Origin of the sequence: Loktanella salsilacus (assembly GCF_900114485.1) — a bacterium.
Classification (GTDB): domain Bacteria; phylum Pseudomonadota; class Alphaproteobacteria; order Rhodobacterales; family Rhodobacteraceae; genus Loktanella; species Loktanella salsilacus.
The window spans coordinates 1-197,736 of sequence record NZ_FOTF01000008.1 but is presented as its reverse complement, the minus strand read 5'-3'; the positions used below and the strand labels follow the sequence as shown (position 1 = coordinate 197,736).

General features: G+C 59.5%; 196 protein-coding genes and 3 tRNA genes. 88 read left to right on the top strand and 111 right to left on the bottom strand.

Annotated elements, in window-relative coordinates; translation table 11 throughout:
- Positions 1-276: 276 nt before the first annotated feature.
- Positions 277-963, top strand: coding sequence for an HTTM domain-containing protein (locus BM131_RS09485; protein ID WP_090188812.1), 687 nt, complete (start codon positions 277-279; stop codon positions 961-963).
- Here BM131_RS09485 and dxs read toward each other — a convergent pair whose 3' ends face one another.
- The 7 genes from dxs to BM131_RS09450 all read right to left on the bottom strand — a co-directional run bounded on the left by dxs (position 964) and on the right by BM131_RS09450 (position 6,805).
- The gene (gene dxs, locus BM131_RS09480; RefSeq protein ID WP_090188809.1) at positions 964-2,877 is read right to left on the bottom strand and encodes a 1-deoxy-D-xylulose-5-phosphate synthase; all 1,914 of its coding nucleotides are present in this window, start codon (positions 2,875-2,877) and stop codon (positions 964-966) included.
- 10 nt (positions 2,878-2,887) lie between these two features.
- Positions 2,888-3,751 carry a polyprenyl synthetase family protein gene (locus BM131_RS09475; RefSeq protein ID WP_090188804.1) on the bottom strand — a complete coding sequence of 288 codons (864 nt, stop codon included), beginning with the start codon at positions 3,749-3,751 and terminating at the stop codon, positions 2,888-2,890.
- A complete protein-coding gene (locus BM131_RS09470) occupies positions 3,751-3,990 on the bottom strand; it encodes an exodeoxyribonuclease VII small subunit (protein WP_090188801.1) in 240 nt (79 codons plus the stop codon). Before BM131_RS09470 ends, BM131_RS09475 begins: the two co-directional genes overlap by 1 nt.
- Complete coding sequence (locus BM131_RS09465) at positions 3,971-4,912, bottom strand: histone deacetylase family protein (RefSeq protein ID WP_090188798.1); 942 nt, start codon at positions 4,910-4,912, stop codon at positions 3,971-3,973. The genes BM131_RS09470 and BM131_RS09465 overlap by 20 nt, the downstream gene beginning before the upstream one ends.
- A 101-nt stretch (positions 4,913-5,013) precedes the next feature.
- Positions 5,014-5,502 (bottom strand): hypothetical protein, encoded by a 489-nt coding sequence (locus BM131_RS09460; protein WP_090188795.1) that lies wholly within the window; start codon positions 5,500-5,502, stop codon positions 5,014-5,016.
- Between the two features lie 99 nt (positions 5,503-5,601).
- Positions 5,602-6,303 (bottom strand): response regulator, encoded by a 702-nt coding sequence (locus BM131_RS09455; protein WP_090188792.1) that lies wholly within the window; start codon positions 6,301-6,303, stop codon positions 5,602-5,604.
- Complete coding sequence (locus tag BM131_RS09450; RefSeq protein ID WP_090188789.1) at positions 6,293-6,805, bottom strand: MarR family winged helix-turn-helix transcriptional regulator; 513 nt, start codon at positions 6,803-6,805, stop codon at positions 6,293-6,295. Before BM131_RS09450 ends, BM131_RS09455 begins: the two co-directional genes overlap by 11 nt.
- A gap of 152 nt (positions 6,806-6,957) precedes the next feature.
- Between BM131_RS09450 and BM131_RS09445 the strand changes: the two genes are divergently transcribed.
- Positions 6,958-7,827 (top strand): branched-chain amino acid aminotransferase, encoded by an 870-nt coding sequence (locus BM131_RS09445; RefSeq protein ID WP_090188786.1) that lies wholly within the window; start codon positions 6,958-6,960, stop codon positions 7,825-7,827.
- Positions 7,828-7,831: 4 nt separating this feature from the next.
- Here the strand turns inward: BM131_RS09445 and BM131_RS09440 are convergent, their stop codons facing one another.
- Positions 7,832-8,023 (bottom strand): hypothetical protein, encoded by a 192-nt coding sequence (locus BM131_RS09440; protein ID WP_090188783.1) that lies wholly within the window; start codon positions 8,021-8,023, stop codon positions 7,832-7,834.
- A gap of 111 nt (positions 8,024-8,134) precedes the next feature.
- On the opposite strand from BM131_RS09440, the gene BM131_RS09435 reads away from it, so the two are divergent.
- On the top strand, positions 8,135-9,067 hold the full coding sequence (locus BM131_RS09435) for a formate/nitrite transporter family protein (protein ID WP_090188846.1): 933 nt from the start codon (positions 8,135-8,137) through the stop codon (positions 9,065-9,067).
- On the opposite strand, the gene BM131_RS09430 is transcribed toward BM131_RS09435, so the two are convergent.
- From BM131_RS09430 to BM131_RS09385, 10 genes are all read right to left on the bottom strand, one after another.
- A complete protein-coding gene (locus BM131_RS09430; protein ID WP_090188781.1) occupies positions 9,064-9,987 on the bottom strand; it encodes a DMT family transporter in 924 nt (307 codons plus the stop codon). The two genes, BM131_RS09435 and BM131_RS09430, sit on opposite strands and share 4 nt — an antisense overlap.
- Before the next feature lie 101 nt (positions 9,988-10,088).
- On the bottom strand, positions 10,089-11,246 hold the full coding sequence (locus BM131_RS09425) for a PQQ-dependent sugar dehydrogenase (protein WP_090188778.1): 1,158 nt from the start codon (positions 11,244-11,246) through the stop codon (positions 10,089-10,091).
- Complete coding sequence (gene queG / locus BM131_RS09420; RefSeq protein ID WP_090188775.1) at positions 11,207-12,283, bottom strand: tRNA epoxyqueuosine(34) reductase QueG; 1,077 nt, start codon at positions 12,281-12,283, stop codon at positions 11,207-11,209. Before queG ends, BM131_RS09425 begins: the two co-directional genes overlap by 40 nt.
- 96 nt (positions 12,284-12,379) lie before the next feature.
- Positions 12,380-13,045: an FtsZ-binding protein FzlA gene (gene fzlA, locus BM131_RS09415; RefSeq protein WP_090188772.1), complete on the bottom strand. Its 666-nt coding sequence runs from the start codon at positions 13,043-13,045 to the stop codon at positions 12,380-12,382.
- A gap of 52 nt (positions 13,046-13,097) precedes the next feature.
- On the bottom strand, positions 13,098-13,823 hold the full coding sequence (mtgA, locus tag BM131_RS09410; protein WP_090188844.1) for a monofunctional biosynthetic peptidoglycan transglycosylase: 726 nt from the start codon (positions 13,821-13,823) through the stop codon (positions 13,098-13,100).
- A 105-nt stretch (positions 13,824-13,928) separates the two neighbouring features.
- Positions 13,929-18,461, bottom strand: coding sequence for a glutamate synthase large subunit (gltB, locus tag BM131_RS09405; RefSeq protein WP_090188769.1), 4,533 nt, complete (start codon positions 18,459-18,461; stop codon positions 13,929-13,931).
- Positions 18,448-19,173 (bottom strand): hypothetical protein, encoded by a 726-nt coding sequence (locus tag BM131_RS09400; RefSeq protein ID WP_245754195.1) that lies wholly within the window; start codon positions 19,171-19,173, stop codon positions 18,448-18,450. Before BM131_RS09400 ends, gltB begins: the two co-directional genes overlap by 14 nt.
- Complete coding sequence (locus BM131_RS09395; protein WP_090188766.1) at positions 19,170-20,639, bottom strand: NAD(P)-dependent oxidoreductase; 1,470 nt, start codon at positions 20,637-20,639, stop codon at positions 19,170-19,172. The genes BM131_RS09400 and BM131_RS09395 overlap by 4 nt, the downstream gene beginning before the upstream one ends.
- Before the next feature lie 153 nt (positions 20,640-20,792).
- Positions 20,793-21,599 (bottom strand): undecaprenyl-diphosphate phosphatase, encoded by an 807-nt coding sequence (locus tag BM131_RS09390; RefSeq protein ID WP_090188763.1) that lies wholly within the window; start codon positions 21,597-21,599, stop codon positions 20,793-20,795.
- A gap of 9 nt (positions 21,600-21,608) precedes the next feature.
- Positions 21,609-22,586 carry a complex I NDUFA9 subunit family protein gene (locus BM131_RS09385; protein WP_090188761.1) on the bottom strand — a complete coding sequence of 326 codons (978 nt, stop codon included), beginning with the start codon at positions 22,584-22,586 and terminating at the stop codon, positions 21,609-21,611.
- A 155-nt stretch (positions 22,587-22,741) separates the two neighbouring features.
- Between BM131_RS09385 and BM131_RS09380 the strand changes: the two genes are divergently transcribed.
- The 10 genes from BM131_RS09380 (at position 22,742) to BM131_RS09335 (ending at position 29,827) form a co-directional block, all read left to right on the top strand.
- Positions 22,742-22,827: transfer RNA gene (locus BM131_RS09380), tRNA-Leu, on the top strand.
- A 111-nt stretch (positions 22,828-22,938) separates the two neighbouring features.
- A complete protein-coding gene (locus tag BM131_RS09375; protein WP_090188758.1) occupies positions 22,939-24,294 on the top strand; it encodes a phospholipase D-like domain-containing protein in 1,356 nt (451 codons plus the stop codon).
- A complete protein-coding gene (locus tag BM131_RS09370; RefSeq protein ID WP_090188755.1) occupies positions 24,291-25,004 on the top strand; it encodes an endonuclease/exonuclease/phosphatase family protein in 714 nt (237 codons plus the stop codon). The genes BM131_RS09375 and BM131_RS09370 overlap by 4 nt, the downstream gene beginning before the upstream one ends.
- A gap of 103 nt (positions 25,005-25,107) precedes the next feature.
- A complete protein-coding gene (locus tag BM131_RS09365; protein WP_090188753.1) occupies positions 25,108-25,719 on the top strand; it encodes a ribonuclease D in 612 nt (203 codons plus the stop codon).
- A complete protein-coding gene (locus BM131_RS09360; RefSeq protein WP_090188751.1) occupies positions 25,719-26,681 on the top strand; it encodes a KpsF/GutQ family sugar-phosphate isomerase in 963 nt (320 codons plus the stop codon). The genes BM131_RS09365 and BM131_RS09360 overlap by 1 nt, the downstream gene beginning before the upstream one ends.
- A gap of 3 nt (positions 26,682-26,684) precedes the next feature.
- Positions 26,685-27,302 (top strand): hypothetical protein, encoded by a 618-nt coding sequence (locus BM131_RS09355; RefSeq protein WP_090188748.1) that lies wholly within the window; start codon positions 26,685-26,687, stop codon positions 27,300-27,302.
- 1 nt (position 27,303) lies between these two features.
- Complete coding sequence (lptA, locus tag BM131_RS09350) at positions 27,304-27,786, top strand: lipopolysaccharide transport periplasmic protein LptA (protein WP_175499256.1); 483 nt, start codon at positions 27,304-27,306, stop codon at positions 27,784-27,786.
- A complete protein-coding gene (gene lptB / locus BM131_RS09345) occupies positions 27,786-28,538 on the top strand; it encodes an LPS export ABC transporter ATP-binding protein (RefSeq protein ID WP_090188744.1) in 753 nt (250 codons plus the stop codon). The genes lptA and lptB overlap by 1 nt, the downstream gene beginning before the upstream one ends.
- 215 nt (positions 28,539-28,753) lie before the next feature.
- Complete coding sequence (hpf, locus tag BM131_RS09340) at positions 28,754-29,332, top strand: ribosome hibernation-promoting factor, HPF/YfiA family (RefSeq protein ID WP_090188741.1); 579 nt, start codon at positions 28,754-28,756, stop codon at positions 29,330-29,332.
- 30 nt (positions 29,333-29,362) lie between these two features.
- A complete protein-coding gene (locus BM131_RS09335; protein ID WP_090188738.1) occupies positions 29,363-29,827 on the top strand; it encodes a PTS sugar transporter subunit IIA in 465 nt (154 codons plus the stop codon).
- Here the strand turns inward: BM131_RS09335 and BM131_RS09330 are convergent.
- The 8 genes from BM131_RS09330 to cysQ all read right to left on the bottom strand — a co-directional run bounded on the left by BM131_RS09330 (position 29,824) and on the right by cysQ (position 39,023).
- Positions 29,824-31,257 carry a nodulation protein NodH gene (locus BM131_RS09330; RefSeq protein ID WP_245754194.1) on the bottom strand — a complete coding sequence of 478 codons (1,434 nt, stop codon included), beginning with the start codon at positions 31,255-31,257 and terminating at the stop codon, positions 29,824-29,826. The genes BM131_RS09335 and BM131_RS09330 overlap by 4 nt on opposite strands.
- Position 31,258: 1 nt before the next feature.
- Positions 31,259-32,956, bottom strand: coding sequence for a DUF5927 domain-containing protein (locus tag BM131_RS09325; RefSeq protein WP_090188736.1), 1,698 nt, complete (start codon positions 32,954-32,956; stop codon positions 31,259-31,261).
- Complete coding sequence (locus BM131_RS09320) at positions 32,953-33,963, bottom strand: glycosyltransferase family 2 protein (RefSeq protein WP_090188733.1); 1,011 nt, start codon at positions 33,961-33,963, stop codon at positions 32,953-32,955. The genes BM131_RS09325 and BM131_RS09320 overlap by 4 nt, the downstream gene beginning before the upstream one ends.
- A gap of 41 nt (positions 33,964-34,004) precedes the next feature.
- Positions 34,005-35,168, bottom strand: coding sequence for a glycosyltransferase family 4 protein (locus BM131_RS09315; RefSeq protein ID WP_175499254.1), 1,164 nt, complete (start codon positions 35,166-35,168; stop codon positions 34,005-34,007).
- Between the two features lie 29 nt (positions 35,169-35,197).
- A complete protein-coding gene (galU, locus tag BM131_RS09310; RefSeq protein WP_090188730.1) occupies positions 35,198-36,091 on the bottom strand; it encodes a UTP--glucose-1-phosphate uridylyltransferase GalU in 894 nt (297 codons plus the stop codon).
- Positions 36,092-36,170: 79 nt separating this feature from the next.
- Positions 36,171-37,421: a glycosyltransferase family 2 protein gene (locus BM131_RS09305; RefSeq protein WP_090188727.1), complete on the bottom strand. Its 1,251-nt coding sequence runs from the start codon at positions 37,419-37,421 to the stop codon at positions 36,171-36,173.
- 1 nt (position 37,422) lies between these two features.
- A complete protein-coding gene (locus BM131_RS09300) occupies positions 37,423-38,223 on the bottom strand; it encodes a 3-deoxy-manno-octulosonate cytidylyltransferase (RefSeq protein WP_090188725.1) in 801 nt (266 codons plus the stop codon).
- Positions 38,223-39,023 (bottom strand): 3'(2'),5'-bisphosphate nucleotidase CysQ, encoded by an 801-nt coding sequence (gene cysQ / locus BM131_RS09295; RefSeq protein WP_090188833.1) that lies wholly within the window; start codon positions 39,021-39,023, stop codon positions 38,223-38,225. The genes BM131_RS09300 and cysQ overlap by 1 nt, the downstream gene beginning before the upstream one ends.
- Before the next feature lie 153 nt (positions 39,024-39,176).
- Between cysQ and BM131_RS09290 the strand changes: the two genes are divergently transcribed.
- The 4 genes from BM131_RS09290 (at position 39,177) to radC (ending at position 44,234) form a co-directional block, all read left to right on the top strand.
- Positions 39,177-39,998 (top strand): ABC transporter permease, encoded by an 822-nt coding sequence (locus tag BM131_RS09290; protein WP_090188722.1) that lies wholly within the window; start codon positions 39,177-39,179, stop codon positions 39,996-39,998.
- A 216-nt stretch (positions 39,999-40,214) separates the two neighbouring features.
- Positions 40,215-42,122, top strand: a complete 1,908-nt coding sequence (gene dnaK, locus BM131_RS09285) for a molecular chaperone DnaK (RefSeq protein ID WP_090188719.1) — start codon at positions 40,215-40,217, stop codon at positions 42,120-42,122.
- Positions 42,123-42,195: 73 nt separating this feature from the next.
- Positions 42,196-43,344 (top strand): molecular chaperone DnaJ, encoded by a 1,149-nt coding sequence (gene dnaJ, locus BM131_RS09280; protein ID WP_090188716.1) that lies wholly within the window; start codon positions 42,196-42,198, stop codon positions 43,342-43,344.
- 131 nt (positions 43,345-43,475) lie between these two features.
- The gene (gene radC / locus BM131_RS09275) at positions 43,476-44,234 is read left to right on the top strand and encodes a RadC family protein (protein ID WP_090188713.1); all 759 of its coding nucleotides are present in this window, start codon (positions 43,476-43,478) and stop codon (positions 44,232-44,234) included.
- On the opposite strand, the gene BM131_RS09270 is transcribed toward radC, so the two are convergent.
- The 3 genes from BM131_RS09270 to secA form a co-directional block, all read right to left on the bottom strand.
- Positions 44,231-45,721, bottom strand: a complete 1,491-nt coding sequence (locus tag BM131_RS09270; protein WP_175499252.1) for a phosphate ABC transporter substrate-binding/OmpA family protein — start codon at positions 45,719-45,721, stop codon at positions 44,231-44,233. The two genes, radC and BM131_RS09270, sit on opposite strands and share 4 nt — an antisense overlap.
- Before the next feature lie 74 nt (positions 45,722-45,795).
- Entirely contained in the window at positions 45,796-46,839 is a 1,044-nt protein-coding gene (locus BM131_RS09265; protein ID WP_090188707.1) for a hypothetical protein, read from the bottom strand.
- A gap of 138 nt (positions 46,840-46,977) precedes the next feature.
- Positions 46,978-49,722, bottom strand: a complete 2,745-nt coding sequence (gene secA, locus BM131_RS09260) for a preprotein translocase subunit SecA (protein ID WP_090188704.1) — start codon at positions 49,720-49,722, stop codon at positions 46,978-46,980.
- Positions 49,723-49,911: 189 nt separating this feature from the next.
- Here secA and BM131_RS09255 point away from each other — a divergent pair, with 189 nt between their 5' ends.
- The 3 genes from BM131_RS09255 to mutT are packed head-to-tail and all read left to right on the top strand — an operon-like array spanning position 49,912 to position 52,433.
- Positions 49,912-50,823, top strand: coding sequence for a peptidylprolyl isomerase (locus BM131_RS09255; protein WP_090188702.1), 912 nt, complete (start codon positions 49,912-49,914; stop codon positions 50,821-50,823).
- Positions 50,824-50,826: 3 nt separating this feature from the next.
- Entirely contained in the window at positions 50,827-52,038 is a 1,212-nt protein-coding gene (gene argJ, locus BM131_RS09250) for a bifunctional glutamate N-acetyltransferase/amino-acid acetyltransferase ArgJ (RefSeq protein WP_090188699.1), read from the top strand.
- Positions 52,035-52,433, top strand: a complete 399-nt coding sequence (gene mutT, locus BM131_RS09245) for an 8-oxo-dGTP diphosphatase MutT (RefSeq protein ID WP_090188697.1) — start codon at positions 52,035-52,037, stop codon at positions 52,431-52,433. Before argJ ends, mutT begins: the two co-directional genes overlap by 4 nt.
- Positions 52,434-52,587: 154 nt before the next feature.
- Here the strand turns inward: mutT and infB are convergent, their stop codons facing one another.
- From infB to pip, 5 genes are all read right to left on the bottom strand, one after another.
- Positions 52,588-55,080 (bottom strand): translation initiation factor IF-2, encoded by a 2,493-nt coding sequence (gene infB / locus BM131_RS09240; RefSeq protein WP_090188693.1) that lies wholly within the window; start codon positions 55,078-55,080, stop codon positions 52,588-52,590.
- Between the two features lie 4 nt (positions 55,081-55,084).
- Positions 55,085-55,711: an RNA-binding protein gene (locus BM131_RS09235; protein ID WP_090188690.1), complete on the bottom strand. Its 627-nt coding sequence runs from the start codon at positions 55,709-55,711 to the stop codon at positions 55,085-55,087.
- 19 nt (positions 55,712-55,730) lie between these two features.
- Entirely contained in the window at positions 55,731-57,341 is a 1,611-nt protein-coding gene (gene nusA, locus BM131_RS09230; protein WP_090188688.1) for a transcription termination factor NusA, read from the bottom strand.
- Positions 57,341-57,940 (bottom strand): ribosome maturation factor RimP, encoded by a 600-nt coding sequence (gene rimP, locus BM131_RS09225; RefSeq protein ID WP_090188685.1) that lies wholly within the window; start codon positions 57,938-57,940, stop codon positions 57,341-57,343. The genes nusA and rimP overlap by 1 nt, the downstream gene beginning before the upstream one ends.
- Before the next feature lie 135 nt (positions 57,941-58,075).
- Complete coding sequence (gene pip / locus BM131_RS09220; RefSeq protein ID WP_090188683.1) at positions 58,076-59,065, bottom strand: prolyl aminopeptidase; 990 nt, start codon at positions 59,063-59,065, stop codon at positions 58,076-58,078.
- Between the two features lie 75 nt (positions 59,066-59,140).
- On the opposite strand from pip, the gene ubiG reads away from it, so the two are divergent.
- Complete coding sequence (gene ubiG, locus BM131_RS09215) at positions 59,141-59,881, top strand: bifunctional 2-polyprenyl-6-hydroxyphenol methylase/3-demethylubiquinol 3-O-methyltransferase UbiG (RefSeq protein ID WP_245754193.1); 741 nt, start codon at positions 59,141-59,143, stop codon at positions 59,879-59,881.
- A gap of 55 nt (positions 59,882-59,936) precedes the next feature.
- On the opposite strand, the gene BM131_RS09210 is transcribed toward ubiG, so the two are convergent.
- Genes BM131_RS09210 through BM131_RS09195 form a run of 4 tightly spaced genes read right to left on the bottom strand, consistent with a single transcriptional unit; the run spans position 59,937 to position 62,206 of the window.
- Positions 59,937-60,380 carry a MarR family winged helix-turn-helix transcriptional regulator gene (locus BM131_RS09210; protein WP_090188678.1) on the bottom strand — a complete coding sequence of 148 codons (444 nt, stop codon included), beginning with the start codon at positions 60,378-60,380 and terminating at the stop codon, positions 59,937-59,939.
- Positions 60,377-61,210 carry a carbon-nitrogen hydrolase family protein gene (locus BM131_RS09205; RefSeq protein ID WP_090188676.1) on the bottom strand — a complete coding sequence of 278 codons (834 nt, stop codon included), beginning with the start codon at positions 61,208-61,210 and terminating at the stop codon, positions 60,377-60,379. The genes BM131_RS09210 and BM131_RS09205 overlap by 4 nt, the downstream gene beginning before the upstream one ends.
- Entirely contained in the window at positions 61,207-61,464 is a 258-nt protein-coding gene (gene grxC / locus BM131_RS09200; protein WP_090188673.1) for a glutaredoxin 3, read from the bottom strand. The genes BM131_RS09205 and grxC overlap by 4 nt, the downstream gene beginning before the upstream one ends.
- A 28-nt stretch (positions 61,465-61,492) precedes the next feature.
- A complete protein-coding gene (locus BM131_RS09195) occupies positions 61,493-62,206 on the bottom strand; it encodes a ComF family protein (protein ID WP_090188671.1) in 714 nt (237 codons plus the stop codon).
- A gap of 28 nt (positions 62,207-62,234) precedes the next feature.
- Here BM131_RS09195 and BM131_RS09190 point away from each other — a divergent pair, with 28 nt between their 5' ends.
- From BM131_RS09190 to dalA, 4 genes are all read left to right on the top strand, one after another.
- Positions 62,235-63,047, top strand: coding sequence for an SAM-dependent methyltransferase (locus BM131_RS09190; protein ID WP_090188668.1), 813 nt, complete (start codon positions 62,235-62,237; stop codon positions 63,045-63,047).
- Positions 63,048-63,104: 57 nt separating this feature from the next.
- Entirely contained in the window at positions 63,105-64,187 is a 1,083-nt protein-coding gene (hemH, locus tag BM131_RS09185; RefSeq protein WP_090188665.1) for a ferrochelatase, read from the top strand.
- A gap of 184 nt (positions 64,188-64,371) precedes the next feature.
- Positions 64,372-65,532 (top strand): MFS transporter, encoded by a 1,161-nt coding sequence (locus BM131_RS09180; RefSeq protein ID WP_090188662.1) that lies wholly within the window; start codon positions 64,372-64,374, stop codon positions 65,530-65,532.
- 112 nt (positions 65,533-65,644) lie between these two features.
- On the top strand, positions 65,645-66,223 hold the full coding sequence (gene dalA, locus BM131_RS09175) for a divisome-associated lipoprotein DalA (RefSeq protein WP_090188660.1): 579 nt from the start codon (positions 65,645-65,647) through the stop codon (positions 66,221-66,223).
- Positions 66,224-66,235: 12 nt separating this feature from the next.
- Here the strand turns inward: dalA and BM131_RS09170 are convergent, their stop codons facing one another.
- The 7 genes from BM131_RS09170 to hslO all read right to left on the bottom strand — a co-directional run bounded on the left by BM131_RS09170 (position 66,236) and on the right by hslO (position 74,474).
- Positions 66,236-66,742: a L,D-transpeptidase family protein gene (locus BM131_RS09170; protein ID WP_090188657.1), complete on the bottom strand. Its 507-nt coding sequence runs from the start codon at positions 66,740-66,742 to the stop codon at positions 66,236-66,238.
- 100 nt (positions 66,743-66,842) lie between these two features.
- A complete protein-coding gene (locus BM131_RS09165) occupies positions 66,843-68,045 on the bottom strand; it encodes a class I SAM-dependent RNA methyltransferase (protein WP_090188655.1) in 1,203 nt (400 codons plus the stop codon).
- A complete protein-coding gene (locus BM131_RS09160) occupies positions 68,042-69,871 on the bottom strand; it encodes an ABC transporter ATP-binding protein (protein WP_090188652.1) in 1,830 nt (609 codons plus the stop codon). Before BM131_RS09160 ends, BM131_RS09165 begins: the two co-directional genes overlap by 4 nt.
- Entirely contained in the window at positions 69,868-71,700 is a 1,833-nt protein-coding gene (locus BM131_RS09155) for an ABC transporter ATP-binding protein (protein ID WP_090188649.1), read from the bottom strand. The genes BM131_RS09160 and BM131_RS09155 overlap by 4 nt, the downstream gene beginning before the upstream one ends.
- Before the next feature lie 59 nt (positions 71,701-71,759).
- Positions 71,760-72,893 (bottom strand): CCA tRNA nucleotidyltransferase, encoded by a 1,134-nt coding sequence (locus BM131_RS09150; RefSeq protein WP_090188647.1) that lies wholly within the window; start codon positions 72,891-72,893, stop codon positions 71,760-71,762.
- A complete protein-coding gene (locus BM131_RS09145) occupies positions 72,890-73,486 on the bottom strand; it encodes a CoA pyrophosphatase (RefSeq protein WP_090188644.1) in 597 nt (198 codons plus the stop codon). The genes BM131_RS09150 and BM131_RS09145 overlap by 4 nt, the downstream gene beginning before the upstream one ends.
- Positions 73,473-74,474 (bottom strand): Hsp33 family molecular chaperone HslO, encoded by a 1,002-nt coding sequence (gene hslO, locus BM131_RS09140; RefSeq protein WP_090188641.1) that lies wholly within the window; start codon positions 74,472-74,474, stop codon positions 73,473-73,475. Before hslO ends, BM131_RS09145 begins: the two co-directional genes overlap by 14 nt.
- Before the next feature lie 76 nt (positions 74,475-74,550).
- Between hslO and BM131_RS09135 the strand changes: the two genes are divergently transcribed.
- The 3 genes from BM131_RS09135 (at position 74,551) to msrA (ending at position 77,275) form a co-directional block, all read left to right on the top strand.
- Positions 74,551-74,994, top strand: a complete 444-nt coding sequence (locus BM131_RS09135) for an NUDIX hydrolase (protein WP_090188638.1) — start codon at positions 74,551-74,553, stop codon at positions 74,992-74,994.
- Positions 74,995-75,099: 105 nt separating this feature from the next.
- On the top strand, positions 75,100-76,317 hold the full coding sequence (locus BM131_RS09130; RefSeq protein ID WP_090188830.1) for an argininosuccinate synthase: 1,218 nt from the start codon (positions 75,100-75,102) through the stop codon (positions 76,315-76,317).
- A gap of 295 nt (positions 76,318-76,612) precedes the next feature.
- Complete coding sequence (msrA, locus tag BM131_RS09125; protein ID WP_090188635.1) at positions 76,613-77,275, top strand: peptide-methionine (S)-S-oxide reductase MsrA; 663 nt, start codon at positions 76,613-76,615, stop codon at positions 77,273-77,275.
- Between the two features lie 8 nt (positions 77,276-77,283).
- On the opposite strand, the gene BM131_RS09120 is transcribed toward msrA, so the two are convergent.
- Together BM131_RS09120 and BM131_RS09115 are read right to left on the bottom strand one after the other, a co-directional pair.
- Positions 77,284-78,150 (bottom strand): ribokinase, encoded by an 867-nt coding sequence (locus BM131_RS09120; RefSeq protein ID WP_090188632.1) that lies wholly within the window; start codon positions 78,148-78,150, stop codon positions 77,284-77,286.
- 3 nt (positions 78,151-78,153) lie between these two features.
- Positions 78,154-80,409 (bottom strand): NADP-dependent malic enzyme, encoded by a 2,256-nt coding sequence (locus BM131_RS09115; RefSeq protein ID WP_090188629.1) that lies wholly within the window; start codon positions 80,407-80,409, stop codon positions 78,154-78,156.
- Between the two features lie 115 nt (positions 80,410-80,524).
- Between BM131_RS09115 and mutS the strand changes: the two genes are divergently transcribed.
- Entirely contained in the window at positions 80,525-83,164 is a 2,640-nt protein-coding gene (gene mutS, locus BM131_RS09110; RefSeq protein WP_090188627.1) for a DNA mismatch repair protein MutS, read from the top strand.
- Between the two features lie 103 nt (positions 83,165-83,267).
- Here mutS and BM131_RS09105 read toward each other — a convergent pair whose 3' ends face one another.
- Both BM131_RS09105 and hrcA read right to left on the bottom strand, forming a co-directional pair.
- A complete protein-coding gene (locus BM131_RS09105) occupies positions 83,268-83,822 on the bottom strand; it encodes a nucleotide exchange factor GrpE (protein ID WP_090188624.1) in 555 nt (184 codons plus the stop codon).
- 12 nt (positions 83,823-83,834) lie between these two features.
- Positions 83,835-84,899 (bottom strand): heat-inducible transcriptional repressor HrcA, encoded by a 1,065-nt coding sequence (gene hrcA, locus BM131_RS09100; protein ID WP_090188622.1) that lies wholly within the window; start codon positions 84,897-84,899, stop codon positions 83,835-83,837.
- Positions 84,900-85,015: 116 nt separating this feature from the next.
- Here hrcA and rph point away from each other — a divergent pair, with 116 nt between their 5' ends.
- The 3 genes from rph to hemW are packed head-to-tail and all read left to right on the top strand — an operon-like array spanning position 85,016 to position 87,493.
- On the top strand, positions 85,016-85,723 hold the full coding sequence (gene rph, locus BM131_RS09095) for a ribonuclease PH (protein WP_090188620.1): 708 nt from the start codon (positions 85,016-85,018) through the stop codon (positions 85,721-85,723).
- A complete protein-coding gene (gene rdgB / locus BM131_RS09090) occupies positions 85,720-86,328 on the top strand; it encodes an RdgB/HAM1 family non-canonical purine NTP pyrophosphatase (protein WP_090188617.1) in 609 nt (202 codons plus the stop codon). Before rph ends, rdgB begins: the two co-directional genes overlap by 4 nt.
- Before the next feature lie 4 nt (positions 86,329-86,332).
- On the top strand, positions 86,333-87,493 hold the full coding sequence (hemW, locus tag BM131_RS09085; RefSeq protein ID WP_090188828.1) for a radical SAM family heme chaperone HemW: 1,161 nt from the start codon (positions 86,333-86,335) through the stop codon (positions 87,491-87,493).
- Here the strand turns inward: hemW and BM131_RS09080 are convergent.
- The 7 genes from BM131_RS09080 to hemJ form a co-directional block, all read right to left on the bottom strand.
- A complete protein-coding gene (locus tag BM131_RS09080) occupies positions 87,490-88,380 on the bottom strand; it encodes a ParB/RepB/Spo0J family partition protein (protein ID WP_090188615.1) in 891 nt (296 codons plus the stop codon). The two genes, hemW and BM131_RS09080, sit on opposite strands and share 4 nt — an antisense overlap.
- Complete coding sequence (locus BM131_RS09075; protein ID WP_245754192.1) at positions 88,380-89,195, bottom strand: ParA family protein; 816 nt, start codon at positions 89,193-89,195, stop codon at positions 88,380-88,382. The genes BM131_RS09080 and BM131_RS09075 overlap by 1 nt, the downstream gene beginning before the upstream one ends.
- The gene (rsmG, locus tag BM131_RS09070) at positions 89,182-89,802 is read right to left on the bottom strand and encodes a 16S rRNA (guanine(527)-N(7))-methyltransferase RsmG (RefSeq protein WP_090188609.1); all 621 of its coding nucleotides are present in this window, start codon (positions 89,800-89,802) and stop codon (positions 89,182-89,184) included. Before rsmG ends, BM131_RS09075 begins: the two co-directional genes overlap by 14 nt.
- Positions 89,802-91,664: a tRNA uridine-5-carboxymethylaminomethyl(34) synthesis enzyme MnmG gene (gene mnmG / locus BM131_RS09065; protein WP_175499250.1), complete on the bottom strand. Its 1,863-nt coding sequence runs from the start codon at positions 91,662-91,664 to the stop codon at positions 89,802-89,804. The genes rsmG and mnmG overlap by 1 nt, the downstream gene beginning before the upstream one ends.
- 10 nt (positions 91,665-91,674) lie before the next feature.
- Entirely contained in the window at positions 91,675-92,940 is a 1,266-nt protein-coding gene (gene mnmE, locus BM131_RS09060) for a tRNA uridine-5-carboxymethylaminomethyl(34) synthesis GTPase MnmE (protein WP_090188604.1), read from the bottom strand.
- Positions 92,941-92,968: 28 nt separating this feature from the next.
- A complete protein-coding gene (gene rho, locus BM131_RS09055) occupies positions 92,969-94,243 on the bottom strand; it encodes a transcription termination factor Rho (RefSeq protein ID WP_090188603.1) in 1,275 nt (424 codons plus the stop codon).
- A 120-nt stretch (positions 94,244-94,363) separates the two neighbouring features.
- The gene (hemJ, locus tag BM131_RS09050) at positions 94,364-94,810 is read right to left on the bottom strand and encodes a protoporphyrinogen oxidase HemJ (RefSeq protein ID WP_090188601.1); all 447 of its coding nucleotides are present in this window, start codon (positions 94,808-94,810) and stop codon (positions 94,364-94,366) included.
- Positions 94,811-95,215: 405 nt separating this feature from the next.
- Here hemJ and BM131_RS09045 point away from each other — a divergent pair, with 405 nt between their 5' ends.
- The 4 genes from BM131_RS09045 to dnaQ are packed head-to-tail and all read left to right on the top strand — an operon-like array spanning position 95,216 to position 97,920.
- Positions 95,216-95,815 carry a Maf family protein gene (locus BM131_RS09045; protein ID WP_090188599.1) on the top strand — a complete coding sequence of 200 codons (600 nt, stop codon included), beginning with the start codon at positions 95,216-95,218 and terminating at the stop codon, positions 95,813-95,815.
- On the top strand, positions 95,812-96,645 hold the full coding sequence (locus BM131_RS09040) for a shikimate dehydrogenase (RefSeq protein ID WP_090188597.1): 834 nt from the start codon (positions 95,812-95,814) through the stop codon (positions 96,643-96,645). The genes BM131_RS09045 and BM131_RS09040 overlap by 4 nt, the downstream gene beginning before the upstream one ends.
- On the top strand, positions 96,642-97,232 hold the full coding sequence (gene coaE, locus BM131_RS09035; RefSeq protein ID WP_090188594.1) for a dephospho-CoA kinase: 591 nt from the start codon (positions 96,642-96,644) through the stop codon (positions 97,230-97,232). Before BM131_RS09040 ends, coaE begins: the two co-directional genes overlap by 4 nt.
- On the top strand, positions 97,225-97,920 hold the full coding sequence (gene dnaQ / locus BM131_RS09030) for a DNA polymerase III subunit epsilon (protein WP_090188591.1): 696 nt from the start codon (positions 97,225-97,227) through the stop codon (positions 97,918-97,920). Before coaE ends, dnaQ begins: the two co-directional genes overlap by 8 nt.
- A gap of 24 nt (positions 97,921-97,944) precedes the next feature.
- On the opposite strand, the gene secB is transcribed toward dnaQ, so the two are convergent.
- A complete protein-coding gene (gene secB / locus BM131_RS09025) occupies positions 97,945-98,466 on the bottom strand; it encodes a protein-export chaperone SecB (protein WP_090188589.1) in 522 nt (173 codons plus the stop codon).
- 55 nt (positions 98,467-98,521) lie between these two features.
- A complete protein-coding gene (locus tag BM131_RS09020) occupies positions 98,522-99,010 on the bottom strand; it encodes an FxsA family protein (protein ID WP_090188586.1) in 489 nt (162 codons plus the stop codon).
- A gap of 110 nt (positions 99,011-99,120) precedes the next feature.
- On the opposite strand from BM131_RS09020, the gene BM131_RS09015 reads away from it, so the two are divergent.
- From BM131_RS09015 to BM131_RS09005, 3 genes are read left to right on the top strand one after another with little or no spacing between them, the layout of a single operon-like run.
- On the top strand, positions 99,121-99,783 hold the full coding sequence (locus BM131_RS09015) for a Tim44/TimA family putative adaptor protein (protein ID WP_090188584.1): 663 nt from the start codon (positions 99,121-99,123) through the stop codon (positions 99,781-99,783).
- A gap of 53 nt (positions 99,784-99,836) precedes the next feature.
- Complete coding sequence (gene mltA / locus BM131_RS09010; RefSeq protein ID WP_090188825.1) at positions 99,837-100,811, top strand: murein transglycosylase A; 975 nt, start codon at positions 99,837-99,839, stop codon at positions 100,809-100,811.
- Positions 100,811-101,389, top strand: coding sequence for a Smr/MutS family protein (locus tag BM131_RS09005; RefSeq protein WP_090188582.1), 579 nt, complete (start codon positions 100,811-100,813; stop codon positions 101,387-101,389). Before mltA ends, BM131_RS09005 begins: the two co-directional genes overlap by 1 nt.
- On the opposite strand, the gene BM131_RS09000 is transcribed toward BM131_RS09005, so the two are convergent.
- The 4 genes from BM131_RS09000 to hslV are packed head-to-tail and all read right to left on the bottom strand — an operon-like array spanning position 101,372 to position 105,549.
- Entirely contained in the window at positions 101,372-102,592 is a 1,221-nt protein-coding gene (locus BM131_RS09000; RefSeq protein WP_090188579.1) for an MFS transporter, read from the bottom strand. The genes BM131_RS09005 and BM131_RS09000 overlap by 18 nt on opposite strands.
- 37 nt (positions 102,593-102,629) lie before the next feature.
- The gene (hslU, locus tag BM131_RS08995) at positions 102,630-103,928 is read right to left on the bottom strand and encodes an ATP-dependent protease ATPase subunit HslU (protein ID WP_090188578.1); all 1,299 of its coding nucleotides are present in this window, start codon (positions 103,926-103,928) and stop codon (positions 102,630-102,632) included.
- A 2-nt stretch (positions 103,929-103,930) separates the two neighbouring features.
- A complete protein-coding gene (locus BM131_RS08990) occupies positions 103,931-104,995 on the bottom strand; it encodes a hypothetical protein (protein WP_090188576.1) in 1,065 nt (354 codons plus the stop codon).
- Positions 104,992-105,549, bottom strand: coding sequence for an ATP-dependent protease subunit HslV (hslV, locus tag BM131_RS08985; protein ID WP_090188574.1), 558 nt, complete (start codon positions 105,547-105,549; stop codon positions 104,992-104,994). The genes BM131_RS08990 and hslV overlap by 4 nt, the downstream gene beginning before the upstream one ends.
- 66 nt (positions 105,550-105,615) lie before the next feature.
- Here hslV and BM131_RS08980 point away from each other — a divergent pair, with 66 nt between their 5' ends.
- The gene (locus BM131_RS08980) at positions 105,616-106,572 is read left to right on the top strand and encodes a glycosyltransferase family protein (protein WP_175499248.1); all 957 of its coding nucleotides are present in this window, start codon (positions 105,616-105,618) and stop codon (positions 106,570-106,572) included.
- Between the two features lie 66 nt (positions 106,573-106,638).
- Here the strand turns inward: BM131_RS08980 and trxA are convergent, their stop codons facing one another.
- From trxA to regB, 8 genes are all read right to left on the bottom strand, one after another.
- Positions 106,639-106,959 carry a thioredoxin gene (gene trxA, locus BM131_RS08975; protein WP_090188569.1) on the bottom strand — a complete coding sequence of 107 codons (321 nt, stop codon included), beginning with the start codon at positions 106,957-106,959 and terminating at the stop codon, positions 106,639-106,641.
- A 39-nt stretch (positions 106,960-106,998) separates the two neighbouring features.
- Positions 106,999-110,382, bottom strand: coding sequence for a double-strand break repair helicase AddA (addA, locus tag BM131_RS08970; protein WP_090188566.1), 3,384 nt, complete (start codon positions 110,380-110,382; stop codon positions 106,999-107,001).
- A complete protein-coding gene (gene addB / locus BM131_RS08965) occupies positions 110,379-113,312 on the bottom strand; it encodes a double-strand break repair protein AddB (RefSeq protein ID WP_090188563.1) in 2,934 nt (977 codons plus the stop codon). Before addB ends, addA begins: the two co-directional genes overlap by 4 nt.
- Positions 113,305-113,988, bottom strand: coding sequence for a nucleotidyltransferase family protein (locus BM131_RS08960; RefSeq protein ID WP_090188561.1), 684 nt, complete (start codon positions 113,986-113,988; stop codon positions 113,305-113,307). The genes addB and BM131_RS08960 overlap by 8 nt, the downstream gene beginning before the upstream one ends.
- Positions 113,985-114,935 carry an aminoglycoside phosphotransferase family protein gene (locus tag BM131_RS08955; protein ID WP_090188558.1) on the bottom strand — a complete coding sequence of 317 codons (951 nt, stop codon included), beginning with the start codon at positions 114,933-114,935 and terminating at the stop codon, positions 113,985-113,987. Before BM131_RS08955 ends, BM131_RS08960 begins: the two co-directional genes overlap by 4 nt.
- Entirely contained in the window at positions 114,928-115,395 is a 468-nt protein-coding gene (gene tsaE / locus BM131_RS08950; protein ID WP_090188555.1) for a tRNA (adenosine(37)-N6)-threonylcarbamoyltransferase complex ATPase subunit type 1 TsaE, read from the bottom strand. Before tsaE ends, BM131_RS08955 begins: the two co-directional genes overlap by 8 nt.
- A 57-nt stretch (positions 115,396-115,452) precedes the next feature.
- Positions 115,453-117,042 (bottom strand): PAS-domain containing protein, encoded by a 1,590-nt coding sequence (locus BM131_RS08945; RefSeq protein WP_090188551.1) that lies wholly within the window; start codon positions 117,040-117,042, stop codon positions 115,453-115,455.
- Positions 117,043-117,111: 69 nt separating this feature from the next.
- A complete protein-coding gene (regB, locus tag BM131_RS08940) occupies positions 117,112-118,509 on the bottom strand; it encodes a sensor histidine kinase RegB (RefSeq protein ID WP_090188548.1) in 1,398 nt (465 codons plus the stop codon).
- A gap of 96 nt (positions 118,510-118,605) precedes the next feature.
- Between regB and BM131_RS08935 the strand changes: the two genes are divergently transcribed.
- A complete protein-coding gene (locus tag BM131_RS08935; protein WP_090188822.1) occupies positions 118,606-119,211 on the top strand; it encodes an SCO family protein in 606 nt (201 codons plus the stop codon).
- Between the two features lie 49 nt (positions 119,212-119,260).
- Complete coding sequence (locus BM131_RS08930; RefSeq protein ID WP_090188545.1) at positions 119,261-119,812, top strand: ActR/PrrA/RegA family redox response regulator transcription factor; 552 nt, start codon at positions 119,261-119,263, stop codon at positions 119,810-119,812.
- A 1-nt stretch (position 119,813) separates the two neighbouring features.
- Here BM131_RS08930 and BM131_RS08925 read toward each other — a convergent pair whose 3' ends face one another.
- The gene (locus tag BM131_RS08925) at positions 119,814-120,404 is read right to left on the bottom strand and encodes an HD domain-containing protein (RefSeq protein ID WP_090188542.1); all 591 of its coding nucleotides are present in this window, start codon (positions 120,402-120,404) and stop codon (positions 119,814-119,816) included.
- An 81-nt stretch (positions 120,405-120,485) separates the two neighbouring features.
- On the opposite strand from BM131_RS08925, the gene ahcY reads away from it, so the two are divergent.
- Positions 120,486-121,874, top strand: a complete 1,389-nt coding sequence (gene ahcY, locus BM131_RS08920; protein ID WP_090188540.1) for an adenosylhomocysteinase — start codon at positions 120,486-120,488, stop codon at positions 121,872-121,874.
- 129 nt (positions 121,875-122,003) lie between these two features.
- A complete protein-coding gene (locus tag BM131_RS08915) occupies positions 122,004-122,345 on the top strand; it encodes a DUF2853 family protein (protein WP_090188537.1) in 342 nt (113 codons plus the stop codon).
- Positions 122,346-122,392: 47 nt separating this feature from the next.
- Here the strand turns inward: BM131_RS08915 and BM131_RS08910 are convergent, their stop codons facing one another.
- From BM131_RS08910 to tsaD, 3 genes are read right to left on the bottom strand one after another with little or no spacing between them, the layout of a single operon-like run.
- Complete coding sequence (locus tag BM131_RS08910; RefSeq protein ID WP_090188534.1) at positions 122,393-122,806, bottom strand: EVE domain-containing protein; 414 nt, start codon at positions 122,804-122,806, stop codon at positions 122,393-122,395.
- A 1-nt stretch (position 122,807) separates the two neighbouring features.
- Entirely contained in the window at positions 122,808-123,758 is a 951-nt protein-coding gene (locus tag BM131_RS08905; RefSeq protein ID WP_090188532.1) for an NAD(P)H-dependent glycerol-3-phosphate dehydrogenase, read from the bottom strand.
- The gene (gene tsaD / locus BM131_RS08900; RefSeq protein WP_090188529.1) at positions 123,755-124,843 is read right to left on the bottom strand and encodes a tRNA (adenosine(37)-N6)-threonylcarbamoyltransferase complex transferase subunit TsaD; all 1,089 of its coding nucleotides are present in this window, start codon (positions 124,841-124,843) and stop codon (positions 123,755-123,757) included. The genes BM131_RS08905 and tsaD overlap by 4 nt, the downstream gene beginning before the upstream one ends.
- 70 nt (positions 124,844-124,913) lie before the next feature.
- Here tsaD and BM131_RS08895 point away from each other — a divergent pair, with 70 nt between their 5' ends.
- The 5 genes from BM131_RS08895 (at position 124,914) to BM131_RS08875 (ending at position 129,287) form a co-directional block, all read left to right on the top strand.
- Positions 124,914-125,612, top strand: a complete 699-nt coding sequence (locus tag BM131_RS08895) for a uroporphyrinogen-III synthase (RefSeq protein WP_139222609.1) — start codon at positions 124,914-124,916, stop codon at positions 125,610-125,612.
- Between the two features lie 82 nt (positions 125,613-125,694).
- The gene (locus BM131_RS08890) at positions 125,695-126,924 is read left to right on the top strand and encodes a COG4223 family protein (RefSeq protein ID WP_090188523.1); all 1,230 of its coding nucleotides are present in this window, start codon (positions 125,695-125,697) and stop codon (positions 126,922-126,924) included.
- Between the two features lie 11 nt (positions 126,925-126,935).
- Positions 126,936-128,390: a heme biosynthesis protein HemY gene (locus BM131_RS08885; RefSeq protein ID WP_090188521.1), complete on the top strand. Its 1,455-nt coding sequence runs from the start codon at positions 126,936-126,938 to the stop codon at positions 128,388-128,390.
- Positions 128,391-128,433: 43 nt separating this feature from the next.
- A tRNA-Thr gene (locus tag BM131_RS08880) sits at positions 128,434-128,509 on the top strand.
- 127 nt (positions 128,510-128,636) lie between these two features.
- Positions 128,637-129,287 carry a hypothetical protein gene (locus BM131_RS08875; protein WP_090188518.1) on the top strand — a complete coding sequence of 217 codons (651 nt, stop codon included), beginning with the start codon at positions 128,637-128,639 and terminating at the stop codon, positions 129,285-129,287.
- Positions 129,288-129,289: 2 nt separating this feature from the next.
- On the opposite strand, the gene BM131_RS08870 is transcribed toward BM131_RS08875, so the two are convergent.
- The 7 genes from BM131_RS08870 to pyk form a co-directional block, all read right to left on the bottom strand.
- Positions 129,290-129,736 (bottom strand): ASCH domain-containing protein, encoded by a 447-nt coding sequence (locus tag BM131_RS08870; protein ID WP_090188516.1) that lies wholly within the window; start codon positions 129,734-129,736, stop codon positions 129,290-129,292.
- A complete protein-coding gene (pheS, locus tag BM131_RS08865; protein ID WP_090188514.1) occupies positions 129,733-130,806 on the bottom strand; it encodes a phenylalanine--tRNA ligase subunit alpha in 1,074 nt (357 codons plus the stop codon). Before pheS ends, BM131_RS08870 begins: the two co-directional genes overlap by 4 nt.
- A gap of 113 nt (positions 130,807-130,919) precedes the next feature.
- A complete protein-coding gene (locus BM131_RS08860; RefSeq protein WP_090188512.1) occupies positions 130,920-132,008 on the bottom strand; it encodes a Hint domain-containing protein in 1,089 nt (362 codons plus the stop codon).
- A gap of 360 nt (positions 132,009-132,368) precedes the next feature.
- A complete protein-coding gene (rplT, locus tag BM131_RS08855; RefSeq protein WP_090188510.1) occupies positions 132,369-132,728 on the bottom strand; it encodes a 50S ribosomal protein L20 in 360 nt (119 codons plus the stop codon).
- A 12-nt stretch (positions 132,729-132,740) separates the two neighbouring features.
- Entirely contained in the window at positions 132,741-132,941 is a 201-nt protein-coding gene (gene rpmI / locus BM131_RS08850; protein WP_090188508.1) for a 50S ribosomal protein L35, read from the bottom strand.
- Positions 132,942-133,049: 108 nt separating this feature from the next.
- A complete protein-coding gene (locus BM131_RS08845; RefSeq protein ID WP_090188505.1) occupies positions 133,050-133,274 on the bottom strand; it encodes a hypothetical protein in 225 nt (74 codons plus the stop codon).
- Between the two features lie 34 nt (positions 133,275-133,308).
- The gene (pyk, locus tag BM131_RS08840; RefSeq protein WP_090188502.1) at positions 133,309-134,754 is read right to left on the bottom strand and encodes a pyruvate kinase; all 1,446 of its coding nucleotides are present in this window, start codon (positions 134,752-134,754) and stop codon (positions 133,309-133,311) included.
- A 128-nt stretch (positions 134,755-134,882) separates the two neighbouring features.
- Between pyk and BM131_RS08835 the strand changes: the two genes are divergently transcribed.
- Both BM131_RS08835 and BM131_RS08830 read left to right on the top strand, forming a co-directional pair.
- The gene (locus tag BM131_RS08835; RefSeq protein ID WP_090188499.1) at positions 134,883-135,620 is read left to right on the top strand and encodes an N-formylglutamate amidohydrolase; all 738 of its coding nucleotides are present in this window, start codon (positions 134,883-134,885) and stop codon (positions 135,618-135,620) included.
- 12 nt (positions 135,621-135,632) lie between these two features.
- Entirely contained in the window at positions 135,633-135,923 is a 291-nt protein-coding gene (locus BM131_RS08830; protein WP_090188496.1) for a DUF1244 domain-containing protein, read from the top strand.
- 34 nt (positions 135,924-135,957) lie between these two features.
- On the opposite strand, the gene BM131_RS20665 is transcribed toward BM131_RS08830, so the two are convergent.
- A complete protein-coding gene (locus tag BM131_RS20665) occupies positions 135,958-136,086 on the bottom strand; it encodes a hypothetical protein (protein WP_281245321.1) in 129 nt (42 codons plus the stop codon).
- A gap of 147 nt (positions 136,087-136,233) precedes the next feature.
- On the bottom strand, positions 136,234-136,395 hold the full coding sequence (locus BM131_RS20245; protein WP_175499246.1) for a hypothetical protein: 162 nt from the start codon (positions 136,393-136,395) through the stop codon (positions 136,234-136,236).
- A gap of 45 nt (positions 136,396-136,440) precedes the next feature.
- Between BM131_RS20245 and BM131_RS08825 the strand changes: the two genes are divergently transcribed.
- The 3 genes from BM131_RS08825 to BM131_RS08815 are packed head-to-tail and all read left to right on the top strand — an operon-like array spanning position 136,441 to position 138,473.
- A complete protein-coding gene (locus BM131_RS08825; RefSeq protein ID WP_090188494.1) occupies positions 136,441-136,827 on the top strand; it encodes an MAPEG family protein in 387 nt (128 codons plus the stop codon).
- A gap of 22 nt (positions 136,828-136,849) precedes the next feature.
- Positions 136,850-137,209 (top strand): YciI family protein, encoded by a 360-nt coding sequence (locus BM131_RS08820; protein ID WP_090188492.1) that lies wholly within the window; start codon positions 136,850-136,852, stop codon positions 137,207-137,209.
- Positions 137,210-137,213: 4 nt separating this feature from the next.
- A complete protein-coding gene (locus BM131_RS08815; RefSeq protein ID WP_090188489.1) occupies positions 137,214-138,473 on the top strand; it encodes an RNA polymerase sigma factor in 1,260 nt (419 codons plus the stop codon).
- 168 nt (positions 138,474-138,641) lie between these two features.
- On the opposite strand, the gene BM131_RS08810 is transcribed toward BM131_RS08815, so the two are convergent.
- Positions 138,642-138,998, bottom strand: coding sequence for a hypothetical protein (locus tag BM131_RS08810; protein ID WP_139222608.1), 357 nt, complete (start codon positions 138,996-138,998; stop codon positions 138,642-138,644).
- Between the two features lie 276 nt (positions 138,999-139,274).
- Here BM131_RS08810 and BM131_RS08805 point away from each other — a divergent pair, with 276 nt between their 5' ends.
- Positions 139,275-139,940: a pseudouridine synthase gene (locus tag BM131_RS08805; RefSeq protein ID WP_245754191.1), complete on the top strand. Its 666-nt coding sequence runs from the start codon at positions 139,275-139,277 to the stop codon at positions 139,938-139,940.
- Between the two features lie 463 nt (positions 139,941-140,403).
- Here BM131_RS08805 and BM131_RS08800 read toward each other — a convergent pair.
- From BM131_RS08800 to leuC, 7 genes are all read right to left on the bottom strand, one after another.
- Positions 140,404-140,480, bottom strand: a tRNA-Pro gene (locus BM131_RS08800).
- A gap of 33 nt (positions 140,481-140,513) precedes the next feature.
- Entirely contained in the window at positions 140,514-141,572 is a 1,059-nt protein-coding gene (locus BM131_RS08795; protein WP_090188484.1) for a DMT family transporter, read from the bottom strand.
- Positions 141,573-141,698: 126 nt separating this feature from the next.
- Positions 141,699-142,805 (bottom strand): 3-isopropylmalate dehydrogenase, encoded by a 1,107-nt coding sequence (gene leuB, locus BM131_RS08790; protein WP_090188481.1) that lies wholly within the window; start codon positions 142,803-142,805, stop codon positions 141,699-141,701.
- Positions 142,806-142,875: 70 nt separating this feature from the next.
- Positions 142,876-143,811, bottom strand: a complete 936-nt coding sequence (locus BM131_RS08785; RefSeq protein WP_090188820.1) for an endonuclease/exonuclease/phosphatase family protein — start codon at positions 143,809-143,811, stop codon at positions 142,876-142,878.
- Between the two features lie 89 nt (positions 143,812-143,900).
- Complete coding sequence (locus BM131_RS08780; RefSeq protein WP_245754190.1) at positions 143,901-144,659, bottom strand: hypothetical protein; 759 nt, start codon at positions 144,657-144,659, stop codon at positions 143,901-143,903.
- A 373-nt stretch (positions 144,660-145,032) separates the two neighbouring features.
- Positions 145,033-145,638, bottom strand: a complete 606-nt coding sequence (leuD, locus tag BM131_RS08775; RefSeq protein WP_090188476.1) for a 3-isopropylmalate dehydratase small subunit — start codon at positions 145,636-145,638, stop codon at positions 145,033-145,035.
- On the bottom strand, positions 145,638-147,041 hold the full coding sequence (gene leuC, locus BM131_RS08770; protein WP_090188474.1) for a 3-isopropylmalate dehydratase large subunit: 1,404 nt from the start codon (positions 147,039-147,041) through the stop codon (positions 145,638-145,640). Before leuC ends, leuD begins: the two co-directional genes overlap by 1 nt.
- A 300-nt stretch (positions 147,042-147,341) precedes the next feature.
- Between leuC and BM131_RS08760 the strand changes: the two genes are divergently transcribed.
- The 3 genes from BM131_RS08760 (at position 147,342) to rlmH (ending at position 149,868) form a co-directional block, all read left to right on the top strand.
- Positions 147,342-148,748: a mechanosensitive ion channel family protein gene (locus BM131_RS08760; RefSeq protein ID WP_090188467.1), complete on the top strand. Its 1,407-nt coding sequence runs from the start codon at positions 147,342-147,344 to the stop codon at positions 148,746-148,748.
- Between the two features lie 170 nt (positions 148,749-148,918).
- Positions 148,919-149,398: a ribosome silencing factor gene (rsfS, locus tag BM131_RS08755; protein WP_392336520.1), complete on the top strand. Its 480-nt coding sequence runs from the start codon at positions 148,919-148,921 to the stop codon at positions 149,396-149,398.
- The gene (gene rlmH, locus BM131_RS08750) at positions 149,398-149,868 is read left to right on the top strand and encodes a 23S rRNA (pseudouridine(1915)-N(3))-methyltransferase RlmH (RefSeq protein WP_090188462.1); all 471 of its coding nucleotides are present in this window, start codon (positions 149,398-149,400) and stop codon (positions 149,866-149,868) included. Before rsfS ends, rlmH begins: the two co-directional genes overlap by 1 nt.
- A gap of 44 nt (positions 149,869-149,912) precedes the next feature.
- On the opposite strand, the gene BM131_RS08745 is transcribed toward rlmH, so the two are convergent.
- Positions 149,913-150,554: a GDSL-type esterase/lipase family protein gene (locus BM131_RS08745; RefSeq protein WP_090188460.1), complete on the bottom strand. Its 642-nt coding sequence runs from the start codon at positions 150,552-150,554 to the stop codon at positions 149,913-149,915.
- A gap of 100 nt (positions 150,555-150,654) precedes the next feature.
- Here BM131_RS08745 and BM131_RS08740 point away from each other — a divergent pair, with 100 nt between their 5' ends.
- Genes BM131_RS08740 through BM131_RS08730 form a run of 3 tightly spaced genes read left to right on the top strand, consistent with a single transcriptional unit; the run spans position 150,655 to position 152,405 of the window.
- Positions 150,655-151,566 (top strand): thioredoxin family protein, encoded by a 912-nt coding sequence (locus BM131_RS08740; RefSeq protein ID WP_090188458.1) that lies wholly within the window; start codon positions 150,655-150,657, stop codon positions 151,564-151,566.
- A gap of 30 nt (positions 151,567-151,596) precedes the next feature.
- Positions 151,597-152,232, top strand: coding sequence for an LON peptidase substrate-binding domain-containing protein (locus BM131_RS08735; protein WP_175499242.1), 636 nt, complete (start codon positions 151,597-151,599; stop codon positions 152,230-152,232).
- Positions 152,229-152,405 carry a Trm112 family protein gene (locus BM131_RS08730; RefSeq protein WP_090188452.1) on the top strand — a complete coding sequence of 59 codons (177 nt, stop codon included), beginning with the start codon at positions 152,229-152,231 and terminating at the stop codon, positions 152,403-152,405. The genes BM131_RS08735 and BM131_RS08730 overlap by 4 nt, the downstream gene beginning before the upstream one ends.
- On the opposite strand, the gene BM131_RS08725 is transcribed toward BM131_RS08730, so the two are convergent.
- On the bottom strand, positions 152,402-153,649 hold the full coding sequence (locus BM131_RS08725; RefSeq protein WP_090188449.1) for a UbiH/UbiF/VisC/COQ6 family ubiquinone biosynthesis hydroxylase: 1,248 nt from the start codon (positions 153,647-153,649) through the stop codon (positions 152,402-152,404). The two genes, BM131_RS08730 and BM131_RS08725, sit on opposite strands and share 4 nt — an antisense overlap.
- Before the next feature lie 46 nt (positions 153,650-153,695).
- Between BM131_RS08725 and BM131_RS08720 the strand changes: the two genes are divergently transcribed.
- The 4 genes from BM131_RS08720 to BM131_RS08705 all read left to right on the top strand — a co-directional run bounded on the left by BM131_RS08720 (position 153,696) and on the right by BM131_RS08705 (position 160,352).
- Positions 153,696-155,024 carry an amidase gene (locus BM131_RS08720; protein WP_090188447.1) on the top strand — a complete coding sequence of 443 codons (1,329 nt, stop codon included), beginning with the start codon at positions 153,696-153,698 and terminating at the stop codon, positions 155,022-155,024.
- Positions 155,025-155,156: 132 nt separating this feature from the next.
- Positions 155,157-156,335 carry an aminotransferase class I/II-fold pyridoxal phosphate-dependent enzyme gene (locus tag BM131_RS08715; protein WP_090188444.1) on the top strand — a complete coding sequence of 393 codons (1,179 nt, stop codon included), beginning with the start codon at positions 155,157-155,159 and terminating at the stop codon, positions 156,333-156,335.
- 11 nt (positions 156,336-156,346) lie between these two features.
- Positions 156,347-159,382 carry a DNA translocase FtsK gene (locus BM131_RS08710; RefSeq protein ID WP_090188441.1) on the top strand — a complete coding sequence of 1,012 codons (3,036 nt, stop codon included), beginning with the start codon at positions 156,347-156,349 and terminating at the stop codon, positions 159,380-159,382.
- A 148-nt stretch (positions 159,383-159,530) separates the two neighbouring features.
- Positions 159,531-160,352 (top strand): bifunctional allantoicase/(S)-ureidoglycine aminohydrolase, encoded by an 822-nt coding sequence (locus BM131_RS08705; protein WP_090188439.1) that lies wholly within the window; start codon positions 159,531-159,533, stop codon positions 160,350-160,352.
- A gap of 58 nt (positions 160,353-160,410) precedes the next feature.
- On the opposite strand, the gene BM131_RS08700 is transcribed toward BM131_RS08705, so the two are convergent.
- A complete protein-coding gene (locus BM131_RS08700) occupies positions 160,411-160,893 on the bottom strand; it encodes an ureidoglycolate lyase (protein WP_090188436.1) in 483 nt (160 codons plus the stop codon).
- Positions 160,890-162,293, bottom strand: coding sequence for an allantoinase PuuE (gene puuE, locus BM131_RS08695; RefSeq protein ID WP_090188435.1), 1,404 nt, complete (start codon positions 162,291-162,293; stop codon positions 160,890-160,892). Before puuE ends, BM131_RS08700 begins: the two co-directional genes overlap by 4 nt.
- A gap of 67 nt (positions 162,294-162,360) precedes the next feature.
- Between puuE and BM131_RS08690 the strand changes: the two genes are divergently transcribed.
- On the top strand, positions 162,361-163,581 hold the full coding sequence (locus tag BM131_RS08690; RefSeq protein ID WP_090188432.1) for a urate hydroxylase PuuD: 1,221 nt from the start codon (positions 162,361-162,363) through the stop codon (positions 163,579-163,581).
- Positions 163,582-163,596: 15 nt separating this feature from the next.
- Here the strand turns inward: BM131_RS08690 and BM131_RS08685 are convergent, their stop codons facing one another.
- Complete coding sequence (locus tag BM131_RS08685) at positions 163,597-164,199, bottom strand: LolA family protein (RefSeq protein ID WP_090188430.1); 603 nt, start codon at positions 164,197-164,199, stop codon at positions 163,597-163,599.
- A 193-nt stretch (positions 164,200-164,392) separates the two neighbouring features.
- On the opposite strand from BM131_RS08685, the gene dps reads away from it, so the two are divergent.
- Positions 164,393-164,872, top strand: coding sequence for a DNA starvation/stationary phase protection protein Dps (dps, locus tag BM131_RS08680; protein WP_090188427.1), 480 nt, complete (start codon positions 164,393-164,395; stop codon positions 164,870-164,872).
- A gap of 53 nt (positions 164,873-164,925) precedes the next feature.
- On the opposite strand, the gene BM131_RS08675 is transcribed toward dps, so the two are convergent.
- Positions 164,926-165,510, bottom strand: a complete 585-nt coding sequence (locus tag BM131_RS08675; protein ID WP_090188425.1) for a transglycosylase SLT domain-containing protein — start codon at positions 165,508-165,510, stop codon at positions 164,926-164,928.
- A 208-nt stretch (positions 165,511-165,718) separates the two neighbouring features.
- Here BM131_RS08675 and hspQ point away from each other — a divergent pair, with 208 nt between their 5' ends.
- Entirely contained in the window at positions 165,719-166,045 is a 327-nt protein-coding gene (hspQ, locus tag BM131_RS08670) for a heat shock protein HspQ (protein WP_090188422.1), read from the top strand.
- 47 nt (positions 166,046-166,092) lie between these two features.
- Here the strand turns inward: hspQ and BM131_RS08665 are convergent, their stop codons facing one another.
- Positions 166,093-167,670, bottom strand: coding sequence for a gamma-glutamyltransferase family protein (locus BM131_RS08665; protein ID WP_090188419.1), 1,578 nt, complete (start codon positions 167,668-167,670; stop codon positions 166,093-166,095).
- Between the two features lie 234 nt (positions 167,671-167,904).
- On the opposite strand from BM131_RS08665, the gene BM131_RS08660 reads away from it, so the two are divergent.
- The 3 genes from BM131_RS08660 to BM131_RS08650 all read left to right on the top strand — a co-directional run bounded on the left by BM131_RS08660 (position 167,905) and on the right by BM131_RS08650 (position 169,942).
- Positions 167,905-168,366: a GAF domain-containing protein gene (locus tag BM131_RS08660; protein ID WP_090188416.1), complete on the top strand. Its 462-nt coding sequence runs from the start codon at positions 167,905-167,907 to the stop codon at positions 168,364-168,366.
- Positions 168,363-168,983 (top strand): LysE family translocator, encoded by a 621-nt coding sequence (locus BM131_RS08655; protein ID WP_090188414.1) that lies wholly within the window; start codon positions 168,363-168,365, stop codon positions 168,981-168,983. The genes BM131_RS08660 and BM131_RS08655 overlap by 4 nt, the downstream gene beginning before the upstream one ends.
- Positions 168,984-169,051: 68 nt before the next feature.
- Complete coding sequence (locus tag BM131_RS08650; protein ID WP_090188411.1) at positions 169,052-169,942, top strand: homocysteine S-methyltransferase family protein; 891 nt, start codon at positions 169,052-169,054, stop codon at positions 169,940-169,942.
- A 58-nt stretch (positions 169,943-170,000) separates the two neighbouring features.
- On the opposite strand, the gene BM131_RS08645 is transcribed toward BM131_RS08650, so the two are convergent.
- The 5 genes from BM131_RS08645 to BM131_RS08625 all read right to left on the bottom strand — a co-directional run bounded on the left by BM131_RS08645 (position 170,001) and on the right by BM131_RS08625 (position 175,944).
- Positions 170,001-171,380, bottom strand: a complete 1,380-nt coding sequence (locus tag BM131_RS08645) for a S41 family peptidase (RefSeq protein ID WP_090188408.1) — start codon at positions 171,378-171,380, stop codon at positions 170,001-170,003.
- Between the two features lie 12 nt (positions 171,381-171,392).
- Positions 171,393-172,493 carry a murein hydrolase activator EnvC family protein gene (locus BM131_RS08640; RefSeq protein WP_090188405.1) on the bottom strand — a complete coding sequence of 367 codons (1,101 nt, stop codon included), beginning with the start codon at positions 172,491-172,493 and terminating at the stop codon, positions 171,393-171,395.
- Positions 172,490-174,019, bottom strand: coding sequence for a 2,3-bisphosphoglycerate-independent phosphoglycerate mutase (gpmI, locus tag BM131_RS08635; protein ID WP_090188402.1), 1,530 nt, complete (start codon positions 174,017-174,019; stop codon positions 172,490-172,492). Before gpmI ends, BM131_RS08640 begins: the two co-directional genes overlap by 4 nt.
- Positions 174,020-174,150: 131 nt before the next feature.
- Positions 174,151-174,939, bottom strand: coding sequence for an exodeoxyribonuclease III (locus BM131_RS08630; protein ID WP_090188400.1), 789 nt, complete (start codon positions 174,937-174,939; stop codon positions 174,151-174,153).
- A 9-nt stretch (positions 174,940-174,948) separates the two neighbouring features.
- The gene (locus BM131_RS08625) at positions 174,949-175,944 is read right to left on the bottom strand and encodes an asparaginase (protein WP_090188397.1); all 996 of its coding nucleotides are present in this window, start codon (positions 175,942-175,944) and stop codon (positions 174,949-174,951) included.
- A gap of 181 nt (positions 175,945-176,125) precedes the next feature.
- Between BM131_RS08625 and BM131_RS08620 the strand changes: the two genes are divergently transcribed.
- From BM131_RS08620 to BM131_RS08610, 3 genes are all read left to right on the top strand, one after another.
- The gene (locus BM131_RS08620; protein ID WP_090188394.1) at positions 176,126-176,659 is read left to right on the top strand and encodes an invasion associated locus B family protein; all 534 of its coding nucleotides are present in this window, start codon (positions 176,126-176,128) and stop codon (positions 176,657-176,659) included.
- Positions 176,660-176,758: 99 nt separating this feature from the next.
- A complete protein-coding gene (gene rlmN, locus BM131_RS08615; protein ID WP_090188392.1) occupies positions 176,759-177,940 on the top strand; it encodes a dual-specificity RNA methyltransferase RlmN in 1,182 nt (393 codons plus the stop codon).
- 222 nt (positions 177,941-178,162) lie between these two features.
- On the top strand, positions 178,163-179,089 hold the full coding sequence (locus BM131_RS08610) for a sulfotransferase family protein (RefSeq protein ID WP_175499240.1): 927 nt from the start codon (positions 178,163-178,165) through the stop codon (positions 179,087-179,089).
- 99 nt (positions 179,090-179,188) lie between these two features.
- On the opposite strand, the gene BM131_RS08605 is transcribed toward BM131_RS08610, so the two are convergent.
- Complete coding sequence (locus BM131_RS08605; protein WP_090188387.1) at positions 179,189-180,034, bottom strand: LOG family protein; 846 nt, start codon at positions 180,032-180,034, stop codon at positions 179,189-179,191.
- An 81-nt stretch (positions 180,035-180,115) separates the two neighbouring features.
- On the opposite strand from BM131_RS08605, the gene dapD reads away from it, so the two are divergent.
- The 7 genes from dapD to BM131_RS08570 all read left to right on the top strand — a co-directional run bounded on the left by dapD (position 180,116) and on the right by BM131_RS08570 (position 187,024).
- Positions 180,116-180,943 (top strand): 2,3,4,5-tetrahydropyridine-2,6-dicarboxylate N-succinyltransferase, encoded by an 828-nt coding sequence (gene dapD, locus BM131_RS08600; protein WP_090188385.1) that lies wholly within the window; start codon positions 180,116-180,118, stop codon positions 180,941-180,943.
- The gene (locus tag BM131_RS08595) at positions 180,943-181,233 is read left to right on the top strand and encodes a hypothetical protein (protein WP_090188383.1); all 291 of its coding nucleotides are present in this window, start codon (positions 180,943-180,945) and stop codon (positions 181,231-181,233) included. The genes dapD and BM131_RS08595 overlap by 1 nt, the downstream gene beginning before the upstream one ends.
- Positions 181,234-181,323: 90 nt before the next feature.
- On the top strand, positions 181,324-181,572 hold the full coding sequence (locus BM131_RS08590; RefSeq protein WP_090188380.1) for a GlsB/YeaQ/YmgE family stress response membrane protein: 249 nt from the start codon (positions 181,324-181,326) through the stop codon (positions 181,570-181,572).
- 111 nt (positions 181,573-181,683) lie between these two features.
- Positions 181,684-182,028, top strand: coding sequence for a hypothetical protein (locus BM131_RS08585; protein WP_090188817.1), 345 nt, complete (start codon positions 181,684-181,686; stop codon positions 182,026-182,028).
- A gap of 65 nt (positions 182,029-182,093) precedes the next feature.
- Complete coding sequence (gene dapE, locus BM131_RS08580; RefSeq protein ID WP_090188378.1) at positions 182,094-183,242, top strand: succinyl-diaminopimelate desuccinylase; 1,149 nt, start codon at positions 182,094-182,096, stop codon at positions 183,240-183,242.
- A gap of 119 nt (positions 183,243-183,361) precedes the next feature.
- A complete protein-coding gene (gene rnr, locus BM131_RS08575) occupies positions 183,362-185,611 on the top strand; it encodes a ribonuclease R (RefSeq protein WP_090188375.1) in 2,250 nt (749 codons plus the stop codon).
- Positions 185,612-185,782: 171 nt separating this feature from the next.
- A complete protein-coding gene (locus BM131_RS08570) occupies positions 185,783-187,024 on the top strand; it encodes a lytic murein transglycosylase (RefSeq protein ID WP_090188373.1) in 1,242 nt (413 codons plus the stop codon).
- Here the strand turns inward: BM131_RS08570 and BM131_RS08565 are convergent.
- The 4 genes from BM131_RS08565 to ribA are packed head-to-tail and all read right to left on the bottom strand — an operon-like array spanning position 187,004 to position 189,635.
- Positions 187,004-187,468, bottom strand: coding sequence for a hypothetical protein (locus BM131_RS08565; protein WP_090188370.1), 465 nt, complete (start codon positions 187,466-187,468; stop codon positions 187,004-187,006). The two genes, BM131_RS08570 and BM131_RS08565, sit on opposite strands and share 21 nt — an antisense overlap.
- A complete protein-coding gene (locus tag BM131_RS08560) occupies positions 187,465-187,968 on the bottom strand; it encodes an RNA pyrophosphohydrolase (protein WP_245754189.1) in 504 nt (167 codons plus the stop codon). Before BM131_RS08560 ends, BM131_RS08565 begins: the two co-directional genes overlap by 4 nt.
- Before the next feature lie 46 nt (positions 187,969-188,014).
- Entirely contained in the window at positions 188,015-188,509 is a 495-nt protein-coding gene (locus BM131_RS08555) for a L,D-transpeptidase family protein (RefSeq protein WP_090188366.1), read from the bottom strand.
- A gap of 55 nt (positions 188,510-188,564) precedes the next feature.
- Positions 188,565-189,635, bottom strand: a complete 1,071-nt coding sequence (gene ribA / locus BM131_RS08550; RefSeq protein ID WP_090188363.1) for a GTP cyclohydrolase II — start codon at positions 189,633-189,635, stop codon at positions 188,565-188,567.
- Between the two features lie 159 nt (positions 189,636-189,794).
- Here ribA and BM131_RS08545 point away from each other — a divergent pair, with 159 nt between their 5' ends.
- From BM131_RS08545 to BM131_RS08530, 4 genes are all read left to right on the top strand, one after another.
- On the top strand, positions 189,795-190,481 hold the full coding sequence (locus BM131_RS08545) for a response regulator transcription factor (RefSeq protein ID WP_090188360.1): 687 nt from the start codon (positions 189,795-189,797) through the stop codon (positions 190,479-190,481).
- Between the two features lie 222 nt (positions 190,482-190,703).
- Entirely contained in the window at positions 190,704-191,381 is a 678-nt protein-coding gene (locus BM131_RS08540) for a hypothetical protein (RefSeq protein ID WP_090188358.1), read from the top strand.
- Positions 191,382-191,455: 74 nt separating this feature from the next.
- A complete protein-coding gene (locus tag BM131_RS08535) occupies positions 191,456-191,764 on the top strand; it encodes an SH3 domain-containing protein (RefSeq protein ID WP_090188355.1) in 309 nt (102 codons plus the stop codon).
- Positions 191,765-191,839: 75 nt separating this feature from the next.
- The gene (locus BM131_RS08530; protein ID WP_090188352.1) at positions 191,840-192,214 is read left to right on the top strand and encodes a rhodanese-like domain-containing protein; all 375 of its coding nucleotides are present in this window, start codon (positions 191,840-191,842) and stop codon (positions 192,212-192,214) included.
- Here the strand turns inward: BM131_RS08530 and BM131_RS08525 are convergent.
- Positions 192,211-192,972, bottom strand: a complete 762-nt coding sequence (locus BM131_RS08525; protein ID WP_090188350.1) for a TSUP family transporter — start codon at positions 192,970-192,972, stop codon at positions 192,211-192,213. The two genes, BM131_RS08530 and BM131_RS08525, sit on opposite strands and share 4 nt — an antisense overlap.
- A gap of 1 nt (position 192,973) precedes the next feature.
- Positions 192,974-193,843, bottom strand: a complete 870-nt coding sequence (gene serB / locus BM131_RS08520) for a phosphoserine phosphatase SerB (protein WP_090188347.1) — start codon at positions 193,841-193,843, stop codon at positions 192,974-192,976.
- A 204-nt stretch (positions 193,844-194,047) separates the two neighbouring features.
- On the opposite strand from serB, the gene BM131_RS08515 reads away from it, so the two are divergent.
- Both BM131_RS08515 and preA read left to right on the top strand, forming a co-directional pair.
- Complete coding sequence (locus tag BM131_RS08515) at positions 194,048-195,370, top strand: NAD(P)-dependent oxidoreductase (RefSeq protein WP_090188344.1); 1,323 nt, start codon at positions 194,048-194,050, stop codon at positions 195,368-195,370.
- Positions 195,370-196,674 (top strand): NAD-dependent dihydropyrimidine dehydrogenase subunit PreA, encoded by a 1,305-nt coding sequence (preA, locus tag BM131_RS08510; protein ID WP_090188342.1) that lies wholly within the window; start codon positions 195,370-195,372, stop codon positions 196,672-196,674. The genes BM131_RS08515 and preA overlap by 1 nt, the downstream gene beginning before the upstream one ends.
- Positions 196,675-196,854: 180 nt before the next feature.
- Here preA and BM131_RS08505 read toward each other — a convergent pair whose 3' ends face one another.
- Entirely contained in the window at positions 196,855-197,364 is a 510-nt protein-coding gene (locus tag BM131_RS08505) for a ferredoxin reductase domain-containing protein (RefSeq protein WP_090188339.1), read from the bottom strand.
- A gap of 119 nt (positions 197,365-197,483) precedes the next feature.
- Between BM131_RS08505 and BM131_RS08500 the strand changes: the two genes are divergently transcribed.
- Positions 197,484-197,736 (top strand): transposase (locus BM131_RS08500; RefSeq protein WP_139222607.1); only part of this gene is annotated, 253 nt, incomplete at its 3' end.

Here is a 197,736-nt window from a genome sequence, read left to right as displayed (position 1 = left end):
GCCGCGGCGACAGCCTGCGCCTTGAACTCATCAGACCAGCGACGACGCTCTCCGACGGGCGCACCGTCAAGACGTTCGACGACGGCTTCGATCAACTGAAAGCTACCATGCGTAGGCATAGGCGTAGGACTGGTCGTAGACATAAAACCCCGGCGCTTGCGTGAACGTCGCAAACCTACCAAGGAATAGGCCGCCCTTTAACCCACGGGGCTGCCTTGTCGCTTACGATATCGTGTTTCAATCCACGCCTATACCGGCTGACGGATCTGCCAAAGCATGACCTTCGACGCCGCGATAAGAGCGACGGAAATCCTACTGGCGCTGGCTTTTTTTCAGCAGTCAGCCGAGCATATCATCCCTTCTGGCTCCGTCAGGCTGCTTTTTCTACCGCGCGCGATTGGCAGCCTATTGGTGCTGGTGGGGTTTCAAACTGACGTAGCATTGCTGCTGCTGTCCCTGCATTCGGCAATTGTGCTGCATCACTATCAGGGGCCCTATAACGGCGGCAGTGACCGAATGGGGCTGCTCGTTTTGTACTGCCTCACGCTTGCGCATTGGCTGCCCGCGGGTTTTTCGGCGCAGATGGCCTTTGGATACCTCGCGATACAGGTCGTGCTGTCCTATTTCATGTCTGGTCTGGTTAAGATCACGAACCCTGACTGGCGCAGCGGCCAAGCCTTGCAGGATGTCTTCGCATTCTCGGCCTACCCCGTGTCCGAATCCCTGCGTCTTTTAGCAGATCGGCCCCGACTGCTACATACCGGCGCATGGGCCGTTATGCTGTTCGAGCTCGCGTTCCCCATGGGGTTTGTGCACCCAGCGCTGCTGAAGATCACACTTGCGATCGCATTCGCTTTTCACGTGGCAAACGCCTGCTTGTTCGGGCTGAACCGGTTCGTCTGGTTTTGGGCTGCGTCCTACCCATCGCTTTTTTGGCTTCAGGCGCAGATCTTTCCGCCTTGATCAGGCCCGCTTCCCAATCACGCCGACGCCCAAAACCTCTAGTACCTTCGCCTCGATATCTGACGCGTTCAGGCCCGCCATGGCATACATGTCCGCAGGGCTGGACTGGTCGATAAAGGTATCGGGTAGCACCATGGACCGGAACTTTAACCCGGTATCAAACACCGCCTCATCCGCCAGCAACTGCGCGACATGGCTGCCAAAGCCGCCAACGGCACCTTCTTCGATCGTGATCAGCGCGTCATGGTCGGCTGCCAGTTTCAGGATCATGTCCCGGTCCAGCGGCTTAGCAAAGCGGGCGTCAGCGATGGTCGGCGTAATGCCCTTAGCGCCCAAGGCTTCGCAGGCTTGTTCAACCTCTTGCAGCCGGGTGCCAAAGGACAAGATCGCAACCTGTTTGCCTTCGCGGATCATGCGGCCTTTGCCGATTTCCAGCGGCTTGGCATCCACGGGGATTTCAACGCCGACACCTTCACCGCGGGGAAAGCGGAACGCGATGGGGCCGTCGTCATGCGCGGCTGCGGTGACAACCATGCGCACCAATTCAGCCTCGTCTGCGGCTGCCATCACGACCATGCCTGGCAGGTTCGCAAGGAAGGCTACATCGAAGGACCCCGCATGCGTCGCGCCGTCGGCCCCAACCAGACCCGCCCGGTCGATGGCAAAACGCACCGGCAAACGCTGAATCGCCACGTCGTGGACGACCTGATCGTAGCCGCGTTGCAAGAAAGTGGAATAAAGCGCGCAAAACGGCTTCATCCCGCCCGCGGCAAGACCCGCACAAAACGTCACGGCGTGCTGTTCAGCAATACCTACGTCAAAGCAGCGGCTGGCGTAACGCGCCATGAATTTATCGAGGCCGGTGCCATCTGGCATCGCAGCGGTGACAGCAACGATCTTGTCATCCTTCGACGCCAGATCAATCAGCGTATCGGCAAAGACCGACGTATAAGACGGCGCATTGCTTTTCGCCTTTTGCTGCTCTCCGGTGATGACGTCAAACTTGCCGCGCGCATGGCCCCGGTCTGCGGCACCTTCGGCGGGTGCAAACCCTTTGCCCTTTTTCGTGATCGCATGGATCAGGATCGGCCCGGTTGCGCGGTCCTTGACGGTGCGCAGAACAGACAACAGCTGCTCCATGTCATGCCCGTCGATGGGACCGACATAGGAAAATCCCAGTTCTTCGAACAGGGTACCGCCGACGGTCATATGCTTGAACATATCCTTGGCGCGCTTGGCGCCTTCACGGAAAGGCGGCGGCAGAAAGGATACGGCCCCCTTGGCAGCGGCCTTCAGATCCTGAAACGGGCCTTCCGCATATAGACGCGACAGATAGGACGACATCGCACCGACAGGCGGGGCAATCGACATCTCGTTATCGTTCAGGATCACGATCAACCGCTTGCCCAAATGACCCGCGTTGTTCATCGCTTCATAAGCCATGCCAGCAGACAGCGCGCCGTCGCCAATCACCGCAATGGCATCGCCGGGATCGCCGCCCAGATCGCGTGCGGCGGCAAAGCCCAGCGCCGCACTGATCGAGGTGCTGGAATGCGCCGCGCCAAAGGGGTCAAACGGGCTTTCGCTGCGCTTGGTAAAGCCAGACAAGCCATCCTTCATCCGCAGGGTCCGGATGCGGTCGCGCCGCCCGGTCAGGATCTTGTGCGGATAACACTGGTGCGACACGTCCCAGATGATCTTATCGCGCGGCGTATCGAACACTGCATGCAGCGCCACGGTGATTTCCACCACGCCCAGACCCGCCCCAAGGTGGCCGCCCGTGGCAGCAACCGTCGCAATCGTCTCGGCCCGCAGTTCGTCCGCAAGGCGGCGCAATTGCGCGTCAGACAGCCCCTTCATATCCGCAGGCACATGCACACGGTCAAGGATCGGCGTATTTGGGCGGTCGGTCATGATCGTGTCCTTACTTGTCGCGCGCGATGACAAAGCGGGCAGCATCCTTTAGCGCATCTGCACGTGTCCCAAAAGAACCTAGTGCGTCGCAGGCAGTGTCCACTAAATCCACCGCACGCCGCTTTGCGCCGTCCAGCCCCAGCAAAGAGACAAAGGTTGCTTTGCCAGCAGCGGCATCTTTGCCCACCGCCTTGCCGACCGCATCCACAGACCCGGTTTCATCCAAGATGTCGTCCGCGATCTGAAACGCAAGGCCCAGCGCATCGCCGTAAGCCTTAAGTGGCGTAATATCCGCCTGCGCGATCCGCGGTCCGGCGCAGCAAGCCCAAGTCATCAGCGCGCCGGTTTTACCCGCCTGCAGCGTTGTAATCTGGTCCAAAGTCAAAGCGGGGCCTGTTTCGGCGGCAATATCCAGCGCCTGCCCCAGCACCATACCGCCAGCACCTGCGGCCTGCGCCAAAGTTAAGGCAAGCTCTGCCCGGGCTTCGCCCGCCACACCAGCCCCCGGCGCGCAAACCATCTCGAAGGCGAGCGCCTGCAGGGCATCGCCGACAAGGATCGCTGTCGCTTCGTCCCATTTGCGGTGCACTGTGGGCTGGCCGCGGCGCAGATCGTCATTGTCCATCGCGGGCAGATCGTCGTGCACCAGCGAATAGGCATGTAGCGCCTCGATCGCTGCGGCCGCATGACCGGCGCGGTCGCCAACATCATACAGGCGCGCGCTTTCCAGCACCAAAAACGCCCGCAACCCCTTACCGCCGCGCACCGCATACAGCATGGCGTCGCGCAAAGGCACGTCTGGCACTGGCGTCAGCGCAAGTTCAATCAGCCGCTGCGCCGTCGTGGCGTCCAACGCCAGCTGATTAGTAAACATCACGGATCCAGCGGAGCCGTGCCAGCCGCCTGACCATCAGGACCAACAGTAATCTTGGCGACCTTTTCCTCGGCCTCGCTCAGTTTCGTCTCGCAACGCTTTTTCAATGCGGCACCGCGTTCATACAGCGCAATACTGTCATCCAGCGCGACATCGCCGCGCTCTAACTTACCGACGACCTGCTCTAGCTCGCGGATCGCATCCTCGAACGTCATTTCTTCAACCGGCGTTTCTGCCATCGCTCTGCTCCCTCAACACGTTGACATGCGCGGCGGCACAAGCCCCCAGCGCCGTCAGGTCATAACCGCCCTCTAGGCACGACACCACCCGCCCGGCGCAGTGTTTATCCGCCAGATCACAAAGTGCTTGCGTGATCCACGTAAAATCATCCTCGACCAATGCAAGCCCCGCCAGCGGATCGTCACGATGCGCGTCAAACCCAGCCGAGATGATGATCAAATCAGGCTTGAATGCATCAACCCGCGGCAGCACACGGCGCTCCATCGCGGCGCGAAATCCGCGACCATTGGTCCCCTCATCCAGCGGGACGTTGACCACGTTGTCATCAACGCCAGTCTCATCCGCCGCCCCAGTGCCCGGATAAAGCGGGCTTTGATGGGTCGAACAGAACAAAATACGCGGATCATCTTCGACCAAATCCTGCGTTCCGTTGCCGTGGTGCACGTCGAAATCGACAATCGCGACCCGCCGCAACCCGTGGTGATCCAGCGCATGTTTGGCCGCAATCGCCACATTGCCGAAAAAGCAAAACCCCATCGCGGTCGTGCGCTCTGCATGGTGCCCCGGCGGGCGCATCGCGACAAAGGCATTCGCGACATCGCCGCCCAGCACCAAATCAACGGCCCGCACAGCACCGCCAGCGCTGCGCCACACAGCGGCCAAAGTGCCCTGCGACATATGTGTATCCGCATCCAGCGACACCCAACCTTCAGTAGGTGCCGCGCGGCGGATTGAATCAAGGTGTGACTTCGGATGTGCCCGCAAGACGTCATCTTCGGCGGCCATCGGCGCGGACACTCGGTGCAGATCCATGCCTTGCAGCGCGCCAAGGACAGCGTCCATGCGGGCCACCTGTTCCGGGTGGCCGGGCGGCGTGACGTGATCAAGGCAATCGGTGTGGGTAATCAGTGCTGTTTTCATACCACTACCAAAGCGAAACCACAGCCCAAGGACAAGTCACTTCATCTGGCCAAACAAACTCCCGCCGGAGGCACCTCGCCTCCGGCAGGCCGTTCGACCGCTTATTCGGCTTCCTGACAGATCAACGCCTCTTCCAGCGCGGCCATCGTGCCGGTCAGGTCGATTGTCATGACCGAACCGGAGCTATTCGCGAGATCCATCGTCTGACGGGCAGCAATGTCGAACAGGAAATCTTCGCTGTCGAAATAGATATCAGCACCCGGCACACCATTCAGGTACATGCCCGTGGCTTCACCCTCGTATGGTTCGCCATCCAAGGCGAAGGTCACGGGATAGGTCGCGCCTTCTTCAATGTCGCCCCATGCCATGTTGAAGGCGGTCAAATAGCCCATGCCAGCGTTGTTATCAAAACCGATGCGGACGACGGACCCGTCAGTGAATTCGGACTGGATCAAACAACCATCGCCCAGCGATGGGTCCCACATCACGTCCCAGCCCCCGGCCGTACCCCAGTTTTCTAAATCTTGGGCATACGCTGCACCCGCCGATAGCAAAGCAAGGGTGAGCACCGTCATCATTGGCTTAAACATGTTTCTCTCCGATCAAATGTTTGTGTCCAAACGATCGGTCATCAACCCTACTAAGTCTGCAATTTTCACGCGCCGCCTAACCTAAAGGCCGAATTGTCGCTAATCAGGTGCCAACATATACCCCGCCCCGCGCACCGTTTGCAGATAGCGAGGTTGCTTTGGATCCGCCTCAATCTTGCGACGCAGACGCGTAATCTGCACGTCGACAGCGCGTTCCTGCGTTTGTCCACCAGACCGGCTCAGCTCTTCCACCAACTCTAACCGCGTCACAGGCTCGTGCGGGCGGGCAGAGAAGATGCGCATCAGCTGGCTTTCCGTCGCCGTCAGCCGCACCAAACCGTCATCGCGCCGCATTTCACCCTTGGTGATGTCATACCGCGCAGGCCCAAGTTGCAGAACGGTCTGGGCAATTGGCTGCGCCTCTGCCTGCGGGGCGCGGCGCAGGATCGCATTGATCCGCAACAACAGCTCTTTGGGCTCAAAGGGTTTGGCGAGGTAATCGTCAGCCCCGGCCTCTAGCCCGGCAATCCGGTCCTCTGTCTCTCCCCTCGCGGTCAGCAGCATGACGGGGGTGCCGGTGCGGTGCCGCAGGTCGCGGCAAAAGCTGATGCCGTCCTCGCCGGGCATCATCACGTCCAGAACGATCAGATCAAAGGCAAGCCCGCCCAGAATGCGCCGCGCATGGGCGGCGTCGCGCGCTACCGTCACTAAAAACCCGGACCGCACCAGAAACTTGCGTAGCAAGCCGCGAATGCGTTCATCGTCGTCAACAATCAACAGATGGGGTTCATCAACGCCCATCAGGTTTATCCACCAATGCCAGATAGTGGTGCCGCATTTCGTCGTCCATCATCGCCTCCAAGACTTGTCGAAAGCCGGCGACAGCTGCCGGGCCCGCAGCGCGATAAGCGCTGCGCATCCGGTCCCGCTGCGCATCCGACAAGCTACGCTCTAACGCAGCGCCTTTGTCCGTCAGATGCAGGTGCCGTTCTCTCTTGTCCCTTTTCCCTACAGTAGACGATACAAGACCGTCCGCGATAAGGCTACGCAACACACGATTAAGGGATTGTTTCGTAACACCAAGGATCGCCAATAAATTATTGACCGTGGTTCCGGGGCTACGATGTATAAAATGGATCGCCCGGTGATGCGCCCGCCCGTACGCCAAATCCGACAGGATCCGGTCCGGGTCAGCGGTGAACCCGCGATAGGCAAAGAACATCGCCTCGATCCCCTTGCGCAGCTGTTCATCCGTCAGGAACAGCAATGTCTGCCCCGAGGTGCCTTGCGGTGTCTGGTTCATATGCGCGCCCTCGGTGAGTTCCGGCAGTACAATACGTCAGCCTTGTTGACATGACTAGACTCAACTGGTAGCGAAGCGGCACAAATTGCGCAACTTTATGTCCGAAACGGACATAAACGCGATACAAATGCAAAATAGGAAGGAGTTTGGCCATGGATGGCGCCTATGACGACCGCGACGGTAAAATCTGGATGGACGGCCAACTGCTTGATTGGCGCGATGCAAAAGTCCACGTTCTGACCCACGCCCTGCACTACGCGTCCTCTGTTTTCGAAGGCGAGCGCTGCTACAACGGCAAGATCTTTAAAGACCGCGAACATGCAGAGCGTCTGCACTTTTCGGCCAACTGCCTCGACTTTCAAATCCCGTATACCGTCGACGAGTTGATCGCTGCCAAGGCTGAAACGCTGCAGGCGAACGGCCTGACGGACGCCTATGTGCGCGCCTTCGCATGGCGCGGCGCTGGCCCAGACATGGGCGTCGCATCCGCGCGCAACCCGGTGCGCACGGCGATCGCGGTGTGGTCATGGGGTAATTACTATGGCGATGCTAAAACCAAAGGTGCGAAACTGGACATCGCAAAATGGAAGCGTCCCAGCCCCGAAACGATCCCGCATCAGGCTAAAGCGGCCGGTCTGTACATGATCTGCACCATGTCCAAGCACGCCGCAGAGGCGAAGGGCTGTTCCGACGCCATGATGTTCGACTATCGCGGCTACGTGGCCGAGGCGACGGGCGCGAACATCTTCTTTGTCAAAGACGGTGAAGTGCACACGCCCAAGCCCGATTGCTTCCTCAACGGCCTGACCCGTCAGACCGTCGTTGGCATGCTGCGCGACAAGGGGGTCACCGTTCACGAACGTCACATCATGCCAGAAGAGCTGGAAAGCTTTCAGCAATGCTGGCTGACCGGAACGGCTGCCGAAGTCACGCCCGTCGGCCAGATTGGCGACTACAACTTCGAAGTCGGCAAGCTGACGCTAGACATCGCTGCCGACTACGAAAAGCTGGTGCGGGCTTAAGGTCCTAAACCTGTTCGGGCGTGCGTGCCTTAACCCATCCCGCAATCAGGCCACCCGGCCGGTTGCGGGACCTTGGCCGCCGCAGCAGGGCCTCTGCCGCGGCATTGCGATGATCGCGGCGCGCCAGACGCAGGAACCGTTCTAGCCGCTGGCTGCCGTCCTTTGTTTCGATGTGATCCAGTGGATGTCGTGCCATAATCGTATCCTCCTGCCCCCTGTATACACTAAAACGCCCCATTCTCGAAATCGCGCTGCTTGACGCACCCCAGATCTGCGCCATTTCCTGCTGACAAGAGTGAGGATGCGCATGAATAACGAGATTGAACCGGAACTTCGCCGCGCTGTCAGCGAAAACGAAGCCCACCGCCAGAAGGCCGTATCCGATCGCGTCGAACAGGAAGCCAACCTGCCCGACGAAGAGGAAGCCGTCCGCGAAGCATCACACCTGTCGGCCAAGCTGGTCTATCAAGTCGTGCGCCGCGAAGGCGACGAAGAGCTGCGCCGGCCCAATTCCTCGCTTTTCTGGTCCGGCATCGCGGCCGGTGTCTGCATCAGTTTTTCCGTCATCGGCGAAGGTCTGTTTAAGACCTACCTGCCGGAAACGACTTGGCTGCCGCTGCTTGAAAGCCTTGGTTACACGTTCGGCTTCTTGATCGTGATCATCGGGCGCATGCAATTGTTTACCGAAAACACATTGACGACAGTGCTGCCGCTGTTCGCGCGCCCCAGCTTTTACAATCTGTGGTGCGTTGCGCGGCTGTGGGGCATCGTGCTCGGGGCTAACGTGATCGGTTGTTTTATCGCCGCCGCCTTTATCGCCTATATGCCCACGTTCGAGCCTGAAATGCTGACCAGCATCACCGAGATCAGCAAACACGCGACCGAAAACAGCGCATGGATCGGGTTTGCTAAGGCAGTCCCGGCTGGCCTGCTAATCGCCGCCCTTGTCTGGATGCTGGCAGCAGGAGAGCAGGAAAACTTCTTTATCATCATCCTGATGACATGGCTGATCGCCGCAGGCGGCTTTACCCATATCATCGCAGGCTCGGTGGAAATGGGTTTCTTGATTCTGACCGGAGAGTTGGGACTTTTCGCCGGTATCTTTGGCTTCTTTATCCCTGTCTTCCTTGGCAACGTCGTCGGGGGCACCTTGGTGTTTGGCCTGATCACCTGGGGCCAAGTCCGCGAAGAAGTGCGCGATGCCAGCGACGCCAGCAAGAATGGCACCAAGTCGCGTTAATGATGCCCCACGGTCCCGGTAACCTTACGTTGCCGGGCCCGCTTTAGCCCCAAATGGCGTTCGCGTAGAATGATCATCAAGCCTGCCGAAATCACGATTGCAGCGCCGATCATCATCGTGACGGTCGGCACTTCGTCAAAGATGAAATAGCCCACAATCAATGCGAGTAGCATTGAGGTATAATCGAACGGGGCCACCAAAGACGCATCGGCAAAGCGATAGGACGAAGTCAGGAAAATCTGCCCAATCCCGCCCAGCAACCCGGCCATGATCAACATCACCCACTGGGATGCACTTGGCCATGCCCAGCCCCACGGCAATGTCAGCAGCGACAGGCAGGTCGCTGTCACAGAAAACCAGAAAACGATGGCAGCGGTATCTTCGGTAAACACCAGTTTACGCACAAACACCTGCGCGAGCGCGGCGCAAACTGCGCCCATCAGCACCAACATCGCACCCAATGTCTGCGCGTGATTGACCGACGCGCCCATGGAAAACCGCGGGCTTAGCACGATCAGGACGCCAATCAGGCCCAGCGCAACCGCCGATAGCCGAAAGGCGCGCACCTCTTCGTTCAGAAACATTGCCGCAAAGATGACCACCAGAAGCGGCGCAGCATAGCCAATCGCCGTCACCTCTGGCAGCGGCAGCAGACCCAGACCTGCAAAACCGAACCCCATCGCAAGCGTACCAACCAATCCGCGCCAAACATGGCCCATCGGCTGCTTTGTTTTCCAACCGTGGCGCAATTCATGCCGCATCGCCAACCAGCCGATAATGATCGGCAGCGCAAACAAGCTACGGAAAAACACCGCCTGCCCCGGCGGAATATCAGTCGAGGCCGCTTTGATCAGCGATGCCATCCCGACAAACACCATGACCGAGACGATTTTGTAGCTAATTCCGCGCAAGGGCTGCATAGAAAGGACCCCTTTCGCCGCGACCCTATGCCTGCCAGCGCGCGGATAAAACCCCACGACATCGCCCTTGGAAAGATTTTATCGGGCCACGCGGAACGCGCTTAGCGTCCCGGCGTCACCCGCAAAATTTGTCCCGGATCGGCATCGATCAATACCAGCAAATCGCCATTATCCAGCACCTCGACGTCGCGCACACGGCCGACGTCCTGCAACAGACGTTCTTCACCCACCACACGGCCATTTTGCAGCCGCAGCCGCGTCAGCGAGCCGGGGTTCAACCCCGCGATCAGCAAATCACCCTGCCAAGGCGCATAGCTGCCGTCATAGAAACCCATGCCGCCCGGCGCGATCACCGGATCCCAATAATAGACGGGTTGTTCCATCCCCTCCATCACGGCCTGACCAGAGCCAATCGGGCTGCCATTGTAATTCACACCATAGGAAATAACCGGCCAGCCATAGTTCGCGCCCGGTTGCGGCTGGTTCAACTCGTCACCGCCGGCAGGGCCATGCTCCATCGTCCAAAGTTTGCCGTCCGGCCCCAATGTTGCGCCTTGCACGTTGCGATGGCCATACGACCAGATGCTCTCATCCGCGTCCTGCCCTGCGAATGGATTATCCTGCGGCACCGATCCGTCCGCATTCAGCCGGATCACTTTGCCATAGGTCGTGTCCAGATCCTGCGCGAGCTGCCGGTTCGCTTGGGTAAAATGCTCACCCGTGGTGATATATACCTTGCCGTCCGCCGTCGGTACGATCCGGCTACCATAGTGCGCATAGGTATCCGACGGCGGCCCCTGCACAAAGATATCCCGCACATCGGTCAGCGTCGTGCCTTGCAACACAGCCCGCGCAGCCGCCGTCACAGTGCCACCTGGCACACCCTTTGCATACGTCAGAAAGATCACGCCGCTTTGCGCAAAATCCGGGGCGATCGCGACATCAAGCAACCCGCCCTGCTGCCGCGCATCGACCTGTGGCACCCCATCAATCGGACCTGACAGCGTGCCATCTGCCGCAACCCGGCGCAGTCGACCCGGCCGTTCTGTCACCAGAAACGTCCCATCCGGCAACTCTGCAATGCCCCAAGGGTTCGCCAATCCTTCTGCGAAGGGTGCAACCGTCACAGGCGTCGCATCCAGCGCCGGTGCCCGCGTCTGGTTCTCGAACGCAGGCTCGAAAGAGGCGTTGCGGTCACCCTGCGCGACCTGCGCAGCGGCTATTGTTGGGATGAAGGCGATAAGGGCGGCAAGTCGCATGGTGGCTCCAGTCCTAGCTGTGCCAAGGCCCAGGATGCGGCATCAGCCACAGTGGCATCGGCGTCGGTCATCAGCGGGGTCAACACCTGTGCCAAGGCGGGGTTCCCGCTATTCCCGATAGCGTAGCAGACATTTCGCACAAATCGGTTGCGACCAATGCGCTTGATCGGGCTACCCGAAAACCGAAGCCGGAACGCCGCATCATCCAGCGCCGCCAATTCCGCCAAGGGCGGTGCCCGCAGATCATCCCGCGCCGCCAATCGCGCATCACGCCCCTGCACCGCAAACTTGTTCCAAGGACAGACCGCCAGACAATCGTCGCACCCGTAAATCCGGTTCCCCATCTTCGCGCGCAGATCAGGGTCCACCGGACCACTATGCTCAATCGTAAGATAGGAAATACACCGCCGCGCATCCAGCTGATAAGGCGCGGGAAACGCCTGCGTTGGACAAACATCAAGGCAGGCCGTGCAACTGCCACAGTGGCCGACTTCGGCCTCATCAGGTTCTAGATCGACAGTCGTGAAAATCGCGCCCAGAAAAACCCAGTTCCCCAGATCGCGCGCCAAAAGATTGGTATGCTTCCCCTGCCACCCTAAACCAGCAGCCTGTGCTAGGGGCTTCTCCATCACAGGTGCCGTATCAACGAATACCTTGATCTCCGCCCCAGGGACCTGATCGATCAGCCAGCGACCGACGACCTTCAGCCGCTTCTTAACCACATCATGGTAATCGCGCCCCTGCGCATAAACAGAGATCGCTGCGCGGTCCCGGTGCGCCAGCACGGCCAGCGGATCGACATCCGGTGCATAGTTTTCCGCCAGCATGATAACGGATCGCGCCTGTGGCCATAGCGCCGTTGGATCTCCGCGCCAGGCCATGCGCTCGGCCATCCAGCCCATCTGCCCATGACGCCCCGCATCCACAAAGGCCGCAAGCCGCTCAGCTGTCTCAGGCACCGCCCCCGGACGGCATACCCCTACCTTGGCAAACCCAGCCTCCAGTGCAAAGGCGCATAGATCAGCTTTCAGCCCCATCTTTCACCTGAACGAAAATATGTCGGGGGAGTCGCGCCAGCGACGGGGGCAGAGCCCCCAAAAACGGGTGGGTGGGCGGGCCGACCCACCCGGCTCTTAAAAATCAAGGTTCGCATAATGCGACGGCGGCAAGAAGCCCGGCACTTGATCAGCCAGCAGCGACCGAAACGCAGGCCGCGATTTGATCTTGGCGTACCAGTCCTTCAACACCTCGGACCGGTTCCAATCAACATCACTGATATAATCCAGACAGGACAACTGCGCCGCCGCTGCAAAATCAGCAAGGCTCATTTCATTCCCGGCCAGCCAGCGGCGGTGCTCTAATAGATGCGTCATATAATCCAGATGTAACCGCATCGCCCGGCTGCCCGCTTTCACGTTGGTGCTGTCGGGGTATCCCGTACCCATCACCTTGCGAAAGACACGTTCACCCAGCAGTTTCTGGGTACACTCGGTATAAAACTTGTCGTCGAACCACCCGACCAGACGTCGCACCTCGAACCGCGAATCGGCATCGCGAGGCATCAGTGGCGGGTTTGGGTGCGTCTCTTCCAGATACTCGCAAATTGCGGCGCTCTCGCTCAGCAACTTGTTGCCCAGCCGCAAGACAGGGACCTTGCCCGCGGGGTTCCGGCGCAGGAAATCACTATCCTGCTCCCAGTAACGCTCCTCGACCAATTCAACCTCGATCCGTTTCTCGGCGAGGCTCAGTCGGACCTTGCGTGAAAACGGCGATAGCGGGAAATGATAAAGACGGTTCATGGTGCTCTCGGGGACAGGAATGCCCCCTCAATGCCGCACCTTGGCCGCGCATTCAACTCTGGAAACAGGCCGCCCGCCCGTCGGCCCTGATCGTTGCAGCGCCATCAAGGATACTCGCAGACCGCCTACGCTGCGCAGACGTGGGATTTGCGGCGTCCCGGCCCTTGGGATCAGGCAAGATCATCGCCAGCCGTGCGGCCTGCACAGCAGACAAATCAGCGGCATCGACGCCAAAGTAATGCTGCGCTGCGGCCTGCACGCCAAAGACGCCTGTTCCGAACTCTGCCACATTCAAATACAACTCAAGGATTCGCCGCTTGCTCCACAGCGCCTCGGTCAATGGCGTCCAGACAGCCTCTAGCGCCTTACGGGTCCAATTCCGGCCCTGCCATAGATAGACATTTTTCACGACTTGCTGCGAAATCGTTGACGCGCCCCGGTCGCTCCCCGCTGCCAAGGCTGCCCGAATGGCCGCCACATCCAGCCCCCAGTGCAGGCAAAAATTCGCGTCCTCTGCCGCGACGACAGACCGGACCATAACGGGCGCAATATCGCCGATCGGGGCCCAAACCTGCGCCACACCGCCCAGCCTGCGGCCTTCTGCGAACATGTAAGGCGTCGTTGGCGGGTTCACGACTTTGTACAGCAGAGTCAATAAAACCACTGCTGCGATGACCCCAAGGCAGATCCGAAACACCCAGCGCCGCACGCGCAGGTGCAAGCGCCGCTTGGGCGCAGGAGCGTCTTTTGATTTTCGCGTTTTACGGGTTTTTGCCATGACGCCCATAAGTCACGGCGACCGCCCCCGGGTCAAGATTGCCAAAACGAAAACACCCCGCCGCGCGATGTGCGTGGCGGGGTGTCTTTTCAAACGAAGGCCGATTTACTCAGCTGGGATCGCCTGCTCTTCATGGCTCAGCGGTGCCTTCAGATGCACCAGCATTTCCTTGGGGCAAACCTGCAAGAAGTTGCCTTTTTCGCTATCCCAATGCTGCAGGATCTCGCTGGCTTTGCGGCTGCCTGTCTCGGCGGCATGCCGTTCAATCAGCGACTTCAGCTGCGATTCCCAGTGATCCACAGTGACCTGGCAAGTCACCAGCGTTTCAGGGTTAATCAACTCGGCAGAAGTGCCTTCGGGATCGTACAGATAAGCCATACCGCCTGTCATACCGGCACCAAAGTTCGCACCGATGGACCCAAGGATCACCGCCACACCGCCGGTCATGTATTCACAGCCATTGGTGCCGCAGCCCTCGATCACGACATGCGCGCCAGAGTTTCGCACGGCAAAGCGTTCACCCGCGCGGCCAGCTGCGAACAGATAGCCCTTGGTCGCACCGTACAGCACCGTGTTGCCGATGATCGTATTCTCGGACGCGACCAGCGGGCTTTGCATCTGCGGACGCACCACGATGGTACCACCCGACAGACCCTTACCGACGTAGTCATTGGCGTCGCCGCTGACTTCCAGCTTCAGGCCATGCACCGCAAAAGCACCCAGCGACTGCCCCGCACTTCCGCGCAGTTTTACTGTCAGGTGATCATCCTGCAGGTCGTTGTTCATGCCGAACCGCTGAACGATATGGCTCGACGTGCGCGTGCCGATCGTCCGCAGAGTGTTTTGCACTGCATATTCCAGCTGCATCTTTTCACCATCTTTCAGGAAGCGTTCAGCGTCCTTCACAATGTCGACGTCCAGCGTATCCAGCACAACGTTGCGCGGCTGCGCGCGGTCGTACTTGATCTTGGACGCGCCATCGACGGTAATCAGCAGCGGGTTCAGGTCCAGATCGTCAAGGTGGGCAGAGCCACGCGAAACCTGCGTCAGCAGGTCCGCCCGGCCAATCACCTCTTGGATCGAGCGGGCACCGATGGACGCGAGGATTTCCCGCACTTCCGTCGCATAGAAGGTGATCAGGTTCACAACCTTGTCGGCATTGCCCACGAACTTTTCACGCAGCGCCGGGTCTTGGGTACACACGCCCACCGGGCAGGTGTTCGACTGACACTGGCGGACCATAATGCAGCCCATCGCGATCAGGGCGGCGGTCCCGATGCCGTATTCCTCGGCCCCCATCATCGCAGCCATGACGATGTCACGGCCTGTGCGCAGGCCGCCATCCGTGCGCAGCGTGATCCGCTCGCGCAGGTTGTTCATCGCCAGCACCTGATGCGCCTCGGTCAGACCCATTTCCCACGGCAGACCAGCGTATTTGATGCTGGTTGCAGGGGACGCGCCCGTGCCGCCGTTGTGGCCCGAAATCAGGATCACGTCAGCCTTGGCCTTAGCCACACCAGCAGCAATCGTGCCGACGCCGGACGACGCCACCAACTTGACCGTCACCTTGGCGCGCGGGTTGATCTGCTTCAGGTCGTAGATCAGCTGCGCAAGGTCTTCGATGGAATAGATGTCGTGGTGCGGCGGCGGGGAAATCAGCGTGACGCCTTTGGTCGAATGGCGCAGACGGGCGATCAGGTCCGTGACCTTCATACCGGGCAGCTGGCCACCCTCGCCGGGCTTTGCACCCTGCGCGACTTTGATCTCAAGCTCTTCACAGGCGTTCAGGTATTCGGCAGTCACACCGAAACGGCCCGAGGCGACCTGCTTGATCTTGGCGGACGGGTTGTCGCCGTTCGCCTCTGGCAAGAAGTGTGCGGGATCTTCGCCGCCCTCGCCGGAGTCAGATTTTGCGCCGATGCGGTTCATCGCGACGTTCAGCGTCTTGTGCGCCTCTGGCGACAGCGCGCCAAGGGACATGCCGGGCGTCACGAACCGCTTGCGGATCGCGGTGATGCTTTCGACTTCCTCGATCGGGATCGCCTTGCCCAGTGGCTTGATCGCCAGCAAATCGCGCAGGTGGATCGGCGGATTCGACTGCATCGCTTTGCTGAATTGCTGCCACATCGCATAGGACGACTTGGCACAAGCCGCCTGCAACATGTGCATGGTCTGCGCTTCCCAAGCGTGCTTTTCACCGGACCGGCGGGACTTGTAAAAGCCACCGATGGGCAGAACCTGGTCAGTCTGGCGCCAGCCATGGGCGTGCACGGCCTCTAGCTTGGACTGAATACCGTTGATGCCGATGCCGGAAATGCGCGACTGCATGCCAGGGAAATACTCAGCGACCATAGCGCGGGACAGGCCCACAGCCTCGAAGTTCAGACCGCCGCGATAGGACGACAGGACCGAGATGCCCATTTTCGACATGATCTTCAGCAGACCGGCGTCGATGGCAGCGCGGTAGCGGCCAACAGCTTCGGTCAGGGTGCCATCAACCAAACCGCGGTTCACACGGTCGGCAATGCTGTCCTGCGCAAGATAAGCGTTCACTGTGGTCGCGCCGCAGCCGATCAGGACGGCAAAGTAATGTGGGTCGATACATTCAGCAGAGCGCACGTTGACGGAACAGAACGTCCGCAGACCATTGCGCGTCAGACCCGAATGCACGGCGCTGGTCGCAAGGATCATCGGCATAGCAACGCGGGTTTCGGACTGGTGCTGATCCGTCAGGACCAAGTGACCGGCACCGGAACGGACCGCATCCTCTGCCTCTGACCGGATACGCTCTAGCGCATGGGCCAGCGCATGATCGCCGGGCTCGAAGGTACAATCGATGATCGAAACGGTTTCGCCGAAATGCTTCATCATCTCGTCGAATTCAGCGTTGGCGACAAACGGGCTTTCCAGCACCAGAATCTCTGTCTGGCTGCTGTCTTCGTCCAACACGTTCTTCAGGTTACCAAACCGCGTCTTAAGCGACATGACGCGGCTTTCACGCAAGCTGTCGATCGGCGGGTTCGTGACCTGAGAGAAGTTCTGCCGGAAGAAATGCGACAGCGGACGGAAGGTCGTCGACAGCACGGCAGAGGGCGTATCGTCGCCCATAGACGCGATCATTTCCTTGCCGTCCTCGGCCATCGGCGCAAGAACCTGCTCTAGCTCTTCAATCGTGTAGCCAGCGGCGCGCTGACGACGGCGCAGGACTTCACCGTCAAACATCGCCTTTTCAGGCACGTTCTTTAGCAGATCAGACAGTTCGACGACCTTTTCGACCCAGGCCCCAAACGGCTGGGCGACGGCCAGCTTATTTTTCAGCTCTGTGTCGTGGTACAAACGGCCTTCGGCCATATCGACGGCGATCATCTGGCCAGGGCCAAGCGCGCCTTTTTCGACGACCGTTGCTTCGTCCACGGGGACCATGCCGACTTCGGAACCTGCAACCAGCAGGCCGTCACCCGTTACGACATAGCGCATCGGGCGCAGGCCGTTACGGTCAAGACCGCCGCAGACCCAGCGGCCATCGGTCATCGCCAGCGCGGCGGGGCCGTCCCACGGCTCCATCACGGCGTTGCAATAGCCGTACATGTCCTGCCAGCTTTGCGGCATTTCGGCCTGCTGCTTGGACCATGCCTCTGGCACCATCATCGTCTTGGCCATCGGCGCGTTACGCCCAGCGCGCACCAGCACCTCGAACACGGAATCCAGCGCAGCAGAGTCGGACGCGCCCGACGGGATAATCGGCTTGATATCGCCAGCAGCCTCGCCAAAGGCAGAGGACGCCATGCGGATTTCGTGGCTGCGCATCCAATTTACGTTGCCCTTAAGCGTGTTGATCTCGCCGTTGTGGGCCAGCATGCGGAAGGGCTGCGCCAGCGACCACTGCGGGAAGGTGTTGGTGGAATAGCGCTGGTGATAGATCGCAAAGGCGGATTCAAACCGCTGATCCATCAGGTCGGGGTAGAAGACAGCAACCTGTTCGGCCAGCATCATACCCTTGTAGATGATCGAACGGGTCGACAGCGAACAGATGTAGAAGCCCGCAACGCCAGCGGCAGTCACAGCTTTTTCAATGCGACGACGGATAATGTACAGCTCGCGCTCGAACTGCTCTTCGTCAATATCGCCCGTGCAACGGATCAGGATCTGCTCGATCTCTGGCCGCGTCGCGTTGGCCTTTTCGCCAAGCACTTCGTTGTTCACGGGCACATGGCGCCAGCCATAGATCCAGTGACCCATCCGCAGCACTTCGGCCTCTACGATGGTGCGGCAGCGTTCCTGCGCAGCGAAATCGGTGCGCGGCAAGAAGATCTGACCAACGGCAATCCGCTCGCCTTCGGCATGTTCGTGCCCGGTGCGGCGGATTTGATCGTGAAAGAACGCCTGCGGGATTTGAACGTGAATACCCGCGCCGTCGCCTGTTTTGCCATCGGCGTCGACAGCACCGCGGTGCCAGATCGCTTTCAGCGCGTTAATTGCCTTTTCGACGACGTCGCGGGATGCTTCGCCTTTAATCGACACCACAAGACCAACGCCGCAAGAGCTGTGCTCGTCTTCTTCGCGATAGAGGCTGTTTTCAGCCATCCACTTGCGCTTGGCTTCGGTCGCGGCAACCCAATTTTCATCATAGGTGGTCATTGGAAATCTCCTTGGGTGTCAGGGCGGGGGCGGACGACAGGACCGCGCCGCAATCGAATTTCGGGTTGGCGGATAGAAAACCGGGTTCCCCCGGAAAGATGAACTGCACCGGGCGGTCATCCTTGTCGAAGGAATCGTCCGGAGAGGTCACCGTGGTGGTTCCGCCGATAAAACTGCGCCATTCGGCGTTGACGAATTCATTGCCAGCGGACGACCACAGCTCTGTCCCGTCGGGGCCATAGGCGGTGATATTGTAGTCTGTCTGCTGCAGGACGACGTCGTCGATGATGACGGTCCGGCCGGTCAGGCGATCCTCGCCCACGTAGCGGGTCAGGCCGATTTCGTCAGAGTTTGTCTGGAAATCGTAGGTATCGACACCCTTGGCTAGCAGCTCTGACAGCGACGCTGGGTCAGCAGGAGAGGACTCTAACTCTTCACGGTGGTCGGTAAAGGGATAGAAACTCGTCAGCCATTGCGCATCGCGGTCGGTGCTACCGACAAAGTTTAGGCCGTCTTCGCCCAAGCTAACGCGGCGCTTGATGCCCTCTGGATCACTTTCGCAGGTAAAGTAGTGCTCGACCGCGCAGCTATGGCTTTGGATCGTCACAAAGGCATTGCACCCCTGCGGCAGGGCAAATGTTTCTGCGGCCAAGGCGGGGCCGCAGGTCAGGATCGCAAGGGCGACCGATGGGGACAGCGCCCCGCGCATCATTCGGCAGCCACCGCACCGGCTTGCGACAGGTAGTCCATGATCGCAGCGGCGCAGTCGCGGCCATCCTTGATCGCCCAGACCACAAGGCTTGCGCCGCGCACGATGTCACCGGCCGCATAAACGCCATCGAGGGACGTTTTACCGGTGGTAAAATCAGCTTTGACCGTACCCCAGCGTGTGACTTCCAAGCCGTCGACGCCCCATAGCGCAGGCAGGTCTTCAGGCTCGAAGCCCAGCGCTTTGACGACAAGGTCCGCCTCTTCGACGTAGTGCGCGCCGTCGATCAGTTCCGGGCTTTGACGGCCCGTCGCGTCCGGCTGGCCAAGGCGCATTTTGTCGACAACAACACCGCGGAGTGGGCCGCTGATGGCGCGGCCGTCGTTCAGGTTTGCCGCATCGTCCACGAACATCTTGGGCGCGGACAGCCAGACGAATTCCACGCCTTCTTCTTCGGCGTTCTGCACTTCACGCTGAGAGCCGGGCATGTTGTTGCGGTCGCGGCGATACAGGCACTTAACAGAGGTCGCGCCCTGACGGATTGCGGTGCGGACACAGTCCATCGCCGTGTCACCGCCGCCGATCACGACAACCTTTTTGCCGTTCGCGTTCAGCTCGCCAGAGTTGTATTCAGGGACTTCATCGCCAAAGCTGACGCGGTTAGACGCCGTCAAATAGTCGATCGCGCGCACGATGCCGTCGGCCTCGGCACCGGGGTTGTCCAGATCGCGGGTTTTATAAACACCCGTCGCGATCAGCACAGCGTCATGCTTGCCACGGATTGCGTCGAACGACAGGTCTTCGCCCACATTGCAGTTCAGCACGAATTCCACGCCGCCGTCTTCCAGCTGCGCCATGCGCTTCATCACGACGTCTTTTTCCAACTTAAAGCCGGGGATGCCGTATGTCAGAAGGCCGCCCCCGCGGTCGTAACGGTCATAAACCGTGACCTGAATGCCCTGACGGCGCAGCATATCCGCCGCGGCAAGGCCGCCGGGGCCAGCGCCGATGATGCCAACGGATTCGGTCCGCTCTGAGTGCGGGCGGATCGGCTTGACCCAACCTTCGTCAAAAGCAGTGTCGGTGATGTATTTCTCGACCGCGCCAATGGTCACGGTGCCGTGGCCGGATTGTTCGATGACACAGTTGCCTTCGCACAGGCGGTCCTGCGGGCAAATGCGACCGCAGATTTCTGGGAACGTGTTCGTCGCCTGGCTAATTTCATAGGCTTCCTGCAGGCGGCCTTCTGCTGTCAGGCGCAGCCAATCGGGAATGTTGTTCTGCAGCGGGCAGTGGGACTGGCAATAGGGCACGCCGCATTGGCTGCAACGGCTTGCCTGCTCTTCCGCTTTGGCGGCCGCATACTCCCGATAGATCTCGCCGAAATCTTCGGTGCGGTCATCAGCAGACCGCTTTTCCGGCATATCCCGGCTGACGGTCGTGAACTTGAGCATCTTTTGGCCGGCCATAGTCTTCTCCATCCTCGCGTTGAAGACGTTCTATGACGCGCGCAAAAGAAAGAAAAGGCAGCCTTGCTGACCTATATTGCAGAAAATGACAGGCTTTCGCCCAAACAACGCACTTTATTTGCCCATATAGGTCAGGAATAGTTACCTAATAGTCTAGAAGCCCATAGAGAGTGCGACAAACGCAACGGACCCGACGATGATTCGCCACCAGCCGAACAGGCCGTAGCCGTGGCGACTGACAAACCCAAGCAGCCACTTTACGACGAAAACGGCACTGATGAATGCGCAGATCAACCCAACCACGATCTCGTTCACCGCTCCAGCGTCTAGAAGGTCGCGGTTTTTGTAGATGTCATAGGCAAAGGCGCCAGCCATTGTCGGCAGGGACAGAAAAAAGCTGAATTCAGCGGCGGCCCGCTTACTGGCACCCAACATCAAGGCGCCAACGATGGTCGCGCCGGACCGGGATACGCCAGGGATCATCGCCAGACACTGCACAAAGCCAATAATCAGCGACATTTTGACGGGGAACGCAGTGGCGTCATCGTGGCGTGGTTCTGGCGCGATCTTATCCACAAACAGCAACACAACGCCGCCAAGCACCAGCATCACGGCAATCAGACGCGGGGTTTCAAACAGTACGTTTTTGATGAAGTCATGCGCCAGCACGCCAATGAAAACAGCGGGCAGAAACGCAACCAGCACTGACAGAATAAACCGCCGCGCCGCAGGATCGCGCGGCGCATCCCGGAACACTTGCCACAGCTTTCCGAAGTAGATCGTCAGCAAGGCCAGAACGGCACCTAGCTGAATGACGACCTCGAAGGTTTTTCCTGCGCTTTCAAAACCCAAGAAGTGCCCAGCCAGTAGCAAATGCCCGGTCGACGACACGGGAATGAACTCTGTCAGCCCCTCAATCAAACCCAAAAATGCGGCGATGAGGGTGGTATGCGTTTCCATGATTTATGACTACTTTAGGTTTTTCGCGCTGTTCTTAATCTCAGCGTATTGGCCGGAGGGACGAAAGCGCCACAGATAGTCAGGAAGCACCGACACCATCGACCGCGGCGTCAGACCCAGATCGGCAAAGCCGCGCGCATCGTCCGCGACGACATTATCAACCGCAAGGTTGCGGACTTGATCTGTCGTCAGCGGCGGGGTGAACAGGCCCAGCGACAAAGTCTTCGCCAGTCCAAAGCCTGCAGCCATGGCGCGCGCCACAAAGAACGGGATGTTCGCGACAATCCGGTTGCGCTGCACAACGGTCAGCATCGTCTGCATTAACTCGCGGAAGGTGGCGACATCGGGCCCGCCCAGCTCATACACACCGCGCGCGGACGAATCGCCCAGAGAGGCGACGACAGCCGCAGCGACATCATCAACGAACACCGGCTGGAATTTCGTATCCGCACCAACGACTGGCAGCACTGGCCCCATGCGGGACATGCCAGCAAAGCGGTTGAAAAAGTCATCCTCTGGCCCGAACACGATCGACGGACGCAGGATCACAGCGTTTGGCATATACTCTAGGACTGCAGCTTCGCCTGTCGCCTTGGTGCGGGCGTAGTCGCTGTCTGCTTCCGCATCCGCGCCAATGGCAGAGATATGGAGCATCTGCGCGACACCTTCTTCGCTGGCGATCCGTGCGATACGGCCCGGCGCCTCGGCCTGAACGGCCTTGAAGGTGTTTTTGCCGCTTTCAGCCAGAACGCCAACGCAGTTCACAACAGCATTGGCCCCTTTAGTGACCGCGCGCACACTATCATCGTCGCGAATATTGCAAAAGACAGGCTCTACCTGACCGACGGCACCATAGGTGCGCACGAACATAGCCTCGTTCGGGGTGCGACATGCGACGCGGATGCGCCAGCCGTCCTTGGCCAGACGGCGGGCGATATATCGTCCGACGAAACCGGAACCGCCGAAAATGGTGACAAGCTTGGTCATTTAAAGCCTCTTTCGCTGCTAAACGCGGTTTAAACCCGCACCCTTCATCAGACAAGCCGAAACGCCGCTTGGCTGCTTATGAGGAATTATCGATTTGGTGTGAAATTCGCGTTGACACTCCCCCGCCCTCCTTCTAAATCCCCCTCACGACACCTGCCCAGGTGGCGGAATGGTAGACGCGCTAGCTTCAGGTGCTAGTGTTCGCAAGGACGTGGAGGTTCGAGTCCTCTCCTGGGCACCAGTCGGATGGCATTGATTTGTAACGCAAATCAGCCACCGACTTTCACTACCATCCCCAACACAGATTGACCTGCAGACAGGCATAACTTAGCCCTGATCGCAGGAGGACACAGTGCCGTTCAACTGGTTGATCACCCATGCCGAAATTGTCCTACTCAGCGCACTCGTCCTGTTCGCTGCGGCCTTTTTGCTGCAACAGCGCAGATCACCGCAGTCGACAGCCGCTTGGCTGTTGTTCCTGATTTTCGCCCCCTACATCGCCGTGCCAATTTTTGTGGCGCTTGGGGTGCGAAAGCGGCCGCCGGGGACGGATGCCCTGCATCTGGAACAAATTGGCCAACAGGTGCCCGCGTCTGCCGTCGATACGATGCTGCGCAGCTATCACCTTCCGGGCGCGTCAGGCGGGCACGACTTTAAATTGTTAAATCAACCCGATGCAGCCCGAGAGGCATTGTTTGACCTGATCAATGAGGCACAGGAGCAGATCGACGCCCTGTTCTATATCGTTGCGAACGATCACATCGGTCATGATTTTCTGACTGCGCTGACCGCAAAAGCGCAGCAAGGCGTGCGTGTGCGACTGGTCATTGACCGGCTTGGCACCCTGAATGCCCCCACTGCCGCATTGAAAAAGCTGAAAGCTGCGGGCGGCGAAGTGCGGTTCTTCTCTCCGCTGACGCAGGGGTTGATGCGGGGGCATCTGAATTTGCGCAATCACCGCAAACTGATGGTCGTCGATCAAAAGGCTGCCTTTGGTGGCGGCATGAATATTGGTAAAGAATACCTGACCAGCGGCGATCATACTTGGGCCGACCTTGCCTTTACCCTCCGCGGGCCTGCCATTGCGTCCTTTACCCAGCTTTTCGCGTCGGATTGGCGCGCCGCAGGCGGCACAGAGGAGGCGATTGCTAGCCCCAGCCAGCAAGTCAGCGGCGATGCCGTTGTGCAGCTGGTCCCCTCTGGCCCGGACCTGCGCCATGACGCGCTGCACGATGCGCTGCTAAACGCCATTCACCGCGCCAATACCCGCGTTTGGATCGCGACACCTTATTTTCTGCCCACTGACAGCCTAAGCGAAGCGCTTTGCGTTGCCGGACGACGCGGTGTCGATATCCGCATTCTGATCCCGCGCACGTCGAACCAAAAGATCGCCGATTTCGCACGCGGTGCATATCTGCGCGATTTGCAGGCGGCGGGCTGCCAAGTCCTTTTGTTTAATAGCAGCATGATGCACGCGAAGGCTGGAATCATTGATGACTCTGCATATGTCGGGTCAAATAACTTGGATGTGCGCAGCATGTTGCTGAACTTTGAAGACGCACTTTTTGTGCACGACGCGGACAGTGTGCAGACCTTGGCAAACTGGTTTTTAAACCTCGCGCCCGATTGCGACGTTGGGATCGCGCAAGCCAGCACGCTGCGCCGCATCGGCGAAGGCTTGTTCCGCGTCGGAGCGCCCATTCTATGAGCAATCACGCCGATCTGCTGCACGTCGTCAGCTATAATATTCGCAAGGCGATGGGGACCGACCGCCGCCGTGATCCGCATCGCATCCTGACGATCCTGCGCGAAGCCGCACCTGACATTGCGATCCTGCAAGAGGCTGACCTGCGCCTTGGTCAACGCCCAACCGCCCTGCCCCGCGACGCCATCGAAGACGCAGGATTCGTACCTGCCGCGCTGGCGGAAAATACCGTCAGTCTAGGGTGGCATGGCAATGCGATCCTGATCCGGCCTGATTGGCCGGTGATGTCGATCGACCGGATCGTTCTACCGGGGCTAGAGCCGCGCGGTGCCGTGGCCGCGGTCGTCGATTCGCCCTTTGGCCCTTTGCGGATCGTCGGTTTGCATCTGGGCCTATTGCGCAGGTCCCGGCTTGGCCAGCAGCATGCGGTGCTGGACTGGATGGCGGATCAAGACGACCACCCCACGATCATCGCCGGCGATCTGAACGAATGGTCCGCGCGGCGCGGGTTGGGGCCATTGACGCGCAAGTTTGGTCTACGCTCTCCCGGGCACTCGTATCACGCCCGCTGGCGCCTGGCCCCGCTGGACCGGATCGGCATGTCGGACCATTTTGAAATGGATGATCTGGACATGATCGACACGAACCTAAGCCGCATGGCGTCAGACCATTTACCGCTTAGCGCCAAGATCGCAGTGCGCCGCGCGCCCTAGCGACCCTTGAGGACCGTGCGGGGCCTGGCTAAATCCCGGTTAGGGCTTGAGCGGGTGGCCCTAGGGCCCTATCTGATGGCAACCTCGGACAGGCGGACCATACATGGCCAATCATCTTTATCACGGCGATCTGCCCGATGGGCTGGACCTTGGTCCAGTTGTCGCGATCGACTGCGAAACCATGGGTCTGATCCCGCGCCGCGATCGGCTATGCCTGATCCAGATGTCCAGCGGCGACGGCGACTGCCATCTGGTGCAGGTGTCCCTTGATATCGCGCCCGCGCCAAATCTGTGCCGCATGCTGGCCGATCCCAATGTGACCAAGCTGTTTCACTATGGCCGCTTCGACATTGCCGCATTGTTCAATGCTTACGGCGTGCTGTGCCAGCCTGTCTGGTGCACGAAAATCGCATCCAAACTGGTGCGCACCTTTACGGAACGTCACGGCTTAAAGGAGCTTTTGCGCGAAATGGTTGGCACTGACATCTCTAAGCACCAGCAGCAAAGCGATTGGGGTGCACCGACCCTAACCGCCGCACAACTGGATTATGCCGCGTCCGACGTTCTATATCTACATAAGTTAAAAGCAGAGCTTGAAGGCCGCCTTGCCCGCGAAGGGCGCACCGCGCTCGCGCAATCCTGCTTTGATTTTCTTCCCACCCGCGCCCAGCTTGATCTGGCCGGATGGGCTGACCCAGACGTGTTTGCACACTGATGGTACAGAATAAAATCTTTTGCGACGCTGGTCGCCGCGTGATCGAGGCTGAAGCCGCCGCACTTGTGGCACTTGGCCAGTCCCTAGACGATAGCTTTGCCGCTGCCGTGCAAATGCTGCTGGACGTGCGCGGCCGGGTGATTCTGTCGGGCATGGGCAAGTCTGGCCATATCGCGCGCAAGATCGCTGCGACCTTTGCCAGCACCGGCACCCCAGCGCATTTCGTCCACCCCGCCGAGGCAAGCCACGGCGATCTTGGCATGCTGACGCCCGGCGACGTGGTGATCGTTCTGTCCAATTCCGGCGAAACGCCTGAGCTGGCGGACCTTGTCGCCTATACCCGCCGGTTTGGCATCTCGCTGATCGGGGTGGCCAGCCGGCCGAACAGTACGCTTTTGACCCAGTCCGATATCGCCCTTGTCCTACCCCAACTGGGCGAGGCGTGCGGCACCGGCGTTGTGCCGACGATATCAACCACGATGACGTTGGCTTTGGGTGACGCGCTGGCCATCGCGCTGATGGAACACCGCAAGTTCACGCCTGAAAACTTTCGCGACGTGCATCCCGGCGGCAAGCTGGGCGCGCGCCTATCGACCGTTGCAAACCTGATGCACACCGGCGCTGAATTGCCGATTGTTGCCGCCGACACACCCATGGGTGATGTGCTGCTCGCGATTTCCCAGCGCGGCTTTGGCGTGGCAGGCATCGTGGCGGATGACGGCACGCTGACGGGTGTGATCACTGACGGCGACCTTCGGCGCCACATGCAGGGCTTGCTGGACCATACCGCTGGCGAAGTCATGACCCGCAACCCCACCACCGTGAAAAGCGGTGCGCTTGCGGAACGCGCTGTCGCGATCATGAACGAACGCAAGATTACCTGCCTTTTTGCCGTCGATGACGCAGGCAAAGTTGCTGGCATCTTGCATATCCACGACTGCCTGCGCGCTGGCGTGGTCTAGGCCATGGCGGCGGCCACAAACTTTCATTCCCAACTGGTTGGCTGGCTAAAGATCCTGCTGCCGCTGGCCGCGCTGATGCTGTTGTCGACGCTGTTCCTGTTCGCCCGCAATACTGGCACCCCGACAGAGATTCCTTTTGCCGAAATCGACGCTGCCGCTGCCGAACAGCGCATCGCAGCGCCGCGTTTTTCCGGACTGACGAACACGGGCGACACCCTTGCGATCAGCGCAGAGGCCGCACGCCCCGATGCCAACGGCGGGACAGAGGTGACAATCGACAAGCCGCGCCTGTCGCTGGACGCGACGGATGGCACAACCTTGCGGATCAGCGCAGGTACCGGCCTCGTCGATACCGCCGCAAAGACTGCGCACTTGGGTGGCCTTGCCCGGCTAGAGACATCGTCGGGCTATGTCATGGAAACCGCTGGCCTACAGGCTGATCTGACCACTGGCACCGTGACGTCCGATGGCGCGCTAGAGGTCCAGGCCCCCTTTGGCCAATTGAACGCGGGTCAGGTGACGATCCAAACCGGCAGCGACGGGACCGGCCAGCAGATGAATTTTACCAAAGGCGTAAAGCTGGTGTATACACCGCCAACCGCCGCACCAAAGGACGATTGACGTGAACCGATTTTTTGCCGCCCTGATTGCTTTGGTGTTTGCTGTTCCCGCGACGGCCCAGACGAATATTAACCTTGGCGGGATTGCCGCCGATCCCTCTGCGCCGGTTGAAGTCACAGCCGATAATTTGAACGTTGATCAAGACACCGGCTCTGCCGTGTTTAGAGGGAACGTCGTGATTGGTCAGGGCGATCTGCGCCTGTCAGCGCCGTCTGTTCAGGTCACATATGCGGCTGATTCGGGTGATATCACACGGCTGCAGGCCACAGGCGGGGTGACGTTTGCCACCGCGACCGAAGCGGCAGAGGCGCAAAGCGCCGACTATAATCTGGCCAGCGGCTTGCTGACCTTGAACGGCGATGTGCTGCTGACCCAAGGCCAAAGCGCCCTGTCCGCAGACAGCATGGTGCTGGACCTGAACGCTGGCACCGCGCAAATGAATGGCCGCGTGCGGACCGTGTTTCAGCAAGACGGCAACAACTGATGCCCCGCGACGTGCCCCCCCCTGCTGGCGACGGCCTACGCGTCACCAACCTGCGCAAAAGCTACCGCAAGCGCCCTGTTATCCGCGACGTCAGCTTGCATCTTGGCAAGGGCGAAGTCGTCGCGCTGCTGGGGCCGAACGGGTCGGGCAAGACGACCTGTTTTTACCTCATCGCAGGTCTTATCACGCTGGAGGGCGGACAAGTCAGCGTCGACGGCGAGGACGTGACCACCCTGCCAATGTATCGCCGCGCGAACGTTGGCATCGGTTATCTGCCGCAGGAAATGTCCATTTTCCGCGGCCTGACAGTCGAAGACAACATAAAGGCTGTTCTGGAAATCGCTGAGCATGACAAGAAGCGCCGCCGCGAAAAGCTGGAAAAGCTATTGTCCGAATTTTCCATCGAACACCTGCGGCGAGCCCCCGCCGTTGCTTTATCTGGCGGTGAGCGGCGACGCGCTGAAATCGCGCGCTGTCTAGCTGCGGGGCCAAAGTATGTCCTGCTGGATGAACCCTTTGCCGGGGTCGATCCGATTGCCGTTGCCGAAATTCGTGGCCTTGTCGCAGACCTGAAAAATCGCGGCATCGGTGTACTGATTACCGACCATAACGTGCAGGAAACGCTGCAAATTGTGGACCGCGCCTATATCCTGCACGACGGTAAAGTTCTGATGAGCGGAACGACCGAAGAGGTCGTGCGCGACGAGAACGTGCAGCGCGTTTATTTGGGCTCCAGTTTCCGCGTAAATTGAGCTGCCATTGACACACGGCCTGTTGTGGCGCTGAATGTCTGGGATGATGCAAGAGATTTTCCATCGCCTTTCCGCCGTAGCGCCTGCGCTGGGTGGATCCTTTAAGCCTTTGGAAACGCCTACTGCATCATCCTATCAAGCGCATATGAATGGAACTTTGGGCCGCCTGCGGCCTTGGTCCTTTGTGCGTTAATACCAGCAGAACAGGAGAGATCATGCGGTATCAGATCAGCGGAAAACAGATCGACATTGGCGCGGCCCTGCAGACCCACGTTGAAACTGAACTGGGCGAAACGCTGGCGAAATATGCCGGTCGCCCGACCGAAGCTTATGTCGTCTTCTCCAAGACCGGACACGAATATGTGGCAGAAGCCGTGGTTCATTTGTCCACCGGCCTAACAGTTCAGGCGTCTGGCAAGGATTCGGAAATCTATTCTGCTTTTGATGCCTGCGCGGAAAAAATGGACAAACAGTTGCGCAGGTATAAGCGCCGGCTCAAGGATCATCACCGCGATCGCCCCGACCCTGTTGAAGTTTCGGGCGGCGGGTCGTATATCCTCGCCGCAACGAGTGATGATAGCGACGAGGATGAGCAGTCCAGCGACGCACCGGTTATCGTGGCAGAAACAGAGGCGAAGATCCCCTCAATCTCTGTTGGTGAAGCCGTGATGCAGATGGAACTGTCCCATGCGAACGTGATGGTCTTTCGAAACGAAAAGCAGGGCCGCATCAATGTGGTCTACAAGCGCGAAGATGGGAACATCGGCTGGATCGATCCGCACAACGCGGGCTGAACGGCCGGATCCGCACCAAGGGACGAATTGATGCAACTGGCCGACATCCTGCAGCAAGGTGCCGTCAAAATGTTGGGCGGTTGCACCAGCAAAAAACGTCTCTTTCACGATCTCGGCGCGATGGCAGAGCAATCCTACCATATGCCGTCCGCCGACGTGATCGACGCTTTGATCGAACGCGAAGGTTTAGGCCCGACCGGGGTGGGGCATGGTATTGCCCTGCCACACGCGCGCCTGGCCGATGTCGACCGCGTGCGCGGGTTGTTCCTGCGTTTGGAAAAGCCGCTAAATTTTGATTCCGTTGATCGCCAGCCCGTTGATCTGGTCTTTGCCTTGCTGGCACCAGAGGAAGCCGGCGTAGAACACCTACGCGCGCTAGCGTTGGTGTCGCGCACCATGCGTAATCCAGATATCTGCGCCAAGCTGCGGGCAAATAGCGACCCTGCGACGCTTTACACTATCCTGACCGAAAATCAGGCGACGCAGGCCGCCTAACGTAAAGCGCCGAAGCCGAACGCCTCGTAATCGCGGCCATAGGCATCGCGCGCTGCTGCTTCCACCACATCATCATAGATCGCAGCCAACCGCGCGGCATAGGGGTCGGTCTGCTCTGGCAGGTCTGGCATGCTGGTGCGGCCAATCTGCCCAGCCAGCCGCGCCATGTCGGCCCGCAAACTATCCTCGCGGGCGATAAGGTCCGCGACGCCGAAGTCGGCCATGCCCTGCAACAGTGACTGCTGCGACGCCCACGCCGCATCGGTTCGGACTGCCGTTTGAGCTGACAGGTTGTTGCGGAGGAATTTTAGGAATGCCAGAAACGCCTTGCGATGGGCCTGCATGTTATAGACCACGTCCGTTTCTGGCACCGCGCCGCCATCTGGCACGTCTACCCCGTGGACTTTGCGCAGGGTCGCCCGAATTTCGGCAAAGCTACCCGGCCCGTTTGCCACGATCCGTTCGCAAAACGCAGTATGCGCCCAAATGACCGGATGGCGTACGACAGAGAATTTGCGATGACCGGGATGGGCCCGCAGCCAGTCCCGCAGGCTTTTCTGGCTAAAGCCGGTTTTCAAATCCTGCACTGTCGCTTCGTCCACCGCAGCCAGCCAGTCTTGTACGACGGCATTCGGCCCGGATTTTAGCGGCATATAAAGCAGCGGGCTGTGCGGCGCGGCGATATACGTCGGAATCATCGGCCCACGGCGGGGTTCGAAATTTGGCGTCCGTGTCAGATTAAACCGGTCCATGCGTGCAAGCGCGGTTTCCATCTGGGCAAAGTTCGCAACCTTATCCGCCATCGGATCGGGATTTTGCTTTTTCAGCGTTTTGTTCAAGGATGTGATGTGGCTGTCGACGCCAAGCCAGCGCACCAGGCCATTCATGACCTCAACGTCCTGCAAATCCTCGTAAGCGACGTAGAACGCCGTCTGCCCGCTGCGCTGCAGGGTATTCAAGATGCGCGTTTGAAACGCTTGCAGCGCGGCAAGATGGGTTTCAAACTCTATCCCGTCGAAATTAACCTGCTGCGTTTTGGCGTGGGTGACATTCGTCAGCTTCCACTGCCCCGTCGCGCTGGCGATTTTCCAACTGACAAAGCTGTCGACAGGATTGCGCGTCAGTACAATCTTAGCGCAGCGCGGGTCAGTCAGCGCAATATCTAAAACGCGGGAATCGTGATCATTGAAAAATCGGAAACCGTTAAGCCCCTCGGCCTGTTTCACCCGATCAATCAGCGCCTGCGGGTCGGACTCTCTGTCAGCTTGGGTCATCCCAAGAAGGTCGGGGGTATTTGGAAAACCGATAAAATGCGGGTTAAATGCTTCACCCAAACAGGCGACGCCGTCAAACATGTTCAGGTTGGCTTCTAAAAAGTTAGAGCCCGTGCGCATTTCAGCAAAGACTACGAAGTAATCGAATTTTGACACGTTATTTGACCAAATAAGGTTTGCGCGCCGTGGGCGCTTGATTAAGCGGGGCGGAAGCGACTGGGAAATCGCCCATCAAATACGGGTGCATCCCCTGATTTTTCAGGTTTTGCAGAAACTGGCCAAAACCGGTCAGGTCATGCATCCGCGGCGCTTCGGCAATGCGGCGCGTCTTTTCCCCCGTCATTTCGTCGATCACAAGCTGAATCGCCTCCATCGGGGACTCGATGAAATCGGCCATCGTCCAGATGCGAATGCGGGCCTTGGCCCAGGTCGAGCGCAAGGCGGCTAGATGTTCGTTTTCGACGCGCTGTAGCAACGCAGCCTCGTGCCGCAGATCGGCAAAATCGCGGTTAGACTGAAACAATGGTACAGCCCAACTGCCTGAAATAACGCTGATTTGTGCGTTCGGATCTTTGGCCAGCGTCCAGCTAATCTTTTGCGAATCGGACGGGCCAAACTGAAACGCCTGCCGTTCGCCCCGTGTGTTCCAAATCAGATTGGTCAGGAACATCTGCGGATTGTGATCCCGCAAGGCGGGTGCATCGGACAATGCACCGTTAAAAAACTTTTGCCGACCATCAAACTGCACGCGATCGCGCGCATAAAGGTGCCCGTGCACCCGCGACCCCGTGATCCGAGCCAGCCAAGGTTCAAAGTTTTCAAACAGCTCACCAAAGCCGCTAAACACAGAATAGGGCGACGACGTGATGCCGTTTTCCCAATCCTGATTCGGCCAACGGCTTTGCATATAAAGCCCCGGACGCCCTTTTGTGCGGCGATCAACAGCCTTTGAAAAGATGCGGTCAATCTTGCCCGGGCTTGGCTCTGCCCCTTTCATGGTAGCGGCGTCTTCGACCAAAAAGGCCTGGTATAGCAAATCAGCGCGCGGCCAGATTTTGCGCGCAACAAAGCAGTCAGACCGCCGCAGTAGCTGTAGGTGGTCGTCGTAAAAGATGTGCGGCTTGCCCTGAAAATCAAACTTTGAAAGCGTCAAAGACCGGCTTTCGATATTAACCGCATACAGGCGCGCAAGGGTCTGAAAATAGCTTTCGTCCGGGATCCAGACCTTGGCGAAATACTTATCATAAAGCGGCCGATCGGGGTCCTGCAGGATCGCCGATAGGGTCTGCCGGGTCAGGCACCACCACTGCGATCCCATATGTGGCACGATGCCTTCGGGGATCTTGCGCCGAAACCGGAAACGGCGTTGCAAGGCGACGTAGCGGTCGAACAAATAGCGGTTCTTGCGCCATGAAAACGGAAAACGCAGGGTAAAGCGTTCGCGGTCAAGCCCGCCCACCGTCCAAGGCACGTCAGAGGTCGTCGCGCTTTCGATAAAATCAGTACGCGGACGGCTGTCCAGATACCTGCGCAATTCGCGCACCGGGCGCAGCGGCATGCAGGACCCCGATGCCAGAAAGACATGGCGCACATTCGGAAAGGACCGCAGCATAAGTTCTGACGCGGACTGCGTGCCGGCGACGATCCCCCAAGTGCCCCATTCGCAGCGATGGCGACGGCTGAATTTAACCTTTTCCAAATCGCCAAGCGCCGTTTTAAAGGTTTCAAACTTGTCGTCCGGCACAGTTTTATCGACGTGGATCACAACAGGGCAGCCACCCTCGACCCAGTGCCGGGCGATCTGTTCGGCCCGGTCAAAGGCGGTGTGCACCAGCATGACGACGCCAACGGTCATGCCCAGTTCCCCTTGGACATAATCCCCAAAATCTCTAACTGGCGCCAGTTGATATAGCGCTCGCTCCATTTGCACCACAGGTCCGGGTTTGCGTCGCCAGACGCGGCATAGGCGCGATATTCGTGGCTGTTGGCATAGTGCTGACCACGCTCCATCTCTTCCTTTGCCTTTTCGGTAAAGTTGGGCAGGAATTTGGTGTGCAGCAACACGCCACTGGCTTTTTCCCCGCCCCATTCATCATAGACAAGGTTCAGGCCGCGCGGCAGCAGCATGTGCGTGCTGCTGACATAGGCGTATTTCTTGTCCCATTTGACCAATGGGATCTTGTTCAACGCAGGTGCGCGGGTTGGCTCTGCTGGAAAAAAGGTGCGCGCGCGCGGGCCGCCTTGGATCCACAAATTGCCAAATTTAGGATTACGCTTGATGTTATAATTGCCACTATCGAACCATTCGACGACCTGAAGCGGGTCGGCACCCCGGCGATAGGGCACATCGTTAATGCGTCCCTTGGGATACATATCCAGCAGCATCGCGCCAAATGATTTAATCGAGGACGCATCAAGCCAGTCAGTCAATGCCCGCAGAGGCCGCGTGTCGCAGAACGGATAGACCAGCAGTTCGTCTGGATCGACAACCAGCGTCCAATGACCATCCGCATATTTTCGCTGTAACCAGTTTAGCCAATCAACACCAAAGCGCGCCCGCTTATAGCTGCCATGCGCATGAAACAGTGTCACGTCAGGCTGATCTTTTAAGAATTCGGCACCGCCATCGGTGCTATCGTTGTCGACCATAATGAAATGGTTGACCCCAAGCCCCCGATAATACTGGATAAAATGCGGCAACCGCAGGTCTTCGTTGCGAAAGGTCGAAAAGACGATGATGTCGTCAGGCTTGATCTGCCCAGTCCGGTTTGCGACAGCTTTCAATTCGCGGCGCTTGCGAAAGGCGCGCACGAGCCAGCGTTGCCGCTGCACCCTTAGCCGGTAGGACCGCAAAATGCCCACGCATTTTTCCTAACTGTCTTTGCATCTAGCGCAGGTCACTATCAGGCTTCGCCTAATACCTTCCTAAAATGCGCGGACCACGTGGGGGGAACAAGCCTGCCCGCGCGATCCTGCGGCGCTATCTGCAGGAACCTCGAAATCTCTTTTTTCCATGAATAGCGGTCTTGGGCATCCACGTAAACGGCCCAGTCACCAAGCAGTTCGCGGCAAGGTGGCAAATCAGCACATAAGACCGGAACGCCCAGCGCCGCCGCCTCGATCGGGGGCAGGCCAAAGCCTTCGGCGCGGGATGGAAAGAGCAGACCTTGCGCGCCCTGAAGGAGGGCTGCAATAGCACCGTCGGACAGGTTTGGTGCCTCTTTGACGTGGGGCACACCAGCATCGAGGCGGTCAAAAACGTCCTTGTTCAGCCAGCCACGATGACCACAAATCAGCAGATCCGGCGCGCCCGGCCCCCAGTCGTCCCAAAGATCCAGTAGCAAAGCATGGTTCTTGCGTGGCTCGATTGTGCCGAGGATTACAAAATAGGGGCGCATTGGCATGACGCCGAGGGGGATATCCTCTGGCGCGGAGCTCGGCACATCGACGCCAAGGTGCGCGGTAACGATAGGCGGCACGGGTCCCAGCGCAACCAGATGGCGGCGCACATCAGAAGCGCAGGCGGCCGAGGTGCAGATGATACGGTCCGCGAATTTTCCCGCAACCTTTAGCTTTGACGCGAACTCCGCCACAGTGCCGGGGCGTTGCATGTCCGGCCAGTCCAGCGGGATCGTGTCGTGGATCAGGATCGCAATCTGCGCGCCGCGCCGCGATTTGATCGCCCGGCAGACAGGGCGGGTCAGGTTGCTGTGGCCAACGTTGAAATAGGCGAAGTCCGCGGGAAGGTGTTTTAACAACCGCTTCAGCCGTGCGCGCCGCGCCCGCGCAATCGCATGGCGACGCGCAAAGCTTTGACCGTGCCGGGCCGCATCTGTCAGCCGCCGATTGAGCCGCGACAGCAGATCAGGTTTGGGAAAATCGCGGGCCGTGAATGCCGCGCCCAGCGCAAGCAGTCCCGCCCGGTCCAGCAGCACAAACCCAAGCGCCGTGCGGCATAGGCCGAAGACTGGCACGTCTGTGTCGCCTGTGAACGCCTGCAGATAAGCCAGTTCGACACGGTCGACCCCCGTCGCCACCAAACCCGCCCGAGAGGCGAGTCTGGTCACATCAAGAAGTCGCGCCGCTGTCACTGATCCTATTTGGCGGCTGCGCGCCGCGCCAAAATGTCTTGCAGATAATCGACAAACTCGTCGCTTAGCTCTGGACGGTCCAATGCAAAGGCAACGGTCGCCTGCAAATAGCCAGCCTTAGAACCACAATCGTAGCGCTGACCTTCGAATTTATAGCCAAACACATCGCGATCTTGGGTGATTTCCATCGCAATCGCATCGGTCAATTGCAACTCACCACCAGCGCCACGGTCGATTTTGTTCAGGTTCTGAAGCACCTTGGGCGTCAGAATATAACGGCCAATAACAGCAAGGTTCGACGGTGCAGTGCCTGCGGCCGGTTTTTCAACCATGCCTTTTGCTTTGACGATGGGACCGTTCACCGATTCCACATCAAGCACGCCATATGACGACGTCCGATCCGGTTCGACTTCCATGGCCGCGACCATGGATCCACCAGTTTCCTCGTAGGCTTCGACCATCTGCTGCAAGCAAGACTTCTCGCCCGCGATCACGTCGTCGGGCAACATAACGGCAAAGGGCTCGTTACCGATCAGACGGCGCGCGCACCAGACCGCGTGGCCGAGGCCCATCGCCTTGTGCTGGCGGATGTAAGCAATCGCGCCGCTGTCCATGTTGGTGGACTTCAAGATTTCCAACAGCTCGGTCTTGCCAGCTTTGCGCAGGGTGTGTTCCAGATCTGGTGCGTGGTCGAAATAATCCTCGAGCGCGTTCTTGCCCCGTGCAGTGACAAAAATGAATTCGGTGATGCCAGCAGCACGGGCTTCATCAATGGCGTACTGGATCAAAGGGCGATCCACCAAGGTCATAATTTCCTTTGGAACGGCTTTCGTCGCTGGCAGGAACCGAGTTCCCAAACCAGCTACCGGAAATACGGCTTTGGTGACTTTGCTACGCATGCGTTCCCTCGATCAATCAATTCGTGGCTGACAATTCGAGTCGTCCTACGCCACGTTTGTGACTAAACCAAGTCACCAGTTATCGTTTTGCGTGAAGGCTGTTGTAATCCGCCGAGTGAGGATCACGCAGGGCGCGCATTTTCTGCGCTTCGTCATCAACGCGCCTGCGTGCCCGCCACGGCGCCCACCACGGATCAGATCGGTCCGACTTGCCAAACTGCCCACCTGTCTGAATCCACACGCCGTTTTCATCAAACTGGCGGCGGTGAAATAGCCCCGTTGGTGACATCAGATACAGCGACACGATTTGCCCACCCGCGACCGCCTGCTTGGCCGCCATCAGCGCCTTTGCCGCATGCCAAGACCGGGCGCTTATGACTTTGTGCGTCCGGCTTTGCGCGCCAAACGGCACGAACGGCGGCGGTTTGCTAAAATCCGGATGCTGCGCAGGCGTGCGCTTCAGCCCCTCGGCCCAGCCGGCATCGAACGTTTGCAGCAACCGCCTGACATCACCGGGCATCAGCCGCCCAGCGACCATATGTGCCAAAAGCCGCCGCCGCTGGTGCGCGCGGGGTACATGCGCTGTGGGGTGGGCCGTCCCGCCATGTTTGCGCAAAAACACCGCAAGGCTGGCCCCAATCTGAAACAGCGTGCGCGGCACGCGATCCGCGCGGCGCCTGGCGCTGGCAGCAAAGCCGTGATGGACCTGCGCCAGCGGAACTATCGCTGTCGTGGCGCTGTCTTGGGCCAGCCGTAAATTAAGGTCTGTCTCGTCCAGGTAAAACGCAAATGCCTCGTCAAAGCCGCCCATCGCAATCAGCGCGGCGCGGCGGACGGCCATGTTCGTGCCTTCGGTCTTGACCGCCCGCCCGGGCCCGGCGGTCATCAGCGTTGGGCGCAGCTCGTCCACTTCAAACGGCGTGGTCTCACCGTCGCCAAAGGCCAACCGGGCGCGCCATTGGAAATCGATTCCATTGCGCCCGCGCACAAAGCCGCCCGCAGCCGTGACGTTTTCATTGGCGAAGGGTGCAGTGAGATACGACAGCCACGTCGGCTCTGGCACAGCGTCGTCGTCGATAAAGGCGACGATATCCCCCGCCGCCAGCGCCAGCCCCGCGTTGCGCGCCATCGAGATATTCGGCACGTCGCACCGCGCAGCCTTGATACGGCCCGCCAATCCGCTTTGCGTGATGGCAGGCCAAGAGCTATTATCGGCGACGACAATTACCTCGCAATTGGGGTGATCGATTTGGGACAGGCCCAACAAACAACGGTGCAACGCGTCAGGGCGGCCGTTGCTGACAACGATCACACTGACGCTTTGCTGCACGTCAGTCTGCCCCCATCTCTTTCAACATCGCCTCGATCCGAGGGACATCTTCGGGATTGTTTAGTTCCCAGAACTGGCGGCCTTTGGCATCGACTTCAACACATAGGACAGACCGGGCCTGTTCAAGGAAGCGAAGCTGCTCTAGCCCTTCGAGGGTTTCCAATGGGCCGATGGGCCATGTGCCATAGGCTCGCAGGGCATCCGGGCGGTAAGCGTAGACGCCAACGTGATGAAAAACCGGCGTATCCGCATCATCCGCAAAGGTCTGACCCGTGTAAGGGATGACCTCTTTTGAGAAATATAGCGCGTTCATGCTTGCGCCGAATACGGCTGTCGTGCCGCCAACCCGGCCCGCACGGCGGTCGTCCAGAAAACCGTTCAGCGCGCGCCCTTCGGTGCGCAGCACCGGGGTCGCGACATCGACGTCAGGCCGTGCCTGAATGCCTGCGACGAGATCGCTGATAAACCACGCGGGTGTCAGCGGTGCATCGCCCTGCAAGTTAACCACAATGTCATAGCTTTCGTCCATCGCGTCGATAGCGGCGGCGCAGCGCTCTGTCCCGTTGCGGCAGGCCTCCGAGGTCATGACGACCTCTGCGCCGAATGCCTCTGCGGCCTGCTTGATCCGGTCGTCGTCTGTGGCGACAACGACGCGGTCAACGCCGTCCACCTGCATCGCCGCATCCCAGCTGCGTCGGATCAACGACTTCGCGACGCCGTCAGCGCCGCGCAAGTCGACAAGCGGCTTGCCCGGATACCGGGTAGAGGCATAGCGGGCGGGGATAACAATCAGGACTGACATCAGGATTTCTGCAATGTAACGCCGGGGGCGTGGGCGATGAAGAAGGGGTTTGCGTAACCCTCTTTGCCGTAAATCAGCGGCTTGTGGTTATCAAAGCGCACGACTTCGCCGCCAGCGCCTGTCAGAACGGCATGGCCTGCGGCTGTGTCCCATTCCATCGTGCGGCCAAGGCGCGGATAGATATCCGCCTCACCGGTGGCGATCAGGCAGAACTTTAGCGAAGAGCCTGCGCTTTTCATGTCCTTGACCAGATACAAATCGATGTAGTCATCCGTCGCTTGGTCGCGGTGCGATTTGGACGCGACGACCATCAGGGCATTGTTGTCGGGGTTGGTTGTGACGGACATCGGCTCGACTTCGCCAACAGTGTCTTTGGCGAAGGGGCCCGTTTCTTCGACCGATTGGCCAGAGGCGTCTGTGTAAAACAAGCGTTCCTTGGCGGGGGCATAGACCACGCCGCGCACGGGCACACCGTCGACGACATAGGCGATGTTTACAGTAAAATCGCCGCGGCGCTTGATGAATTCCTTGGTGCCATCCAGCGGGTCCACGATCAGGAACGTGCTGGCCTGCACCTTATGGGACGCGGCCTGCTCTTCTGTAATCAGCGCCACATCGGGAAAGGCTGCGCGCAGGCCTGCGCTGATGATCGCATCAGCAGCCTCGTCCGCGGCAGTCACGGGGCTTTCGTCGCTTTTGGTGCGCACTTCGAAATCGGGCGAGTTATAGATTTCCATGATCTTATCGCCTGCTTCCAGCGACAAACGGCGCATCACATCGGACAGCTTGTTGAAATCCATGGTCACATTTTCTCCGTAATTGCGGGGCACACAGTGAATTGATTGAAAAACCGCCCTTTTCGCTCTTATGCTGCGGCATAAAGCGAACGGCAAGAATTTCATGGCATCAGACATGCGACGCCGATGCGAATCGAATGAAAAAGGCAACGTCAGATGTTTCAGGTGCAGGCCCCAAGATCACGCACGCGCTCTGTTTTGGGGATGGCCGAACTGATTTACCACAGCGCCGTACGTGACGTCCGCAAAAACCACCGCAATCCGCTGGTCGGATTGATCATGAACATTTTTCAGTCTGTTCTGATGATCGCATCGTTCTACGGCATGTTCGCACTGCTGGGGATGCGCGGCTCTGCGGTGCGCGGGGATTACCTGATGTACATCATGTCGGGTATTTTTCTGTACATGGCCCACACAAAGGCAATGGGCGCGGTCGTCGGATCCGAAGGGCCCGCGTCCGCGATGATGAATCACGCCCCGATGACGACAGCAATTTCGATCTGCGCCGCGGCGCTTTCGTCGCTGTATTTGCAATTTCTATCAATCGTTGTGGTGTTGTTCATCTATCACGTCACCTACAAACCCGTCGTGATCGACAATCCCATCGGCGCGCTGGAAATGCTGATGATCTCTTGGTTCTCTGGTGTGGCGGTTGGAACGATCTTTTTGGCGATCAAACCTTGGGCCCCGGATTTCACCCGCATTGGCAGTACGGTCTATGGCCGCGTCAACATGATCGCATCCGGCAAGATGTTTCTGGCAAATACGTTGCCTGCATCCATGCTGTCGATTTTTGATTGGAATCCCTTGTTTCATTGCATCGACCAGATTCGCGGCGACATCTTCTTGAACTACAACCCTCACTTCAGCTCTCCGACGTATCCGCTGTATGTGGCGCTTGTGTTGCTGATGCTGGGACTGCTTGGCGAATTCTACACCCGCCGCCACGCATCGGTCAGCTGGAACGCCTCGCGCTAAGGGCCGAACCTGCGCCAGCGCGGCCGCGCGACGTACCGTTCATTGCCAAAAATTGGCGCGCTGTATGGTTGCCCCCTGTTGCAGGGGCCAAAACGCCTCCCTATATACGCCAGACAGCCGGTGCAGGACGTTTCTGCAGCGCAATCATGTAAACGGGCGCAGGTGCCGCAACGGGTCTGCGCCTCTCACATCGCCTGAAGTATAAGGGATCTGAAAATGGCTAAAATTATTGGTATCGACCTCGGTACAACAAACTCTTGCGTTGCCATCATGGATGGCAGCAAACCCCGCGTGATCGAAAACAGCGAAGGTGCACGCACCACGCCGTCGATCGTCGCGTTCACGGACGACGAGCGTCTGGTTGGTCAGCCCGCCAAGCGTCAGGCCGTCACCAACCCCGAAAACACCATCTTTGCTGTAAAGCGTTTGATCGGCCGTCGGTTTGACGATCCGCTTCTGGTGAAAGACAAAAAGAACATGCCGTTCGAGGTCGTCAACGGCGGCAACGGCGACGCATGGGTCGAAGCCAAGGGCGAAAAGTACTCCCCTTCGCAAATCTCTGCTTTCATCTTGGGTAAGATGAAAGAAACCGCTGAGTCCTATCTGGGCGAAGAAGTCACGCAGGCCGTTATCACCGTGCCCGCCTACTTCAACGACGCCCAGCGTCAGGCGACCAAGGACGCAGGCAAGATTGCCGGTCTTGAAGTGCTGCGGATCATCAACGAGCCGACAGCAGCCGCACTGGCCTACGGTCTTGACAAAAAAGACACCAAAACCATCGCGGTCTATGACCTAGGCGGCGGTACATTCGACGTGACCATTCTGGAAATCGACGACGGCCTGTTCGAAGTGAAGTCCACCAACGGCGACACTTTCCTTGGCGGCGAAGACTTTGACATGCGCATCGTCAACTACCTTGCTGACGAGTTCAAAAAAGAAAACCAGGTCGACCTGACCAAGGACAAGATGGCGCTGCAGCGTCTGAAAGAAGCTGCTGAAAAAGCCAAGATCGAGCTGTCGTCCTCCTCCTCGACCGAGATCAACCAGCCGTTCATTTCGATGGGCAAAACTGGCCAGCCGCTGCACATGGTCATGAAACTGACCCGCGCCAAGCTGGAATCGCTGGTATCTGACCTGATCAAAGCGTCGATCAAGCCTTGCCAAGCTGCGTTGAAAGACGCTGGCCTGTCCGTTGGCGACATCGACGAAGTCGTTCTGGTCGGCGGCATGACACGTATGCCCCGCGTGAAAGAAGAAGTAGCCAAGTACTTTGGCAAAGAGCCGCATCAGGGCGTGAACCCTGACGAAGTCGTGGCGCTGGGTGCTGCTATTCAGGCTGGCGTTCTGCAAGGCGACGTCAAAGACGTGGTTCTGCTGGACGTGACCCCGCTGTCGCTGGGCATCGAAACCTTGGGCGGCGTGTTCACCCGTCTGATCGACCGTAACACGACGATCCCGACGAAGAAGTCGCAGACCTTCTCGACCGCAGAAGACAACCAGAACGCCGTGACCCTGCGCGTCTTCCAAGGCGAGCGTGAGATGGCAGCCGACAACAAGATGCTGGGCCAATTCAACCTAGAAGGCATCCCGCCTGCACCGCGCGGCATGCCGCAGATCGAAGTGACGTTTGACATCGACGCCAACGGCATCGTGTCCGTCGGAGCCAAAGACAAAGGCACCGGCAAAGAGCAGAATATCACGATCCAAGCCTCTGGCGGTCTGTCGGATGAAGATATCGAAGCGATGGTCCGCGACGCCGAGGCAAATGCCGACGCCGACAAGGAACGCCGTGCACTGGTCGAAGCGCGCAACCAGGCTGAAAGCCTGATCCACTCGACCGAAAAGTCGATGGAAGAGCACAACGACAAGGTCGACCCGACGACCATCGAAGCGATCGAACTGGCAATCGCCGCGCTGAAGGACGAACTGGAAAACGACAACGTCGACAAGATCAAGTCGGGCATCCAGAACGTTACCGAATCCGCGATGAAGCTGGGCGAGGCGATCTACAAGTCGAGCCAAGACGCTGAAGACGGCGGCGACGCAGAGCCGAAAGGCGCAGACGAGGATGACATCCTTGACGCCGACTTCGAAGACCTCGACGACGAAAAGCGCAACAAGTAAGGCATCCGCCTGACGGGATAGACCGGCCCCTGAACCGGGCCGGTCTTTTCCATTCCCAAGGGGGACCTGTAAGATGGCTAAACGCGATTATTACGACACGCTTGGCATCCAGAAAGGTGCTGGCGCAGACGAGATTAAGAAGGCCTATCGCCAGAAGGCGAAGGAATTGCACCCGGATCGTAACTCCGACAATCCCAAGGCCGAAGAACAATTTAAAGAGGCCAACGAGGCCTACGAAGTCCTGAAGGACGGCGACAAAAAGGCCGCCTATGACCGCTATGGTCATGCCGCCTTTGAGGGCGGAATGGGTGGCGGTGGCCGTCATCCCGGTCAGCAAGGTAATGGCGATTTCGCCTCGGCATTTTCTGATGTGTTCGACGATCTGTTCGGCGACTTCATGGGCGGCCAACGTGGCGGCGGCGGCCGTAGCCGTGCTGCACGCGGCAATGACCTACGCTATAACCTGCGGATCAAACTGGAAGAGGCCTATGCTGGCCTGACCAAAACGATCAACGTGCCCACTGCCGTGCAATGCGGCAACTGCAGCGGCACGGGCGCGGACGACGGCTCTGAACCTGTAACCTGCCCGACCTGCTCTGGCATGGGTAAAGTGCGTGCACAGCAGGGCTTTTTCACAGTCGAACGGACCTGCCCCACCTGTAACGGCGCAGGTCAGACGATCAAGAATCCCTGCCACGTCTGCCACGGCGCAGGCCGCGTCGAAAAGGAAAAGGCGCTGTCGGTCAACATCCCGGCCGGCGTCGAAACCGGCACACGCATCCGCCTGGCTGGCGAAGGCGAGGCTGGCATGCGCGGCGGACCTGCGGGCGATCTGTATATCTTTATCGAAGTCGCAGATCACGCGCTGTTTGAACGCGAGTCCAGCAACCTGTTCTGCCGGGTCCCCGTCAGCATCGCCTCTGCCGCCTTGGGTGGAGAGATCGAGGTGCCGACAATCGACGGCGGTCGTTCGCGGGTCAAGATCCCCGAAGGCAGCCAGTCGGGCCGTCAGATGCGCTTGCGTGGCAAAGGCATGCCGTCCCTTCGAGGCGCTGCTGCTGGTGATATGTTCATCGAACTACAGGTCGAAACGCCCGTGAACCTGACATCGCGGCAACGCGAAATCCTGAAGGAATTTGATACCCTATCAAAGGACAACAACCCGCAGGGGTCGACGTTCTTTAAGTCTGTCAAAGGGTTCTGGGATTCGATGAAAGGCTGACGCAGCGGCGGGCATCCTATTGTATCGCCACCAAAGGGCCCCTGCGAAAGCATGGGCCCTTTTTTAAGGTCACTGCCGAAATCGGAATCATTTTAACCGCTTTTTCATTAACGAGGGGTCATCCTAAGCGCATGACCCAGTCTTTTCAGGAAGCCCTGCCATTTTTCACCCCCGCTGCCATTGACGAGGCAGACGGTACGATCCGACCCGGCCGGTTGCCGTCCTATATCAAAGACCACCGTGCGCGCCTGCGAGACCGTTTTGTCAGTGGCGGGGCGGCGGCCTTGCCGGAGTATGAACTGCTGGAACTTGTCCTCTTTCGCGCCATCCCGCGGCAAGACGTCAAACCACTGGCCCGTGCGTTGATTGATCAGTTTGGTGATTTCAACCGCGTCATTTCGGCCCCCGTAGCTGCACTAAAACGGGTCAAAGGGATCGGCGATGCCGTCGTCGTGGAACTTAAGGTCGTAGAAGCGGCAGCACACCGCATGGCCCGCAGCAAAGTTATGGCGCGCCATGTTGTCAGCAGCTGGGATGCGCTGCTGGACTATTGCCACACTGTCATGGCCCATCGCGACACCGAACAATTCCGTATTCTGTACCTCGACACCAAAAACACCCTGATCGCGGACGAGGAACAGGCGCGCGGCACGATTGATCACGTTCCCGTCTATCCTCGCGAGGTCGTCAAACGCGCGTTAGAGCTGAATGCCGCATCGATGATCTTGGTCCACAACCACCCCTCGGGCGATCCGACACCGTCGCAAGCTGATATTACCATGACAGCGCAGATCGAGGCGGCAGCCGGGGCGCTTAGCATCTCTGTCCATGACCATCTTATCATTGGCAAATCGCGGGAATTGTCTTTCCGCGCTGAAGGGCTGCTTTAATCGCCGACCCAAACCTCGACCCGGCGGTTCATTTGACGGCCCCATGCAGTATCGTCACAGCCAATCGGCAATGCCTCTCCAAACCCGGCAGTCCCAAGGCGAAGGTCGTCTGGTATCGCGCTAAGTAGTGACAGCAGCGCGCTTTCGACCGCCAAAGCGCGGGCCGCAGACAGGTCACGGTTCGCATCGGCAGAACCTTCGCCGTCGCTAAATCCAATCAGCATAACCTCGCGCCCCGCATAGACGCCGTCACGCATATCATGGGCCAGCAAACGTAGATTTGCGGCCGAGGCGGTATCAAGCGCAGTCGTCCCATTCGCAAACCGAAACGTCAGCGAAATCCGAACGCGCGCGTCCATCATCGCCACCATGCCCTGCAAATCGCGCAGCGATGTGTCTGGTCCGGCAATGGTGATCGCGTGGGCGAACCGCTCTCCTTGATCGTCTAAAGTGATCGGGACCACCCCCCGATCAGCAAAGCCGGCGCGTCGCACGATCAGTTCTGCGGCTGGGCTGCGTAGCCAATTCAGGAAAGCACGGACGATTTCAGGTTTCCGTTGCGATCTGACAAAGGCAAATGCTGGCGTGGTCAGCGGATAGTCTTGCGTCTTAATCCCGCGCAGCACCGGCGGTGCCGTCAATCCACATGCATCACGCAGGCCGAGTGGCTGCGCAATGCCAGAAGTACCAAGCGCCGCTATCCCAAGCGCCCCCGCATCAGCAGCGACAGCTTCGGCCAGCGCATCAGGGTCTGCATGTCTGATCACGGCAGCGCTGGCGGGCGCGGGCAGCATCGCCAAAAATGCATCGGCCTGCCCGTCACCCACTGGCCCCAGATGCAGCGTCAAAGGCATCTCTGGTTGGCCCATCTGTTCCCAATCGGGAATATCCCCGGCAAAGGCTGCGATCACGTCAGCCGGATCGATAACCCGTATTGGGTTAAGCGGAGAGACGATAGGAACCAACGCCTCGCCGCCCAGCACGACGCTGCCCCCCGCAAGTCCCGGCAGAGCGATCCCGACCTCTGCGGCGCGGGCCTGTTCGTCGGGCAGCGGGTCACGAAAGGTCAGGGCGACATCGCTGTCATAGGTCAACAGATCAGCAAAAGCCTCGGCGCTTTGACTGTTCCGCAGGTTAACCAGCAGCACTGGCTGGGCGTCTTCGACCAAAGTGATATTAAGCGCACCACCGTCGGTGTCCTCTTGTATCAGCTTGAGGCCGCGGTCGCGTGCAAAGCCATCAATCAACGCAGGAAGCAGCAGGCTAGCAAGGCGCGGCTCGCCGGACAGGCGCAAATGCGGAACGTAGCTCTTTAGATCGGGGCAATCAGCCCCAGCGCAGGTGACGCCCGCATAGGCCAGCGTCAAAGGGCCATGCGGCGATTCGATATCCAGATAGGTGCCGTCAAAACCTGCAATACGGCCAGTCAGGACCAGATTGCCTTGGGCAGAGGTGATCGTGACCTCTTCTGCAGTAGCGCTATCCATACACAGCAACAGTGCGGCAAGTCCCCCTGCCGCACTGCGCACTATCGAATACCTTGTGGATCGTCGCTGCGAATTCATTTCGCCGCGAGTGTCAGGTCCGCGAACATATTTTTCAACACCAGAAATTCACCAATTGCATCGCAACCCGGCATTGTCATGGTCAGGTCGATGGCGTCTGCCGCGTGATCTGGACCAATCTGGATACTTTGCGCCGAAACGTCGCGGCCACAGTTCCGGCTTGTGACCTCTGCCTCTACGTTCAGGACGACCTGACCGTCACGGACGGATTGACCGCTGGGAAAGGTGTACACCTCTGCGCGCAGAGCATCGCTGACGGCAACATCGCCGAGCGACGTTAAGATACCGCCGCTGCCGGTTTGCACGTTTCCTGCAGCACCGGTCGACGCAGACCAGATATGTCCCGCGTCATCATAGCCAGCGCCGAATTCAAGCGCGTGCAGTTGCACGCCATCATCGCCCTGCCACTGCAGAACTGCGCGGTCCACCGTATCAAGATCAGGCACCAAGACAGAGGCAGCCGCCGCCTTGCCCGTATTGAAATCGGCAATAAACAGCGCGTCCCGCGACAGTGCCGGCACGTCCACCGACAGCTCACCGTCTGCATCGGTGATCGCGCTAAAAATCATACCCTGGTGATGGATCGAGACAGGCGCCCCCTTGTGGCAGGTGTCAGTCAACTGAAGCTGCACCATCGCCATAGGCTGCGCCGTGGCTGTCATGATTGGATCGCAAGCGGCCACTTCAGGGCTTGGCATGACGGGGGCCTCGGTCATGGCAGAGGCAAGAATGAGGTCTGAAACAGAGGTCGAATCGGGCATTTGCAAGGTGGGCGTTGCCAATTCCTGCGGGATATCTGCCACTTCTTTGCTGTCATCCGTCATGCGCGGCGCCAACAATTGTGGGACAACCACAGCCTTGCTTGCCGTGACAGCCGATCCAGGAACGCTGACCTGCGTGCGACCAGCAGGGCCACCGATGGGTTCGTCGATCCCAAGCCGTGCGGCAACCGCGTCGCCGTATTGCATGACGAAACCGATGCTAAGCGCGACAGAGAATGTCGTGGCGGCGGTGACTATCTTGCGGGTTGCAGGTTTCATGCGTCGTCTCCTTGCCCGTTATGGGGTTAACAGGAGTTATGCACATCGCAAATGTCGGCGGCGGGACCGCCGCAAGGAATTAAGGTGTCGTGAATGTGGCGAGGGCGGACCAATTGGCCCGCCCTCCGTTACATGAGATCAATGCGCGCCGTGGCAGTGCTTGAACTTTTTCCCGGACCCGCATGGGCAGGCGTCGTTCCGCGTCGGGTTGCCCCACGTCGCCGGATCATTTTCGTCAAATCCAGTGCGGGCGGTCGCATCCCCAGCGCTTTGCGCAGATGTCGCACGCTCAATCAGCTTCTCGGGCTCGGGCTGTGCATCAGGTTGGGGCGCGGCGACAGCGCCCGCTGCAGCGGCCTGCTGCTGACGTAATTGCGCGACCATCTGGTCCTGCTGTTCTTGCGTCATCGGCTGGATCTGACCCAGCTTTTGCGTCACGTCCAAACGCAAACCGTCCAGAAGCCGTTCGAACAACTGAAAGCCTTCGGTCTTATATTCGTTCAGCGGATCGCGCTGCGCATAGCCGCGAAAACCGACGACAGACCGCAGGTGTTCCAGCGTCACCAAATGCTCGCGCCACTTGGCATCGATCGTCTGCAGTAGAACCTGCTTTTCAATATTGCGGATCGCAGAGGCACCAAACGCCTCTTCTTTCTTGGCCATATGCGCGTCAGAAGCGGCCTCTAGCCGTTCGCGCATCGCATCCGCATCTACGCCCTCTTCTTGCGCCCAAGCCATGACCGGTTCGTCCATGCCAAGGTTCTGGATCACATCAGCATAGAGCGCCTCTGTCGTCCATTGATCGGCATAGCTGCGGGGCGGCATATGCTCGTCCACCATGTCTTCGACGACCTGATGGCGCATGTCGCTGACGATTTCAGACAGATCGGTCGCTTCCATGATCTCGCGGCGCTGGCCAAAGATCACTTTGCGCTGCTCGTTCATCACGTCGTCAAACTTTAGCAGCTGCTTGCGGATATCAAAGTTGCGGCCTTCGACCTTGGCCTGTGCCCGCTCTAGCGATTTGTTGACCCAAGGGTGCACAATCGCTTCGCCTTCTTTCATGCCCAGCGATGACAGCACTTTGTCCAGACGCTCGGATCCAAAGATCCGCATGAGGTCATCTTCGAGAGACAGGAAGAACGACGACCGGCCCGGATCGCCCTGACGGCCAGAACGGCCACGCAACTGGTTATCGATCCGGCGCGACTCGTGGCGTTCCGTGGCCAGCACAAACAGGCCGCCAGCTGCCAGAACCTTTTCCTTTTCGCCGGCATGCTCTGCCTCAATCCGCGCGCGGATCTCGTCAGGGTTTGCCTCGGGATCAGCGTCCAGCGCCTCGATCACCTTCAGCTCGACGTTGCCGCCCAGCTGAATGTCGGTGCCGCGGCCAGCCATGTTGGTGGCGATTGTGACAGCGCCCAGTTTGCCAGCGTCGGCAATGATCTGCGCTTCTTGCTCGTGCTGGCGGGCGTTCAGCACGTTGTGCTTGATCCCTTCGGCGGTCAGCATTTGCGACAGAAACTCGGACTTTTCGATGCTGGTCGTACCGACAAGGATCGGCTGCGACTTTGCGTTGGCTTCCTTGATCTCTTTGACCACGCCTTCGAACTTCTCGCGGGCCGTGCGGTAAACCTGATCGTGCTCGTCTTTGCGCTGGATGGGCCGGTTCGTCGGCACCTCGACCACACCAAGGCCATAGATTTCCATGAATTCGTCGGCTTCGGTCAACGCCGTACCAGTCATGCCGCCCAGTTTCTTATAAAGGCGGAAATAGTTCTGGAACGTGACAGAGGCCAGCGTGACGTTTTCAGGGCGAATACTGACACCCTCTTTCGCCTCGATTGCCTGATGCAGGCCGTCAGCAAGACGGCGACCCGTCATCATACGGCCCGTGAATTCGTCGATCAGAACGATTTCATCACCGCGCACAATGTAATCTTTGTCCTTGGCGAACAGCTTGTGCGCCTTCAGCGCCTGACTGGTGTGGTGCACCAGCGTGACGCTTTCGGGATCATACAGCGTCTGCCCCTCTGGCAGCAGGCCAGCGCGGGACAGTGCGTCCTCTAGGTAGTCGTTGCCTTCGTCGGTAAAGCTCACGGACCGCTGCTTTTCATCCAGCGTAAAGTGTTCCGGCAAAATGCCCGGCACGATGGTGTCAATGTCGCGGTACATCTGGCTGCGGTCTTGCGCCGGGCCAGAGATAACCAGCGGCGTGCGCGCCTCGTCGATCAGGATCGAGTCGACCTCGTCCACGATCGCAAAGTTATGCGGGCGCTGGTACATCTGGCTTAGCTCTGACTTCATGTTATCGCGCAGATAATCAAAGCCCAGCTCGTTGTTCGTCGCGTAGGTCACGTCGCACTGATAGGCGACCTTCTTTTCCGCCTCAGGCTGTTGCGGCACGACAACGCCGGTCGTCATCCCAAGGAAGCTATAGACCTTCGACATCCAGTCCGCGTCACGGCGGGCCAGATAATCGTTCACGGTAACGATATGCACACCTTTGCCGGACAGCGCGTTCAGGTAGGCCGGAAAAGTCGCGACAAGGGTCTTACCCTCGCCTGTCTTCATCTCGGCAATGTTACCTTGGTGCAGGAAAATACCGCCCATCAACTGCGTATCAAAGGCCCGCAGACCCAAAGCCCGGCGCGCACCTTCGCGGCAGTTGGCAAAGGCTTCGGGCAGCATATCATCTAGGCTTTCGCCTGCTTTTGCCCGCTCTTGCAGGGCGCGCGTGCGGTCTTTGATTTGCTCATCGCTCAGCGCCGTAAACTCTGGCTCTAGCGCGTTGATCTTGTCGATCAGGGGCCGGACGCCCTTAACTTTACGGTCGTTCGCGGTCCCAAAGACCTTTTTCGCAATAGATGACAGACCCAGCATGTTCTCTCCAAGCGGACTCTTGCCGCCCCTGTGATACCGAATTGAGAGGAGGTCGCTTGTCGGCTTGCGCCAAGGCCCCTAAACAGGGCCCAAGACCAGCCCCCTCAAGGCTTCCTTGCGATGTAAGGGGCGGGCTGATTACTGTCAACGTTGCGCCCCTTCGGGGGACTCTTTGTAAGGACCGTTTCCATGACCCGTATGACCACATTGCTGGGCACCGCCGCACTGGCGCTAGCCCTGACAACCGCCGCGCAGGCGCAAGACACCACCACTGAGGCCCCCGTCGCTGACGCACCGGTCGCAGAGGCCGCCCCGGCCCCCACCGCTGATCCTGCGGCAGTCGTTGCCACGGTTGATGGCACCGAAATTACGCTTGGTCAGATGATGATCGCACGCGCTCAGCTGCCGCAGCAATATGACCAGTTCCCCGCCGACGTCATCTATCAAGGCGTGCTGGACCAGATCGTGCAGCAGCAACTGCTGTCCAACAGCCTGACCGATGTGCCCGCCCGTGTCGGCTGGGCCATGGCGAACGAAGAACGGTCTTTGCGCGCAGGCGAGGTCATCACCGACCTGACCAAAGCCGCCGTGACCGATGAAGCGATCCAAGCCGCCTATGACGAAATGGTCGCTGCAGCCGCAGAAGAGCCCGTCAAAGAATGGAACGCGAGCCATCTGCTGGTCGAAACCGAAGAAGAAGCGCAAGCCGCTAAAGACCGCATCACTGCGGGTGAAGATTTCGCGGAAGTCGCCAAAGAAGTCTCTACCGGTCCGTCCGGCCCCACGGGCGGCGAACTGGGCTGGTTTGGGCCAGGTCAGATGGTCGCGGAATTCGAACAGACCGTCGAAGGCATGGAAGCTGACGATGTCTCTGATCCCGTGCAGACCCAATTCGGCTGGCACATCGTCAAGTTGAACGAGACGCGCGATAAGCCTGTCGCAGCGCTGGAAGAGGTCCGCGCAGAAATCGTGGGCGGCCTGCAAGAGGCTGTGATCCTGTCCAAAATCGAAGAGTTGAAGGCCGCCGCAACTGTGACGCTGGCTGAACCCGACGCCTTTGATCCTGCCGTCCTGACCAACCTCGACCTGCTGGAGAAGTAAGTCATGCCATTATCCCCGCTTGCCCCCGCCGCCTTTCCTGACCTGCCCGTTATCGACGGCGTCACCTTCGCGGCGGCGCAAGCGGGGGTAAAATACAAAAACCGAACTGACGTGATGCTGGCGGTGCTCGCCCCCGGCAGCACTGTCACCGGCGTATTTACCCGCTCTGCCACGCGTTCCGCACCTGTGCTGGACTGCCAAGCAAAGCTGGGCCCTGACACGGGGCCTGCCGCAATCCTGGTGAACTCTGGCAATTCCAACGCCTTCACCGGCAAGGCAGGCCTCGAATCAGTCGCCGCCATTACGCAGGCCGTCGCCGCCGCTACGGGCATTGACGCCGCGCGCGTTTTCACCGCCTCGACCGGCGTGATCGGCGAACCCCTGCCCCACGACCGTATCGTTGCCAAAATCGACGACCTGAAAGCCGCCCAATCCGCGACCGCCATGACAGATGCCGCCCGCGCGATCATGACGACGGACACCTTTCCAAAAGGGTCCACGCAAACCGTCACAATCGATGGCAAGCCGGTCCAGATCGCGGGCATCGCTAAAGGCTCCGGCATGATCGCCCCCGATATGGCGACGATGCTGGTCTACATCTTCACCGACGCCCAGATCGCCTATCAGCCACTGCAAGACATGCTGGGGCGCCTGGCTGACAAGACCTTCAACAATATCACCGTCGACAGCGACACCTCGACCTCTGACAGCTTGATGCTTGCTGCGACGGGCACCTCTGGCGTCGATGTTACTGGCAACGCCTCTTTCGAAGACGCGCTGCACACCGTCATGCTCGACCTTGCGCACCAAGTCGTCCGCGACGGCGAGGGTGCGACCAAGTTCGTCACCATCGCTGTGACCGGCGCTGAAACCGATGCGGATGCCCGCCTTGTGGCAATGGCTACGGCCAACAGCCCGCTGGTGAAAACCGCAATTGCGGGTGAAGATCCCAATTGGGGCCGGATCGTCATGGCCGTCGGTAAATCCGGCGCTGCAGCAGATCGCGACAAGCTGACGATCAAACTTGGTGACATGGTGCTTGCGGAAAACGGCTGGCGTGCGCCAAGCTATTCCGAAGAAGCCGCGGCTGCCCATATGAAAGGCCAGAACATCGACATCAACGTCGACCTTGGCCTCGGGGATGGCGCAGCCACCGTTTGGACCTGCGATCTGACCCACGAATATATCACGATCAACGCCGACTACCGCTCGTGAAGGTTCTTCTCGTCTCTGCCGTCGCGCTGATCGACGTCGACGGGCGGGTTCTGCTGGCCCAACGCCCTGCTGGTAAATCACTGGCAGGGCTGTGGGAATTTCCGGGCGGCAAAGTCGATCCTGGCGAGACCCCAGAAATCGCCCTGATCCGCGAATTGCAAGAAGAGCTCGGGATCGACACTTGGGCCTCTTGCCTCGCGCCGCTGACCTTCGCCAGTCACACCTACGAGGATTTCCACCTACTCATGCCGCTTTACGCCTGCCGAAAATGGAACGGCACACCGCAGGGCCGCGAAGGCCAGACGCTCAAATGGGTCCGCGCGAACGACTTGGCGCAATACCCCATGCCGCCTGCAGACATCCCGCTGATCCCGATTCTGCGCGACTGGCTGTAGGACGCGCACGGCCCCCCTCGCTTTTTCCTAAATACTCAAATCCGGCGGCCGACCCAAATCACCTCCGCATCCCATTCATCTGGCCAACTAAACTCAAACAAAAAGGCCCGCCAGCATCGCTGACGGGCCTTTTCTCATTCTAAGTCTGCGTCCTTTACAGGTTACGCTCGACCGATTCGCGCTCAAAGATCTCGATGACATCGCCAGGGCGCATGTCTTCGTGGTTCTCAAACGCCATGCCGCATTCCTGACCCGACTGCACTTCGGACACTTCGTCCTTAAAGCGCTTCAGCGTCTTCAGCGTACCTTCGTGCATCACGACGTTGTCGCGCAGCAGACGGACGCCAGCGGAACGACGCGCCACACCTTCGGTGACCAGACAGCCCGCGACGTTACCAACGTTCGAGACCTTAAAGACCTCTTTGATGTTGGCATAGCCGATGAACTTTTCACGGATTTCATTCGACAGCAGACCAGAGGCCGCCGCTTTGATGTCGTCCACGAGGGCATAGATGACCGAGTAATAACGGATCTCTACGCCCTTCTGGTTGGCCACGTTCCGCGCCGTCGCATTGGCACGCACGTTGAAACCAATCACGGGTGCGCCTGACGCTTCTGCCAGACCGATATCCGATTCCGTGATCGCGCCAACACCAGAGTGCAGCACGCGGACGCGGACTTCGTCGTTGCCGATTTTTTCCATCGCTTGCACGATCGCCTCGGCAGAACCCTGCACGTCGGCTTTCACGATGATTGGCAGCTCGGACACGCTCTGGTTGGCTTTGGCGTTTGCCATCAGCTGTTCCAGCGTCGTCGCAGCACCGATGGCGGCGCGCTTATCTTTCGCGGCCTTCATCCGGTAATCAGCGATTTCACGCGCTTGCGCTTCGGTGTCGACCACGTTCAGAACGTCGCCGGCTTCCGGTGTGCCGTTCAGACCCAACACTTCAACTGGCACGGACGGGCCGGCCTCTTTGACGCGGTCACCCTTGTCATCGATCAGCGCACGGACCTTGCCCCACTGTTCGCCAACGACAAAGATGTCGCCCTGACGCAGCGTGCCGTTTTGCACCAGAACTGTCGCAACGGGGCCGCGGCCCACGTCGAGTTGCGCCTCGATCACGGCACCCATGGCGGCGCGGTCGGGGTTGGCTTTCAGTTCCAGAATTTCGGCCTGCAGCGCAATGGCTTCCAGCAGTTTGTCCAGACCAGCACCCGTCGCAGCCGAAACTTCGACGTCCTGCACATCACCGGACATCTTCTCGACGATGACCTCGTGCTGCAGCAGATCGGTCCGCACCTTGTCAGGATTGGCCGACGGCTTGTCCATCTTGTTGATGGCCACGATCATTGGGACCTTAGCGGCCTTAGCGTGGTTAATCGCCTCGATCGTCTGAGGCATCACGGCGTCATCTGCCGCAACAACCAGCACAACGATGTCAGTGACATGTGCACCGCGCGAACGCATTGACGTGAACGCAGCGTGACCCGGCGTGTCAAGGAACGACAGAACCGATCCGTTGTCCGTCGTCACCTGATAGGCACCGATGTGCTGCGTGATGCCGCCTGCTTCGCCAGCCACAACCCGTGTCTTACGGATCGCATCCAGAAGCGATGTTTTACCGTGGTCAACGTGGCCCATGATCGTGATGATCGGCGCACGCGGTTTAAGGTCAGACGCTTTATCTTCAGCTTGTTCGATGACCTGCTCGACGTCGGAATCGGACACGCGGACAACTTTGTGGCCAAATTCTTCGATCAGCAGTTCAGCTGTATCAGCGTCGATGGTTTCGGTCTGCGTGACCATCATACCCATCTTCATCAGTTCCTTGACGACATCAGATGTCCGTTCGGCCATCCGGTTCGCCAATTCGCCGACGGTGATCGCCTCTGGCAGCTGCACATCGCGCACGATCTTCTCGCGCTCGACCTGACCGCCCATCGCCTTTTGGCGGGCGCGGTCTTGCTTACGCTTCATCTGCGCCATGGAACGCTGGCGGCCACCTTCGCGGCCCGTCAACGCGTCGTTCAGCGTCAGCTTGCCACCGCGGCGGCCATCGCCTTCGCGGGCGGGCTTGGCTTTGGTGGTGTCGCGTGTCTGTGCCTCGCGGTCACGTTCGGTCGCCTTGCGCGGTGCGCTGGACGTCGGACGGTCGACCTCGGTCTGGCCCGGAGGCGCAGCAACCTGCGCCGCAGGTGCGTTCTTGGCTGCTTCAGCAGCGCGACGCTTTTCTTCTTCTTCCTCGGCTTTCGCCTTGGCACGCTCTTCGCGGATGCGATCTTCGGCTTCTTTAGCCTCGATCTCAGCGCGGCGGCGCTCGCGCTCTTCAGCACGCTCTTTTTCTTCAGCTTCGCGCTTAGCCGCTTCTTCGACTTCACGCGACTTGGCTAGCGCCAGCGCTTTCATCCGGCGGGCAAGTTCCACATCGGAAATGCCTGCGGGCCGCTTGGACGGGTCACCGCCAGCGGGCAGGCCAGCGGCCACACCAGTTTTGGGCGCAGGAGTGCCCGGCTTAGGCACCACAACGCGCTTACGCTTGGTTTCCACAACAACGTTCTTCGTGCGACCGTGGCTGAAGCTTTGCTTCACGTTGCTCGGACGCGACCCGCCAAGGCCCAATGGTTTCTTGCCGTCAGTATCGCTCATCTAGCTATGTATCCTTCCCGACAGCCATATTGCTGTCGTCAATCTCGCGGAGTCCGCGCAGTCTTGCGGCTTCCTCTACAACACGGTCACTGAGTCCGCCAGTCGCGAGCGCGCCATGTATCACACTTTGCCGCCCGAAAGCCAAACCCAATTCAGCTGCGGTCAAACAGCTGTAATATCTTGCCCCTTCGGGCGTCCAGAGTTTGGCCTTGCCACGCTCTGATCCGTCACCGGCTTGCAGCAGGACGCGCACGTTTTCGCCCCCGGCCAACCAGCCTTTTACCTTTTCGAACCCGCAAACCGCGAGCCCCGCCTTGCGGGCCATCGCAATCAAATCCAGTGTGCGCCGGACCAGTTGGCGTTCGACTTCTTCCGTTAATCCATCCGGGACTTGAACCTGCGCTTTTGCAGATCGGCTGAACTGGCCCTTCTTGGCCTTGTCCAGCGCGTCGCGGGTGGATGCAACATATATACCACGTCCGGGCAACTTGCCCAAGATGTCAAGCACAACATGATTGTCGGGCCCGACAACAAAGCGGATCAACCCCATCTTCGGTTGCGTTTCGCCGGTGACAATGCACCGACGCTCCGGTCCGTCATCCAGGTTCTTTTTCAATCCACCACGGGTCATAGGGTTAAGTCAGAGGCGCTTACGCCTCTGCCTCCTCTTCCATATCGGTGTCATCTTCATCGGAAACAAGGTCCGCCGGATCAACCCAGCCCAGCATAACGCGGGCGGTCATCACCAGATTCTGTGCTTCTTCCAGGCTGACCTCGAATTTTTCCAACACGCCTTCGTCTTTGTGGCGCTGTCCGTCAACAACAGTCCAGCCGCCAGCCAGTTCCCAGTCTGCGCAAGTTGCGAAGTCTTCAAGCGTTTTCACGCCGTCTTCCGCAAGGGCTTCGACCATTTGCGGGGTCAGACCTTCGAAGTTAACTAGCGAATCCTCGACACCCAGCTCGCGGGCGTGATCAAGGGCCTTTTTGCTTTGCGCTTCCAGATAATCGCGGGCACGGGCCTGCAATTCGCCGGCAGTGCTTTCGTCAACACCTTCGATGACCAGCAGCTCCTCGGCTTCAACGTAGGCGACTTCTTCAAGGTTGGTGAACCCTTCGGACACCAGCAGCTGAGCAAAGAATTCGTCCAGATCCAGCGTATCCATGAACAGCTTCGTGCGCAGTTCGAATTCGGCCTGACGACGCTTGGACTCTTCTTCTTCGGTCAGGATGTCGATATCCAGACCAGTCAGCTGGGATGCCAGACGCACGTTCTGACCACGGCGGCCGATGGCCAGCGACAGCTGCTCTTCGGGGACGACGACTTCGATCTTACCGGCTTCTTCATCCAGAACGACCTTGCTGACTTCAGCAGGCTGCAGCGCGTTCACAAGGAACGTTGGCATGTCTTCGTTCCACGGGATGATGTCGATCTTCTCGCCCTGCAGCTCGTTCACGACAGCCTGCACGCGGGAACCACGCATACCAACGCAGGCACCGACGGGGTCGATGCTGGAGTCGTATGAAATGACGGCGATCTTGGCGCGCGAGCCGGGGTCACGGGCGACGGCCTTGATCTCAATGATGCCCTCATAGATTTCAGGCACTTCCATCTTAAACAGCTCTGCCATGAATTCCGGCGCAGTCCGCGACAGGAAAATCTGTGGCCCGCGCTGTTCGCGGCGCACGTCCTTGATGTAGCAACGGATGCGGTCGTTGGGGCGATAAGCTTCGCGGCCGATCTTTTCGTTGCGGCGCAGGATGGCTTCGCCCGAACCCACGTCGACGATGACGTTGCCGTACTCTTCGCGCTTGACCAGCGCGTTGATGATCGTGCCAGCACGATCTTTGAAGTCTTCGTATTGCTTGTCACGCTCGGCTTCGCGGACCTTTTGCAAGATAACTTGCTTGGCCGACTGCGCAGCGATCCGGCCCAATTCAACCGGTGGGACTTCTTCGACCAGCGTATCGCCGATCTTAGCGTCCTTGATCCAATCCTTCGCTGTTTCCAGCGTAAACTGCGACTGATAATTCTCGTAGTCGTCTTCTGCGACGACGGTCCGGACGCGGGTAAAGGTCGCACGACCGGTCTTGCGGTCAATGCTGACACGGATGTCCATTTCAGCGCCGTAACGCGACTTGGCAGCCCGGGCGAGCGATTCTTCCATCGCCTCGACCACCAGGCCGGGTTCGATGTTCTTCTCGCGGGCAACCGCCTCGGCGGTTTGCAGCAGCTCTAGCTGGTTTGCAGACGTAATGGCCATCAGGTGTTCTCCTCATCCCCATCAATGATGGTTTCAATCTCGTCGAATTGGGCCTCGTCGATCTGGCCCGCGTCTTTACGTCCGCGCAATACGTTGCGGATCAAATCATCTGTCAGCACCAGCTTTGCATCCGACAACCAGTCGAATTTCAGGCCGATGGTGACCTCATCCTTGCCGTGATCGCCGGCCGGAATGGTAATCAGAACTTCGTCGCCCTCAACGCCAGCCAGCTCGCCCTTAAAGCGGCGGCGACCGTCGATCAGCTGATCGGTTTCGATCTTGGCCTCAAAGCCCTGCCACTGGTCGAAATCTTTCAGACGGGTCAGCGGACGGTCGATGCCGGGGCTGCTGACCTCTAGCGTATATTCATCAAGGATCGGGTCTTCGACGTCCAGCACAGCACCAACGGCGGTGCTGATCTGGCCGCAATCATCAACCTCGATCGTGCCGTCGGCCTTTTGGGCCATAATCTGAAGCGTCGATTCCTTGCCAGTCATCAGACGGATGCGCACGACCTCGAACCCCATGTCCTCGATGACAGGGGTGATGATCTCTGCGATCCGGCGGTCGATGGCCGCTTTGGCAATCAAGTCGTTCATGGATATCTCCAAGCACAAAAAAACGGGCGCGCGGCCCGTTGCGAATTCCGGTTGGGCGCTGGGGGTGGAGGCCAGCACGCCGCTGTTGAAAAATCATTTAGACTAAAACGCCGCCCGCCGCAAGGGCGGCGTCTATCACAGCCTGAGCCGCGTCTTGTCGGCAGCAAACCCATCCATCGCGCGCACCAGCTCAGCGCTGATGCCGGGCTCTGACAGCGCATGCCCAGCGCGCCCAACAAAGGTCAGTTTTGCCAGCGGCCACTGCTGCGCCAAGGTATAGGCCGACAGCGGCGGACAGATCATATCGTAACGCCCCTGCACGATAACGCCGGGAATATTGGCCAGACGGTCCGTGCGCGCAAGGATCTGGTGGTCGCTGTCTAGCCAGCCACTGTGTTGAAAATAGTGGTTTTCCAGCCGAGCAAAGGCGCGGGCATAATCCGCTGGGCTTTCCCCCGTCACCCCGTCGCTGTCAATCGCGGCCAGCGCATTTTCCCACTGCGCCCAAGCGCGGGCATACTTCGTTTCGGTCATCATATCGCCGGAAAACAGGCGCTTGTGATAGGCCTCAATCAGATTGCCGCGTTCGTCCTCTGGCACAAGCTGGACAAAGCGCTGCCACAGGTCAGGCCAAAACCGCCCCGCGCCGCCACCATAGAACCAATCAAGCTCGCCCTGCGTCATCAAGAACACACCGCGCAGCGCCAAAGCGGCCACGTTTTCTGGATGGGTCTGCGCATAGATCAGCGCGAGCGTCGCCCCCCAGCTACCGCCGAACACAATCCAGCGATCAATGCCAAGCGTGACCCGGATCAGTTCGATATCGGCGACAAGGTGCCACGTCGTATTGGCCACGACGCTGGCATGAGGGCGCGATCGCCCGCAACCACGCTGATCAAACAGCACGATGCGATACTTAGCCGGGTCAAAATACCGCCGCATCGCAGGGCTACACCCGCCGCCCGGACCGCCATGCAACACGACAACGGGAATACCCACAGGGTTGCCGCACTGCTCCACATAAACTTTATGTCCATCGCCCACGTCCACAATGCGCTGATCGAACGGATCAAGCGGCGGGTATAAATACGCGACTGCGCTCTTTTGGCTTGGGACGTTTTCCATAGATCACCTATATAGGGCAGTAACGGGCACAACCACGGCTCGTTGCAGATGCCACTTGCAAAGCCGGAGGTCAAAATGACCACAAACACCATCGACGATCAAGAAGTCGCCAAATTCGAAGCCATGGCCGAAGAATGGTGGGATGAGACCGGTAAGTTCAAGCCCCTGCATATGATGAATCCGGTCCGTTTGGATTATATCACGCGGCAGATCGCTGCTGAATACAACCGCGACCTTGGCGCGGACAAACCTTTTGCCGGGCTGCGAATCCTCGATATCGGGTGCGGCGGCGGCTTGCTGTGCGAACCGATGGCGCGCCTTGGCGCTGATGTCGTTGGCGTCGACGCCGCCCCGCGCAACATTCCGGTGGCGCAAATCCACGCCGAACAATCCGGCCTGACCATCGACTACCGCCATGGCACTGCCGAGGCGATGGCCGCAGCCGGCGAGCAATTCGACGTTGTCCTGAATATGGAAGTCGTCGAACACGTCGCCGACCCCCTTGGCTTTTTGACCGCTTGCCAGCAGCTGTTGAAACCCGGCGGCTTGCACCTGTGCTCGACGATCAATCGCAATCCAAAATCGTTTGCGATGGCGATTGTAGGGGCAGAATGGGTCATGCGTTGGCTGCCCAAAGGCACCCACGACTGGAACAAGTTCATCACCCCGGACGAGCTGTTCGATCTGCTGAAAAACGCTGGCCTGACACCCGTCGACCGCACCGGCTATGTCTTCAACTTCCTGGCCTTCACATGGTCCACGTCGCCAGACGATCTGTCGGTAAATTACGTCACTGCCGCAACAAAACCGGCCTAACACTACGCCGCCCTCCTCGCTTTTTTCTCAATACTCCCGCCGAAGGCACCGGCCGTCAGGCCGGGTCCGCTAGTTTCGCCCGCAATTCACGCAGCACCGGCAGGGTCGCACGCACGCGATCCTCGCCGACCTTGGCCACCACATCGGCCACCAGCGGGCTGATCGCTGCAATCGCAGCGTCCCGGGCTGACAGGCCCGCCGGGCTGATCGATACCAGCTTGCGCCGCGCGTCATCCCAATCCGGACGGACATGCACCCATCCGGCCCATTCCAGCTTGCTCAGCGTATTGGTGATCGCCCCGCGCGTCAGGTGAAACGTCTGCGCCAGCTGGGCTGGCGTACGTTCTGCCCCGATATGGGCCAAATGGTTCAACACCGAAAAATGCGACAGCTCCATCCCCTTGGGTAGAACCCGTGCCATACTGGCCCGCGCCAATTGGTCGACCGCCAGTAATTCGCTGAACAGTGTCACGGCAAGGTGTTGGATCTGATCGGTCATTGTGGGTCCAGATAAGGTCGATCGTGGCGCAGTGAAGGCACACGGCCCCGCGACTGTGACACCAAAGCCAAATCCAGATCAACCATAGTGACGCCGGGTTCTGTCCCCGCATCCGCTAGAACCGTGCCCCAAGGGTCAACGGCCAAACTGTGTCCGTAAGTCTGACGCTGCCGCCCAGATCCCGCAGCATGCGTCCCTGTCTGCGCGGCAGCCAGCACAAAGCATCCCGTTTCGATCGCGCGGGCGCGCAACAATGTGTGCCAATGCGCCGCCCCCGTGACAGGCGAAAACGCCGAAGGCACCAGCAGAATATCCGCCCCGGCCTGCGCCAGATCCCGGTGCAATTGCGCAAAGCGCAGATCGTAACAGATGCTAAGGCCCAGCGCCGCGTCCGGCATCCGCGCCAGTACAGCGCGGTCCCCGGGGCGATAGCCGGCAGATTCGCGATAGCTTTCGGTATCCGACACCGTCACATCAAACATGTGGATTTTGTCATAGCGTGCGACAATCGCGCCGTCCGGTCCGATCAGGAAACTGCGGTTGGCAAATCGCCCGTCCGCATCGCCCGTCTTGACCGCTAGTGATCCAACGGACAGCCAGACACCCAACCGCGCGGCCTCAGCGCATAAGGCGGAGAGCGTGATATCGTCCTGCTCTAACTGCAAGATGTCCTGCTGCCGCGCACGGTCTTGCGACACGCAATTCGTCACCTCTGGCGTGCAGATCAGCGTCGCGCCCTGCGCAGCAGCTTCAGCAACATATCGCAGGGTTTTGATCAGATTGACGGCGGGATCATCCCCCGCCGTCATCTGGATCAGCGCCGCCTTCATGCGGCCAGCATCGCGTCCAGCTTGCCCGCGCTTTCCAGCGCAAACAGATCGTCACAGCCACCAACATGCGTCTTGCCAATAAAGATTTGCGGCACGGTGCGACCACCATTGCTGCGCTGGATCATCTCAGCTTTTTTGTCGGGGATTTGCGACAGGGATACTTCGGAAAACTTCACGCCCTTGGACGTCAGAAGCCGCTTGGCGGCATGGCAGTATCCACAGGTCGACTTTGTGTAAATCTCAACGTTTTTCATCAGCAGGCTCCTTGGCTTGGATGCTTACTTAAGTGTCCTTCACCACCCGCGCCAGTGCAAGGATACAGACACGCTGTGCGCCAGCGGCCTGTAACGATTCCGTGGCGGCAGCGAAGGTGGCACCTGACGTCATCACATCATCCACCAACAGCACATCACGTCCCGCAATCAGATGTGCCCGCGCCGGATGATGCGCAATTGCCCCCGCCAGCGCGGCAAAACGCGCATCGCGCCCGACCGTTTCCATCTTGGTCGTCCGCTTCACCCGGCGCAACGCGTCCGGCACATGCGGCGCACCCAGCCCCCGGGCCACCAGCCGCGACAGCAACGCCGCCTGATTATACCGCCGAGAGATCAGCCGCGTCCAATGCAGCGGCACCGGCACGACAACCATATCAGGACGGATAATCTGCCGCCCCGCATGCAGCATCCATTTCGCCGCAGGCACTGCCAGATCGGTGCGGTCGCCATGCTTCAGGTTCAACACCATGCGCCGCCCGATCCCTTCATAAACCAGCGCTGCCCGTCCCTGATCCCATGGTCGCGGGATCGTCATGCAGTCATCGCAATGCACGGGTCCAGCCCCCTGCCCCATCAGCGGCGTGCCGCAGGCGTCACATATCAACCCGTGAATGAACTGCGTATCGCGCCAACATGCGCCGCAAAGCCCGTGATCCTCGGCCGTTTGCGTGTCGCAAGCGACGCACTGCGACGGATAGATTGCCCTGATGACACTTTGCATTCGCCCGCATTCCCCCTAGATCAGCCAGATGCAGACCCTGACCGACACCCTTGCCCTGTCCCGCAACCGCGCCCGCGCAACAGAAATGTTCCTGCGCGAACGTGTTGCCGATGACGTTCAGGAAAGACTGGAAGAGGTTAACAGGTCATTTACATCCCCCTTGATCGTGACGCCGACACCGGCGCTTTGGTCACAAATCGTGCCAGACGCGCCGACCATTCCGGTGACCGAAACGCTACCTGTGTCCGAAGCCGCGCACGATCTACTGATCCACGACCTATCCTTGCACTGGGCGAACGACCTTGTCGGGCAACTCGTCCAATCCCGCCGCGCGCTGGCCCCTGACGGATTGTTCATTGGCACGCTGTTCGGCGGTCAAACCCTGCACCAGCTTCGGACCTGTCTGGCAGAGGCAGAGTCCCGCCTAACCGGGGGATTGTCCCCGCGCATTGCCCCGATGGGCGAAATTCGCGACCTTGGCGGCCTGCTACAACGCGCGGGCTTTGCCCTGCCGGTGGCGGATAGCGACACGATCAACGTCAGCTACACCGACGCCTTCGCCCTTATGCGTGACCTACGCGCCATGGGAGAGGCGAACGCTCTGCACGCCCGCCTGCGCCGCCCGACACGGCCCCGCGTCCTGCTTGATGCGGCGAAAATATACGCCCAACATTTCGCAGATCCGGATGGCCGTATCACAGCCACGTTCGAGGTCGTCACCCTGACCGGCTGGGCCCCCGCCGCAAGCCAACCGCAGCCCCTGCGACCTGGCTCTGCCACGGCGCGACTGGCTGACGCATTGGGAACCGCCGAAACGCCGCTTAAAACAGACCAAAATTGACCCCGCGATAACTCCCTTGATCTAAGCATCGATTGCGGGACCAAAAGGAAAGCCAGTATGTTCGACAAAACACCCCCCGAACGGCCAGCCACCTGCCCCGTGCACGCGGCCCCCGATCACCCGGCGATCAAACCTGCGCGCGTCGGCGTGCTTGTTGCGAACCTTGGCACGCCAGATGGCTATGATTACTGGTCCATGCGTCGGTATCTGTCAGAATTCCTGTCTGACAAACGCGTCGTCGATTACTCCGCTTGGCTTTGGCAGCCGCTACTGCAACTGGTCATCCTGTCTAAGCGGCCCTTTGCCTCGGGCGCGAACTACAAATCCATCTGGAACGAGGCAGAGAACGAATCCCCCCTGCTGACGATTACGAAAAAGCAGACCGCCGCGATCCGCGCCAAAATGGTCGCGCAATATGGCGACGACGTCCGCGTCGATTTTTGCATGCGCTATGGCAACCCCTCGACCCCGTCCAAAGTGCGCGAGATGGTCGAAGCAGGGTGCACCAAGATCCTCTTTTTCCCGCTTTACCCGCATTACGCTGGCGCAACTTCGGCCACGGCTAACGACAAATTCTTTCAAGCGTTGATGAAGGAAAAGCGCCAGCCAATCGCCCGCGTCGTCGCCCCCTATTTCGAAGATCCCGCCTATATCGAGGCGCTGGCCCAATCCATCGAACGCGCCTACGCAAGCGCCGAACAGCGCCCTGAAGTGCTGATCTGCTCTTACCACGGCATGCCCGAACGCTACTTGAAAGAGGGCGATCCGTATCACTGCGAGTGCCAGAAAACGACGCGCCTGCTGCGCGAACGCCTTGGCTGGGACAAAACTGAAATTCGCACCACCTTCCAGTCCGTCTTCGGCCCCGAAGAATGGCTCAAGCCCTACACGGTCAAAGAAGTCGCCCGCTTGGCAGAGGAAGAAGGCATCAAACGCATCGCCGTATGCGCCCCTGCCTTCAGCGCCGATTGCATCGAAACGCTCGAAGAGATTAACGAAGAGATCAAAGAAAGCTTCGAAGAGGCCGGCGGCGAACACTTCACCTATATTCCCTGCCTCAACGACGACCCTGCCCACATTGACGCACTTTGCGGCGTGATCGATCAGAACCTGCAGGGCTGGTTGAAAACGGCGGACTAAGCATCCGGGTAAACCTAACACGGTTGCCCCCGCCGGGGCCCAAAACGCTCCGGCGGGATCCCCTTCATCTGGCGAAATAAACTCTCGCCGAAGGCTGTAGCGCGAAGCGCTGCATCCGGTCCCCGTTGGCCCGCACAGATAACCGTGATTAAGTGCGCCGGATTTAATGCCGAAAGCACCCCTCATGTCGATCTCCGCTCGCCTTGCCCCGCATCAGCGCGTCTTTGCTGCCTTTGCGATCTATAGTTTTGCATTGGGCAACCTTTTCCCGCGCCTGCCGGACATCAAACGCGCGATGGGCATCGAAGAAGGTGCCCTGGGGTTGGCCCTGATCGGCACATCGACGGGCACCCTGATCGCCCTGACATTGGCTGCGCCAGTCATTGCGCGTCTTGGGCATCGGCAAGCGCTGTTCATCCTTCTGCCGCTGATGTCGCTGTGCTTCGCCATTGCAGTCCATGCGACCGGACCGCTGGCGCTGTATTTCTTGCTGATCCCCGCCGGGCTAACGATGGGCGCGACAGAGGTGATCGTGAACGTCGAAGCGGACCGCGTCGAAGCCGCCTTAGGCCGCCGCATCATGAACCGCGCCCACGCCTTTTGGAGCTTTGGTTTCTTCGCCGCCGGTCTGTTCGGCGCCGCAATGGCCCAGTTTGGTGTGCCGCCGACGCTGCACATGGCGCTTGTGTTGCCAATCATTTTCCTAGGGGTACGCGTGCTTCTGGCCGACTTTCAGCCAGCCCCAAAACGCGGCACCGAAACAGCCGATGCCGGACCGGCGATTGCACGGCCGACCAAAGGCATCATGGTACTGGTCGGCGTATCTCTGTCGGCGATGCTGCTAGAAGGTGCCAGCATCGACTGGTCGGCCATCTATATGCGGTCCGTGTTTGACGCCCTGCCGTTTCTGGGCGGCCTCGCCGTCGCCACGACCGCGCTGTCGCAGGCGATCACACGCTACTTTTCAGACCGCATTGTTGACCGCCACGCCCCGGACCGGGTCGCGCGGGCGATGCAGGTTGCCATGGCGCTTGGTGTCCTTGTCGTGTTCTTCGCTCCGTCTGCGCTGGTCGCTCTGCTTGGCTTTGCGCTGATCGGTGCCGGAACTGCCGCAATCTTTCCGCTGGCGATGTCGGCGGCTGCCCAGCGCAGCGATCGATCTGCCGCGCTGAATGTCGCCGCGCTGGCGCAGTTTTCCTTTGTCATCTTCTTGCTAGGGCCGCCGTTGCTTGGCTTTGTCGCCGAACACGCGGGTCTGCGCTGGACCTTTGGCCTTGGCCTGCCGCTTGTGGCCGTCAGCTTTGTTCTGTCAGGCGCGCTAGGGTCAAAACCAGCGCGCGCCTGATGTGGCATGTAATCTATGCCCCTGCGGGAAAGCGCGACCTCACTGATGTGGCATTTGAAGTGGTTGCCTGTCTTCGGTAAGAGAGCGCAACGGCCAGCAAAAGGGTGCCAAAATGCTACGACGTCAGATGATCTTTGGGGTGATGGCCCTTGGCCTTGCTGCATGTAGCGGCGCGCCCAAGGGTCGGATCGGCCCTGATGGCCTGCCTTTGCCGCAAGTCTACCGCATTGGCCCGGACGACACCGATGATATCCAGTTCCGCATGTTGGATAGCGTCAACACCTTGCGCGCCGCCGCTGGCGTGCCTGCGGTCGAACTGGACCCACAACTGAATGCCGCTGACGCGACCCATGCGCGCGATATGTCGATCCAGAACCGGCCTTGGCTGTTCGGCTCTGACGGATCGTCACCGCTGGAACGCGCGCAACGCGTCGGCTTTCAAGGCCGCGTGCTGGGTGAGAATATCTCTGAGTCCTACGAGACAGAGCTTGAAACCCTTGCCGCTTGGATGAAGCAGGCAGATACGCGCCGCGTTGTGCTGGACCCGGCTGCACGCAAGATGGGCCTGTCGTGGTTTCAAGAACCCGCTGGCAAAATCTGGTGGGTGATGACCATGGGCACGGGCCCTGTGGTGCAGGCACCGACCTTTACGGCCGATACCTTTGCGTCCCTGCCGCCGATGACCCAATAGGGTCTCGCCACCTTAGGGATAGATAAAGATCGGCGTGCCGTCTTTGACCATGGCGTAGATCTCTTCGATCTCGTCATTGCTGACGGCGATACAGCCCCAGGTCCAGTCGTCCTGACCAATATAATTGGTCGGGGTGCCGTGGATAAAGATATCGCCGCCCGGGCGTTTGCCCATAGCTTCGGCCCGCGCGATATCGTCCGAATTCGGATAGGAAATGCCTAGCGACAGGTGAAAACGGCTGTTCGCGTTGCGCCGATCAATGCGGTACGCGCCTTCGGGCGTACGGCCGTCATTCTGGATTTGCTTGTGCCCGTCGGGCGCAAATCCCATTTCCATTTTGTAGTCTTTCAGCATGCGATTACCGCTGAGCAGCTGTAATCGACGCTGCTTTTTGAACACCTGCACCCGCGTCACAGGTGGCCCATCATAGCGGCGAAACTTGCTGACTGCAGGCTTTCCGCAAGCCGTCAGCAAAGCGCCCATGGCCGTGGCCATCATTAAACGTCGGTTCAAAATCATAACATGCCCGCTATCTGTCCAATGGTCGATCTTGGTCGACCTTCCCTATTGGCTACACCAGCACCCACCCAGCGGCCAAGCGCTAAGACAACCGCGCCGGTCACGCCCGCGTGAGCGACGCAATCATCTCGACATGGGGGGACCAGCGGAACTGATCGACGACTTGAACCCAGTTTAAGGTAAAGCCTGCCTCGACCAGCGCCGCGACGTCCCGGCCAAAGGTGACCGGGTTGCACGACACCATTGCCACGGTCTTGATCGTGCTCACGCTGATTGTTGCCACCTGCGCCGCAGCGCCTGCGCGCGGCGGGTCGATAACAGCCGCGTCAAAGCGGTTCAGCTCGTCTGGCTCTAGCGGGCGGCGGAACAGATCACGTGTGATACCAGTCAGGCGCTTGACGCCTTTGGCGCTGCGCCAGCCGCGATCCATAGCCGCGATCATCGCCGCTTCGCCTTCGACCGCCGTCACCTCTGCCGTGCGGGTCAGCGGAAGCGAGAACGTGCCGCAACCTGCAAACAGGTCCACCACGCGGGAGGCGTTGCCGACGATGTCCATCACACCGCTGCGCAGCGTCGCTTCGCCGTCTTCGGTCGCTTGCAAGAACGCGCCCGGCGGCGGCGTCACGGTTGCGGGGCCAAAGACCTGCACAGGATCGCGCAGTGTGACGACGGTTTCATCCACCCAAGTCAGACGGGACAGCTTATGCTGCTGGGCAAAGCCCGCCAATTCGATGCGCAGCTGATCGGTCAAACGCTGGTCGGTCTGCACCAGCACGTCCAGCCCAGCGGCGCTATCGGTGACGGTCAGCGCGACTTCGCCCCGGCGGGACGCAGAGATGACGGTCAGCGCCTCTAGCATCGGGATTCCAGCCAGCATGCCCGGCGTAACCAACTGGCAATCTGGCACAGCGACCAACACATCAGATGCGCGGGCGTGAAAGCCCACCATCGCGCCGGACTTCGTGCGCCGCCCCGAAAACTTTGCACGCCGCCGCGATTGCGCAGGCGATGTGTGCATAGGGCGGAATTCAGGCTCTAGCCCATGCGCGAGCAGGGCACGCGCCACGACAGTTTGCTTCCACTCCGCCACGAAATCATCCGCCGCGTGCTGCAAGGCGCAGCCGCCGCAGGTCTTGAAGTGGCGGCAGGGTGCCGCGACACGTTGCGCTGACGGCGTCAGGATTTGCGGGGTTCCGTCGGGGCGCAATGCCACCTCTTCACCGGGCAAAGTGCGCGGCACAAGTGTGCCGTCATTGGCGCGGCCAGCGCCCAGATGGGTCAGACTTTCGATAATCAGGCTCACGCGTCGTCCTCTACGCTGATGAAGCCCCCCGATTGCCTGTTCCAGTACCGCGCGTAAAGCCCTTCTTGCGCCAAGAGGTCATCATGATCGCCTTGTTCGACGATCCGACCCCCATCCAGCACAATAATGCGGTCCATTTGGCGCAAAGTGGACAGGCGGTGCGCGATGGCGATCACGGTCTTGCCTTCCATTACGGCGTCCAGCGCGTCCTGAATGCTTGCCTCAACCTCGGAATCCAGCGCGCTGGTGGCCTCGTCCAAGATCAGGATCGGCGCGTCTTTGAGGATCGCGCGGGCAATGGCGATGCGCTGCCGCTGACCGCCGGACAGTTTCACACCCCGCTCGCCCAGATGCGCGTCATAGCCTTTGCGCCCGGCGTGGTCGCGAATGTTGGCGATAAACTCCTCGGCCTCTGCCCGTGCGGCGGCGGCCTTGATTTGATCATCCGTCGCATCCGGGGCACCGTAGCGGATATTGTCCCGAGCTGATCGGTTAAACATCGCCGTTTCCTGCGTGACCATTCCGATCTTGCGCCGCAAACTTTCCTGCCCCACCTGGCGCAGGTCCTGCCCGTCGATGGAAACGCTACCCTTTTCGGGATCATAAAGTCGCAGCAGCAAGGCCACGAGCGTTGATTTCCCCGCGCCAGACCCGCCGACGATCCCCAGCTTTTCGCCACTGGCGATATGCAGCGTCACATCGCGCAAGCCGCCCGTGCCGCCGCCATACGTAAAGGTCACGTTATCCAGCGCGATGCGCCCAGCGCTAAGATCCAGATCAACGGCGTCAGCCGCGTCTGGCAGCGCGTGGGGTTTGGACAGCGTTTTAACAGCGTCCTCGACCTCTCCGACATTCGAATACATGCCCATCAGGGTAAAACTGACCCAGCCCGTCATCTGCGCCAGCCGCAGACCGATCGTGCCAGCGACAGCGATATCACCCGCCGATGCCGCGCCCTGCTGCCACAGGTAAAGCGTGATCCCGACCAGCAGAACGGGCAGCACGCCCGCCAGCGTCATCAGCCAAAAGCGGAAGCCCGCAGACACCCAGCCGAAGCCGAGAGAATCCAAACGAAACTTCTCCATTGCGTCAGTGGCGGCGCGGTCCTCGTGATCAGCATGGGCGAACAGCTTAACGGTTTTGATGTTCGTGATCGTGTCGACGACTTGCCCCGTCACCATCGCCCGCGATCCGGCGCGCAGCTTTGACGTTTCGCGGATGCGGGGCATGAAGGCGCGGATCAGACCGATGTACGCAAGCATCCAGATCGCCAGCACGACGGCAGACCAGATATCGATATCGGTCAGCAAGATGATCGAGCCCACGACCGACGCCAGCGCGTAAAACACGGTGTTGATCGTATCGACGCCCAGATCCGTCGTTGCCCGCGCCGCCTGCATCTGTTTCTGGCTTATGCGCCCGGCAAAGTCGTTGTCAAAGAACGTCACTGCCTGCCCCAGCGTGTGGCGGTGCAGCCGCGACAGCACCAAATTATAGACGGCGGGTGCCACCACGACAGATTGCATCATCCCCGACAGGCCCAGCACAAGCGGCCGGAACACGACAAAGAACAGCGCGACGCCAATCAGCAGCCACGCGTTTTCACCGAAATATGTCGTGCTATCGCTGGCCAGCGCCGAGTCGATGACACGGCCAAGAATCAATGCAGCCAAGACTTCGAGCACGCCAGCAATCGTGCTAACGACTGCCCCAGCGCCCATCGCGCCAAAGCTGCCGCGCAGGGCCCAGCGCAAAAAGGCGATCAAAGTGCTGGGCGGCGGACCTGCGGCGCGGGAAAAGGGGTCGATCCAGTCTGCGAATTTCATGTGTCGTCCCCTAAAAATCCACCCGATTGCCGCGCCCAGAACCGGGCATAACGACCATTCAGCGCAAGCAACTCGTCATGGGTACCGTCCTCGATGATGCGTCCGTCGTCCATGACGACGATCCGGTCCATCCGGGCGATGGTGGACAGACGGTGCGCGATGGCGATCACGGTTTTACCCTGCATCAGCGTCTCTAACGTGTCCTGGATTGCGGCCTCTACTTCCGAATCCAGCGCACTTGTCGCTTCGTCCAGCAGCAAGATTGGCGCGTCTTTCAGGATCACCCGCGCCAGCGCGACACGTTGACGCTGACCACCCGACAGCTTTACCCCGCGTTCACCGACGCGCACATCATAACCGCTGCGGCCTTCGGCGTCGGCCAGCACCTTGATGAAATCATGCGCCTGCGCTTGGCGGGCTGCGGCGATCATCGCAGCGTCGCTTGCGGTTGGGGCACCATATAGAATGTTTTCCCGCACAGACCGATGCAGCAGGGCACTATCTTGCTGCACCATGCCGATAGCCTGCCGAAGCGACCCTTGGGTCACGCCAGCGATGTCCTGACCGTCGACGCAGATCGTGCCACCCTCGGCATCGTAAAACCGCAAAAGCAGCTTAATTAGGGTCGATTTACCTGCGCCGGAGGCACCGACAAGGCCCACTTTTTGGCCTGCTGGAATGGACAGGCTGATCTGGTCCAAGCCGCCTTTCGCTTTGCCATAGTGGTGCGACAGCGCGGTCACCTCTATCTGGCCAGATGTGACCTGCAGGGGCACAGCGCCGGGCGCATCGGTGAGCGTGACAGGCTGGCCAATCGTCTCTAGCCCCTCGGCCACCACGCCAAGTTCCTGAAACAACTGGCTGACGGCCCACATGATCCAGCCGCTCATGCCATTCAAGCGCAGCACCAGCGCCGCGGCAGAGGCGACAACGCCAACGCTCGCCAGCCCGCCCAGCCAAAGCGATAACGCCCAACCGACAACGCCGACCACCAGCACGCCGTTCAGAAAGACCAGCGCAAGGTCCATGATCGTATAAAGCCGCATTTCGCGCATCAACGTCGTGCGCGAAACCTCTATCGCGCCCTTCGCATAGGTCAGTTCGGCGTCGTGGTGGGCGAACATCTTCACCGCGTGAATATTGGTGTAGCCATCAACAATCCGCCCCGTAACAACACTGCGTGCGTCAGAAGAGGCCTGCGAGGCGGGCTTGATCCGCCGGATCACCCAGCGCAGCAAAAACAGATAGGGAATGAACCACGCCAGCAACGGCAATACGAGCCGCAGGTCCGCGTCTGCAAGCAGGATGAAGGCACCGATCAGATAGGCGGCGGCGAATGCGACAGCCTCGAAGAACTGGTTCATCACCGATGCGACGGCATTTGGCGTCTGCATCACACGGTTGGCGATCCGTCCGGCAAAGTCGTTTTCGAACCAGCCGATAGACTGGCGCATGATTTGCCGATGCGCGCGCCAACGGCCAAGGGCGGTCAGGTTCGGCATAATCGACTGATTAAGTAGCGCCGTATGGGCGGTCTGGATCACGGGCCGCAGGGTCAGAAAGAACACCGCCATCGCGATCAGCTCTACCCCGTGATCCGCCCAAAAAATGCTGGGGTCTTTATCCAGCAGATCGACAAGGCGACCAAGGTAGCCGATCAACGCGACCTCTATGAACGCCACAATCGTTGATAGGCCCGCCGTCACTGCAAAAATGCGATGAAACGGCCGGGTGTAGTCCCACAGGAACGGCGCAAGCCGCGTGGGCGGTGTGTCGGTCTCCTCATACGGCGTATAGGGATCGACAAGGCGTTCGAAATAACCAAACACGACAAGGCCTCTGTCTCTCGGACCTTTGATGTAGGCCGCAAGTTGTAAAAGGAAAAGCCTTAAGCCAGCAGATCGTTCCGTGTCAGGGTAAAGCCGGATGCGATCCAGCGGGCTTCTGCCTGTTTCAGCGCCGCGCCAAGGGCGGGACCCTTTAGACTGGGCATGAAATCGGCGGCTTTGACAGGCAGAATTTGACCCGCGCCATGGCGCGCCGCTACAACGTCGGCGTCGCGAAGCGGCTGCGATAGGGATGCAGCCAAAACCAGCGCGCGGTCGATGGCAATTTGTGCGCCAAAGCGATATCCGGCTTCGCCTGCACCAATGTCCATATCCCGCAAGATCTCATGACGCTGCGCCTCTGCATTCGTCAGCCGCAAGCGGGTCGGATCACCGCCCAGCGCCGCAAGGCGACGGCTGAAATCTGGCTCTATCCCGGCGATTTCTTCAAGATGAATCAGCACAGTCAGCGCGTTTGGCCCCGCCCCAGGCAGCACCCGCAACAGCGCACCGCTTGCAGCCATGCTAGCGACAGCAGGTGCGGGGTTGGGCGCGGACAGCAGCTTGCGCATTTCCTGACCGATGCGTTCGGCGGAAAGCCCGTCGATACCATCTAGGTTGCCCGCGCAGGCGGCCAGACCGTCGGCGTCAATCCCCATCGCCGGATCGCCGTACCAGGCGAAAAAACGGAAAAAACGCAGGATGCGCAGGTAGTCTTCTTGGATCCGTAGCCCAGCATCGCCGATAAAGCGCACATGCCCCGCCAGCGCATCAGCGATCCCGCCAAGCGGGTCGTGCAGCGTGCCATCGGGGGCGGCATAAAGCGCATTCATCGTGAAATCGCGGCGGCGGGCGTCTTCATCGGCGGTATCGGCAAAGGCGACGGTGGCGTGGCGACCATCCGTATCGACATCGCGGCGGAAGGTTGTGATTTCGAACGGGTTGCCATCCACGACGACAGTGACAGTACCATGGTCAATGCCTGTCGGGATCACCTTGAAACCCGCAGCTTTGCCCAATTTTGTGACTGTATCGGGGCGCGCATCAGTCGTCAGATCTAGATCGCTGGCAACAGCGCCGATCAGAGCATTGCGCACGCAGCCGCCCACAAACCACGCCTGATGCCCTGCATCCGTCAGCATTGCGCAAACGCGCTGCGCGTTTTGGTTCGACAGCCAGTCTGACGCAATTTTCATGGATGCATCCGATCAGCGAAGGCCCGCAAAATGCGCCCGGTGGCACCCCAGATATAATATGGACCAAATGGCACGGTATAATAGTTGCGCATATGGCCCTGCCAGCGACGCGACTGGACCGCGAAATGCGCGGGATTGCTGACATGGGACAGCGGCACCTGAAAGACCTCAGCGACCTCTCCGGCCTCTGGCACAGGGGTGAATTCACCGTGGATCAAGCCGATGACAGGGGTCATCAGAAAGCCGGTCACAGTTTCATGGCCGGGCATGACGCCCAAAACCTCGACCTGATGTCGTGGCAGACCGATTTCTTCTTCTGCCTCGCGCAGGGCAGCAGCGGTGGTGGTCGGATCACCTGCGTCCTGTTTGCCGCCCGGAAAGGCAATCTGCCCCGGATGATGCTTTAGCGCGGCAGAGCGCATGGTCAGGAAAACATTCTCTGTTTCGGGCGAAATGCCGATCAGCACGCCTGCCGCCCGCAATGTGCGGCCAGCAGGCGCGGTGATATCTTTGTTCAGATCAAAGTCGGTCGAGGGCCGGCCCGGCCGGGCCAGCGCCTCTTGTAGGCGGCTTTTCAGATCACTCTGCGCCATCGGACGATACAGCCTCGAACCCAAGGGTTTCTGGCTGGAACTCGTAATGAGCGCCGCAGAATTGGCAATCAGCAGTTACGATGCCTTCGTCCGTGGTCATCGTTTTGATGTCCTTGGCCGAATAAATCGACAGGCTTTGCCGGACACGATCAGCCGAACAGGTGCAGCCAAAGGTGACAGGCTGCGGATCATAGACACGCGGCTGTTCTTCGTGGAACAGGCGTACCAGCAGGTCCGTCGGCTGCACGGTTGGGCCGATCAATTCCAGCGCATCCACCGTATCAAGCAGCATATTCGCGCGGCGCCAGTTTTCACCTTCGTCGTCGTCCAAGATATCCTCTGCTGCAAGCAGGCCATCCTCGCCAGAGGGGCCGTCTTTGTGCATCAGCGGCGATGCCTTTGGCATGTGTTGCAGCATGACACCGCCCGCGCGCCAATGCTCGCCTTCACCCGGCAGGGTGCTGCGGCCATGGGTCAGGGAAAAGCGGGTCGGGATCTGCTCGGACTGGGCGAAATACGTCTCGGCGCAGGCGGACAGTGATCCACCAGCCAACGGCGTGATGCCTTGATAAGGCTGCGTGCCTTCACCTTGATCGATCAGGATGGCAAAATAGCCTTTGCCGATCTGCTCGAACGCGTCGGCGTTCAGGTCCAGCGTGTCCTTGTCATAGGCGGCATAGGCGCGAATGCGCCCCGGCTGACCGTCTTCGGTGGGGCCGTAGTAATCCGTTGCAATCAGGCGCACTGGGCCACCCGATCCGCGCACTTGCAGCGACAGTTTCCACTGCAGCTTCATCGTTTCACCGATCAACGCGGTCAGCAGGCACATTTCAGCGACCAGCCCTTCGATCAAGGCGGGGTAGTCGTGCTGCTTTAGCACGTCTTCTAATACGCCGTCCAAACGGGCCACACGGCCACGGATGTCAGATGCGTCAAGTTGGAACGGCAGGACGGTGTCGTCCCACGCGATACGAGAGCCAAGGGTCATGGGCTTTCCTTACAGGGTCGGATTTGGCATACCGACACCATATAGGGACCGCAAGCTTTGGTCCAAGGGGAGAGCCATGATCAGACGGTATGGCAGCACGCCCAAAGTTGGGCAGCACTACGGATTGCGGGCTGGCGTTTACGTCATTTTGCCCCGCGACGGCGCGATCCTGATGACGTTTCAGGGTGCCCCGCATAACGAACTGCAACTGCCGGGCGGCGGTATTGACCCCGGCGAAAGCCCCCTGCGCGCGCTGCACCGTGAAGTGTTCGAGGAAACCGGCTGGCACATCGCCCGCCCCCGTCGGCTGGGCGCATTTCGCCGTTTCACATATATGCCGGAATACGACCGCTTTGCCGAAAAGCTGTGCCACGTTTACGTCGCACACCCGGTCCGCCGGATTAGCCTGCCAACCGAACCGAACCATACCGCACTGTGGATTGATCCGGAAAACGCGCTTGATTTGATGGCAAACGCGGGTGATGCGGCGTTTTTGGCGGATTATTTGGCAGGTATGTAACGCGCGGGGGCTTTGGTCGCGCGGCAGCGCCCGCCAAACCTTGCCCCCTTTGCGGAAAACCAGTATCGCGCTGGGTCAAGTAACATTGACAAAAAGGCCGCGCCCATGACCGCCCCTAAGAAAGTCGTCCTCGCCTATTCGGGCGGTCTGGACACCTCTATCATCCTTAAATGGCTGCAAACGGAATACGGCTGCGAAGTCGTGACCTTTACCGCCGATCTGGGCCAAGGCGAGGAGCTGGAGCCAGCCCGCGCCAAGGCAGAGATGATGGGCGCGTCCAGCATCCACATCGAAGACCTGCGTGAAGAGTTCGTGCGCGATTTCGTCTTCCCGATGTTCCGCGCCAACGCGCTGTACGAAGGCCTTTATCTGCTGGGCACCTCTATCGCGCGCCCGCTGATTTCCAAGCGTCTGGTTGAAATCGCCGCCATGGAAGGTGCCGATGCTGTCGCCCACGGCGCGACCGGCAAGGGCAACGATCAGGTCCGGTTCGAACTGGCCTGCTATGCGCTGAACCCCGACATCAAGGTTATCGCACCTTGGCGTGAGTGGGATCTGACCAGCCGCACCAAGCTGCTGGAATTTGCAGAACAAAACCAAATCCCCGTCGCCAAAGACAAGCGCGGCGAAGCGCCGTTCAGCGTTGATGCGAACCTGCTGCACACGTCTTCCGAAGGCAAAGTGCTGGAAAACCCTGCTGACGAGGCACCAGAGTACGTTTATCAGCGCACCGTCGATCCAGAGCAGGCCCCCGATACGCCAGAGATGGTCGAGATCACCTTTGAAAAAGGCGACGCCGTTGCGATCAACGGCGAGGCGATGTCGCCCGCTACGATCCTGACAAAGCTGAACGAACTCGGCGGCAAGCACGGCGTTGGCCGTCTTGATCTGGTCGAAAACCGTTTCGTCGGTATGAAATCTCGCGGCATCTATGAAACGCCCGGTGGCACTATCCTGCTCGAGGCGCACCGCGGCATCGAACAGATCACGCTGGATTCCGGCGCTGGCCACCTGAAAGACAGCATCATGCCCCGTTATGCAGAGCTGATCTACAACGGTTTCTGGTTCTCGCCAGAGCGTGAGATGATGCAGGCCCTAATCGACAAGAGCCAAGAGCACGTCACCGGCACCGTCCGCGTGAAGCTGTACAAAGGGTCCGCCCGCACCGTCGCGCGCTGGTCCGATCACAGCCTGTATTCCGAAGCGCACGTGACATTCGAAGACGACGCCGGCGCATATGACCAGACGGACGCCCAAGGCTTTATCCAGCTGAACGCGCTACGTCTGAAACTGCTGGCCGCGCGCAACCGCCGCCTGAAATAAAAACAACCCCGCCTGCAACATCTGCTGCAGGCGGGGCTTAACCGAAAAATCGTTAAATACTTTAAGTCACGCGCAGGCTAGAAACACATCTACGCGTAACAAACAAACAGCCCGGAGCAACTTTAAGCCGTTCACGCTTTCATCCACGAAAGCCCGGCTCAAAGAGTTTCAGTTATTTCCATCACAATTTGCGAACCTCCATGTCACGCGGCATTCAAACCCGCGTGACCGGCCCGCGCATTGCTTGCTCTGCCTCCAGCGCCCATGCACCTTGGTCCAAACCGGAGGGACCGACATGGCCAAAGTATTCAACCTTTTGAAATCTGCAGCGCTGACCGTTGCGATTGGCGCGGTCGCAAGCCTCGCACCCTTGGGCGCACAGGCAGCTCAGCAAACCGCCATCGTTGCAGGCGGCTGTTTCTGGTGCGTCGAATCCGACTTTGAAAGCATACCCGGCGTCGGCGACGTGGTCTCTGGCTACACCGGCGGGCGCACGGAAAACCCGAATTACGGTCAGGTTGGTCGTGGATCCACTGGCCATTACGAGGCAGTGATGATCCCCTTCGACGACAGCGTCATCAGCTATCGCCAGATCATGGACCTGTTTTTTCGCAGCGTTGACCCAACGGATGCTGGCGGCCAATTCTGCGATCGTGGCAACCAATACCGCACCGCAATTTTTGTAACGACGCAGGCGCAGGCTGATACCGCCGTGGCTGCCAAATCCGCAGCACAGCAAGCGCTTGGCCGTCAAATCGTGACGCCCATTGTGCAGGCCACCACCTTTTACCGTGCTGAGGCCTACCATCAGGACTATTACAAAGGCACGAGCCTTGTGTTGACGCGCGGTGGGGCAAAGCGCCAGAGCGATGCTTACGATTTCTATCGCAAAGGCTGTGGTCGCGATGCGCGTGTGCAGCAGCTATGGGGTGCGAATGCGCCGTTTATCCATCACTAAGCCGCTTTTTAGGGTCTGAAATCCTCTAGCTCTTTTAAATCGGGGATGACGTCCGCTGTACCGTGGCGCGTGACCATCAGCGCCGCGGCACGCGTTGCCAGATTGATGGCCTGCGCCATCGGATGCCCCCGATCGAGGCCCGCCAGCACATACCCCGTGAACGTATCGCCAGCGCCCGTCGTATCAACGGGAGTCACAGGAACCGCGTCAAAATGGCGATGCCCTTCCGGACCAAACCAATCGGCACCATCGCCGCCAAGCGTGATGATCACATCGCGCACCCCAAGGTCCTGAGGGCGCTTGCCGGTTGCTTGTTCTAATTGAGCCGCTTCAACAGCGTTCAGAAAGAGCAGGTTCAAGTAAGGCAGCACCGCCTTTACCCGGTCCGCATCGAACGGCGCGGCGGCATAGGCGACTTGCAGGCCCATCTGCTTTCCCAACGTCGCGGCCGTGCGTTGTAGGTTCGTCTCGTTCTGGATCAGCAGCCAATCGCCGGTCTGGGCCTCGGCCATTGCTTCTTGCAAGATCGCCTGGGGGATCGCGACATTGGCACCTGGGTGCAAGATCACGATATTTTCGCCCTTCGGGTCGACCATAATCATGGCTTGCGCGGTATCTTCATCAACGCGAGCGATAAACCGGGTATCAACGCCGTATTCCATCAGGCGATCAACGGTCCATTCACCGTCATCACCAACGGCCCCGATATGGTGGACAATCGCAGCTGCACGGGCGGCGGCAACGGACATATTCGTGCCTTTGCCGCCCAGAAATACGTTCCGCGCCGTGGACGACAGCGTTTCGCCGGGGCTGGGCATATGCGGCAGCGAAAAGACTGTATCGACGTTGATCGAGCCCAGATTCCAGATCGCCATTTTTTAACCCACCTTACAGGCGGCAATGACCGCCATATTCAAAATATCATTAACAGTACTGACGGTCGAACAGATCTGGATCGGCTTGTCGATGCCCGACAGGATCGGCCCGATCACCGTCGCTCCTGCCATTTCCTGCATCAATTTTACCGAGATCGAAGCCGAGTGCCGAGCCGGAACAACCAACACGTTCGCCGGCCCCGTCAGGCGGCTAAACGGATAATGCGCCTGTGCTGCGGGGTTCAAGGCGACATCGACTGTCATCTCGCCCTCGTATTCGAAATCAACGCCGCGTGCGTCGAGCACTTTGGGTGCCTGATGCATTTTTTCGGCGCGTTCGGACACCGGATAGCCGAAGGTGGAGAAAGATAGGAACGCAACGCGCGGCTCTAGTCCCAGATCCCGTGCGACGGCAGCGCCGCGCTCGGCAATATCGGCAAGGTCATTTTGATCGGGCCACTCATGCACCAGCGTATCCGCGATCAGCACGATCCGTCCCCGGTTCAACACTGCCGTTACGCCAACAGCACCGTCGTGCGGGCCGGCGTCAAAGACGTGGTTGATCAGTTCTAGCACGTGCGCAGATTTGCGCGTCGCGCCGGTCACCATGCCATCCGCATGACCATGCGCCAGCATTAGCGCGGCAAAGACATGACGGTCACGCGCGGCAAGGCGATGCACGTCCTGCCGGTCGTGACCTTTGCGCTGCAAACGCTCGTACAAGAATGCCTTATACGTCTCTAAATGCGGCGTATTGGCCGCATTGACGACTTCCAGCTCTTCGATCGCGTCAGACAACCCCTCTGCATGCAGCATGTCGGCGACGTCTTTTGTCCGCCCGACGACCAGCGCCTTTCCAAGTCCCTGCCGCTGATAGGCGATGGCTGCGCGCAGCACGCGTGGATCGTCGCCTTCGGTAAAGATCACAGACGACTGTGCCGCCCGCGCCCGCGCATTAAGACCACGCAACATGTTCGCCGTGGGGTCCATACGGGATTTGAGCGACGCCTCGTAGGCGTCCATGTCGATGATGGGGCGCCGCGCCACACCCGTCGCCATGCCTGCTTTGGCAACGGCAGGCGGAATGCGGTGGATCAGGCGCGGATCGAAAGGCGTAGGAATAATATAATCCCGGCCAAAGGTCAGCTTTTTGCCATAAGCGACGGCAACTTCCTCTGGCACGTCTTCCCTCGCCAATTGCGCAAGGGCATGGGCGCAGGCGATCTTCATCTCGTCATTGATGGCACGGGCATGAATATCGAGGGCACCGCGAAACAGATAAGGAAAGCCCAGCACGTTATTGACTTGATTGGGATAATCGCTGCGGCCGGTGGCCACGATAGCATCAGGGCGTACAGAGTGCGCCTCTTCCGGGGTGATTTCCGGGTCAGGGTTCGCCATAGCGAAAATCACGGGATTCGGGGCCATATCAGACACCATTTCAGGGGTAACGGCCCCTTTTGCACTGACACCTAGGAACACGTCAGCGTCCTTCATCGCCTCTGCTAGGGAACGCGCCGGGGTGTTCGCCGCGTGGGCGGACTTCCATTGGTTCATCCCCTCGGTCCGGCCCTGATAAATCACGCCTTTGGTGTCGCACATGATGCAATTGTCGTGGGTCGCGCCCATGGATTTCAGCAGCTCTAGGCAGGCAATACCCGCCGCCCCCGCCCCGTTTAGAACGATGCGAACATCTTCGATCTTTTTGCCACTGATATGCAGCGCGTTCAGCAGTCCGGCGGCGCAGATCACCGCGGTGCCATGCTGGTCGTCGTGGAAAACGGGGATATCCATTTCCTCTTTGAGCCGCTGCTCGATGATAAAACACTCGGGAGCTTTGATATCCTCGAGGTTAATGCCGCCAAAGGTCGGCCCCATCAACCGAACAGCGTTACAGAATGCGTCGGGGTCTTCGGTATCCAGCTCGATATCAATCGAATTGACGTCAGCGAAGCGCTTGAACAGCACCGACTTGCCTTCCATCACCGGCTTGGACGCCAGCGCGCCAAGGTTGCCCAGGCCAAGCACGGCTGTGCCGTTAGAGATGACAGCGACCAGATTGCCCTTGTTCGTGTAATCATAAGCCGTCGCAGGGTTCGCGAAAATCTCTTCACAGGGAATCGCGACGCCGGGGGAATAGGCCAGCGACAGATCGCGCTGGGTGGCCATGGGTACGGTTGCCGTTACCTCCCACTTGCCGGGGGTTGGCGCGATGTGAAAGCCAAGTGCGTCTTCGCGCGTGATCTTTTGCCGTGTCATATGATCCCCTCCCGGTCATGAACGATCAGGTGTAGCGCGGGTGCCTTCACCGCTCAAGCACGGCTTTCATCGCGGGCGCGCGGATGATAGCAAAACCGCAATACCGGGGGATGCTATGACCGAGACTGTGACGCCGATGATGGCGCAATATCTGGACCTGAAACAGGGCTATCCTGATGCCATCCTGTTCTACCGGATGGGTGATTTCTACGAGATGTTCTTTGATGATGCCGTCGCCGCCGCCGCCGCGCTGGACATCGCACTGACAAAGCGCGGCAAGCATCTAGGCAATGATATTGCGATGTGCGGCGTGCCGGTTCACAGCGCTGAAGGCTACTTGCTGACGCTGATCCGCAAAGGATTTCGCGTGGCTGTCTGCGAGCAGATGGAAGACCCCGCAGAGGCCAAAAAGCGCGGATCGAAATCCGTTGTGCACCGCGACGTCGTGCGGCTAGTCACGCCCGGCACATTGACCGAAGACACGCTGCTAGATGCGCGCCGCCATAACTTTTTGGCGGCGATTGCGCAGGTGCGCGACATCACGGCGCTGGCTTGGGTCGATATCTCGACCGGGGCGTTGCGGGTGATGGAATGCCCTGTGCTGAACCTTGGCCCAGAACTGGCGCGCCTGTCCCCCAAAGAAGTGTTGATCGCGGATGGCACCGAACCCGAATTTCGCGACATCGTCGAAGATGCTGGCGGCAGCCTGACGCCGCTTGGGCGATCCGCATTCGATAGCACGCAAGGCGAAAAGCGGCTGTGCGATATCTTTGCCGTCGGATCGCTCGACGCTTTTGGGAGCTTCAGCCGGGCAGAGGTGGCGGCGCTCGCGGGCCTCGCTGCGTACCTAGAGATCACGCAAAAGGGCAACCTGCCCCTGCTGCGCCCCCCGGTACAGGAACAGCGCGCCGCGATCATGCAGATCGATGCCGCGACACGGCGCTCGCTAGAGCTGACGCAAACTATGGCCGGTGGCCGCGCTGGATCGCTGTTAGACGCAATCGACAGGACAGTCACCGCCGCCGGGGCGCGCCTGCTGGACCGCAGACTCTCTGCCCCGTCGCGCCGTATGGGCGTAATCACTGCGCGGCAGGATGCGGTTGCTGCGCTGTGTGACAATTCAGCTATGACGGCTGATCTGCGCGAACAACTGCGCAGCGTCCACGATCTGGACCGCGCGCTGTCGCGACTAGCACTAGAACGCGGCGGTCCGCGGGATATGGCCGCCATTCGCAATACAATCGGTCAAGCTGCGATCCTGCATCAGACTCTCAGCAAAGCGGAATTGCCCGACCTGCTCGCGACTGCCCAGCGTGACCTTATCGGGCAAGACGAACTGCTTGCACTTCTGGATGCCGCCCTTGTCGCAGAGCCGCCATTGCTGGCCCGCGATGGTGGGTTCATCGCGCCAGGCTATGATGAAGCGCTAGATGCTGCGCGGCAGTTGCGCGACGAAGGCCGCAGCGTGATTGCGCAAATGCAGGCGGAATTCATCAAACATACCGGCATCAACGCATTGAAGATCAAGCATAATAACGTGCTTGGCTACTTTATTGAAACCACGGCAGCCCACGCAGACCGGATGTTGGCACCGCCGCTGTCCGACACCTTTATCCACCGCCAAACCACTGCCAACCAAGTGCGTTTCACAACTGTTGAGCTTAACGAAATTGAGTCGCGCATCCTCAACGCAGGTGGAGAGGCGCTGGACATCGAAAAGCGGCTCTATTCAAACCTTTCGGCACAGATTTTGTCGCATCAGGCTGCGTTAGGTCAACTCGCCCGTGCCATAGCAGAAATCGACCTTGCTGCCTCCTTCGCGCATATGGCGCGGCAAGATGGCTGGGTGCGCCCTGTGATCGACGACAGCCGCGCGTTTCACATTATCGGCGGCAGGCACCCTGTCGTCGAAGAGGCGCTTCGCAAGTCCGGCACGCCTTTCGTTGCCAACGACTGCGAACTGACTGAAACGCCAATCTGGCTGCTAACCGGTCCGAACATGGCGGGTAAATCGACGTACCTGCGCCAGAACGCCTTAATTGCCGTCCTCGCACAAATCGGGGCCTTCGTTCCTGCCGCGTCAGCGCATATCGGCATCGTCAGCCAAATCTTCAGCCGCGTCGGCGCGTCGGACGATCTGGCACGCGGACGATCAACCTTTATGGTCGAGATGGTCGAAACCGCAGCGATCTTAAACCAAGCCGATGACCGCGCCTTGGTCATCTTGGATGAAATCGGCCGCGGCACCGCGACTTACGACGGTCTATCGATTGCATGGGCGACGCTTGAACACCTACACGACGTGAACCGCTGCCGCGCCCTATTTGCGACCCACTATCACGAGATGAGCAGCCTTTCCGCTAAACTTGACGGTGTCGACAATGCCACGGTTAGCGTCAAAGAATGGGATGGCGACGTCATATTCTTGCATGAGGTCAAGAAAGGCACCGCTGACCGCAGCTATGGCGTCCAAGTGGCGCGGCTGGCGGGCCTTCCACCGGTCGTGGTGGCGCGGGCAAAAGTTGTGCTTGAGGCGCTTGAAAAAGGCGAACGCGAAGGCGGTACCGCGCGCCGCGCTGTCATCGACGACCTGCCGCTGTTTGCAGCGACACCGCCAGCACCGGCGCACGCGCCCGTGAAACAATCTATGATCGAAGATCGCCTGCGCGATATTATGCCAGACGATCTGACACCAAAAGACGCGCTGGCATTAGTATACGAGTTGCGGGAATTACTGTCTGGAACAGGAAAATAGGATAACGGCGCAGTTGGTGTCCTAAACTTCTTCTGGTTCTAAATACCTTGGGGGTCCGGGGGCAAAGCCCCCGGCCGATCGCCGCGCAACGCGCGGCGAAACCTTAGCTTGCTGGCATCGACGATACGCCGACCTGTGCAGGGCGCAGCAGGCGATCGTGCAGCATGAAACCTTCGGTCGAGACCTGAATGATGTGGCCAGCTTTGGTGCCAGGGACAGGTGCCTCGAACATTGCTTGGTGCACGTTCGGATCAAACTTATCGCCAACCTCGGGCACGATTGGGTCGATGCCATGCTTCTTAAAGACGGAAATCAGCTCGCGCATCGTCAGCTCCACGCCTTCCAGCAGGGCAGCGTTCACGGCTTTCTCTGCCTCTTCAGCCGACTGAAGGGCGCGGCGCAGGTTGTCATAGACCGGCAGCAGATCGCGCGACATGCGGGAGGAGCCGTAGTTCTCGGCCTCTTTGCGGTCCCGGTCGGCGCGCTTGCGGGTATTTTCCGCATCGGCGAGCGCACGCATGAATTTGTCACGCATGTCGTCACGCTCGGCCTCGATCGTAGCGATACGAGCCAGAACGTCGTCGCCTGCGGCGTCCATGGCGTCGCCTTCGGCGGCCAGATCATCAAGGGACATCGGTTCAGTGTTTTCGTCGGACATTGTCACTTCCTGTCAGGTGCGGTCGGCGATCATCTGGCCGACCCGCTGTGCGGTATAATTCACGATGGGCACGATGCGCCCGTAATTCAGCCTTGTCGGACCAATGACGCCCACGGCGCCGATGATCTTACGGTCGGCGTTCATATAAGGAGAAACGACCAAAGAGGAACCCGAAAGTGAGAAAAGTTTGTTTTCGGACCCGATAAAAATGCGAACGCCGTCGCCGTCCTCTGCCAATTCAAGGAACTGCGCAATATCACGTTTGCGTTCAAGATCGTCAAAGAGGCTGCGGATACGGTCAATATCCCCCGCCTGATCGCCATCACCCAGCAGGTTACTGCGGCCGCGGACGATCAAACGCTCATTCTGCTCGCCCTCATTTTCCCACAGCACGGCCCCCGACTGGACCAGCTCTGCTGCCAGCACGTCAATTTCGCGTCGGCGGGCTTTGATCTCTCGGGTGATGACACCCCCTAGGGTGGACAGGGTTTGCCCCTCTGCGATGGCATTTAGAAAATTCGCGGCCTCGCGCATAGAGCTTGGGGTTTGACCGGTTGGCGGCGTGAAAAGGCGGTTTTCCACGTGACCATCGGCAAAGACCAAAACGACAAGCGCCCTTGTTGCGGACAGCGAAACAAATTCGATATGGCGGATTGGGGCTTCATGCTTTGGCGTTAGGACCAGACTCGCAACCTGCGTCACGCCTGATAGGGCAGAACCCACGCGGTCCAGCATCGCGCCGACGTCATCATCGCCGCTGCCTAGGGTCTGGTCGATCCGTGAGCGATCTTCGCCAGACAAATCGCCAACCTCGAGCAGGCCATCGACGAACATCCGCAACCCCAATTGCGTCGGTACCCGCCCAGCAGAAACATGCGGACTGCCGAGCAGTCCCAAGTATTCCAGATCATTCATCACGTTGCGGATCGTCGCTGCGCTGACCTGTTCGGATAAGGTGCGCGTCAACGTACGGCTCCCGACTGGGGCACCCGTTTCCAGATAGCCTTCGACAATGCGTCGAAACACCTCGCGCGAACGGGCGTTCATGTCGTCGATAAGGGGCGTTCGGTGCGTCATGGGCATCCAATTCAAGGCGATGTCATTAAAGCGTGTCGGCACGCGGCGTCAATCGGGCTTGGATTTCATAGATGGGCGGCGTATCCGACGAACGCAACCTAGAAAGGACCCATCCCATGCGCCCATCCGGCCGTAAGATCGATCAAATGCGTGAAGTCAGCATCGAAACTGGCGTTACGCGTCACGCGGAAGGGTCCTGTCTGATCCGCATGGGTGATACGCATGTCCTGTGCACAGCAACGATTGACGAACGCGTTCCGCAGTTTCTGAAGAACTCTGGCCTTGGTTGGGTCACGGCTGAATACGGCATGTTACCACGTGCCACGCATACTCGGATGCGGCGCGAGGCGAAGAATGGCCAAAGTGGCCGCACACAAGAGATCCAGCGCCTGATTGGGCGCTCTCTGCGGGCTGGTGTGGACCGTGTCGCCCTTGGCGAGCGTCAGATCACCGTGGACTGCGATGTCATCCAGGCGGACGGCGGCACGCGCTGTGCCGCGATCACGGGGGGCTGGGTCGCATTGAAGCTGGCTGTGAACCAGTTGATGAAGGCTGGTATCGTGATCAGTGATCCGCTGGTCGATCCGGTCGCAGCCATTTCCTGCGGCATCTATGCCGGGCAAGAGATCTTGGACTTAGACTATCCCGAGGATTCCGAAGCGGGCGTTGACGGCAATTTCATCATGACCGCTGGCAAGTTGGTCGAAGTGCAGATGTCTGCTGAAGGCGCGACCTTTAGCCGGGGCCAGATGGACAATCTGTTGGACCTTGCAGGCGCCGGCATCACCGCCTTGAACCGCGTTCAATTGGACGCCGTGAAATGAGGAAGTTTGAAGGAAAAGAACTGGTCATCGCCACTCACAATAATGGCAAGCTAGAAGAAATTGCGGACCTGCTGTCGCCTTACGGTGTCACACTGACCTCTAATGCCGATCATGGGCTACCAGAACCGGACGAGACCGAAACGACTTTTGTCGGCAATGCCCGGATCAAGGCGCACGCTGCAGCCAAGGCGACGGGACTTCCAGCGCTGGCCGACGACAGTGGCCTGATGATCGACGGTCTAGGCGGCGCGCCGGGCGTTTACACCGCCGATTGGGCCGAAACGCCGAACGGCCGCGACTTTGGAATGGCCATGCAACGTGCCTGGGACGAGCTAGAGGCCGTAGATGCCCCTGCCCCGCGCACAGCGCAGTTCTGCTGTACGCTTGTACTGGCCTGGCCGGATGGTCATGACGAGGTATTCCCCGGCCTTATGCCCGGGCAAATCGTCTGGCCTGCACGCGGTGATCAAGGGCACGGATATGACCCTATATTTCAGCCCGGAGGCTATGCTGTGACATTCGGCGAGATGGATCGCTGGGAAAAGAACAAGATCAGCCATCGCGCTGACGCCTTTGCCAAGCTGCTGGCGGGTTGTTTTGCCTGATTTTATCCCAGCAGACGATTGGCGTTCAGGTGGCTTTGGGCTGTATCTGCATTGGCCTTTTTGCAAGGCAAAGTGCCCCTACTGCGACTTCAACTCTCACGTAGTAGCAAACATCGACGAGGCACGTTGGGAAGCTGCATACCTGAGCGAGATTAAGCGTCTTGCAGCGCAAACCGAAGGCCGGGTTTTGCAGTCTGTGTTTTTTGGCGGCGGCACACCTAGCATGATGTCCCCCGATCTGGTGGATTCGATCCTGCGCCAGATCCGGGCCAGCTGGCCCGCAGCCAATGACATCGAGATTACACTAGAGGCTAATCCGACCTCTGTTGAGGCAGGTCGTTTTGCGGGGTACCGTGATGCGGGCGTCAACCGCGTTTCCCTTGGCGTTCAGGCGTTGAACGACGGCGACTTGCGGCGGCTGGGGCGGATGCATTCGGCGCAAGAAGCCTATACCGCTTTTGATATTGCGCGCAGCGTGTTCGATCGCGTCAGTTTTGATTTGATCTATGCGCGGCAGGACCAATCTTTAGCGGACTGGAAATCCGAGTTATCGCAGGCCCTTTCGATGGCTGTGGATCACTTGTCGCTTTACCAGCTTACCATTGAGGACGGGACAGTATTTGGTGCCCGTGCCGCCGCTGGACATCTGTCCGGCCTACCCAGTGACGACCTTGGGGCGGACCTGTACCTGATGACACAGGACATGTGTGGCGCGGCTGGTTTTGATGGATACGAAGTGTCGAACCATGCGCGGCCGGGTGCGTCCAGCATTCACAATCGGATTTACTGGCAGTCTGGTGACTATGTCGGGATCGGCCCAGGTGCGCAGGGCCGACTGACGCTTGACGACACCCGTTGGTCTACATCGACGCCGTTGGCCCCAACAACGTGGCTTTCTCAGGTAGAACGGACTGGAATGGGTGAAGACCCCCGCGATATCGTATCAGCGGGTGACCACCGTACTGAGTTGCTGCTGATGGGGCTGCGATTGCGCGAAGGTCTGGACAAAGCGCGGCTTGCGGCCAACGGCATCGACACAGATGCCAAACGCATTCGGGACCTTATCCATTTGGGATTTGTCGCGGACGACGCCGAACGACTGCGCGTGACGGATGCAGGACGCCCGGTGCTGAACGGAGTCCTGCGCGAAATCTTAGCGGATTAATCGCCAGTCAGTTGGCGCATCAGGTCATCTAGTTGCGCCAACGTCTTGTAGGAAATCGTCAGCTTACCGCCCTCTTGCCCGGCGGCATGATCAATCGTCACGCCCATGCCGAGCGCAGCAGACAGTTCACGTTCGAGCATAACGGTGTCAGGATCTTTTTCCTTGTTCCGCGGCTGGGAACTACTGCGCCCTGCGGCCGGACCTTTTTTCGTCAGCCGCTCCGCTTCGCGAACGGACATCTGTTTCCCGATGATCTGCTGCGCCAGCGTTTTCGCGTCCGGATGCCCCACAAGAGTCCTTGCGTGGCCTGCGGTCAGCTTGCCGTCGGACAGCCAATCTAACACTTCGGTCGGAAGCTGCAAAAGCCGCATCTGATTGGCGATATGGCTGCGACTTTTGCCAAGCGCAGTTGCGAGCTGTTCCTGCGTATGGCCAAAACGATCCATGAGCTGGCGATATCCTGCAGCCTCGTCCACGGGGTTCAGATCGGCGCGCTGAATGTTCTCGATGATAGCAATTTCGAGGACTTCGGTATCATTGAAGTCTCTGATCAGGACCGGCAGTTCATGGAGCTGCGCCATCTGCGATGCGCGCCAGCGTCGTTCACCCGCGACAATCTCGAACAGATTTGGGTCTTCCGGCGCAACACGAACGATAAGTGGCTGAATCACACCCTTTTCGCGTATAGAATCAGCCAGATCAGACAGTGCATTGGGTTCGAAAGTGCGGCGCGGCTGATCCGGGTTTGGGCGAATCCGCTCTACGGGCACCATCATATCGGCACGGCGTGGTGCCGATGTGGTGTCAGATGGCTGATCAACCGCTACATCTGCCATCAATGCCGAGAGTCCACGGCCTAAACCGCGTGATTTGGGAGGCGTCGCCATTAGCTGACCCTTTTCAAATGAATGTTATCCTTTGCCATGACCTCTAATGCGAGTTCGCGGTAGGCTTGGGACCCAGCCGAGTTACTATCATACGCTAAGGCGGGCAAAGAATAGGAAGGCGCTTCGCTTAGTCGAACATTGCGCGGGATGACCGTTGTATAGACAAGCCCACCGAGGTTTTCCCGTGCGTCGGCTTCGACCTGTTGGGAGAGGTTGTTTCGGCGGTCGTACATTGTCAGAACGACGCCCGCTATTCGCAACGATTTGTTTGCTGTTTGCCGCACTTCCCGAATAGTCAGCATAAGTTGCGACAGCCCCTCAAGCGCAAAGAATTCACTTTGCAGGGGGACGATGACCGCGTGCGCTGCGACCATTGCGTTCACGGTTAGGATGTTGAGAGAGGGTGGGCAATCAATCAAAATGTAATCAAAGGCGAATGCGTCCATCGGAAGTTGGCGCAATGCGTCAAAAAGTAGGAATGACCGTTTTTCGTTTGAAATCAATTCGATGTCGGCAGAACTAAGATCGGTCGTCGCAGGGATGATGGACAAATTTGTAAAGGTCGTGGACTGAATGGCCTCTGACGGAGACGCGTCCCCAACAAGAAAATCATATGTGGTCACGCCGCGCCGATCTGCGGTGATCCCCAGCCCCGTGGACGCATTCCCTTGGGGATCGAGGTCGATCAAAAGTACGTTTTGTCCTTGCTCGGCTAAGGCAGCTCCAAGATTGATGGTCGTCGTAGTTTTACCGACGCCGCCCTTTTGGTTGGCCACAGCGATTATTCTCGCGTTGATTTGGTCATTTAGTGGCACGGCGGATATCCTTGATCTGCAGAATACGGGCTTCTTGATCAGTATGGCTTGGATAGAGGTCGATACTGAAATCCCAGGCATCGCGTGCCTGAGAAATTTCATCTTCAAATGTTCTACCTTTTTGGAATAATGCGATTCCATCAGGTTTCAGCAACTGCACCGCATAGGATAGAAGTTTAGGTAGCGGTGCTAGCGCTCTTGCGGTTAATACATCTGCTCCGGTCTCGGTTACATTTTCGATGCGATCAGCTTTCACTGATACCGATAATCCCAACTCTCGTACTACGGTGCGTAGAAAAACCGCTTTTCGTTGATCACTTTCTACAAGAACGGACTGCAATAACGGCATCTTTTCCTTGGCAAGAATCGCAACGACTATACCTGGGAGCCCCCCACCACTGCCAATATCTGTAAGTTTGGTCGAGCCGGATGATAAGAGGTGAAAAATCTGCGCAGAATCGACCACATGTCGTTCCCATGAGGTCGAAATGGTGGACGGTGCGATCAGATTAATCTTGTCTGTCCACTTAAGGAGCAGGCTTTGATAGTGCTCTAGGCGGTCGATTGTTTCACGTGAAACATCGCGAAGTGGCGCACCCAATTCCATCAAATAGCATCCCTAAGTGTTTCCCGCTGAAGAGCCGCGGCAATCAGAAGCGCTGCTGCCGGTGTCATCCCTTCCATCTGATTAACCTGAGCCATGTTGCGCGGCAACGTCCTGTTAAGTTTTAGCTTAAGCTCATTCGACAAGCCTGACAGCTTTTCGAACGAAAACCCAACCGGTATTATCATAGCCTCGTTGCGCTGCAACGCATCAATGTCGCGCTGTTGCCGCTTGATATAATGAGCATAAAGCGCATCATTCCGAATCTGGCGTCCTACAACAGGCAAAATTCCACCCGTCTCGGGTCGTAACCGCTGAAGTGTCTCAAATTCGAAGTCGGCGAGCGACAGTGCCGACAATGCAGAACGTCGTGGCGTGTCGGGGTTAACGTTAATTCCAGCTTCAGCGAGCTCGGATCCTGAAAAACTTATGCCTTCAAGGGACTCTGTCGCTACTTTGATGTCGGACATTTTAGTTGCGAAGGCGGCCCACCTGCCCTCCCCTACCAAACCAAGGTCCCTGCCAACCGGTGTTAGACGTTGATCAGCATTATCGGCACGCAAAGCGAGTCGAAATTCTGCACGAGATGTAAACATCCGGTATGGCTCTGTAACGCCCTTGGTTGTCAAATCGTCGATCATGACCCCGATGTAAGAAGTTGCCCGGCTAAACACGACATCAGATTGACCCAATGCGCGGCGTGCAGCATTAAGCCCCGCCACAAGACCCTGAGCCGCCGCCTCCTCATAGCCTGTCGTGCCGTTAATTTGCCCAGCAAGGAACAGCCCCGGGCATGCACGCAATTCCAACCCAGCGGTAAGATTACGCGGATCCACGTAGTCATATTCAATTGCGTAACCCGGTTGTTGAATAATCGCTTTCTCTAAACCGGGAATCGATCGCACATATTCTTCTTGAACATCTATCGGAAGTGACGTGGAAATTCCATTGGGATAGATGACATCCGTTGTAAGCCCTTCAGGCTCCAAGAAAATCTGATGAGATGATTTATCCGCAAACCTCGTTACTTTGTCTTCGATTGAAGGACAGTACCGTGGCCCAACACCGCTAATATGCCCCCCGTACATGGCAGATCTATCTAGGTTTTTCCGAATGATATCATGCGTATGTGGCGTTGTGTGGGTAACACCACACGAAATCTGACGAGCAAGCTTTCCGGGCTTCAAAAACGAAAAAAGAACAGGATCAGCGTCACCATCTTGGCGATCAAGGGATTCCCAATTTATCGTTTTGCCATCAAGGCGCGGGGGAGTGCCAGTCTTGAGGCGACCCATCTGCAAACCCATGTCATCTAGGCGCTCTGCCATACGAACGGCGGCTTGGTCGCCCATGCGTCCGCCTTCGTGCTTTTTATCCCCGATATGGATGACGCCGCGTAGAAATGTTCCGGTGGTCAGAACAACTGACTTCGTCGAAATTTCAGTACCATCGGCAAGTCGCACAGATTCAAGACCATCAATACTAGGCGTAAAGTCGACGACCTCGCCTTCAATGATCGTCAGATTTTGTTGCGACATCGTCACCGCCTGCATCGCGTTTTTATACAGAACGCGGTCAGACTGGGTCCGTGGACCTTGAACGGCAGGCCCTTTCGTGCGGTTCAATAATCGAAATTGAATACCGGACACGTCAGCAACGCGCCCCATTGCGCCACCAAGTGCGTCTACTTCACGAACGAGGTGTCCTTTTCCAAGGCCGCCGATCGCAGGATTACACGACATGACCCCTATACCGGCAATCGACATCGTTATTAGCGCAGTTTTAGCACCGGCACGTGCAGCAGCTAATGCCGACTCACAGCCAGCATGGCCACCGCCCACCACAATTACGTCAAAATGTTTCACGTGAAACACCTCATTTCCCGATGCAAAAACTGCTAAAAATCTCGTCTAGAAGGTCCTCTACATCTACCCGCCCGACGATCATGTCAACCGCACGCGTTGCTGACCGAAGGTCTTCAGCGATCAAATCCGGCGGGCCATCGGCAACAATAAGCTCCTCCGCCGCGCGTATAGAAACAAGGGCCTTTTCCATAGCATGCCGGTGGCGATCGCGGATCGCAATTCCCGCCCCCGCACTAAGTTGAGATAGAACACTTGTGATCTTCTGAACAAGTTCATCGACGCCGTGCCCAGTCAAACCAGAGACCCCCTCGCCACCGTCGTCCACCTTTGCGCGCACAACGATATCGTTTTCCAGAGGTTCAAGCGGCAGATCTCGATCTTCTTCGATCAGAAAAACACGCAAATCCGACAACTGCGCACGATCCAGTGCCAGCTGAACCCCAAGGGATTCGATAATATCGTCCGTCTCTCGCATACCCGCAGTATCCAAAAGAGTGACAGGCAACCCGCCCAGATCCATTCTGACTTCGATGATATCTCTTGTCGTACCCGCAACTTCGGACGTAATGGCCGCAGCACGCCCCGCCAACCGGTTCAGCAGCGTAGATTTTCCAACATTAGGCCGACCGACAATCGCAACTTCAAAACCGTTCCGAATCCGTTCCGCAGCACCAACGCCTATAATTTGCTGCGACATCGCAGATGTTGTGCGATCAAGTAGCGCATTAACTTCTGGATAAACGTTGACCGGCACGTCCTCGTCGACAAAATCTATTGTCGCTTCAACCAATGCCGCTGCCCGTATCAAATCTTTACGCCATGTCTCAGCCAGATCGCCAAGGACACCGCTGAATACCGCCAAAGCCTGCTTCCGCTGAGCTTCGGTTTCTGCGTCGATCAGGTCGGCCAGACCTTCAACTTGTGCCAGATCAAGTCGACCGTTTTCCAACGCACGGCGCGTAAATTCACCCGGCTCCGCAAGTCGAGCACCGAGTGACGCAAAACGATTGGAAACTGCCGCAGCGACAGCGACACTCCCGTGTAAGTGAAATTCAACGACTTCCTCGCCAGTGAAGCTCCGGTTTTGCGCAAATCGCAAAATCAGCGCTTCATCCAAGATCTCGCCATCGCCATTCCGTACGCGCCGCAGTCCCCGAGCTTCTGGAACGCTCCCTACCATTAAGACAGCAATATCAGATGCTCTGGGACCGGACAGTCTGAAAACGGAAACGCCCGCCCGGCCAGGGGCCGTAGCGAGCGCATAAATCGTATCCATGAGGTAACCTGTTGTCAGGAATAAGGGATCAGGTGTTCATCGAATCGAAGAAGTCAGCATTGGTCTTCGTCTGCTTCAGCTTTCCGATCAGAAATTCAATCGCATCTGTTGTGCCCATCGGGTTCAAAATGCGCCGCAGAACATAAGTTTTCGCCAGATCCGACTTTTCGACCAACAGCTCTTCTTTCCGAGTGCCGGATTTCAAAATATCCATCGCAGGGAAGACCCGCTTATCAGCGACTTTGCGATCCAACACGATTTCAGAGTTACCCGTACCTTTGAATTCTTCAAAGATCACTTCATCCATCCGGCTACCTGTGTCGATCAGCGCCGTCGCAATAATCGTCAGCGACCCACCCTCTTCGATATTCCGCGCAGCACCAAAGAACCGCTTGGGGCGTTGAAGCGCATTCGCGTCGACGCCGCCGGTCAGAACCTTACCGGACGAGGGCACAGTTGTGTTGAATGCACGACCCAAACGCGTAATCGAATCAAGCAAGATGACGACGTCGCGCTTATGCTCGACCAGCCGCTTTGCCTTTTCGATCACCATTTCGGACACAGCAACGTGCCGCGTTGCCGGCTCGTCAAAGGTAGAGGACACGACCTCGCCCTTCACGCTGCGCTGCATATCTGTAACTTCTTCGGGGCGTTCGTCGATCAAAAGAACGATCAGATAAATCTCAGGATGGTTCTTCTCAATCGAGTGCGCGATGTTCTGCAACAGCACAGTTTTACCGGTCCGCGGCGGTGCAACAATCAGCGAACGCTGACCCTTACCGATCGGCGACACAAGGTCGATAATACGTGCAGATCGGTCCTTCTTATCGTGCTCGCTATCGACTTCCATCTTCAGTCGCTCATCCGGATAAAGCGGCGTCAGGTTCTCGAAAGCAACCTTGTGTTTGGTTTTTTCCGGGTCTTCAAAGTTGATCTTTTCAACCGTCTTAAGCGCAAAATACCGTTCATTATCATTGGGTTCCTTCATGGTCCCCTCAACAGTATCGCCCGTCGACAGCGAATACTGGCGGATCATGTCGGGAGAGACGTAGATGTCGTCAGGCCCCGGCAGATAGTTTGCTTCTGGCGAGCGCAGAAATCCGAAACCGTCCTGCAAAACTTCCAGAACACCGTCGCCGCCGATCAACCATTCCTCATCAGCACGCTCGCGCAAAATGGCGAACATCATATCGCCTTTACGCATCGTCGAAGCGTTTTCGATTTCCAGCTCTTCAGCCATCGCCAAAAGATCCTTGGGGCTTTGGGCCTTCAGGTCAGCAAGGTTCAGACGGTGTTCGGACATGGTCAAGGTTCCAGCGCCGCTTACGGCGTTTTAAAAAAGGTCAGGTCGGGATTACGTAATACGCCCGGACGGGCTACGTCCCAGTTAGCTAGTTTGAAAATCATCAAAAGTCAACGTAGCTTAGAACGGCCTGACAATGACGGCGATAACCGCGACGACCATCAAGAGCGTCGGCACTTCATTCGCAATCCGGTAGACCCGCCCAGACCGTGTATTGCGCCCCTCAGCAAAGTCCTTGCGCCGCGCGGCCATCCACATGTGGGCCGCAGTCATTGCAATCACAGCACCCAGCTTTGCCCAGCCCCAGACAGCGCCAAAATCCAAACCGCCCATACCAATCATCAAAAGCCCGCAGATCCATGCCGTGATCATCGCAGGGTTCATAATCACCCGCAGCAGTTTTGCTTCCATGACTTGGAATGTCAGATCAAGTTCCGACCCGGGTTCTGCTTTCTCTGCGTGATAGACAAACAAGCGCGGCAGATAGAACAAGCCTGCCATCCAAGCCAGCACTGCCATCACATGCAATGCTTTGATCCAAGAGTAGTAAGGCGCTAGCCAGTCCATGATCTTATCCCCGCTCGGTGCCCTGACTTCCTTAAAGAATAAAGAAAGAAAGAAAAGATGATGATGTTATAGGTAAGCCCAGAATCTGTGGATTAAATGTTCATCCGCAGACTTATCCCCACTTCACTTGTCTAAATTCAACTGTAACTTGACGTTGGGTTCAAAATTTTATTTATATTTAACAACAGGATATTTGATCATCCTCGCTAAGATTTACACTATCTTCACACTTGACTCGTCCAAACCACGTGACTTGCGCACATGGGCCCTTTATCCCGTCCCCAAGTTAGGAACTTGTTCATGAATGTGAATTCTATCCACCTTCCCAAGGTCCGTTTTCATTGAACCAACGCCGCGGTCGCTTCGCCCCCAATATGAACCACAACTTGTCCAGGAGTTTTCCACATGCCTGAACCCCTGATTTTGGCGAGCGGGTCGACAATCCGCGCCACGCTTTTACGCAATGCCGGTGTCAGTTTCACAACCGCCACCCCGCGCGTTGACGAAGATGCAATGCGCGACGCTTTACGCGCCGAAGGGGCCTCTCCGCGCGACATTGCCGACGCCTTGGCAGAGATGAAAGCCGCAAAAGTCTCGGCCCGCAACCCCGGCGCGCTTGTGATTGGCTGCGATCAGATCTTGGCGCATGGCTCTAACATCCTGTCGAAACCCACCAGCACCGACGATGCGATTGCCCAGCTTTCCGAATTGCGTGGCGGCGTGCACCAGCTTTTGTCCGCTGCGGTCATCTATGAGAACGGCAAGCCGATATGGCGCCACGTCGGCGTCGTTCGCCTGCATATGCGCGATGCCAGCGACGCCTACCTGCGCGACTATGTTACCCGCAATTGGGAAGAGGTCCGCCACTGCGTCGGTGCCTACCAGGTAGAGGCAGAGGGAGTGCGGCTCTTTCATCGCATCGAGGGGGATTATTTCAATATCCTTGGTCTGCCGCTGCTAGAGCTCTTGTCATATCTGACGTTGCGCGGAACATTGCCAGCATGACCCGACCAGATATCCCCCTCGCCGGCGTGATCGGAAACCCGATCGGCCACTCTCGCTCGCCGCTGATGCACAAGCATTGGCTGCGCCGCTATGATCTACGCGGTGACTACGTCCCCCTGCATGTGGCAGAGGGTGATTTGGAACGGGTCGTGCGCACCCTGCCCCGCATGGGTTTCGTTGGCGCGAACGTCACATTGCCGCACAAAACTGCCGTTCTGCAGATTGCCGATCATCAATCCGACCGCGCCACCCTGATCGGTGCCGCAAATACGCTGACATTCCGCGATGATGGTAGTATTTTTGCCGACAATACAGATGGTTACGGATTCATGTCCAACGTGCGCCAAGGCGCGCCGAATTGGGATCCGAAATCCGGCCCCGCGCTCGTGCTGGGTGCAGGCGGCGCGGCGCGTGCGATTATCGTCGCTCTGGCAGACGCTGGGGTGCCGCAAATTCTGCTGGCGAACCGCACCCGCGCCAAGGCAGAGGCGTTGAAGGCGGATTTTGGCCAACGTATTCGTATCGTGGACTGGGTGCAGGTCGGTAGCGTCGTTGAAGACGCGGCAATTGTCATCAACACAACCTCGCTCGGGATGACGGGACAACCTGCGTTGCGCATTCCGCTTGATGGCTTGCAGTCTGGCACCGTTGTTACTGATATCGTCTATTCCCCGCTACAAACGCCTTTGCTGCAAATGGCCGTTGCCATGGGCTGCGTCACGGTCGATGGCCTTGGCATGCTCTTGCATCAAGGCGTCCCGGGGTTCGAGCGGTGGTTCGGCAAACGGCCAGAGGTTGACGACGCCCTCCGGGCTGCCGTTCTGGCATGACCCATCTGCTGGGACTGACCGGGTCCATTGGTATGGGCAAAAGCACGACGGCAGATATGTTCCGGGATGCTGGTGTGCCCGTCTGGGACGCCGATGCCGCGGTGCATCGCCTATATGACGTTGGTGGCGCTGCAGTTGGTCCAATAGGCAAGGTCTTTCCGTCTGCTGTAATTGACGGTGCCGTCTCTCGCGCAGCGCTGAAAGACGTGTTGAACACTGACCCATCACATTTGAAAACCTTGGAAAACATCGTTCATCCACTGGTTAAAGCTGATCGCGACGCTTTCATCGCAGAACAAACTGGCCCGCTCGCCCTGCTCGATATCCCGCTCTTGTTTGAGACGGGTGCAGATACTTGGCTGGATACGGTCCTTGTCGTCTCGGCCCCTGCGGATGTGCAAGCTGCGCGTGTGATGGCGCGGCCTCGGATGACACAGGACACCTTTGACATGATCCTTGGCCGTCAAATGCCCGACGCCGAAAAGCGCGCCCGCGCAGACGTCGTGATTGAAACGCTGACACTGGACGACACCCGCCGTGCCGTGCAAAACCTGATCTTCGATCTGACGGGGAAATCGCATGCGTGAAATCGTTCTAGACACTGAAACCACCGGTTTCGAGCCTGAAGACGGCGATCGCATTGTCGAAATCGGCGCGGTTGAGCTGATAAACCACATGCCCACGGGCCGCACCTATCACCAATATATCAACCCGCAGCGATCCATGCCGCAGGGTGCGTTCGAAGTGCACGGCCTTGGTGACGATTTTCTGCGTGATAAGCCCTTGTTCGCTACTATCGCCCAAGACTTTCTGGATTTCATTGGCGACGACGCCAAGCTGATTATCCATAACGCTGCATTCGATATGAAATTCCTGAATGCGGAGCTCGGCTGGGTCAAAAAGCCGCTTATCGCTATGGACCGCGCGCTAGATACGCTGGCCATCGCCCGGCGCCGTTTCCCCGGCTCTCCGGCATCGCTTGACGCGCTGTGCCGCAGGTTTGGCATCAACAACGACGCGCGCACCCTTCACGGCGCGCTGCTTGATAGTGAAATTCTGGCTGAAGTTTATCTGGAACTGATTGGTGGTCGTCAGCCTGACTTTGCCCTGTCCGCAAAGTCGAACAAATCAGATACCGCAGGCACAAACACAGCATGGCGCGCTGCGCCGCGTGAAACGCCCCTGCCCTCTCGGCTAAGTGCAGAGGAAACCGCCGCCCATGATGCTTTTGTAGCGAAACTGGGCGACGGTGCGTTGTGGAAACGGCTGGGCTAAGCCAGGTTTAGTTGCCCGCCTTAGTTAGTTAACTGGCTGTTCAGCCTGCATCTTTTTCTGCGCTTCGATCTGGGCAGCCAGCTTTGCACGGTACAGCGCGACATAGTCGAACTGTTCTAGGTTCAGCGACTGAAAGCCGCCTTCGCGTGTCAGATCAGCGACCAGTTTACGCACATATGGGAATACCAAACGCGGGCATTCGATCATCAGGTACGGACCCATTTGGTCATCAGGCACGCCGCCAATCTGGAATACGCCAGCATAATCCAGTTCCAGAACGAACAGCGTCTCGCCCTTTTCCTTGGTCTTGCTGGTAATGTTCAGCTTGGTGATGACCTCATACTGATCATCTGCACCGCGCTTGCGGGCGTCGACGTCAACACGGGCCTGAATATCAGGGGTCGCATCGCCAGTGATGCCTTTCTGGGCCAGAATGTTTTCGAACGACATATCACGCACATATTGCGCGATAATCCGGTTCGTCACGACGGGCGGCTGCGCTGGCTTTTGCGGTGCTGCGTCTTGTGGTGTTTCGTTTTCGGCCATCTGAAGTCTCCTCAACTCTAATTGCAGCAAGGCATATCAGGCAGCCGCAGGTTGCTCAATGCCGTGTCCAGCCGGATGCATCGTGGGTTGGGCGCTTGTCTGGATCAACGGCCTCAAACTCGCCGTCGATGACGCGGTCATCCGGCCCGTTGTGACGCGGGCCCGGTTGACCCTGTGGTCCCATTTCAAACTGCGCAAACCGCACGCGGGATTTGATGGCTTGAAATGCGCGCGCCCGAATACCCGGCACCAACAACGCAAAGCCGCAAGCATCCGTGAAAAAACCCGGCGTCAGCAGCAATGCGCCTGCAAACAGGATCATCGCGCCATTGGCCAGCGGCTCTGCCGGATCTTGCAGGGTGGAAAAGGATTGCCGCAACCGCCCCAGTTCAGCCGCGCCTTGCGTGCGCACTAGGTATGATCCCAAAACAGCGGTAAACAGCACGATTGCCAAGGTCGGCCATAGGCCGATCAGGCCGCCAACCTGAATAAACAGGGCGATTTCGATGAGCGGGATCGCGATAAAAGCCAGAAGCAGTCGCATTTGTGGGTCCTTTGGTCACGGTCGTAGGCGCATAGGTGGACTTGGCCTACTGTGACACCTACATAGGAAACACAATCGACGGTTTCCAGCCGCCCCCGAAAGAGGATCCTATGAACGCACCGATCATCCAGCTGCTTGTTCTTGCCGGTATTGCCCTTTTCCTGATCCTGCGGTTGCGCGGTGTCCTTGGCACCCGTGAAGGGTTTGAAAAGCCGAAAGTCCCAGTGGATCAGACGAAAACCGACCCGCGCCGCAGCAACTTTGAGGTGATCGAAGGCGGTCCTGATCGTGACATCACCGACCACGCTGCCGACGGCAGCGATACCGCTCAGGCACTTGCTGCGATGAAGCGGATTGATCCGTCGTTCAACGTGACGCAATTCCTGACGGGCGCGCGATCGGCCTACGAGATGATCTTGATGGCGTTCGAGCGTGGCGATCTGGACGAGGTTAAAAACTTCATCTCTCCTGAAGTGTATGACGCTTTTGAATCCGTCGTGCATCAGCGCGCCGATCAAGGCCTGACCATCACCGCCACATTTGTCGGCATCAGCGATTTGGCTTTGAAAGAGGCTACCGTTGATCCGCAGACCAAAGAGGCAGAGCTGACCGTCCGCTTTACCGGTGAAATGACGTGGGTTGTCCGCGATCACGGCGGCGATATCGTCGATGGCGATACGAACGCCATCAAGCGTCAAAAGGACGTCTGGACCTTTGCCCGCGTGATGGACAGCAACGATCCGAACTGGCGGCTTGTTGCCACTGGCGAATGATCGCAAGTCTGGCGCGAACGGCCCTTGTGGCCCTTGGCATGACGGGGGCCGCCATGGCTGAACCAACCTATACGTTCCTGACCTTCGACGACCTAGACGGCTGGGCCGACGATGATCACGCCGCAGCGCTGGATGTTTTCACCCAGACCTGCGGCGACATCGCCCGCCCTGATTGGGCGCAGCTGTGTGCTGTTGCAAAAGACGGCCCCGCTGCACGCGATTATTTCGAGACATTCTTCCAGCCCGTCCTGATCGAAGACGGCGAGCCGATGTTGTTTACGGGCTACTACGAGCCTGAAATCGCAGGCAGTTTGACCCCTGACGACACCTATCGTTTTCCGATCTACCGCCTGCCCGGTGACGGTACCGAAGGCACCTATAGCCGCCGAGAGATTGAAGAGTCCCTGCCCTATGCAGGTCGCGATCTTGAAATCGCGTGGCTTGCTGATCCGGTCGATCTGTTCTTTTTGCAGGTTCAAGGCTCTGGCCGAATCCGCCTGCCTGATCGCCGTGTGATCCGCGTCGGGTATGCTGGCAAAAACGGGCGCAACTACACCTCTGTCGGTCGCGCCTTGGTGGCGCGCGGCGTTTATACGCTGGATCAAGTGTCATCCCCTGTTATTCGCCAATGGGTGCAGGACAACCCCGAAGAAGGTCAATCGCTGCTTTGGCTGAACGATTCCTACGTCTTCTTCCGTACGATCGACGAAGTCCCGGCTGAAAAAGGCCCGCTTGGCGCGATGAATAGGTCGATCACGCCGATGCGCAGTATCGCCGTGGACCCAGCGATTACCTTGCTTGGTGCCCCGGTCTGGATCGAAAAGGAAGGCGTTGAACCACTGCGCCGCTTGATGATCGCGCAGGATACCGGATCGGCGATCAAGGGTGCGCAGCGCGCTGACGTTTATTATGGCACAGGCGACGCAGCCGGTGCAGCCGCTGGCGCGGTCAAGGATCCGGGCCGGATGGTCGTGTTGATGCCGATTTCCTACGCGTTGGCCAAAGTTACAGACCCGCTGGATTACTGATGCGACGGCCCCGGCATCTTTCGCCTGACGACAAGGCTGTCTGGGATCACGTCCGCAGCCAAGTCAAACCCCTGCATCCCGTGAAGAAACCTGCGCCAGAGCCAAAGCCCGCGCCCGCCGCGAAAAAAATGGCCCCACGCCCGCCCGTCGCTGCGTTTAAGGTCGGCACCAAGGCCGACATCACCCGTCCCAATGACATTCTGCCGCCCCTGCGCGACCGACTGCGCAGTGCGCCTGTCACTATGGACGCCAAGAATTTCCTGCGCATGAAGGCGGGCAAGCTGAAGCCCGAAGGCCGCATCGACCTGCACGGCATGTATCAGGACGAGGCGTATCCCGAGCTGATTGCCTTTATCCTGAACGCGCAGGCGGCTGGCAAACGTCTCGTCTTGGTTATCACGGGCAAAGGCCGTCTTGATGATGGCTGGGGCCCTGAAGGGCGCGGCGTTCTGCGGCGCTATGTGCCGCAGTGGCTGCAACTCCAACCCCTTGCCCCTGCGGTGTTAGAGGTCCGCCCAGCCCACCTGAAACACGGTGGCGACGGTGCCTACTACGTCTATTTACGCCGCCGAAAGTGACTTGCGCGCGGTTGTGACGCCGATGGTCGCAGCACCTGCTGCAAACACGAAATAGACTGCGTAACCCCACATTTGCTGTGGGAATTCAATACCATGGTCGATGAGTAGGCCAGATATACCCGGACCTATCGCCGACCCGAATACCATGATTGCCGCCGCTGCCGCCTTGATCGACCCGATATGGCGCGTGCCAAAAAAATCTGCCCAGAACGCGGCAGGCAACGTCGACTGCATGCCCTGCCCTGCGCCGAGCACGAGCAAGGCAATGCCTGCCGCAAACAGACTATCCGCGCCGGCCATCAATGCAAAACCGACGGCAAAGGGCAGCATATAAAACGGCACGATGCGACCTGTGCCAATCTTATCGACGCCCCACCCAGTGCCAAAAGTCGCGGCAATAATCACACCCGTATATAGGGGAAACAACGCGACGAACCCCGCCAGCGGCCAGCCCTTTACCTCTGTCAGGTGCACCTGCTGGAAAAACAGCGCAGTGCCCCAGGCGGGCGGGCCCAACAGCGCGGGCACCATCAGCCAGAACAGCGGATGCCGCAGCACCTGCCCCCGTGTCCAATGCAGTCCATTCATGCCGGCAGCTTGTTCGTCCTTCGCCATGCTTTGCGGCGTGCGTTCCTGCCGCAGCAGCATGGTCATCAGCGGGACCGTCAGCAGTACGATCCCGGCTGCGACAACCCACAGCATCCGCCAATCCCACGTCATCAGCAGGGCAACGAAGATGATTGGCAAAACGGCCTGCCCTACGGCAAAGCCCATCGACGCGATCGACAACGCCTTGCCGCGGGATGCGACAAACCAGCGTGCCATAGCGACGACAGCCAAATGCGACGACATCCCCTGCCCGAACAGCCGCAGAAAAAAGATGGCGAGCACCAGCAGCGCCGCATTTGGGACCGCCGCCATGAACAAACACGCCGCCGCCAGCGCGAGCAGGACCAGCGTTCCCAGCGCCCGCACGCGAAAGCGGTCCACCAAGGTGCCAGCCCAGACCATCGTGATGGCAGAAGCCGTTGTTCCTAAAGTATAAATTCCGCCCCATTGCCCATCGCTTAGGCCGAAATCGGCCATGATCTGCCCGGCGAAGAGCGAGATAAAGAACGTCTGCCCATAGGACGACGTCAGAGTCAGTGTGAAGCCAGCCAGCAGGAACAGCCAGTTGGCGCGAACAAAATGTATGAAACTCATACCACTTGTTCGCGCCGCGAGGCCGGAAAGAAAAGCCCTAAAGCACGTAGCGGGACAGGTCTGTGGACCGGGACATTGCGCCGACGTGCTTTTCAACAAAGGCCGCGTCGATCACGATCTCTTCGCCGCCGCGGTCGGGCGCGGTAAAGGACAGATCCTCGAACACACGCTCGATCACCGTATAAAGCCGCCGTGCGCCGATATTCTCCACGCTTTCATTCACCTCTGCCGCGATCTTTGCCAGTTCTGCGATCCCGTCTTCAGAGAAGGTCACCGTCAGATTTTCTGTCTTCATCAGCGCAGAATACTGCAATGTCAGTGCGTTATCCGTTTCAGTCAGGATGCGCACAAAGTCGCCCTCCGTCAGCGGCTGCAATTCTACCCGGATTGGCAGACGGCCCTGCAATTCAGGCAGCAGGTCAGACGGCTTAGCGACATGGAATGCGCCAGAGGCGATGAACAGGATGTGGTCCGTTTTGATCGGCCCGTATTTCGTGCTGACGGTGGTGCCTTCGATCAAGGGCAGCAAATCGCGCTGCACGCCTTCGCGGCTTACATCGGCGCCGCGTGCATCCGACTTGGCGCAGACCTTGTCGATCTCGTCCAGAAACACGATGCCGGATTGCTCTACGGCCTCTAGCGCGGCCTTGGTCACGCTTTCGTCGTCTAGCAGCTTGTCCGCTTCGTCTGCGATCAGCGCCTCGTAGCTATCTGCGACGGTCATCCGCTTTTTTACGGTGCGGCCGCCGGACATTTTACCGAACATATCGGCAAGGTTCATCATGCCGGGCTGCTGACCCGGAATTTCGAACCCGCCCAATGGGTTAGATGTATCGGCAAGCTCTAGCTCGATCACGGTGTCGTCCAGCAGACCATCGCGCAGCTTTTTGCGAAACAGATCGCGGGTGCCTTCGCGGGCGTCCTTACCAGCGACGGCAGTGACGACACGTTCCATCGCGGCATCAACCGCCTTCGCCTTTACATCATCGCGCATATAGCCGCGCGTCTCCGCGATGGCGCTTTCCATCAAGTCGCGGATGATCTGCTCAACATCGCGGCCAACATAGCCGACCTCGGTGAATTTCGTCGCCTCGACCTTAATGAATGGTGCACGGGCCAGCTTGGCCAAGCGGCGGCTAATCTCTGTTTTGCCGACGCCGGTGGGTCCGATCATCAGGATGTTCTTGGGATACACTTCGTCGCGCAGGTCATCGCCCAGTTGCTTGCGGCGCCAGCGATTGCGCAACGCAACGGCGACAGCACGCTTCGCGTCGCCTTGGCCAATGATGTAGCGGTTCAGTTCAGACACGATTTCGCGGGGGGTCAGGTCTGTCATGATCAGTCCTTTGTCAGATGGGTGGGCGGCAACCGGTCAAGGGGCAGGACCCCCGCCAATGGCCGCAAAAGGGTGGCGCGAATGGGTTGCCAAAACGCGCCAAGGGTCAAAAGGGCGATGCCAAGCAGCAGGATCGGCGTCGCTGCATGGCCAGGGACGAACACTGTCAACGACAGCGTCACGATATATCCGATTGCGGCGATCAGGAACGACCGCCGATCAATGATGATGGCAACGGCGGCAAAGAATGCGAGCACCGCCAGCAGGATCAGGTTGGCCGCTGCGCTGTCTTGGTCCAGCAGCGACAGCGCCACTGTGTTCACCAGCGCCGGTGCCGCCACAAGGTGCAGCCAGAACCCGTTCGCTGACCGGCGCGTCACGCGGTGTGGGTCAGACATGTCGAACCACATGGCAACGGCAAAGACCGCGAGGCCGACCAACAGGGTGATCCACGCGAATGGCCCGCTTGCTGACAGCTTGAACATCTCGGTCCAGGTCGCGGGCGTACCGCGTGCGATCGCGGCAAGTAATATCGCAATGCCAAAAACGCCGACAGCGACAACAGCCAAGGCAAAGGGCACGCGAAAGCGCACCCAATAGACCAACAGTGCCAGCGTCGCGCAGATGGCTGGCCATGGCAGGCTGCTAAAATCACGCTGCGCTACCATAAAGGGTTCGGCAAAATGCGCGCCAAAAGTGCCAAGCGCCGTGATCACAAAAAAGATGCTCAGCGCGATCGCTGGGGCCACCATGCGGCGGCGGCGGACAAAGTATTCTGACAAGCCCCAGATCAGCGCGCCGGTTAATGCACCAACCATCAGGACGTTGCTTGTTTCTTGCGCCAGAAAAAGGCCAAAGCTAGCAGCCCAACCCGCGGCAAGAATGCACAGACCGACGACGATGAAAATCTCGTTGAAGCCTTTGAACAGCTCGAACGGTTCATCAATCTGCCGCAAATCGGACCGCGCCGCTTGCCGGTTCTGCGCGAGGGACGCCAGCGACGCAGCCTGCGCCTCTGAAATGACCCCGGCAGCCGTTGCAGCGCGTAGGTCGTCGCGGTCGATCATGCTGGGATGGTCTCTACGGTCAGTTTGCCGTTGGTGTAGACACAAATGTCAGACGCAATCGCCATCGCTTTGCGGGCAATCGCCTCTGCGTCCAGATCGCTGTCCATCAGCGCCCGCGCGGCAGCGAGGGCATAGTTCCCGCCAGAGCCAATCGCAGTCACATCATGTTCAGGTTCCAGCACGTCGCCTGCGCCGGTGATCACGTAAAGGTCTTTGCCGTCGGTGACGATCAGCATCGCTTCTAGCTTTTGCAGGTATTTATCCGTGCGCCAGTCCTTTGCCAGCTCCACACTGGCGCGCTGCAGTTGACCGGGGGTGGCTTCTAGCTTTTTCTCAAGCCGTTCCAGCAGGGTAAAGGCGTCAGCAGTCGATCCGGCAAAGCCGACGATCACATCACTGCCTTTCACGCTTAGCCTGCGGACCTTGCGCGCGGTGCCTTTGATGACGGTCTGGCCAAGGCTGACCTGCCCATCGCCCGCGATGACAACTTTGCCATCCTTGCGCACACCGATGATCGTGGTCCCGTGCCAGCCGGGGAAGTCTTCGCGGCTCATGGATACCTCTTGTGTTAAGTTCATTGGCTATATGGACACCGGACCTGTCCGGGGCAAGGTCAGCCCTTGATTGCGCCTATGCTGCACCGTAGCGTCCGCGCTATGGATCAGCCCTTTGACGTGACATTTTATCTGGACCCCGGCCTGCTCAAAAGCGCACGCGCGGGCGAGCATAATTTTATCGGTCTGATTGCCAAGACGCTGACAGACGCAGGCATGCGCGTGTTCTATCAGCCCAATTCGGACGCCGCCCGCCGCGCGTCAAAGGACTTGCCGGGCTACGCGTTGTTTCACATGGACGACCCGACACACCCACGGGCGCTGACCCTGCGGCGGTCCTATTTCTATCCATTTTGGCAAATCGAATCCTCTGCCCGGCGGTGGGAATGGAATGTCGCCCTGACACCGTTCAAGCCGCAAGATATCGACATGGCCGAGGCGAAACGCTTTTTCGAATTCTGGCGCAAACGCCTGTATCCTCTGGCCAACGCCGCGCCTGTTACGGATGGTCCGGTTTATATCCCGCTACAGGGCATGATCCGCCAGCACCGCACATTTCAAAGCTGCAGCCCGCTGACCATGATTGCAAACACAGCAGACCGCTTTGCGAATAACGATATTGTCGTCACCCTGCACCCGAACGAAGTGTATAGCGACGCAGACCATGGCGCATTGCAAGATTTGGCGGCGCGATATCCAAATGTTGCCATCAGCGATCAGGATATGGTGACATGCCTGAACGCTTGCCAGTTGGTCGTCACGCAAAACTCCAGCGTTGCGCTTGCGGGCTTCTTCTTTCGCAAGCCGGCGGTGTTGTTCGCGCAGATCGATTTCCACCACATTGCCGGTAATGTGCCCCGCGACGGCGAAGATCGTGCCTTTGCCACTCGGCGCAATGACGCCGAGTATGAGGCCTATATCTGGTGGTTCCTACAGCACATGTCGATCAATGCAGGACGCCCGCCGGAAGAGGTGACAGAAAAGATCGCCAGCGTTCTCTGGAACCACGGCTGGCCGGTCTAAGATATAGACCGCAACGAAAAAGGGCGCCCCAGTGGGACGCCCTTTATTATCTTGAAATCGTGTCGCTTAGATCGCGCCTTCGATCCAGCCTTTGATCGACGCTTTGGGTGCAGCGCCGGCCTTGTTGGATACGACTTCGCCGTTTTTGAACACGAACAGCGCCGGAATACCGCGCACGCCCATCTGGGCGGGGGAATTCGGGTTTTCGTCAACGTTCACTTTGACGACTTTAATCTTGCCGGCCATCTCTTCGCTGATCTCTTCCAATGCTGGGCCGATCTGCTTGCACGGGCCGCACCATTCGGCCCAAAAGTCGACGACGACAGGAATGTCGGACTGGCGCACTTCGGCGTCAAAGGTGGCATCGGTGACGGCAATGGTAGCCATGGGGCTTCTCCAATTGGATGAATGTGTCAGGGGCAGAACCTAAGAACGCGGCTGGGGAAGGTCAAGGCTGGACCGGGCCAATGCCGCAGTTGTCAGGGCAGGGGGCAGGTCCATCAAAACCGCATCGCGGGTCCATAAAATAGCCGTTTCAATCGCGCGGTCTGGGTAAATCTGTACCAGCGCTGCGGCGTAGGCCCCCATCTGACGCAGCAGCCCCTCTGGCACTTGATCGGGACCCGCAGGGGTGTTGCGGTTCGTTTTAAAGTCGATGGCCGTGACCCGATCAGGCGTAACAATCAGCCGGTCAATACTGCCGTGCATGCGCCCAAGACCAGGTAATTCGGCTGTAATATCAACCTCTGCCAAGGTGTCAGGGGCGTAAAGCGCAGACAGATGCGGTGCGTCTATCAGGACCAAGGCAGCATCGATGACATCGCCCGTTTCAACGGTATCCGCCTCTGGATAGGCCGCAATTAGACGGTTCGCGATGGTGCGGCGGTCATCAGCGGGCAGGGCGGGCAGGTGTTCAAGCAGCAAGTGCAATAAGCTGCCGCGCAGTAGGGCATCAGCGTCGCCATCGTTGAATTCACCAGCCAGCGTTTTGTCACCGCCAAGGTCCGATGGCGACAGCGTCATTGGCCGCGCGGCGTCGGGCAGGGGCTCTAATACCTCTGCCACGCGCCGGGCGACCGCCCGATTGTCGCGGGGCAGTAGGGGGCCAGCAAACCAATCGCCATGTTCTACCCGCTGCACCGTCAGATCACCCGCCAAGGCATCCACGGCCCCAGCATGCCCAATGCCGTCCATCACGATATCGTGCCAAGCTGTTCCGGATTTCGCCGTCTCACCCGCTGCGCCGACGATCAGCCAGCTTTCCGCGCGGGTCATCGCGACGTAAAGGAGGCGCAACCGCTCGCGGGCCTGTGCCTCTGCCATATCGTCCACGCGGCCCGCCATGCCGGCTGGCATATGCGCTTTGGCTGATTTCCATAGGGGCACATCGCCGGGCAAAACCTGCGATTTGACGTCATTCTTGCGCTCTGCCGTGTCTGGTAAAATCACGATCGGCGCCTCTAATCCCTTAGAGCCGTGCACCGTCATCACCCGGATCTGATCGCCTTGAGAGTCGATCTGCCGTTTCACCGTCAGATCGTCCGTATCCATCCAAGTCAGAAAACCCGTCAGGCTGGGCGTATTGTCAGATTCGTAGGCCAACGCCTGTGCCAGAAGCGCATCAATTCCGTCCTCAGCCTCGGTCCCGAGCCGCGCTAATAAGGCTTGCCGTTTGCCGTGCCGCACCAAAATGCGGGCAATCAGATCATAGGGGCGCAAGAAATCAGCTTGATCCAAAAGGTCGCGCACGACGGCTTTTGTGCCATCAAATCCTGCCGCATCGCGCAGGGCGGGCCACAGATAGCCCCCCTGCGGACGGTGATGCGCTAGCCTGAAAATGTCCTGCTCGGTCCACCCGAACAGGGGCGAGCGTAAAGCGGACGCCAGCGAAAGGTCATCCTCTGGCAGCGCCAAAAACCGCAGCAGGGCGGCAATATCTTTGACCGCAAGTTCCCCGCCCACGCGCAGCACGTCGGCACCAGCGATGGGCAGGTCAGCCTGCTTGCAGGCGCGGATCAACTCGGGGAACAGCAGTTGTTGCCTTCCCTGCACAAGGATCAAAAAATCGCCCGCCCGGATCGGCCGGCGCGCAATGCTGCCGTCCTTCTGCTTCACGGGCAGCGTTTCGTGGTGAATCATACGCTTGATCTGCGCCGCGACCCGGTCGGCCATCTGTACATGGTGATGATCCTCGCTGACCTCGTCCACGGGGGCGAGCCAGTCATCATCGGGGTCTACCTCTGCCTTTTCGGGGCTGATGACCGGCCACAGATCGACCCGTCCCGGCATGTCCGCGTTGAACGCGATGTGCTGCGACACATCCCCAAGCCCGGCGGCCCGGTCGCGCACAAACGTCTCGTCTACAACCCGTAGGATCGCGGCAGAGGACCTGAACGAATGCGCCAGCGTGCGGGTCTGTAGCGGGTCATCGATCTGCGCCAGCGCGGTGTCGAAATAGTCGCGCATCCGGTCAAATTCAGCCGGATCGGCACCCTGAAACGAATAGATCGACTGTTTCTTGTCACCCACAACAAACACAGTGCGGCGTGTATCCCGCGCACCCTCGCCGCTGACAAATTCGCGCGTCAGATGCTGCACAACGGCCCATTGTCCGGGCGATGTATCTTGCGCCTCGTCCACCAGCAGATGGTCGATGCCGCCGTCCAGCCGGAACAGAACCCAAGCGGCCACGGCCTTGTCTGTCAAAAGGTCGCGTGCCTTGCCGATCAGGTCGTCGAAATCCAGCACGCCCATCGCTGTTTTGCGCGCGGTATAATCCTGCACGAACACATGGGCGAAATCATGCAGCGCTGCGCTGCGGTCAAAGGCCATCAGCGCTTGGCGATCTTCGCGCAGGGCGGCGACCGTTTCCATCAACCCGGCAAGCGCATCCGTCAGGTCAGGATGTGCCGTCCGCACGCCCTTTGTTGGAAAGCTTTCGGTCTTGGGGCCAAAGGGGTTCTTGGCCTTTTCGCCAAACAAAAACACGTCTTCTAGGATCATCAAATCCGCCACACCGGGGGTGGATGTATTCACACCCTCCAGCTTGTCAGCGGCTTTGTTGTCCATTGAACCGCCCGTGCGGCAGGCGGTGATCAGGTCGCGCACAATCTCGGCCGTATCCGCGTCAAAAACTTGCGACAGCAGGCTATCCATCGTCTGCCCTGGCGCAATCCCAAGCGATGCGCGCAGGGCATCCCGGTCGCAAGGCGCGGTAAAATCCGGTGTGCGGCCAGCAAGTTCGCGGACTAGCTTATCTAGCTCTCCGCCACCGAAATACCGCAGGACGTTTGCCAGCAATTGCGCTTGCGACCCCGAGGCGATCTCGTCCAGCACAGCGCTGCGCATCAGGGCGGCGGTGCGATCCTCGATCTCTTTGAAATTGGGGCTGACCCCGGCCTCTAGCGGAAAGCGGCGCAGGATGCTGGCGCAGAACGAATGGATCGTCTGGATTTTTAAGCCGCCCGGCGTTTCAATCGCCCGCGCAAACAATCGGCGCGCGGCCGACAGCTTGTCCGGCGCAATCACCCCGTCCACGCCAAGGTTCGCCAGATCGCTGCGCAGCGCCTTGTCGTCCAGCATCGCCCAACCGCCAAGGCGTTTGAACAACCGGTTCTGCATCTCAGCAGCGGCGGCCTTTGTATAGGTCAGGCATAGGATGTTCTGAGGCGAGACGTCCTCTAGCAACAACCGCGCCACACGGTCCGTCAGCACACGCGTCTTGCCTGATCCGGCGTTGGCCGACAGCCAAGTCGACAGTGTCGGATCAGCAGCAGAGACTTGGTTTTGCGTCGCGTCGTCGCGGATCATGTCAGTACCACTTTCACAGCCGCATCCGCATCCGTCCATTCGCCATAGCGCGACAGATGGTCATAATAACTGTCATAACTTGTCATCGCCGGTGCCCGCCGCGCGACGTACCCCCAGTCCGCTTGCCGGGTCATCGTCAAAAACGTCACAAGCTCTGCCCAGACCTTGGTGGGTGGATGATCGTCTAGCGGCGCAGGCACCGTTTTCATCGCTGCGTTAAAGCCAAGGAACGCTGCCGCCGCCACGTTGCGCGTGCCGACTGTGGCAAATGCACCGCGTTCGACCATCGCGGCCTCGAGCAGAAGCTGTTTATCAAACCGCGCCTGCTGCTTTTCGGTCGGGATCGCGCCTGTTTTATAGTCGTAAATCAGCGCGGCGCCGCTCGTGGTTTCGTCCATGCGGTCAGCTTTGCAGGTCAGGCGCATGTCGGGGCCGGGAACGGTGATCTCTCCCCATGCCTCTAGCGCAAGCAGTTGCCCGGCTTGCTGACGCTGCGCCTCGTCCGCCAGAAAACCGGGGGCGATGGATTGCAACTGCGTCATCCATTGCAGGCGCACGGTCGGCCAGGGGCACTGCGCGGTCAGCACGTCGCGGGCGACGCCCATAAACTGATCGTATGCGCCGGGCGCGCTGGCATCCGGGCGCTGGGCGATGAACTTTTCCAAAATCTCGTGAAAGATCGTGCCTTTCATCGGGGCATCCGCATCCGCAAGCAGCGGATCAAGCGCCCGCAAACGCAGTACCTTTTGCGCATAAATCACGAAAGGATCGCGGTAGAGCGTTTTGATCTGCGTGACAGAGATATCCTTGGGCCGCGCTGCAACAGGCGGGCAGGGCGCAGGCCGCGCGGCGCGGGCGATATCCTGCACTGGGGCAGAGACGGCAACGGCCCGCGCGATCCATTCGTTGCCCCGCGCGCGCATGTGTTCCAGCGCCTCTGGTCCGTGTTGATCGGGCAGGCCCGACATCAGGTTCGTCAGGCGGTTCACCCAGCGCGACGGCACCGTTTCCGCGTCGCTGCTGCGCCGTGACCGCGTGATCACAACCTGCGGCGCGCAGGCCGCTTGCTGGTAATCATGCGCGGACAGGCCGATCTGTCGTTCTGGCAACAGCAGGCCAGCCTTTTGCCGCATGGCGCGGTTCAGCCAAGGGTCAGGCTTTGGCGTACCCGGCCAAACCCCATCATTAAGCCCGCCAAGGATCACCAAATCAGCGCCGCCCACACGCGCCTCTAGCGTGCCCCAGATCAGGATGCGCGGGTCAGTCGCCTCCGGCTCTCGGACCTGTCCTTGGGACAGAAGCGTGCGGAATAGCGCGGTATAGTCGCGCAGGTCCAAATCGCCGCCCGCATCCGCGTCGCGGGCCAGCGCATCGCAAATCCCCTTGGCCGCCTTGCCGGGCGCTTGCAGGAACAATTCGCCGCTGCCAGTGCCGTGCGGGCCAGAAGCGAGCGCAACAGTCGCAGCCAAATGTGCCGTCAGATGATCGGCAATCGGCAGGGTGCCATCATGGCCCAACAGGGTGACGACCTGCCCGACCCATGCGGCCCATTCAATCAGCCCATCGCGCGCATTTTTCACTCCTGCCGCCCAGTCGGAGACAGTTTGTGCCGTGATAAAGGGCGGGCCATGACGGCGCAGACGCAGCTCTAACTCTCTGGTCCAGAGCAGATGCTGATTGCGGTCCGGGCTGGCCGTATGCGTCAGCGGGTGTTTGAGCAGAACCAGCAGCGCCTCTGCCGTGATGTCCTGCCCCATAGCGTCGATCACATGGGTCAGCAGCCGCCCCGGTGCCGACAGCGCAAGCGGCAGGCCCGCACTGTCGTCAGCACGGATTTGCCAACGATCCAGCGCCGCCGCGACTTGCCGTGTCAGCATCCGGTCCGGGGTGATCAGCGCGGCGGTCAATCCCTCGGCTGCGGCTTGGCGCAGGCGCAGGGCAATCGTTTCAGCCTCGATCCTTGGGCTGTCGGTTTCGATTAACGTGACCTGCGTCGTGGCGTCCCGCAAATCGCCCAGATCCGCGCCCTCTGCCCGCCATTGGTCCGTGACCGGGGCAGGGCGCAAAGACAAGGAAATCAGTTTGTTACGCGCGGGCGAAGGGGGTGCCACCGATGCCCACTCTTTCACGTCATCCACGGATAGCGCCAAAGCCTGCATCATCTTGGCAAAGCGGAATTGAGGATGATCCTCGTGGTGCAGCGCATCGTCCAGCCCATCCCAAACGGGCTGAGGCATATCGCGGTCAAAGCCGGGCAGGACGATGGCACCTTGCGGCAGCCGCGACACCGCTTGCATCAACAGCGCGGTCGCCCCGCGCGATCCGGTTGAACCTGCGACGATGATCGGGTCTGTCGGCGGCTGCGCCTCCCACCGGGCGATCATCGCATTGACCACTAGCCGCTGGCGGGCCGCGGCGTCGGGGGCATCAAATCCATCGATAAAGTAGTCGCGCAGGATGTTGAGAAAGGCGAGCGAGCGCTGCCAATGCCCAGACTGATCGCTGACATCCAGATCAGCAAGCGAGGCCGGATCAACGCCTTCGCCATGCATTTCATCCATCAAGGACGCAAGGCTATCGGACAGATCGAAAAGGGCCGACCGCGGCGCAAGCTCTGGCGCGGCGTCCAGCAGGCGGCTGACAGCGCGCGAAAGCTCCAGCCGCCGCCGAAGGGGAGAGACGGGAACGGGCAGGCCCGCCAATGTCCCCTCGAACGCCAGATCGGTCACAAGCTGCACGCGGGGTAATAGCCGTGCGGGGCCCGCGTCAAATACGGACCTGATGCGCCGCTGCATCCGCGAGGTGTTCACGAAAAGCCGCACGCGGCTTAAGTCGCCAAAGCGTTCCGTCAGCCCGTCTACAAGGCCCGTCGCAAAATCGACACCCGGTTGCAGGCCGAAAACGCGGGGCTGGTCGGTGGGGTCAAACATCGGGGGCCTGTAGCATCTGTTCAGCAAGGGGAATGCAATCGGGGCGGCCAACATCGCACCAGCGGCCGTCATAGCTAATGCCGTAAAGCCCGCCGCGCTGGGCCATCTCGTTCCAAATCAGGTTCAGGGAAAAGGCATCCTGAGGCACATCGCCCAGCCGATCAGTGCGCATGATCTGCGCCCCGGTGTAGATCTGTGCCGGGGCGCGGGTCAGGCGACCATCGGGGGCGATTGCGAAATCACCCTTGCCCACATGCCCGGCAACTTGCGCGGGGGGCACCAAAAGCAAAAGCGCCTCCATCTTCGGCTGCCAGGCAGCGGCGAGCTGCGTCAGCGGGTTCGGCCCATGCCACACAGCGTCAGTATTCAGTGTCATCACCGGGCCAGCGCCTAGTATCGGCAAAGCGTGCCGCAGACCGCCGCCGGTTTCCAGCAGAGGGTCCTCGGCCGAAATCGCAACGTCGCGGCCCGCAAGATGGGCGCGCACCATGCCTGCTTTGTAATGCACATTCACCACACGGCGGCCGACTTGCGGCACGTCCGTTAGGTCCAACGCGTGATCCAAAAGCGCCCTGCCTGCGACGCAGATGAGCGGTTTGGGCCTGTCCGCCGTCAGCGGTGCCATGCGCGTGCCCATGCCGGCTGCGAACAACATGACAGAGAATGGTGCGGTCATGGGCGATCCTGTGGCGGTGGAAGGTTGGCGACGACAGCTCTGCGCAAATTCTGCAGCGCCGGGTGGTCCAGATCGCACATCAAGGCGTCCCACACCGCAGGCAAAAAGGCGGCATAGCGTGGTTTGCCATTGGCAACGAGCCGCGCAAAAACGCCTAAGATACGCAGGTTTCGCTGCGCCCCAAGGGTGGCAACCTGTGCGCCAAATGCGGCGGGATCGGTGTTTGTCGCTGCGGCAAATCGGGCAAGCTGCCGTGTCACCTGCGCGGCGGACACGGGCCTGCGGATATCGCGTAGCAAGGACGCCAGATCATAGCCGCGCGGCGCGATGAATGCGTCTTGAAAATCGAGCAGCCCAATGCGGTCCAGCCCCGTCCGCTCTGGTCGCCAGATCAGGTTTTCGGCGTGATAATCGCGCAGCGCCATCCGGTCTGCATCAGGCGCAAAGGCACGCAACGTGTCGCGAACGGCGGCGACCAGCGGCGCGGGATCGCAGGCGTGGTAGGTCTGCGCCGTGATCGCAACCATATCGGCGCCAACGTCGGGAGTCATCCGCGCCAAATCTGGCGGAGCTATCATGCCGTCCAGCGCGATCAGTACATCGACGGCGGCGTCATAAAGCTGATCCTCGGCGACGGCATTGGCCGCTTCTGCAATGGTTTGCGGGCCAAGGTCGTCGATCAGCAGCAAACCGCGCGGCATATCGCTTAGCAAAATGCGGGGGGCAGACAGGCCGTTTGCGCAAAGCCATTCTGCAATCGCGACAAAGGGCGCGACGGCCTCGCCTTTGGCTGGATCGGCGTCCATCAGAATGACGCTCGCTCCGTCGGGGCCAGTCAGGCGCAGGTATCGGCGGTTCGACGCGTCCCCGGCCAACGGCCTTGCGGACCAATCTTGCCACGGCGTTCCTGTGATGAATGCAGTGGTGCGTGCGTTCACGTCAGACATGCAGATCACCCAGCAAATCCTGCCAGCGTGCGCTACCGCTCAACGTTAAAACGTGGTGGTCGGTTTGAGCCGAAAAGTGGCACAGCAAGGCGTCAGTCGGTAGGTCGGGGCCAAGCCTGTCGGGCCATTCGATCAGGCAAATGGCGCCGATAAAGGCGTCGTCCAGCCCGAGTTCCAACACTTCTTGCGGATCGGTCAGCCGATATAAATCGCAGTGCCAGATTTCCAGATCACCCGCGTCATAGGTTTGCACCAGCGTAAATGTCGGCGATGGCACATCCTCTTTCGGTGACTTCAGCCGGGCGCGGATCAGCGCGCGGGCGAAGGTGGTTTTGCCAGCGCCGATGTCACCTTGCAGCAAAAGGGTGTCGCCAGCCCCCAGCGCCATAGCGATATGACCTGCCATAGCGGCGGTCGCGTCGGCGTCAGCCAGCAGGATACGTTTGAAAGGAGGAGCCATGCCCCCAGACTAAATGACAGAGGGGCCGCTGCAAGCCAATTCCGTCAGAATACGCTGTCAGCCATAGGCTTGACGCGGCGGTTGCGGGCTGCTTTCCAACCGGGCCATGGCAGGGGTAAAGCGCACTAACGTCATCCCCCCGGTAATTGCCTGCACGGCGCAATCCAGACGGCGCCCGTTCGTCATGATCAGCCCGTCAGATACGATATGGCTGTCTCTACGCATCTGGCCAAAGTTCTCGACATCCTGCCACAGGCTAGAGGGACCGCAGCGCGCCTTCCAAATTCGCAAGGCGCTGCGCAGATCGTGCACCAGCATCTGCGGTTCATCATCGCGCTGCCAGATTTCATCATAGGCGGCGTTCGTCATCACCAGCGTATTGCTGGGCGAAAACACGGCGATCGCGTCGGGTAGGGCATTCATCACCGACTGGCCTGTCTCAATCTCGGCGCGGAAATGACGGGTCAGGGACACTTCGGCCGTGATGTCTTCAAACAGAAACGCCAAGGCACCATCAGGATGCGGACGCCCGGTGACGCGGTATGTCTGGCCATCAGGCATTTCCCACAGTTCGGAATAGGTGCCTTTCTTGGCGGCGGCCTCTAGGGCCGAAAATTGTTCTTTCCACGTGTTATAGTTCTTTGGTTCGGGCAGTTTGCGTGTTTCACGCAAGCGGTGCAGCACCATGTCGATGGTCGGCCGCGTCGACATAAATCCAAAGGCAAGCCCGGTCATATCCAGCAGGGCCGGGTTAAACATGGCCAGCTGCCGTTTGCGGTTAAAGATCGCAAGGCCCGTTGAAAGCTGGGCAAAGGTCTTGGCCAGTGTCTGCTGAAATTCCTGCTGGGCGCGTTCCGCCCGCACTGCGGCATTGGCGTCGATGGCGAAATAGATGACAGAGCCGTCTTGCGGCACAGCGGTAATATCGAACCAATGTTCTGCACGCTCGCCCGGTAATTGCAGCGCATGACGCCCGCCAAAGGTACGCGGGGCATTGGGCAGGGGCGGCGGAATATCAGCAAAAAGCCGCTCTCCTGGCCAGACGCGACCACTGCGGTCGTCGTCTGGCATCTGGCGGTCAGCATAAGACAGATAGGCGGCGTTGGCCCAGATCAGATGCCCTTGGGCATCTTCGGTCCAGATCAGCTGCGGGGTGTCGCGGGTGATCAGGCGCAACATATTCAGCTCATCCAGCAGCGACTCGCGCTCTAAATCCTCGTAGTGACGGGTCGCGGCCTCGACCCCGGGGGCGTTTAGGCTGATGCGCAGCAGCCCCTGCCGGTCTGACAGGGTCAGCCCCAACCCGGCATCGCCAGTGCCTGCCAGCGCGACACTGCAATCCGTACCCAGCGACAGGATTTTTTCGCGCAGATTCGGAAATTGCCGCGATAGAACGGCAATGACGGCGTCGCGGTCGGACTGTCCTGCTTGGCTGTTTGCGATCAGCGCGGCACCGCTGGGCGAGGCATCAACCAACGTATCCTGATCAAACAAAAAGGCTGGCGTCTGCAGGTCTGGCAGCGTTTTGACGGACTGCCGCGGAGCGGGAAAGGAATAGGATCTAATGGCTTGAACCGCTGCAAATAAACCGATCAAGGCAAAGCTGCCTGCAGCGAAAAAGCGTATCAACTCATTGGTTAAAAGCATTCCATATCTCCCGGTCACAACAACTTGAAATTGAATGAGCCGGGTTAACGCAGGCTTAAGAAATCTAAATCAATCCAAAATTAGTTGGTTTTTCCCTAACGCCGGATAGTTGCCGTGATCCGTGCGCGTCAACGCTTTCATGGGCCACGTCACCGTGACAATCGCACCTGTGCCCAGATCGCTTTTCTGCCCCGCCGGAATGCGCCGTTGTCCGTTTGCAAACAACAACTGGGCACCGGATCGTTCCAGTAACGTCTTGGCAATAAACAACCCTAGCCCCATGCCGTCATAGCCTGGCCGCCGCAAGCCGTCCAAGGCCACACGCCTGCGCCGCACAAAAGGATCACCGATTCGGCCGATCACCGATTGCGGAAAGCCGTGACCATCGTCGGCAATACGAACAAAGATTTGGTTGTCAGACCAACGCACATCAATCGCAATCTGCGTCTGAGAGAAGTCGACCGCGTTCTGGATCAGGTTACGCAACCCATGAATGATCTCTGGTCGCCGCAAAATGACGGGCTGGGGCAGGGTGCAGCCATCCTCTGGGGTGACATCAAAACTGACGTTGCGGCCACGTTGCAGATGCGGCTCGGCTGCCTCTTTTACAACAGTTTCTAGCGGGGCGGATCGCAGGTGTAGGTCGTCTTTTCCAGCGCGGCCCATGGAATGCAGAATATCGCGGCAACGATCAGCCTGTGATCGGATCAGCTCTGCATCCTCGCGCATTTCGGGATGGTCAGCGAGGTCGTCTATCAGCTCGTTACTGACCAGCTTTATCGTCGCCAGCGGCGTGCCAAGTTCGTGCGCGGCGGCGGCGACAACACCGCCAAGGTCGGTCAGCTTCTGCTCTCTGGCCAAGGCGAGCTGCGTCGCCAGCAAGGCGTCACCCATCGTATTCATCTCTGTCGTGACCTGCCGGGCGTAGATACCCAGAAAGATGACGCCAATCACCAGCGACGCCCAAAAGCCGAAGTGCAGCAGCGGTGGCAGTAGCAAAAGCGTGCCGTCAGCGACCTGAAGCGGCACAAAGGTCAGGGCAATCGCGGTAATCATGCCGATGGCAAGCAGTCCCAACAGCACAAAGCTTAGCAAATGCAGCACGGTCGCAGCAATAATCACGGGCGCGAGGATCAGCAGGGCAAACGGATTGTGTAGCCCGCCCGTCAAATACAGCAGGACTCCAAGCTGGATGATATCAAAGGCCATCATTGCGCTGGCTTCGCGTTCCGACAAACGCTTGTTCTCGGGGTAGACGAAGCTGGTGATCAGGTTGGCGATCATCGCCGCCCCGATGGTCATGGCCGATGGCCCGGCCTCTATCTTGAGGCCGAAATAGCGGGTGGCGATGACAATGGCGACGATCTGCCCGCCGATGGCGCACCAGCGCAGAATGAGCAGTGTCCGCAGGCGCACCCAGTTGCTGCGCTCACGGTCCTGCAGAATGTCCGTGTCATCGCTGGTCATCGTGAAATCCTAGATCAAGGGGATGTGCTTGCGCGCCCCATTGTTACGGGGGCCGGGATGCGCGATCAATGCGACGCTTTGGATAAGGACACCCCGATGAAACGACTGACTGCGATTTTAGCTGGTAGCGCAACACTTGCTTTGCTGGGGGCGACCTTTCTGGTGACGATGGGGCGCAATAGCGCCGAGTCGTGTTTCACGTCGACTGCCGCAGGGGCGGACATTGGCGGCCCGTTTACGCTGGTGAATGGGGCAGGGGAAACCGTGACCGACGCCGATGTCATTACCGAACCTGCGCTGATCTATTTCGGCTACAGCTTTTGCCCTGATGTCTGCCCCATCGACAATGCGCGCAACGCGCAGGCTGTTGATCTGCTGGCAGAGGCGGGTCACAGTGTCACACCCGTGTTCATCACCATCGATCCGGCCCGTGATACGCCGCAGGTGATGGGCGATTATGTGCAAAACTTTTCCGACAAAATGATTGGCCTGACGGGTAGCGATGCGCAGGTCAAAGCCGCTGCCGATGCCTACCGCGTCTTTTATTCAAAGGGCGATGACGATCCCGACTACTATTTGATGAACCATTCCGTCTTTACGTATCTGATGATGCCTGACACCGGCTTTGCCAGTTTTTTCCGGCGCGAAGAAAGCCCAGAGCAAGTGGCCGACCAAGTCGCCTGCGCGATTGGTGCCAGTTGACCACGGGGCCGAAAAGCCTAATTCAGAACAAACATTCAAGGAACGCGGCATGAACCAAGAGCCTCTCGATCTGGGACCGGACAAGACGCTTTTGCTGGTCGATGATGACGAAGCCTTCGTCAAACGTCTGGCAAAGGCGATGGAAAAGCGCGGCTTTATCGTCGAAACTGCCGAGTCCGTCGCAGCAGGTAAAGCTATCGCTACCGCCCGTCCGCCCGCCTATGCCGTGGTTGATTTGCGGCTAGAGGACGGCAATGGCCTTGATGTGGTAGAGCTTTTGCGCGAACGCCGCCCGGATGCGCGCATCGTTGTGCTGACCGGATACGGTGCTATCGCCACCGCCGTGGCCGCCGTGAAAATCGGTGCGACGGATTATTTGGCGAAGCCCGCTGACGCGACCGACGTGACCAACGCTTTGCTGGCCCGCAAGGACGAACTGCCGCCGCCGCCCGACAACCCGATGAGCGCGGACCGCGTCCGGTGGGAGCATATCCAGCGCGTATACGAGCTGTGCGACCGCAACGTCAGTGAAACCGCGCGGCGCCTCAGCATGCACCGCCGGACGCTGCAGCGCATTTTGGCGAAACGCAGCCCGCGCTGATTTACATCTGCGCCAGCAGCGCCGCGACGCGGGCGGTATAATCCTGCCGCACCGCAACGGGCGGGCGCAGCGCAATACTTAGCGTTTCCACCAAAGCAGCAGGCTGTTTGCCAAACAGCTTGTCTGCCTCTGTGCGCGAAAACCCTGCGATCTGTATGGCTTCCAGCCAAGCCGACACATTGTCCGCGGTCTTAATTTGCTTTTTCACCCGCACGGGTAGCACCGCAGGCAGGCCAAAGCGTAGATGGATCGCCGCTGTCAGCCGCGCGTCCAATTCTCCATACCCTGGCCCCACAGCCGCCTTGACCGGGGAAATCATGTCACCAATCACATACTCTGGCGCGTCATGCAGCAAGGCCGCCAGCCGCCACTTGGCTGGCGCGGCGGGCTGCTGGACGCTGAAAATCTGCTCGACCAGCAGCGAATGCTCGGCCACCGAATAGGCATAATCGCCTAGCGTTTGCCCATTCCAGCGGGCGACGAATGCCAGCCCATGCGCGATGTCCTCGACCTCGATATCCATCGGGGTTGGGTCAAGCAGATCTAGCCTGCGACCCGATAGCATGCGTTGCCACGCGCGGGGTTGTTTCATGGTTGTCCTCGTGTCGCGTTGCCCAGATTTGGCCGGTGTGTTATCGCCTTGCGCAAAGCTGATGCGCAAGGAACATGCAACATGACTCAGGACTACATCGTCAAGGATATCGCCCTTGCTGCCTATGGCCGCAAAGAATTGGATATTGCCGAAACTGAAATGCCGGGCCTGATGGCCTGCCGCGACGAATACGGCACGACGAAGCCTTTGGCTGGTGCGCGCATCGTTGGATCGCTGCATATGACGATCCAGACCGCTGTGCTGATCGAAACGCTGACAGCGCTGGGCGCTGACGTGCGCTGGGCGTCCTGCAACATCTTTTCGACCCAAGACCACGCTGCTGCCGCGATTGCCGCAGGCGGCACACCCGTTTTCGCAATCAAGGGCCAGACGCTGGAAGAGCATTGGGACTACCTTGACCGGTCCTTCCAATTCCCCGAAGGCGCGAACATGATCTTGGATGATGGCGGCGACGCGACGCTGTACATCCTGCTGGGTGCCCGCGCTGAAGCTGGCGAAGACGTTATCGCTGTGCCTCAGTCCGAAGAAGAAGTCGCGATCAAGGCGCAGATCAAGAAGCGTATGGCGCAATCCCCAGGCTGGTTCACCAAAACCCGCGACGCAATCAAAGGCGTATCCGAGGAAACGACCACAGGCGTTCACCGCCTGTATGACCTGCACAAGAAGGGTCAGCTGCCGTTCCCCGCAATCAACGTGAACGATTCCGTCACCAAGTCGAAGTTCGACAACAAGTACGGCTGCAAGGAATCGCTGGTCGACGGCATCCGCCGCGCGACTGACACCATGATGGCTGGCAAAGTGGCCGTCGTCTGCGGCTATGGCGATGTTGGCAAAGGTTCTGCCGCGTCCCTAAGCGGCGCCGGCGCGCGTGTGAAAGTCACTGAAGTCGACCCGATCTGCGCCCTGCAGGCCGCCATGGACGGCTTTGAAGTTGTCCTGCTGGAAGACGTCGTCGCCACCGCCGATATCTTTATCACCACGACCGGCAACAAAGACATCATCCGCATCGAGCATATGCGCGAGATGAAGGATATGGCCATCGTCGGTAACATCGGCCACTTCGATAACGAAATTCAGGTCGCCGCGCTGAAAAACCACAAGTGGACCAACATCAAAGAGCAGGTCGACATGATCGAGATGCCTTCCGGCTCTCGTCTGATCCTGCTGTCCGAAGGCCGCTTGTTGAACCTTGGCAACGCCACGGGCCACCCGTCCTTTGTGATGTCGGCATCCTTCACCAACCAGGTGCTGGCGCAGATCGAACTGTGGACCAAGGGCGATGAATACCAGCCCGGCGTTTACATCCTGCCCAAGGTGCTGGACGAAAAGGTTGCGCGCCTGCACTTGGCCCGCATCGGCGTTAAACTGACCACGCTGCAAAAGGATCAAGCGGACTATATCGGCGTCACCGTCGAAGGCCCGTTTAAGCCCGAACACTACCGCTACTAACCACTTTTGGCCGCGTGACGGTGTTGCGCGGCCAAACTTTCCCCCTCGTTTTTTCTTGTTTGGCGCGGCAACGTCGTTTTAGGCTGCCTTAAGGCCGCTTGACGGCCGTATAGAAAACAGGGGTACGACATGGGAAAACGTGACGATCTGATCGCGAAATACGCGGAAGACATCAAAGAAAAATGCGGCATGACGCCGGATATGGAACTGCTGAAAAAGGTCACAATCGGCTGCGGCCCGTCAATTTATAACGACGACGCCAGCACCGTTGCCGGCAGCGATACCGAAGAACTTCAGCGCGTCGTTGACGGTTTCCTGCGCAAAAAGCTTGGCCTGCCCGACGGTCCCGAATTGATGGGCGGCGTGCAAAAAGCGATCGAGACCTATGGCCGGTCGAACCGCAACAAATACCGGGCCGTCATGTATTACCTGCTGACCAAGCATTTCGGCAAAGAAGCCGTCTACGGCTGACATTTGCTATTCAGGGCGCCCGCCAATGTGATTGGCGGGCTGTCCATCTAGGCCTGTTTTAGGCCCATCGCGCAGATCATATCCCATTCGGACTGCGTCACCGGCTGCACGGACAGGCGCGAATTCTTAACCAGCACCATGTCCGCCAACCGCGGATCATTTTTGATAACGTCCAGCGTGACTGGCCGATCAAAGGGCTGCGCTGCTTTGACATCGACGCAAGACCATTTGAGGTCAGGCGCGGTGGGGTCGGGGTAGGCGGGCGCGACGATATCCATGTTTCCAACGACCGCCAGACCCGTGCGGGAATGATAGAAAAATGCCTGATCGCCGACCGCCATATCACGCATAAAATTCCGCGCCTGATAATTGCGCACGCCATCCCAAGGGCTGACGCCCTTCGCGACCAGATCGTTCCAACCAAATTCATCCGGCTCGGATTTCATCAACCAAAGCGACATACTATTCTTCCTTTAGCGGTCTGCTAAGCAGGTTCTGCAGCGCAGTTTCGACACTGATCTCACCCCGCGTCAGCGCAGCAACCACCGCGCACACTGGCAGATCAATCCCCCGATCCTGCCCGAGCCGCGTGACTGCCCAAGACGTCGCGGCCCCCTCGACCGTCATCGCGGGATCAATTGCCGTGCCCGCCCCTAGTGCCAGCCCGTAACGATAATTGCGCGATAGGGGCGACGTGCAGGTCAGGGCCAGATCGCCCAAGCCTGACAGTCCGACCAAGGTCTGCGGCTCTGCCCCAAGGATCTGTGCTAGGCGCTGCATCTCTGCAAAGCCGCGCGTCATCAGCGCGGCGCGGGCGCTGTCACCAAGGCTTGCACCAATCGCCACGCCGCAGGCAATCGCGATGACATTCTTAAGCGCACCGCCCAGCTCTGCGCCAATCGTGTCTGTCGTGCGGTAAATGCGCAGCGTACCTGTCGACAACTGCTGTTGCAGGTTCTGGCCGACGGTATCATCAGCGCAGGCGAGCGTCAGCGCGGTCGGCAAGCCGCGCGCGATGTCGGCGGCAAAGGATGGCCCGGTCAGGATCGCAGGCATAGCATTCGGCAAGGTGCGTGCAATGGTGGCTACAGGTCCTGTCAGCGTTTCAAGGTCAATCCCCTTGCAACAAGCGACCAGCTGCTTGGCGTCCAGATGCGTAGCATTTGCCGTCAAAACGTCCCTTAGGCTTTGTGCGGGAACAGCCAGCAAAACAGTCTCTGACGCGGCAATATCGACCATATTTTTGGTGATGTTTATCCCGTCCGGAAGCGTCACATCTGGCAGGCGCGGACTGCGGCGCGTCTGTGCCATATCGCCTATATCGCGCGCCCAAAGCGTAACGCTGCGCCCATCGCGGGCCAATGCTATCGCAAGCGCCGTCCCAAAAGCGCCAGCACCGACGACGCCAATCACGCCTTAGCCCCTTTTTTGCCAGACCCCAGCATCCCCGGAGCTGCACCGTCGAGCGGCCAGCGTGGGCGCGCTGACAGGCTTAAGTCGTCGAAATCAGCGCGGGCCAGGCGATGCAGCCCCGCAAAGGCGATCATGGCTGCGTTGTCCGTGCACAGCGCCAGCGGCGGCGCGACAAAGCGGACGCCTGACGTGGCACAAAGGTCGGTCAGTGCGTGCCGGATCGGCATATTTGCAGCCACGCCGCCTGCGACGGCCAAGACAGGTTCTGCCGGGGATAGCGCAAGGTAAATGTCCAAAGCCCGCGCCGTTTTCGCGCGCAGCACATCGGTCATGGCCGCCTGAAATCCGGCGGCCAAATCCGCTTGATCCGCCGCTTTCAGTGTCTGATCAGGTCCAATGACGCTATCACGCGCACGCAGTAGGGCAGTCTTCAGCCCCGAAAAGCTCATGTCGCAATCTGCGCGGTCTAGCAGTGGGCGCGGCAGTTTGAACCGCTTGGGATCCCCCGTTGCAGCCGCACGTTCCACAGCGGGACCGCCCGGTTGCGGCAGGCCTAGCAGCCGCGCTGTCTTGTCAAACGCCTCGCCCGGGGCGTCGTCGATGGTGCCGCCGATGCGTTCAAAGCGATCATCGCTATGGGCGATCAGAAATTGGCAATGGCCACCAGACACAAGCAGCATCAAATAAGGAAACGCGACATCATCCGTTAGGCGCGGCGTCAGGGCATGGCCGGCTAAATGGTTCACACCAATCAGCGGAAACCCAGTCGCGGCAGCCAGACCCTTAGCGCACATGACCCCCGACAACACACCGCCAATCAGCCCCGGCCCAGCAGTCACCGCAATCGCATCGCAGTCGCGCAGTTTCACATTCGCCTTTAATAGAGCCTGTTCGACGCAGTGATCTACCTTTTCCGCATGCGCCCGCGCCGCAATTTCCGGCACCACACCGCCAAAGGCCGCATGCAGCGTCGTCTGGCCAAACACCACAGAGGACAGGATAACCGTTCCTTCATCATCTTGCCGCACAACGGCGGCGGCAGTGTCGTCGCAACTGCTTTCGATACCAAGGATCGTGCGTGTCATGGGGTAAGGCCTGTTGTGCTGGAACGTCTTGCACGTAACACTGGCAGCGCAATCAGACAACAAGGCCGCGATGCAACCTATTCTGATCATCACCCGCCCGGACCCCGCGGGCACGTTATTTGCCCAAGATGTGCAGCGCGTGATGCGCAAGGCGGTGCCCATCATAAACGCCCCCGCGTTGAGGATCGTGCCGATTGCATACGATATGCCGGATGCGTCCCATGTGATCTTTACATCTGCCCGCGCCGTCGCGCAGGCACCGATTGGTACGGGACTGACCGCGTGGTGCGTTGGCGGCGCGACAGCGGCGGCCGCAGATGCCAAAGGGTACGACGTGCGCAGCGCCGATGGTGACGCTGACGCGCTTGTCGCCATGATCACGGCGCACCACCCCGCCGGGCCGATGGTCCATTTGGCGGGTCGCCATCGCCGGGGCGCAATTGCCGCGCGCCTGACCGCCGCCGGTCTGCGCTGCACAACGATTGAGGCTTATGACCAAGTCGCCCTGCCGGTCCCGCAATCGCTGATTGATGCCGCAGCCGGGTCCGTACCGCTTGTTGCGCCTATATTTTCGGCACGCTCTGCGCAGGGGCTGCTTGATCTGACGTACACTGCACCGCTGCATATCGTTGCGATCAGTGCTGCCGTCGCAAACCTGTTTCGCCATATTCCACAGGCCCGTGCCTTGACCGTTGGCCATCCCGACGCAGATCATATGACAGACATGACGATTGCTGTGCTGCGCGGTCTGGACCCGCAGGCGGAGTAGCCCTTGAGCGTAGAAGCGGCGCGGGCTAACGTCTTATGATGATGGCCGGGACGTGACCGGCAGGGACAGGAAGGTGAATTCCGTGGCGACAAAACCGGCAAATGGGCGCAGTCCGAAATCGAAGGCGAACCCGGACAAAGTGACCGAGGCTGAAATCGTCGCGACACCGCAGACGGCTGATGCGCTAGCACAGGTCGATATGGCGATGCCGCCCCCTTCGATTGCGACGGCTGCGGAAAAACCCGCCGCGTCGACCCCCACGCCAAAGCCTGAGCCTGTGGCCCGGCAACCCAAGGCAGACGCACCTGCCACCCCGGCTAAGGCGGAACCCGTCAGCACGCCGCCTCGGCAAGAGCCGGAAAAGCGCAAAGGCGTGTTCTTTCCGATGTTGCTGGGTGGCTTGATCGCGGGCGGCATCGGTTATGGCGTCGCCTATACCCAATTTGGCCAGACCACGCCTGTGGATATTGACGGCCTTCAGTCCCGCATTGATGCGCTGCAAGCGCAGGTTGATGCGGTACCGGTCACAGATATGTCCGGCATCACGCAGGACTTGGCCACGTTAAACCAGGGCGTGACCGACCTAAGCGCGAGCGTTGATGAACGCTTTGCCGAGGTGAACGACAGCATCGCCCAAGCCGGCCAACTGGCCCCGCTGATGGGTGAGCAGGCGCAAGAACAGGCCGTTGCGCAGCTAAGCGATCAGATCGCCGCACAGCAGGCCGCGCTGGAACAGCAACGCGCTGATTTGCAGGCCCAGCTTGACGCCACCCGCGCCGAGGCTGAGCAGATCCAGCAAACCGCTGTGGTGGCCGCACGTGACCAAACCGCTCGCGCAGCCCTGTCCCGCGTCCAAGGCGCGCTCGAAAGCGGCGCGCCGATGCGCGAGCCGCTGGATGACCTTGCCAGCACGATGGACGATCCTCTGCCAGAGGCGCTGACCGCTGTTGTCGACGGCGTACCTACGCTCGCCACTCTGCGCGATACCTTTCCAGAGGCATCCCGCGCTGCCCTGTCCGCCTCCCGCTCTGCGGGCGAAGCGGGGGATGATGTTGGCGGCTTTGGATCGTTTCTGCGCAATCAGTTGAATGTCCGGTCCGTTGAGGCCCGCGAGGGCACAAGCACCGACGCGACCCTGTCGCGGGCGGAAGACGCCCTGCGCAACGGCCGCCTGAACGACGCACTGGCGGAAATCGCCACGCTTCCTACTTCTGCGCGCGACGCGATGTCCGATTGGACAACGCAGGCCGAGGCGCGCGCCGCCGCCGTCGATGCTGCCGATCAGCTCGACGCTTCCCTGACCGCTAATTAAAGGCCGCAGACATGATCACAACCCTTATCAAGATCCTGATTTTTGTGGCCATCGTCACCGGCCTAACTTGGGGCGCAGTGCAGTTGATGGACGTGCAAGGCGGGGCCAATATTGCGGTCGCCGGCTATGAAATCACGCTGAACGCGCTGCAATTGGTCTTTGCCTTCGCTGCCTTGATCGTTGCGGTATGGCTGGGGCTGAAACTGCTTAAACTGCTAATAGCCGTGTTTCATTTCCTCAATGGTGACGAAACTGCGATCTCTCGTCACTTTGATCGCAACCGCGAGCGTAAGGGCTTTGAGGCGCTGTCCGAAGGCCTGTTCGCCCTGGCCAGCGGCGAGGGGCATCTGGCAATGGCCAAGGCGAAACGCGCCGACAAATACCTTGACCGTCCCGAACTGACGACCCTGCTGACCGCACAGGCGGCAGAGATGACCGGCGACACCCGCACGGCAGAGACGAGCTACCGCAAACTGCTGGAAAATGACGATACACGCTTTGTCGGCGTGCGCGGGCTGATGCACCAAAAGCTGGCGATCGGCGATACTGACACCGCGCTGGGCCTTGCCCGCAAGGCGTTCGAAATCAAGCCGAAGCACGAAGAAATCCAGAACACCTTGCTCAAGCTGCAGGCTGAAAAATCCGACTGGTCCGGCGCGCGCGAAACTCTTGGTGCCAAGCTGAAATCCGGCAACCTGCCCCGCGACGTGCACAAACGCCGCGACGCCGTTCTGGCCTTATCAGAGGCGAGGGATATCCTTGACGAGGGTCAATCGATAGAGGCGCGTGAAGCCGCCATTCAGGCCAACAAGCTATCCCCCGATCTGATCCCCGCGACCGTCATGGCCGCCCGCGCGATGATCGCGAACAACAACCCCAAGGGTGCCAGCCGCATTCTGGCGAAAACCTGGGGTGTGAACCCGCACCCCGATATCGCCGCGGCCTTTGCCGAAATCGCCCCGAACGAGGCACCAGAGGCGCGGCTGAAGCGCTTCCGCACCTTGACCAAGCAGAACCCGACCCACCCCGAAACCCAAATGCTGCTGGCCGAACTGAACATCGCGGCAGAGCATTTCCCGGACGCAAAACGTGCGCTAGGCCAACTTGTGACCGAAGACCCCACCGCACGCAGCCTGACCTTGATGGCCGCAATCGAACGCGGCGAAGGTGCTGACGATGCCGTTGTGCGCGGTTGGCTGACCCGCGCCCTGACGGCCCCGCGCGGCCCACAGTGGATTTGCGATAACTGCCAGCACATCCATGCCACGTGGACGCCGGTCTGCACCAACTGCGCGGCCTTCGACACGCTAGAATGGAAACGCCCGCCTGCTGGCGAAGTCGCCATGCCGGCCGGCACAGAGATGTTGCCGCTGATGGTCGGTCGCGCGCCAAGCGCCGAAGTAATGGACGACGAGGACGTTCTTGATGCGACTCCTGTGACTGATCCGCACGCAGACGCAAAATAGGTCTTTTCCAGTCCAGCGCGGGGTGCTAATGCAGCCCGCGTAGGCCGCACTAGCTCAGTCGGTAGAGCACATCATTCGTAATGATGGGGTCGGGGGTTCGAATCCCTCGTGCGGCACCACAACCCCCCTACAATTTATAACACTGCTGATTGGCCGGAAAACTCCGATAGCTATGATCTGTTATCGTATACGCATGGCCCCTCGCGTATGTCTGGTGCAACAAATGTGCCATAACGGATGACCGCCATGACTCGCCTGCCCCTGATCGCTGCCCTGTCTATCCTGCTGGCGGGCCCTGCCTTGGCCCAAGACCAAAGCTTTGCCCTAATGCTGGGCAATCGGCAGCTTGGCACGCTTAGCTTTGATGGCAGCGGCGCGAATACGCACCTTTTGTCGCGCCTCGATAACACGCCACTCAGCGTGGCCGATGGCACGTTCGAGGCAACCTCGCGTGCTTCGGGTAACACGGTCGAATACCTTGGCCAAAACCGTGGCAGCAAAAACCGTGACATCATGATCACACGCCAAGGTGCCGCGGTGGGGGCGGTCAGTGTGTCCCCAGCCGACGAAATGACTGAGCTTTCGGATGTCGCCAAGGTGCCCGCGGGGACGCTGACAACAGCGGAAGTCTTTGGGGTTTTGGCCAATGGCAAGACCTGCCCAAACCCACTGACGATGTATGATGGGCGCCGCGTTGTGCAGCTGGCAACGACGGCGATGGACACGAGCGGTGATACCGTCACCTGTCAAATGTCCTATCGCGTCACGGCGGGTAAAGGGCACCTGTCGCCCTTTAACTTTAAATCGCTGGCGATGACCGCGATTTATACCACCGGCGCGCTGTCACAGGTGACCGTCAGCGCCGGCGGTTTTGACGTTAATCTGGTGCGGCAGTAGCCTTACAGGCTGCGGCCTTCCAGATCTTCGACCATTTCGAAAAATTCAAAGATCAGCGGCATGTCATCGGACCAGCCGCCGTTCCGTTTGAAATACGCTTCTTTTGACGTCTGCCAGCCCTGCAGAGTGTAGCTGCTGCTTTCTGCCTGGGCCATTTCCTCGGTCACGTCGCAAAACCGGACGTGTTCGACCCGGGTTGTGCGCACGACAATCGCGGGCGAGCCGCCCCAGTTCGCCGCAATATCGCAGCGGCCGACGACGGGCATCGCCTCCGGGTCATCCTTGAAATCGCGGAATGGCGCGCAATTCGCCGACTTTTCACCCAAACGGACCAAGGTGATCTGCTGCTGGCATTCGGTTTTGTTGTTACCGAATTTAAACGTGCCAGCGCCGGGATAAATATCGTTTAGCTCAACGATGGCGTCATAGTCGTCTTCTTTATTGGTCATCGCGAAAGCCCCCCACGCAGCGTCGGTACATCCAGCGCGCTAAAGCCATAATGGCGTAGCCAGCGCAGGTCGGAATCAAAGAACGCCCGCAGATCGGGGATGCCGTATTTCAGCATCGCGATCCGGTCGATCCCCATGCCAAAGGCAAAGCCTTGCCACTGTGCCGGATCGACCTTGGCGGCCTGCAGCACCTTGGGGTGGACCATACCGGACCCCAAAATCTCGAGCCAATCGTCGCCCTCGCCGACCTTGAGCGTGCCGCCTTCCCATGAACAACGGATATCCACCTCGGCAGACGGTTCGGTGAAGGGGAAGTGGGACGCGCGGAAGCGGATATCGACGTTATCGACCTCAAAATAGGACTTCACGAACTCTTCTAGCACCCACTTCAGGTTCGCCATGCTGATGTTCTTGTCGATGGCCAAACCTTCGATCTGGTGAAACATCGGCGTGTGCGTCTGATCGTAATCGGCGCGATACACGCGGCCGGGGCAAATGATGCGGATGGGGGCACCAGACGCTTCCATGCTGCGGATTTGCACGGGGCTGGTGTGCGTGCGCAGCACGGCTGGGGGGCGGTCGTCGCCCTCTGCCCGCTTCATATAAAATGTGTCCATCTCGGCCCGGGCAGGGTGGTGGCCGGGGATGTTCAGCGCGTCAAAGTTATACCAATCGGATTCGATCTGCGGCCCTTCGGCGACGGCAAAGCCCATATCGGCAAAGATCGCAGTGACCTCTTCGGTGACTTGGCTGATCGGGTGGATCGTGCCCGCAGGGCGACCGCGCGACGGCAGTGTCACGTCCAGCCATTCGCTGCGCAGACGCTCGTCCAGCGCGGCATCGCCCAGTGCGGATTTTTTCGCCAGTAGGGCAGAGTTAATTTCGTCCTTCAGCGCGTTCAGCGCGGGGCCAGCGGTCTGCCGTTGCTCAGGCGACATCTTGCCCAGCTCTCGCATTTGCAACGAAATCTCGCCCTTCTTGCCAAGGGCCTGCACGCGCAGATCCTCAATGGCGGACTCGTCCGCCGCTGTCGCGATCAGTTCCAGATATTTCGACTTCAGATCGTCCATCTTCGTCCCCTTGGTGCTTGGCTTGGTGCTAACGCCAAGTGCCCCTCGGCGCAAGATCGCGGCCTGCGGGCAAGACCGATGGTGCCGAAAAAGGCTACCAGAGGTGGAGGAGGTCAGGTTGGCTTGGCAGGATCAAGGCAGCGTTCTTGGTATGGGTATGGCGAATTTTCCCATTTGCGTTGCACGGGGCGCTGATAGGCACCTTTTCCCGCGTAGGCCGTTGGCCGGATTGGAACCCGACGGCCTTTGTGCGGTCCGGCGATGATGTGCGCAGTCGGACGCGCTGTTTCGTCGTTCGGTTGGCTTGCAAAAGCTTCGGACTGCGCAAAGCCCAAGCCAGTCGCGTCTTGCCGCGCTGGTCGCATGGCGTCACCGATAAACAAGTTTTCTGCTTCGACCCCGTTGGCCAGCAGCGTGATGTGTTTAGCGCAGTGAAGATGGTGGTAGGTCACAGTTTCCATATCCATCGCGAATTCAGCCATATGGCCGACAAGCGTCACGGCAGGGGCGAAGCATTCAGCGTTTTTGAATAGGGTTTCTGTCATGGGGTGCCGTAGTTGAACGCGGTTCTGTTGTGGCACGATAAGATCGTCAAATGGCGCGAACTCTCTGGTGACGTCGGCCCTGATCCTGACGGGAACGAGCTTCTGGTATTGGTCATCACAAAGCGAGGTCAGGTTGATCGTTGTCGATCCGGTCCACAATACCGCGTGCGGATGCCCAGAGGTATCGAGGATAACCTCGCCCGGCCTGATGTCTTCGACCAATACGTTTCCGCGCCGAGTCACGATGCGAGTGCCATACGCGAAGCCGGGGACGAATCCGTTCAGCTTTAACGGCGTATCTGCAGAAATAATAACGCTGGCCGTGACCGCGCTTAACGGCGGCAATCCGTCCGGCGTGTAAAAGTAGACTTGGTCATCTACCTCAAAGGCCGAAATTCCTTTGCTAAACAGAGGGATGTTTCCAATGCCGCGCCTGAAAATTGTCGCAGAACCGATGTAGGTCAACGCATCCGTCTGGCCGCTGCCATCGCGGGTGAATGTAGTGGGGGCGCCTGAATTCAGTGTTCCATCGGTTGTATTGATGGTCGCGGCAATCGGAGGGCCTATATCGTTGAATCCAACTTGATTGAGATTCCCACCTTGAAGGTCTGCAAGACTTCCGTTGAAGGCGCGAACAGTGATGCTGATGGACCCCATGATCGTCTCCTTTCTCTGGAAATCTGCGCACCTCTGGTGCCGTGATCTACTCTGACCCTGCAGACATTGGGGGTTTTTGGGATCGATTTGCCAAGGTCAAACTTCGGTCATATGTGCAGCAATTAGTGCGTCAATTTCAGTTAATCTTTTAAAAACATATGATTGGATGCCAGCCCCCTGTGGGCAAAGTAGTCCAATTTGCAGAAGCGTTGATCTGGAAAAACCCCATTCGGGTCCATTTACCCTGAAATGCACCCCCTTAAAGGGGGTGTTTCCACGATGGCAGCAGTAGGGATGCGAATCGCCAAGCAAAAAGGCCGCCCAAGGGCGGCCTTCCTGTAGATTGGAAAAAAGCGTTGCTTAAGCCAGTGCGGCTTTGGCTTTGTTCACGATTGCTTCGAACGCAGCAGGCTCGTGCACGGCCAGATCGGCCAGAACCTTACGGTCGACTTCGATGCCGGCCAGGGACAGACCGTTGATGAAGCGGGAATAGGTCATCGCTTCGTCAACCGAACGCACACCTGCGTTGATCCGCTGGATCCAAAGGCTGCGGAAATTCCGCTTGCGATTGTGCCGGTCGCGGGTTGCATACTGGTTCGCTTTGTCGACGGCTTGCTTGGCGACCTTGAAGGTCTTAGAGCGACGGTCGAAATAACCTTTTGCAGCGTCGAGAACTTTCTTGTGACGACGGTGCGTGACGGTACCACCTTTAACGCGCATATCAAATTCTCCTTAACGTGCGTAGGGCATCATGCTCTTGATGATCTTCGCATCAGGAGCTGACAAAAGGGTCGTGCCGCGTGCGTCACGAATGAATTTGGTAGTGCGCTTGATCATGCCATGGCGCTTGCCGGCCTGACCTGCTTTGACTTTACCACTGGCAGTCATGCTGAACCGCTTTTTGCAGCTCGATTTTGTCTTCATCTTCGGCATTTCCGTCTCCTCTGGGGTAGCGGTGAACGTGCGACTCGGCATGCCAACTTGGCCGGACGCGCGGGTTGAGCGGGCCTTGTAGGCCCGCTTTGGTTTCTTGGCAAGTCGTTAGCGTGTAAAGTCAGCGAATACGCGGACAATCACATCGGGCACCGTATCATAGCCATAAGCGCCGGGTCGCTCGCGGACAGCATAGGCGATCATGACCGACCCGATTAGAATGGTCAGCATGGGTGCGCGAGGCACCCTGCTGTCCATAAAGGCACTGACGATCGCAGGGATCGCAAGCACAATGATAAAGAAGCCGACAACAAAAATTACGTCGGTATCCATAATTGCGCCCTAGACCATTAAATATCGGCTAACGTTATTCCGATTCAGACTGATAAATCAAGCGCTCAGCGCATGGCGCAACCCTAAGGATGTTCGTCGAGCCGGGCGTGTTGAACGGCACACCAGCGGTGATGACGATCATATCGTCCTCAGTCGCCATGTTTTCAGCTTTTGCAGCGCGCACAGCTGCGATCACAGCATCCTTGAACCGATCGACGGGACCGGACAGCACGCAATTTGTGCCCCATGTCAGGCACAACCGACGGGCGGTCCGGATTTCGTTGGTTAGCGCCAGAATTGGCACGCGAGGGCGTTCACGCGCGACCAGCAGGGCCGTCACGCCGCTTTGCGAAAAGCAGCAGATCGCAGCGATATGCGCAGCTTCTGCGATTTCGCGGGCGGCGGCCACGATACCGTCGGCGACCGTGTTGCGCTGTGCTTTACGGCTGCTTTCGATGATTTCTGTATAGGTCGGATCGGCCTCGACCTCTTGCGCGACGTTGTCCATCGTCTGCACGGCTTCGATCGGGAACGATCCGGCAGCGGATTCGGCGGACAGCATGATCGCGTCGGCACCTTCGTAAATCGCAGTCGCCACGTCAGATACTTCGGCCCGTGTCGGCATCGGCGAATCGATCATTGATTCCAGCATCTGCGTTGCAACGATCACCGGCTTGGCAGCCGCGCGGCACTTGCGCACCAGCTGCTTCTGGATCGGCGGCACGTTCTGCACAGGCAGCTCAACACCCAGGTCGCCACGTGCAACCATGATGCCGTCGCTGACAGCCAAAATCTCGTCAAAGACTTTGACGGCGTTTGGCTTTTCAATCTTGGACAGGATCGCAGCGCGGCCTTTGCACAGGGCGCGGGCCTCTTCGACGTCAGCGGCACGCTGGACAAAGGACAGCGCCAGCCAGTCAACGCCCAGCTCGCACACGAATTCCAGATCCTTGCGGTCCTTGTCCGACAGCGCGGCAAGCGGCAGGATCACGTCAGGTACGTTCACGCCCTTGCGGTTGGAAATCATGCCGCCAACGATCACTTCGCAATCGGCGAAATCAGCGCCACATGCCTTGACGCGCAGCTTGATTTTACCATCGTTCACCAGCAGGTGGGCACCCGGCTCTAGCGCGTCGAAAATCTCTTTGTGGGGCAGCTTAACGCGGTTCACGTCGCCTTCGTCATCGTTCAGGTCCAGACGGAAGGACGCGCCGACTTCCAGCATTTCTTCGCCGTTCTTGAACACGCCAACGCGCAGCTTTGGCCCCTGAAGGTCGGCCAGAATGCAGATCGGGCTGCCAAGGTCTTCTTCGACCTGGCGTATCATGGCGTGGCGCACGCGAATTTCTTCGTGGCTGCCGTGCGACATGTTCAGGCGAAAGACATCGGCGCCTGCCTCGTGCAGCTTGCGGATCATCTCATATGTATTGGATGCCGGGCCGAGGGTGGCAACGATCTTGACGTGACGATTACGTTTCATCGAAATTGGGTCCCTTTTACGGCGGGCTGCACGGTGTTAGCGGTAACGCCGTTTTCGTGGCCCTTATTGCTTAATTCCATTCCTGCCACAACTATTCTAAATGCGGTGAAGAAAGAATGACAGGTGACATGCTGAAAACTGCCTATGAAATAAGCGGTGCGGTTCGCTCTGGCCGGTGGCTGGTGACCGTCGATCATGCCAGCAATGCGGTGCCTGATTGGGTCAATGGCGGCGATCTGGGCCTGCCTGCTGCTGACATGAATCGTCACATCGCCTACGACGTTGGCGCCTTGGGCGTCGCGCAAGGGATTGGCGAAGCGTTGAATTCCCCGGTGATCGCTTCTCGGTTTTCCCGGCTGGTCATCGACCCTAATAGGGGAGAGCTTGATCCGACGCTGTTGATGAAGCTTTATGACGGCACAGTGATCCCTGCCAACGCCCGCGCAGGTGATGCGGAAAAAGAAGCGCGCCTTGACCGGCTGCACCGCCCTTATCATGCTGCGATCGCGGACCTTGCGGCGCAGCGCGCGGCCCCTGTCATCTGCGCTATCCACAGTTTTACGCCGCAGCTTAAGGGTCGCCCGCCCCGCCCATGGGAAGTCGGCGTGCTTTATGCCGCCGACGCGCGCTTGGCAGGGCCCTTTATCGCCGCTTGCCGTGCGCAGGGTTGGGCGACAGGCGACAATCAGCCCTATTCCGGCCACCTGCCCGGCGATAGTATCGACCGACACGCGCTGAAACACGGCCGCCCCAACCTGCTGATCGAGGTGCGGCACGATTTGATTGAAACACCGCAAGGCCAAGCCGACTGGGCCGCACGCCTTGCCCCGCTTTTACAACAGGTTCTGGCCGACACCGGCCTTTGAAGGAGAGTTACGATGGACGATCAAACCAAACTAGAACTAGAAGCCGCCGCCTTTCGCCGTCTGCAGCAGCACCTGATGCAGGACCGCCCTGACGCACAGAACATCGACATGATGAACTTGGCGGGCTTTTGTCGCAACTGCCTGTCGCGCTGGTACCAAGAGGCCGCGAACGAGCGCGGGATCGAAATGACCAAGGCAGAGGGACGAGAGGCGTTCTATGGCATGCCGTTCGAAGAGTGGCAGTCAAAGCATCAGACCGAAGCCACGCCTGAGGCGCAGGCCGCTTTCAAAGAGACCCACTAAACGAAAAGGCCGCCTCATTCGGGCGGCCTTTGCATTACTTCTCTTCGGGCTTGTCGTCCTTGAGGGGGATATGATCCGCACCCTCTGGCCGGTTCTTCTGACGCTCGTTTGCGTCAACTGCTTTACCGTTGCCGGTGGTGCTGTCGTTTGTTTCGCCGCTCATGATTTATACTCCTTCATGTTAAAGCGTGAACACGTCCCCGCGCGGGGAAGTTCCATAAAAGCATGCGATTTGGTGTCGACTGCAGCGGGAATTTACCTTTCAAGGTGTCTTGTAACTGCGCTTTCGCGGCGATCTGCTGCACGTTGCTTACCTTTGGTGCCAACGTGTTTTGCCTCGCGCATGCTCATTTTCCGCAAATCGGACCTTGGTACAGATCGTTGCCAAGGCCCGCGTTTCGCGCTGCGTGTTGACTGTAGCGAACGGCCCCAGAAATGTTTTTTTCTCAACCATGTCGAAATCTGCAATCATCAGACGTCCTTGGGGTATCGAACCCTCATATAGAAAGGAGTTGTGATGGTTTTCGCGATTACCCCAATCTACGCGCTACTTGTCGCGGCGATTTATCTGATCCTCTGGCTTCGCGTTTCTTCGGCCCGAGCGGCGACGGGCGTGTCGTTTGGCGATGGTGGCAATGCCGACCTGTTGCAGCGTATCCGCCAGCATGGAAATGCAGCAGAGTGGTCGACCTTCGTTCTTATCTTAATGATGTTGGCCGAAGGTATGGGCGCATTCCCTGTTTGGCTGCATATTTCGGGTGGATTGCTTCTTGTTGGACGTGTCGCGCACCCGTTCGGGCTTAAGCCCGACAACGCAGGGCACATACTGCGTTACGTCGGCAATGGCACCAACCTGCTTGCCGCTGTGACTGCCATGATATGCATCGCCACCCACATCTTTTGACTGACAGAATAAGAGAAATTCCATGCAATACATGCTTTTGATCTACAATAATCCCGTGCTGGAACCAGCCCATGGAACACCTGCGTTCAAACAGATGATGGACGGCTATTTCGCTGTGAATGAACGCTTGAAAGCCGATGGCGTCCTGCGTTCTGGCGACGGGCTGCAAGGTGTCGAAACTGCCACGACTTTGCGTATCAAGTCGGGCAAAGTGGAAACGATGGATGGCCCATTTGCAGAAACGCGCGAACATTTGGGTGGGTACTATGTGATTGATGTGCCTGATCTGGATGCTGCGTTGACCTATGCGGCCCTAATCCCGTCGGCGCATTTCGGCACGATCGAAGTGCGCCCCGTGATGGATTACACCCCCGCAGGCTAAGAGCATGGTCAATCCCGCCCCCGGCGCTGTCAGCGCCATCACAGTGGCAAAGGAGCTTGACCGTGTCATGCGGTCAGACCAAGGGCGGCTTTTGGCCGCCCTGGCAGCAGGACTGCGCGATATTTCTTTAGCCGAGGAGGCATTACAAGAGGCCGCGATCTCGGCCCTGGCGCATTGGGGGCGGTCCGGGTTGCCCAGATCGCCGCAGGGCTGGCTGCTGCAAGTGGCTCGGCGAAAGGCCATCGACCGCCTGCGCGGGACCACAAGAGAGGCGCAAAAGGCCCGCGCTTTGGCGGTCCTGATCCCGGATGAGGGGGCCACTCAGTCCGAGACTATACCCGATCAGCGCTTGCGCCTGATCTTTGCTTGCTGTCACCCAGCGCTTGAGCTGAAGTCACGCGTGGCGCTGACGCTGCGCAGTGTTTGCGGCCTGACAACCGCCGAAATTGCCCGCGCTTTTCTTGATACAGAGCCGACGATGGGACAACGCCTTAGCCGTGCGAAAGCCAAGATCGCTGTCGCTGGCATCCCCTTTGCAATCCCAGAGGCTGACCTTTGGCCATCCCGCCTCGAATCCGTGCTGACGACAGTTTATTTGATCTTTACCACGGGCTATCTGGCCCCGCCGGATGAACCGCGCGATCTGTGCCGCGAGGCCGAATTTCTAATGCGGCTGATTGATCAACTACGGCCAGACGATCCTGAAATCGAAGGTGCACTTGCGATGATGCTACTGACCTCCGCGCGGCGGCGGGCACGGATTGGCGTCGATGGGATAAGCCTTCCACCCAGTATGCAAAACCGAAGCTTATGGGACGCCTCTCGCGTCGCCGAGGGTCGCGCAATCCTTGCGCGTGCCATGGAGCGCCTGCAACCCGGGCCATACCAAATAAAAGCCGCCATAGCGGACTGCCACATGGCTGAACCCGGACCTGATTGGCCGCAAATTGCTGCCCTCTATTTTGCGCTTTGGCGCCACGAGCCAACGCCGATTGTCAGCCTGAACGCAGCTGTCGCCATCGCCGAGGCCGGTGATCCAACGCATGGGTTGGCAATTATAGAGGGGCTCGAGGAGCAGCTTCGGGACTATCAGCCTTGGCACGCAGCCCGCGCTGCGATGTTAGGTATGACAGGTGACAAGTTTGCTGCGGCGCAGGCCTACCGCCGCGCCATCGCAATGGCACCAACCGCGCCGGATGCGCTGTTTCTGGAACAACGTTTGGCCGATATTGAAACGCAGGAAAACGTGCAGCCTGACGCATAAACCGCGCCCAAATATTGGTGTCGAACGCGTGATCTTGGCCCGCAACACTTGATACCGTGTTGACCTACCGACGGATTTTTCGCCCACCGCCAAAGTCTGCTTCGTCTGCTTCGTCTGCTTAGGGGTCATTAGGGCCGTGCGCGGCGAAGGTCCGGTTTGAGCCCAAGCCTACCTATTCTGTTCGTTGGCGAAGCTCGCTTCATAGGCTGCTTCACATAACCCAAATTGGTTGGCAGCGGTTTGCCAAAACTTCACAGCGGCCAAAAACCGCGCAGCAATAAATGATGCAACCGCCTTTTCAGCGTCGCCTCCTTCTTCCGAGTCGAAGTAGCGATCATCAAGCGCATCGATTTGATTCTGCGAAACGTTATGCCATTGAGTTAAAGAATGTTTCGGAAGAAGTTGCACGGCCTCGTCCGGCAAGTTCGCCAGTATCTCTACCAAGATGGCCATTACTTTCGCTTTGGCGTCAGTAAAGCACGCGGAATTGATTTGCTCCGCAAGGTCAGGGTTCGTCGTTTTCAACCGAGAGATCATGATGCAACCATATGGCGTTAAGCCGCGGACAAAAAGGTCGAACGACGCTTTGTCCGCTTAGCAGACCTTGCCGAGTGTTTGAAAACGGTCGTTTTTGAAACCTGTCTGAAATGTCATGAAGAGATACTTGCATAATGGATCAAGAGCCAATCTAGCCACACTGCGGGTATCAGACCTTACTTAGGAATAAAATAAATGGCTAGAAATCCAACGTCCCGCATCGACAAGCTTCTGTCCTCGATGGGCTATGGCTCTCGCAAGGAAATGGCGCGACTGGCAAAGGTTGGCGGTATCATCCTAGACGGAGTTGAGCTGTCGGACGTTAACCTGCGCATTCTTGTCACTCCAGATTTACCGACCCGCTTCGTGATCGACGGCGAGGCACTCGATCCTGTCGCAGGGATGGTCATTCTTTTGAACAAACCTTTGGGTATGACCTGTTCCCACAAGGAAGAAGGCGCATTGGTTTATGATATCCTGCCTAAGCGATGGAAACTTCGTAATCCGGCGATCTCGACCATCGGGCGTTTGGACAAGCAGACGTCCGGCCTTTTGTTGCTGACGGATGATGGGGACCTATTGCACCGGATCATCAGCCCTAAACGTCACATCAGAAAGACCTACCGCGTCAAACTGGCTCGCCCGCTCTGCGGCACAGAAGGCGAGATTTTCGCCTCGGGTCAATTGATGCTGGATAGTGAGGAAAAGCCGCTGGCACCTGCCGAATTAGAGATTGTTTCACAGACCGAGGCTCTGCTCAGTGTCACCGAAGGCCGATACCATCAGGTGCGCCGTATGTTTGCGGCCACGGGCAACCACGTCGCCGAACTGCACCGCGAACGTTTGGGCGGTCTTTCACTGCCTGAAGGTATGACACCCGGTCAGTGGAAACTGCTGAGTGAGAAAGAGATTGCGTCGATTTTTAAGTAGGCTGGTAACCCGCCCCAAAACCGAGTGGGTGCAGGCTTAGAATTTTCTCAGCAAGATGGCTGAGGGAAATCTGATAGAGATGATGAGATTTTGTGAATGCCAGATCCTTGTGATCCGGGGTTTGGCCTAGGGCAGTGTGCCTTTGCACGTAGAGTGCCCCCATCGAGTGGTCCGGTTTGATTGTTAATGCATGGTCAGTCTTTGGTCTATCGGGGCGATGCTTTTCGGCGCTGGCAGACAGTAGTCCAAAGCGCAGTGTGGCCTAATCATACTACAGTGGTTCAATCAGGATTTGTGCCTCGCGGAACGTGGTGACGACCTCGCCATTGAGTTATTCGTCCCGATCGCGGGCCTTTTCGCGGTGAGGTGGGGCATCATATTAGCATGCACTGAGCAAGGTGCTCTTAGGTCAGAAGACTGATCCCAAAGGCAAAACATCTCTGCAATTTACAAGGCGGATATATGGTCGGGCTGAGAGGATTCGAACCTCCGACCCCCTGCTCCCGAAGCAGGTGCGCTACCAGGCTGCGCTACAGCCCGACCGTGGCGGCGTCATAAGCGTTTGCCAAGTAACTATTCGCTGTCTTTTCGGCGTGGTTCTGCCACTGGCGGGACGCGTCCCGGCAGCCCGCGCAGGTGCGGCCGGGCGGCAGCAGAAGGCGCAGATTGCGGCACGATCCGCGGTTCTGCTGCGGTCTTGTCCATCTCTCTTGGACGGGGGCGCAGGAACGTCCCCGTCTCGAACCTAGCGCGTGTGCGCAGTACCGGTGTGCCGCTTTCGGTCGACCGGCTCTCTCGCAGCACGATATACAGGCCAGAGGCGATGATGATGCTCGCGCCCAGCACTGTGGCACCGTCAGGCGTTTCGCCAAAGAACAACATACCATAGGCCGTGGCCCACAGGATCTGACTGTATTGCATTGGCGCGACAATCACCGCCTCGCCGGATTTATAGGCCGCGATCACAAGCAGGCCCGCGATAAAGGCAAAGACTGAAATCACCGCCAGCATCCCGATATGCGCAATCGGCATTGGCTCGTAAACGAACACCAGCGCGATCCCCATGACGACAAAGTTGCCCAGCATCGGGAACAGCATCAGGACGACGGGCCGTTCATCCGCGCCAATTTTGCGCACGATAATCGACCCCAGCGATCCGCCAATCGCCGACACCAGTGCCGCCGCATGACCCAGCTCTAGCTGGGTGCTGCCGGGCCGTAGGACGACTAAAACGCCAACCAGTCCCACGATAACCGCCAGCCCCCTGCGCAGACGCACCGTTTCGCCCAACAGCGGCACGGCCAAGATCGTGATCAGCAAAGGGGACGCGAATAAGATCGCGTAAACCTGCGCCAGCGGCAGCACGGTAAAGGCGTAAAACGCGCAGAACCCGGTCACAACAGCCGCCAGCGTGCGCACCAGCATCCACCACGGATGCTTTGGCAGCAGCGTGCCCGGCGTCGCGTCCCGCATCAGTGATACCGTCGCTAAGGGAAACGCCAGCAAGACGGAAAAGAACACGATCTGGATCGGGGAATAGCTGCCGCCCAGCACCTTAATAAAGACGTCGTGCGTCGCGAAAATACCAAAGGCAAGCAGGGCGAGCAGGGCGCCGCGGGCGTTAGATGACATGGGTGAGTCCTTGTTCGGCTGCAATATCTGAACGCAACCTTGGTCGACCCTGCACCGCAGAAGGTCAAGACGGCCTTAAAGCAGGGCGGCGATCTTTGCCGCCCTGCCGTCTATTTCAGCGCTAAATTACAGGCTGGCGTCCAGCGCCGCCAGAATTGCATCGCCCATTTGCGTGGTGCTGATGGGCGAACCGCCCTCTGGCCCCAGCAAATCAGCGGTGCGGGCACCGTCAGCCAGCACCTGCTCGACCGCTGCTTCCAGACGATCCGCTTCTGCGCCAGCGTCAAAGCTGTAACGCAGCGCCATGGCAAAGCTTAGGATGCAGGCAATCGGGTTCGCTTTGCCCTGACCTGTGATGTCGGGGGCGGAACCGTGTACCGGCTCGTACAGCGCTTTCGGGCGACCATTCGCCATCGGCAGACCCAGCGAAGCGGATGGCAGCATCCCCAGCGAGCCTGTCAGCATTGCAGCCGCGTCGGACAGCAAGTCGCCAAAGAGGTTGTCGGTCACGATGACGTCGAACTGCTTGGGGTTCCGCACCAGCTGCATCGCGCCGTTGTCGGCATACATGTGCGACAGTTCGACGTCCGCGTATTCCTTCTCGTGGATCTCGGTCACGACCTGCCGCCAAAGCACGCCGGATTCCATCACGTTGGCCTTTTCCATAGAGCACACACGATTGCTGCGACGACGTGCCAGCTCAAACGCAGACCGCGCAACGCGGGCAATCTCGGACTCGGTGTAGCGCTGGGTGTTGATGCCGACGCGCTCGTTACCCTCGAGGTGGATACCGCGCGGTTCGCCGAAATAAACGCCAGAGGTCAGCTCGCGCACAATCATGATATCAAGGCCGGCCACGATGTCGCGCTTCAGCGACGAAAAGTCCGCCAGCGCGTCAAAGCACTGCGCCGGGCGCAGGTTGGAAAACAGGTCCATTTCCTTGCGCAGACGCAACAGGCCACGCTCTGGCTTTACGCTGAAATCCAGATCGTCGTACTTGGGGCCGCCAACAGCGCCCAGCAGCACGGCGTCGACTTCTTGCGCCTTCGCCATGGTGTCGTCGTGCAGTGGCGTGCCGTGCTTGTCATAGGCGCAGCCGCCGACGAGGTCTTCTGAGATATCAAACGGCATGTCGCGCTTGTCACCATACCAGGTGATGATGCGCTTCACTTCGTTCATGACTTCAGGGCCGATGCCGTCGCCGGCGAGGATCAGAAGGGTTGGATTCGACATGGGATACGTCCTTGGCTGCAAACGGGTTGACACCGCGTAACGCCAAGGCGGTGCGGTTTCAAGCCGCACCCTATCGGCGCAGGTCGACCCAGACCAGCCGGTGCGGGCCAGCGACCTCTGCTATCTTGGCATTTGGGTCATCCGGCGGGGGCCAAAACACACCCGATCCCGTCACAGTCCACGTCGCTGCAGGCAGCACATAGCTCACCCGCAGGTTCCCCGGCGCGCCGTCGGGCCAATCGGCTGTATCCAGCGCCGGATCGCCGGTATGTTCGGCGTCAGCCGCCGCAAGGCCGCCGTTGCTGCGGGGCAGGGGGTCCGTCAGGCGCGGATCGGCCAGCATCGCGGCCATCGCACCCCGCAATCCATCGCCGTCCATGGGGTCAAGGTTGGCATTGCCCGCAATGACATAATCCTGCGGCGAAGCGCCGAAATCACCGTCCAGCGCGTGCGCCCACAGCAGCAGCTCGTCCCGATTGCGCAAACCATTGCGATCCTCTGGCCCGTCAAACACAGGCGGCGTCGCGGAGAATGCCATGACGGTGACGGGACCATACGGCGTTTGCACTGGCACGATCCAATGCCCCGTCGTGGACAGCCGCTGAATGTTTGCGATTTCATCGGTCCACAGCGGACCGTTCGGCAGCGTCGCCCAAGGCAGATCGCGCCACAGCAGTGGTGACAAATCCTGTACGGCATCCGCATTAATCGGCCAGCGCGAAATCAAAGCCATGCCGCTATCGCCGCTGAATAGGCCGTACCCCTGCGCATCGCGCGCCTCGCCCACACGGCCATTGCCGTCCAGATCAAGACCGGTCGCCATGCCCGCGTTCGGCAGCAATGCAAAGCTATGCGCAAACCCCATCCGGTCTGCCAAGGCCTGCGTCGCAAGCCCGTCCCGGTCGTAATCGACATCGGTCAAAAGCAAAATATCGGGGGCAACCTGCGCCACAATGGCGGCAACCGCATCAATCTGATCGTCCGCCCGGCCCAGATCGCGCAGCAACAGGCCGGGGCCCTTGCGTCCCAAAGGTGCGGCAAAGGTGGCGATGCGAATGTCTTGTGCGCTGACCTGCCCGGCCAGCAGCGCGCAAATCAGACCGGCAACAAACCCTCTGCCGCAGCGCGGGCGTATTCGCGCTTGCGCTGCACGTGGATCATCTGCGCCACACGCGACAAGGCAATGCCCCGCATCAACAGACTCGCCGGAAGAAAGGCCCATGCGGCAACCATCCAGATCAGAGTTTGCGGGTCGTTCACGACAATCGGCGTGAAAAGAAGCGACACCGCCTTACCCAGCGCAGGAAATACGAAGGGCAGCAAAAAGCCAAGGATCAGATTGATTTGGCTATCGCGGTTCAGCCGCTTCACGACGTCGCCGCCAGTTGTGGGGTCGAACATCGGCAGGTTGACCCAAACATTGAACGAACCGCTACGCCGGGGCCAATGATGAAACCGCAGCAGCACACCAAAGGTGGCGATGGACAGCAGCGACACCAGGTAGGCCAACCCGGCGGTGATCGAGATCAGGTAAAGCACGCGGCTTTCCGTGCCTTCGGGCATCATTAATACCATCAAGCGCACAGGCGAAAACGGGAAATCCAGCGATCCGCCAATGCGTTCACCCAACAGCTGCATCAACCGTGTCAGGGTCGACGGTGCCTCGAACCCGCGCATGATTAGCGACAGCACCAGCACGGTGGTAAACAGTGCGATAAACCGCAGCCGGTTGAACGGCGGCGCACTGCGAAATTCGATAAAGCTGGGACTAGCGACGGAATATTCAACAAAGGTAAAGATTGCGGCAAAAATCGCGACAAGGGCAACGATTTGTAGGCCATCCTGGCTTTGCATAGGCAGCAATATTGATGGAAGGGATATGAGCGCGACCACGCAAAGCGCCCGCATTCCCGCTGCCGGGAGGGTCGAATGTACTGCCATAACGTCCTCTGCCCGGGCAGCTGCGATACGATGCCGCAACTTTGTCCCGTTCTTTCCCCGTGATTGTGTCGCGGGCTGCCTCTTTATTGCCATTATTTTGCCCCGATTCAGATCACTTCGCAACTACCTGTTAATTATCGGTAAATATGCATGGCATTTTTGCGGCGAGGGTGGTGCGGCTTTGCAACCTTTTCTGGTTTAACTTTGGGCAGGCTAGAAGCGGGCACAAAATATGGGGCCGGATCGCTCCGGCCCCATATGGCAGTGTTAAAAACTTTGGGGGGTCTTAGACCCAGGGACGGGCCGTCGCAGCCTGCGCTTCGAAGGATTCGATCGACGAGGCCTTTTCCAAGGTCAGGCCGATGTCGTCCAAGCCGTTCATCAGGCAATGCTTTTTAAAGCTGTCGACTTCGAAATTGAACACTTCGCCATCGGACGACGTGATGGTTTGCGCTTCCAGATCAACTTCGATCCGGGCGTTGGACCCTTTCTCGGCGTCCTTCATCAGCACATCGACCTGCTCTTGCGGCAGCGCAATTGGCAGGATGCCGTTCTTAAAGCAGTTGCTGTAAAAGATGTCGGCATAGCTGGGCGCGATCACGCAGCGGATGCCAAAATCCTTGATCGCCCAAGGCGCATGTTCCCGCGACGATCCGCAACCAAAGTTGTCGCCCGCCACAAGGATTTCCGCATCCCGGTACTGCGGCTTGTTCAGCACGAAGGTCGGGATTTCGTTGCGGTCGTCGTCATAGCGCATCTCGTCGAACAGGTTCACGCCCAAGCCAGACCGTTTGATGGTCTTCAGGAACTGCTTGGGGATGATCATATCGGTGTCGATGTTGATCAGGGGCAGAGGGGCCGCGATGCCGCTCAGTTTGTCGAACTTATCCATTACATCATCTCCCGAACGTCAGTGAGGTGGCCAGTGATCGCGGCGGCAGCAGCCATCGCAGGTGACATCAGGTGGGTGCGACCACCCCGGCCCTGACGGCCTTCAAAGTTGCGGTTGGACGTCGCTGCGCAACGCTCGCCCGGCGCCAACTGGTCGGGGTTCATCGCCAGACACATGGAACAACCCGCCATGCGCCATTCAAAGCCAGCATCGATAAAGATCTGCGCCAGACCTTCTTCTTCAGCCTGCGCACGGACCAGACCCGAACCCGGCACGACCATTGCGCGGGTCACGGCGATTTTCTTGCCCTTCAGGATCGCAGCAGCGGCGCGCAGATCTTCGATGCGGCCGTTGGTGCAGGACCCGATGAACACGGTGTCGATCTTGATATCGGTCAGCGGCATGCCCGCTGTCAGGCCCATATACTCGATGGACCGCTGGGCTGCATCGACCTTGCCACCCTTAAAGTCGCTGGCGGCAGGCACGGTTGCCGTGATCGGCAGAACGTCTTCGGGCGAAGTGCCCCAAGTGACGGACGGCGCGATGTCTTCGCCCTTGAGCGTGACAACCTTGTCCCAATGCGCGTCGTCATCGGAATAAAGCGTCTTCCACCATGTCAGCGCGGCTTCCCACTGCGCGCCCTTGGGGGCATGCGGGCGGCCGTTGCAATAGGCATAGGTCTTTTCGTCCGGTGCGATCAGGCCAGCGCGCGCGCCGCCTTCAATCGCCATGTTGCAGACGGTCATGCGGCCTTCCATCGACAGATCGCGGATCGCTTCGCCGCAATATTCGATGACATAGCCGGTGCCGCCAGCGGTGCCGGTGACGCCGATGACGGACATGGTGATGTCCTTGGCCGTGACGCCCGGGCGCAGCTTGCCCGTGATCTCGACCTTCATGTTCTTGGACTTCTTCTGGATCAGCGTCTGGGTGGCCAGCACGTGTTCCACTTCCGACGTGCCGATCCCGTGGGCCAGAGAGCCGAATGCACCGTGAGTCGCCGTGTGGCTGTCACCGCAAACAACGGTCATGCCGGGCAGGGTCCAGCCTTGCTCTGGGCCGACGATGTGCACGATGCCCTGACGGACGTCAGACACGGGGTAATAGTGGATGCCGAATTCTTTGGCGTTGGTATCAAGCGCCTCAACCTGAATGCGGCTGTCTTCGGTCATCGTGGCCGCATTGGCGCGATCCAGCGTGGTCGGCACGTTATGGTCCGGTACGGCGATGGTCTTGGCCGGATCGTGCACGGTGCGACCCGTCATGCGCAGACCTTCAAAGGCCTGCGGGCTGGTCACTTCGTGGACCAGATGGCGGTCGATGTACAAAAGGCAGGTGCCGTCTTCGGCTTCATGGGCGACGTGGGCATCCCAGATTTTATCGTAAAGCGTCTTGGGGGACATATGTCCTCTCCCGTATAAAAGGTGTCGTGGATGGGTAGACATGATGCGGGCGCAAAAGCGCCGCGCGCATCATAGATGAGCGAGGATCGTGCAGGTCGCGCCAAAAAACCGCCAAGGCAGCCGTGCGCGATCATCCATGTCAAAAACTGGTGTCATACGCGCTCAGATATACCTCTGCGTCATTTGCCGCAAGGGTCTGTTGGGAATGCCGCAATGGCGGTGTTTGGACATGGTATCGTGCGTTTTGGGTGTGACGGGCGAAACCAATGTGCCATCTTGTCTGCAACAAGGGATGGATCAATGGCGCTTCACGATGACCTGCTGAACACTAGCGTAAGCGCGCCGCTGGGCGATGTGCTAGGCCTGTGGCAGGGGATCATCGGGTCGGTTGAATCCTACGTGATGACGCTGTGGCGGCCTTGGGTCGGCTATCAGCTGCTTATTGCCTTGGCCGTACTGCTGGTGGCGCAGCTTTTGAAAATGGTGCTGGCCCCGCGTCTGCATGCATGGATGCGCGCCCGCGAAGGCTGGCCGATGTGGCGCATCCGTTGGCTTGTTGTGCTGCATAAACGCCTGCGGGGGATCTTGTTCGTTGGCATGATTTGGCTGGTCGTGATCGTCATGCGCGATCTGACGTGGAACAGTCGCAGCTATCAGCTGTCGATCATCGCCAATCTAGCGACCGCTTGGCTGGTCGTGGCGCTGACAACGCGGCTGATCGGCAATCCGATCCTGCGCAAGGCCGTGCGCTATGGCGCTTGGGTCTGGGTGACGCTGTCGATCCTTGGGCAGACCGATACCTTCACCAACCTGATGGATAATATTGCGTTTTCCATCGGTACCATGCGGATTTCAGTGCTGCTGGTCGTGCAGGCAATCCTGATCCTTGGCGTGTTGTGGTTCGCGGCCCGCTTTATGTCGCATACCGTGCGCAGCCGGATCACGGGCAACGCAGATATCAGCCCATCCATGCAAGTGCTGGCCGTCAAAGCGATGCAGTTGCTGTTCTATGGCATGGCTGTCTTCATTGGCCTGAAGACCATCGGTATCGACCTGACCGGCCTTGCTGTTCTGTCCGGTGCCATCGGCGTTGGCCTTGGCTTTGGTTTACAAAAGGTAGTGTCGAACCTTGTGTCGGGCATCATCCTGCTGCTGGATAAATCGATCAAGCCCGGCGATGTCATCAGCCTTGGCGATACCTTCGGCTGGATCAATTCGCTGGGGGCGCGCTATGTCAGCATCACGACCCGCGACGGCAAAGAATACCTGATCCCGAACGAGGATCTGATCACCGGCCAAGTGGTCAACTGGTCCCATTCGAATGATTTTGTCCGGCTCGATATCTACTTTGGCACCGCTTACGGCGATAACCCCCACGACGTGCGCCGCATCGCGATAGAGGCAGCAATGTCCGTCCCTCGCGTGTTGGAAAGCAGGCCGACCGTGTGCCACATCGTCGGTTTTGGTGACAGTTCGGTCGACTATATCCTGCGCTTTTGGATTTCCGACCCGACGGGCGGCCTGACAAATATCCGCGGAAACGTCTTTCTCGCGCTGTGGGATGCTTTTGCCGCCAACGGCATCTCGATCCCGTTCCCGCAACGCGAAGTGAAAGTCCTCGAAGGATCAGAGCTGCGCACAAGGCCTGCGTCATCGCAGCTGCGCGAAGATGCGGCGGATGCGGGCAGGGCACCGATGCCTGACTAGCCCGGACGGCAAGAAATGGCCTCCGCCGATCAGTGCGCGTAAAACCTGCTACCACAGCGTTTCGCTAGCTATCTGCGCGCTTTGCCGTTGACACTTGCCTGACGACACACTAGCGCGCGGCCTTCGGTCATTGAAATGACACCCAATCCGGCCTACGTTCGGATCAGGCCTTGCACCGGGGCCGTCCCGTCCGGTGCCTATCATCGGAGGACGATGCACTGTCTCTTTCCACCTCGGCAGCATCCGCTGCCAACACGGGAGCCCACGCTGTGAAGGCGGCGGCTTCCTACGACAGCGACCAGCTGCTTGATGCAATCCTGAAATCGCTAGATGACGACAAAGCCGAAGAGGTTGTGAAAATCAACCTGCGCGGCAAGTCTGAAATGGGCGACTGGATGGTTATCGGCTCTGGCCGTTCCACCCGCCAAGTCTCTGCCATGGCTGAAAAGCTGACCGAGAAGCTGAAGAACGAATACGGCATCATCAGTAAGATCGAAGGCAAGGATATCGGCGACTGGGTCCTTATCGACACCGGCGACGTTATTGTTCACCTGTTCCGGCCCGAAGTCCGCGAATTCTATCAGCTGGAAAAAATGTGGACCCCGGGTGCACAGGACGATCTGGCGATGGACCCGACCAAGGCCCCCTGATGCGCGTGCGTATCTGCGCCGTGGGCCGCCTGCGTGGCGGCCCCGAATCTGCGTTGATCACCGACTATCTGACCCGCTTTGACCGCACGGGCCGTGCGCTTGCGCTTGGCCCGGCGGAAATCATCGAAGTCGATGACCGCAAAGGCGGCGGCATGGCGGGCGAAGCCCCGCTGCTGGCCAAAGCTGTGCCTGACGGCGCGCTGCTCTGCGTGCTGGATGAGCGCGGCAAGGTGATGTCTTCCCCCGATTTTGCAAACCAGCTTGGCACATGGCGTGACCAAGGCCGCCAAGACGTCGCCTTTGTGATCGGCGGCGCTGACGGCATCGACCCGTCCCTGCGTGACCGCGCCGATGCGGCGCTGTCCTTTGGTAAGATGGTCTGGCCCCACATGATGGTGCGCGTGATGCTGGCAGAGCAATTGTATCGCGCCGCGTCCATCCTTGCCGGGTCGCCCTATCACCGCGTGTGAAGGTGCCTCCGGCGGGAGTTTATCCGGCAAGGTGAATAGGGGCGCTATCGCGCGAGACTGGCGATGTTTTCGGCAACGACTTTACCTAAGATTTTGTGAGTTGGGGCATCATAATGAACGCCGTCCTGCTGGCTCACCTCGATATGTTCGCCGGCGTTCAGAAAACCGACACCCCAGTTCTTGGCGAGCGCTGCGTAAAGCGGCGGCAACGCGCGTGATTTGGCAGCACCGCCGTAAAACACCTGCGCGATCGGGCCTTGTTCCAGCACCGGCGGCGGGCAAATCAGCAGCACTTTAAACCCGCTATGCCGTGTCTGCATCGCCTCGCCGCAGGCAATGGCAAGCAGGCCCGCGACGCCGGCGGTGATGCCTTCGGCGGTCAGGCCAAAGTGCGCTTTGCAATCGTTTGTGCCCAGCATGATCGTCAGCACATCAATCGGTCCGTGGCTTTCAAGCGCGACCCGCAGACCCAGATGCCCGTCCATATGCGCGCCCATTTCGGGATCGGCTCCGGCGCAGGCAGTGCGGCCGGGCAGGCCTTCCTCGATCAAGGTGCAGCCGGTCTGCGCGGCCATAACTTGCGGCCAACGCGTCGACGCATAGTGGCGCGCGTAAATGCCGCGCACCGTGATCGGCGGCGTGCCGTGGGTGTTGCTGTCACCAAAGGTCAAAACGGTCTGTGTCATCCTCAAATGCTAGGCTGCCGTCACTGCGCCGGCAATCCCCCCTTGGCCTTTGGCCCCCGCGGGCACATATAAGTCACGAAACGGATGAAGGAGATCGATCATGGAACTGCTCGGCGCCAAGACCCCCACCCCCCAAGCGGGGAATATCATCGACGGCACAGACGCGACATTCATGGCCGAGGTCGTCGAAGCTTCGATGACGATCCCCGTGATCGTCGACTTCTGGGCCCCCTGGTGCGGCCCCTGCAAAACGCTTGGCCCCGCGATCGAGGCTGCTGTGACCAAGGCTGATGGCCGTGTGAAGCTGGTAAAGATCGACGTCGATGCCAACCCCAGCTATTCGGGCCAATTGCAGGTGCAGTCGATCCCGACTGTCTATGCCTTTTGGCAGGGCAAGCCTGTTGATGGCTTCCAAGGCGCGCTGCCGGGCTCTGAAATCGACGCTTTCGTCGAAAAAACCGCAGCCTTGGCAGGCGAGCCGGACAACGGTCTTGCCGACGCCATCGCGGCCGCGCAGGAAATGCTGGACGAAGGGGCCGCGGCCGACGCTGCTGAAACCTTTGCCGCGATCCTACAAGAGGACCCGAATAGCGCGCCAGCCTACGCGGGCCTCGTCAGCGCCCACCTTGCGTTGGACGACGTGGATCAGGCAGAGGCGATCTTGAACGGCGCCCCGGCGGGCATCAGCACCGACCCCGCACTAGAGGCTGTTGCTGCCCGCATCACCCTGCTGCGTGAGGCTGCTAACACTGGCCCGCTGGCCGAACTGGAAGAGCGCATCGCCGCTGACGAGAACGACCACCAGGCGCGCCTAGACCTTGCGACTGCCCTGCACGCCAAGGGCCGCAGTCAAGAGGCGGTAGATCATCTTCTGGACCTGTTCCGCCGTGATCGTGAGTGGAATGACGGTGCCGCTAAGACACAACTTTTCAAGGTGTTCGATGCCCTTCCGGCCAAGGACCCAATCGTTTTGACAGGGCGGCGCAAACTTTCGTCGATGATATTTGCCTGATGCGTTGCGCGGGCTAACTGGAAGGTCATCATGAAAATATCAGACCTTCCAGACACCATCCCCGTTTTCCCGTTGCCGGGGGCCTTGCTGCTGCCACGTGGCAAGCTGCCGCTGCACATCTTCGAGCCGCGCTATTTGGCGATGATCGAGGACGCAATGAAAACGCCATCGCGCCTGATCGGGATGATCCAGCCCTATGACGCGCCGGGAAAGGCCGGCAAGCTGCACAGCATTGGCTGCGCAGGCCGCTTGACCGCGTTTAATGAAACCGACGACGGGCGCTATATGATCACGCTGTCCGGCATGTCCCGTTTCCGCGTGACCGAAGAGGTCGAGGGTTTCGCGCCTTACCGCCGCTGCCGCGTCAGCTGGGCCGGCTTTGACCGCGACCTTGGCCCAGTAGAGCGCGACCCGGAATTTGCCCGCGACGTCTTTATGAACGCTCTGTGCCGTTACTTTGACGACCAAGGGCTGAAAACCGACTGGGACCAGTTGGGCGACGCCGAGGACGAGCTGCTGATCAACTCACTCTCGATGCTTTGCCCTTTTGCGCCAGAAGATAAACAGGCGTTGTTAGAGGCACCAAGCTTGTCAACGCGGCGCGAAACCTTGATGACACTGATTGAATACGCCCTGCGGGGCGGCGATGACGAGGTGATGCAATGACCGATTTCGACCCCCAAATGCTGGAATCGCTGGTGTGCCCGCGCACCCAGGGCAGCCTGCGTTATGACGCCGCCGCGCAGGAATTGATCAGCAAATCCGCGCACTTGGCATTCCCAATTCGCGACGGCATCCCCGTCATGCTGGTGGACGAGGCCCGCCGGATCGACGACTAACGCATCAGGCGGGGCAGGTCCCCGTTCAGGCCTGCGGCTTCGCGGATAAAGCGGCGGCGCAGGCCAGGAACAGCGTTAATCACGCCCATGCCCATGTCTCGCAATCCGCGCAGCACAGGGTTGTCGTTTGAAAACAGTCGGTTGAACGTGTCTGTTGCAATCGCCAACCGCGTTGCGTCGAACCTGCGCCAGACCTGGTAACGCTCTAGCGCGATGACACTGCCGATATCCTCGCCCCGCATTTTCGTGTCTTCCAGCACCTGCGCCAAGGCCGCGACATCGCGCAGGCCAGCGTTCAAGCCTTGGCCTGCAATCGGGTGAATCCCATGCGCCGCATCGCCGACCAGCGCCACGCGCGGGGCAATCAGGCTGTCGGCCAGCGTCAGGCCGAGGGGGTAGGAAAACCGCTGACCCACTAGCGTGATGTCACCCAGAAAAGACCCGAATGCGGGCTTTAGAGCCTCTAGAAATGCGCCATCATCCAGCGCTAGAACCTCTTTTGCGCGGCGCGACTGTTCACTCCAGACGATCGAACTGCGGTTGCCGGTCAGCGGCAAAATCGCGAGCGGCCCGCCGGGCATAAAAAACTGATGCGCAATTCCGTTATGCGGCAGCTCATGCGCCACAGCGCAGACAATGGCGGTCTGGCCGTAATCCCACCCTGTTCGCTTGATCCCCGCGCGCTGGGCTACACCGCTGCTGCGTCCGTCGCAGCCGACCAGCAGGCGCGCAGACAGCACCTCGCCATCGTCCAGCGTGACCTCGACTTTGCCGCCAAGCGCCAGTTGCGCGACAACTTTTCGCCCTGTCATGTGGTTGATGCGGTCTTGCGCTGCGACAGCATCTAGCAGGGCGGCGCGCAAATGGCGGTCTTCGACCAGCCAGCCCATCGGGCCTTCCTCAATCTCGGCGTGGTCGAAATGCATCATCCACGGACTTGCGCCTTCGCCGGCGCGGCCATCCGTGACCTTAATATCCAGCATCGGTTGGGCGTCGCCCTTCAGCGCATCCCAGACCCCAACGCCGCGCAGCAGACGCATCGACCCCAGCGCAATCGCATAGGATCGCCCGTCGAAATCGCGCGCGCGGTGCGTATCTGGCGTGATCGCGTCAATAATCGTAACCCGCAGCCCGGATTGCGCGGCTGCCAATGCCAGCACGGGGCCGTTCAGCCCGCCACCGACGATGATGATATCTGTCTGTTCCATACCCTGACATATGGCTGCGCGCGCGGGATTGTCCATGCGGTGCGCGGTCGCTAGCGTGGCGAAAATATCGAAAGGGATCGCAATGGACGACTGGCGCTGGATGACCGCAACCGCACTGGGGCAGGGGATTGCCGATGGCAGCATTGATCCGGTCGCCCTGACCGAAGTCTTTCTGACCGCCATCGACACCCACGAACACCGCGACCGCATCTATGCCCGCGTGACAGCGGACCGCGCCCGCGCTGAAGCGCTTGCCGCAAGTCATCGCGCCAAGGCCGGCCTGCGCCGCAGCCCCCTTGATGGCGTGCCGGTCAGCTGGAAGGATCTGTTCGACACCGCCGGCGTCGCGACGGAGGCGGGCACCCGCCTCATGGCGGGCCGGATTCCGGATACAGACGCCGAAGTGCTGCGCAACGCCACCGCGGCCGGCCTCGTCTGCCTTGGCAAAACGCATCTGTCAGAAATCGCATTCTCTGGTCTTGGCCTGAACCCGATGACCGCGACTTCGCCCAATGTGAATGACCCAGATGTCGTACCGGGCGGGTCGTCGTCAGGGGCTGCCGCTTCGGTTGCCTTCGGTCTTGCTGCCGCTGGAATCGGCTCTGATACAGGCGGATCGGTGCGTATTCCGTCGGCTTGGAACGATATCACCGGGTTCAAGACGACCCACGGCCGCTTGTCCTTGGCCGGGTCCGTCCCGCTTTGCGGCACCTTCGACACCGTCGGTCCGCTGTGCCGTTCGGTGGGGGACGCCGCCCTGCTGACTGCCGCGATGGCGGGCACGAAAGCCCCCGATCTGCGCGGCACGGACGGCCCTCTGCGGCTCGCGATCCTTGACACCATCACGATGGACGATGTGCGCGAACAGCCGCTCGCAGGCTTTACCGACGCCGCAAACCGTCTGCGCGACGCTGGAGCCGACATCACCCACATCGCCCTGCCGGACCTCGCGCAGGCGTTTGCCGCCTCTGCCGCGCTTTATACCGCCGACAGCTGGGCGTGGTGGCGCGACCGGATAGAGGCGAACCCGACAGCGATGTTCCCGCAAATCTATGCCCGGATCAGCGCAGGCCGCGATATTGGTGCAGCGGATTACATCGCCGCGTGGTCGATGCTGCGCGATTTGCGCAAGGCCTACGCCGCCGCGACAGCCTCTTTTGATGCTGTCATCATGCCCACTGCTGCGATCATGCCGCCAAATGTGGACCGACTGCTGACTGACGATGACTACTACAAAACCGAAAACTTGCTGGCCCTGCGCAACACCCGCGTTGCAAATCTGATGGACCTGCCCGCCGTATCGCTGCCCACCGGCACCCCGTCCTGCGGCATCATGCTGTGCGGCCATACCGGTCAAGACGACCGCCTTTTGCGCGTCGCCGCACAGGCCGAGGCCGCCTTGCAGCGCTGATCAAGCAGGACACAAAAGACACAATACACTGCCGCGCCCCTGTTTTATGGGCCTGACCTTCTGGACAGGCCCATCACCCACCGTTTAACCTAGGCCCAAGCGGGGCGTTCATGATCCCGTAACGAGGCAGTGATGGAATACCCCAAGCGGTTTGCGAACCTTCCGGTTGCGACGTGGCCCCGACTCCGTGGGCTGCTGGATGCTGTCCAACCGGGCGGCGATCCCATCAACATGACCATCGGCGATCCGCAGCACCCCATGCCCCCGTTCTTGGCTGATGCCATGGCTGCGCAGATCGCAGGCTTTGGCGGCTATCCCAATAATGACGGCGCGCCTGCTTTGTTGGATGCGATCTCTCGTTGGTTGAACCGTCGCTATGGTGTCACCGTCGCCACAAATGAAATCATGGCCCTGAATGGCACGCGAGAGGGGCTTTATAACGCTTCCATGGCGCTGTGCCCCGAAGTCAAGAACGGCCAAACGCCCGTCATCTTGACCCCGAACCCATTTTACCAAGTCTACGCCGTCGCCGCGCTTTCTGTTGGGGCAGAGCCTGTTTATCTGCCCGCCACCGCAGATACCGGTCACTTGCCAGACTTCGATGCCGTTCCCGCCGACGTGCTGGACCGCACTGCGATCGCCTATATTTGCTCGCCCGCGAACCCGCAGGGCGCTGTGGCAACCGAAGACTACTGGCGCAACCTGATCACCCTTGCTGAAAAGCACGATTTCAAGATTTTCGCGGATGAATGCTATTCCGAGATTTATCGGGGCATCCCCCCCGTCGGCGCACTGCAAGTTGCACAAGCGATGGGCGCAGATCCCGAACGCGTGGTGATCTTTCATTCGCTGTCAAAGCGGTCGAACCTCGCGGGCCTTCGCTCTGGTTTTTGCGCCTCTGGACCCAAAAACATCGCAGCGATCCGCGCCTTGCGGGCCTACGCCGGTGCCCCGCTGCCCGGCCCAATCCAAGCCGTATCCGCGCTGGTTTGGGACGACGAAGACCACGTCATCGCGTCCCGCGCGCTTTACGCAGAAAAGTTCGACATCGCCGATCGCATCTTTGGCAATGTCCCTGGCTATACCAGTCCAGAGGCAGGTTTTTTCCTTTGGCTCCCCGTGCCTGATGGCGAAAAGGCGGCTCTAACCCTTTGGTCGCAGACAGGTGTGCGCACCCTTCCCGGTGCCTACCTGTCCCGCGACGTCAGTGGCTTTAACCCCGGCGCGGGATTCATTCGGGTGGCCCTGTGCGGCCCCAAATCGGACGTGGAGCGCGGGCTGACCCGCCTGCGCGACACACTTTACCAGTGAGGAACGGCAAAATGGCATCCTATCAGACACGGCACCGCGACCCGCTTCTGGACAGCGAAACCCAGGCCGTTCTGGAACGCCGTAGCAAGGAATTGCTTGGCATTGGTTTGATCATCGTCGGCTTGCTGGCCGCGATGATCTGCTTCAGCTATTCGCCCACCGATCCGTCGTGGATTTCCGCCAGCGATGCGCCCGTGCAAAACTGGCTTGGCGTTTTCGGTGCAGCAACCGCCGCCCCGCTGATGATGATCGTGGGCAAAGGGATCTATGCCTTGCCGCTGGTCCTGATCGCATGGGGTACGCGCTTTGTGCTGCACCGCGGCTCTGATCGCGCCATTGGCCGCGTCATCTATGTTCCCGTCGTGATCGCCGTTGCTGCGCTTTATGCTGCATCCTTGCCGCGCGGTGACGCTTGGCCCGCCAACTTTGGCATGGGCGGTCTGTTTGGCGACACCGTGCTTGGCATGGCGCTGACGATCCTGCCGCTGGGCCCGGTGATTGGCGTAAAACTGCTGTCGCTTCTGCTGGGCGCTTTGACCGTGGCCGCCATGTGCTTTGCCCTTGGCTTTACCCGCCCCGAACTGCGCACGGGCACCCAGTTTGTGCTGATGGGCACTGTCATGCTGTATGACATGATCCTGCGCGTCGTGGGGCAGGGGACCGCCCGTGCCACGCAGGCTGCTACCGCTGCCCGCGGCACTGTTGCCGCCCGCATGGCCGACCGGGCCGATGCCCGCGCCAGCCGCCCGGTAGAGCCGCCAGTCGATATGAAAGCCCGCGCTATAGCTGCCGTGCGCAGCCGCCCTGTGACAGCTGCCGCGCCCGTGATGACCGCCACTGCCGCCGCTGCCGGGGGGCGTAAAATGCCGCCCATCATCCGCGCCGACGGCTCTTATGACAACGCAGAGGCCGCGCCGCAGCCACAAATCGCGCCTGAAATGGCCGCACCGCGCAAAATGCCCGGACTGGGCAACCTGCTGCGCCGCAAGGACCCAGAGCCTGAGTTGGTCGAGGCGGAAACCTTCGATCACGACCTCGAATCCCCACCAGAGGACCGCGTTCGCAGCCGCATCACAGACGCGATCAAGGCGCGCGTCATGCCCGCCCCGCAAGCAGAGCCGCACCCCGTCACAGGCGTCCGGATCGAACCCTCGCTGACCGCTGGCCGCCGCCCGCAACCGCTGGTTTTGCCGGTGGTCCCGCCGTTGGCTGCCGCCCCCGCGCCAAATCTGCACGACGACTGGCAGGACGACGAGGCGGAAATGTTGATCGACGACGACATCAACGAACAGGACTTCACACCTGCGCCCGCTCCGGTGGCCGCACCACCCGTCTATCAGCGCAGCACCCTGCCCAGAACCGAAGCGCCGTCCCTCACAGCAGAGCCGCTGTTCGACCCCGAAGCGCGTCCTGTGATCCCTGCCGCCACCCCGCGCAAAGCCGTCGTGCAACACGGCATGCAGCGCGCCACCATGCCCAGCAAACAAGCCAAAGCCGAGGCGCAACCGTCCCTGACGTTTGAGGAAAAATACGCGGATTACGAAATGCCACCCCTGAACCTGCTGACCAGCCCGTCAGAGGTACAGCGCCACGTCCTATCCGACGAAGCGCTCGAGGAAAACGCGCGCATGCTGGAATCCGTGCTCGATGACTATGGCGTAAAGGGCGAAATCGTCTCGGTCCGTCCCGGTCCCGTCGTCACGATGTACGAACTTGAACCCGCGCCGGGCCTCAAAGCGTCGCGCGTCATCGGCCTCGCTGACGACATAGCCCGGTCCATGTCCGCCTTGTCTGCCCGCGTCTCTACCGTTCCGGGCCGCACTGTCATCGGCATCGAACTCCCGAACGAGAACCGCGAAAAGGTCGTGCTGCGCGAAATCATCTCGGCTCGCGATTTCGGCGACAGCAACATGAAGCTGCCCCTTGCGCTGGGCAAAGACATCGGTGGCCAGCCTATTGTCGCCAACCTCGCGAAAATGCCTCACCTGCTGATCGCCGGTACCACGGGTTCCGGTAAGTCCGTCGCGATCAACACCATGATCCTGTCCCTGCTGTATAAGCTGACGCCCGAAGAATGCCGGATGATTATGATCGACCCGAAGATGCTGGAACTCAGCGTTTACGACGGCATCCCGCACCTGCTGTCCCCCGTCGTAACAGACCCTAAAAAGGCCGTTGTGGCCCTGAAATGGGTCGTTGGCGAAATGGAAGAACGCTACCGCAAGATGTCCAAAATGGGCGTGCGCAACATCGACGGCTACAATGGCCGCGTGAAAGAGGCGCTCGCCAATGACGAGCTGTTCAGCCGCACCGTGCAAACCGGCTTTGACGACGAAACAGGCGAGCCGGTATTCGAGACAGACGAATTCAAGCCCGTCGTGCTGCCCTACATCGTCGTCATCGTGGACGAGATGGCCGACCTGATGATGGTCGCTGGCAAGGAAATCGAAGCCTGCATCCAGCGCCTTGCCCAGATGGCACGTGCCTCTGGCATCCACCTGATCATGGCGACGCAGCGTCCGTCCGTCGACGTCATCACTGGTACGATCAAGGCCAACTTCCCGACACGGATCTCTTTCCAGGTGACATCCAAGATCGACTCACGCACCATCCTTGGTGAAATGGGTGCCGAACAACTGCTTGGTATGGGTGACATGCTTTACATGGCTGGTGGATCGAAGGTCACCCGCGTCCACGGCCCGTTCTGTTCGGATGAAGAGGTCGAGGAAATCGTCAACTACCTGAAAAGCTTCGGCCCGCCCGAATACATGTCCGGCGTGATCGAAGGCCCGGACGAAGACACCGAAAGCTCTATCGACGCCGTGCTCGGTCTTGCTGACGGGTCTGATTTGGAAAACGCGCTTTATGACACGGCCGTTGCCATCGTTATCAAAGACCGCAAATGCTCGACCTCTTACATCCAGCGCAAACTGGCGATCGGCTACAACAAAGCCGCCCGTTTGGTTGAACAGATGGAAGACCAAGGCGTCGTCAGCTCTGCCAACCACGTCGGTAAACGCGAAATCCTCGTGCCAGAACAGCACTGACCGCGTCCCCTTCTTCTGGTCAAAAATACCTTCGGGGGGGGCCGCATCGCGGCGGGGGGCAGACAGCCCCCCTCCCCCCTTTGCCAAGCGCGCTGAAACCGTATCTAAAGATCTAGGTTCACCATTCGGGCCTACAGGGATCACAGATATGACCAACTACTACACCCCAACTGGCGGCCTGCCGCCGCAAACCGACCTTTTGACAGGTCGCGCCGTCTTTACGGACGCCTACGCCGTCATTCCTAAAGGCACGCTGCGTGATATCACCACCAGCCTTTTGCCCGGCTGGGACAAGATGCGGATGTGGGTGATCGCCCGCCCGCTGTCCGGCTTTGCCGAGACCTTTAGCCACTACATCACCGAAGTCGCCCCGGGCGGCGGGAGCAAATCGCCCGAGACAGACCAAGGTGCGCAAGCCGTGCTCTTTGTCGTGTCGGGCCATGCAGAGTTGACCATCGGCGATCAAACCCACCTGCTATTCCCCGGTTCCTACGCCTATCTGCCGGCAGGCTGCGACTGGACCTTTGCCAACGACCACGATGCGCCCTGCACATTTCACTGGATCCGCAAAACCTATGTCCCAGCGCCGGGCCTGCCCGCGCCAGAGGCATTCGTGACCCAAGTCAGCGATGCTCCGACAATCGAAATGGAAGGCACCAACGGCGCGTGGTCCACAACCCGCTTTGTCAGCCCAACCAACCTGTCCCACGACATGCACGTCAATATCGTGAATTTTCAGCCCGGCGGCGTGATCCCCTTCATGGAAACCCACGTGATGGAGCACGGCCTATATGTGCTTGAAGGCAAGGCTGTTTACCGCCTGAACACCGACTGGGTCGAGGTCGAGGCTGGCGACTATATGTGGTTGCGCGCCTTCTGCCCGCAGGCTTGCTATGCGGGCGGTCCGGGGCCGTTCCGCTATTTGCTATATAAGGACGTGAACCGGCACATGCCGCTGGGGCTGCGCTAAGTCGCGGGGGGCGGAGGGGGCTGTCTGCCCCCGCGCTACGCGCCCCCCGAAGATATTTTTAACCAGAAGAAAGCTGGACCGTGAAGGGGGCCACGGTGTGTTCCTGCAGGTTTGCGCCGCTGCCGATGCGGTCCACCACCGCAAATAGGCCGGGGGCGTGCAGGGGGGTCAAGACACCGTGCCAAGTGCCGCGGTGCAGATTGATCGCCTGACCGGGCTTCGTGATGAAAGCCTGCGGCGTGCCGGGGCTGCCGTCCTCATCCGGGGCGACGATGACCAAGAACGGATGCTGCGTCATCGGGATAAAGGCCTGCGATCCGTCTGGATGTCGTTCCAGCAGGTCGCAGGTGTAGGGCAGGGTGCGGGGCTGCGCATTGAAAATGCTGATCCCTGCGCGACCATCGCTGAAATCCATCTGCGCCCGGTCATGATACCGCCCGCACAGGCCTGCATTGATCAGCTTGTCCGGCGCGCCGCTGGCGTCCATCACGTCGCCAAAAGGCGCAAAGCCTGATGCGGTCAAAGGCTGCGCGATAATCACATCACGGCCTGCAGGCGCAGTGCGGCAATCCGTTCGACTTGGGCGCAGGCGGTGGCGAACTCTTCCTCGACCGAGTTTTGCAGCCGCGTCTCGAATGCGCGCAAAATGCTGTCCTTGGTGTGGTCGCGCACGGCGATGATGAAGGGAAAGCCGAACTTTGCGACATAGGCGGCATTCGCTTTTTGAAACGTATCCCGCTCTTCGTCCGTCAGCGCATCCAGTCCGGCAGAGGCTTGCTCTGCCGTGCTATCCGCCGTCAGCCGTTCTGCTGCGGCCAGCTTGCCTGCAAGGTCAGGGTGGGCGCGTAGGACCTTTAGGCGATCCGCTGTCGCCGATGACCGAAAGGCACGGGCCAATGCGTTGCCGACACCGATTGCGCTGTCATGCGCTGCGCCCAGTTCCATGCCATGCGCCCGCTCTGCCACCCAAGCTGAGTGTTCGTAGATGCCGCCGAACTTGACCACGAAATCCGCCTTGGCCATCTGGCTGGGGCGATCCCACCGGACGTGGGGATGATGGGTGCGCCAGTGGTCTGCGATCTGTTCGCGCGTGGCAAACCAAACGCCGTCATGGGTGCGGGCGTAGTCGATAAACTGGCGCAGCGCTTCTATCCGGCCGGGGCGGCCGACCAGACGGCAATGCAGGCCGATCGACATCATCTTGGCCTGACCTTCAACGCCTTCGCGGTACAGCGCATCAAAGCTGGCGCGCAGGTAGTCGTAGAACTGATCGCCAGCGTTAAAACCCTGCGGCGTGGCAAAGCGCATGTCGTTGCAATCCAGCGTATAGGGCACAACCAGCTGATCGCGCGCGCCAATTTCCATCCAATAGGGCAGGTCGTCCGCATAGCTGTCGGCAAGGTAATCGAACCCTTCCTCTGCCGCGAGCCGCACGGAGTTTATAGACGCACGCCCCTGATAGAACCCGCGCGGGCGTTCCCCCGTCACTTCAGTATGCAGGCGGATGGCGCGCTGGATATGGGCGCGCTCGGTTTCTTCGTGTGCGTCTTTGTATTCGATCCATTTCAACCCGTGAGAGGCGATTTCCCACTGGGCGTCCTGCATCGCAGCCACCTGATCGGGGCTGCGCGCCATGGCGGTCGCCACGCCAAACACGGTGATCGGCAGATCCTTGAGCAGCCGGTGCAGCCGCCAAAACCCGGCCCGCGCGCCGTATTCATAGATGGTTTCCATGTTCCAGTGCCGCTGACCGGGCCAAGCCGCCGCGCCCACGATCTCTGACAGGAATGCCTCTGACGCTGCATCGCCGTGCAAAATGTTGTTTTCGCCGCCTTCTTCGTAATTCAAAACGATCTGAACTGCGATTTTTGCGCCGTTTGGCCACTTCGGGTCTGGCGTTTGGGCACCATAGCCGATCATGTCGCGGGGATAGCGGGTCATGTTGGGTCTTTCCCTTTGGTTTACCTGTTTATACCGTCAAATCCGAGGCATGCGAGAGGGCAAACAGATGTATGATATGGCAATTTTATGGGAATGGCTCGCCTTTGCCGTGCGCTGGACCCATGTCATCACTGCAATCGCGTGGATCGGGTCCAGTTTCTACTTTATCGCGCTCGATCTGGGGTTGAACCGCAACATTCCCGGCCCGGCAGATGGTGAGGAATGGCAAGTCCACGGCGGCGGATTTTACTATATCCAGAAGTATCTTGTCGCGCCCGACGCCATGCCTGCGCACCTAACTTGGTTCAAATGGGAAAGCTACGCAACCTGGCTGTCTGGTTTTGCCATGCTGATGGTGGTCTATTGGGCTGGCGCGAACCTGTATCTGATCGATCCGGCCAAGGCTGATCTGGCGATCTGGCAGGGCATCTTGATCTCTGCTGCCTCGCTCGCTGTCGGCTGGGTGATCTATGATTTCCTGTGCAAATCCCCGCTGGGCGAACGTCCCACTACGCTGATGCTACTGCTGTTCATGATGCTGGTCGTGATGAGCTACGGCTACAACCAAGTCTTTACCGGCCGCGCTGCGCTGCTGCATTTGGGCGCGTTCACCGCCACGATCATGACCGCGAACGTGTTTCTGATCATTATGCCAAACCAGCGCATCGTGGTCGCTGACCTACAGGCCGGGCGCAAGCCTGACCCCAAGTATGGCAAGATCGCAAAGCTGCGCAGCACGCATAACAACTATCTGACGCTGCCCGTGATTTTCCTGATGCTGTCGAACCACTATCCGTTGGCGTTCGGCACCCAATATGCGTGGATTATCGCCACCCTGGTGTTCCTGCTGGGCGTCACGATCCGACACTACTTTAACTCGATGCACGCGCGCAAAGGGCAGCCAACGTGGACGTGGGCTGCGACGGTTATCATCTTTATCATCATGGCGTGGCTGTCGTCCTTCCCCGGTCACGACACCTATGAAAATGCCGAAAGCCGCGCCCTGACCGCGACCGAGCAGCGCTTTGCCGCAGCGGATGGGTTCGAGGATGCTGCCCAAATCGTGCAAGGACGCTGTTCCATGTGCCATGCCCGCGAACCTGTCTGGGACGGTATCCGCTGGGCGCCAAAGGGTGTGTTTCTGGAAACAGACAGCGATATCGCCAAACATGCCGGGCAGATTTATGTGCAGGCGGCGATCAGCCATGCGATGCCGCCTGCAAATGTAACAGACCTTAGCGACGCGGACCGTCAGACCTTAGCCCGCTGGTTCCGCGCCGCGTCTTAATTATTGACCCCGACCTTATTGACCCCGACGCCGCATCTCGGCTTCGATGTTGAACTGCGCATCACCGATGCTGCCGCCCTTGACCAGATCGTTCAAGATCACGGTCGTCTGCTCTCCTACGTCATCGGTCACGATCCACTGACGCAGCTCTACCGGGTTTGCCGTGAACACTAACTGAATGTTGCCATATTCCGGGTGCGCCGGGTCCTGCGCCGTGATGGTCGTCTTGGTGCCGTCTGACGTATGGCCCGTCACCATCCGTGCCTGACCCAAATTCACGTTCCGCTCTAGAATGATGTTCAGCGGCGTTTGGTTCAGTGGATAGCGATCTGCAGGGGTGTTGGACTTGGGGTCAAAGACCGCCACCTGTCCGCCGCCCGCCATCACCAGCGAATTGTCCGGCGCGTTGTATTCAAACCGAATGCGGCCAGGGCGCTTGATGTAGATCTGCCCGGTGGACAGCGTGCCATCGCCGTTGATCTGCGTGAAGCCGCCTTGGGCTGTCTGCATCTGGTTCAAGTAGGCGGATACTTCGTTCAGGGACAATTCCTGCGCCTGTGCGGCACCGCCTGCGACAGCCAAAGCGGCAGCAGAAAGAAGGAGTGTACGTCTGTTCATGGCTTTCACCTATAGTTGCTTGACCACCGACATAGGGCCGCCGGGGTCCCTCTTCCATGCCGATATCGCGTTTGACATGCGATAACGCCCCCCGGTCAGCGACTAACCGCCCCCTTGGGAACTTAAATGCGGGCTTTGCATTGTACAGGTGAAGCGGCGCAAGACTCCGCCGCCAGAATATAAGGAATTTATCATGCCAGACGTATTCGTTGCCGGCCTTGACGGCCAGACCCGCAAAAAAGCAATCGCCATCCTGAACGAAAACTTGGCCGAAGTGATCGCCCTGACGCTCGCCGTCAAGCAGGCGCATTGGAACCTGAAGGGCGCAGGCTTTATCGGCGTGCACGAACTGCTGGACGATGTTGCTGATCGCCTGCGTGACAGTGCGGACCTGATGGCAGAACGCGCTGTAATTCTTGGCGGCTTTGCCCGCGGCACGCTCGAAGTTGCTGCCGAAACAGCCAAGATGGACGCCTATCCCGTCGAAGAAGAAGACATCAACGCCCACATCAAAGCGTTGAAAGATCGTTTCCTGACTGTTGGCGAATCCGTCCGCAAAGGTATTGCCGATGCAGGCGACGCCGGTGACGAAGACACCGCAGATATCATGACCGAGGTCAGCCGCGCGATCGACAAGGACGCTTGGTTCATTGGTGCCAACGCAACGAAGTAAGCACGTCCGGCAAAACAAAAGGCGCGCTGCCCTCGCAGCGCGCCTTTTTTATATCATCGCTTCCGGCAGGACCGTAGCTGCGCATCATATAGCAGCGCGCGGGCCTCGACCTCTCCGGCGATGCGGATCAGCCAGCTTTTGCTGCGCCACGTTCCACGCATATAGCCGGACCGCCCATCGTGATAGGCAAGATACTGATTGCGCACATCTGTCAGCGGCACACCGGTTTCGCGCACCGTCGCGGTCATATACCAGCCCATGAAATCAGACGCGGCGTTAATGTCTTCGCGCTTGGCACGGCTACCGCCGACTTGATCCTGATACTCTTCCCAAGTGCCATCCAGCGCTTGGCTATAGCCGACAGCGGACGACTGACGCCCGACGGGAATCACCCCTAGCGCATATTGATGCGGCGGGCGATTGTTGCCGATAAATTTCGACTCTTGGTAAATGATCGCCATCATGGCGGGCATAGGTACGCCGTATTTCTGCTCTACCTTCTTGAACGCACGCCGATATTCGGGCCGCTCTGATAGGATCGCACAGGCGTTATCTAGGTCGCGCGGGGCCGAATACTCGCGACTAGCGCAAGAGCCCAGTAACGCCAGAAATACCAGTGCGCGAAGGAAACTGCTCATTTGCCTCTCGCTCTTCTTTTATATTTTTTACCACGCTATCCGAAACGCGCGGCTTTGTGAACGATTAAGGCCGCAGCCTGCGTTCACGTTTTTTCCAGCCGGCGGGTCCTTGCCGTCACCTACAGACTGTTTCCGCATTAACCGCACGGCAAATGTGGACTTTTTGGGGCAGCTGCGTTTAGTAACGATTCTGGGGGTAGTTGCATCTATGTTTAAGACGCGCGCGAAATATCATCTTGGACAAGTCGTCCGTCATCGCAAACACCCGTTCCGGGGTGTGGTATTCGACGTGGATGCTATGTTTTCCAACACCGACGCTTGGTACGAGGCGATTCCAGAGGAATCGCGCCCTGCCAAGGATCAGCCGTATTACCACCTGCTCGCGGAAAACGACCAAAGCTTCTACGTGGCCTATGTGTCCGAACAGAATCTTGTCGCCGACTATTCCGGCGAGCCTGTCGAACATCCCGACGTGCCAGAGATTTTCGGCCCGTTCGAGGACGGCCTTTATCCTCTGCAAGTCCAGATGAACTAACGAAAAAAGCGGGCCTAGGCCCGCTTTTCGCTTTTAGTATTCTAGCTTCAGTATCCGAGGGCGCAGCCGTCTTTGCGCGGATCAGATCCACCCTGCAAGACCCCGTCATCCCGCAATAGAATCGCCTGTGCCCCGCCGATCGCCGTCTCTGGGATCACGACCTCATGCCCCAGATCAGACAGCTCGGCGCGGACTGCGTCGGAATAGCCCCGCTCGACCTTCAGGTGTCCCAGCTCTGCAAAGCTGCGCGGCGCGTCGATGGCAGCCTGCGGCTCTAGCCCGAAATCGGTGACGTTGGTGACGAATCGGGCATGCCCGGTGGACTGATAAGCCCCGCCCATCACGCCAAACGGCATCATCGTCTTGCCGTTCTTCTGCAACATGCCCGGAATAATCGTGTGCATCGGACGCTTGCCCGGTCCGCCCTCGTTGGCGTGACCTTCCTCTAGGCTGAAACCGGCGCCACGGTTTTGGAACAGAATCCCGAACTTGTCCGATGCGATCCCCGATCCGAAGCCGTGGAAGATCGAATAGATCAGCGATACCGCCATGCGATCCTTGTCGACCACGGTGATATAGATCGTGTCCTTATGGATCGCCTCTGCCCCGGGCAAACCGCCGGGCAAAGCCTTGGCGGGATCAATCAGCGCAGCCAGCTTCTTGGCTGTGTCCATCGACAGCATGTGGTCCAGCCGCGTCATGTGATCCGGGTCCGACAGGAACCGGTTACGCGCATCATAGGCCAGCTTCGTCGCTTCGGCCTCGATATGCACGCGCTGGGCACCCCAAGGGTCCATGCTGGCAATATCGAACTGGGACAGGATGTTCAGCAGCAGGATCGCCGTCGCGCCCTGACCGTTTGGCGGATGCTCATACAGATCCAGCCCGCCATAGCCGCCCTGAATGGGATCACCCCAAGTGGACTGCGTCTGCGCAAAATCATCAAGGCTATGCACGCCGCCCATCGCATTCAGCGATGCGACCATATCTTCGGCGACTTCGCCCTCGTAGAAACCAGCGCGGCCCTCCATTGCGATCCGGCGCAGCACCTCTGCCTGCTTTGGCGCACGGAACATTTGACCGGGTTCCGGCACCTTGCCGTTTACCATGTACAGATCGCGCGCCGCACCTTGCAGCACACCTTCGTCATTGGCCCAATCGAACGACACACGCGGGCTGACCGGGACGCCAGCCTCTGCGTAATGGATCGCCGGGGCCAGCACGGCCTTTAGCCCCAGCTTGCCCCAGCCCTTGGACAACGTGCAAAACGCATCAATCGCGCCCGGAATAGTCACGGCAGCCGGGTCATTCAGCGGCACAACTTTATGGCCCTTGCCGCGCAGATCACCGGCGGAATAGGCAGCAGGCGCACGGCCCGATCCGTTCAGTGCGTGGATCTTATCCGATCCCGGCGGCGTCATCAGGATAAAGCAATCGCCCCCTATTCCTGTCATCTGCGGCTCGCAAATGCCCAGCAGCACCGCGCCTGCGATAGCGGCGTCAACGGCGTTGCCGCCAGCCTCTAGCATTTGGATCGCGACCTTGGCCGCCAGTGGGTGCGACGTAGCGCACATGCCGTTCTCGGCATAGGTGGGTGACCGCCCCGGTATCTGAAAATCGCGCACGTCTTCTCTCCCGTTTAGCTTTGACTGAATGGTCAATGATTTTGGGAGGAAAGACAATCACACTTTTGGGAATGTGTCCGGCACCGCGCTACTGGGTGGGGGCATTAAAACGCGGTGCCGATATAGCTTTGCAGCCACGACCCAACGTTGCGTTGCGGCAGAGTCTATATGGCGGCGCGTATAAGGTCTTTTTGGGGCTTTTTCGGGCGCAAATAAGGCGCTACGCCAGTGCGCATGAAACATGTTGATTACACCGACCTAACCCGCACCATTGCGTCCCTGACCGAAGGCGAAGATGACACCGTTGCCCTTATGGCGACCCTCGCCTGCGAGGTGCATCAATCCGACGATCGCTTTGACTGGACCGGGTTCTACCGCGTCACCGCGCCAGAGCTGTTGAAAATTGGCCCATACCAAGGCGGCCACGGTTGTCTTGTGATCCCCTTTAGCAGGGGTGTCTGCGGCGCCGCTGCGCGTACGGGGCAGGTGCAACTTGTGCCCGACGTTGACGCCTTCCCGGGCCATATCGCCTGCGCGAGCTCGACGCGGTCCGAAATTGTCCTGCCTGTCGTCAATAGCGCAGGCAAATTGCTTGGCGTCTTTGACATCGACAGCAACCTGCCCGACGCCTTCACTGGGGCCGACGCTGATGCACTAACTGCGATCCTCGCAAGCACATTTGCCAACGCGCAATGACCTATCAAGCCTGGACAGTCTTCGCCCTGTTCTGGCTTGTTTTCGTCACCACGCCGGGGCCAAACGCGGTGAACTGCATTACCAACGGCATGGCCCTCGGCTTCTGGCGCGCTTTGCCCGGAGTCGCGGGCATCCTCACCCAGGCGTGCCTATTTCTGACCCTGTCCGCGCTGGGCGTGACCGCACTTCTGACCGCCTCGCCCATCGCGTTTACAGTCGCGAAGCTGGTTGGTGCAGGCTTTTTGATCTGGACCGGCATCCGCGGCTGGCTGCGCGCCGCAACCCCGCCAAAACAGGACACAGGCGGGCCGGGCAGCATCTATGGCCGCGCGTTCTTGATCGCGACGATCAACCCGAAATCGGTCGTGGGCTACTTGGCCGCGTTTACGCAATTTGTGCAGCCGGACGTGCCCATCATGGCGCAGATGTCAGTCATTGTGCCCACCGCTTTGACCCTGACCGCAGCCAGCTACTGCACCTATACCGCGCTGGGCGCAGGCCTTGGCCGCGCAGCACTTGGCGCAGTCTTTAACGTCTGGTTTCGCCGCCTGCTGGCTCTATGTTTCATCATCTACGGCCTGCTTTTGGGCTTTGCCCACACCCCAACGCGGGTTTGATCCCGTCGGGGTTGCCGCCACACCAGATTTCAGCCAATCAAACGGCGCATAAAAAGGCAGACACGCATATGACCGATATCACTCTTCTTGACGGCGGCATGGGGCAGGAACTTGTCCGCCGCGCGGGCGATGCGCCGACGAATCTGTGGTCCACCCAAGTGATGATCGACCATCCCGGTTTGGTGCAGCAAATCCACGCTGACTACTTCGCCGCCGGTGCCACCGTGGCCACCACAAATACCTACGCGGTCCACCACGATCGCCTAAAGGGCACCGCGTTCGAGGATCAGTTCGACACCCTCCTCTCCGCCGCTGTGGCAGAGGCGCAGGCCGCCGTTGCCGCCCACGGATCAGGCCGCATCGCAGGCAGCCTAGGCCCGCTGATCGCCAGCTTTCGTCCCGACGTCCACCCCGCCTATGATATCGCTAAACCGCTTTACGCGGAGGTCGCGCAAAAGATCGCGCCTGCTTGCGATATCATCATCTGCGAAACCGTCGCGTCGCTGGCCCACGCCCGCGCCGCGATGGACGGTGCATTGGAAGCAGGCAAGCCGGTCTGGCTGTCGATCACCGTCGATGACACCGACGGCACCCGCCTACGCTCTGGCGAGCCGGTCGGCGGTATCCTTCCCATCGCCAGCGAGGGGGCTGCGGCCATCCTCGTGAATTGCTCCGCGCCAGAGGCGATCCACGCCTCCCTTGCCATCCTGTCACGCGGATCGTTGCCCTGCGGTGCTTACGCCAATGGGTTCGAAAAGATCTCTGCCGACTTCCTGAAAGATAAACCCACCGTCGATGCCCTGACCAGCCGCGATCTGTCGCCCGCCGATTACGCCGCCCACGCCATGCGCTGGATCGACGCCGGGGCCACAATCGTCGGCGGCTGCTGCGAGGTTGGTCCCGCCCATATCCGCGCGCTGGCGCAGGCGATCACTGACGCCGGCCACACCATCGTCTAAAACGCAAAACGCCCCGCCAGATCACTGGCGGGGCGTTTTGGCATTCATTTAGCGCAGATCAGTTTCCGGCAGACGACGCATCCGTCACTGTAAGGTCCACTTTCACCTGTGGGCCCAGTGCATGAAGACCCTTCAGAATATCAATGGCATAGGCCAGCTGATAATCGTCATCACGCAGCTTTGCGGCCTCTTCAGCCCGCGCGCGGTCCTCTTCGATCTGTTTGATCTCGTCCTCGGTCAGACTGTCGTTCGACAGCGTGCCGCGCAGATCAGCCTCTGACCGCATGGTGGACGCTGCTTGATCCTCTTCCGTCTCGTCCGACGGCACAGGCATTGGCTGCTCCACGATGATATCGGGCGAAATGCCTAGGTTCTGGATCGACCGACCCGATGGCGTGTAATACCGCGCCGTGGTCAGACGCATCGCGCCATTGCCCTGCAGCGGCACAACGGTCTGGACCGATCCCTTACCAAACGACTTCGTGCCCACGACAATCGCCCGGCGGTGATCCTGCAACGCACCCGCCACGATTTCAGAGGCAGACGCAGAGCCGCCGTTGATCAGCACGACCATCGGCAAGCCGCCCGCCAGATCACCGGGAGTCGCATTGTAACGGTCGCCATCAGCCGCAGCGCGGCCACGAGTCGACACGATCTCGCCGCCCTCTAGGAAGGCGTCGGACACATACACAGCCTGGTTCAGCAAACCGCCCGGATTGTTGCGCAAATCCAGCACGATCCCGTCAAGGTTTTCGATTCCGCCGGCCTCTTCGATCTGCTCTTTCAAACCCTCTTCCAGATTGGGGAAGGTCTGCGCGTTGAACGTCGTTACGCGCAGAACAGCGGCCTTACCTTCGGTTCGGGCGCGCACGGCGGTCAGCTTGATCGTGTCGCGAATGATCGACACGTCAAACGGCTCTGTCGATCCTTCGCGCACGACTGTGATAATCACCTCGGACCCAACCGGTCCGCGCAGCAGTTCCAGCGCCTCGTCCAGCGTCAAACCCAGCACGTTTTCACCGTCCACAGCGGTGATGAAATCGCCCGCCATCATGCCCGCGGCCGCCGCAGGCGTGTCGTCAATCGGCGACACAACTTTTACCCAGCCTTCTTCTTGCGTCACTTCCAGACCCAGCCCGCCGAATTCACCGCGCGTCTGCACCTGCATGTCTTTGGCGTCGTCTTCCGACAGATAGGAAGAATGTGGATCAAGCGACGTCAACATCCCGTTAATTGCGGCCTCGATCAGCTTCTTATCGTCCACGTCTTCGACATAGCCTTGACGGATCCGCTCAAAGATATCGCCGAACAGGTCAAGCTGCTCATAGACATTTGCGTCCGCGGTCGCGGTTTGGGCGATCAGCGGCCCGGCAAACTGCGTGGTGGCCACAAGGCCCAACACAGTGCCACCGGCGGCGGCCATCATTAGCTTCTTCATGCGCGTTCCTATCTAGTCCAGTGCAAACCAGGTGCCTGGGTTGACCGGACTTTGCCCGTCTCTGACCTCAAGATAAAGGGTCTGTGTCGCTGCTGGGGCCGTTCCGGGCGTTCCAGCAGTCAAAATCGCGTCAACATCCGGCAAATCTCCGCCCAAAAGCCCCAGCGGTGTCCCTGCAGGCAGCACTTGGCCGGCCTCGCCGTACACCTCTGCCAGCCCGCCGATGACGAACAACACGTCCTGCGCGGGTTCTAGGATGATGACATTGCCGTAATCCAGTAGCGGCCCGCGAAACAGCAGCGTCGCGGCAACCGGAGTCGTGACTAACGCTCGCGGCCGCGCCGCAATGACCACGCCGGGCCGCGCAATCCCCGCCGCATCCGCCGTATTATAGGCGCGCAAAACGGTGCCCTGCACCGGCAATGCCAGATCGCCCTGCGGGATTAACTCTGGCGCGGCCACATCGACGCTATCTGCCAGCGCATCGGCAAAGGCCGCAAGCGTATCCGTGCTCGCCATCAGCAGCGCGGTCTGAACGCTGTCCTCTGTGTACCGCTGCGGCAAATCCGTGCGATCCGACACCGCTGCCGATAACGCTGCCCGCGCCTCTTGCGCGCCCTGAAGCCCATCGCCCAGCGTATCGGCAGCACTTTCCTGAAGCGCTTGCAACAACGCAAGCTCCTGCAACTGCCCCTTCAAATCACCAACCTTGGCCTGCAGGGCAGGGGTCACATCCGCGACCAACATGCCCGACCGCGCCGTGCCGAGCGGCCCCGACGGATGCAGCAGCAAAAGCGGCGCAGGTGCGTTCCCAATCGACGCCAGCACGCCAAGCAGTTGCGACACCTCGGCCTGCCGCGCGTCCATCTGCGTCTGCAGCGTATCGCGCCGGATCGCCACGCGCCGCATCCCGTCACGCAGCGCGATCAAGCCGTCCTCATAGGCGCGCACGGTCTCGGTCAGCGCGGCGACGCGGTCCCGCGATCCACCCGCCGCATCCAGCTGTACCCGCGCAGCCGCCAGCCGCGCCGCGGCCTGCGTGGCTGCATCGCTCGGGCTTTGCGCCGCTACTGGCCCTGCCAGCAGCATCAGGATCGCGGCAAGGCGTATCAATCAATCAGGCTCCGGCCAGTCATTTCTTCTGGCTGCGGCAGACCCATCAGCTGCAACAACGTCGGTGCCAAATCCGCCAGCCGCCCGTCATGAATGGTCGCCCCCGCAGGACCGCCATACAGGATCACCGGCACAAGGTTCGTTGTATGCGCCGTGTGCGGCCCGCCCGTCACCGGATCGACCATGGTTTCGCAATTGCCGTGATCGGCGCAAACCACCATTGCGCCGCCTGCCTTCTCTAGCGCGTCCAGCACACGGCCAAGGCCACGGTCCACTGCCTCGCAGGCCGCAATCGCTGCGTCCAGATCCCCGGTATGCCCCACCATATCGGGGTTGGCATAATTCGTGACGATCAGATCATAGCCCTTTTCAATCGCGGCCACGAAATCATCCGTGACCTCTACTGACGACATCTCTGGCTGCAAATCATAGGTCGCCACTTTGGGCGACTTCGGCATCTCGCGGTCCTCGCCTTCCTCGGGCACTTCCTTGCCGCCGTTCAGGAAGAACGTGACATGCGGATACTTTTCCGTCTCGGCCAACCGGAACTGCGTCTTGCCATGCTTTGACACCCATTCGCCCAGCGTGTTTCGAATATCGCGCTTGGGAAACACGGCGTCGAACCAATCCACATGGCGGTCCGAATACTCTACCATCCCTAGCCGCACCGCCAGCTCGGGCATTTCTCGCGCAAAGCCGTCGAAGCCCGGATTGCCGATCGCCTCCAGTATCTCTCTCGCCCGGTCCGATCGGAAGTTGAGGCAAAACAGCCCGTCCGCAGGTTGCATCCCGTCGTAATCGCCAATCACCGTGGCAGGAATGAACTCATCCGTCTTGCCATCCGCATGCCCTTGCGCAATCGCATCCTGCGGCGTCTGCGCCACGGCCACACCCTTGCCCAAAGCCATCGCGTCAAAGGCCGTCTGCACGCGCTCCCACCGATTATCCCGGTCCATCGCATAGTACCGGCCCGTCACTGTCACGACCTGCGCACCGCTTGGCAGCTTATCCAGCAAGTCGGCCATAAACGCGGGACCAGAGGACGGTGCCACGTCGCGCCCATCCGTAATCGCGTGAATAACAACCGGAATCCCCTGCGCCGCCAGCAACCGCGCCGTTTCCACCAGATGCGCAACATGCCCATGCACGCCGCCATCGGACACGACGCCCATCAAATGCGCCCGCCCGCCAGTGTCCTTCAGCCGTGCCGCAAAATCGCGAACGCCCTGCTGCTCGGGATAAGAGCCATCCTCAATCGACAGATCAATCTGCCCCAGATCCATCGCCACCACACGGCCCGCGCCGATATTGGTGTGCCCGACCTCAGAGTTTCCCATCTGCCCCTTTGGCAATCCCACATCAGGCCCAAAAGTCACAAGAGTCGCATGCGGGCAGGTCGCCATGAGCCTGTCAAAGTTCGGCGTGTTGGCCAGCACAGGCGCATTTGCCTCTGCACTGTCACGCAATCCCCAACCGTCCAGAATGCAAAGGACAACGGGCTTCGGTACGGACGCGGTGATCGACATGGCAACTCTCCTTCAACTTCACAGATGACCTAACGCAAACTTTAGCCTCAGAAAACTGCCGTTCTCATTCACCTTGCCTGAAATACTCCCGCCGGAGGCATCCGCATTTTCAATGAAAATTCGGAAAAGAGCTACAGATCAAACGTCGCGAACACCGGCGCGTGGTCGCTGGGTTGCTCCCACCCGCGCACATGCCGCAACACGCGGCTGGAATGCGCTGCACTGGCGATGTCGGACGTAGCCCAGATGTGGTCCAATCGCCGCCCTTTATCAGCCGTGTCCCAGTCGGCAGCACGGTAAGACCACCAGCTATACAGGTTCCCTTGCGGAATATCCTGCCGTGTCACGTCCACCCAAGCGCCCGAGTCCTGCACCTGTGCCAGATGTTCCACCTCAATTGGCGTATGGCTGACGATCTTCAGCAGCTTCTTGTGATCCCAAACGTCGTCTTCCCGCGGTGCGATATTCAGATCGCCCACCAGAATCGCCTTTTCCGGCCGCGCGGCATGGAACGCGTCGCGCATATCTGTCAGGTAATCCAGCTTCTGGCCGAACTTGTCATTGATTTCGCGGTCCGGCTTATCGCCGCCTGCGGGGACGTAAAAGTTGTGCACTGTCACGCCATTGCTCAACCGGCCCGCAATATGCCGCGCATGGCCCAGCCCCGCGTAATCCGCAGCGCCGACCTCCTCGATCGGCATCTTGGAAAAGATCGCGACCCCGTTATAGCCCTTTTGCCCGCGCCCAATCATATGGGTGTAGCCAAGCGCCTGAAACGTCGCGACGGGGATCTTGTCCAGCGGGCTTTTGCATTCCTGCAGACACAGCACGTCCGGCGCCTCATCCGTCATCAGCTGGGCCACCAGCCCTTCGCGCAGTCGGACAGAGTTGATGTTCCAAGTGGCAAGCGTGAATGTCATGTCAGATCCTTACAGCAGTGCAGCGACGGGCTTGATGTGGCCGCACAATGTGCCGCGCCAGTTGCGAATTTCAGGCACCATACGGGCCTTGGTCGCTGGATGATCTGCGTCTAGCACGCCCAGTTTCACCAGAATGGCCGCAATCGCCGCCTCTGACGCGCGGGTGCTGCCATCGGTGATCTTGAGCGCAACGCCCATCCGCTTTTCGGGGATGATCGCGACGAACACCGCCTCGGCCCCCGTCTTGATCGCCACGCGCCCATCCATCGCCCGCATCAGGTCGGTGCAAGCGCGCGTCTCTCCGGCGACCAGCTCTGGAAACGCCGTCATCGCATCGCGCAGCCGCACCGCTGCTTTGGACCGCGCATCGCTGCGATCATGCGCCGTCGCGAAAAAGCTCATCGCGCGGGCCAGACCATGCACCGATGTCGCAAAGTTCGGGGCAGAGCAGCCGTCGATCCCGTAACCGGGGCTTGTCTCGCCCGTCACATCCTCAAACGCGGCTTTGCCCGCTTGCTGAACCGGATGGTCCAGCAGCTCATAATCCGCCGCCCCGCCCAGATGGCGGTTCAACGTCAAAAAGCCAGCATGCTTGCCAGAGCAGTTGTTGTGGATCTGGTAAGGCGCGGCATGGGCGCGAATGATCTCGTTACGTGCCGGAATATCGCCGGGCCACTGCGGCCCGCAGCGAAAATCGCTATCCGACAGCCCCAGCGTATCCAGCCAGACCTGCACGCGGTCGGTGTGAATATGCGCGCCCTGATGCGACGCACATGACAGCGCCAACTGCGCGACTCCCAGCCCGTGCGCATCTGCCGCACCGCTTTCGATCAGCGGCAGCGCTTGGATCATCTTGCAGGACGAGCGCGGGAAAATCACCGCCTCTGCGTCACCCCAAGCCTCGATCACCTCGCCATCCGGGCCGCAGACAACAGCGTGCCCTTGATGGACCGACTCTAAAATGTCGCCGCGCCAGACTTCGACCAGATCAACAGGACCGCTCATGGGGTATTTCCTTTCATCGCGCCGCCCACGGCATTGTGCGTTTATGGGGGCTTTGCAGTTTGGGCGATTTTTTGCTAGGACCATGGCTATCGCGTTGAACTCAGACCCGCCAGACGAAAAGGTTGTTAAAACCCCACCGCGGGACGGACAGAGGCAAGGGCAGCTTGGAGGCCTATTTAAAATGATTACGACGACATTTCGCACCCTGACACTCGTAGCAGCAACGCTGCTTGCAACGCAGGCGGGCGCACAGGCAACGACAGACAACCTCGTTGCGGCCAACACGGACTGGAGCACATTCGAGGCGGAAAATCCGCGCGAGTGCATCAGCACTTCCGCACCAAAGCAAAGCCTGCTGACCGACAGCGCGGGCAATGCGACTGATGGCCGCCGCGGCGACATCTATCTGATGGTGTTCTACCGTCCTTCGGAAAACGTGAAGGGCCAGATCATGTTCACCGGCGGCTACCCCTTTGCCCCCGGATCGACCGTCAATTTGAACGTCAGCGGAACCACCTTCGAGCTGTTCACCGAAGGTGAATACGCGTGGCCCGCCACACCAGAAGACGACGCTAAAGTCGTCGCCGCGATGAAGCGCGGCTCTGACGCAGTGCTCAAGGCGCGCTCTGGCCGGGGTAACATCACGACCGACACCTTCTCGCTCTCCGGCTTTACCGCCGCTGTGGAAGAAGCCGCCAACCGCTGCGCCGGTTAAGATTTTTCACAGAAAAATCGAAGGGCCCCGGTTTTCACTTGGAAACCGGGGCCTTTTGCCTATATCAGCCTCGCTTTATTGCCCGAAAGGTCCACTGCCATGACCGCCACTGCGCCCATCACGCAAGACGTCCACACGATCCCGCGTAAGCTGCCCGACGGGCCGCAGAACCTGATCGGGATGACCCGCGATCAGATGCGCGACGCGTTGATCGCCGCAGGCACGGCGGAAAAGCAGGCCAAAATGCGTGTGAACCAGCTGTGGCAGTGGCTTTATCACTGGGGCGTGCGTGATTTTGCACTGATGACGAACCTTGCCAAAGACTACCGCGCCATGCTGGCCGATACCTTTGTCATCGAACTGCCAGAGGTCGTCACCCGCCAAGTCAGCACTGACGGCACGCGCAAATACCTTGTCCGCATTGCTGGCGGCCACGAGGTTGAAGTCGTCTATATCCCCGAATCCGATCGCGGCACGCTGTGCATCTCGTCCCAAGTCGGCTGCACGTTGACCTGTTCCTTCTGCCACACCGGCACGCAAAAACTGGTCCGCAACCTGACCCCCGCCGAAATCGTCGGCCAGATCCTAGTTGCTCGCGATGACCTTGGCGAATGGCCAGAGCCGGGGCAGGGCACCGGTGATAATGGCCCGCGCATGTTGTCGAACATCGTCCTGATGGGCATGGGCGAGCCGCTGTATAATTTCGAAAACGTCCGCGACGCGATGAAGATCGCGATGGACGGCGAGGGCATCGCCCTGTCCCGCCGCCGTATCACGCTGTCCACATCCGGCGTCGTCCCCGAAATCGCCCGCACCGCGCAGGAAATCGGCTGCCAACTGGCCGTCAGCTTTCACGCGACAACGGACGAGGTGCGCGACACGCTGGTCCCGATCAACAAGAAATGGAACATCGAAGCCCTGCTCGACGCCCTGCGCGTCTATCCCAAGGTCTCGAACTCCGAACGGATCACCTTTGAATACGTGATGCTGGACGGCGTAAACGACAGCGACGAAGACGCCCACCGTCTGGTGAAACTGATCGAGGGCATCCCCGCCAAGATCAACTTGATCCCCTTCAACGAATGGCCCGGCGCGCCTTACAAACGCTCCTCCGGCAACCGCATCCACGCCTTTGCCGACATCATCTACAAGGCTGGCTACGCGTCGCCCGTCCGCAAGCCGCGCGGTGAGGACATCATGGCCGCTTGTGGTCAGTTGAAGTCCGAGACAGAGCGCGCCCGCAAAAGCCGCAAACAGATCGAGGCCGACGCAGGGCTCTAACTGACCGTTGCGCGGGGGCCCACAACTGGGATCACTGCGCAACGAAACACGGACGACTGCATGTGACCGCCTCGGCCGCGACCAAACAGCAATAGATGCGAATAGTATCCTGACGGATACGTGTTGGCGGCCTATCCCGATGGCGCCGCGCGTATCCGAATGGGATTAAATCAATCCGTCTGCGAATGTGCGCTTCGGATAGGTTCCGGGTATTCTGTTGTCATGAATGCGCTAGACCCCGCCTCCTTTCCAGATTTCTTTATCGTCGGTGCGGCCAAGGCTGGCACGACGGCTGTCTGGCACTGGCTGCGACAGCACGAAAACGTCTTTCTTCCTGATGTGAAAGAGCCGGGATACTTCGCCTTTAACAACGTCTCGGCAAGACCGGAAAAGGGGCCATACGATCCCGCCTATGTCGCGCGCATAACGACCGACTCGAAAAGCTACAGCAGTCTTTATCGTGCCGCAGGTTCGCGCCTAAAAGGGGACGCCTCGCCCTTCTATCTTAGCCATCCTCCTGCGGCATATGCGATCGCCCGCGTGCGCCCTGATGCCCGGATCATCGTCATCCTGCGCAATCCGGTCGAACGGGCGTTTTCGCAATACCTGCATCATGTGCGCGACGGATTGGAGCCATCCCGCAGCTTTGAAGCCGCCCTTGACGCAGAGCCGCACAGATTGGCAAACCGTTGGAGCGCGGCCTACGGTTATGTGGCCAATGGTCACTATCCTGTGCAGATCGCACGGTTTCTGGCCGTTTTTCCAAAAGATCAGGTGCTGTTTCTGGAATACGGTGCGCTGCAATGCGATCCAGAAGAGAGTTGGGGCAGGATATGCGACCATCTCAATCTTCACCGTAGGCCAATCGTTTTAAGTGACCGGGTCAATGCGACATCGACCTTGTCGCAGGTGCCTGGCAGACCGGGCATCAGTCGTCACCTGACCCATCCCGGGCCGATCCAGTCCACCTTGAAGAAAATCATTTCACCTCAGATCAGAACCCGGATGCGCCAATATCTGGAAGGCCCCGGAAAAGCGGTCCCGCGCCTTTCCGACGCGACGCGCGCAGCCCTGACGCAAAAATACATGCAAGACAGGCCCCAGCTAGAAGCGCTGGTTGGGGCGTCGCTAGACCATTGGTATGCCTGATTCGTCAGGCTGGCACGAAAGGGGCTTTGGCCCGTTTCGTGCCAGCCCTTGAAGAGTGTCTTGCGGGACAGCCCAAATAGACTGCCCTGCAAGCCTTGGTCACCGCCCCGGAATATCGCGGCGCTTTTTGCCCTTGTCGTCCCAGTCATCCAGCGCGGCAATTGCCTCCTCGGCGGTTTCGACAAAGCGGAACAGCTTCAGATCGTCCTGCGCAATCGTTCCGGCATCGGCCAGCGCCTGCCAGTTGATGATGCCTTCCCAGAACGCCCGCCCGAACAGCAGAAACGGCACGCGGGCCATGCGGCCGGTCTGGATTAGGGTCAGCGCCTCGAACATCTCGTCCAGCGTCCCGAACCCGCCGGGGAACACGCACACCGCAGAGGCGCGCATCAGGAAGTGCATTTTGCGGACCGCGAAGTAGTGGAAGTTAAAGCACAGCTCCGGCGTCACGTATTCATTCGGCGCCTGCTCGTGCGGCAGCACGATGTTCAGGCCAATCGACTTGCCGCCCGCTTCTTGCGCGCCGCGGTTGCCCGCCTCCATCACGCCGGGGCCACCGCCTGTGGCGATGATATTCTCGCAAGGATCTTTCGCCAGCGACCGTTCGGTGATGAGCCGGGCAAACTTACGGGCCTCGTCGTAATACTTCGTCAACTCCGCCAGCGTCTCAGTCCGCGCTGTCGCCTTGTTCACCGGATCAGGAATCCGCGCCCCGCCGAAAAGCACGATGGTGGATTTCACCCCGGCTTCGTTCATCAACAGCTCTGGCTTCATCAACTCTAGCTGCAGGCGCACGGGCCGCATATCTTCGCGCGCCAAAAAAGCGTCGTCCGCAAAGGCCAGCGCATAGGACGGCGCGCGGGTCTGGGGCGTGTCGGGCACCTCCCTCGCGGCGATCATGTCCTCGGTCGAACGGCGGAATTTGTTTTCGTGGTCTTCGGTCATGAAACGTCCTTAAGATTGCGCGGCAGAGCCTCCGCGTCTATAGCCCGTGCCAACTGTCAGAACCAGCAAAGAGGTCCGCCCATGTCCAACGCCGCCCTGGAAACCGCCATCGAATCCGCATGGGACGCCCGTGATACCATCACTACCGCGACCACAGGCGAGGTCCGCGACGCGATCAATGACACCCTGAACGCCCTCGACTCCGGCAAACTGCGCGTCGCAGAAAAGCAGGACGACGGATCGTGGCATGTGAACCAGTGGGCGAAAAAGGCGGTCCTGCTGTCCTTCCGCCTGAACGACATGGAGCCGATCAGCGGCGGCAACGGCGGCACAACATGGTGGGACAAGGTCCCGTCCAAGTTCGACGGTTGGGGCGAAAACCAGTGGCGCGCCGCAGGCTTCCGTGCTGTTCCTGGCAGCATCGTGCGCCGCTCTGCCTATATCGCCCCCGGTGTGGTCCTGATGCCGTCCTTCGTGAACCTTGGTGCCTACGTTGGCGAAGGCACGATGGTTGATGGCTGGGCCACCGTCGGCAGCTGCGCCCAGATCGGTAAGAACGTCCACCTGTCCGGCGGCGTTGGCATCGGCGGCGTGCTGGAGCCCATGCAGGCTGGCCCCACGATCATCGAAGACAACTGCTTTATCGGTGCCCGCTCTGAAGTCGTCGAAGGCTGCATCATCCGCGAAGGTTCCGTCCTTGGCATGGGCGTCTACATCGGCCAGTCCACCAAGATCGTTGACCGCGAAACAGGCGAAGTCACTTACGGCGAAGTCCCGCCCTATTCCGTCGTCGTCGCAGGCACCATGCCATCCAAGAACGGCATCAACCTTTATTGCGCCGTGATCGTAAAGCGCGTCGACGAGCGGACCCGCTCTAAGACCGGCATCAACGAGCTGCTGCGCGACTAATGATCCTAAGCCGCACCTTGGCCCGCCGCACTATCGCGGCCGGGGTGCGGCCTAGCTGGCTTGGCGCTTGGGTGCCGGTCATCTGCGACACTGTCATCCTTCTTGCCTTGCTGATCGGTGCCCTCTGGCTTGGCTACAGCCCGCTGATGGCGCTGCCGATCTGGGCCCGCATCGTCACTCTCTTCGTATTGTTTTTTGCCCCGCTACAACTGGTGCTGATCACGTCCTCTATGTGGGCGACCCGGTCCCGGTGGCAGGACACCACGCCGCCCCAATCCGATCTTCACTGAACATTCACGCTATCGGGAACCATTTCCAAAGCTGAGACGTTCTGTCGCAGAATGCCCCACAGGGGGCAAAAACGCATAAGGAAGATCAATATGGGCTGGCTCGCAGCAATTATCGTCGGTGGCATCGCAGGGTGGCTTGCCGAACAATTCATGAAATCCAACATGGGCCTGCTGGCCAACATCCTTCTGGGGATCGTCGGCGCAATCTTGTTCAACTTTATCTTCGGCACGCTGCTCGGCCTCTATGCCGCTGGCGCTAGCTTTAGCTTTGGTTACTTGATCGTGGGCTTCATTGGCGCCTGCATCCTCATCTGGCTGGCCCGGATGGTCCGCCGCTAAGATTTACGGCTCTGTTATACGGCAAACGGCGCGCAGCACCCCTGCGCGCCGTTTTGCATTTGCACCCAAACCCGCTTGACAGGTGCCGCCATTGGCGCGATGCCACGCGGCATGAATAAACGTACTCAACAGGTTTACACGCTGCTCGTCGAAGTCGGCCGCAGCATTGACGACGGTCTGCCCAAGGACGCGACCGGGGCGGCTCTTATGTGCTACGCCTCTGGCGTGGACGAGGCTGAAGCCGTGCGCGAAACCGTCGCGATCCTGAAGCAGGCCGATCTGTCGCCGCTGGACGTGTCCGGCTACGGCACGCTGGACGAACGCCTTGCCGAAGGCCACGACATCGACGACGCAGAGCGAGAGCTGATGCAGCGCGCCTTGGACGAAAACAGCGTCATTGTCGCGCAGATGACGCCCTTCTTCGGCGACGAAGACGACGACGCAGCAGTCCACTAACCACCAACATTTGCATCCGGCTCGCCGCAGCGCTACCCCTATCGCAACTGCGACAGGAGCTTGCCATGACAACGCCGATTGACCCCGTAGACCTGACCGCGCGCCTCGTGCGCTGCAACTCCGTCACCCCTGCAGAGGGCGGCGCGTTGGTCCTGCTGGAACAACTTTTGACGGAAAACGGCTTCGACTGCACCCGCGTTGACCGCGGCGGTATCGCAAACCTGTTTGCCCGCTGGGGCCGGAAAGGCGCGAACCGCAGCTTTGGCTTCAATGGTCACACTGACGTCGTGCCCATCGGCAACCCGGGTGACTGGACCGTCGACCCCTTCGGTGCGGAAATTAAGGACGGCTTCCTGTGGGGACGCGGGTCCACCGATATGAAATCCGGCGTCGCTGCCTTCGTCGCTGCCGCCTGCGACTTCGTCGCCGAAACCCCGCCCGATGGTGCCGTGATCCTCGCGATCACTGGCGATGAAGAGGCGGACGCTCTCGACGGAACCACTGCTCTGCTGGACTGGATGGCCGCCAACAATGAACAGATGACCGACTGCCTTGTCGGTGAACCCACCAGCCCCAACCACATGGGCGAGGCGATGAAGATCGGTCGCCGCGGCTCTATGACCGCTTGGTTCACCTTTCACGGGCAGCAAGGCCATTCCGCCTATCCCCACCGCGCTAAAAACCCGCTGCCCGCCATGGCCCGCCTGATGGACCGCCTTGCTAGTCATACGCTGGACGATAGCACCGACCATTTCGATCCGTCGTCACTGGCCATCGTCACAATGGACACCGGCAACCCCGCCACCAATGTGATCCCTGCCACCTGCCGCGCTGCCGTCAACATCCGCTTTAACGACGACCACACTGGCGCGGCCCTGACCGATTGGATGCAATCCGAACTGGACGCCGTTGCCGCAGACACTGGCATCCGTATCGAGATGAAGATCAAAATCAGCGGCGAAAGCTTCCTGACCCCGCCCGGCACCCTGTCGGACCTGATCGGAAAAGCTGTCAAAGCGGAAACTGGCAAAACGCCCGAACTCTCCACCTCCGGCGGCACCTCGGATGCGCGCTTCGTCAAGGATCATTGCCCCGTCGTCGAATTCGGCCTTGTTGGCAAAACGATGCATATGGTCGATGAAAAGGTCCCCGTAGCCGATATTATCGCCCTCAAATCGATCTACGCCCGCATCCTGCGCGACTACTTCGCCTAGATCCGCATCATCTGGCCAAAAATACTCCGGGGTCCGGGGCTGGCCCCGGTCCAAGGGCAGCTCCGGATACATGACATAAAACATGGGCGCCCACCTATTGCCGTGCTAGATGCCCCGGCATGACACAGATCCCCTCCAAGACCGACATCCTCGCGTTCATCGCGGACAATCCCACCCAAGCGGCCAAGCGCGACATCGCGCGGGCCTTTGGCATTAAGGGGGCAGACCGCGTCCTGCTCAAGCAAGTCCTGCGCGAGATGGAGGCAGAGGGCCTGCTGGCCAAGCGCCGCTCGTCGTACCGTGATGCGCAAAAACTGCCGCCCGTGTCCGTGTTGCAGGTCGAAGCGCCGGACGCTGACGGCGATATCTATGCCCGCCCCGTCGACTGGAACGACGCCGCCCCGCCGCCGCGTATCTTGATGACGCTGAAATCCTCTGACCCCGCGCTGGGCGCAGGGGATCGCATTTTGGCACGCCTGACCGCCACACCCGGAGAACAGCACGCCTACGAGGCGCGGATGATCCGGCGGATTGGTACGAACCCAGAGCGTATTCTTGGCGTCTATCGCGCGGGGTCTGACGGCGGACGCGTGATGCCGATCGACAAAGGCTCAAGCAACGAATTCATCATCCCTGCCGGCGCGACTGGCGGGGCCAAGGATGGCGAGCTGGTCGAGGCAGAGCAGACCGGACCCAAGGGCCGCATGGGCCTGCCCAAGGCAAAGATTGTCAGCCGCCTTGGCGATCCCACCGGGCCACGCGCGGTGAGCCTGATTGCCATTCACCAGCACGGCATCCCCGACCATTTCCCTGATGCCGTCGTGGCAGAGGCGGACGCCGCTAAGCCGGCCAGCATCAAGGGGCGCACCGATTTGCGCCAGATTGACTTGCTGACCATCGACCCCGTCGACGCCCGCGACCGCGATGACGCCTGTTATGTCGACGCGCATGACGATGGCAGTTTCACCATCTGGGTCGCGATTGCTGATGTGGCGCATTACGTCACCCCGGGGTCAGAGCTTGACCGCGAGGCACGGAACCGTGGCAATTCCACTTATTTCCCAGACCGCGTTGTGCCGATGCTGCCCGATACGCTGTCGGGCGATTTGTGTTCGTTGCACGAAAACGTCGACCGCGCCTGTCTTGCTGTGGCGATGAAGGTCGACGCGCATGGCAATAAGATCAGCCATGAATTCCACCGCGGTATCATGAATTCTATCGCATCGCTGAATTACGAGCAGGCGCAGGCGGCGATGGATGGCATTCCTGACGACAAAACCGCGCCACTGGTCGAGACGATCATTAAACCGCTTTATGCGGCCTATGCCGCATTGGCCAAGGCGCGTGTGGCGCGGCAACCGCTTGACCTTGATCTGCCGGAACGCCGGATCGAACTGGACGAGGACGGCAAGGTCACGGCTGTGAACTTCAAGGAACGCCTTGATGCGCACCGGCTGATCGAGGAATTCATGGTCCTTGCCAATGTCTGTGCGGCGGAAACACTGATCGCCAAGAAAACGCCGCTGCTGTTCAGGGTTCATGAAGAGCCGAGCCCGACCAAGCTGGATGCCCTACGCGAGGTGGCCGAAGCATCGGGTCTGGTGCTGGCCAAGGGGCAGGTTCTGAAGACCGCGCATTTGAACCGTTTGCTGGCGCAAGCGCAGGGGACGGATGCGGACGAGCTGATCAATATCGCGACCCTACGCAGCATGACGCAGGCCTATTATAACGCTGAAAACTTTGGCCATTTCGGTTTGGCGCTGCTGAACTACGCGCACTTCACCTCTCCGATCCGGCGGTATTCCGATTTGATCGTGCACCGCGCGCTTATCGCGGCGCATGGCTGGGGCAAAGATGGCTTGTCGCCTTGGGATATCGAGCATCTGGATGAGACGGCGAAACAGATTTCCGATACAGAACGCCGGTCGATGATGGCCGAGCGGGACACGACGGACCGCTATCTGGCGGCGTTTTTGTCAGAGCATGTTGGTGCCGAATTTGGCGGCCGGATCAGCGGAATCGCGAAGTTCGGTGTCTTCGTCAAGCTCGACGGAACGGGCGCGGATGGTATGATCCCGATCCGTAATTTGGGGCGTGAGTATTTTCATTACGACGCCGATACCCAGACCCTAACCGGCAGCGAGACAGGCCATGCGATTGGCCTAGGCCAACGCGCCCGCGTGCGGCTGGTAGAGGCTGCACCGATCACAGGTGGTCTGATTGTAGAGCTGCTAGAGCTGGACGGTCGCACGCAGCCTAAAGGCTCGCCTGCGGGGCGCGGCAAGCCGCCGCGGTTTAAACAGGGGTCTGCAAAGAAAAAAAACGCCAAGACGGCGCGTAAGGTCAGCCGGGTTCGCAAAGCGCGCTAAGCCGGGTCGCGGCGGTTGCGGTTGGTGAAAGATGCCTCCGGCGGGAGTTTATTTGGCAAGGTGAATGCGGATGCGGCATCAAAGCGCTAGGGCATAGATCCGGGGTTGGATGGCAGGCACGCCGTGCTACGGTCGGTGCCAATGACCCCTGACTGACCGGACCGATTTTTGATGCGCTTTGCTTTTGTAATTGCTGTTTCCCTGTCCACAGCTGCCTGGGGCGCACCTGACAGCACTCTGCGGCCCGAACTGCGACCTGCAGCGACGCCGGGACGGACGTATGCGCAAGTGCCCGATGCGGGCTTTGATGCTTGGGTGCGGGCGTTCCGGCCACGGGCGCTGGGGAAAGGTGTGTCGGCGGCGACCTTTGATGCGGCCTTCGCCAATGCGGGGTTCATTCCTGACAGCATCGCACTGGACCGCAATCAGGCGGAATTCACAAAGCCACTTTCCGAATACATGGCCACGGCTGCAAGTGATGACCGCGTGGCCACCGGGCGCGCGATGTTGGTGCAGTATGGCGATCTGCTTGAACGGATTGAGGCGGCCTACGGCGTGGACCGTCATGTCGTGCTGGCTGTTTGGGGGATGGAGAGCAACTTTGGCAAGCGGCGGGGCAGTGTGCCGCTGGTGTCGACCTTGGCGACGTTGTCGTATGAGGGGCGGCGCGGGCGGTTTTTTGAAGATCAGCTGATTGCGGCGCTTAAGATTTTGCAGCGCGGTGATACGACGCCGCAGAATATGACCGGAAGCTGGGCAGGTGCGATGGGGCATACGCAATTTATGCCGTCCAGTTATGCCGCCTACGCCGTTGATTTTACGGGCGACGGGCGGCGCGATATCTGGTCGAACGATCCGAGTGATGCGTTGGCATCCACGGCGGCTTATCTGGCGAACTTTGGCTGGACCAAGGGGCAGCCGTGGGGTGTTGAGGTGCGCCTGCCGCGCGGATTCGATTACAGCAAAACCGCGCGGAGTGTGAAGCAACGGGCGAGCGCTTGGGCGGCCTTGGGCGTTGTCGGAACTGACGGCCGGGCTGTGCGGGATCATGGCACGGCCGGCCTGATCACGCCGACTGGCGCAGGCGGGCCGGCGTTTTTGGTGTTCCGCAACTTTGACGTTATCAGCCGCTATAATAACGCCGAAGCCTACATCATTGGCGTCGGCCATCTGGGGGATCGGATTAAAGGGATGGAGCCGTTGCAGCGCCCCTTTGTCGCCGGAGAGCGCAGTTTGAAGCGGGCAGAGCGGATCGAGCTGCAGCAGCGTCTGACGGCGGCCGGCCATGATACGGGCGGCGTGGATGGCAAGATTGGACCAGGTTCGCGCCGGGCAATTCGTGCGTTTCAGACCAGCCGCGGCTTGCCGCCGGATGGCTATGCGAGCTTGACGTTACTGAACCGGCTGCGCTGAGCAAGCACCGTTCTGCATGCAGGTGGTCAGGCGGTCCAGTGTCGCCTGATCCGGGGCAGGGAAGAGCCAGTTGCCGCAGGCGTCCAATTCGATTACCGGGGTTTCCCCGTCGATCCGGGCAAAGGCAAGGAACGGGCCTGATGCTGGCGCGCTGCCGCACCATGGACCCGCGCAGGTGACCTGCAGGACGACGTTGCCGTCAAAGGGGGCCGTGAAGCCGTCTGTGGTCAGGCCCTGTCCGGTCAGGGTGCCCAGCAATGACACAGGCTTGCTTTCCGTGGTGCCGCTCGCAGGTGGAGCGGTCAAGGTGCCGGTCAGGACAAGGTAGGGAAATTCGCTGGCGCTGGCCTGATCAAAGCTGGTGGCCGCGTCAGGGCGCATGCAGGACAGGGCCTGCGCCTGAGATGCCGTCAGCAGCGCGGCAATGGTCAGCAGCGTTTTCACAGCTTGACCCCCAGCTCTGCCAGAACCTGCTCATACACGGCGCGTTTGAAGGGGACGATGTTATCGACCAGTTGGTCCTTAGGCAGCCACTTCCACGCGGAAAACTCTGGGTGGTCTGTGGCGATGTTCACATCGGCGTCGGTGCCGTGAAAGCGCAGCAGGAACCACTTTTGCTCTTGCCCGCGATACTTGCCGCCCCAAGCCTTGCCAACCAGATCATGCGGCAGGTCATAGCGAATCAAACCGCGCGTTTCCGCCTCGATGCTCACCAGCTTTTCGCTGACACCGGTTTCTTCCCACAGCTCGCGCAGGGCGGCGTCGCGGCAGTTTTCGCCGGCATCGACGCCGCCTTGGGGCATTTGCCAAGCGTCGCTGTCACGATCCAACCGCTGGCCGACAAAGACGTGGCCGCGCGGATTGGCCAGCATAACGCCGACGCAGGGGCGGTAGGGAAGCTGTTCGATTTGATCTAGGGTCATGAAGTGGCCTTGGGTTTTCATCGCATGGTCCTCTCGTTTGGACGTGTTCTGCCCCAAAGGTCCAGCGTTAAGCGATAACAAGCCGCGTGTTATGCTTAATCCGGGGCGCAATCCAGTGCAGATGGGCACGTGACAAGGCCACGCAGCCTGCGGTGGGCCGCCCTTTGCCGCGCCACTGGTGTATGAAAATCGCAGAGCCGCGCCCCTTGACCGCATAAGGCCAGTTCCAGTCGGTGATAATGACCACATCATACATCGGATCGGCGCGGCGCAGATCCTCGTGGCTAAAGGCGTGCGGCACGCGCACCATCATGTTGTAATCGACGTCGCGCACATCATCCGACCACAGATCGCCCGGCCTGATCGGCACTGCCCAATCAGCGGGCTGCGCTATGCGGTCAGGGCGATACAGCATGCCGACAATCCGGTGCACCCCGCGCGGGGTCGCGCCGTCGCCTTCGACTTTGCGATTCGTAAACCCGCCGCGCCCGATGGTGCGTGGAAACTGCCGCCCCAAGAACCGCAGGTGGGTTGGCGTCACAACCAGATCAGCTGCCTTCATGCCCGGACCTTTCGCATCATCTTGCCCCAAATACTCCCAGCGGAGCGTCCAAAGTTCATAGCAAATGCCCAGACTTTGCGGCCTTCGTCGCCAGATAGGCATGGTTGTGCGCATTCTCGCCGACCTTCAGCGGGACGCGTTCGACGACGGACACGCCAGAGGCTTCCATGCGGGCAATCTTCGCCGGGTTGTTTGTCAGCAGGCGGACGGCACCAAAGCCCATTTGTTTCAAAATCGCCGCACCGATGCGAAAATCGCGTTCGTCATCGTGAAAGCCAAGGCGATGGTTGGCTTCGACCGTGTCATAGCCTTGGTCCTGCAGGGCATAGGCGCGCATTTTGTTCGCAAGGCCGATGCCGCGGCCCTCTTGGTTCAGATAAAGCAGCACGCCGTGGCCTTCGGTGCCCATTTGCGCCAACGCGCCGCGCAGCTGCGGGCCGCAGTCGCATTTCAGGCTGCCGAGCAGATCGCCGGTAAAACAGGCAGAGTGCAGACGCGCGAGGACGGGTTTGCTGCGGTCGGGTTGGCCGATCTCGACAGCGTAGTGCTCTTCTCCGCCGTCATCCGGGCGAAAGACGTGTAGGCGTCCCGCCTCGGACACCGACATGGGCAAGCGGGCGCTGACGATGCCGTGCAGGGGCGACATTTCGGTCGTCCGTACGGCGGCGGCGTCGACGACGGTCAGGCCGTGCTCTGCGGCAAAACGGGCGGTATCGTCCAGCGGGGCAATCACGGCGGCCGGCAGTAGGCGGGCGGATTTGCACAGGGTGACAGCCGCGCGGGCAAGGTCGGCGTCACCGCCGCGCTGGGCACGCAGGGGGCCCTTCATCGGGCTTCGCAGGTCGTCGGCGGGATTGGCCAGCGCAGTGACCCAGCGGGCATCGGCATCCGCAGGCAGGGCGATGCGGGCGACATCGCCGTCGTAGGCTGCGACTTTCAGCGTTTGCGCGCGCCAATCGGTGATCGCGACAGCGGCCCCCATGCCGTGCAGCAGGGTCAGGCGGGCGGGTTGCAGCGTCTCTGCCGCGAGCATGACGCCCATGCCTGCCACGACGACGGGCACGCCCATTCGCAGGTCAGCGCGGGCGCGCGCCAGTCTTTCAGTGTCGTCAGGTGCGAAGCCCATAGGTCAAAACCTTTGCGATTTGTCCGACGGAGTTAGCGCATGTGGGCGTTTAATGTAATAATTGTAAATGAAATCACACGTCCGTGTGAACCTTTTGCAGCACAACTTGTTGAACTCGTGTGTCCATCACATCTGATGTGTATGAAATTGGAGGGTACTATGGCCCAATTGAAAAAGATCTTGTTAGTCGACGACGATGACGACCTGCGCGAAGCGCTGGGCGAGCAGTTGTTGCTGACCGAAGATTTCGATGTGTTCGAGGCCGATGATGGTGCCTCGGCGATGACGAAAGTCAAAGAGCAGCTTTATGATCTTGTGATCCTTGATGTTGGCTTGCCCGACACCGACGGGCGCGAATTATGTCGCCTGATGCGCAAGCAGGGCGTTAAATGCCCAATCCTGATGCTGACCGCGCAGGATAGCGACGCTGACACGATTTACGGTCTGGACGCGGGCGCGAATGATTACGTGTCCAAGCCGTTCAAATTCCCCGTGCTGCTGGCGCGGATCCGTAGCCAGCTGCGTACGCATGAACAGTCAGAGGATGCGGTGTTCCAGCTGGGGCCGTATACGTTCCGCCCGGCGCAAAAAATGCTGGTGACCGAGGACGAAAAGAAAGTCCGTCTGACGGAAAAGGAAACCAATATCCTCAAGTTCCTATACCGTGCGGCTGACGGCGTTGTTGCCCGCGATGTGCTGTTGCACGAGGTTTGGGGCTATAATGCGGGCGTCACGACCCACACGCTAGAAACGCACATCTATCGTTTGCGCCAAAAAATTGAGCCCGATCCATCGAACGCGCGTTTGCTGGTGACGGAACAAGGAGGTTACCGGTTAGTCGCATAGATTGCCGGGAACCAAACCTGTTTAATGGTGTTGTAACAGCGAAATCCCGCGCCACCGGGTAATGTGGCACCCTCCCTGTTGGACTTGCCCGGGCCTTGTGCCCGGGTTTTTTTTTGCTTGCGGGGGGCGCTTTTGGGAAACGGATTGTGGCTAGATTCAGAGTATTCCAAAGCGCTTAGGTCGCATATGATTTCACAAATTTTTATAGAAGGAATTGCTGTGATGTTTCGTATCGTGACTTTGCCGTGTCTGGTGCTTTTGACCGCTTGCGGCGGTGCAGGCATCCCGATGACGCAAGCCCCGGTAGGGCTCGATGCCCAGATCGCGGCAGGGGATCGGCTTGTATCGCGGTTGGACGGTGTCGCGGCGACGCAATTCTCTGCCATGCCAACGAGCGGAAGTGCGACGTTCACGGGCGTAGCAAGTCTGTTCATTGATCCCGTGTTCGAGACCGATGCGGACGATATCGTCGTCCTTGGCGATCTGACGACAACGGCGAATTTCAGTAGCGGCGTCATGCGCGGGCGCGTTGATAACTTGCACGGTGCCACCGGATTTACTTCAAGCGGTTACCGCGAGATTCCTGTTGATGGTGTGTTGCAGATTGGCGGACGCGAGTCGGTGATTGGCAATGACATTGACGATAACCGCACGAACCGGCCGAATGATTTCTATGCGGATTATCAAGGTGATATCACGCTGCCCGACGGTACATACGCGGTCGAAGGCACGTTGGACGGTCAGTTTTTGGGGACGCGCACATCTGATGGTGTGTTCCCAATTCGTGGCTTGCTCGGGGGTGGTGAAGGTGTCGCATCGCGCGGGGTCGAAGGGACTGCCGGCTTTGCCGAGTATTCGGCGGACCTTGATATAATCGCAGAGGCACCTGGCCGCCCCTAAGCCGAACGCCCGGTTTCGCCTTGGGGATTAGGTTGCTAGGATGGCTCCGAGGCGAATAAAAACAGGATCACGCGATGCGCGGCTTAACTTTTTCTTTTCTTGTGGCGGTCAGTCTGACGGCGTGCAGCAGCAGTGCAGTGGATGCGCCACTGGGCGGGCTGGGGCGATATCAGGTGGCCGGAGTCGAAGACGACGATGACATGCTGAAAATGCGGGCGGGTCCGGGGACCGGATATATCATTGTGCTTGGGATGCCGAATGGCACCTCTGTCTGGGTCGATAGCTGCGAGCCGTCAGGCAACACCAGTTGGTGCAAGGTCACGCTGGGCGGGCCGGGCGGTGTGTCGGGCTATGTGTCAAAGGCGTATCTAAAGGCGGTCTAATATTTTCGCACGGTGCTTAACCTATGTGCGCGGCGCACTAGGTTAGTCATGGAACGTCACTTGAAAGGACCTGCTATGAAGACTGCTAAGGATTATCTGGACGACGCGAACGCTGTTGTGACCCGCATCCCGACCGAGGAAGCGATCAAGCTGCATGGTGCCGATGATGGCATTTGGATCGACGTGCGCGACAGCAGCGATATTGCCAAAACAGGCACGATCAAAGGCGCGCAACGTCTGCCGCGCGGCTTTTTGGAATTTGCGGCTGATCCGGCGTCGCCCCACCAAAAGGATTTCATGAAGCCGGATAACAAGTACTACCTTGTTTGCGGTGCAGGCGGTCAGGCTGCGCTGGCCGGTAAGACCTTGAAGGACATGGGTTATACCGATGTCACCAATGTCGGCGGTGTGCCGGATTGGAAAAACGCGGGCGGTCCAGTCGAGGATTAAGCCCAGATCTGCCAAAGCAGCCGCACCGCAAGCGCGGTCGCGGCTGTGACCAGCACGGGTTTGATCAGGCGCGAGCCGACGCGCATCGCCAGCTTTGACCCAACCCACGCGCCCGCGACCTGCGCGGCACCCATCGCCAGCCCCACGGCCCACCACGGCTGCGCGACCAGCGCATAGGTGGCGATGCCGCCAAGGTTGGACGCAAAGTTCAGCAGCTTGGTATGGGCCGTAGCGCGCAAGACGCCGTAGCCGCCGAGTGCGACGAACCCCAGCATATAGAACGCGCCAGCGCCCGGTCCGATCAGGCCGTCGTAGAAGGCGACGAGCGGTACAATGGTCAGGGCGAACAGCCCCGGCGCAAGCCGCTGGGCGCGGTCCACGTCGTTAAGACCCGGTTTCAGGGCGAAGAAGAGCGCGATGCCGATCAGCAGGACGGGCAGGCCAAGACGGATCACATCCGTTGGTAGGTGAGAGGTCAGCAGCGCACCCGCGATGGCGGCGACGAAGGCGATCAGCGCGGGCTTGATCTGTTTTCGCAGGTCTACGTGACCGCCGCGCGCATAGGCGATTGCGGCCATGCCTGCGCCAAAAACGCCCTGCACCTTGTTTGTGGCGATGGCCGTGACGGGGGGCGCACCGGCCAGCACCAGTACAGGCAGCGTGATCAGCCCACCGCCGCCCGCGATGGAATCGACAACGCCCGCGACAAAGGCGGCGAGCATGAGAAGTGCGACAATGTCGCCTGTGACCTCGAACATATTAAGACGCGAAGTCGGAGCGGGCGTAGCCCTGAATGAACAAAAGCGCGGTCAGATCGCCGTGGTTGATACGCACATCGCATTCCTTTTGCACGGATGGCTTGGCGTGCAGTGCGACTCCGGTGCCTGCGCGGCCCAGCATGCCCAGATCGTTCGCACCGTCGCCAACGGCAAGGACTTCGGCATCGGTTATGCCGATCTTAGTGGAGATTTCTGCGAGCGCGTCCACCTTGGCTTGGCGACCAAGGATCGGGCGGGCGACGTCTCCGGTCAATTTACCAGCGTCCACCAGTAGCGTGTTGGCGCGGTTTTCGTCAAAGCCAAGGGCGGCGGCGATGCGGGCGGTGAAGGCTGTGAAACCGCCAGAGACGAGGGCGGCGTGGCCGCCATGCGCCTTCATCGTTTGGACCAGTTCATAGCCGCCGGGCATCAGGGTGATCCGGGTGTCTAGGACGTGGGCGATGATGGATTCGGGTAGATCCTTGAGCAGGCCGACGCGTTCGATCAGCGCGCCTTCGAAATCCAACTCTCCGTTCATGGCTTTGGCGGTGATGGCGGCGACACGTTCGCCGACGCCGGCTTCGGCGGCCAGCTCGTCAATGCATTCTTGGCGAATCATGGTGCTGTCCATGTCGGCCAGCAGCATTTTCTTGACGCGGCCTTCGGTCGCTTGGATGACCAGATCGACGCCAATCGCTTGGCAATCGTCCCACACGGTCCACTGATTGTCGGGCTTGGCGGGCAAGGTAAATTCGGCGGCTTCACCGACCGAAAGCCAGACCGCTTCGCCCCCGCCCCACGCGTTGCGCAGGTTTTCGACCAGGGTGGCATCAAGGGTGCCGGGCTTTGCAATCAGGGTGGCGGTGAACATGGCGGCGGACCTTTTGCGGGCGCAAAGCGCGGTGATGTTGCGGCTGTGCTAACGCGTTTTTAGGCCTCGGGGAAGGGTGGGAAGGGGGCCAAACGACGGATTTCCCCTATAAAACAGGCGTTCGCATTTCGCCTAAAATTTACCGTTTGATAAAAAATGAACATGTGCAAGGCTACGCAGGTAACACAGTCCCTGAGGTAGACCATGACATCACCCACCGCCCCCGGACTCGCCGCTGGTCGGCTTGACGCCGAGAGTATCGCCGCCGGCTTTGCCGATTTGCACGCCCCGCTTGATCCGCACGAGGTGCTTGTCGCCGCGGATCGTTGCTATTTCTGCTATGATGCGCCCTGCGTCACGGCCTGTCCGACCAGCATCGATATCCCGCTGTTTATTCGCCAGATCGCGACCGGAACATCGGCAGCGGCCGGACAGACCATTTTTGACGCGAACATTCTGGGCGGTATGTGCGCCCGTGTTTGCCCGACCGAAGACCTGTGCGAGGGGGCTTGCGTACGCGAGGCCGCCGAGGGCAAGCCGGTCGAGATTGGCCGCTTGCAGCGCCACGCAACCGATACGGTCATGGCGCGGCAAGAGCATCCCTTTGTGCGGGCGGCCTTGACGGGCAAGCGCGTGGCAGTTGTTGGGGCCGGGCCTGCGGGTCTGTCCTGTGCGCACCGCCTTGCGATGCTGGGGCATGACGTTGTGATGTATGATGCGCGGATTAAACCGGGCGGTCTGAATGAATACGGCATCGCGGCGTATAAATCGACCAACGGCTTTGCGCAGCGCGAGGTCGATTGGCTGCTGGGCATCGGCGGCATTGATCTGCAAACCGGCAAAGCGCTGGGCGCGGATCTGAGCCTTGATGCGCTGGCAGAGGAATTCGACGCGGTGTTTTTGGGGACCGGACTTGGCGGCGTGAATGCGCTGGGCATCCCCGGCGACGATCTGGCCGGGGTTGCGGATGCCGTCAGCTTTATCGCTGATCTGCGCCAAAGCACCGATCTGACAACGCTGCCTGTTGGGCGCAATGTCGTGGTGATTGGCGGCGGTATGACCGCTGTAGATGCTGCTGTGCAGTCCAAGCTGCTGGGCGCAGAGAATGTGACGATCGCTTACCGCCGTGGCCGCGACGCCATGGGCGCGAGCCGGTATGAGCAGGATCTGGCCGCAAGCCACGGCGTGAAACTGATGTTTCACGTGCAACCCCATGCGGTGCGCGATGGCGCGATTGATCTGGAGTATACTTCTGATGACGGCACGGGCCTGCGCGGCACCGGCGAGGTGGTTTCCTTGGCTGTCGATCAGGTGTTCCGGGCGATTGGTCAAACCCTGACGACGGATGGCGGGTTGGTCGTTGAAGGCCGCAAGATCAAGATCAGCGGCGCTGGGCGCACCACGCGCAGCGGCGTCTGGGCTGGCGGCGACTGTGCGCTGGGCGGCGATGATTTGACCGTGACCGCGGTGGCCGAAGGCCGCGACGCGGCGATGGATATCCATGCAACTTTGATGGAGGGCAACTGATGGCCGACCTAACAACCGACTTTCTGGGCATCAAAAGCCCGAACCCGTTCTGGCTCGCCTCTGCCCCGCCGACGGATAAGGAATACAACGTCCGCCGCGCCTTCGAGGCAGGCTGGGGCGGTGTGGTCTGGAAAACGCTGGGCGCCGAAGGGCCGCCCGTCGTCAACGTGAACGGCCCGCGCTATGGCGCGATTTATGGGGCTGACCGGCGGCTGCTGGGGTTGAACAACATCGAGTTGATCACGGACCGCCCGCTGGAAGTGAACCTTGAGGAAATGGCCCGCGTCAAAGCGGATTATCCTGACCGGGCGCTGATCGCGTCAATCATGGTGCCCTGCGAAGAACAGGCGTGGAAAGATATCCTGCCGCGCGTGGAAGAGACCAATGCCGACGGGATCGAATTGAACTTTGGCTGCCCGCACGGGATGGCAGAGCGCGGCATGGGCAGCGCTGTTGGGCAGGTGCCCGAATATATCGAAATGGTCGTGCGCTGGTGCAAGAAATACTATGACCGTCCGGTAATCGTAAAGCTGACGCCGAACATCGCGGATATTCGCAAACCCGCACAGGCGGCCAAGAATGGCGGCGCGGATGCGGTGAGTTTGATCAACACGATTAACTCGATCACATCGGTGAACCTGGATTCGATGGCGCCAGAGCCGATGATCGACGGCAAGGGCACGCATGGCGGCTATTGCGGGCCAGCGGTCAAGCCGATTGCGATGAACATGGTGGCCGAGATCGCGCGCGATCCGGCTACGCGCGGCTTGCCGATTTCCGGCATTGGCGGCGTGACGACTTGGCGCGATGCGGCAGAGTTTATGGCGCTGGGTTGCGGAAACGTGCAGGTTTGCACCGCCGTGATGACCTATGGTTTCAAGATTGTGGACGAGATGAAGTCCGGCCTGTCGCAGTGGATGGACGAGAAGGGTTATACTTCGACTTCTGATTTTGTGGGTAAGGCTGTGCCGAACGTGACGGATTGGCAGTATCTGAACCTGAACTATGTCGCCAAGGCCAAGATTGATCAGGATGCCTGCATTTCCTGCGGTCGCTGCTATGCGGCTTGCGAGGATACGTCGCATCAGGCAATCGCCATGACAGCCGACCGCACGTTCAGTGTGATCGACGAGGAATGCGTCGCGTGTAACCTTTGCGTCGATGTCTGCCCCGTTGAGAACTGCATCACGATGGAAGCGATGGCGCCGGGCACGGTTGATCCGCGTACGGGTAAGACGGTCCAGACCGAATACGCCAACTGGACGACCCACCCGAATAACCCCGGGGCGGTTGCGGCTGAATGATGCGCTGTGCCCAAGAGTCTTCGTAACGAAGACTCTTGGGGCGTGCATTCCAGCAAGCGCTGGTATCTTGCAATAACGGCCGCGACAGATGTGTCGCGGCCGTTTTCACGTTCTATACCCCGGACGGCGGGGCGGACGATGCCGTCTTGCCGGGCGGCCTTGGCGCAGGTTCGCCGAACGTCACCAGCCGTTTTCAATCACCATCTGGGATTTGGACACGCTCAAGTCAGTCAGCGCGTCCCGCATGGCATCAACAAAGCCGCCGGGGCCGCAGATGTAGAACGTCTGGTTCAGGTCGTTCAGAAGGTCTTGCAGCATCGCCTTGTCGATTTTGCCGTAGATGTAATCGGTATCGGCTTGGCCGCTGATGACATAGGTCGGCGTTACGCCGTCCATCGTGTCCCATTTGTCCCGCAAGATGATGTCGTGATCAGTTTTGTTGGCAAAGATCAGGCGATCGCCGGTCACGCCTTCGCGCGCATGTTTGTCGAGGATCGCGATGAAGGGGGTGATGCCTGCACCGGCGGCAAGGAATACACCTGTGCCATGGTCAGTAATCGCGCCGGCGGGGTCTTCGGCAAGGATTTTGTCGCCGGGGGCCATGTGGGGAATCTGTTCGGTCACCCCGTCGTGGTCCGGGTAGGATTTGATAACGAACTCCACAACGTCTGCGTCAGGCTTAGATGTCATGGTGAAGGGGCGGTCTTTGTCACGCCAGCCGTCTTTGTCTAAGAGCCCGATTTAAAACTATTTGAGTGAGTTCAGTGGTTTGTGATTCTGTTCGGTTGTGAAGCTGAATGGAGATCACAATGGCTTGGACTGAACTCACCCGCCGTCAACATGATCGAAAAGGCGATAAATACGCAAGCGATATGAAGGATGCGGAATGGGCGTTGATAGCGCCTTCGATGTCGCCGCCGAAGACAACTGGTCGGCCCCGTACGACATGTTTGCGCGACGTGGTCGACGCACTCCTCTACATTGCAACGACCGGATGCCAATGGCGTATGTTGCCCAACGACTTCCCGCCGGTTTCAACGGTTCGGGGCTATTTCTACGCGT

Coding starts and splice junctions, on each gene's coding strand:
- rpmI (WP_090188508.1), bottom strand. CDS start 132,941: ATGCCGAAGATGAAGACAAAATCGAGCTGCAAAAAGCGGTTCAGCATG.
- BM131_RS09160 (WP_090188652.1), bottom strand. CDS start 69,871: ATGAAATTCGCAGACTGGATCGACCCCTTTTCCCGCGCCGCAGGTCCG.
- BM131_RS08780 (WP_245754190.1), bottom strand. CDS start 144,659: ATGCAAAGCCAGGATGGCCTACAAATCGTTGCCCTTGTCGCGATTTTT.
- hrcA (WP_090188622.1), bottom strand. CDS start 84,899: ATGACGCACCGAACGCCCCTTATCGACGACATGAACGCCCGTTCGCGC.
- BM131_RS08885 (WP_090188521.1), top strand. CDS start 126,936: ATGATCACAACCCTTATCAAGATCCTGATTTTTGTGGCCATCGTCACC.
- BM131_RS09205 (WP_090188676.1), bottom strand. CDS start 61,210: ATGAAGGCGGCGCTGATCCAGATGACGGCGGGGGATGATCCCGCCGTC.
- BM131_RS09080 (WP_090188615.1), bottom strand. CDS start 88,380: ATGGCGACGCCTCCCAAATCACGCGGTTTAGGCCGTGGACTCTCGGCA.
- tsaD (WP_090188529.1), bottom strand. CDS start 124,843: ATGACACGCACGATCCTTGGTATCGAAAGCAGTTGCGACGACACTGCC.
- pip (WP_090188683.1), bottom strand. CDS start 59,065: ATGGAAAACGTCCCAAGCCAAAAGAGCGCAGTCGCGTATTTATACCCG.
- BM131_RS09300 (WP_090188725.1), bottom strand. CDS start 38,223: ATGTCAGTCCTGATTGTTATCCCCGCCCGCTATGCCTCTACCCGGTAT.
- hslV (WP_090188574.1), bottom strand. CDS start 105,549: ATGAGCCGCGAAGACTTCCCCGGCTGGCACGGGACCACGATCATCGGT.
- BM131_RS09115 (WP_090188629.1), bottom strand. CDS start 80,409: ATGACACGGCAAAAGATCACGCGCGAAGACGCACTTGGCTTTCACATC.
- hemJ (WP_090188601.1), bottom strand. CDS start 94,810: ATGGACTGGCTAGCGCCTTACTACTCTTGGATCAAAGCATTGCATGTG.
- BM131_RS09360 (WP_090188751.1), top strand. CDS start 25,719: ATGGTACAGAATAAAATCTTTTGCGACGCTGGTCGCCGCGTGATCGAG.
- BM131_RS09190 (WP_090188668.1), top strand. CDS start 62,235: ATGCAGACCCTGACCGACACCCTTGCCCTGTCCCGCAACCGCGCCCGC.
- radC (WP_090188713.1), top strand. CDS start 43,476: ATGACCCAGTCTTTTCAGGAAGCCCTGCCATTTTTCACCCCCGCTGCC.
- BM131_RS08675 (WP_090188425.1), bottom strand. CDS start 165,510: ATGAGCAGTTTCCTTCGCGCACTGGTATTTCTGGCGTTACTGGGCTCT.
- BM131_RS09430 (WP_090188781.1), bottom strand. CDS start 9,987: ATGCAGCCCTTGCGCGGAATTAGCTACAAAATCGTCTCGGTCATGGTG.
- rlmH (WP_090188462.1), top strand. CDS start 149,398: ATGCGCGTGCGTATCTGCGCCGTGGGCCGCCTGCGTGGCGGCCCCGAA.
- BM131_RS08595 (WP_090188383.1), top strand. CDS start 180,943: ATGATCCTAAGCCGCACCTTGGCCCGCCGCACTATCGCGGCCGGGGTG.
- BM131_RS08505 (WP_090188339.1), bottom strand. CDS start 197,364: ATGACATCTAAGCCTGACGCAGACGTTGTGGAGTTCGTTATCAAATCC.
- BM131_RS09105 (WP_090188624.1), bottom strand. CDS start 83,822: ATGTCCGACGAAAACACTGAACCGATGTCCCTTGATGATCTGGCCGCC.
- dnaK (WP_090188719.1), top strand. CDS start 40,215: ATGGCTAAAATTATTGGTATCGACCTCGGTACAACAAACTCTTGCGTT.
- BM131_RS08730 (WP_090188452.1), top strand. CDS start 152,229: ATGACCGATTTCGACCCCCAAATGCTGGAATCGCTGGTGTGCCCGCGC.
- dapD (WP_090188385.1), top strand. CDS start 180,116: ATGTCCAACGCCGCCCTGGAAACCGCCATCGAATCCGCATGGGACGCC.
- infB (WP_090188693.1), bottom strand. CDS start 55,080: ATGAGCGATACTGACGGCAAGAAACCATTGGGCCTTGGCGGGTCGCGT.
- BM131_RS09370 (WP_090188755.1), top strand. CDS start 24,291: ATGAGCAATCACGCCGATCTGCTGCACGTCGTCAGCTATAATATTCGC.
- BM131_RS09000 (WP_090188579.1), bottom strand. CDS start 102,592: ATGAGTTTCATACATTTTGTTCGCGCCAACTGGCTGTTCCTGCTGGCT.
- BM131_RS08815 (WP_090188489.1), top strand. CDS start 137,214: ATGGTCAATCCCGCCCCCGGCGCTGTCAGCGCCATCACAGTGGCAAAG.
- hemH (WP_090188665.1), top strand. CDS start 63,105: ATGTTCGACAAAACACCCCCCGAACGGCCAGCCACCTGCCCCGTGCAC.
- BM131_RS08545 (WP_090188360.1), top strand. CDS start 189,795: ATGGCCCAATTGAAAAAGATCTTGTTAGTCGACGACGATGACGACCTG.
- BM131_RS08870 (WP_090188516.1), bottom strand. CDS start 129,736: ATGACCAATAAAGAAGACGACTATGACGCCATCGTTGAGCTAAACGAT.
- BM131_RS09130 (WP_090188830.1), top strand. CDS start 75,100: ATGACCGCCCCTAAGAAAGTCGTCCTCGCCTATTCGGGCGGTCTGGAC.
- hslO (WP_090188641.1), bottom strand. CDS start 74,474: ATGACCCTTGGCTCTCGTATCGCGTGGGACGACACCGTCCTGCCGTTC.
- BM131_RS09455 (WP_090188792.1), bottom strand. CDS start 6,303: ATGGGCGTTGATGAACCCCATCTGTTGATTGTTGACGACGATGAACGC.
- BM131_RS08805 (WP_245754191.1), top strand. CDS start 139,275: ATGGCGCGACTGGCAAAGGTTGGCGGTATCATCCTAGACGGAGTTGAG.
- coaE (WP_090188594.1), top strand. CDS start 96,642: ATGACCCATCTGCTGGGACTGACCGGGTCCATTGGTATGGGCAAAAGC.
- BM131_RS09485 (WP_090188812.1), top strand. CDS start 277: ATGACCTTCGACGCCGCGATAAGAGCGACGGAAATCCTACTGGCGCTG.
- BM131_RS08860 (WP_090188512.1), bottom strand. CDS start 132,008: ATGGGGTCCATCAGCATCACTGTTCGCGCCTTCAACGGAAGTCTTGCA.
- serB (WP_090188347.1), bottom strand. CDS start 193,843: ATGTTCACCGCCACCCTGATTGCAAAGCCCGGCACCCTTGATGCCACC.
- rlmN (WP_090188392.1), top strand. CDS start 176,759: ATGACCGCCACTGCGCCCATCACGCAAGACGTCCACACGATCCCGCGT.
- ubiG (WP_245754193.1), top strand. CDS start 59,141: ATGACCACAAACACCATCGACGATCAAGAAGTCGCCAAATTCGAAGCC.
- BM131_RS08515 (WP_090188344.1), top strand. CDS start 194,048: ATGACATCACCCACCGCCCCCGGACTCGCCGCTGGTCGGCTTGACGCC.
- BM131_RS08725 (WP_090188449.1), bottom strand. CDS start 153,649: ATGGACAATCCCGCGCGCGCAGCCATATGTCAGGGTATGGAACAGACA.
- BM131_RS09460 (WP_090188795.1), bottom strand. CDS start 5,502: ATGTTTAAGCCAATGATGACGGTGCTCACCCTTGCTTTGCTATCGGCG.
- BM131_RS09435 (WP_090188846.1), top strand. CDS start 8,135: ATGAATAACGAGATTGAACCGGAACTTCGCCGCGCTGTCAGCGAAAAC.
- BM131_RS09020 (WP_090188586.1), bottom strand. CDS start 99,010: ATGCGACTGCTTCTGGCTTTTATCGCGATCCCGCTCATCGAAATCGCC.
- BM131_RS08610 (WP_175499240.1), top strand. CDS start 178,163: ATGAATGCGCTAGACCCCGCCTCCTTTCCAGATTTCTTTATCGTCGGT.
- BM131_RS09255 (WP_090188702.1), top strand. CDS start 49,912: ATGACCCGTATGACCACATTGCTGGGCACCGCCGCACTGGCGCTAGCC.
- BM131_RS08540 (WP_090188358.1), top strand. CDS start 190,704: ATGTTTCGTATCGTGACTTTGCCGTGTCTGGTGCTTTTGACCGCTTGC.
- rph (WP_090188620.1), top strand. CDS start 85,016: ATGCGCCCATCCGGCCGTAAGATCGATCAAATGCGTGAAGTCAGCATC.
- BM131_RS09355 (WP_090188748.1), top strand. CDS start 26,685: ATGGCGGCGGCCACAAACTTTCATTCCCAACTGGTTGGCTGGCTAAAG.
- BM131_RS09135 (WP_090188638.1), top strand. CDS start 74,551: ATGATCAGACGGTATGGCAGCACGCCCAAAGTTGGGCAGCACTACGGA.
- BM131_RS08705 (WP_090188439.1), top strand. CDS start 159,531: ATGACCAACTACTACACCCCAACTGGCGGCCTGCCGCCGCAAACCGAC.
- BM131_RS08570 (WP_090188373.1), top strand. CDS start 185,783: ATGCGCTTTGCTTTTGTAATTGCTGTTTCCCTGTCCACAGCTGCCTGG.
- mltA (WP_090188825.1), top strand. CDS start 99,837: ATGGCTGAACCAACCTATACGTTCCTGACCTTCGACGACCTAGACGGC.
- dnaJ (WP_090188716.1), top strand. CDS start 42,196: ATGGCTAAACGCGATTATTACGACACGCTTGGCATCCAGAAAGGTGCT.
- hslU (WP_090188578.1), bottom strand. CDS start 103,928: ATGACAGACCTGACCCCCCGCGAAATCGTGTCTGAACTGAACCGCTAC.
- dapE (WP_090188378.1), top strand. CDS start 182,094: ATGACAACGCCGATTGACCCCGTAGACCTGACCGCGCGCCTCGTGCGC.
- BM131_RS09195 (WP_090188671.1), bottom strand. CDS start 62,206: ATGCAAAGTGTCATCAGGGCAATCTATCCGTCGCAGTGCGTCGCTTGC.
- BM131_RS08895 (WP_139222609.1), top strand. CDS start 124,914: ATGCAACCTATTCTGATCATCACCCGCCCGGACCCCGCGGGCACGTTA.
- BM131_RS08690 (WP_090188432.1), top strand. CDS start 162,361: ATGTATGATATGGCAATTTTATGGGAATGGCTCGCCTTTGCCGTGCGC.
- BM131_RS08795 (WP_090188484.1), bottom strand. CDS start 141,572: ATGTCATCTAACGCCCGCGGCGCCCTGCTCGCCCTGCTTGCCTTTGGT.
- galU (WP_090188730.1), bottom strand. CDS start 36,091: ATGCGTAGCAAAGTCACCAAAGCCGTATTTCCGGTAGCTGGTTTGGGA.
- hspQ (WP_090188422.1), top strand. CDS start 165,719: ATGTTTAAGACGCGCGCGAAATATCATCTTGGACAAGTCGTCCGTCAT.
- BM131_RS08605 (WP_090188387.1), bottom strand. CDS start 180,034: ATGACCGAAGACCACGAAAACAAATTCCGCCGTTCGACCGAGGACATG.
- BM131_RS08825 (WP_090188494.1), top strand. CDS start 136,441: ATGGTTTTCGCGATTACCCCAATCTACGCGCTACTTGTCGCGGCGATT.
- addB (WP_090188563.1), bottom strand. CDS start 113,312: ATGTTTGACCCCACCGACCAGCCCCGCGTTTTCGGCCTGCAACCGGGT.
- BM131_RS08740 (WP_090188458.1), top strand. CDS start 150,655: ATGGAACTGCTCGGCGCCAAGACCCCCACCCCCCAAGCGGGGAATATC.
- nusA (WP_090188688.1), bottom strand. CDS start 57,341: ATGGCCATTACGTCTGCAAACCAGCTAGAGCTGCTGCAAACCGCCGAG.
- BM131_RS08530 (WP_090188352.1), top strand. CDS start 191,840: ATGAAGACTGCTAAGGATTATCTGGACGACGCGAACGCTGTTGTGACC.
- BM131_RS08715 (WP_090188444.1), top strand. CDS start 155,157: ATGGAATACCCCAAGCGGTTTGCGAACCTTCCGGTTGCGACGTGGCCC.
- BM131_RS20245 (WP_175499246.1), bottom strand. CDS start 136,395: ATGATTGCAGATTTCGACATGGTTGAGAAAAAAACATTTCTGGGGCCG.
- BM131_RS08630 (WP_090188400.1), bottom strand. CDS start 174,939: ATGACATTCACGCTTGCCACTTGGAACATCAACTCTGTCCGACTGCGC.
- BM131_RS08915 (WP_090188537.1), top strand. CDS start 122,004: ATGGGAAAACGTGACGATCTGATCGCGAAATACGCGGAAGACATCAAA.
- BM131_RS08930 (WP_090188545.1), top strand. CDS start 119,261: ATGAACCAAGAGCCTCTCGATCTGGGACCGGACAAGACGCTTTTGCTG.
- dxs (WP_090188809.1), bottom strand. CDS start 2,877: ATGACCGACCGCCCAAATACGCCGATCCTTGACCGTGTGCATGTGCCT.
- BM131_RS09265 (WP_090188707.1), bottom strand. CDS start 46,839: ATGAAACCTGCAACCCGCAAGATAGTCACCGCCGCCACGACATTCTCT.
- BM131_RS08560 (WP_245754189.1), bottom strand. CDS start 187,968: ATGAAAACCCAAGGCCACTTCATGACCCTAGATCAAATCGAACAGCTT.
- pheS (WP_090188514.1), bottom strand. CDS start 130,806: ATGGACGATCTGAAGTCGAAATATCTGGAACTGATCGCGACAGCGGCG.
- BM131_RS08935 (WP_090188822.1), top strand. CDS start 118,606: ATGAAACGACTGACTGCGATTTTAGCTGGTAGCGCAACACTTGCTTTG.
- BM131_RS09395 (WP_090188766.1), bottom strand. CDS start 20,639: ATGGCCGGCCAAAAGATGCTCAAGTTCACGACCGTCAGCCGGGATATG.
- BM131_RS09145 (WP_090188644.1), bottom strand. CDS start 73,486: ATGGCGCAGAGTGATCTGAAAAGCCGCCTACAAGAGGCGCTGGCCCGG.
- pyk (WP_090188502.1), bottom strand. CDS start 134,754: ATGAAACGTAATCGTCACGTCAAGATCGTTGCCACCCTCGGCCCGGCA.
- ahcY (WP_090188540.1), top strand. CDS start 120,486: ATGACTCAGGACTACATCGTCAAGGATATCGCCCTTGCTGCCTATGGC.
- cysQ (WP_090188833.1), bottom strand. CDS start 39,023: ATGGATTTCAACAAGCTGTCCGATGTGATGCGCCGTTTGTCGCTGGAA.
- BM131_RS08650 (WP_090188411.1), top strand. CDS start 169,052: ATGACCGATATCACTCTTCTTGACGGCGGCATGGGGCAGGAACTTGTC.
- gltB (WP_090188769.1), bottom strand. CDS start 18,461: ATGACCACCTATGATGAAAATTGGGTTGCCGCGACCGAAGCCAAGCGC.
- queG (WP_090188775.1), bottom strand. CDS start 12,283: ATGGGGCTGAAAGCTGATCTATGCGCCTTTGCACTGGAGGCTGGGTTT.
- BM131_RS08820 (WP_090188492.1), top strand. CDS start 136,850: ATGCAATACATGCTTTTGATCTACAATAATCCCGTGCTGGAACCAGCC.
- BM131_RS08720 (WP_090188447.1), top strand. CDS start 153,696: ATGGACGACTGGCGCTGGATGACCGCAACCGCACTGGGGCAGGGGATT.
- BM131_RS08875 (WP_090188518.1), top strand. CDS start 128,637: ATGACTCGCCTGCCCCTGATCGCTGCCCTGTCTATCCTGCTGGCGGGC.
- dps (WP_090188427.1), top strand. CDS start 164,393: ATGCCAGACGTATTCGTTGCCGGCCTTGACGGCCAGACCCGCAAAAAA.
- BM131_RS08655 (WP_090188414.1), top strand. CDS start 168,363: ATGACCTATCAAGCCTGGACAGTCTTCGCCCTGTTCTGGCTTGTTTTC.
- BM131_RS08620 (WP_090188394.1), top strand. CDS start 176,126: ATGATTACGACGACATTTCGCACCCTGACACTCGTAGCAGCAACGCTG.
- rimP (WP_090188685.1), bottom strand. CDS start 57,940: ATGAACGACTTGATTGCCAAAGCGGCCATCGACCGCCGGATCGCAGAG.
- rdgB (WP_090188617.1), top strand. CDS start 85,720: ATGAGGAAGTTTGAAGGAAAAGAACTGGTCATCGCCACTCACAATAAT.
- argJ (WP_090188699.1), top strand. CDS start 50,827: ATGCCATTATCCCCGCTTGCCCCCGCCGCCTTTCCTGACCTGCCCGTT.
- BM131_RS08945 (WP_090188551.1), bottom strand. CDS start 117,042: ATGCTTTTAACCAATGAGTTGATACGCTTTTTCGCTGCAGGCAGCTTT.
- BM131_RS09015 (WP_090188584.1), top strand. CDS start 99,121: ATGAACGCACCGATCATCCAGCTGCTTGTTCTTGCCGGTATTGCCCTT.
- dnaQ (WP_090188591.1), top strand. CDS start 97,225: ATGCGTGAAATCGTTCTAGACACTGAAACCACCGGTTTCGAGCCTGAA.
- rsmG (WP_090188609.1), bottom strand. CDS start 89,802: ATGGAATTGGGTGCGCCACTTCGCGATGTTTCACGTGAAACAATCGAC.
- BM131_RS08645 (WP_090188408.1), bottom strand. CDS start 171,380: ATGAAGAAGCTAATGATGGCCGCCGCCGGTGGCACTGTGTTGGGCCTT.
- BM131_RS09005 (WP_090188582.1), top strand. CDS start 100,811: ATGCGACGGCCCCGGCATCTTTCGCCTGACGACAAGGCTGTCTGGGAT.
- BM131_RS08535 (WP_090188355.1), top strand. CDS start 191,456: ATGCGCGGCTTAACTTTTTCTTTTCTTGTGGCGGTCAGTCTGACGGCG.
- BM131_RS08525 (WP_090188350.1), bottom strand. CDS start 192,972: ATGTTCGAGGTCACAGGCGACATTGTCGCACTTCTCATGCTCGCCGCC.
- BM131_RS09210 (WP_090188678.1), bottom strand. CDS start 60,380: ATGACCGATCAGATCCAACACCTTGCCGTGACACTGTTCAGCGAATTA.
- BM131_RS08925 (WP_090188542.1), bottom strand. CDS start 120,404: ATGAAACAACCCCGCGCGTGGCAACGCATGCTATCGGGTCGCAGGCTA.
- BM131_RS08685 (WP_090188430.1), bottom strand. CDS start 164,199: ATGAACAGACGTACACTCCTTCTTTCTGCTGCCGCTTTGGCTGTCGCA.
- BM131_RS09385 (WP_090188761.1), bottom strand. CDS start 22,586: ATGACCAAGCTTGTCACCATTTTCGGCGGTTCCGGTTTCGTCGGACGA.
- rho (WP_090188603.1), bottom strand. CDS start 94,243: ATGTCCGAACACCGTCTGAACCTTGCTGACCTGAAGGCCCAAAGCCCC.
- addA (WP_090188566.1), bottom strand. CDS start 110,382: ATGATCCGCGACGACGCGACGCAAAACCAAGTCTCTGCTGCTGATCCG.
- BM131_RS09400 (WP_245754195.1), bottom strand. CDS start 19,173: ATGATGCGCGGGGCGCTGTCCCCATCGGTCGCCCTTGCGATCCTGACC.
- BM131_RS08590 (WP_090188380.1), top strand. CDS start 181,324: ATGGGCTGGCTCGCAGCAATTATCGTCGGTGGCATCGCAGGGTGGCTT.
- BM131_RS08735 (WP_175499242.1), top strand. CDS start 151,597: ATGAAAATATCAGACCTTCCAGACACCATCCCCGTTTTCCCGTTGCCG.
- BM131_RS08745 (WP_090188460.1), bottom strand. CDS start 150,554: ATGACACAGACCGTTTTGACCTTTGGTGACAGCAACACCCACGGCACG.
- gpmI (WP_090188402.1), bottom strand. CDS start 174,019: ATGTCGATCACCGCGTCCGTACCGAAGCCCGTTGTCCTTTGCATTCTG.
- BM131_RS09440 (WP_090188783.1), bottom strand. CDS start 8,023: ATGGCACGACATCCACTGGATCACATCGAAACAAAGGACGGCAGCCAG.
- BM131_RS09365 (WP_090188753.1), top strand. CDS start 25,108: ATGGCCAATCATCTTTATCACGGCGATCTGCCCGATGGGCTGGACCTT.
- secB (WP_090188589.1), bottom strand. CDS start 98,466: ATGGCCGAAAACGAAACACCACAAGACGCAGCACCGCAAAAGCCAGCG.
- fzlA (WP_090188772.1), bottom strand. CDS start 13,045: ATGAACCGTCTTTATCATTTCCCGCTATCGCCGTTTTCACGCAAGGTC.
- BM131_RS09325 (WP_090188736.1), bottom strand. CDS start 32,956: ATGACCGTTGGCGTCGTCATGCTGGTGCACACCGCCTTTGACCGGGCC.
- lptB (WP_090188744.1), top strand. CDS start 27,786: ATGCCCCGCGACGTGCCCCCCCCTGCTGGCGACGGCCTACGCGTCACC.
- BM131_RS08660 (WP_090188416.1), top strand. CDS start 167,905: ATGAAACATGTTGATTACACCGACCTAACCCGCACCATTGCGTCCCTG.
- grxC (WP_090188673.1), bottom strand. CDS start 61,464: ATGAAAAACGTTGAGATTTACACAAAGTCGACCTGTGGATACTGCCAT.
- secA (WP_090188704.1), bottom strand. CDS start 49,722: ATGCTGGGTCTGTCATCTATTGCGAAAAAGGTCTTTGGGACCGCGAAC.
- BM131_RS09450 (WP_090188789.1), bottom strand. CDS start 6,805: ATGAACCAGACACCGCAAGGCACCTCGGGGCAGACATTGCTGTTCCTG.
- mnmE (WP_090188604.1), bottom strand. CDS start 92,940: ATGGATACGATTTATGCGCTCGCTACGGCCCCTGGCCGGGCGGGCGTT.
- BM131_RS08830 (WP_090188496.1), top strand. CDS start 135,633: ATGGACGATCAAACCAAACTAGAACTAGAAGCCGCCGCCTTTCGCCGT.
- tsaE (WP_090188555.1), bottom strand. CDS start 115,395: ATGGCTCCTCCTTTCAAACGTATCCTGCTGGCTGACGCCGACGCGACC.
- BM131_RS08990 (WP_090188576.1), bottom strand. CDS start 104,995: ATGATCGACCGCGACGACCTACGCGCTGCAACGGCTGCCGGGGTCATT.
- BM131_RS09170 (WP_090188657.1), bottom strand. CDS start 66,742: ATGATTTTGAACCGACGTTTAATGATGGCCACGGCCATGGGCGCTTTG.
- BM131_RS09290 (WP_090188722.1), top strand. CDS start 39,177: ATGTTTCAGGTGCAGGCCCCAAGATCACGCACGCGCTCTGTTTTGGGG.
- BM131_RS09150 (WP_090188647.1), bottom strand. CDS start 72,893: ATGAAAATTGCGTCAGACTGGCTGTCGAACCAAAACGCGCAGCGCGTT.
- BM131_RS09235 (WP_090188690.1), bottom strand. CDS start 55,711: ATGACCCGTGGTGGATTGAAAAAGAACCTGGATGACGGACCGGAGCGT.
- BM131_RS09445 (WP_090188786.1), top strand. CDS start 6,958: ATGGATGGCGCCTATGACGACCGCGACGGTAAAATCTGGATGGACGGC.
- BM131_RS08555 (WP_090188366.1), bottom strand. CDS start 188,509: ATGAAGGCAGCTGATCTGGTTGTGACGCCAACCCACCTGCGGTTCTTG.
- regB (WP_090188548.1), bottom strand. CDS start 118,509: ATGACCAGCGATGACACGGACATTCTGCAGGACCGTGAGCGCAGCAAC.
- BM131_RS09475 (WP_090188804.1), bottom strand. CDS start 3,751: ATGTTTACTAATCAGCTGGCGTTGGACGCCACGACGGCGCAGCGGCTG.
- preA (WP_090188342.1), top strand. CDS start 195,370: ATGGCCGACCTAACAACCGACTTTCTGGGCATCAAAAGCCCGAACCCG.
- BM131_RS08710 (WP_090188441.1), top strand. CDS start 156,347: ATGGCATCCTATCAGACACGGCACCGCGACCCGCTTCTGGACAGCGAA.
- leuC (WP_090188474.1), bottom strand. CDS start 147,041: ATGTCCCCCAAGACGCTTTACGATAAAATCTGGGATGCCCACGTCGCC.
- rplT (WP_090188510.1), bottom strand. CDS start 132,728: ATGCGCGTTAAAGGTGGTACCGTCACGCACCGTCGTCACAAGAAAGTT.
- BM131_RS08955 (WP_090188558.1), bottom strand. CDS start 114,935: ATGTCTGACGTGAACGCACGCACCACTGCATTCATCACAGGAACGCCG.
- BM131_RS20665 (WP_281245321.1), bottom strand. CDS start 136,086: ATGAGCGGCGAAACAAACGACAGCACCACCGGCAACGGTAAAGCAGTT.
- BM131_RS09045 (WP_090188599.1), top strand. CDS start 95,216: ATGCCTGAACCCCTGATTTTGGCGAGCGGGTCGACAATCCGCGCCACG.
- BM131_RS08585 (WP_090188817.1), top strand. CDS start 181,684: ATGAATAAACGTACTCAACAGGTTTACACGCTGCTCGTCGAAGTCGGC.
- BM131_RS09465 (WP_090188798.1), bottom strand. CDS start 4,912: ATGAAAACAGCACTGATTACCCACACCGATTGCCTTGATCACGTCACG.
- BM131_RS09040 (WP_090188597.1), top strand. CDS start 95,812: ATGACCCGACCAGATATCCCCCTCGCCGGCGTGATCGGAAACCCGATC.
- BM131_RS09120 (WP_090188632.1), bottom strand. CDS start 78,150: ATGGCGATCTGGAATCTGGGCTCGATCAACGTCGATACAGTCTTTTCG.
- ribA (WP_090188363.1), bottom strand. CDS start 189,635: ATGGGCTTCGCACCTGACGACACTGAAAGACTGGCGCGCGCCCGCGCT.
- hpf (WP_090188741.1), top strand. CDS start 28,754: ATGCGGTATCAGATCAGCGGAAAACAGATCGACATTGGCGCGGCCCTG.
- dalA (WP_090188660.1), top strand. CDS start 65,645: ATGCTACGACGTCAGATGATCTTTGGGGTGATGGCCCTTGGCCTTGCT.
- rnr (WP_090188375.1), top strand. CDS start 183,362: ATGACACAGATCCCCTCCAAGACCGACATCCTCGCGTTCATCGCGGAC.
- BM131_RS09390 (WP_090188763.1), bottom strand. CDS start 21,599: ATGGAAACGCATACCACCCTCATCGCCGCATTTTTGGGTTTGATTGAG.
- trxA (WP_090188569.1), bottom strand. CDS start 106,959: ATGGCTACCATTGCCGTCACCGATGCCACCTTTGACGCCGAAGTGCGC.
- puuE (WP_090188435.1), bottom strand. CDS start 162,293: ATGACCCGCTATCCCCGCGACATGATCGGCTATGGTGCCCAAACGCCA.
- BM131_RS08760 (WP_090188467.1), top strand. CDS start 147,342: ATGGCGCTTCACGATGACCTGCTGAACACTAGCGTAAGCGCGCCGCTG.
- msrA (WP_090188635.1), top strand. CDS start 76,613: ATGGCCAAAGTATTCAACCTTTTGAAATCTGCAGCGCTGACCGTTGCG.
- leuD (WP_090188476.1), bottom strand. CDS start 145,638: ATGGATAAGTTCGACAAACTGAGCGGCATCGCGGCCCCTCTGCCCCTG.
- BM131_RS08910 (WP_090188534.1), bottom strand. CDS start 122,806: ATGTCGCTTTGGTTGATGAAATCCGAGCCGGATGAATTTGGTTGGAAC.
- BM131_RS08835 (WP_090188499.1), top strand. CDS start 134,883: ATGCTGAAAACTGCCTATGAAATAAGCGGTGCGGTTCGCTCTGGCCGG.
- mutS (WP_090188627.1), top strand. CDS start 80,525: ATGACCGAGACTGTGACGCCGATGATGGCGCAATATCTGGACCTGAAA.
- BM131_RS09470 (WP_090188801.1), bottom strand. CDS start 3,990: ATGGCAGAAACGCCGGTTGAAGAAATGACGTTCGAGGATGCGATCCGC.
- BM131_RS09425 (WP_090188778.1), bottom strand. CDS start 11,246: ATGCGACTTGCCGCCCTTATCGCCTTCATCCCAACAATAGCCGCTGCG.
- BM131_RS08625 (WP_090188397.1), bottom strand. CDS start 175,944: ATGAGCGGTCCTGTTGATCTGGTCGAAGTCTGGCGCGGCGACATTTTA.
- BM131_RS09270 (WP_175499252.1), bottom strand. CDS start 45,721: ATGGATAGCGCTACTGCAGAAGAGGTCACGATCACCTCTGCCCAAGGC.
- BM131_RS08845 (WP_090188505.1), bottom strand. CDS start 133,274: ATGGATACCGACGTAATTTTTGTTGTCGGCTTCTTTATCATTGTGCTT.
- BM131_RS08960 (WP_090188561.1), bottom strand. CDS start 113,988: ATGACCGCACCATTCTCTGTCATGTTGTTCGCAGCCGGCATGGGCACG.
- leuB (WP_090188481.1), bottom strand. CDS start 142,805: ATGTCGAATCCAACCCTTCTGATCCTCGCCGGCGACGGCATCGGCCCT.
- mtgA (WP_090188844.1), bottom strand. CDS start 13,823: ATGGCAAAAACCCGTAAAACGCGAAAATCAAAAGACGCTCCTGCGCCC.
- BM131_RS09180 (WP_090188662.1), top strand. CDS start 64,372: ATGTCGATCTCCGCTCGCCTTGCCCCGCATCAGCGCGTCTTTGCTGCC.
- BM131_RS09335 (WP_090188738.1), top strand. CDS start 29,363: ATGCAACTGGCCGACATCCTGCAGCAAGGTGCCGTCAAAATGTTGGGC.